At 72.0% G+C, this 175,576-nt stretch carries 152 protein-coding genes, 7 pseudogenes and 1 riboswitch (1 of these 160 running past the window's edge); of the genes and pseudogenes, 76 read left to right on the plus strand and 83 right to left on the minus strand.

What is annotated here, in order from left to right:
- Window positions 1-596, plus strand: the 3' end of a protein-coding gene (locus AB0P17_RS01850; protein ID WP_365806653.1) for an anthranilate synthase family protein. 1,396 nt of this gene lie to the left of the window's left edge; the window shows 596 of its 1,992 coding nt (coding positions 1,397-1,992); the start codon falls outside the window, past its left edge; the stop codon is at window positions 594-596.
- Window positions 597-808: 212 nt separating this feature from the next.
- On the opposite strand, the gene AB0P17_RS01855 is transcribed toward AB0P17_RS01850, so the two are convergent.
- The 4 genes from AB0P17_RS01855 to AB0P17_RS01870 all read right to left on the minus strand — a co-directional run bounded on the left by AB0P17_RS01855 (window position 809) and on the right by AB0P17_RS01870 (window position 4,765).
- The gene (locus AB0P17_RS01855; RefSeq protein WP_365806654.1) at window positions 809-1,837 is read right to left on the minus strand and encodes a 6-phosphofructokinase; all 1,029 of its coding nucleotides are present in this window, start codon (window positions 1,835-1,837) and stop codon (window positions 809-811) included.
- Between the two features lie 134 nt (window positions 1,838-1,971).
- Entirely contained in the window at window positions 1,972-2,616 is a 645-nt protein-coding gene (locus AB0P17_RS01860; RefSeq protein WP_365806930.1) for a response regulator transcription factor, read from the minus strand.
- 107 nt (window positions 2,617-2,723) lie between these two features.
- Window positions 2,724-4,001 (minus strand): DUF5931 domain-containing protein, encoded by a 1,278-nt coding sequence (locus AB0P17_RS01865; RefSeq protein WP_365806656.1) that lies wholly within the window; start codon window positions 3,999-4,001, stop codon window positions 2,724-2,726.
- 50 nt (window positions 4,002-4,051) lie between these two features.
- Complete coding sequence (locus AB0P17_RS01870; RefSeq protein ID WP_365806657.1) at window positions 4,052-4,765, minus strand: lysophospholipid acyltransferase family protein; 714 nt, start codon at window positions 4,763-4,765, stop codon at window positions 4,052-4,054.
- A 171-nt stretch (window positions 4,766-4,936) separates the two neighbouring features.
- Between AB0P17_RS01870 and AB0P17_RS01875 the strand changes: the two genes are divergently transcribed.
- Both AB0P17_RS01875 and AB0P17_RS01880 read left to right on the plus strand, forming a co-directional pair.
- Window positions 4,937-5,716: an alpha/beta fold hydrolase gene (locus AB0P17_RS01875; RefSeq protein ID WP_365806659.1), complete on the plus strand. Its 780-nt coding sequence runs from the start codon at window positions 4,937-4,939 to the stop codon at window positions 5,714-5,716.
- A complete protein-coding gene (locus AB0P17_RS01880) occupies window positions 5,709-6,527 on the plus strand; it encodes a hypothetical protein (RefSeq protein WP_365806661.1) in 819 nt (272 codons plus the stop codon). Before AB0P17_RS01875 ends, AB0P17_RS01880 begins: the two co-directional genes overlap by 8 nt.
- Before the next feature lie 32 nt (window positions 6,528-6,559).
- Here the strand turns inward: AB0P17_RS01880 and AB0P17_RS01885 are convergent, their stop codons facing one another.
- The 6 genes from AB0P17_RS01885 to AB0P17_RS01910 form a co-directional block, all read right to left on the minus strand.
- The gene (locus AB0P17_RS01885; RefSeq protein WP_365806663.1) at window positions 6,560-7,324 is read right to left on the minus strand and encodes an endonuclease/exonuclease/phosphatase family protein; all 765 of its coding nucleotides are present in this window, start codon (window positions 7,322-7,324) and stop codon (window positions 6,560-6,562) included.
- A 179-nt stretch (window positions 7,325-7,503) separates the two neighbouring features.
- Window positions 7,504-8,445, minus strand: a complete 942-nt coding sequence (locus AB0P17_RS01890) for an ROK family glucokinase (RefSeq protein ID WP_365806665.1) — start codon at window positions 8,443-8,445, stop codon at window positions 7,504-7,506.
- A gap of 66 nt (window positions 8,446-8,511) precedes the next feature.
- Window positions 8,512-9,057 carry a DUF5304 domain-containing protein gene (locus AB0P17_RS01895; RefSeq protein ID WP_365806667.1) on the minus strand — a complete coding sequence of 182 codons (546 nt, stop codon included), beginning with the start codon at window positions 9,055-9,057 and terminating at the stop codon, window positions 8,512-8,514.
- Between the two features lie 89 nt (window positions 9,058-9,146).
- On the minus strand, window positions 9,147-10,358 hold the full coding sequence (locus AB0P17_RS01900; RefSeq protein WP_365806668.1) for an ArsA-related P-loop ATPase: 1,212 nt from the start codon (window positions 10,356-10,358) through the stop codon (window positions 9,147-9,149).
- A gap of 6 nt (window positions 10,359-10,364) precedes the next feature.
- A complete protein-coding gene (locus AB0P17_RS01905; protein WP_365806669.1) occupies window positions 10,365-10,811 on the minus strand; it encodes an SRPBCC family protein in 447 nt (148 codons plus the stop codon).
- A 74-nt stretch (window positions 10,812-10,885) separates the two neighbouring features.
- Window positions 10,886-11,653: a metallophosphoesterase gene (locus AB0P17_RS01910; protein ID WP_365806931.1), complete on the minus strand. Its 768-nt coding sequence runs from the start codon at window positions 11,651-11,653 to the stop codon at window positions 10,886-10,888.
- A gap of 312 nt (window positions 11,654-11,965) precedes the next feature.
- Here AB0P17_RS01910 and AB0P17_RS01915 point away from each other — a divergent pair, with 312 nt between their 5' ends.
- Complete coding sequence (locus tag AB0P17_RS01915) at window positions 11,966-13,777, plus strand: AMP-dependent synthetase/ligase (RefSeq protein ID WP_365806671.1); 1,812 nt, start codon at window positions 11,966-11,968, stop codon at window positions 13,775-13,777.
- Between the two features lie 137 nt (window positions 13,778-13,914).
- Here the strand turns inward: AB0P17_RS01915 and AB0P17_RS01920 are convergent, their stop codons facing one another.
- Window positions 13,915-15,069 carry a glycosyltransferase family 4 protein gene (locus tag AB0P17_RS01920; RefSeq protein ID WP_365806673.1) on the minus strand — a complete coding sequence of 385 codons (1,155 nt, stop codon included), beginning with the start codon at window positions 15,067-15,069 and terminating at the stop codon, window positions 13,915-13,917.
- A gap of 144 nt (window positions 15,070-15,213) precedes the next feature.
- Between AB0P17_RS01920 and AB0P17_RS01925 the strand changes: the two genes are divergently transcribed.
- Window positions 15,214-16,464 carry a glycosyltransferase 87 family protein gene (locus AB0P17_RS01925; protein ID WP_365806674.1) on the plus strand — a complete coding sequence of 417 codons (1,251 nt, stop codon included), beginning with the start codon at window positions 15,214-15,216 and terminating at the stop codon, window positions 16,462-16,464.
- On the opposite strand, the gene AB0P17_RS01930 is transcribed toward AB0P17_RS01925, so the two are convergent.
- The 5 genes from AB0P17_RS01930 to AB0P17_RS01950 all read right to left on the minus strand — a co-directional run bounded on the left by AB0P17_RS01930 (window position 16,421) and on the right by AB0P17_RS01950 (window position 22,218).
- The gene (locus tag AB0P17_RS01930; protein ID WP_365806676.1) at window positions 16,421-17,728 is read right to left on the minus strand and encodes a hypothetical protein; all 1,308 of its coding nucleotides are present in this window, start codon (window positions 17,726-17,728) and stop codon (window positions 16,421-16,423) included. The genes AB0P17_RS01925 and AB0P17_RS01930 overlap by 44 nt on opposite strands.
- 50 nt (window positions 17,729-17,778) lie before the next feature.
- Entirely contained in the window at window positions 17,779-18,831 is a 1,053-nt protein-coding gene (locus AB0P17_RS01935) for a C40 family peptidase (RefSeq protein WP_365806678.1), read from the minus strand.
- A gap of 280 nt (window positions 18,832-19,111) precedes the next feature.
- Window positions 19,112-20,161, minus strand: coding sequence for an NlpC/P60 family protein (locus tag AB0P17_RS01940; RefSeq protein ID WP_365806679.1), 1,050 nt, complete (start codon window positions 20,159-20,161; stop codon window positions 19,112-19,114).
- Window positions 20,162-20,564: 403 nt separating this feature from the next.
- Complete coding sequence (locus AB0P17_RS01945) at window positions 20,565-21,929, minus strand: NYN domain-containing protein (RefSeq protein WP_365806680.1); 1,365 nt, start codon at window positions 21,927-21,929, stop codon at window positions 20,565-20,567.
- Between the two features lie 37 nt (window positions 21,930-21,966).
- Complete coding sequence (locus AB0P17_RS01950) at window positions 21,967-22,218, minus strand: hypothetical protein (RefSeq protein WP_365806682.1); 252 nt, start codon at window positions 22,216-22,218, stop codon at window positions 21,967-21,969.
- Between the two features lie 214 nt (window positions 22,219-22,432).
- Between AB0P17_RS01950 and AB0P17_RS01955 the strand changes: the two genes are divergently transcribed.
- Entirely contained in the window at window positions 22,433-22,714 is a 282-nt protein-coding gene (locus AB0P17_RS01955) for an Lrp/AsnC ligand binding domain-containing protein (RefSeq protein ID WP_365806683.1), read from the plus strand.
- A gap of 98 nt (window positions 22,715-22,812) precedes the next feature.
- Here AB0P17_RS01955 and AB0P17_RS01960 read toward each other — a convergent pair whose 3' ends face one another.
- The 6 genes from AB0P17_RS01960 to AB0P17_RS01985 form a co-directional block, all read right to left on the minus strand.
- Entirely contained in the window at window positions 22,813-24,237 is a 1,425-nt protein-coding gene (locus AB0P17_RS01960; RefSeq protein ID WP_365806685.1) for an aminotransferase class V-fold PLP-dependent enzyme, read from the minus strand.
- 221 nt (window positions 24,238-24,458) lie between these two features.
- A riboswitch (SAM riboswitch) is annotated at window positions 24,459-24,576 on the minus strand.
- A 192-nt stretch (window positions 24,577-24,768) separates the two neighbouring features.
- Window positions 24,769-25,833, minus strand: coding sequence for an anthranilate phosphoribosyltransferase (gene trpD / locus AB0P17_RS01965; protein WP_365806686.1), 1,065 nt, complete (start codon window positions 25,831-25,833; stop codon window positions 24,769-24,771).
- Between the two features lie 228 nt (window positions 25,834-26,061).
- Window positions 26,062-27,705 (minus strand): ubiquinol-cytochrome c reductase cytochrome b subunit, encoded by a 1,644-nt coding sequence (locus AB0P17_RS01970; protein ID WP_365806687.1) that lies wholly within the window; start codon window positions 27,703-27,705, stop codon window positions 26,062-26,064.
- On the minus strand, window positions 27,702-28,757 hold the full coding sequence (locus tag AB0P17_RS01975) for a Rieske 2Fe-2S domain-containing protein (RefSeq protein ID WP_365806688.1): 1,056 nt from the start codon (window positions 28,755-28,757) through the stop codon (window positions 27,702-27,704). Before AB0P17_RS01975 ends, AB0P17_RS01970 begins: the two co-directional genes overlap by 4 nt.
- Window positions 28,754-29,563 (minus strand): c-type cytochrome, encoded by an 810-nt coding sequence (locus AB0P17_RS01980; protein WP_365806690.1) that lies wholly within the window; start codon window positions 29,561-29,563, stop codon window positions 28,754-28,756. Before AB0P17_RS01980 ends, AB0P17_RS01975 begins: the two co-directional genes overlap by 4 nt.
- Before the next feature lie 83 nt (window positions 29,564-29,646).
- On the minus strand, window positions 29,647-30,267 hold the full coding sequence (locus AB0P17_RS01985) for a heme-copper oxidase subunit III (RefSeq protein WP_365806692.1): 621 nt from the start codon (window positions 30,265-30,267) through the stop codon (window positions 29,647-29,649).
- Between the two features lie 195 nt (window positions 30,268-30,462).
- On the opposite strand from AB0P17_RS01985, the gene AB0P17_RS01990 reads away from it, so the two are divergent.
- Window positions 30,463-30,864 (plus strand): hypothetical protein, encoded by a 402-nt coding sequence (locus AB0P17_RS01990; protein ID WP_365806693.1) that lies wholly within the window; start codon window positions 30,463-30,465, stop codon window positions 30,862-30,864.
- 137 nt (window positions 30,865-31,001) lie between these two features.
- On the opposite strand, the gene AB0P17_RS01995 is transcribed toward AB0P17_RS01990, so the two are convergent.
- The 4 genes from AB0P17_RS01995 to coxB all read right to left on the minus strand — a co-directional run bounded on the left by AB0P17_RS01995 (window position 31,002) and on the right by coxB (window position 35,500).
- The gene (locus AB0P17_RS01995; protein WP_365806696.1) at window positions 31,002-32,252 is read right to left on the minus strand and encodes an Ig-like domain-containing protein; all 1,251 of its coding nucleotides are present in this window, start codon (window positions 32,250-32,252) and stop codon (window positions 31,002-31,004) included.
- A 148-nt stretch (window positions 32,253-32,400) separates the two neighbouring features.
- Complete coding sequence (locus AB0P17_RS02000; protein WP_365806698.1) at window positions 32,401-32,799, minus strand: cytochrome c oxidase subunit 4; 399 nt, start codon at window positions 32,797-32,799, stop codon at window positions 32,401-32,403.
- Entirely contained in the window at window positions 32,796-34,541 is a 1,746-nt protein-coding gene (gene ctaD, locus AB0P17_RS02005; protein ID WP_365806700.1) for a cytochrome c oxidase subunit I, read from the minus strand. The genes AB0P17_RS02000 and ctaD overlap by 4 nt, the downstream gene beginning before the upstream one ends.
- Entirely contained in the window at window positions 34,538-35,500 is a 963-nt protein-coding gene (gene coxB / locus AB0P17_RS02010) for a cytochrome c oxidase subunit II (RefSeq protein ID WP_365806702.1), read from the minus strand. The genes ctaD and coxB overlap by 4 nt, the downstream gene beginning before the upstream one ends.
- A 312-nt stretch (window positions 35,501-35,812) precedes the next feature.
- On the opposite strand from coxB, the gene AB0P17_RS02015 reads away from it, so the two are divergent.
- The gene (locus AB0P17_RS02015; RefSeq protein ID WP_365806703.1) at window positions 35,813-37,231 is read left to right on the plus strand and encodes an aminotransferase class V-fold PLP-dependent enzyme; all 1,419 of its coding nucleotides are present in this window, start codon (window positions 35,813-35,815) and stop codon (window positions 37,229-37,231) included.
- 49 nt (window positions 37,232-37,280) lie between these two features.
- Here AB0P17_RS02015 and AB0P17_RS02020 read toward each other — a convergent pair whose 3' ends face one another.
- Window positions 37,281-38,255, minus strand: a complete 975-nt coding sequence (locus AB0P17_RS02020) for a carbohydrate kinase family protein (protein ID WP_365806706.1) — start codon at window positions 38,253-38,255, stop codon at window positions 37,281-37,283.
- Window positions 38,256-38,545: 290 nt separating this feature from the next.
- On the opposite strand from AB0P17_RS02020, the gene AB0P17_RS02025 reads away from it, so the two are divergent.
- Complete coding sequence (locus tag AB0P17_RS02025) at window positions 38,546-40,114, plus strand: hypothetical protein (RefSeq protein ID WP_365806709.1); 1,569 nt, start codon at window positions 38,546-38,548, stop codon at window positions 40,112-40,114.
- Window positions 40,115-40,300: 186 nt separating this feature from the next.
- Here the strand turns inward: AB0P17_RS02025 and AB0P17_RS02030 are convergent, their stop codons facing one another.
- Window positions 40,301-40,657: an iron-sulfur cluster assembly accessory protein gene (locus AB0P17_RS02030; protein WP_329826308.1), complete on the minus strand. Its 357-nt coding sequence runs from the start codon at window positions 40,655-40,657 to the stop codon at window positions 40,301-40,303.
- 239 nt (window positions 40,658-40,896) lie between these two features.
- On the opposite strand from AB0P17_RS02030, the gene nadA reads away from it, so the two are divergent.
- Both nadA and AB0P17_RS02040 read left to right on the plus strand, forming a co-directional pair.
- Entirely contained in the window at window positions 40,897-42,108 is a 1,212-nt protein-coding gene (nadA, locus tag AB0P17_RS02035; RefSeq protein ID WP_365806711.1) for a quinolinate synthase NadA, read from the plus strand.
- Window positions 42,109-42,504: 396 nt separating this feature from the next.
- A complete protein-coding gene (locus AB0P17_RS02040) occupies window positions 42,505-43,677 on the plus strand; it encodes a Bcr/CflA family efflux MFS transporter (RefSeq protein WP_365806714.1) in 1,173 nt (390 codons plus the stop codon).
- 26 nt (window positions 43,678-43,703) lie between these two features.
- On the opposite strand, the gene AB0P17_RS02045 is transcribed toward AB0P17_RS02040, so the two are convergent.
- From AB0P17_RS02045 to AB0P17_RS02095, 11 genes and pseudogenes are all read right to left on the minus strand, one after another.
- Window positions 43,704-44,204, minus strand: coding sequence for a hypothetical protein (locus AB0P17_RS02045; RefSeq protein WP_365806716.1), 501 nt, complete (start codon window positions 44,202-44,204; stop codon window positions 43,704-43,706).
- A gap of 140 nt (window positions 44,205-44,344) precedes the next feature.
- A complete protein-coding gene (locus AB0P17_RS02050; RefSeq protein WP_365806717.1) occupies window positions 44,345-45,691 on the minus strand; it encodes an adenylosuccinate lyase family protein in 1,347 nt (448 codons plus the stop codon).
- 8 nt (window positions 45,692-45,699) lie between these two features.
- Entirely contained in the window at window positions 45,700-47,115 is a 1,416-nt protein-coding gene (locus tag AB0P17_RS02055; protein WP_365806719.1) for a cation:dicarboxylase symporter family transporter, read from the minus strand.
- Window positions 47,116-47,294: 179 nt separating this feature from the next.
- Window positions 47,295-48,020, minus strand: coding sequence for a GntR family transcriptional regulator (locus AB0P17_RS02060; RefSeq protein WP_365806720.1), 726 nt, complete (start codon window positions 48,018-48,020; stop codon window positions 47,295-47,297).
- A gap of 172 nt (window positions 48,021-48,192) precedes the next feature.
- Window positions 48,193-48,687 (minus strand): annotated as a pseudogene (locus tag AB0P17_RS02065) (alpha/beta hydrolase); the annotation flags it as partial.
- A 162-nt stretch (window positions 48,688-48,849) separates the two neighbouring features.
- Window positions 48,850-52,029: an efflux RND transporter permease subunit gene (locus AB0P17_RS02070; RefSeq protein ID WP_365806722.1), complete on the minus strand. Its 3,180-nt coding sequence runs from the start codon at window positions 52,027-52,029 to the stop codon at window positions 48,850-48,852.
- 217 nt (window positions 52,030-52,246) lie between these two features.
- Window positions 52,247-52,933 carry a response regulator transcription factor gene (locus AB0P17_RS02075; RefSeq protein WP_365806724.1) on the minus strand — a complete coding sequence of 229 codons (687 nt, stop codon included), beginning with the start codon at window positions 52,931-52,933 and terminating at the stop codon, window positions 52,247-52,249.
- Window positions 52,930-54,237: a histidine kinase gene (locus tag AB0P17_RS02080; protein WP_365806726.1), complete on the minus strand. Its 1,308-nt coding sequence runs from the start codon at window positions 54,235-54,237 to the stop codon at window positions 52,930-52,932. Before AB0P17_RS02080 ends, AB0P17_RS02075 begins: the two co-directional genes overlap by 4 nt.
- Window positions 54,238-54,294: 57 nt before the next feature.
- Window positions 54,295-54,543, minus strand: coding sequence for an SCO4226 family nickel-binding protein (locus AB0P17_RS02085; RefSeq protein ID WP_365806728.1), 249 nt, complete (start codon window positions 54,541-54,543; stop codon window positions 54,295-54,297).
- A 102-nt stretch (window positions 54,544-54,645) separates the two neighbouring features.
- Window positions 54,646-54,930, minus strand: coding sequence for a hypothetical protein (locus AB0P17_RS02090; protein ID WP_365806730.1), 285 nt, complete (start codon window positions 54,928-54,930; stop codon window positions 54,646-54,648).
- A gap of 9 nt (window positions 54,931-54,939) precedes the next feature.
- Complete coding sequence (locus tag AB0P17_RS02095; RefSeq protein ID WP_365806731.1) at window positions 54,940-55,716, minus strand: PspA/IM30 family protein; 777 nt, start codon at window positions 55,714-55,716, stop codon at window positions 54,940-54,942.
- Window positions 55,717-55,999: 283 nt separating this feature from the next.
- Here AB0P17_RS02095 and AB0P17_RS02100 point away from each other — a divergent pair, with 283 nt between their 5' ends.
- From AB0P17_RS02100 to AB0P17_RS02115, 4 genes are all read left to right on the plus strand, one after another.
- The gene (locus AB0P17_RS02100) at window positions 56,000-56,593 is read left to right on the plus strand and encodes a DUF3043 domain-containing protein (protein ID WP_365806733.1); all 594 of its coding nucleotides are present in this window, start codon (window positions 56,000-56,002) and stop codon (window positions 56,591-56,593) included.
- An 83-nt stretch (window positions 56,594-56,676) separates the two neighbouring features.
- Entirely contained in the window at window positions 56,677-57,387 is a 711-nt protein-coding gene (locus AB0P17_RS02105) for a methyltransferase domain-containing protein (RefSeq protein ID WP_365806932.1), read from the plus strand.
- 309 nt (window positions 57,388-57,696) lie between these two features.
- Window positions 57,697-59,481 carry an ABC transporter ATP-binding protein gene (locus AB0P17_RS02110; RefSeq protein ID WP_365806933.1) on the plus strand — a complete coding sequence of 595 codons (1,785 nt, stop codon included), beginning with the start codon at window positions 57,697-57,699 and terminating at the stop codon, window positions 59,479-59,481.
- Window positions 59,482-59,626: 145 nt separating this feature from the next.
- Entirely contained in the window at window positions 59,627-60,733 is a 1,107-nt protein-coding gene (locus AB0P17_RS02115; protein WP_365806734.1) for a trypsin-like peptidase domain-containing protein, read from the plus strand.
- A 114-nt stretch (window positions 60,734-60,847) separates the two neighbouring features.
- On the opposite strand, the gene AB0P17_RS02120 is transcribed toward AB0P17_RS02115, so the two are convergent.
- Complete coding sequence (locus tag AB0P17_RS02120; RefSeq protein WP_365806736.1) at window positions 60,848-61,057, minus strand: hypothetical protein; 210 nt, start codon at window positions 61,055-61,057, stop codon at window positions 60,848-60,850.
- Window positions 61,058-61,151: 94 nt separating this feature from the next.
- Between AB0P17_RS02120 and AB0P17_RS02125 the strand changes: the two genes are divergently transcribed.
- The 12 genes from AB0P17_RS02125 to AB0P17_RS02180 all read left to right on the plus strand — a co-directional run bounded on the left by AB0P17_RS02125 (window position 61,152) and on the right by AB0P17_RS02180 (window position 77,767).
- Window positions 61,152-62,369: a bifunctional adenosylcobinamide kinase/adenosylcobinamide-phosphate guanylyltransferase gene (locus AB0P17_RS02125; RefSeq protein ID WP_365806738.1), complete on the plus strand. Its 1,218-nt coding sequence runs from the start codon at window positions 61,152-61,154 to the stop codon at window positions 62,367-62,369.
- A gap of 42 nt (window positions 62,370-62,411) precedes the next feature.
- On the plus strand, window positions 62,412-63,524 hold the full coding sequence (gene cobT, locus AB0P17_RS02130) for a nicotinate-nucleotide--dimethylbenzimidazole phosphoribosyltransferase (RefSeq protein WP_365806739.1): 1,113 nt from the start codon (window positions 62,412-62,414) through the stop codon (window positions 63,522-63,524).
- An 82-nt stretch (window positions 63,525-63,606) separates the two neighbouring features.
- The gene (locus AB0P17_RS02135) at window positions 63,607-65,436 is read left to right on the plus strand and encodes a phosphatidylglycerol lysyltransferase domain-containing protein (RefSeq protein ID WP_365806741.1); all 1,830 of its coding nucleotides are present in this window, start codon (window positions 63,607-63,609) and stop codon (window positions 65,434-65,436) included.
- The gene (locus tag AB0P17_RS02140) at window positions 65,433-66,134 is read left to right on the plus strand and encodes a hypothetical protein (RefSeq protein ID WP_365806743.1); all 702 of its coding nucleotides are present in this window, start codon (window positions 65,433-65,435) and stop codon (window positions 66,132-66,134) included. The genes AB0P17_RS02135 and AB0P17_RS02140 overlap by 4 nt, the downstream gene beginning before the upstream one ends.
- Window positions 66,135-66,228: 94 nt before the next feature.
- Window positions 66,229-67,029 carry an adenosylcobinamide-GDP ribazoletransferase gene (locus AB0P17_RS02145; protein WP_365806744.1) on the plus strand — a complete coding sequence of 267 codons (801 nt, stop codon included), beginning with the start codon at window positions 66,229-66,231 and terminating at the stop codon, window positions 67,027-67,029.
- 265 nt (window positions 67,030-67,294) lie between these two features.
- Window positions 67,295-68,824 carry a leucyl aminopeptidase gene (locus AB0P17_RS02150; RefSeq protein ID WP_365806746.1) on the plus strand — a complete coding sequence of 510 codons (1,530 nt, stop codon included), beginning with the start codon at window positions 67,295-67,297 and terminating at the stop codon, window positions 68,822-68,824.
- 220 nt (window positions 68,825-69,044) lie between these two features.
- The gene (gene lpdA / locus AB0P17_RS02155) at window positions 69,045-70,433 is read left to right on the plus strand and encodes a dihydrolipoyl dehydrogenase (protein WP_365806748.1); all 1,389 of its coding nucleotides are present in this window, start codon (window positions 69,045-69,047) and stop codon (window positions 70,431-70,433) included.
- Window positions 70,434-70,490: 57 nt separating this feature from the next.
- Window positions 70,491-72,305: a 2-oxoglutarate dehydrogenase, E2 component, dihydrolipoamide succinyltransferase gene (gene sucB, locus AB0P17_RS02160; protein WP_365806749.1), complete on the plus strand. Its 1,815-nt coding sequence runs from the start codon at window positions 70,491-70,493 to the stop codon at window positions 72,303-72,305.
- A 157-nt stretch (window positions 72,306-72,462) separates the two neighbouring features.
- The gene (locus AB0P17_RS02165) at window positions 72,463-73,086 is read left to right on the plus strand and encodes a GntR family transcriptional regulator (RefSeq protein ID WP_365806751.1); all 624 of its coding nucleotides are present in this window, start codon (window positions 72,463-72,465) and stop codon (window positions 73,084-73,086) included.
- A gap of 229 nt (window positions 73,087-73,315) precedes the next feature.
- The gene (aceE, locus tag AB0P17_RS02170; protein ID WP_365806753.1) at window positions 73,316-75,997 is read left to right on the plus strand and encodes a pyruvate dehydrogenase (acetyl-transferring), homodimeric type; all 2,682 of its coding nucleotides are present in this window, start codon (window positions 73,316-73,318) and stop codon (window positions 75,995-75,997) included.
- A gap of 149 nt (window positions 75,998-76,146) precedes the next feature.
- Complete coding sequence (locus tag AB0P17_RS02175) at window positions 76,147-77,112, plus strand: WYL domain-containing protein (RefSeq protein WP_365806755.1); 966 nt, start codon at window positions 76,147-76,149, stop codon at window positions 77,110-77,112.
- Between the two features lie 133 nt (window positions 77,113-77,245).
- Window positions 77,246-77,767, plus strand: a complete 522-nt coding sequence (locus tag AB0P17_RS02180) for a DUF4240 domain-containing protein (protein ID WP_365806935.1) — start codon at window positions 77,246-77,248, stop codon at window positions 77,765-77,767.
- 38 nt (window positions 77,768-77,805) lie between these two features.
- On the opposite strand, the gene AB0P17_RS02185 is transcribed toward AB0P17_RS02180, so the two are convergent.
- Complete coding sequence (locus tag AB0P17_RS02185) at window positions 77,806-78,360, minus strand: N-acetyltransferase (protein WP_365806757.1); 555 nt, start codon at window positions 78,358-78,360, stop codon at window positions 77,806-77,808.
- 43 nt (window positions 78,361-78,403) lie between these two features.
- Here AB0P17_RS02185 and AB0P17_RS02190 point away from each other — a divergent pair, with 43 nt between their 5' ends.
- Both AB0P17_RS02190 and AB0P17_RS02195 read left to right on the plus strand, forming a co-directional pair.
- Window positions 78,404-79,291, plus strand: a complete 888-nt coding sequence (locus AB0P17_RS02190) for a TIGR01777 family oxidoreductase (RefSeq protein WP_365806758.1) — start codon at window positions 78,404-78,406, stop codon at window positions 79,289-79,291.
- A 455-nt stretch (window positions 79,292-79,746) separates the two neighbouring features.
- The gene (locus AB0P17_RS02195) at window positions 79,747-81,069 is read left to right on the plus strand and encodes an NAD(P)/FAD-dependent oxidoreductase (protein ID WP_365806760.1); all 1,323 of its coding nucleotides are present in this window, start codon (window positions 79,747-79,749) and stop codon (window positions 81,067-81,069) included.
- A gap of 92 nt (window positions 81,070-81,161) precedes the next feature.
- Here AB0P17_RS02195 and AB0P17_RS02200 read toward each other — a convergent pair whose 3' ends face one another.
- Window positions 81,162-82,877 (minus strand): regulator, encoded by a 1,716-nt coding sequence (locus tag AB0P17_RS02200; protein ID WP_365806761.1) that lies wholly within the window; start codon window positions 82,875-82,877, stop codon window positions 81,162-81,164.
- Window positions 82,878-83,163: 286 nt separating this feature from the next.
- On the opposite strand from AB0P17_RS02200, the gene lipB reads away from it, so the two are divergent.
- The 4 genes from lipB to AB0P17_RS02220 all read left to right on the plus strand — a co-directional run bounded on the left by lipB (window position 83,164) and on the right by AB0P17_RS02220 (window position 86,524).
- On the plus strand, window positions 83,164-84,075 hold the full coding sequence (lipB, locus tag AB0P17_RS02205; protein ID WP_365806763.1) for a lipoyl(octanoyl) transferase LipB: 912 nt from the start codon (window positions 83,164-83,166) through the stop codon (window positions 84,073-84,075).
- A gap of 206 nt (window positions 84,076-84,281) precedes the next feature.
- Complete coding sequence (gene lipA / locus AB0P17_RS02210; RefSeq protein WP_365806765.1) at window positions 84,282-85,247, plus strand: lipoyl synthase; 966 nt, start codon at window positions 84,282-84,284, stop codon at window positions 85,245-85,247.
- 298 nt (window positions 85,248-85,545) lie between these two features.
- Window positions 85,546-85,815 (plus strand): hypothetical protein, encoded by a 270-nt coding sequence (locus AB0P17_RS02215; RefSeq protein ID WP_365806766.1) that lies wholly within the window; start codon window positions 85,546-85,548, stop codon window positions 85,813-85,815.
- Between the two features lie 10 nt (window positions 85,816-85,825).
- The gene (locus AB0P17_RS02220; RefSeq protein ID WP_365806767.1) at window positions 85,826-86,524 is read left to right on the plus strand and encodes a DUF4191 domain-containing protein; all 699 of its coding nucleotides are present in this window, start codon (window positions 85,826-85,828) and stop codon (window positions 86,522-86,524) included.
- Window positions 86,525-86,681: 157 nt separating this feature from the next.
- Here the strand turns inward: AB0P17_RS02220 and AB0P17_RS02225 are convergent, their stop codons facing one another.
- Window positions 86,682-87,149, minus strand: a complete 468-nt coding sequence (locus AB0P17_RS02225; protein ID WP_365806769.1) for an RDD family protein — start codon at window positions 87,147-87,149, stop codon at window positions 86,682-86,684.
- A gap of 242 nt (window positions 87,150-87,391) precedes the next feature.
- On the opposite strand from AB0P17_RS02225, the gene glnA reads away from it, so the two are divergent.
- Window positions 87,392-88,801, plus strand: a complete 1,410-nt coding sequence (glnA, locus tag AB0P17_RS02230; RefSeq protein ID WP_365806771.1) for a type I glutamate--ammonia ligase — start codon at window positions 87,392-87,394, stop codon at window positions 88,799-88,801.
- A 302-nt stretch (window positions 88,802-89,103) separates the two neighbouring features.
- Here glnA and AB0P17_RS02235 read toward each other — a convergent pair whose 3' ends face one another.
- Both AB0P17_RS02235 and AB0P17_RS02240 read right to left on the minus strand, forming a co-directional pair.
- Window positions 89,104-90,117 (minus strand): alcohol dehydrogenase catalytic domain-containing protein, encoded by a 1,014-nt coding sequence (locus tag AB0P17_RS02235; RefSeq protein ID WP_365806773.1) that lies wholly within the window; start codon window positions 90,115-90,117, stop codon window positions 89,104-89,106.
- Window positions 90,110-90,548: pseudogene (locus AB0P17_RS02240) on the minus strand (tautomerase family protein). The gene AB0P17_RS02235 and the pseudogene AB0P17_RS02240 overlap by 8 nt, the downstream one beginning before the upstream one ends.
- Window positions 90,549-90,627: 79 nt before the next feature.
- Here AB0P17_RS02240 and AB0P17_RS02245 point away from each other — a divergent pair.
- A complete protein-coding gene (locus AB0P17_RS02245; RefSeq protein ID WP_365806775.1) occupies window positions 90,628-91,212 on the plus strand; it encodes a TetR/AcrR family transcriptional regulator in 585 nt (194 codons plus the stop codon).
- Between the two features lie 203 nt (window positions 91,213-91,415).
- Here AB0P17_RS02245 and AB0P17_RS02250 read toward each other — a convergent pair whose 3' ends face one another.
- From AB0P17_RS02250 to AB0P17_RS02260, 3 genes and pseudogenes are all read right to left on the minus strand, one after another.
- The gene (locus AB0P17_RS02250; RefSeq protein WP_365806776.1) at window positions 91,416-91,574 is read right to left on the minus strand and encodes a hypothetical protein; all 159 of its coding nucleotides are present in this window, start codon (window positions 91,572-91,574) and stop codon (window positions 91,416-91,418) included.
- A 72-nt stretch (window positions 91,575-91,646) separates the two neighbouring features.
- Entirely contained in the window at window positions 91,647-92,273 is a 627-nt protein-coding gene (locus tag AB0P17_RS02255; protein ID WP_365806778.1) for an NAD(P)-binding oxidoreductase, read from the minus strand.
- A gap of 174 nt (window positions 92,274-92,447) precedes the next feature.
- Window positions 92,448-93,044: pseudogene (locus tag AB0P17_RS02260) on the minus strand (aldo/keto reductase); the annotation flags it as partial.
- Between the two features lie 6 nt (window positions 93,045-93,050).
- Between AB0P17_RS02260 and AB0P17_RS02265 the strand changes: the two are divergent.
- A complete protein-coding gene (locus tag AB0P17_RS02265) occupies window positions 93,051-93,704 on the plus strand; it encodes a DNA-binding response regulator (protein WP_365806780.1) in 654 nt (217 codons plus the stop codon).
- 219 nt (window positions 93,705-93,923) lie between these two features.
- Here AB0P17_RS02265 and AB0P17_RS02270 read toward each other — a convergent pair.
- Window positions 93,924-94,488 (minus strand): annotated as a pseudogene (locus AB0P17_RS02270) (LysR family transcriptional regulator); the annotation flags it as partial.
- Window positions 94,489-94,719: 231 nt separating this feature from the next.
- On the opposite strand from AB0P17_RS02270, the gene AB0P17_RS02275 reads away from it, so the two are divergent.
- Together AB0P17_RS02275 and AB0P17_RS02280 are read left to right on the plus strand one after the other, a co-directional pair.
- Window positions 94,720-95,022 (plus strand): muconolactone Delta-isomerase family protein, encoded by a 303-nt coding sequence (locus tag AB0P17_RS02275; RefSeq protein ID WP_365806782.1) that lies wholly within the window; start codon window positions 94,720-94,722, stop codon window positions 95,020-95,022.
- A gap of 37 nt (window positions 95,023-95,059) precedes the next feature.
- Window positions 95,060-95,665 carry a GPP34 family phosphoprotein gene (locus AB0P17_RS02280; RefSeq protein ID WP_365806784.1) on the plus strand — a complete coding sequence of 202 codons (606 nt, stop codon included), beginning with the start codon at window positions 95,060-95,062 and terminating at the stop codon, window positions 95,663-95,665.
- Window positions 95,666-95,738: 73 nt separating this feature from the next.
- Here AB0P17_RS02280 and crcB (AB0P17_RS02285) read toward each other — a convergent pair whose 3' ends face one another.
- From crcB (AB0P17_RS02285) to crcB (AB0P17_RS02295), 3 genes are read right to left on the minus strand one after another with little or no spacing between them, the layout of a single operon-like run.
- Complete coding sequence (crcB, locus tag AB0P17_RS02285; RefSeq protein WP_365806786.1) at window positions 95,739-96,113, minus strand: fluoride efflux transporter CrcB; 375 nt, start codon at window positions 96,111-96,113, stop codon at window positions 95,739-95,741.
- A complete protein-coding gene (locus tag AB0P17_RS02290; protein ID WP_365806788.1) occupies window positions 96,110-96,457 on the minus strand; it encodes a DUF190 domain-containing protein in 348 nt (115 codons plus the stop codon). Before AB0P17_RS02290 ends, crcB (AB0P17_RS02285) begins: the two co-directional genes overlap by 4 nt.
- Window positions 96,454-96,975 carry a fluoride efflux transporter CrcB gene (gene crcB / locus AB0P17_RS02295; protein WP_365806789.1) on the minus strand — a complete coding sequence of 174 codons (522 nt, stop codon included), beginning with the start codon at window positions 96,973-96,975 and terminating at the stop codon, window positions 96,454-96,456. Before crcB (AB0P17_RS02295) ends, AB0P17_RS02290 begins: the two co-directional genes overlap by 4 nt.
- A gap of 228 nt (window positions 96,976-97,203) precedes the next feature.
- On the opposite strand from crcB (AB0P17_RS02295), the gene AB0P17_RS02300 reads away from it, so the two are divergent.
- Window positions 97,204-99,144 (plus strand): SMI1/KNR4 family protein, encoded by a 1,941-nt coding sequence (locus tag AB0P17_RS02300; protein ID WP_365806791.1) that lies wholly within the window; start codon window positions 97,204-97,206, stop codon window positions 99,142-99,144.
- Window positions 99,141-99,671: a GNAT family N-acetyltransferase gene (locus AB0P17_RS02305; protein ID WP_365806792.1), complete on the plus strand. Its 531-nt coding sequence runs from the start codon at window positions 99,141-99,143 to the stop codon at window positions 99,669-99,671. The genes AB0P17_RS02300 and AB0P17_RS02305 overlap by 4 nt, the downstream gene beginning before the upstream one ends.
- Window positions 99,672-99,704: 33 nt before the next feature.
- On the opposite strand, the gene AB0P17_RS02310 is transcribed toward AB0P17_RS02305, so the two are convergent.
- Window positions 99,705-100,055, minus strand: coding sequence for a hypothetical protein (locus AB0P17_RS02310; RefSeq protein WP_365806794.1), 351 nt, complete (start codon window positions 100,053-100,055; stop codon window positions 99,705-99,707).
- 161 nt (window positions 100,056-100,216) lie between these two features.
- Between AB0P17_RS02310 and AB0P17_RS02315 the strand changes: the two genes are divergently transcribed.
- Both AB0P17_RS02315 and AB0P17_RS02320 read left to right on the plus strand, forming a co-directional pair.
- On the plus strand, window positions 100,217-100,576 hold the full coding sequence (locus AB0P17_RS02315; protein ID WP_365806796.1) for an arsenate reductase family protein: 360 nt from the start codon (window positions 100,217-100,219) through the stop codon (window positions 100,574-100,576).
- 187 nt (window positions 100,577-100,763) lie between these two features.
- Complete coding sequence (locus AB0P17_RS02320) at window positions 100,764-101,042, plus strand: hypothetical protein (protein ID WP_365806797.1); 279 nt, start codon at window positions 100,764-100,766, stop codon at window positions 101,040-101,042.
- A gap of 50 nt (window positions 101,043-101,092) precedes the next feature.
- On the opposite strand, the gene AB0P17_RS02325 is transcribed toward AB0P17_RS02320, so the two are convergent.
- Complete coding sequence (locus AB0P17_RS02325) at window positions 101,093-102,004, minus strand: Gfo/Idh/MocA family oxidoreductase (RefSeq protein WP_365806799.1); 912 nt, start codon at window positions 102,002-102,004, stop codon at window positions 101,093-101,095.
- A gap of 218 nt (window positions 102,005-102,222) precedes the next feature.
- Here AB0P17_RS02325 and glnII point away from each other — a divergent pair, with 218 nt between their 5' ends.
- The 4 genes from glnII (at window position 102,223) to AB0P17_RS02345 (ending at window position 107,437) form a co-directional block, all read left to right on the plus strand.
- The gene (gene glnII, locus AB0P17_RS02330; protein ID WP_365806800.1) at window positions 102,223-103,242 is read left to right on the plus strand and encodes a glutamine synthetase; all 1,020 of its coding nucleotides are present in this window, start codon (window positions 102,223-102,225) and stop codon (window positions 103,240-103,242) included.
- A 356-nt stretch (window positions 103,243-103,598) separates the two neighbouring features.
- On the plus strand, window positions 103,599-104,237 hold the full coding sequence (locus AB0P17_RS02335; RefSeq protein WP_365806802.1) for a winged helix-turn-helix domain-containing protein: 639 nt from the start codon (window positions 103,599-103,601) through the stop codon (window positions 104,235-104,237).
- Window positions 104,238-104,435: 198 nt separating this feature from the next.
- Window positions 104,436-105,719 carry an AAA family ATPase gene (locus tag AB0P17_RS02340; RefSeq protein ID WP_365806803.1) on the plus strand — a complete coding sequence of 428 codons (1,284 nt, stop codon included), beginning with the start codon at window positions 104,436-104,438 and terminating at the stop codon, window positions 105,717-105,719.
- Between the two features lie 20 nt (window positions 105,720-105,739).
- On the plus strand, window positions 105,740-107,437 hold the full coding sequence (locus AB0P17_RS02345; protein WP_365806805.1) for a VWA domain-containing protein: 1,698 nt from the start codon (window positions 105,740-105,742) through the stop codon (window positions 107,435-107,437).
- A gap of 68 nt (window positions 107,438-107,505) precedes the next feature.
- Here the strand turns inward: AB0P17_RS02345 and AB0P17_RS02350 are convergent, their stop codons facing one another.
- Complete coding sequence (locus AB0P17_RS02350; RefSeq protein ID WP_365806807.1) at window positions 107,506-108,981, minus strand: PepSY domain-containing protein; 1,476 nt, start codon at window positions 108,979-108,981, stop codon at window positions 107,506-107,508.
- Window positions 108,982-109,186: 205 nt separating this feature from the next.
- Window positions 109,187-109,921 (minus strand): hypothetical protein, encoded by a 735-nt coding sequence (locus tag AB0P17_RS02355; protein ID WP_365806809.1) that lies wholly within the window; start codon window positions 109,919-109,921, stop codon window positions 109,187-109,189.
- 206 nt (window positions 109,922-110,127) lie between these two features.
- Here AB0P17_RS02355 and AB0P17_RS02360 point away from each other — a divergent pair, with 206 nt between their 5' ends.
- The 3 genes and pseudogenes from AB0P17_RS02360 to AB0P17_RS02370 all read left to right on the plus strand — a co-directional run bounded on the left by AB0P17_RS02360 (window position 110,128) and on the right by AB0P17_RS02370 (window position 114,079).
- A complete protein-coding gene (locus AB0P17_RS02360) occupies window positions 110,128-111,576 on the plus strand; it encodes a sensor domain-containing protein (protein ID WP_365806810.1) in 1,449 nt (482 codons plus the stop codon).
- Window positions 111,561-112,205, plus strand: a pseudogene (locus AB0P17_RS02365) (response regulator transcription factor); the annotation flags it as partial. The gene AB0P17_RS02360 and the pseudogene AB0P17_RS02365, both read left to right, overlap by 16 nt.
- A 269-nt stretch (window positions 112,206-112,474) precedes the next feature.
- Window positions 112,475-114,079 (plus strand): DUF1996 domain-containing protein, encoded by a 1,605-nt coding sequence (locus tag AB0P17_RS02370; protein WP_365806811.1) that lies wholly within the window; start codon window positions 112,475-112,477, stop codon window positions 114,077-114,079.
- Window positions 114,080-114,217: 138 nt separating this feature from the next.
- On the opposite strand, the gene AB0P17_RS02375 is transcribed toward AB0P17_RS02370, so the two are convergent.
- Window positions 114,218-114,676 (minus strand): hypothetical protein, encoded by a 459-nt coding sequence (locus AB0P17_RS02375; RefSeq protein ID WP_365806812.1) that lies wholly within the window; start codon window positions 114,674-114,676, stop codon window positions 114,218-114,220.
- Between the two features lie 187 nt (window positions 114,677-114,863).
- On the opposite strand from AB0P17_RS02375, the gene AB0P17_RS02380 reads away from it, so the two are divergent.
- Window positions 114,864-116,840, plus strand: coding sequence for a hypothetical protein (locus AB0P17_RS02380; RefSeq protein WP_365806937.1), 1,977 nt, complete (start codon window positions 114,864-114,866; stop codon window positions 116,838-116,840).
- Window positions 116,841-116,881: 41 nt separating this feature from the next.
- Here AB0P17_RS02380 and AB0P17_RS02385 read toward each other — a convergent pair whose 3' ends face one another.
- Window positions 116,882-117,298: an ATP-binding protein gene (locus AB0P17_RS02385; protein WP_365806814.1), complete on the minus strand. Its 417-nt coding sequence runs from the start codon at window positions 117,296-117,298 to the stop codon at window positions 116,882-116,884.
- 12 nt (window positions 117,299-117,310) lie between these two features.
- Here AB0P17_RS02385 and AB0P17_RS02390 point away from each other — a divergent pair.
- Both AB0P17_RS02390 and AB0P17_RS02395 read left to right on the plus strand, forming a co-directional pair.
- Window positions 117,311-118,131, plus strand: a pseudogene (locus AB0P17_RS02390) (helix-turn-helix transcriptional regulator).
- The gene (locus tag AB0P17_RS02395) at window positions 118,128-118,349 is read left to right on the plus strand and encodes a DUF397 domain-containing protein (RefSeq protein WP_365806816.1); all 222 of its coding nucleotides are present in this window, start codon (window positions 118,128-118,130) and stop codon (window positions 118,347-118,349) included. The pseudogene AB0P17_RS02390 and the gene AB0P17_RS02395 overlap by 4 nt, the downstream one beginning before the upstream one ends.
- A gap of 30 nt (window positions 118,350-118,379) precedes the next feature.
- On the opposite strand, the gene AB0P17_RS02400 is transcribed toward AB0P17_RS02395, so the two are convergent.
- Window positions 118,380-118,718: a hypothetical protein gene (locus AB0P17_RS02400; RefSeq protein ID WP_365806818.1), complete on the minus strand. Its 339-nt coding sequence runs from the start codon at window positions 118,716-118,718 to the stop codon at window positions 118,380-118,382.
- A 52-nt stretch (window positions 118,719-118,770) separates the two neighbouring features.
- Between AB0P17_RS02400 and AB0P17_RS02405 the strand changes: the two genes are divergently transcribed.
- Window positions 118,771-119,499 carry a TetR/AcrR family transcriptional regulator gene (locus AB0P17_RS02405; protein WP_365806820.1) on the plus strand — a complete coding sequence of 243 codons (729 nt, stop codon included), beginning with the start codon at window positions 118,771-118,773 and terminating at the stop codon, window positions 119,497-119,499.
- Here the strand turns inward: AB0P17_RS02405 and AB0P17_RS02410 are convergent.
- The 8 genes from AB0P17_RS02410 to AB0P17_RS02445 all read right to left on the minus strand — a co-directional run bounded on the left by AB0P17_RS02410 (window position 119,490) and on the right by AB0P17_RS02445 (window position 132,643).
- On the minus strand, window positions 119,490-120,203 hold the full coding sequence (locus AB0P17_RS02410) for a DUF4230 domain-containing protein (protein WP_365806822.1): 714 nt from the start codon (window positions 120,201-120,203) through the stop codon (window positions 119,490-119,492). The two genes, AB0P17_RS02405 and AB0P17_RS02410, sit on opposite strands and share 10 nt — an antisense overlap.
- Window positions 120,204-120,294: 91 nt before the next feature.
- Complete coding sequence (locus AB0P17_RS02415; RefSeq protein WP_365806824.1) at window positions 120,295-122,370, minus strand: regulator; 2,076 nt, start codon at window positions 122,368-122,370, stop codon at window positions 120,295-120,297.
- 142 nt (window positions 122,371-122,512) lie between these two features.
- A complete protein-coding gene (gene pulA, locus AB0P17_RS02420; protein ID WP_365806826.1) occupies window positions 122,513-125,254 on the minus strand; it encodes a pullulanase-type alpha-1,6-glucosidase in 2,742 nt (913 codons plus the stop codon).
- A 424-nt stretch (window positions 125,255-125,678) separates the two neighbouring features.
- Window positions 125,679-127,385 (minus strand): carbohydrate-binding module family 20 domain-containing protein, encoded by a 1,707-nt coding sequence (locus AB0P17_RS02425; RefSeq protein WP_365806827.1) that lies wholly within the window; start codon window positions 127,383-127,385, stop codon window positions 125,679-125,681.
- A gap of 121 nt (window positions 127,386-127,506) precedes the next feature.
- Window positions 127,507-129,201, minus strand: coding sequence for a glycoside hydrolase family 13 protein (locus AB0P17_RS02430; RefSeq protein ID WP_365806829.1), 1,695 nt, complete (start codon window positions 129,199-129,201; stop codon window positions 127,507-127,509).
- A gap of 146 nt (window positions 129,202-129,347) precedes the next feature.
- Window positions 129,348-130,253 (minus strand): carbohydrate ABC transporter permease, encoded by a 906-nt coding sequence (locus AB0P17_RS02435; protein ID WP_365806831.1) that lies wholly within the window; start codon window positions 130,251-130,253, stop codon window positions 129,348-129,350.
- Window positions 130,250-131,299, minus strand: a complete 1,050-nt coding sequence (locus tag AB0P17_RS02440; RefSeq protein ID WP_365806833.1) for a sugar ABC transporter permease — start codon at window positions 131,297-131,299, stop codon at window positions 130,250-130,252. Before AB0P17_RS02440 ends, AB0P17_RS02435 begins: the two co-directional genes overlap by 4 nt.
- Window positions 131,300-131,368: 69 nt before the next feature.
- The gene (locus tag AB0P17_RS02445; RefSeq protein WP_365806834.1) at window positions 131,369-132,643 is read right to left on the minus strand and encodes an extracellular solute-binding protein; all 1,275 of its coding nucleotides are present in this window, start codon (window positions 132,641-132,643) and stop codon (window positions 131,369-131,371) included.
- A 336-nt stretch (window positions 132,644-132,979) separates the two neighbouring features.
- On the opposite strand from AB0P17_RS02445, the gene AB0P17_RS02450 reads away from it, so the two are divergent.
- Together AB0P17_RS02450 and AB0P17_RS02455 are read left to right on the plus strand one after the other, a co-directional pair.
- Complete coding sequence (locus AB0P17_RS02450; protein WP_365806836.1) at window positions 132,980-134,035, plus strand: LacI family DNA-binding transcriptional regulator; 1,056 nt, start codon at window positions 132,980-132,982, stop codon at window positions 134,033-134,035.
- 75 nt (window positions 134,036-134,110) lie between these two features.
- The gene (locus tag AB0P17_RS02455) at window positions 134,111-135,157 is read left to right on the plus strand and encodes a phosphatase PAP2 family protein (protein WP_365806837.1); all 1,047 of its coding nucleotides are present in this window, start codon (window positions 134,111-134,113) and stop codon (window positions 135,155-135,157) included.
- On the opposite strand, the gene AB0P17_RS02460 is transcribed toward AB0P17_RS02455, so the two are convergent.
- Complete coding sequence (locus AB0P17_RS02460) at window positions 135,142-138,261, minus strand: bifunctional [glutamine synthetase] adenylyltransferase/[glutamine synthetase]-adenylyl-L-tyrosine phosphorylase (RefSeq protein WP_365806839.1); 3,120 nt, start codon at window positions 138,259-138,261, stop codon at window positions 135,142-135,144. The two genes, AB0P17_RS02455 and AB0P17_RS02460, sit on opposite strands and share 16 nt — an antisense overlap.
- Before the next feature lie 264 nt (window positions 138,262-138,525).
- Between AB0P17_RS02460 and AB0P17_RS02465 the strand changes: the two genes are divergently transcribed.
- Entirely contained in the window at window positions 138,526-139,035 is a 510-nt protein-coding gene (locus AB0P17_RS02465) for a pyridoxamine 5'-phosphate oxidase family protein (RefSeq protein ID WP_365806841.1), read from the plus strand.
- A gap of 140 nt (window positions 139,036-139,175) precedes the next feature.
- Here the strand turns inward: AB0P17_RS02465 and AB0P17_RS02470 are convergent, their stop codons facing one another.
- The 3 genes from AB0P17_RS02470 to AB0P17_RS02480 form a co-directional block, all read right to left on the minus strand.
- Window positions 139,176-140,537 carry a hypothetical protein gene (locus AB0P17_RS02470; protein WP_365806843.1) on the minus strand — a complete coding sequence of 454 codons (1,362 nt, stop codon included), beginning with the start codon at window positions 140,535-140,537 and terminating at the stop codon, window positions 139,176-139,178.
- 221 nt (window positions 140,538-140,758) lie between these two features.
- A complete protein-coding gene (locus AB0P17_RS02475; RefSeq protein WP_365806845.1) occupies window positions 140,759-142,120 on the minus strand; it encodes a glutamine synthetase family protein in 1,362 nt (453 codons plus the stop codon).
- Between the two features lie 218 nt (window positions 142,121-142,338).
- Window positions 142,339-142,863 (minus strand): MarR family transcriptional regulator, encoded by a 525-nt coding sequence (locus tag AB0P17_RS02480; protein WP_365806846.1) that lies wholly within the window; start codon window positions 142,861-142,863, stop codon window positions 142,339-142,341.
- Between the two features lie 157 nt (window positions 142,864-143,020).
- Here AB0P17_RS02480 and AB0P17_RS02485 point away from each other — a divergent pair, with 157 nt between their 5' ends.
- The 6 genes from AB0P17_RS02485 to AB0P17_RS02510 all read left to right on the plus strand — a co-directional run bounded on the left by AB0P17_RS02485 (window position 143,021) and on the right by AB0P17_RS02510 (window position 148,258).
- Complete coding sequence (locus AB0P17_RS02485) at window positions 143,021-143,443, plus strand: hypothetical protein (RefSeq protein WP_365806848.1); 423 nt, start codon at window positions 143,021-143,023, stop codon at window positions 143,441-143,443.
- Between the two features lie 121 nt (window positions 143,444-143,564).
- The gene (locus AB0P17_RS02490) at window positions 143,565-144,212 is read left to right on the plus strand and encodes a DUF3105 domain-containing protein (RefSeq protein WP_365806850.1); all 648 of its coding nucleotides are present in this window, start codon (window positions 143,565-143,567) and stop codon (window positions 144,210-144,212) included.
- Window positions 144,209-144,931 (plus strand): DUF305 domain-containing protein, encoded by a 723-nt coding sequence (locus AB0P17_RS02495; protein ID WP_365806852.1) that lies wholly within the window; start codon window positions 144,209-144,211, stop codon window positions 144,929-144,931. The genes AB0P17_RS02490 and AB0P17_RS02495 overlap by 4 nt, the downstream gene beginning before the upstream one ends.
- Before the next feature lie 202 nt (window positions 144,932-145,133).
- Complete coding sequence (locus AB0P17_RS02500; protein ID WP_365806854.1) at window positions 145,134-145,553, plus strand: CBS domain-containing protein; 420 nt, start codon at window positions 145,134-145,136, stop codon at window positions 145,551-145,553.
- 108 nt (window positions 145,554-145,661) lie between these two features.
- Complete coding sequence (locus tag AB0P17_RS02505; protein ID WP_365806856.1) at window positions 145,662-147,416, plus strand: NAD+ synthase; 1,755 nt, start codon at window positions 145,662-145,664, stop codon at window positions 147,414-147,416.
- Between the two features lie 128 nt (window positions 147,417-147,544).
- Complete coding sequence (locus AB0P17_RS02510) at window positions 147,545-148,258, plus strand: AAA family ATPase (RefSeq protein WP_365806858.1); 714 nt, start codon at window positions 147,545-147,547, stop codon at window positions 148,256-148,258.
- A 52-nt stretch (window positions 148,259-148,310) separates the two neighbouring features.
- Here the strand turns inward: AB0P17_RS02510 and AB0P17_RS02515 are convergent, their stop codons facing one another.
- The 3 genes from AB0P17_RS02515 to AB0P17_RS02525 form a co-directional block, all read right to left on the minus strand.
- The gene (locus AB0P17_RS02515) at window positions 148,311-149,573 is read right to left on the minus strand and encodes an MFS transporter (protein ID WP_365806859.1); all 1,263 of its coding nucleotides are present in this window, start codon (window positions 149,571-149,573) and stop codon (window positions 148,311-148,313) included.
- Window positions 149,574-149,796: 223 nt separating this feature from the next.
- A complete protein-coding gene (locus AB0P17_RS02520; protein WP_365806861.1) occupies window positions 149,797-150,828 on the minus strand; it encodes an endonuclease/exonuclease/phosphatase family protein in 1,032 nt (343 codons plus the stop codon).
- 275 nt (window positions 150,829-151,103) lie between these two features.
- Window positions 151,104-151,319 carry a TetR-like C-terminal domain-containing protein gene (locus AB0P17_RS02525; protein ID WP_365806863.1) on the minus strand — a complete coding sequence of 72 codons (216 nt, stop codon included), beginning with the start codon at window positions 151,317-151,319 and terminating at the stop codon, window positions 151,104-151,106.
- 130 nt (window positions 151,320-151,449) lie between these two features.
- On the opposite strand from AB0P17_RS02525, the gene AB0P17_RS02530 reads away from it, so the two are divergent.
- On the plus strand, window positions 151,450-153,090 hold the full coding sequence (locus tag AB0P17_RS02530) for an IS200/IS605 family accessory protein TnpB-related protein (RefSeq protein ID WP_365806865.1): 1,641 nt from the start codon (window positions 151,450-151,452) through the stop codon (window positions 153,088-153,090).
- Here AB0P17_RS02530 and AB0P17_RS02535 read toward each other — a convergent pair.
- Window positions 153,059-153,220 carry a hypothetical protein gene (locus AB0P17_RS02535; protein ID WP_365806866.1) on the minus strand — a complete coding sequence of 54 codons (162 nt, stop codon included), beginning with the start codon at window positions 153,218-153,220 and terminating at the stop codon, window positions 153,059-153,061. The genes AB0P17_RS02530 and AB0P17_RS02535 overlap by 32 nt on opposite strands.
- A 279-nt stretch (window positions 153,221-153,499) precedes the next feature.
- On the opposite strand from AB0P17_RS02535, the gene panB reads away from it, so the two are divergent.
- The 3 genes from panB to AB0P17_RS02550 all read left to right on the plus strand — a co-directional run bounded on the left by panB (window position 153,500) and on the right by AB0P17_RS02550 (window position 156,503).
- Window positions 153,500-154,333, plus strand: coding sequence for a 3-methyl-2-oxobutanoate hydroxymethyltransferase (panB, locus tag AB0P17_RS02540; RefSeq protein ID WP_365806868.1), 834 nt, complete (start codon window positions 153,500-153,502; stop codon window positions 154,331-154,333).
- Window positions 154,334-154,530: 197 nt separating this feature from the next.
- Window positions 154,531-155,565, plus strand: a complete 1,035-nt coding sequence (locus AB0P17_RS02545) for an ATP-binding cassette domain-containing protein (protein WP_365806870.1) — start codon at window positions 154,531-154,533, stop codon at window positions 155,563-155,565.
- The gene (locus AB0P17_RS02550) at window positions 155,562-156,503 is read left to right on the plus strand and encodes an ABC transporter permease (protein ID WP_365806872.1); all 942 of its coding nucleotides are present in this window, start codon (window positions 155,562-155,564) and stop codon (window positions 156,501-156,503) included. The genes AB0P17_RS02545 and AB0P17_RS02550 overlap by 4 nt, the downstream gene beginning before the upstream one ends.
- A gap of 64 nt (window positions 156,504-156,567) precedes the next feature.
- On the opposite strand, the gene AB0P17_RS02555 is transcribed toward AB0P17_RS02550, so the two are convergent.
- Complete coding sequence (locus AB0P17_RS02555) at window positions 156,568-160,023, minus strand: BTAD domain-containing putative transcriptional regulator (protein WP_365806874.1); 3,456 nt, start codon at window positions 160,021-160,023, stop codon at window positions 156,568-156,570.
- A 305-nt stretch (window positions 160,024-160,328) separates the two neighbouring features.
- Here AB0P17_RS02555 and AB0P17_RS02560 point away from each other — a divergent pair, with 305 nt between their 5' ends.
- Window positions 160,329-161,126, plus strand: a complete 798-nt coding sequence (locus AB0P17_RS02560; RefSeq protein ID WP_365806876.1) for a site-2 protease family protein — start codon at window positions 160,329-160,331, stop codon at window positions 161,124-161,126.
- Between the two features lie 47 nt (window positions 161,127-161,173).
- On the opposite strand, the gene AB0P17_RS02565 is transcribed toward AB0P17_RS02560, so the two are convergent.
- Window positions 161,174-161,353 (minus strand): hypothetical protein, encoded by a 180-nt coding sequence (locus AB0P17_RS02565; RefSeq protein WP_365806877.1) that lies wholly within the window; start codon window positions 161,351-161,353, stop codon window positions 161,174-161,176.
- Between the two features lie 289 nt (window positions 161,354-161,642).
- On the opposite strand from AB0P17_RS02565, the gene AB0P17_RS02570 reads away from it, so the two are divergent.
- Window positions 161,643-163,043: a hydrolase gene (locus AB0P17_RS02570; RefSeq protein ID WP_365806879.1), complete on the plus strand. Its 1,401-nt coding sequence runs from the start codon at window positions 161,643-161,645 to the stop codon at window positions 163,041-163,043.
- A 92-nt stretch (window positions 163,044-163,135) separates the two neighbouring features.
- On the opposite strand, the gene npdG is transcribed toward AB0P17_RS02570, so the two are convergent.
- Complete coding sequence (gene npdG, locus AB0P17_RS02575; protein WP_365806881.1) at window positions 163,136-163,909, minus strand: NADPH-dependent F420 reductase; 774 nt, start codon at window positions 163,907-163,909, stop codon at window positions 163,136-163,138.
- Window positions 163,910-164,014: 105 nt separating this feature from the next.
- On the opposite strand from npdG, the gene AB0P17_RS02580 reads away from it, so the two are divergent.
- On the plus strand, window positions 164,015-164,626 hold the full coding sequence (locus AB0P17_RS02580) for a hypothetical protein (protein WP_365806883.1): 612 nt from the start codon (window positions 164,015-164,017) through the stop codon (window positions 164,624-164,626).
- Window positions 164,627-164,723: 97 nt separating this feature from the next.
- A complete protein-coding gene (locus AB0P17_RS02585) occupies window positions 164,724-166,124 on the plus strand; it encodes an MFS transporter (protein ID WP_365806885.1) in 1,401 nt (466 codons plus the stop codon).
- 76 nt (window positions 166,125-166,200) lie between these two features.
- Here the strand turns inward: AB0P17_RS02585 and AB0P17_RS02590 are convergent, their stop codons facing one another.
- Window positions 166,201-166,458 carry a hypothetical protein gene (locus AB0P17_RS02590; RefSeq protein WP_365806887.1) on the minus strand — a complete coding sequence of 86 codons (258 nt, stop codon included), beginning with the start codon at window positions 166,456-166,458 and terminating at the stop codon, window positions 166,201-166,203.
- An 84-nt stretch (window positions 166,459-166,542) separates the two neighbouring features.
- Between AB0P17_RS02590 and map the strand changes: the two genes are divergently transcribed.
- Together map and AB0P17_RS02600 are read left to right on the plus strand one after the other, a co-directional pair.
- Window positions 166,543-167,400 carry a type I methionyl aminopeptidase gene (gene map, locus AB0P17_RS02595; protein WP_365806889.1) on the plus strand — a complete coding sequence of 286 codons (858 nt, stop codon included), beginning with the start codon at window positions 166,543-166,545 and terminating at the stop codon, window positions 167,398-167,400.
- Window positions 167,401-167,598: 198 nt separating this feature from the next.
- Window positions 167,599-168,270 (plus strand): biliverdin-producing heme oxygenase, encoded by a 672-nt coding sequence (locus AB0P17_RS02600; protein WP_365806890.1) that lies wholly within the window; start codon window positions 167,599-167,601, stop codon window positions 168,268-168,270.
- A 52-nt stretch (window positions 168,271-168,322) separates the two neighbouring features.
- Here AB0P17_RS02600 and AB0P17_RS02605 read toward each other — a convergent pair whose 3' ends face one another.
- Window positions 168,323-169,024: a PhzF family phenazine biosynthesis protein gene (locus AB0P17_RS02605; protein WP_365806892.1), complete on the minus strand. Its 702-nt coding sequence runs from the start codon at window positions 169,022-169,024 to the stop codon at window positions 168,323-168,325.
- Between the two features lie 311 nt (window positions 169,025-169,335).
- On the opposite strand from AB0P17_RS02605, the gene AB0P17_RS02610 reads away from it, so the two are divergent.
- A complete protein-coding gene (locus AB0P17_RS02610) occupies window positions 169,336-169,995 on the plus strand; it encodes an SDR family NAD(P)-dependent oxidoreductase (protein ID WP_365806894.1) in 660 nt (219 codons plus the stop codon).
- A 104-nt stretch (window positions 169,996-170,099) separates the two neighbouring features.
- Window positions 170,100-170,683: pseudogene (locus AB0P17_RS02615) on the plus strand (short chain dehydrogenase).
- A gap of 112 nt (window positions 170,684-170,795) precedes the next feature.
- Here AB0P17_RS02615 and AB0P17_RS02620 read toward each other — a convergent pair.
- The gene (locus AB0P17_RS02620; RefSeq protein ID WP_365806896.1) at window positions 170,796-171,242 is read right to left on the minus strand and encodes a hypothetical protein; all 447 of its coding nucleotides are present in this window, start codon (window positions 171,240-171,242) and stop codon (window positions 170,796-170,798) included.
- Window positions 171,239-172,675, minus strand: a complete 1,437-nt coding sequence (locus AB0P17_RS02625) for an amidase (protein ID WP_365806897.1) — start codon at window positions 172,673-172,675, stop codon at window positions 171,239-171,241. The genes AB0P17_RS02620 and AB0P17_RS02625 overlap by 4 nt, the downstream gene beginning before the upstream one ends.
- Window positions 172,676-172,766: 91 nt before the next feature.
- Here AB0P17_RS02625 and AB0P17_RS02630 point away from each other — a divergent pair, with 91 nt between their 5' ends.
- Together AB0P17_RS02630 and AB0P17_RS02635 are read left to right on the plus strand one after the other, a co-directional pair.
- The gene (locus AB0P17_RS02630) at window positions 172,767-173,402 is read left to right on the plus strand and encodes a TetR family transcriptional regulator C-terminal domain-containing protein (protein WP_365806899.1); all 636 of its coding nucleotides are present in this window, start codon (window positions 172,767-172,769) and stop codon (window positions 173,400-173,402) included.
- Window positions 173,403-173,615: 213 nt separating this feature from the next.
- A complete protein-coding gene (locus tag AB0P17_RS02635; RefSeq protein WP_365806900.1) occupies window positions 173,616-173,990 on the plus strand; it encodes a DUF4158 domain-containing protein in 375 nt (124 codons plus the stop codon).
- A gap of 224 nt (window positions 173,991-174,214) precedes the next feature.
- Here the strand turns inward: AB0P17_RS02635 and AB0P17_RS02640 are convergent, their stop codons facing one another.
- Window positions 174,215-174,949, minus strand: a complete 735-nt coding sequence (locus AB0P17_RS02640; protein ID WP_365806902.1) for a hypothetical protein — start codon at window positions 174,947-174,949, stop codon at window positions 174,215-174,217.
- Window positions 174,950-175,576: the final 627 nt, after the last annotated feature.

The following is a 175,576-nucleotide window of genomic DNA, read 5'->3' on the forward strand; positions in this document are numbered from 1 at the left end:
CGTTCACCGCGATGCTGGCCCACCTCCTGCGCTCCTCGGGGGCGGCGGTGACCGTACGGCGCTACGACGAGCCGGGGCTGCGGGAGGCGGCGCTCGGCCACGCGGACCGGGTGGGGCCCGTGGTGCTGGGTCCCGGCCCCGGTGACCCGGCGGACAGCGGTGACCCGAAGATGCGGCTGCTGCGCGGGCTGGCGGCGGAGCTGCTGGACTCGCACGGGACCCGGCGCCACGGGGTGCTCGGGGTCTGTCTGGGGCACGAGCTGCTGGCGGCGGAGCTGGGGCTGGACACCGTACGCAAGCGGGTCCCGTACCAGGGCCTCCAGACCCGTATCGGGCTCTTCGGCCGGGAGGAGACGGTGGGCTTCTACAACAGCTTCACCGCGCGCTGCGACGACGCGGCGGCGGCGCGGCTGGCGGCGCGGGGCGTGGAGGTGAGCCGGGACCCGGCGAGCGGGGAGGTGCACGCGCTGCGGGGCACGAGGTTCGCGTCGGTGCAGTTCCATCCGGAGTCGGTGCTCACGCTGGACGGCCCGGGGATCGTGACGGAGCTGCTGGCGGGGGCTGAGACGACGGCGACGGCGGCGGTACGGGGATAGCCGGGCGGGCCCGGTTCGCCGGGCGGCCGGGTTCACGGGTTCCCGGCCGCCCGGCGCCGCTCCCGGCGCGTCGACGCGGCACCGGGGCGGGTCCGGCATGATCAGGCTCCGGCGTGATCAGGTCCGGTCTGATCCGATTCCAGCTTGATCCGATTCCGGTCCGATCAGGTTCCGGTCCGATCGGGATCCGGCGTGATCAGGGTCGGCACGCCTCAGCCGAAGAAGACGCCCGCCTCCTCGTACAGCTCGGGGCGGACCGTCTTGAGCCGGGCCGTCGCCTCCGCCATCGGGACGCGCACGATGTCCGTGCCGCGCAGGGCGACCATCTTCCCGTAGTCGCCGTCGCGCACCGCCTCGATCGCGTGCAGGCCGAAGCGGGTGGCCAGCCAGCGGTCGAAGGCGCTCGGGGTGCCGCCGCGCTGGACATGGCCGAGCACGGTGGTGCGGGCCTCCTTGCCGGTGCGCCGTTCGATCTCCTTGGCCAGCCACTCGCCGACGCCGGAGAGCCGGACGTGGCCGTACGAGTCCAGCGTGCCGTCCTTGAGGACCAGATCGCCGTCCTTGGGCATCGCGCCCTCCGCGACGACCACGATCGGCGCGTACGACGCCTTGAAGCGGGAGGTCACCCAGGCGCAGACCTGGTCGACGTCGAAGCGCTGCTCGGGGATGAGGATGACGTTGGCGCCGCCCGCGAGCCCGGAGTGCAGGGCGATCCAGCCGGCGTGCCGGCCCATCACCTCGCAGACCAGGACGCGCATGTGGGACTCGGCGGTGGTGTGCAGCCGGTCGATGGCCTCCGTCGCGATCCCGACGGCGGTGTCGAAGCCGAAGGTGTAGTCGGTGGCGGACAGGTCGTTGTCGATAGTCTTGGGGACACCGACGCAGGGCACCGCGTACTCGCCGGAGAGGCGTGCCGCGACCCCGAGCGTGTCCTCGCCGCCGATCACGACCAGCGCGTCGACGCCCGTCGCGGCCAGGGTCTCCCTGATCCGGCGGACGCCGTCCTCCTCCTTGAACGGATTGGTGCGCGAGGAGCCGAGGATGGTGCCGCCGCGCGGCAGGATGCCGCGCACGGTGGGGATGTCGAGCCGTACGGTGTCGCCGTCCAGCGCGCCGCGCCAGCCGTCCCGGAAGCCGGTGAAGCCGTAGCCGTACTCCTGAACGCCTTTGCGCACGAGAGCCCGGATGACCGCGTTGAGCCCGGGGCAGTCGCCGCCGCCCGTCAGTACTCCGACCCGCATGAAGCACGTCCCTTCGCCAGGAGGGGTGATTCAGGTCACTCCGGCATGGTGCACGGGGGCGATCCCGTTGCACCAGAGGGCGGACGGCAATGTTTCGGGGGCCCGCCGGGGGCGGGCCGGGGCCCGCGGACGGCTCAGATGTCGTCGAGGCCGCGCTCGATCGCGTACCGCACCAGCTCGACGCGGTTGTGGAGTTGCAGCTTGCCGAGCGTGTTCTGGACGTGGTTCTGCACGGTGCGGTGCGAGATGACCAGCCGTTCCGCGATCTGCTTGTACGAGAGGCCCTTGGCGACCAGCCGCAGCACCTCCGTCTCACGGTCGGTGAGTTCGGGCGCCCTCGGCACGTCGGCGGCGGCCGGCGCGGGCTCCGAGGCGAGGCGGCGGTACTCCCCGAGCACCAGCCCGGCGAGCCCCGGGGTGAAGACCGGGTCGCCGGCGGCGGTGCGGCGGACGGCGGCGGTCAGCTCCTCCGTACTGGCCGACTTGAGCAGATAGCCGGTGGCGCCGGACTTGACCGCCTCCAGCACATCGGCGTGCTCACCGCTGGCGGAGAGCACCAGGACGCGCAGCCCGGGAAGGGAACCGACCAGTTCCTTGCAGACCTGGACGCCGGGCATGCCCGGCAGGTTGAGGTCGAGGACGAGCACCCGCGGGGTGGTGGCGCGGGCGCGGCGCACCGCCTGGGGGCCGTCCCCGGCGGTGGCGACGACGTCGAAGCCCGCCGCCTCCAGGTCGCGGGCGACCGCGTCGCGCCACATCGGGTGGTCGTCGACCACCATCACCCGGACCGGCCCTTCCCCGCCGCCCGCGGCCGGGTCGCCGACCGATGAAGGTGTCGTGTCCGTCCTGTCCATCCCGTCCACCGTGCCCGCCGTGCTCTGCTCGCTCATCGCTCCGTCTTTCCCCGTCCCCGTGGCTCCGCCGACATCCGTGGAACCTTCAACTCGACTTCCGTGCCCTGTCCCGGCACCGAGATCAGCTCGGCCGTGCCGCCCAGATCCCGCAGCCGGCCGCGGATCGAGAGCGCGACACCGAGGCGCCCCTCCCCCTCCGCCTGCGCGAGCCGGCCCTCGGGGATGCCGGGGCCGTCGTCCCGTACGGTCACGATCACCTCCTGCGGCCAGTCCTCCACCAGGATCCAGGCGCGGGCGTCCTCGCCCGCGTGGTTCCGCACATTGTCCAGGGCGGCACCGACAGCGGCCGCCAACTCCCGGGCGGCGGCGGGCTCCAGCAGGACGGGGGCGCCCGGTTCGGAGAAGGTGACCCGGGATCCCGCGTACGACGCGAGCAGCGTCCGCAGGTCGCACGGTCCGGATGCGCCGTCCCGCCCCTCGCCGTCGGCCGTGCCGGTGCCGTCGGCGCCGTTGACGCCGTTGACGCCGTTGACGACGCGGACGACCGCGCCGCGCGCGGCGTCCTCCGAGACCCGGGAGGCGGGCACCAGCCCGCTGGAGACCAGGGTCCGCAGGGCGATCTCCTGCTCCCCCGCCAGCCGGCCCAGCTCGGCCGCCTCGCCGCCCATCGCCGTACCGCGCCGCTGCACCATGGCGAGCACCTGGAGCACGCTGTCGTGGATGTCCCGGGCCAGCCGCTCCCGTTCGCGGGTGGCGGCCTCGATCTCCAGGGCGCGGGCGAGGGTGCGTTCGGAGGCGCGGGCGACCTCCACGACGTAACCGATGGCGATGGAGGCGACCCACACGAGCAGCACGTTGTGCACGGTGTCCAGGGTGGGGTGGCCGCGCTGGATCAGATTGGCCACGCCGACGAAGGTCGACGCGAAGGCGGCCCACCGCCAGCCGCCCTTGACCGCGAAGGCGAGGACCGATCCGGCGACCCATATCGACGGCAGGGTGAGCCCGTCGACCGAGCGGGCCTGGAGGTCGGTGAACGGGGTGAGCAGGATGCCGATGAGACCGATCGTGAGATCGGCGCCCAGGAAGCGTTTGGTGCAGCTTGCCGCGTTGGCGACCTTGGGGAGCGTGACGAGCGTCCAGACGGCCAGGACGGCAAGGTAGGACGCGGCGACCCACGGGCGTTCGAAGCGGTCGCGGTCGAGGAAGAAGAGCAGCACCGCGTAGAGCATCGTCAGTACGCGGTAGCCGCTCAGCGCCTGCCACAGCGGCTGTTCGACCGACATCCGCACCACGCGCTCGCGCTTGGCCATCTCCTGCTGCCCTCCCCCCTGGTTCCCCGCCCCTGGTCCCCGCCCCAGTCCTATCCTTCGGCTGCCGACGACGCCTTCGCCGCCTCCGCGATCTGCCGCTTGGCGGCCGTGGCGTAGATGTCCACGTACTCCTGGCCGGAGAGCTTCATGATCTCGTACATCACCTCGTCGGTGACCGACCGCAGGATGAAGCGGTCGCCCTCCATGCCCTGGTAGCGCGTGAAGTCCAGCGGCTTGCCGATCCTGATCCCCGGGCGCATCAGTTTGGGGACGACCTTGCCGGGCGGCTGGATCTTCTCGGTGTCGATCATGGCGACGGGGATGACGGGCGCCCCGGAGGCGAGCGCCACACGCGCGAGTCCGCCCGGCTTGCCCCGGTAGAGGCGGCCGTCGGGCGAGCGGGTGCCCTCGGGGTAGATGCCGAACAGCTCGCCCCTCTCCAGGACCTTTATCCCGCTCTGGATCGCCGCCTCGCCCGCGCCGCGCCCACCGGAGCGGTCCACGGGGAGCTGGCCCACGCCCTTGAAGAAGGCGGCGGTGAGCTTGCCCTTCACGCCGGGCGACGTGAAGTACTCCGCCTTCGCGATGAAGGTGACCTTGCGGTCGAGCACCGCCGGGAGGAAGAACGAGTCCGAGAACGAGAGATGGTTGCTCGCGAGGATCGCCGGCCCCTCGGCGGGAATGTTCTCAAGTCCCTCCACCCAGGGCCTGAAGGCGAGCTTCAGCGGCCCTCCGAGGGAGACCTTCACAGCGCCGTAGATCAACTCGAATTCCTCCTGTTGTGCTTGTGGACCGACCTTATCCCCTGGGGTGCCCGCGCTCCCCTCTCCAAGGGCACCGGACGGACTCCGGAAGGGCTGGACGGACCTGGTCGGTGTCGGTCCGGTCGCGTACGGTGAAGTACACCTTCCGAGCCTCACGAACAGGAGACCTTGGTGCCGGTCCTTCCTGGAGCCGAGCCGTACCGCCATGAGGGCGGCGAGGTCGGCGTCCTCCTCTGTCACGGATTCACCGGTTCCCCCCAGTCGTTGCGTCCCTGGGCCGAATACCTGGCCGGGCACGGGCTGACCGTGTCCCTCCCTCTGCTCCCCGGGCACGGCACGCGCTGGCAGGACATGCGGCTCACCGGCTGGCAGGACTGGTACGCCGAGGTGGACCGGGCGCTGCGGGAGCTGCTGGAGCGGTGCGAGCGGGTCTTCGTGCTGGGGCTGTCGATGGGCGGGGCGCTGGCACTGCGGCTGGCCGCGCTCCACGGGCGGTCGGTCAGCGGGGTCGTCGTGGTCAATCCGGGGATCAAGGTGCACGGGGCGGCGGCGTACGCGCTGCCGGTCCTCCGCCACTTCGTGGCCACCACGAAGGGGCTGACGAGCGACATCGCCAAGGAGGGCGGCGCGGAGGTCGGGTACGACCGGGTGCCGCTGCACTGCGCGCACTCGCTGCGGAATTTCTTCCGGCTGGTGGACGCGTCGCTGCCCCAGGTCAACCAGCCGCTGTTGCTGCTGCACAGCGCGGTGGACCATGTGGTGCCGCCGGCCGACTCGGCCAGGATCCTCGGCCGGGTCTCCTCGGCGGATGTCCGTGAGGTTCTGCTGGAACAGAGCTACCACGTCGCGACGTTGGACCATGACGCGGAGCGGATTTTCGAGGAGAGTCTCACGTTCATCGGCCGGCTCGCTCCGACTGTCGGGAAGAAGGGGAGCACCACCGGTGGCTGAGCATGACGCGAACCGCGAACCGCAGCCGATCGACGAGGAGGCGGCCTGGGCGGCGATCGTCGCCGGGTACGGGGAGGAGCCGGCGGACCCGCCCGGCGCCAAGCCGTTCAAGTCGGTCGAGGATCTGGCCCTGCTGGAGGGCGAGCGGAACGGCAAGGATCCCCGGACGGAGGCGGTGCCGGAGCCTCCGGGGCCGCTGAAGCCCCCGGCGGCACCGAGCGGGGCGGGCGCCCCGGAGGCGGGCACGGACCCGGGCTCGGGTACAGATATGGGCACGAGCACGGGTTCCGGTACGGGTACGAGCGCGGGTCCCGGTACGGGTACGGGATCCGGTACGGGTACGGCGTCAGGCGCGGCCGCCGGGAAGGCCGGCGAGGGCGGGGCCGGGGAGCGGACGGCCGACGGCGGTGCCGAGGAGCCGGAGGCCGGCCGGCCCACGCTGGGCGGCTCCATCACCTTCGCGCCCGGCGTCGGCGGCCCGGGCATCGCGGTCCCCGGCGGTGGTCCGCGCGACTACCGGCTCGCGGAACCGGAGGACGGTGACGGGGCCACGGACGACGACGAGGGCCACTTCGTCCCGCCGGAGCCGCCCCCGCTCCCCGAGTCCGACGTCACGGCCAGATTCGCCTGGCTCGCCGTGATCGGCGGGCCGGTGCTGATGCTGATCGCGGTCCTGCTGAGCTGGGACATGACCTGGTGGCTGACCACGATCTGCGTCGGCGGTTTCCTGGGCGGTTTCGCGACGCTGGTGGCGCGGATGGACCCGGACGACGACGAGAGCGACGACCCGGGCCGCGGCGCGGTCGTCTGACGCCCCCCCGGGGACGCTCACCCCGGGGACGCTCACCCCGCCGGTACGCGCAGGGCGGCCAGCACGGGCAGATGGTCCGTGGCCGCCCTCAGATCCGCCTCGGTGACGCCGGGCAGCCCCCGCGGCACCCCGCAGCCGAGGACCTCGACGCCCTCGGTGGCGAAGACCGCGTCGATGCGCTGATGCGGACGCTCCGGCGTGGAGGTGTACTCGTCGCCCCACGGGCGGACCGACCGGCAGTCCTGGAGCTTCCCGGCCAGCAGCCGGAAACCGCGGCCGTCGGGCCGGTCGTTGAGGTCGCCCGCCACGACCGTGTGCGGGACGTCCATCGCCGCCACCCGGTCGAGCACCATCCCCGCCTGCGCGTACCGCTCGGCGGCCTGGAGGCTGAGATGGCAGCTCAGCACCGCGAGGCGGGCGCGCCCGACCCGTACCACCGCCGTCGCGAAGCCCCGCCGGTGCAGACCGGGGGTGTGCGGCAGCAGGACGTCCTCGGTGTGTTCGACCGCGACGCGCAGCGAGCACAGGAGCAGCGGGCCCGTCGCGGGGGCGCCGCCGCCGAGCACCACGAGGCCGGTGTGCGCGGCCAGCCAGGCGGCCCGCTTGCGCCAGCGGAAGAAGCGCGGCGCCTCCTGGACGAGGAGCAGATCGGGCGCGCAGGCGGTGATCACCCGCGCCAGTGCCGCGCGGTCGTCGCGCATCGAGCGGATGTTGTAGCTGAGCACCCGGATCACGGCCGAACCGTCCGGCTCGGTACGGGAGTCGGGCAACGGGGGCAGGGGCGGGAGCGTCGCCATGCCGTAGACGATACGGGTGCGCCGCTGCCCGTACGGGCCGACGCTACGCGCGTCCGGCCATCGGTACGGGCACGGGCCCGCCCGCGCCCGTACGGCTCCCTACGGCACCGCGCCCGCCGTACCCCCTGCGGGGTGCGGCGGGCGCGGATGGCGTCGCTCGCGGGAGGGGCGGGTGCGGGTCAGCCCTGCCGGGCCAGGTCCGCCGCGCCCACCAGCCCTGCCTCGCCGCCCAGTTGGGCCGCCAGGACCTGGGCGTGCGGGCGCCACTCGCCGCCGATCAGCCAGCGCCGGAACGACTTGCGGATCGGGTCGAGGACCAGTTCACCCTCGTCGGAGACACCGCCGCCGACGATGAACGCGGACGGGTCGAAGAGCGAGGCCAGATCGGCCAGGCCCGCGCCCGCCCACCGGGCCAGCTCGCGGAAGGAGTCGACGGCCACCGGGTCGCCGGCCCGGGCCGCCGCGCTGATGTGCCGGCCCTCGATGCCCTCGGTGGTGCCGTCGCCGAGCCCGAGCAGCAACTCCGCGTTCTCGGGCGTCGCGTTGGCGCGCTGCCTGGCGTACCGGACGAGGGCGCGGCCCGACGCGTACTGCTCCCAGCAGCCCTGGCTGCCGCAGCCGCACAGCAGGCCGTCGGGGACGACCCGGATGTGCCCGAACTCGGCGGCCACACCGAAGCGTCCGCGGCGCAGCTTGTTGCCGATGATGATGCCGCCGCCGAGCCCGGTGCCGAGCGTGATGCAGATGACGTCCTCGTGGCCCTGGCCCGCGCCGAAGCGGTATTCGCCCCAGGCGGCCGCGTTGGCGTCGTTCTCCACGACGACCGGGAGCCCGACCCGCTGCTCGACCTTGTCCTTGAGCGGTTCGTGGCGCCAGTTGATGTTCGGCGCGAAGAGGACGGTGGCGCGCTTGTCGTCGACGTAGCCGGCGGCACCGATGCCGACGGCCTCGATCTGCTGCCCCTCGCCGGCGCCGGAGACAGCCGCGCAGATGGCGTCGACGATGCCTTCGGCGGTCCGCGGAGTGGGCACCTTGTGCGTCTCCAGGATGGTGCCCTCTTCGTCGACCACGCCGGCCGCGATCTTCGTGCCGCCGATGTCGACGCCGATGGTGAGTCCCATGTGTCCCTCAGTTTTCGGTCGAGCCCCGCTAGGGCCAACCGTACCCGAGGGCAGGTGCCCGAACGGTCAGTCCAGGTCGATACGGCCGTCGGGACCGGGCTTCTCGTCGCGGGGGTCGCTGGGGTCGTCGGACTTCTTCGTGTCCGGCCGTACGGTGTCCGGCCGTACCGCGTCCGCTTCCCCGGACGACGGGGCGGACGCGGCCGAAGGGGCAGCGGGGGAGGACGGGGCGGACCCGGCCGACTGCCCCTGGGTCCAGCGGGCCTCCTGGCCCTCGACGGCCGAGCGGTACGCGGCGAGCAGTTCGCCGCCCGCGGCGGCGAGGTGGTCGAAGACCCCGGGGTTGCGCTCGATGACCGGCTCGACGGCCTGCCGCGCCTGGTGGATGAACTGCTGCACGGCGCCCTGCGCGACCGTGCCGAGCAGCGGGCTCTGGAGCGCGGAGACCTTGTCGGCGACGGCGTCGACCAGCTTGCGCAGCTCGTCGGCGGCGGATCCCGGCGGGGGGCCGTACAGGGCCCGGCGGCGCGCCTTCTCCGCTTCGAGGTCTTCGGCACATGCCGTGGCCCAGGCGTCCGAGTCGGCGGCGGGGCGCTCGGTGGCGTCGCTCATGGCGTACTCCTGCGTCAGGGACGGAGCCTCCCGCCATGGGCAGCGGAAGGGTTCGTACCTTCGACGGTACCCGAACGGAGGTACGTCGTTCAGTGTCCGCGCGGCCACAGCGCGGGGTCGGGGGCGAATCTCACCCTCAGCTCCCCGTCCGTGAGGGCGGCTCCGGTGACGGTGCAGCGGCGCAGCGCGGACGGCAGGGGAACGATTCTCCGGAACGGGCCGACGGTCAGCAGGAGTTCGTCGTCCTTGCGGACCAGGTTCAGTTCGCTCTTGACCGCGCCGGGCAGCGGGATGTGCCAGACCAGCAGGTTCTCCTCGGCGAGCCGGTCCTCGACCGGCCAGGAGATCCCGGCGGTCTCCGGTCCGGCCGGCGCGACGGCCAGCGTTCCTCCGGTCCCGGCCTCCCCGGCGGCGGTGCCCGCCGCGGCGAGCGACGCGAGGTCGTCGAGTCCGTGCGGATCGCGGCCGAGGTGTCCGACCGGCTGCCGGTCGTCGGGCCACTCGGTCAGGTACTTGCGCTGCTGGGCGACGAGCGTCGCGAGCCAGGGGTCGGCGGGGTCCGGCGGCAGCAGGCGGTTGGGTACGGAGGTGTCGGCACGCAGCCCGTGGAGGGCGAGCGCGGTGCGCGCCGTGCGCAGTGCGCGGGCCGCGGCGGGCCCCGGCTCGGCGACCAGCCGTACCGTCGTCGCGGGGTCCTCGATCAGCCGCTGTACGGCGGCGAGTTCGGCGTCCCAGCGGGCGGCGGTCTCGTACAGCCACTGCGCGGGCATGGGTATCCCGGCGAGCTGGGCCATCATCGGGCGCAGCGCGCGGGCGGCCTGGCGTTCCTGGGGCAGCAGCCGGCGCAGATAGCGGCGGAGCTGTTCGGGCAGGGCGAGCAGGGCGAGTGCCTCGCGCAGCGGCGGCAGGTCGACGACGAGGGTGTCCCAGTCACCGGCGGCGGCCCGGCGCAGGGCCTGGAGCAGGGCGGACTGTCCGCTGCCCGGCAGCGGGGTGAGTTCCTCGCCGGCGAGCGGGCGGGCGCCGAGCAGGTCGAGACCGGCGGCGAGACGCTCCTGGAGGGCGAGGGTCTCCGTACGGAAGTGTTCGGTGGCGTCGACGCGGGCGGCCCACAGTCCGTCGGGTCCCACCGGGGCGGGGTCCGGGCCCAGGGTGCCCGGGTCCGTGCCGAGCAGGTCGTCGAGGGGGTCGGCGGAGAGCAGCAGGACCCGGCCGCCGTGGCGGGCGGTGGCGAGCGCGGTGGCGGCGGCGATGGTGGTACGGCCCGCGCCGCCGGGACCGGTGACGAGGACCGTACGCATCGGGGGTCAGGCCGCCGAGCCGGCTTCGACGCGCTTCTTCAGGCCGTCGAGGGCGCGGTCGATGATGACCTTCTCCGCCTTGCGCTTGATCATGCCGAGCATGGGGATCTTGACGTCGACGGTCAGCCGGTAGGTGACCTCGGTGTGGCCGCCGGCGACGGGCCGGAGCAGGTAGGAGCCGTCGAGGGCGCGCAGCATCTGGGACTTGACGAGGGTCCAGCTGACCTCGTTGTCGCCGGTCCAGGTGTAGGCGAGGGTGTGGTCGTCCTTGATGGCGCCGGCGTCCAGCACCAGCCTGACCTGCTCGGCGCGGCCCCGGTCGTCGGTGGTCAGCACCTCGGCCTGCTTCACCTCGCCGGTCCAGTCGGGGTAGCGGGCGAAGTCGGCGATCACGCCCATGACGTCGGCCGGTGCCGCCTCGATCGTGATGCTCGAACTGGTGTGTTCCGCCATCGCCGTGTTCCTCCGGTGCCGGTGCTGTTCCGGCTTCTGGGTCTGTGGTGTGCAGGCTATCGCGAGTGCGACGGTCACCATTCCATGGTCCACGGCCGCCCGGCCGACGCGAAGTGCCCCACGTTCACGCACTCGGTGGCCCCCACACGCATCCGGCGGACGAGTGGCTGGTGGACATGGCCGAAGAGGGCGTACCGGGGCCGGGTCCGGTGGATGGCGTCCAGCAGGGCGCGGCTGCCGCGCTCGAAGCGGCGGGCGACGGTGTCGTACGTCAGCTCGGGCACCTCGGGCGGGATGTGCGAGCAGAGCACGTCGACCTCGCCGAGCGCCTCGACCTTGGCGGCGTACTCCTCGTCGGAGATCTCGTACGGCGTGCGCATGGGGGTGCGCAGTCCGCCGCCGACGAAGCCGAAGACCCGGCCGCCCAGTTCGACGCGTTCACCGTCGAGCACGGTGACGCCGGGGCGCGCGTACTCGGGCCAGAGGGACGGGATGTCGACATTGCCGTAGGTGGCGTACGTCGGATCGGGCAGGACGGCGAACAGCTCGGCGTACTGACGCCGCACGGCCTGCTGGATCGCGGTCTCCTGGTCGAGTTCGAGCGCCGCCCATAGCGCGCGGCCGAACTCCCTGGCCTCGTCGAAGCGGCGGGCGGTGCGCAGCTCCACGATCCGGTCGGCGTTGGCGACGCCGAAGAGATCGGGGAAGATCCCGCGCGAATGATCCGCGTAGTCCAGGAAAAGGACCAGGTCACCGAGGACGAGGAGCGCGTCGGCGCCGTCCCCGGCCCGCGCGAGGTCCTTCGCGTTCCCGTGTACGTCGCTGACCACGTTGACCCGCATACCCACCATGGGCGATCAGCCTAGAGGAGTCCGTCCGGAGCACCGCCCGCGGTGGTGGGGGCGGCCGCCGGACGGTGTCCTACCTGCGGTTACTTTCGCGGCACGAGGGGGGTGGACTAATGTGCGCGAAGTACCGTCAAAGACGATGTGACGCACGGAACATCTGACTGGACCCCTCTACCGGTGCGAAGTACCGGTGGGTAACGTCCGGGCAGTCCAGTCGTGCTCGCCCCGTCGAGCACCTGCCCGATCTTGGACCGCGGCCGGCACGCACGACGCCGTGGCGCCGACGCCCGATGAGGAGCAGCAGTCTTGCGCGAGTTCGGCCTTCCGGCCCTGTACGAGGTCCCCTCGGACGGCAATCTGACGGATCTCATCCGCCGTAATGCCGCTCAGTACCCCGATGTCGCGGTGATGGGCCGCAAGGTGGCGGGAACCTGGACCGATGTCACCGCCACCCAGTTCCTCGCGGAGGTGCGGACGGTCGCGAAGGGGCTGATCGCGGCGGGCGTCCGGCCGGGTGACCGGGTCGCCCTGATGTCGCGCACCCGCTACGAGTGGGTGCAGTTCGACTTCGCGATCTGGACCGCGGGCGCGGTCACCGTCCCGGTGTACGAGACCAGTTCGGCCGAGCAGGTGCAGTGGATCCTCGGTGACTCGGGCGCGGTCGCGGCGATCGTGGAGAGCGGCGAGCACGTGGCGACGGTCGAGTCCGTACGGGGCCGGCTGCCCGGTCTGCGCGACGTCTGGCAGCTCGACGCGGAGACGCCCGGCGAGGGCGCGGTGGCGCGGCTGACGGCCGCGGGCGCGGAGGTGCCGGACGCGACGGTCGACGAACGGGCCGCGAGCGCGAAGGCCGACGACCCGGCGACGATCGTCTACACCTCGGGCACCACCGGACGCCCCAAGGGGTGTCTGCTGACGCACCGCGCCTTCTTCGCGGAGGCCGGCAACGCGGTGGAACGCCTCAAACCCCTCTTCCGCACCAGTGAGTGCTCCATCCTGCTCTTCCTCCCCGCCGCCCATGTCTTCGGGCGGCTGATCGAGGTGGCGGCCGTGATGGCGCCGGTCAAGCTCGGCTGCGTACCGGACATCAAGAACCTCACCGACGAACTGGCCTCGTTCCAGCCGACGCTGATCCTCGGGGTCCCGCGCGTCTTCGAGAAGGTCTACAACGGGGCGCGCGCCAAGGCGCAGGCGGACGGCAAGGGCCGGATCTTCGACCGGGCGGCGCACACGGCGATCGCGTACAGCCGCGCGCTCTCCACCCCGCAGGGCCCGTCCCTGGGGCTCCGGATCCGCCACGCGGTCTTCGACCGGCTCGTCTACCGCAAGCTGCGCGCGGTGCTCGGCGGGCGCGGCGAGCACGCCATCTCCGGCGGCGCCGCGCTGGGCGAGCGGCTGGGCCACTTCTACCGCGGCATCGGCTTCACGGTGCTGGAGGGGTACGGCCTGACGGAGTCCTGCGCGGCGACGTCGTTCAACCCGTGGGACCGGCAGAAGATCGGCACGGTCGGCCAGCCGATGCCGGGCACGGTCATCCGGATCGCGGACGACGGCGAGGTGCTGCTCCACGGCGACCACCTGTTCTCGGGGTACTGGAACAACCCGGAGGCGACGGCGGAGGCGCTGGCCGATGGCTGGTTCCACACCGGCGACATCGGCACGCTCGACGAGGACGGCTACCTCACGATCACCGGCCGGAAGAAGGAGATCCTGGTCACGGCGGGCGGCAAGAACGTCGCGCCCGCGGTGATCGAGGACCGCATCAGGGCGCACGCGCTGGTGGCGGAGTGCATGGTCGTCGGCGACGGCCGCCCGTTCGTGGGCGCGCTGATCACCCTCGACGAGGAGTTCCTCGTCCGCTGGGCGAAGGAGCACGGCAAACCGGCCGCCTCGACCGCGGCGACGCTGCGCCTCGACCCGGAGCTGCTGGCGGAGGTGCAGCGCGCGGTGGACGAGGGCAACGCGGCGGTCTCGAAGGCGGAGTCGGTCCGTAAGTTCCGCGTGCTGACCTCGCAGTTCACGGAGGACGCGGGACACATCACGCCGTCGCTGAAGCTGAAGCGGAACGTGGTGGCGAAGGACTTCGCGGACGAGATCGAAGCGATCTACCAGGGCTGACGGGGGGCGCTCCCCTCGTACGGGAACGCTCCCCTCGTACGGGAAACGCGCCCTCGTACGGGAAACGCCCCCCTCGTACGGGGAACGCCCCTGCCCGGCGGCCTCGGAGGAGCAGCCCGTGCAGGCGTTCCGCGGCCTCAGAGCAGCCGGCGCAGGCGTTCCGCCAGGAGGTCCCAGCGCCAGCGTTCCTCCACCCAGGCCCGGCCCCGCTCGCCCATCCGGCGGCGCAGTTCCGGGTCCTGGAGCAGGGCGACGATACGGTCTGCGGACTCCCGGGCGGCGAGCTCCGGCGGGCCGCCGTGGACCACCCAGCCCGTCTCGCCGTCCAGCACCGCGTCGGGCGCGCCGCCCGAGTCGCCCGCGACCACGGGGAGGCCCGTCGCCGACGCCTCCAGGTAGACGATGCCCAGGCCCTCCACGTCGAGTCCGCCGCGCCGGGTGCGGCAGGGCATCGCGAAGACGTCGCCCGCGCCGAAGTGGGCCGGCAGCTCCGCCCAGGGGACGGCGCCGGTGAAGCGTACGGAGGCGGCGACGCCCGTGGCCGCGGCCAGCTTCCGCAGCTCGGCCTCGTAGGGGCCGCCGCCCACGATCAGCAGGACCGCGTCCGGCACCCGCGCCAGGATCGCCGGCATCGCGAGGATCAGCGTGTCCTGGCCCTTGCGCGGCACCAGCCGGGAGACACAGACGACGACGGGCCGGTCGGTGAGCCCGAGCGCGGCGCGCACCGCCGCGCCGCCCGAGTCCGGGTGGAAGGTCTTCTCGTCGACGCCCGGCGGGAGTTGCCGCATCCGCGCGGCGGCCCCGGGGGTGAGCGCGGGCGCGATCCGCGACCGGGTGTAGTCGCCCAGGTAGGTGATCGTGTCGGTGGACTCCCCGATGCGGCGCAGCAGTTGGCGGGAGGCGGGCAGCTGTGCCCAGCCCGCCTCGTGGCCGTGCGTGGTGGCGACGAGGCGCCGCGCGCCCGCCCGGCGCAGCGCGGGCGCCATCAGGCCGAGCGGGGCCGCGGCGCCGAACCAGACCGACGTACAGCCGTGCTCGCGCAGCAGCCCGACGGCCCTGCGGGTGACGCGCGGGGTCGGCAGCAGCATCGTCGTACGGTCGCGTACGACGATGAACGGCTGCTCCGCGTCGAAGGCGTCGGTGGCCTCGACGCCCTCGCGCCCCCGCTTCCAGGTGGACGCGTAGACGACGAGCCGTTCGGGGTCCAGGCGCAGCGCCATGTTGTGCAGGAACGCCTGGATGCCGCCCGGCCTGGGCGGAAAGTCATTGGTCACGATCAATGTCTTGTGCATCGCCGCCGACAGTACCGGGCCGCGCCGCGGCCCCGCCTCACGGGCCGGAGCCGGCCGGGACCGGCATCATGGCGTGGGCCGACCTCCGCAATCAGGACGAACCGGACGGAGGGCCGGCTCCGGTGAAGGGCTGGAAGGGCGGTCATGACGGGCACGCACCACACACGGGCCGCGGTCGCGGTGTGGACCCTCACCAGGGCGGTGCTGCTGCTCTGTGTGTTCAAGGTCCTCACCGTGCCGGGGCCCGACGTCACCAGCGATGTCTCGGTGATCTACCGGGGCTGGTACGAGGTGCTGAGATCCGGCACGTACCCGCTGTCGGACGTGACCTGGCAGTATCCGCCCGCCGCGGCGCTGGCGGTCCTCTCCCCCGCCGTACTCCCGTTCCTCGGCTACGCGTCGGCCTTCTTCGTGCTGGCGTGTCTCTGCGACGCGGCCGTTCTCGGGCTGCTGCTGCGCGCGGCCACGGGCCCCGGCCGGTCGGCGCGCGGCGCGTGGGTGTGGGTGGCGGGTGTGCCGCTGCTGGGGCCGACCGCGTACGCGCGGTACGACGTGATGGTGACGGCGGTGGCGGTGGCGGCGCTGCTCGCCGGAGCGGGGCGGCCGAGGCTGATGGGGGCCCTGGCGGCGTTCGGCGCGCTGCTGAAGGTGTGGCCGGTGCTGCTGCTGGCGGGGACCCCGCCGGGCCGGGCGACCCGCCGGGCCTGGACGAGCGCGGTGGTGACCGCTGCCCTGCTGACCGCGGCCGCGTGCGCGGCGCTCCCCGGCGCGCTGGCGTTCCTGACCTTCCAGCGGGAGCGGGGCACGGAGGTGGAGTCGCTGGGCGCGCTGGTGTTCCAGGTGTGGCGGCGCTTCGGCTGGGAGGGCGGCGTACAGCTCAGTTACGGCTCCGTGGAGTTCGTCGGGCCGTACGTGCCGCTGGTCAGCTCCGTGGCGCTGACGCTCTCCGTGCTCGCCCTCGGCTGGCTGCTGCTGTGGCGGCTGCGGGCCCGTGCGCCGTATCCGGCCGGTACGGCCTTCGACGCGGCGTTCACGGCGGTGCTGCTGTTCACCACCACGAGCCGGGTGATCAGTCCGCAGTACCTGCTCTGGCTGGTCGGGCTCGCCGCCGTCTGTCTGACGCTGCGGGCGAGCCGGATGACCGCGCCCGCGGTGCTGGTGGTGGTCGCCACGGGGGTGACGCTGCTCGAATTCCCGCTGGGGTTCGGCCATGTCGTGGCCGGGGACCCGCTCGGCGTGGCGCTGCTGTTCGTACGGAACGGCCTGCTCGTCGCGGCGACGCTGACCGCCGGCCGGCGGCTGTGGCGGGAGACGGTCTCCGGGCCCCGGCGCGCCGCGGCGGCGCGAGGGGTCAGCGCAGACTCCGCCGCAGATGATCGCGCCACCGCTCCGTGAGCCTCTCCGGCGTGGTGGACAGGACGTCGCGCGCGGCCTTCCGGACGGCGCCCGGGCGCCCCGGGTGGGCGCCGACGGCGCGGTAGAAGGCGGTCAGCCGCTCCTCGCCCCACTCCGCGGCGATCAGGTCGCACGCCAGCCGGCCGCCCTCGTACGCGCGGGCCAGCAGGTCCGGGTCGGCGCCGAACGCGAAGTCCGCGTCGGCGGGGAGCGCGCCGGGCACCTCGCCGCGGCGTACGGCCCGCTGGAGTTCGGGGGCGATCTGCCCGGCGGTCAGCTCCGTGCCCCGGTACGCGACCCAGTCCGCGAAGCCCTCGGAGAGCCAGGACGGGGTGGCGGCCGAGGTGGCGGTCCTGGTCGCGACGTGGGTGGTCTCGTGGGTCAGCACGATCTCCCTGCCGTGGGCCGAGAGCTGCCCGTACGCCTCCGGGTTGACGACGATCCGGTCGGCGGGCGCGACGCCCCGGCGGCCGGTCCCGCCGGTGGTGACGGCGGCGATGCCCCGGTAACCGGCGGCGGGTGCCCCCAGGAGCCCTCCCACGGCCGTCAGGTCCTCGGCCACCAGCACCAGCACCCGGCGCGCCCAGCGGCCCGGCCAGGCGGCCTCGACGGCCGGTACGGCGCGGTCGGCGGCGGCCGCGACGTCCCGCAGCCGCGCCTCGTCGGGCCCGGTGCCGAGGACCAGGCCGTGGGCGCCGCGTACGGCCCGTACCGCGCCCTGCTCCCAGAGCTGGGCGCCCGCCCCGTCGCCCGGCCGGTCGGCGCGCACGTACCAGCGGCCGGCGCGCTCGGTCAGCTCCAGCGCGCGGGGCGTGACGACGGGCGCCGCGTCGTGGCCGGTGAGCCCGTAGCGCAGCTCGGCGCGGACGGCCGCCCGACCGCCGGAGCGCCGTCGTACCTCTGTGAGGTGGTACGCCCAGGAGTCGAGGGGCACGTCGGCGAGGTTCCCGAACTCGGCGCGCGCCGCGGCCCGCGCGGCGGGGTCGAAGGCGGCCAGATGACCGGCCGCGTCACGGTCCAGGAGGGCGGCGGCCCGGCGGTCCAGGGTCCGGCGGATCCCGTCGGCCGCCGGGTCGCCGGACGCGTCGGGGGCGTCGGGGGCGTCGGACGGGCCGGGGGCGCCGGACGCGCCGGCCCCGGCGGGGGCGCGTGCCGGAGCCGTACAGCCGGGGGCGAGGAGCAGCCCGGCCAGCAGCGGCAGGACGGCGCGCCGCCCGACTCCGCCGCCGGGCGCGCCGTCGTCGTCACGTCCCGGGCCCGCCACGCCGCCGATCGTACGGGCCCGGCACGCGTACCCCCACGGCCCGCGGGACGTCAGACCCGGGTGACCGAGGAGACCGGCAGCATGCCGACCGGGTCGTAGCGCACGGAGGCGCCGGGGTACGGGGCGTGGATCACCTGGCCGTTGCCCACGTACATGCCGATGTGGCTGGCGTCGTCGCGGTACGCCACCAGGTCGCCGGGGCGCGCCTGGGAGAGCGGCACCCGCGCCCCCACATGCCGCTGTGCCTGGGAGGTGCGCGGCAGTCCGACACCGGCCTGGGCGTACGCCCACTGCGTGAGCCCCGAACAGTCGAAGCCCGAGGGCCCGTTGGCGCCCCACATGTAGGGCCGGCCGACGGCGCGCTGGGCGGCCTGGACCGCCGCGGCGGCCCGCGCGGAGGGGGGCGCGCCGGGACCGGAGAGCGCGCCGGGCAGCTCACCGCGGTCGGAGCGGGAGGCCCGGTCGTAGGAGGCGCGGTCGGCCTCGGTCAGGGTGTTGAGGAGCCGGCGCGCCTCGGCGAGGCGGCCCTCGACCGTGCGCTTGTGGCGGGCGACGGAGGCCCGGCTGCGCTCCAGCTCTGCGAGGTCACGGGCGGCCTCGCTGCGCACCTGCCCGAGGCTCCGCTGCGCCAGCCCGAGCTCCTTCAGGGCGCCGGACTGGCGGGCGCCGACCCGGTCGAGGACGGCGGCCTTCTCCAGGTAGCCGTCCGGGTCGGAGGAGAGCAGCAGGGCCAGGGCGGGGTCGACGCCGCCCGAGCGGTACTGGGCGCCGGCGAGCGAACCGAGCGCGCCGCGCATCGTGTTGACGCGCTCCTGGCCGCGCGCCGCCCTGTCCTGCGCCGAGTCGAGCAGCGTCCGCAGCTCGGTGACGCGTTCGCCCGCCTTGTTGTACGACTCGGTGGCCCGCTCGGCCTGCTCGAAGAGCCGGTCGACCTGGGCCCGGGTCGCCTCGGGCGTCGCCTGCGGGTCGGCACCCGCCGGGGCGGCGCCGAGCGCCACCGCCGTCGTGGCCGCCGCGAGGGACACGGCGGCGACGGCACTGCCGCGGGGGCCGGAACGCAGAGCAGACCGGCCGGACTGTGAGGGACGGCGATGGGACACCACGGGAAGCCGAACTCCCTTCCGCTGTACGCGCTGGCGCAGCCCTGCCGCCCGGTGGGCGGACCGCTGGCCGGTGCTGCGCGGAGCAGACAGTAGCCGGGCGATCACGGAGCGGCCAACGACCGCCCCGGGCACACAAAGTGACGCCCCGCCGTAGACCTCAAGGTCATCGGCGGGGCGCGGGTGTCAGCGTATGCGGTGGGAATTCGCCCGAATGGGCGGGTGTCGAGCCGGCGATGACCGCTCGGGCACGCGGGCCCTCAGGCCACCGGACTCCCGGCGGTCAGCCGATGCGGACACCGAACTGGAACGGCATGTTCCCGATGGCCTCGTAGCGAACGCTGGCGCCCGGCTTGGGAGCGTGCAGCACCTGGCCGTTGCCCGCGTAGAAGCCGACGTGGTGCAGGTCGCCGTAGAAGATGACCAGGTCGCCCTTCTGGAGCTGCCCCTGCGAGAGCCGCGTACCGGCGTTGGCCTGGGCCTCGGAGGTCCGCGGGATGGAGACGCCGGCCTGCGCGTACGCCCAGGAGGTGAGCCCGGAGCAGTCGAACGAGCCGGGCCCGGAGGCACCGTAGACGTACGGCGTGCCGATCTTGCCCTGGGCGGCGGCGAACGCGGCGGCCGCGCGCGACGAGGAGGCGGGGGCGTCCCCGAGGTCGGCGCGGGCGGACGAACCGCCACCGCTGCCGCTGCCCCGGCTGGCGCGCTCCTCGTCGGCCTTGACCAGCTCGGCGCGCTCCTTCTCGGTGAGCGTGTTGAGCAGCTTCTGCGCGGCGCTGAGCTTGGTCTGGACTTCCTTCTTCTTCGCGGTGAGCACCTTGCGGGTCTCCGCGAGGTCCTTGACCTTGCCCTGGGCCTCCTTGCGCTGCTGCGCGAGGGTTCGCTGCTTGTCCTGGATCTGCCGGAGCGACTCGGCCTGCTTGGAGCTGATCTGGTCGAGCGTGCCCGCCTTCTCCAGGTAGCTGTCCGGGTCCGAGGAGAGGAAGAGCTGGAGCGCGGGGTCGATGCCGCCGGTGCGGTACTGGCTGCTGGCCATCAGACCGAGGCCGTCGCGCATCTGGTTGAGCTCGTCCTGGCCGCGGGCGACCTTGTCCTGGATGGCGCCGACCTGCTTCTCCAGCTTCTTCTGCGCCTCTTCGGCGCCGCTGGCCTTCTCGGTGGCCCGCTCCGCGTCCTCGTAGAGCTTGTCGACCTTCTCCTTGACGTCCGCCTTGCTCGGCGTCGGCGCGGCGTTGGCGGCCTGGGAGCTCAGGGCGACAGCGGCGGCGGCGGTCGCGGTGAGGACGGTCACCCGGGTACGGCTCGGGGGCTTGGGACGACGGTGGGACGCCACGGAGGCGAGCTCCTTCTTCCTCAGCCGCCTGCCGGTCCTCGGGTGGGGGACGTCAGTCCCGGCTCCGCGCGTACGGCTCCCCCGCGAACTGGGCCGAACTGCGCGAAAACGGCGGTTCCTTCACTGCCACCCCGGATGGGTGATCAACCGCGCGAAGGTTCGAGGCATGACCCTAGTGACCTCCTTGTGATCAGTTCAAATCCTTGTAAGGAAAAACTCCGTCACGAAGCACATTATTTACAGACGCCGACAGCCAGCCGATCGGCAATACACATGCAGTAGCGAACATTTGACATCACACCCATGCAAGCACCGATCAATTCGGGCATTCGCCACCACAGTTGGCCATACGCCAACCGACCGGGCCGATCGGCCACGCGTACGCGCCCCGACCGGTCGCCCGTCAGGCGCGGGAGAGCCGCTTCAGCAGCAGGGCGGAGGCGACGGGCCGGGCACCGGCGCGGGCGACCCCGTCCGCGACCTCGCGGTCGGTGGAGACCACCACCACGGGGCGCCCCGGCGGCTCCGCCCTGACGAGCTGGCGGATCAGCTCGTCCGCGGTCACCCCCGGCTTGGAGAAGAGCACCCGCACCCCGCGCGGCGGCGCGAGCAGCACCGGCGCGGCCAGCTCCGCGCCGTCGAAGACACAGGTCACCTCGGCGCCCGTCTGCGCCGCGAGCATGGCGAGCCCGCCCAGCAGCCGCAGCCGCTGCTTCTCCAACGGCATCGTGGGATAACCGGTCTTGGTCACGTTGTAGCCGTCCACGATCAGATGTGCCTGCGGCAGCGCGAGCAACTGATCGAGCAGCGCCGGATCCATGTCGGAGAGCGCGCGGGCCGCCACGTCCTTGGGTGACATCCGGCCGGGCTCCACCGCGTCGACCGTGTCGGCGGGCCGGCTGGCGGCGGGCGGCAGCGCGAGCTCACGGCGCAGCCCCTGCGCCGACTCCAGCACCGTGTCCAGCAGCAGCCGCAGCCGCATGTCCTCGACCGAGCGGCCCTCGCGCGCGGCCCGGCGGCTCGACTCGACGGTGGACTCCGCCTCCGCGAGCCGCGCCCTGATCCGGCGCGTCTCGCTCTCGGCCGCCGACACCTGGGCCGCGCTCTCCGTCCTGAAGGCCTCGGACTCCGCGTGCGCGCGGCGCAGGGCGGCGTCGCCGCGCTTCACATCGCTGAGCGCGCTGCGCAGCTTACGGTGGAGCACCTCGGTCTCCTTGCGCGCGGCGTCCAGCTCCGCACGCAGCCGCTCCGTCTCGCTCTTCGTCTGCGACCTGGCGGCGGACAGCTCCGCGCGCAGCCGCTCCAGCTCACGCCGGGTCTCCTCATCGGCGCGCTCGGCGTCGGCGCGCTGCGCCTCCTCACCGGCGGCGGCGACCAGTTTCACCCATCCGGGCGGTCTGAGCACATACGCGGCGGCCGCTACGTCGACGGGGTCGGCCGCGGCGGGCGGCGACCCGGACTGCAGGGCGGCGGCCAGCTCCGGCTGGGCCTGGCCGATCCGCTCGCCGATGCGCTGCCGGAACAGGGGGTCGCTCTCCAGCGCGGCGGCCATCGCATTGCCCGCGAATTTCGCACGCCTGTTCGGAGTGAAGCGCGCGTACTGCCGCAGCTGGGCGGGCAGCTCGGTGACGGTCAGCCCGCCGAAGGCGTCCGAGACGAGCGCGACGACCCGGCGTCGTACGCCGTCGGGGAGCGGGCGGTCGAGCGCCTCCGCGGCGCCACCGCCGGCCGCACCGGCCGGCTCAGCACCGCTCGCGGGCTGCTCCACGATCCGTCACCCCATCCACCCCTTACGGGCGGTTCCCTCAGGAACCGGCACCCGGCCTGTCCACCAGCTCGATCTGATCCACGGCGTTGCACCAGCGGCAGCGCACCGACTCGATGGTCTCACTGACCACCTCACGCTCCTCGACCGTCGGCTCCCCGGCCAGGTCCAGATGGACGTACTCGACGACCTTGGACGAGCGCGTCACATCGAACCTGGTCAGATTGCCGCACAAGGTACAGCGCCACCGGGTGGAGGCCGTGGGCTGCGGAACCGTCGGAAGTGCTGCCATCGTGGCGTCCCCTCGCTCTTCATTTCCATCGTCCCTAAGCGGTGCCCCGCGATGCGGCGTCGAACCGCGGACGGCACCCGGCAACCCTACGGCCTCACGGCTCTCCCCCGGCGCCACGGGCTTCGAAGCGGGCTCTCTCCTCGCCTGGGTGCGGTACGGGCGTACCGATAGAGTGAGGGGTCCAGTCGGCGGCCACCGAGGGAGAACGCCAACCGTGATCACCGCGATCGTGCTCATCAAGACCAGCGTGGACCGTATCCCCGAGATCGCCGAGGCGATCTCCGCTCTGGACAACGTCAGCGAGGTCTTCTCCGTGACCGGGCAGTACGACCTGATCGCCATGGTCCGGGTCGCCAAACACGACGACCTGGCGGATGTGATCCCCGGCCGGATCAGCAAGATCGCCGGCGTCGAGGCCACGGACACGCACGTCGCGTTCCGTACGTACTCCCAGCACGACCTGGAGGCGGCCTTCGCGATCGGACTCGACGCGTAGACCGCCTCGGACAGGCAGGGCAGACACGGCAGGCGGGGCGGGCGCGACGGGAGCCGCCCGCCGACGGCCCGCCGGGGGCCTCCGGGTGAGGTACGGAGCTATGCGGCCGCGCCGTCCCGGTCCGGGACGCAACGGCCTTCCTCCGTACGGTAGTTCCACCGCGCGCCGTCGCTCACCAGCTCCCGCACCGCGCGCACGAAGCGCTCCACGTGCTCGTCCGGCGTCCCCGCGCCGAAGCTGACCCGGATCGCGTTGAGCGAGCGCTCACCCGGCTCGGCCTCCGGGGCGCCGCACTCCCCCGGGTCCTGCGGGTCGCTGCCCAGCAGCGTCCTGACCAGCGGGTGGGCGCAGAACAGACCGTCCCGTACGCCGATGCCGTACTCGGCGGAGAGCGCGGCGGCGAAGTGCGAGCTGTTCCACCCCTCCACCACGAACGACAGGACGCCGACCCGCGGCGCGTCGTCGCCGAAGAGCGAGAGCACCTGGACCTCGGGCACCGTCGCCAGTCCCGCGCGCACCTCGGCGACCAGCCGCTGCTCCCGGGCGGCCAGCGCGTCGAACCCCGCCTCGGTGAGCGCCTGGCAGGCGGAGGCGATCGCGTAGACGCCGATGACGTTGGGCGAGCCGGCCTCGTGGCGGGCGGCCGTGGCGTGCCAGTCGACGTCCACCCCGCCGTCGGCACGGCGCGCCACCTTGCGGCTGGCGCCGCCGCCCGCGAGATACGGCTCGGCGTCCTGGAGCCAGTCGGCGCGGCCCGCGAGGACCCCGGAGCCGAACGGCGCGTACAGCTTGTGGCCGGAGAAGGCGACCCAGTCGACGCCGAGTTCCGCGATGTCCACGGCGTGGTGCGGGACGAGCTGCGCGGCGTCGAGGACGATCCGGGCGCCGTGGGCGTGCGCGGCGGCGGTCAGCTCCCGTACGGGCCACAGCTCACCGGTCACGTTGGACGCGCCCGTCACGCAGACCAGCGCCGGCGCGCCCGGGTCGCGCTCGGCCAGCGCCCGCTCCAGGGTGGCGACGGCCTCGGCCGGGGTGCGCGGCGCGTTGAGGTAGGTGACCCGGGCGTCGCGCCAGGGCAGCAGCGAGGCGTGGTGCTCGGTCTCGAAGACGAAGACCTGGCAGCCGGCCGGCAGCACGGCCGCCAGCAGGTTGAGGGAGTCGGTGGTCGAGCGGGTGAAGACGACCTGGTCGTCGGCGCGGCAGCCGAGGAACTCCGCGACCGTGCGGCGGCTGTTCTCGAAGAGGTCGGTGGAGAGCTGCGAGAGGTAGCCGGCGCCGCGGTGGACGCTTCCGTAGTACGGGGCGTAGGCGGCGACGTCGTCCCACACCCGCTGGAGGGCCGGGGCGCTGGCGGCGTAGTCGAGGGCCGCGTACGTGACCTCGCCGCCGGTGACGAGCGGGACGGTCACATCGCGGCCGAGCACCGGGAGCGGTGCTCCACAGGCGGGGTCCTCGGACCCGGCGGAGGCAGCGGTGGCGGTGGTGGAGGCAGCGGAGGAGGAGGCGTTGGGGCGTGCGGACATGGCGTTGTCTCCCGGCGAGAAGAGTCGGAACAGCTTCAAGGACCCACACGGCGCCGTAACAGCATGACGGCATGACAGAGGTGGCGCCAGATGCGGATGTTGCCTCGACGCACGGAAGAGACCGTACGGAGGCGTGTGGAAGAAGGGGCGTAAGAGCCCTAACGCATTCGCTTGCTCACGAGACTGCTCCCTTGAGGACCAGGACCCCAAAGGTGAGAAGGGGTCCGCGCTTGCCGCGGACCTCGCTGCCCACGGCCTGGTCTTCACCCGGGGCACCCCGCCACGGACGGAGGGTTGCCGGACAGCGAGCCGGGGCCTTAATCGCTGTCACTCATGACCTTGGCCGAAAGTATCGCACGGCGGCCTGAACCCCCCAAGTGCTGTCCGCGATACGGGACGGGGCGCGGGGGCGGGGCAGGGCACGGGGCAGGGGACGGGCACGGGGCGGGCGCGAGCACCGCACGAGCACGGGCGGGCACAGGCAGGGGCCGGGACGCGCGCTCCGCGCCCCGGCCCCTCCCCTGCGTCCGGTCAGGCGTTGCTGGCCGCCACCCAGCGGGCCAGCGCGTCCCGCGCCGCGCCCGAGTCGATCGCCTCCGCGGCCCGCGCGATCCCCGCCGTGAGCTGGCTCTCCAGCGGCTCGCCCGTCAGGTCCAGCGCCACCAGCGCCGCCGCCGAGTTGAGCAGCACCGCGTCCCGTACGGGACCGGCCTCGCCCGCCAGCAGCCGGCGCGCGACATCGGCGTTGTACGAGGCGTCCGCGCCGCGCAGCGCCTCCACCGGGACCAGGTCCAGGCCGACATCGCGCGGGTCGAAGGGCTGCTCGGTCACCTTGCCGTCCCGCACGGTCCACACCCGGGAGGTCGCGGTGGTGGTCAGCTCGTCGAGCCCGTCGTCGCCGCGGAAGACCAGCGACGAGTTGCCCCGCTCGGCGAGGACCCCCGCGACGATGGGCGCCATCCGGATGTCCGCCACACCCACCGCCTGGGCTCTGACCCGGGCCGGGTTGGTGAGCGGGCCGAGGATGTTGAAGGTGGTCTGCGCGCCCAGTTCCTTGCGCGCCTTGGCCGCGTACCGCAACGCCGGGTGGAACTTGACCGCGAAGCAGAACGTGATGCCCGCTTCCTCCGCGACCTCGGCGACCCGCTCCGGTGTCAGCTCCAGATTGACGCCGAGCTTCTCCAGTACGTCCGAGGCACCGCTCGCGGAGGACGAGGCGCGGTTGCCGTGCTTGACGACCTTGGCGCCCGTGCCCGCCACGACGATCGCGGACATGGTGGAGATGTTGACGGTCTTGGCGAGATCGCCTCCGGTGCCGACGATGTCGACCGTACGGCCGGGCACCTCGATGGTGTGGGCGTGCGTGTACATGGCGCGGACCAGACCCGAGACCTCCTCGACCGTCTCGCCCTTCGCCCGCAGCGCCACCGCGAAGCCGGCGATCTGCGCGTCGGTGGCCTCGCCGCCCATGATGCGGTCCATGGCCCACGCCGTGTCGTCGGTGGTCAGGTTCTCGCCGCGCAGCAGGGGGTTCAGTACGCCCGGCCAGGTGCGGGCCGCCACGGTGTCGCCTCCGACAGGGGTCACAGCGCTCATGCTCGCTCCTGGGTGTCTGGGACGGCTGCGTGGGCCTCGTACGGTGTGACGGTGTACGGCCCGGCCGCAAGCCTATCGGCGTAGCCGGGCCCCGGTGGAAGAGTGCCCGTACTGCGGACGCGTGGGCGCGTACGACACCGCGGGGGGGCACGCCGAGGGCCCCGGCCGGCTCCCTGGGGAGACCGGGCCGGGGCCCTCGGTGGTGGCGACCTGTGTCAGGCCGGGCGATCAGTGGTGGCCGTGGCCGCTGGTGATCTCCTTGTACTCCTCCGCGGTGGGCTTGGGGAGCTGGTTGTTCTCGCCGTAGTAGCCCTTGCTCAGCTTGACCCTGAGCTTCTCGACGGGCGACACCTTGCGGCGTACCCCGTTCTCGTCGGTCTCGGGGCCCAGCTCGGCGGGCTGGTACTGCTCGTGCGCGGTCAGCTTGTGCAGGTCGCCCTGGTCCAGCGGGGTGTGGACCTCGATGAACTCACCGTGCGGCAGCCGCTTGATGACACCGGACTCGCGGCCGTGCAGCACCTTCTCGGCGTCGCGTCGCTGGAGACCGATGCAGATCCGCTTGGTGACGATGAAGGCGATGACCGGTCCGACGAAGAAGGCGATCCGGACGAACCAGGTGATCGCGTTGATCGACAGATGGAAGTGCGTCGCCCACAGGTCGTTACCGCCACCGACCAGCAGAATGAAGTACCAGGTCAGCCAGGCCACACCGAACGCGGTACGCGTCGGGGCGTTGCGCGGGCGGTCCAGGATGTGGTGCTCGCGCTTGTCCCCGGTGACCCAGGACTCGATGAACGGGTAGACCGCGATCGTGACCAGCACCAGCGGGAAGATGACCAGCGGGATGAAGACACCCAGGACGAGCGTGTGTCCCCACGCGTTGATCTCCCAGCCGGGCATCACACGGATGAGGCCTTCGGAGAAGCCCATGTACCAGTCGGGCTGGGCGCCGGTGGAGACCTGGTCGGGCCGGTACGGGCCGAGGGCCCAGATCGGGTTGATCGTGGCGATCGCGGAGACGATCGCGATGACCCCGAAGACCAGGAAGAAGAAGCCTCCGGCCTTGGCCATGTAGACCGGCAGCAGCGGCATGCCGACGACGTTGGTGTTCGTCTTGCCGGGGCCCGCGAACTGCGTGTGCTTGTGGTAGAAGACCAGGATCAGGTGGGCCACGACCAGACCCAGCATGATGCCGGGCAGCAGCAGGATGTGGACCGAGTAGAACCGGGCCACGAAGTCGCCGCCGGGGAACTCGCCGCCGAACAGGAACATCGACAGGTACGTTCCGACGACCGGCACCGACAGGACCGCGCCCTGCATGAACCGCACACCGGTACCGGAGAGCAGGTCGTCCGGGAGCGAGTAGCCGGTGAACCCGGTGAACATGCCCAGGACGAAGAGCAGGAAGCCGAACAGCCAGTTGACCTCGCGCGGCTTGCGGAAGGCGCCCGTGAAGAAGACGCGCATCATGTGGACCAGCATGGCCGCGAGGAAGATCAGCGCCGCCCAGTGGTGGATCTGCCGGATGAGCAGACCGCCGCGGACGTCGAAGCTGATGTCCAGCGTGGAGGCGAACGCCTCCGACATCATCACGCCCTGGAGCGGGACGTAACCGCCGTGGTACTCCACCTCGTTCATCGACGGGTGGAAGAACAGCGTCAGGTACACACCCGTGAGGATGATGATGATGAAGCTGTAGAGGCAGATCTCCCCGAGCATGAAGGACCAGTGGTCCGGGAAGATCTTCCGCATGTTGGCCTTGGCCAGGCTGTAGATGCCCAGCCGGCCGTCCGCCCAGTCGGCCACCCGCTCGCCCGCGGGCGCTTTACGGGCCTTGTCGTCCGTCGTGGCAGTGGTCGTCGTGGTACTCATCCGCGCTCCCAGAAGGCCGGGCCGACGGGCTCGGCGAAGTCGCCGAGTGCCTCAAGGTTGCCCTCCGCGTTCACGCCGATCCGCAGCTGCGGCAGGGCGTGACCGGCGGGGCCGAAGATGACGCGCGCGCCGTCGGAGAGGTCGAAGGTGGACTGGTGGCACGGGCAGAGCACGTGGTGCGTCTGCTGCTCGTACAGGCTGATCGGGCACCCGACGTGGGTGCAGATCTTCGAGAACGCCACGATCCCCTGGTGGGACCAGTCCAGTTCCTGCTTGTCCTTGATCTCGTCCGGCTGGATCCGGACGATCATCAGGGCGGCCTTGGCGATCTCCTTCTGGAACTCCTCGCTGTGCTGCTCCAGACCCTCGGGCATGGCGAAGGTCAGCGAGCCCGTGACGACGTCCTCGGGACGCAGCGGCTCCATCGTGTTCATGTTGATGAGCTGCTTGCCCTTGGCCCACAGGGTCGAGCGGAGCTTCTTCTCGGGCAGCGGACCGAGGTCGCGCAGGAGCACGACGCCGGAGAGCGGTACGAGCGCCAGCGCGCCGAACATCGTGTTGCGGATCAGCTTGCGCCGGCCGAAGCCCGACTCGGCCGCACCCGCGGCGAAGTCCTCCAGGACCTTCGCCTTGACCTCGGGCGGCGCCTCGATCGGGTGCCGGTCGTCGGCGATCTCCACGTCCGACATCAGCGTGCGGGCCCAGTGGACCGCGCCGGCGCCGATGGCGAACAGGGCGACACCGAGGGTCACACCCAGCGAGAAGTGCAGGATGCTGACGTGCCCGAACGGGAAGATGAAGACGCTCTTGTCGACCGGGAAGGCGACGAACGAGGCGATGAACGCGACCGTCGCCAGCATCGACAGCAGGAACAGGCCGGCGACGGTGCGCTCGGACCGCTTGGCCGCCCGCTCGTCGATGTCCTGGATGCGCGGCTTGTGGGCCGGCATCCCCGGATCCGCGAAGGGATCGTCGGCGCGCGCCACCTCGCCGTGCGCGGCGGCTTGGCCGCTCGGCAGGGTCTCTTCTACTGAATTCTCTTGGCTACTCATGACTTCTTGGCCTTAGCGGTGTGGGCCGCGACCCAGACGGCGACGGCGATCAATGCGCCCAGTCCGAAGATCCAGGCGAACAGCCCCTCGCTGACGGGGCCGAGGCCGCCGAGGGAGAGGCCGCCGGGGCTGACGGTCTCATCCCCGTTCACCGCCTTGACGTACGCGATGATGTCCTTCTTCTGCTGCTCCGGCATCGAGGAGTCGGGGAAGGAAGGCATGTTCTGCGGGCCGGTCTGCATGGCCTCGTAGATGTGCTTCGGATCCACGCCCTCAAGGCTCGGTGCGGACTTGCCGTGCGTCAGCGCGCCACCCTCACCGGTGAAGTTGTGGCACTGGGCGCAGTTGGTGCGGAACAGTTCGCCACCCTTGCCGATGTCGGCACCGTCGGGGCTGTACTGGTTCTCGGTCGGCGTGATCGGGCCGGCGCCGAGGGACGCGACGTACGCGGCGAGCTGGTCGATCTGCTTCTGGTCGTAGATGACCTTCTTCTTCGGTACCTGCGCGCCGGGCTGCTGGGCCGGCATGCGGCCGGTGCCGACCTGGAAGTCCACGGCGGCGGAGCCGACCCCGACCAGGCTCGGGCCGTCAGAGGTCCCCTGACCGCCGACTCCGTGGCAGCTTGCGCAGCCCACGGTGTAGAGCTTCTTGCCCTCCTCGATGGCGAGGGACTGGGCGGTCTCGTCAGCCTGTGCCTTGCTCGCGGGCGCGAACGCGGCGTACAGCCCCCCGGTGGCCGCCAGCGCGAAGAGTAGGACGACGATCGCCGCCAGCGGATGGCGTCGTCGTGCGGAGAGCTTTTTCACGGATTACCCCGGTGTCAGGATCTTCTGCGTCGGTGCTTCTGGACTGTGTCTGTCGGGCGGCGCGCGTCGGGCGCGGCGTCCGGCTACTTGATCAAGTAGATCGTGGCGAAAAGGCCGATCCAGACGACATCGACAAAGTGCCAGTAATAGGACACGACGATGGCGGCGGTCGCCTGCTCGTGGGTGAACCTCTTGGCCGCGTACGTCCTGCCCAGGACGAACAGGAACGCGATCAGACCCCCCGTCACGTGCAGACCGTGGAAGCCGGTGGTCAGGTAGAACACCGAGCCGTACGGGTCGGAGGAGAGCGAGATGCCGTCCTTCTTGACCAGCTCGGTGTACTCGAAGACCTGGCCGCCGATGAAGATCGCACCCATCACGAACGTGACCACGAACCACGTGCGGAGCTTCTTCACGTCACCGCGCTCGGCGGCGAAGACGCCGAGCTGGCAGGTGAGGGAGGAGAGCACCAGGATCGTGGTGTTCGTCGCCGAGAACGGGACGTTCAGGGCATGAGCCATTTCCTTCCAGTAATCCGCCCCCATCACCGATCGCAGGGTGAAGTACATCGCGAAGAGGGCCGCGAAGAACATCAGCTCGGAACTCAGCCAAATGATGGTTCCGACACTGGTGAGGTTCGGCCGATTGACCGACGGGTGCGCGTGCCCGGTTTCTACTGTCGTTGCTGTCGCCACGACCGACATTATGTCGGTCGCTTATCTCGCGCTGACTCCCGGGGTGCCGTTCGGTGTGTCCATGGGGTGTGTCCAGCTCGAACGGACCGGCGAAGGCCTGTCCTCACCCGTGCTGACACGGTGTCCGACGGAGTACGATCCGCGCATCGGTTCAGGGCCGTGGAGCCCTGGAGCCCCCGCAGACACCGATGTCACGGAGGAACAATGCAGCCGACCGCCACCGTGCTGGTCTACAGCGACGACGCGAACACCCGCGAGCAGGTCAGGCTGGCGGCGGGCCGGCGGCCGGCCGCCGATGTCCCACCGGTCGAGTTCGTGGAGTGCGCGACCCTGCCCGCGGTGCTCGAACGGCTGGACCGCGGCGGGATCGACGTCTGCGTCCTGGACGGCGAGACGGCCCCCGCGGGCGGTATGGGCGTCGCCCGGCAGATCAAGGACGAGATCTTCAACTGCCCGCCCGTGCTGCTGCTGATCGGCCGCCCGCAGGACGCCTGGCTGGCCACCTGGAGCCGCGCGGACGCCGCGGTGACCCTGCCGGTCGAGCCGGTCGGCTTCGCGGACGCCCTGGCCTCACTGCTGCGCTCCAGGCTCGCCGTGGACGCCTGACGAGCGGTTTCCGTACGGGACGGACGTGTACGGCCGTACGTACGGACACACGGGCGGACGCAGCGGACGTACGGGCATAACGGCGGCCGGGGTGCCTCGCACCCCGGCCGCCGCCGTACCGGGCCCGTGCACGGGGCTCAGATCGCCGGGCGCAGCCGCGCCGGGTCGGCGAGCGAGCTGCCCTCCCGGGTGCCGGCCTGGAGGACGCTGCCCTTGCGCCAGTCCTTCCAGTCCACGTTCCAGTCGCCGTAGCCGTTGCCGAAGTCCTCCATGTAGTCACCGGCGCTGTTGATGACCTGGACGATGTCGCCCTCCCTGACGGTCTCGAAGAACCAGGCGGCGTTGCCGGTGGACATGCCGGTGCAGCCGTGGCTGACGTTCGCCGCGCCCTGGGAGCCCACGGACCACGGTGCGGCGTGCACGTACTCACCGCTCCAGGTCACCCGGGTCGCCCAGTAGACCGGCAGGTCGTACCCCTCGCCGCCGCCGATGCCGACGGTGGAGCCGCGCATCCGCACGAAGTACTCCTTGCCGAGCACGACCTTGATGCCGTTACGGGTGGAGAAGCCCGGCTTGCCGGTGGTCACCGGGATGGTGTTGATCTCCTCGCCGTTGCGGTAGATCGTCATGGAGTGCGCCGATGCGTCGGTGATGGCCTCGATCTTGTCGCCGATGGTGAGCTTCAGCGGCTTGGTGGCCTTTCCGTACAGCTTGTCCGAGATCTTCACCCCTTCGAGGTTGCTGACGGCGGTGATCTTGCTGTTCGCGGGCCAGTACTCCTTGGGCCGGAAGTGCATCGTCTCGTCGTCCACCCAGTGCCAGGTGCCGCCGTCCGCGGCGGGCGTGGAGCGTACCTTCAGGGAGCGCTCCACGATGGCTCTGGCCGCCTTGGACTTGACGGGCTCGCTGAGGGTGGCGGTGATCGGCTGGCCGACGCCGTACGTGCCCGCGTCGGGGCCGAACTCGACCTCCAGGGTCTTCTTCGGCTTGGCGGTCTGGAAGGTGAGCGCCCGGGAGCCGGGCTTGCCCTCCTCGTTCTCCGTGGCGACCCGGACGGTGTAGCGGGCACCGGCGGCCAGCGGGGCCGTGGAGCGCCAGCGCATCCCGTCGGCGGTGAGTTCGCCCGCCAGGTAGTGGCCGCCCGCGTCGACCGCCGTGACGTCCGTGATCCGGCCGTCGCGGCTCTTGGAGACCACTTCGAGCGGCTTGTCGGGGTTCACCTTCTTGCCCCCCGCGGCGACGCTGAAGACGATCTGCCCGTCGGCGTCGTACGGCTTGTTGGAGAGCGGGTGGGTCTCGGGACCGCCGCACGCGGTCGCGCACGCCCCGAGGGACACGACCAGTACGGTGCAGCTCAGGACGGCGCGCAAGCGTGGCGTGTGGTTCATGAGCACACGGTAAGAACATTCGCCGCCGGCAGCGCGACGAGTGATGCAAACGGGGGGCCCGGTCACTCCTGGTAGGAGTGACCGGGCCCCCCGGGGTCCGCGGTAGGCACCAGCGGTAGGTACTACTGGTTCCGGCTACTGGTTTCCGCTACTGGTTCTGGTTCTCACCGCGGTAGAACTCGAAGACCCAGCCCCACAGGCCGACCAGGATCAGCGGCAGCGAGAAGTACAGCAGCCACCAGCCGATGGCGACGCCCAGGAAGGCGAGCGCGCCGCCGATGGCGAGCGAGAACGGCTGCCAGCTGTGCGGGGCGAAGAACCCCACCTCACCGGCCTCGTCCGCGACGTCGGCCTCCTTGTTGTCCTGCGCGAGCGCGTCCATCCGCCGGGCCGTGAAGGCCAGGTAGAAGCCGATCATCACGCTCAGGCCGAAGGCCAGGAACAGCGCCGTCGTACCGACCGGCTCCTTCGACCAGACGCCGTACACGATGGCCACGGCGAGGATGAAGACACTCAGCCAGATGAACATCCTGCCTTGGATCTTCACTTGCCGGCCTCCTTGCCACCGGCGAGGGCACCGGCCGCGGCCCCGTGGCCGGCGTTCTCAAGCTGGTCGAGCGCGGCGATCTCGGGGTGGTGCAGATCGAACGCGGGGGATTCCGAACGGATCCGCGGCAGCGTGAGGAAATTGTGCCGCGGCGGCGGGCAGGAAGTCGCCCATTCGAGTGAACGGCCGTAGCCCCATGGGTCGTCGACCTCGACCTTCTTGCCGTACTTGGCGGTCTTCCACACGTTGTAGAAGAACGGCAGGATCGACAGACCGAGCACGAACGAACTGATCGTGGAAATGGTGTTCAGCGCGGTGAAACCGTCGGACGCGAGATAGTCCGCGTAACGGCGCGGCATACCTTCGGCACCCAGCCAGTGCTGGACGAGGAAGGTGCCGTGGAAGCCGATGAACAGCGTCCAGAAAGTGATCTTCCCGAGCCGCTCGTCCAGCATCTTCCCGGTGAACTTCGGCCACCAGAAGTGGAAGCCGGCGAACATCGCGAACACGACCGTCCCGAACACCACGTAGTGGAAGTGCGCCACCACGAAGTAGGAGTCCGACACGTGGAAGTCCATCGGGGGCGACGCCAGGATGACACCGGTGAGTCCGCCGAAGAGGAACGTCACCAGGAACCCGATCGTCCACAGCATCGGCGTCTCGAAGGACAGTGAGCCCTTCCACATCGTGCCGATCCAGTTGAAGAACTTCACCCCGGTGGGCACCGCGATCAGGAACGTCATGAACGAGAAGAACGGCAGGAGCACCCCGCCCGTCACATACATGTGGTGCGCCCACACCGTGACCGACAGACCCGCGATCGAGATCGTCGCCGCGACCAGACCGATGTAACCGAACATCGGCTTCCGCGAGAAGACCGGAATGACTTCCGAGACGATCCCGAAGAACGGCAAGGCGATGATGTACACCTCGGGATGCCCGAAGAACCAGAAGAGGTGCTGCCACAGCAGCGCCCCGCCGTTGGCCGCGTCGAAGATGTGCGCACCGAACTTACGGTCCGCCTCCAGCGCGAAGAGCGCCGCCGCCAGCACCGGGAAGGCCAGCAGGACCAGCACACCGGTCAGCAGCACGTTCCAGGTGAAGATCGGCATCCGGAACATCGTCATGCCAGGCGCCCGCATGCAGATGATCGTGGTGATGAAGTTGACCGACCCGAGAATCGTCCCGAACCCGGAGAACGCCAGACCCATGATCCACAGGTCCGCGCCGATACCCGGCGACCGGACCGCGTCCGACAGCGGCGAGTACGCGAACCACCCGAAGTCCGCCGCGCCCTGCGGGGTGATGAAACCACTCACCGCGATCAGCGAACCGAAGAGGTACAGCCAGTAGGCGAACATGTTCAGCCGCGGGAACGCCACATCCGGCGCCCCGATCTGCAGCGGCATGATCCAGTTCGCGAAACCCGCGAACAACGGCGTCGCGAACATCAGCAGCATGACCGTGCCATGCATCGTGAACGCCTGGTTGAACTGCTCGTTCGACATGATCTGCGTACCCGGACGGGCCAGCTCGGCGCGCATGAAGAGCGCCATCACCCCGCCGATGCAGAAGAACGCGAACGACGTGATCAGATACATCGTGCCGATCGTCTTGTGGTCAGTGGTCGTCAACCACTTCACCACGACGTTGCCCGGCTGTTTGCGCCGTACCGGCAGCTCGTTCTCGTACGAGTCCTCTGCTGCTGCGGCGGCACCCTGGGGTTCGTTGAGGATGCTCACAGTTTGTTCGTCTCCGCATTCCTGGCCGGATCCGTCTGCGCGATGCCCGACGGGATGTAGCCGTTCTGGCCCTTCTCGGCCAGCTCTTCCAGGTGCTTCTGGTAGCGCTCCGGGGAGACCACCTTGACGTTGAAGAGCATCCGCGAGTGGTCGACACCGCAGAGCTCGGCGCACTTACCGAGGAAGGTGCCCTCCTGGTTCGGGGTGACCTCGAAGGAGTTGGTGTGCCCCGGGATGACGTCCTGCTTCATCAGGAACGGCACCACCCAGAAGGAGTGGATGACGTCGCGCGAGGTCAGGATGAACCGGACCTTCTCGCCCTTGGGCAGCCACAGCGTCGGACCCGGGTTGTTGGTCTGCGGGTTCCGCGTGCCCGGGACGCCGTAGTCGTAGACGCCCTCCGCGCCCTGGGGGAACTCATCCGTGAACCGCTTGGGGATGGCGTCGAGTTCCTTGGGGATCTCGTTGCCCGTGGCGGGGTTGCCGTCCACGTTCTCGATGTAGTTGAAGCCCCAGCTCCACTGGTAGCCGACCACGTTGATCGTGTGGGCCGGCTTCGCGGAAAGGCTGAGGAGCTTCGACTCGTCCCGTGCGGTGAAGTAGAAGAGCACCGACACGATGATGAGCGGGACCACGGTGTACAGCGCCTCGATGGGCATGTTGTACCGGGTCTGCGGAGGAACTTCCACCTTGGTGCGGCTGCGCCGGTGGAAGATGACGCTCCACAGGATCAGGCCCCATACCAGTACGCCCGTGATGAGCGCTGCCGCCCACGAGCCCTGCCAGAGGGAGAGGATCCGGGGAGCCTCCTCCGTCACTGGGGTGGGCATTCCAAGGCGGGGGAAGTCCTTGTATGTGCAACCCGTGGAGGTCGCGAGGATCAGGCCCGCAGTCAGCACCTGCGGCAGCTTCCGCCGCATCGGGCGCCGCGACGAGCGGTCGGAGCCGTTGGGACTCACGTAGCGCCTTCCCGAGAGTCTCGCCCGCGCGGCCGGCTGCCGCCGTCTCCTGGTCGGCCGCCGGCCCTGACGCGGGCGGGGGTGTGGATGTTTATGCGGACCAAACCCTACTGGACGCGTTTTCAGGCCGTGCGGGGAGGGTGCCCAACGCGCCGCCCGACTCCCCGAAGGAGTGGCCTGTGCTGTTCCGGGGCCGTCCGCGGGCCCGTCGGGCCGCGGGCCGGCCGGGCTCCGCGCGCGACCGGGGCCGGCTCCACGTGTGGGCGGGTCCGCTTCTGACGCCCCCTCCGGCGGCGCGTTAGCGTGGCCGACGTGCCCTACTTCGACGCCGCTTCCTCCGCCCCGCTGCACCCGGTCGCCCGGCAGGCCCTGCAGGCTTCCCTGGACGAGGGGTGGGCGGACCCCGCCCGCCTCTACCGCGAGGGGCGACGGGCCGGACTGCTGCTGGACGCGGCCCGGGAGGCCGCCGCGGAGGCCGTCGGCTGCCGCCCCGACGAACTCGTCTTCACTCCTTCGGGGACACACGCGGTCCACGCCGGGATGTCCGGTGCGCTGGCCGGCCGGCGCCGGGTCGGGCTCGGGGTGACCGTCTCCGCCGTCGAGCACTCCTCGGTGCTCCACGCGGCGTCCGCCCACGAGGCGGCGACCGGCGGGGCGCTGACCGAGGTGCCGGTGGACCGGTACGGGGCGGTGGCGCCGGAGACGTACGCCGGCGCCCTGCACGAGGACACGGCGCTGGCCTGCCTCCAGTCCGCCAACCACGAGGTGGGTACGGAGCAGCCGGTGGCCGAGGTCGCCGAGGTGTGCCGCAGCCGGGGCGTCCCGCTGCTGGTGGACGCGGCGCAGTCGCTGGGCTGGGGCCCGGTGGAGGGCGCCTGGTCGCTGCTGACGGCGAGCGCGCACAAGTGGGGCGGTCCGGCCGGCGTCGGGCTGCTGGCCGTGCGCAAGGGGGTCAGGTTCGCCCCGGGCGGCCCGGCCGACGAACGGGAGTCGGGGCGCGCCCCCGGCTTCCAGAACATCCCGGCGATCGTGGCGGCGGCGGCCTCACTGCGCGCGGTGCGCGCGGAGGCGGCGGCCGAGGCGGTCCGGCTGCGGGCGCTGGTGGAGCGGATCAGGGCGCGGGTCCCGGAACTGGTGTCCGACGTCGAGGTGGTGGGGCATCCGGAGCGGCGGCTCCCCCATCTGGTGACGTTCTCGTGTCTCTATGTTGACGGGGAGGCCCTTCTGCACGAGCTGGACCGGGCCGACTTCTCGGTCTCCTCGGGGTCGTCCTGCACCAGCAGCACGCTGACGCCGTCCCATGTGCTGCGCGCGATGGGCGTGTTGTCGGAGGGGAACGTCCGGGTCTCACTGCCGGCCGGGACGCCGGAGGCGGAGGTGGACCGGTTCCTGGAGGTGCTGCCGGGGGTGGTGTCCGGCGTACGGGAGAGGCTGGGGGCACCGGCCGGGGCGGATGGGGCGGGTGGGACCGGTGGCTCCGGGGTCCTCGACGCCGCCGGTACGGAGCCGTCGTTGGTGGTCGACGCGCTCGGGCGGCGCTGTCCCGTCCCGGTGATCGAGCTGGCCAAGGTGTTCGGCGGGGTGCCGGTGGGCGGGACGGTGACGGTGCTCTCGGACGACGAGGCGGCGCGGCTGGACATCCCCGCGTGGTGCGAGATGCGCGGGCAGGAGTACGTGGGCGAACGCCCGGCGGACCACGGTGTCGCGTATGTGGTCCGCCGGGTGTCGTGATCGCGCCGCCGTGCGCGGCACCCGGTGGGCGGTGGCCGGCCGGGTGGTCTCAGGCGAGGTGGGCCTGGACCTCGGCCGCCGCGTCGTGGCCGTACGCCTTGGTGAAGCGCTCCATGAAGCGGGTCCTGGCCAGGGTGTACTCCTGGGTGCCGACCGTCTCGATGACCAGGGTCGCGAGCATGCAGCCGACCTGCGCCGCGCGCTCCAGGCTGACGCCCCAGGCGAGACCGGAGAGGAACCCGGCGCGGAACGCGTCGCCGACGCCGGTGGGGTCGGCCTTCGCCTCCTCCTCCGGGCAGGCGACCAGGATCGGCTCCTCGCCGGCGCGGTCGATCCGGACGCCGTTCTTGCCGAGGGTGGTGACGCGGTGGCCGACGCGGGAGAGGATCTCGGCGTCGGTCAGGCCCGTCTTGGCCTCGATGAGCCCCTTCTCGTACTCGTTGGAGAAGAGGTACGTGGCGCCGTCGAGGAGGGTGCGGATCTCGTCGCCCTCCATGCGGGCGATCTGCTGCGAGAAGTCCGCGCCGAACGGGATGGAGCGCGTACGGCACTCCTCGGTGTGCCGGAGCATGCCCTCCGGGTCGTCGGCGCCGATCACGACGAGGTCGAGGCCGCCGACGCGGTCGGCGACCTTCTTCAGCTCGATCTGGCGGGCCTCGCTCATGGCGCCCGCGTAGAAGGAGCCGATCTGATTGTGGTCCGCGTCCGTCGTGCAGACGAAGCGCGCGGTGTGCAGGACCTCGGAGATCCGTACGGAGGCGGTGTCGACGCCGTGCCGGTCGAGCCAGGCGCGGTACTCGTCGAAGTCCTGGCCGGCCGCGCCGACCAGGATGGGGCTGGTGCCGAGCTGACCCATGCCGAAAGCGATGTTCGCGCCGACACCGCCCCTGCGCACCTCTAGGTTGTCGACCAGGAAGGAGAGGGAGACCGTGTGGAGCTGATCCGCGACGAACTGATCCGCGAAACGGCCGGAGAAGGTCATCAGATGGTCGGTGGCGATGGAGCCGGTGACTGCGATTCGCACGGCGTGAACGCTCCTGATGAGGGAGAACGGTGGACGGTTCACGCTACCGGTTGCCGGCGTTCTTCCCTAAGCCGCTGTCCCGCCGCAGTTCCGTCCCTGTCCCGCCGCTGTCCCGCCGCTGTTCCGCCGCCGTCCGCCCGCACCCGGGGGCGACGGAATGTCCGAAAGCGGCGATCGCCACCCGGACGGCGTAACTCCTGCCCCGTACGGCCTCAGCGGGGAACCACGCGCGGCTCTCTTCCGTCCCACCGGTGCCAGGGGAACGAACACGCAGTCGAAGGAGCGCAGCGGTGACGAGCACGGAGCGGCCCGACGAGAGCACAGCCGACAGCGCTGACCGCCCGCGCGGCCGGCGTTCACCGTTCGCCGTCGCCGCGGTGGCCGCGGCGGTCCTGATCGCCGGGGGCGGTGGCGCGTATTTCGCCACGAGCGCCTTCGGCAGCTCCGGCGGCGGAACAGGCGACCGCGCGGACGGCACGGGCGACACGGGCGACGGGAACCCGCCGCTCCTCGCGCTCGACGCCCCCGCGGCGGGAGCGGGCGCGGCCCCCGGTGGTTCGGCGGGATCCCCGCCACCCGCCATCGCGCCCGGTGAGCCGGATCCGAGCGGAGTCGTCTACCGCGCGGAGGGCAAGCTGCCCGCGGGGCCGGACACCGCACGCGTCTACCGTACGAGCGGGGCGGTCCCCGCGGACGATGTGACCCGGCTGGCGAAGGCGTTCGGGATGACGGGCGCGCCCCGGTCGGACGGGACGTCCTGGAAGGTCGGTACGGACAAGGACGGCTCGGGCCCGCTGCTGCGCGTCGCCAAGCAGGCGCCGGGTGCCTGGACCTTCGCGGAGTTCGGCGCCGTACCGGGCGGGGACAACTGCCTCAAGGGCACGAAGTGCCCGGGTGGAGGCGGCGGTTCCTTCGCGCCCGGCAGCGAGGAGGGAGCGGTCGGCGAGGCGGCGGCGAAGAAGGCGGCCGCGCCGATGCTGAAGGCACTCGGCCAGGACGACGCGGACATCGACGCGAGCGGGCTCATGGGCGCGGTCCGCGTGGTCACCGCGGACCCGGTGATCGGCGGGCTGCCCACGTACGGCTGGTCGACGGCGATCCAGGTGAGCCCCGACGGCCGGGTGACCGGTGGGTACGGGCAGCTCACGCCCCCGGAGCGGGGTGACGCGTATCCGGTGATCAGCGCGGAGGCGGCGCTGAAGGAGCTGAACAGGGCGGCGGCCGGCGCCGGTCCGGGCTCCGGTGCCGGCCGGATCGGCGGCTGCGCGACACCGGTGCCGCTGGACGACGGCACGGCGCGTACGGGGGCGGACGTGCCGCCCGCGCTGCCGTGCGCGCCGAAGAGCGATGCCCCGGCCCCGCGGTCCGAAGAGATCACCCGGGCGGTCTTCGGGCTCGCGGCGCGCTCGGTGGACGGGCGCGCCGCGCTCGTGCCCTCCTGGCTGTTCGAGGTGGCGTCGGAGGACGGCGCCCTGCCGTACACGGTCACGCACCCGGCGGTGGCGCCGAAGTTCCTGAAGAAGGCGGCGCAGGAGCCCGTACCCCCGCACAAGGAGCTGCCCGGCGGCCCCGGGGCGGACGGCCCCGGCACGGTCCCGACGCAGCACGCCACGTCGTACGAGACGGCGGGGCGGACCCTGACGCTGCACTTCACGGGCGGTGTGTGCGACACGTACGGGGCGACGGCCGACGAGAGCGGCACGGCGGTGAAGGTGAAGGTGGTCGTGACCGACCCCGATCCGGAGCGGGTCTGCGTCGCGATGGCCAAGGAGCAGTCGGTCGAGGTGACACTGGACAAGCCGCTGGGCGACCGGCAGGTGGTGGACGCGAAGACGGGCGAGAAGATCGCGCGCCACTGACCGCGCCGGCGGCGGCGCGGGTGACGCGCCGCCGAGCACCCGGCGGTGCGCGCCACTGGCCGCGCCCGCCCGGCAGCGGCCCCGCACAGCGCCCACAGCGCCGGAAAGGCGGCGGTGCTCCCTCCACGGGAGCGCCGCCGCCTTTCACGTACTGCTTGCCGGCGGTGACTCTCAGCCGCGTGAGTCCTAGCTGAAGGAGTCACCACAGGCGCAGGAGCCCGTCGCGTTCGGGTTGTCGATGGTGAAGCCCTGCTTCTCGATCGTGTCGACGAAGTCGATCGAGGCGCCGCCCAGGTACGGGGCGCTCATCCGGTCGGTGACGACCTTGACGCCGTCGAAGTCCTTGACGACATCGCCGTCGAGCGAGCGCTCGTCGAAGAACAGCTGGTAGCGGAGGCCGGAGCAGCCGCCGGGCTGAACGGCGACGCGCAGTGCGAGGTCGTCCCGGCCTTCCTGGTCCAGCAGTGCCTTGACCTTGCCCGCGGCGGCGTCGGACAGGAGGATGCCGTCGCTCACGGTGGTGGTCTCGTCCGATACGGACATCTGCTTCTCTCCCGGGTTGTACGGACTGCTTGCCGACAGTGCAACCTGCTCCGCCACGGATTCATTCCGGGCACCGGCGCGTGTCTTTCCCGCCTTCATGCTCGCACACCGGGCGCCGCGCCGGAATGCGTCACATCGACGCTATGGCCATCGTCAACGTGACGTGAAGCGGCTATGATAGATAGCGTCAATAAGACGAAAAGGGGATGCTGCCGAGCAGTATCCGCTGAGAAGAGAGGGTGCGTGACGTGACCACGGCCCAGCCCGTTCAGGATCTCGCAGTCCAGGACCTCGGCGTCCAGCCGACACCCCTCGCTCTGCTGCTGCTCGGCCGGGAGGCCGACCCGCGCAGCGAGCGCGGCGTGGAGTGCCCCGGCGATCTGCCCTCCCCGTCCGATCCGGACCTGGTGGCGCGCGCCCGTGCGGCGAAGGAGAAGCTCGGGGAGAAGGTGTTCGTCCTCGGCCACCACTACCAGCGCGACGAGGTCATCCAGTTCGCCGATGTCACCGGCGACTCCTTCAAGCTCGCCAAGGACGCGGCGGCCCGGCCGGCCGCCGAGTACATCGTCTTCTGCGGTGTGCACTTCATGGCCGAGTCCGCGGACATCCTGACGGCCGACGACCAGAAGGTCGTCCTGCCGGATCTCGCGGCGGGCTGCTCCATGGCGGACATGGCGACGGCGGAACAGGTCGCGGAGTGCTGGGACGTACTGACGGACGCCGGCATAGCCGAGCGGGTCGTGCCCGTCTCGTACATGAACTCCTCGGCCGACATCAAGGCGTTCACCGGCAGGCACGGCGGCACGATCTGCACCTCCTCGAACGCCGAGCGCGCCCTGAAGTGGGCGTTCGAGCAGGGCGAGCAGGTGCTCTTCCTCCCCGACCAGCACCTGGGGCGGAACACGGCCGTGCGTGATCTGGGGATGTCGCTCGACGACTGTGTCCTCTACAACCCGCACAAGCCGAACGGCGGGCTCACGCCGCAGGAGCTGCGGGACGCGAAGATGATCCTGTGGCGCGGCCACTGCTCGGTGCACGGCCGGTTCTCGCTGGACTCCGTGCGTGACGTACGGGAGCGGATCCCGGGCGTGAACGTGCTGGTGCACCCCGAGTGCAAGCACGAGGTCGTGGCGGCGGCGGACTACGTCGGCTCGACGGAGTACATCATCAAGGCGCTGGAGGCGGCCCCGGCGGGCTCGAAGTGGGCGATCGGTACGGAGCTGAACCTCGTACAGCGCCTGGCGAATCGTTTCGCCCCCGAGGGCAAGGAGATTGTCTTCCTCGACCGCACGGTCTGCTTCTGCTCCACCATGAACCGGATCGACCTGCCGCACCTGGTCTGGACGCTGGAGTCGCTGGCCGAGGGCAACGAGGTCAACCGCATCCAGGTCGACCAGGAGACGGCGGCCCTCGCACAGCTCGCCCTGGAGCGGATGCTGGCACTGCCGTAGGCATCCCGGCTTCCACCACCGCCCACGATCGCCACGTGTGCCAGCGGCGCGGCGGGGTCGATGCGGGTGCGGGTGCCAAGGGGTAACTGGGGTGGGCCGGTGGTGTGTTGTCCACCGGGCCCACCCCCTCCCGGTGTCGATGTTCGCGGTTCCGCGCCGTCGCCCCGCCCCGCCGCACCGCACCGCACCGCAGCGTGGGCCGTCGCCGTCACCGTCACCCGGCGGGACAAGTCACCGCCGTTGGCTCTAGAGTGACGATCTCACCGGCCAGGTGTTCCGAGCCCGGGGGTCATCCCCGCCCGCTCCGCCGTGGCAGCCGGTTGTCTCCACCAATCCCCCTGTTCGTCCCGGATCACTCTCCCCTTTTCCGTTCCGGACATCAGAGGTCGTCGCACCGTGCCCCATTACCGGCTCACCGCCGCACTCGTCCTGCTCTGTTTCGTCGGTCCGCTCTCCACCGACATGTATCTGCCCGCCTTTCCACGGATGGCCGCCGAGCTGCGCACGGACGCCTCCGGCGCGCAGCTCACCCTCACCGCGTTCCTGGTCGGCATGACGCTCGGCCATCTCGTGCTCGGCCCGCTCTCCGATCGTCACGGGCGGCGCGTCCCCCTGCTCGCGGGGGCGGCGGTATGCGCTGTGGCCACCGCGCTCTGCGCCCTCTCCCCCGGGCTCGGCGCCCTGATCGCGCTGCGTCTGGCCGCCGGGTTCAGCGGGGCGGCGGGTGTCGTCGTCGGGCGGGCCGTGGTCGCGGACATCGCGTCGGGCGCGGCGGCGGCGCGGCTGCTGGGTGTGCTGATGACGCTGGCGGGCATCGCGCCGGTGCTCGCCCCGCTCGCGGGCGGTGCGGTGATCGGCGTGGCCGGCTGGCGCGGGGTGTTCTGGGCGCTGGCGGCGGTGGCGCTGCTGACGGTGGCCGCCGTGGCATGCGCCGTACCGGAGACCCTGCCGCCGGAGCGGCGCCGGGCGGGTGGGCGCGGGGCGTTGCTCCGTACGGTGCGGACGGTGGCGGGCGACCGCGCGTACACCGGTTACGCGCTGGCCTACTCCTTCGCCTTCGGCGCGCTGTTCTGTTACGTCGCGGGGTCGCCGTTCCTGCTCCAGAACGTGCTGGGGCTGGGCGTCGGCGCCTCGTCGATGGTCTTCTCCGGGGGCGCGCTGGTCCTGGCGCTCTCCGGCGCGGCGGCCGCGCGGCTGGTGGGCCGGGTCTCCGTGAAGCGACTGCTCGGTCTCGGGCTGTACGCGCTCTGGGCGGCGGCGGTGGCGCTGCTCGCGGCGGCCGGGACGGGGGTGCTGACGTTCGGCGCCTACGTACCGCTCGTGACGGTGTTCTGCGCCGGTCTCGGGCTGGTGCTCGCCAACGCCGCGTCGCTGGCCGTCGCGCGCGTCCCGGACGCGGCGGGCACGGGGTCGGCCCTGCTGGGCACGGCGCAGAGCGCGGTGGGCGCGGCGGTGGCTCCGCTGGCGGGGCTGGGCGGGGCGGGATCGGCGGTGCCGGTGTTCGCGGGGATGGCGCTGTGCGGCGGGGTGGCGGTCCTGGCGGCGGGGACCGCCGGGCGGGCGTCCTAGGGCATGCTTCGCCCTGGGCGGCCGTCCTACGCGGCGTCGTCGCCGTCGGACGAAGCCGTGGACATTCCACTCGCGCGGGCGATGCCCTCGACCGTCTGTTCATCGCTGCGGCGTCGCTTCTGCTGGGCTTCGAGCTTCTCCCGCATGGCGCGCAGCCTGGCCGGGTCGGCGGCCACCTCAGGGGGGACCAGCGACATGGCGCCCTTGGTGTGCTCGCCGTCGCCGAGGTGGGCGACGACATGGTCCGCGCGGTCCTCGTGGCCCGGTTGCATCGCGCCGATCAGGCCCATGAGGGTCAGGAACTCCTGCTGGAGTTCCTGGGTGAACAACTCCCGCTCCAGGCCGTCCATCTTCAGCCGTACCGTGCCGCCGCCGGCCTCGGCCCACAGCCGGATGACCTCCATGAGCAGCTCGAACTGCTCACGGGGCATCCGGGCCCTGAGCGACTCCACGTACAGGGCGTAGCGGGCTCGTGCGATGTCGGCCGGGCTCGCCTCGCCCGGGTTCTCGTACGCGTCGTCGGACATGGCCCCTCCTCGGTGAGGCTCCGTCAGCTCCGCCGGAACTGCCCGACCCGGGGGCGGCGTTGTCGGTGTTGGCGGCGGGACGGTCGGCTTTTCTTCGACCGTACCGCACGTCGCGGCGTCCCCGGCGCGGAGCCGATCGGCTACCGGCGGCCGACCACGTCGCGGGTCATGGCCCTGGCGCTGCCGAGGTAACGGGCCGGGTCGCACAGCTCCTTGATGCGGGCGGCGCCGAGGTGGCGTACGAGGTCGTCGTGGGTGAGCAGTTCCGCCTCCAGCGTGGTGCCGGTCTCGATGGCGGCGCGGCAGGCCTCGTAGACGACCTCGTGCGCCTGGTTGCGGCCGAGGACGGGGGCGACGTCCATCATCACGGCTTCGGCGACGATGAGGCCGCCGGTCAGGAGGGTGTTGCTGCGCATCCTGTCGGTCCTGACCTCGAGTCCGGAGAGCATGAACTCCGCCTGGTGGAGCGAGCTGGACAGCAGCAGGAACGCCTCGGGAACGGTCGCCCACTCCAGGTGCCAGGGGCCGGTGGCCCGTTCGAAGTCCTGCATGGTCGCGTCGAGCATGGTGGAGGACTTGTCGCGCAGCAGCTTGGCGGCCGCGAACATGAGCTCGCTGGAGATGGGGTTGCGCTTCTGCGGCATGGTGGAGCTGGCGCCGCGTCCGGGGACGAAGGGCTCCGCGAGTTCGCCGTACTCCGAGGAACACATCATCATCACGTCCCAGGCGATCTTGCCCAGCGAGCCGCCGACGGACGCGAAGAGGGAGACCAGTTCCACCAGGCCGTCGCGGGCCACGTGCCAGGTGATGGCGGGGTCCGCCAGCCCCAGTTCCTCCGCGAGCGCGGCACGGGCCAGGAGCCCTTCGGGGCCGTCGCCCAGTGAGGCGAGTGTGCCGGCTGCGCCCCCGAACTGGACCATCAGCGCGCGGGCCCGGGCCTGCTCCAGGCGCTCGGCGTGGCGGTCGAGGGCGGACAGCCACACGGCGCAGCGGTAGCCGAACGTCACCGGCAGAGCGTGCTGGAGGTGGGTGCGGCCGGCGGTGACGGTGTCCGCGTGTTCCTCCGCGAGCCGGCGCAGGGCGTCCCGGACCCGGTCGAGCTGGGCCGCCAGGAGCGCGACGCCCTGCTTGCACTGGAGCATGACCGCGTTGTCCATGATGTCCTGGGTGGTCGCGCCCCAGTGAAGGTAGTGGCCGGCGTCCGCGCACTGGTCCGCGATCTGCTTGACGAGGGGCAGCACCGGATAGCCGACGATCTCGGTCTCCGCGCGCAGCCGCTCCAGGTCGAGGCTGTCGAAGTCGGCCTTGCGCGTGATGTCCTCGGCGGCCTCGGCGGGGATGATCCCGACCTTGGCCTGGGCGCGGGCCAGCGCGGTCTCGGCGTCGATGAGGCGACGGACGTACGCGCTGTCGCTGAACACCTCCCGCATGGCGGGGGTTCCGAACATGTCGCGGAAGAGGAAGGAGTCGAAGACGGTCGTGCTCACGGTGGATCTCACTTCTGCGCGATGGCGGGTTCGGGGGCGGTGGTACCGGGTTCGGAGGGGGTGGCACCGGGTTCCATGGGGGTGGCACCGGGTTCCGTTGAGGTGTCGTCGGTCTCCGGCAGGGCGAGGAACGCCTTCGGGTCGGCGAGCGCCCGGTTGACCTTGTCTACGTCCATCTCCTTGGACCACTTGGCGATGGCGAAGGTCGCGACGACGTTGCCGAAGGTGTTGCAGAAGGCGGTGGCCATGGACATCAGCCGGTAGACGCCGAAGAGGACGGCTACGCCCTCCACCGGCAGGTAGCCGGTCGCCGCGACGGTCGAGGCGAAGACGACGAACGTGCCGCCGGAGACCGTGGCCGCCCCCTTCGAGGTGAGCAGCATGATGAGCAGGAGTCCGAGCTGCTGGGGGATGCTCATGTCGATGCCGTAGGCGTTGGCGACGAACATGGTGCAGATGGCCATGTACAGGGAGGTGCCGTCGAGGTTGAAGGCGTAGCCGGTCGGCACAACCAGTCCGACGGTCTGCTTGGAGCAGCCGATCCGGGTGAGCTTCTTGAGCAGGCCGGGCAGCGCCGCCTCGGAGGAGGCGGTGCCGAGGACCAGGGTCATCTCGACGCGGACGTACTGGAGGATGCGCCAGATGTTGAACCCCGCCAGCAGGCAGACCAGGCCGAGGACGCCGCCGATGAAGAGGGCCACGACCGCCCAGTACTCCAGGACGAGTTCGGCCAGGGCGAGGAGCATGCCGCTGCCGTTCGCGCCCACGGAGTAGGCGATGGCGCCGAACGCCCCGATCGGCGCGAGCTTCATGACGACGTTGACGAAGGCGAAGAACGTCTCGGAGATCACCTCCAGCCCCTTGTTGACCTGGGTCTGGAGGTGGGGGGCGAGGGCGAGCAGTCCGATGCCGAAGAGCACCGCCAGGACCACGACCTGGAGCAACTGCCCGGAGGAGAACGCTCCGACGAAGTTGTCGGGGACGATGCCCTTCAGGAAGGCGGTGAAGCCGTGCTCACCCTCCCCGGCCGGAGGGGCGGCGCCCGTGTCCACGGAGAGGGAACCGAGCCCCTTGCCGACGCCCAGGAGGTTCGCGGCCACAAGGCCGATGACGAGGGCGAGTGTCGAGACGACCTCGAAGTACACGAGGGCCAGGAAGCCGATGCGGCTCGCCTTCCTGAGGTCGCCCGCGGAGGCGATGCCCATGACCACGGTGAAGAAGACCAGCGGCGCCACGCCCGCCTTGACCAGCGCGAGGAAGAGATCTCCGACGATCTTCAGGTCGACGGCGAAGCCGGGGAAGAGAAAGCCGACCGCGACGCCGAGTGCCATGGCGACGGCGATCTGGGCCCCGATCCCCCGGTACCGGCGGTTCTTGCGCGGGGGTGGCGGATCCGCGGACAGCAGTTGCTCCTGGGACCTCATGCGGGCACATCCTTGTCTAGACATGAGTTGTGTCTAGACAAGGAACCTCATGGAAATATCGCTGTCAAGGGGTCGCGTCGGAAGTCGCGGAGGAATGGGCCGGCGCGCAGAAGTACCGGATTACCCGGAGTACCCGAGCACGGGAGCACAGGCCCCTGGCCCTGCCCCTGTCCCGGGGCTCAACTGCGCTGGAGCGTCGTCTCGTAGACGAAGGTGCCCTGGGCGTGGATGCTGACGCTGACCTCGAAGAGCCGTCCCCGGGCGTCGTAGTAGCGGCGTACGAACTCCAGCCCCGGGCTGCCCGTCGCGACCCCGAGACGGCCGGCCGCCTCCGCCGGGACACCGACCGCCCGTACCCGCTGCACCACGCGGTCCACCGCTCGCCCCGCGTGCGTCTCGACCAGGTCCGAGATCAGCCGCGGGCTGTCTTCGAGGGGCCCGGCGATGGCGTGTGCGTCGGACGGCTCCAGATAGACCCTGGCCCAGGAGACCACCTGATCGGCGTGGTCCGGGTCGCGGCGTACGGACGTGATGCGGACGCTGCGGGTCTCCGGGGCCAGTCCGGTCACCGCGGCGAGTGCTTCGTCCACCACCACGTGGTCGACGGACAGGATGGTCCTGACGGCCGAGGTGCCGTACTGGGTGAGTTCCTGGAGACTGCCGAGGTGGGTGGTGAACGCCGCGACCGGCAGAGTCCGTTCCACCCGGGTACCCGTCCCCGGATGGCGCGAGATGAGCCCGCCGACCTCCAGTTGCCGCAGGGCCCGGCGCAGGGTCTCCCGCGACACCTTGTACGAGGCGGCAAGTTCGGGTTCGGTGGGGAGCAGGGAGCCGACGGCCCACTGTCCGTCCGCGAGCCTGGACATGAGGTCGCTCGCGATGACCGCATACCGTGGCTCACCCACGACTGGCCCCCAGGGAGATCAACAGGACAACAGGGTCGGAGTCTAGTGCCCGCCCCGGCAGGGTCGGCGCACGAGAGAGCGGGACCTCGCCAGGAGGTCCCGCCCTGTCTTCCACGGGGTCAGGTCAGTCGGGTTTCCACAGGTCAGGTCAGTCGGGTTTCCACGGGTCGGGTCAGAAGCGGTCCGGGGCACGCTCCGGGAGCGGAGAGCCGGGGAGTTCGTCCCGCTTCTGGTTCTTCCGCGCCTCCTCGTTCGAGTCGGCCGTCGCCCGGCAGGTCACGTCCTTCGCCGGGAGCTTGCCGGTGAGCAGGTACCCGGTGACGGTGTCGTCCGTGCACGCGTTGCCGTTCGGATAGACCCCGTGGCCCTCGCCGCCGAGGACGGTGACCATCTTCGAGCCCTTCAGGTCGGCGTGCAGCGCCTGGCCGCTGGGCAGCGGGGTCTGCGAGTCCCACTCGTTCTGGACGACCAGGGAGGGGACCTTGTTGTTCACGTCGATCGCCGGTTCCTCGGACCCGTCCCAGAACGCACAGGGCTTGATGCTGGAGGCGAAGTCGCCGAAGAGCGGGTAACGGCCCTTGTCCTCGATGGCGTCCCGCCGGTAGCTCTCCGGATCGCGGGACCACGCGGCCGAGTTGTCGCCGCACACCACGGCCCAGAAGCTCGACTGCGGCTTCTGCCGCACGTACCGGTCCAGCGCGCCCGGCTTACGTGGTCCCCGAGTTGTAGGGGATGCACCCGGCGCCGGAGACCTGGTCCGCTCAGCACAGTGCCCCGGAGCGGGCCGCTTCGCGCGGCCGCTCCGGGGCACTTCACACCGGACGGAATGTCAGGCGTTCGCCGGCTCCGGCGTCGGTTCCGAGCCCGAGCCCGCGTCCGGGTCCGTCCCGGTCCGCGCGGGCGGGTTCTCGTCCGTGGACCTCTTCGCCGCCTTCTTCTTCGCGCGGCGCTCCTTGCGGAGCTCCACCATCGCGTAGAGCGTCGGCACCAGCAGCAGCGTCAGCAGCGTCGACGACAGCAGGCCGCCGATCACCACCACGGCGAGCGGCTGGCCGATGAAGCCGCCCTCACCCGTGACGCCGAGAGCCATCGGGACCAGCGCGAAGATCGTGGCCAGCGCCGTCATCAGGATCGGGCGGAGCCGGTGGCGGCCACCCTCGACGACCGCCTCGACAACGCCCAGCCCCTGGGCTCGGTACTGGTTGATCAGGTCGATCAGGACGATCGCGTTGGTCACCACGATGCCGATCAGCATCAGCATGCCGATCATCGCCGGGATACCCAGCGGCGTACCGGTCACCACCAGCAGCCCGATCGCGCCGGTCGCCGCGAACGGCACGGAGACCAGCAGGATCAGCGGCTGGACCAGCGAGCGGAAGGTCGCGACCAGGAGCATGAACACGATCGCGATGGCCGCGAGCATGGCCAGGCCGAGCTGGACGAAGGCGTCCGACTGGTCCGCCGAGACACCGCCGATGGAGACGGTGGCGCCCTCGGGCAGCTTCAGGGAGTCGATCTTCGACTGGAGCTCGGTGCTGACCGCGCCCGTGTTGTCGCCGACCGGCCTGGCGGTGATGGTCGCGGCGCGCGCGCCGTCGATGCGGGTCATCGAGACCGGCCCCGGGACCAGTTCGACGGTCGCGATCTGACCGAGCTTCACCGGGCCGAGCGGCAGGTTCTTCAGCTCGGCGATGGTCGTGGCGGGCTTGTCGGAGGTGACGACGACATCGCGCTCGCTGTCGTCCAGCATCGCCGTGCCGGCCGGGGTGCCGCGGACGGCCTGGCCGACCGCCATGCCGAGCGTGGTGTCGTTGAAACCGGCGTCGGCGGCCTTGGAGTTGGCCTTGACGGAGATACGGGGGATGCTCTGCGCCAGGTCGCTCTCGACGTCGGTGACGTTGTCGAGGCCGGCGACCGCGTCCCGTACCTGCTCCGCCGCCTTGTTGAGGGTGTCCGCCTCGGAGGCCTTGACCACGACGCTCAGGTTCTGGTTGCCGAAGCCGTCGCCCGCGCCGATCGTGGTGCTGCCGATGCCGTCGAGCTTGGCGAGCTCCTTCTCCAGGTGCTCCGTGGTCCGCTCGGCCTGCGCCGCGTCCTTCAGGGTCACCTGGTACGACGCCTGGTTGGCGCCCGTACCGCCGCCGAAGGCCGCCATGAAGCCGGACGAGCCGACGGTGACCTGGTATTCCTTGATCTCGTCCGTGTCGGCGAGGAGCTTCTCGACCTTCTTCGCCGCGGCGTCCGCCGACTCCAGGCTGGTGCCGGGCTCCAGCTCCTGCTTGACGGTGAGGATCTCCTGCTCACCCTGGTCGAAGAAGTTGGTCTTGAGCAGCGGTGCCATGCCGAACGTGGCGAGGAGCACGACGACCGCGATGGCCAGGCTCGCGATCCGGCGCCGGGTGGCGAACCGGAGGACCGGGACGTACAGCTTCTGGAGCCTGCTGTTGGTCTCCTTCTCCTCGGCCACGCGGCGTGCCTCGTCGGGGTCGACCCCGACGATCTCCTTCGGCGGCCTGAGGAACCAGTACGAGAGCACCGGGACCACGGTGAGCGAGACGATCAGCGAGCCGATCAGGGCCGCCGTCACGGTGAGCGAGAACGAGCCGAACAGCTCGCCGACCATGCCGCCCACGAGACCGATCGGCAGGAAGACCGCGACGGTGGTGAGGGTGGAGGCGGTGACGGCGCCCGCGACCTCGCGGACCGCGGTGAGGATCGCCTTCTCGCGCTCCTCGCCGTAGCCGAGGTGGCGCTTGATGTTCTCCAGGACGACGATCGAGTCGTCGACGACGCGGCCGATCGCGATGGTCAGCGCGCCGAGGGTGAGCATGTTGAGCGACAGGTCACGCGTCCACAGCACGATCAGCGCGAGGACGATGGAGAGCGGGATGGAGACCGCGGTGACGATGGTGGAGCGCAGCGAGGCCAGGAAGACCAGGATCACGAGGACCGCGAAGAGCAGGCCGAGCGCGCCCTCGGTGGTCAGGCCCGAGATGGACTTGGAGACCGCGGGGCCCTGGTCGGTGACGACGGTGAGGTCGGCGCCGGAGCCGAGGTCCTTGCGCAGGTCGGGCAGCTGCTCCTTGACCGCGTCCGAGATGGCGACGGCGCTGCCGTCCTTGTCCATCGTGACGGCGACGGCGAGGCTGGGCTTGCCGTTGGTACGGGTCAGGGAGGTCGCGGCGGACTCGGTCTGCTCGACGGTGGCGATGTCGCCGAGACGTACGGCGCCGGACGGCGCCCCGCCACCGGCTCCCCCGCCGGCCGCGGGCGCGATCCGCAGGTCCTCGATCTGCTTGAGGGAGGTGTAGCCGCCGCCGACCTGCACCGTGCGGCTCTTGCCGTCCTCGGTGAAGGAGCCCGCGGGGAAGGCCGCGCCGCCCGCCTTGAGGGCCTCGGAGAGCGACATGGCGTTGAGGCCGGCCTCGGCGAGCTTCTTGTCGTCGGGCGTGACGGAGACCTGGAGGTCCCGGACGCCGTCGATGGTGACCTGGCCGACGCCGTCGATGCCCTGGAGCGCGGGAACCACCGAGCGGTCGAGCTGGTCGGCGAGGGCCTGCTGGTCCTTGTCCGAGGTGACGGCGAGGACGACGGTCGGGATGTCGTCCGTCGAGCCGGCGATGACCTGCGGGTCCACGGTGGCCGGGAGCTGCGCCCTGGCGCGGTTCACGGCCTGCTGGACGTCGGCGACGAGCTGCTTCGTACCGCTGTCACCGAAGTCGAAGCTCGCCATGATGACGGCGTTGCCCTCGCTGGCGGTGGAGGTGACGGTCTCGATGCCGTCGACGGTCTTGATGGAGTTCTCGAGCGGTTCGACGACCTGCTTCTCGACCACATCGGGGGAGGCGCCCTGGTAGGGGGCGAGCACCGAGACCATCGGAAGTTCGATGGAGGGCAGCAGTTGCTGCTTGAGCTGCGGTATCGCGATCGCTCCGAAGAGCAGCGCGATGATAGACATCAGCCCTATCAGGGCCCTTTGCGCGAGGCTGAATTTTGCCAGCCAGGACATGGGGTCTCTCTTCTTGTGGTGTACGCGGCAGGCGGGCGGTACGGCCCGGCCGTGGAGGCACGGCATGGCACCTCCGCCGAAAGCCACGACGCGGCCGGCGGAGAACGGCAACGACCTCTCCCCATACGATCAACCATTCGGGAGCCGAATCCGTCGCCCCCAGGTCTCTTTTCCTTATGCGCCGCATACCGCGCCTGGAGTAGTCGAACGCGGTTTCCTACTCCACCCTTGGACGTACGAGGCCCGATTCGTACGCGATTACCACGAGTTGCGCCCTGTCCCGGGCACCAAGTTTCGCCATCGCGCGATTCACATGGGTCTTGACAGTGAGCGGACTGACCTGAAGACGTTCCGCGATCTCGTCGTTGGAGTGGCCGCCCGCGACGAGGACGAGCACCTCGCGCTCGCGCACCGTGAGGGCCGCGAGCCGCTCGTGGTGCCGGGCCGGGTCCCGCGCCTCGGGCTGTCCGTCGCCCTGTGCGAGGAAGGTGGCGATCAGCCCCTTCGTGGCGGCGGGCGACAGCAACGCGTCGCCCGCGGCGGCGATCCGGATGGCGTTGAGGAGTTCCTCGGGCTCGGCGCCCTTGCCGAGGAAGCCGGAGGCCCCGGCGCGCAGCGACTGCACCACGTACTCGTCGACCTCGAAGGTGGTCAGCATGACGATGTGCACCCCGGCGAGCTCCGGGTCGGCGCTGATCGTACGGGTGGCGGCGAAGCCGTCCGTGCCGGGCATCCGGATGTCCATCAGGACCACGTCGGCGCGGGTGGCGCGGGCGAGGTCGACGGCCTGCGCGCCGTCCGCGGCCTCGCCGACGACCTCCATGTCGGGCTCGGAGTCGACCAGTACGCGGAACGCGCTGCGCAGCAGCGCCTGGTCGTCGGCGAGCAGCACTCTGATCGTCACGCGTTCTCCCCGGTCCGGTTCGTCACCGGCAGTATCGCCTGGGTGCGGAAGCCGCCGCCGTAGCGGGGGCCCACGCTGAGGGTGCCGCCGAGGGCGGTGACGCGCTCGCGCATGCCGATGAGGCCGTGGCCGCCGGTGCCGGTGTAGGCGTCGACACCGGTGTGCAGGTCGGCGCCGGTGCCCGCGTCGGCGCCGGGCCCGGTGCCCGGCGCGCCGCCTTCGCCGCTGTCGCCTGCGCCGTCGTCCAGGACGGTGATCTCCACGGTGGGGCCCACCCGTACGACGCTGACCTCGGCCTTCGCTCCCCCGCCCGCGTGCTTGCGCACATTGGTCAGCGCCTCCTGGATGATCCGGTACGCGGCGAGATCGACGGCGGCGGGCAGCTCGTCCCCGGGGTACGCCGTGCTGTTCGTCGCGAACTCCACGGGCAGGCCCGCGTTCCGGAACGTGTCGAGCAGCCGGTCGAGCTGGGCGAGGCCGGGAGCCGGCTCGGTGGGGGCGGCCGGGTCGCCGGACTGCCGGAGCAGGCCGACGGTGGTGCGTAGTTCGTCGAGCGCGGAGCGGCTGGCCGCCCGTACGTGGGCGAGGGCTTCCTTGGCCTGGTCGGGCCGTTTGTCCATGACGTGGGAGGCGACCCCCGCCTGCACGTTGACCAGGGCGATGTGGTGGGCGACGACGTCGTGCAGGTCGCGGGCGATCCGCAGCCGCTCCTCGGCGACCCGGCGGCGCGCCTCCTCCTCGCGGGTGCGCTCGGCGCGCTCGGCGCGTTCCCGGATGGCGTCGACGGAGGCGCGGCGGCTGCGTACGGCGTCCCCCGCGGCGCCCGCCAGCCCCGTCCAGGCGAGGATCCCGAAGTTCTCCTGCGAGTACCAGGGCCCGGGGCCGAGTCCCATCGCCACCGCCGCGAGCACGCTGATGGTGGCGAACCCGGCGCGCCAGGTGGTGGGGCGGTCGGTGCGGGCGGCGACGGTGTAGAGCGCCAGGACGGCGGAGACGAAGACGGGCGCGGGCTGCTCCGTCGTGAGCAGCCCGACCAGCGTCAGCGCCCCGGCGCACAACAGGACCTGCATGGGCGCGCGGCGCCGGAAGACCAGCGCCGCGGCGCCGAGCACCACGAGCAGGAGGCCGAGCGTGGTGGGGGTGCGGGTCCCGAAGGAGGGGGGGCCGGGGCCGCGGTGCGGTTCGGCGAACGAACCGACGACCATGCAGACGAGGGCGCCCGCGGCGAGCACGCCGTCGGCGGCGAGGGGATGGGCGCGGGCCCAGCGCCGTGTGCGCCCGAACGCGCTTCCGAGGGAGGTCACGCCTCCCAACGGTACGGTGCGCTCAGCGCACCCGGCGCCGCCCGGGGCGCGGCGGTCTCAGACGGAGAACGGTATGGGGTGGATCTCGTCCGCCCGGTGCCCGGCGCGCTCGTGGACGCGCTGCACGGCCTCGGCCGAGGGCGCCTCGGAGAGGCAGAAGACATCGCCGGAGGCCGGATCGGCCCAGGCGTGCTGGAAGGTGACGTTCTCCTGGCCCTCGATCGCGCGGTCGGCGTTGTGGGCTTCCCGGAGCTGGTCATTGGTGATGTCGCGCATGCCGTGGTGGATGTCCATGAACGTGGCCATCGGACTCGTACCTCCAACTGACTGGGCCCCCCTCGCCCCCCGCCTTCCATGGTGCGCCGGGGAGCGCCCCGCCGCAGCACGGCCGCCGGGACAACGCGAGCCCTAGGAAGAGGCGGGAATCAGGCCGTCGTCGTTCAGGAGGGCCCGGACCTCCTCCAGCGTGGCGTCCGGGGACGGCAGGATCAGTTCGGACGGTTCCAGGGCGTCGACGGGGAGCGGCTCGCCCAGTTCGCGCACCTTGGCCAGGAGCGCGTGGAAGGTGCGGCGGAAGCCGTCCTCGTCGCTGCTCCTGACCTCGGCCAGCAGTTCGTCGTCCAGCTTGTCGAGCTCGGTGAAGTGGCTGTCCGCCAGCTTCACCTGGCCCTCCCCCATGATCCGTACGATCATGACGAATCCCTACTGCTTGTCGAATTTGTGCTGGCTCGGGGTGGCGTCCTGGGCGTCGGCCGCGCCGCCCTCGATCGCCTGCTTCTGGGTCGAGCCGCCGGCCAGCTCGGCCTTCATGCGCTGCAGCTCCAGCTCCACGTCCGAACCGCCGGAGATGCGGTCCAGCTCCGTCGCGATGTCGTCCTTCGCGAGCCCGGAGTGGTCGTCCAGGGCACCGGAGGCCAGCAGCTCGTCGATGGCGCCCGCGCGCGCCTGGAGCTGGGCGGTCTTGTCCTCGGCGCGCTGGATCGCCATGCCGACGTCGCCCATCTCCTCGGAGATGCCGGAGAACGCCTCGCCGATCCGGGTCTGCGCCTGGGCGGCGGTGTAGGTGGCCTTGATCGTCTCCTTCTTCGTACGGAAGGCGTCGACCTTGGCCTGGAGGCGCTGCGCGGCAAGTGTCAGCTTCTCCTCCTCGCCCTGGAGGGTCTGGTGCTGCGTCTCCAGGTCGCTGACCTGCTGCTGGAGCGAGGCACGGCGGGACAGCGCCTCGCGCGCCAGGTCCTCCCGGCCGAGCGCCAGCGCCTTGCGCCCCTGGTCCTCCAGCTTGCTCGACTGGCCCTGCAACTGGTTGAGCTGCAGTTCCAGGCGCTTGCGGGACGTCGCCACGTCGGCGACGCCGCGACGCACCTTCTGCAGCAGTTCGAGCTGCTTCTGATACGAGTAGTCAAGGGTCTCGCGCGGATCCTCGGCCCGGTCAAGGGCCTTGTTGGCTTTCGCGCGGAAGATCATCCCCATACGCTTCATGACACCGCTCATGGGCTTCGCGCGCCCCCTTCTGACGGACTACAGCTCCAGCACTCCAACAGAACCCACAGTACGGGCCCTGCCTCTATTACCGCACTGTTCCAGCACGGATGCGCTCCTCCCCAAGGACGACTGCTCCGCCCCACCATCAGGCGCAAGGAGTAGATGACCATCAGGGGAAGCGGCACAAAGTCCCGTCTGTCCCAGTACAGACGCACGCCGTTGCGGGATCGTTCCCCGGCGGGGTGGGGTCCAACCGCGACACCCCGTACCCTTGGGCTTTGTGTTCCGAAGCCGCTCGAAGGAAGAGAAGGCCACCGCCACCAAGGTGACGGCGGACCTCTCCACGCCCCGCGACCCGCAGGCCCCCAAGGGCCGCCCGACCCCCAAGCGCAGTGAGGCACAGTCGCAGCGTCGGCGTGCCGTCACCCCGCCGACCGACCGCAAGTCGGCCATGAAGCAGCAGCGCGAGGCGCGCCGCGTGGATCTGGCCCGGCAGCGCGAGGCACTGGCCAACGGTGACGAGCGCTATCTGCCCGTCCGTGACAAGGGGCCCGTGCGCCGCTTCGTCCGCGACTACGTCGACTCGCGCTTCTGCGTCGCCGAGTTCTTCCTGCCGCTCGCGGTGGTGATCCTCGTGCTGAGCATGGTCCGGGTCGGCTCGCTCCAGAACATCGCGCTGCTGCTGTGGCTCGGTGTGATCGTGATGATCGTCGTCGACTCGATCGGCATCTGGCTGCGTCTGAAGAAGCAGCTCGCCGAGCGCTTCCCCGACACCCCCAAGCGCGGCGCCGTGGCCTACGGCCTGATGCGTACGCTCCAGATGCGCCGGCTGCGGCTGCCCAAGCCGCAGGTCAAGCGCGGAGAGCGGCCCTGAGCGCTGAGGTCTCCGGCTTCGCCGGCGGCTCGGCGAGCTGGCTCGCGGGGCTCGGTGGGCTGCGGAACGTGGTCCGTCAGGAGATGGTCGCGCGCCAGCTCGACGAGCAGATAGCCGGACGTTTCCCGGTCGGTCAGCGGCTGCGGGTGCTCGATGTCGGCATGGGCCAGGGCACACAGGCCCTGCGGCTGGCGCGCGGTGGGCACACCGTGACGGGGCTGGAGTCGGACGCCGGGATGCTGGCCACGGCGCGCGAGGCGCTGGCCACGGAGCCGGAGGGGATACGTGAGCGGGTCAGGCTGATCGAGGGCGACGGCCTGGAGACCGGGGTGCACTTCCTGCCCGGCAGCTTCGACCTCGTCCTCTGCCACGGCGTGCTGATGTACGTGAACGAGCCGGACGCGCTGCTCGCGGGGCTGGCCAGGATGCTGGCGCCGGGCGGCCTGCTGTCGCTGCTGGTACGGAACGGGGACGGCCTGGCCCTGCGGCCCGGCGTGGCCGGGGACTGGGCGGGGGCGCTCGACGCCTTCGACGCGGACACGTACACGAACCGGCTGGGCCTGCGGGTACGGGCGGACCGGCTGGCGGCGCTGACGGCGACGCTGGCGGGGATCGCCGCCCCGCTGCACGTCTGGTACGGCGTGCGGGTCTTCACGGACGGGGCCGCCGACGACGCGCTGCCGCCCTCCGGTGCCGACCTGGAGCGGCTGCTGGCCGCGGAGGACCGGGCGGGGCGCACCGACCCGTACCGCGGGGTGGCGGCGCTGCTGCACCTGTGCGGGGTACGCGGCTGAACGGGGGCCGGGCGGCGCACCGGGCCCGGGTCGCGCGTCCGGGTCCCGGGTCCGGGTCCCGGACGCGCGTCCGGTGAACGGAGGCATGCTCCGCTCAGGTGGTCGGGCCGCCACCGCGTCCTTACCGGAGTGACCACAGTGAACAGCGCGGGGAAGACCGGCGCGGAACATGACGACGCGGAGAAGGCCCGCTCGGAGCGGGCCCCCGCGGAGAGAGCCGGCCTGGACAAGGACCCGGCGGAGAACGCCGGCCCGGACAAGGCCCCCGGGGCGAAGACCACGACGAGCGGCGCGCCCCGGACGCCGCCGCTGCCCGCCCGGGAGACCTGGAGCGCTCTCTACCGGCACTTCCGGCCGTACCGCGGAACCGTCGCCCTCGGCGGCCTCCTCGCGCTGATCGGCGCGGCGAGCGGGCTGGCGCAGCCGCTCGCCGCCCGGGAGCTGGTGGACCGGCTCGGCGGGGACTCCTCGATCACCGGCGTCCTGCTGCTCCTCACGGCCCTGGTGCTGTTCGGCACCGCGGTCGAGGCGGTCGGCTCGTACCTTCTGGAGCGGACCGCCGAGTCCGTCGTGCTGGCCGCCCGCCGCACCCTGATCGGGCGGCTGCTGCGGCTGCGGCTGCCCGAGGTGGAGCGGACCCAGCCGGGCGATCTGATGTCCCGGATCACCTCGGACACGACGCTGCTGCGCGCGGTGACGACGCAGTCGATCGTCTCGGCCGCCACCGGCGGGCTGGCGTTCCTCGCGACGATCGCGCTGATGGGCTGGCTGGACCCGGTGCTGCTCGGGGTCACCCTCGGGGTGATCGTGGTGATCGGCGGCGCGGTGGCGCTGGTGATGCCCCGGATCTCGCGGGCGGCGAAGCGCTCCCAGGAGGCCGTCGGCCATATCTCGGCGGTGCTGGAGCGGGCCTTCGGGGCGTTCCGTACGGTCAAGGCGTCGGGCGCGGAGGAGCGGGAGACCGCCGTGGTGGAGGCGGCCGCCCGGGAGGCGTGGCTGCACGGGGTCCGGGCGGCGAAGTGGCAGTCGGTGGCCGGGTCCTCGGTCGGGCTCGCCGTGCAGGTGTCGTTCCTGGCGGTGCTGGGGATCGGCGGGGCGCGGGTGGCCTCGGGGGCGATCTCCGTGTCGACGCTGGTGGCGTTCCTGCTCTTCCTCTTCTATCTGATCGACCCGGTGTCGAAGCTGGTGGGCGCGGTGACGCAGTACCAGGTGGGGTCGGCGGCGGTGGCGCGGCTCGTGGAAGCGGAACAGCTGGAGACGGAGCAGCTGGAGACGGAGCAGCTGGAGACGGAAGGGCCGAAGTCGCGGATCCCCGGCCCCCGGACCGGGGAGGGCCCGACGGTGGCCGCCGGGCCCGCCTCGGTGGTCTTCGAGGACGTCACCTTCCGGTACCGCGAGGAGCTGCCGTACATCCACCACGGTGTCTCCTTCGAGGTTCCGGGCCCCGGGATGACCGCCTTCGTCGGCCCGTCCGGCGCGGGCAAGACCACCGTCTTCGGGCTGGTGGAGCGGTTCTACGAGGCGACCGGCGGCCGGGTGCTGGTGGACGGCCGGGACGTACGGGAGTGGCCGCTGCCCGAGCTGCGCGCCGCCATCGGCTATGTCGAGCAGGACGCGCCCGTGCTGGCCGGCACGCTCCGCGAGAACCTGGTCTTCGCCGCGCCGGACGCCACCGAGGAGGAGATCCGGGAGGTTCTCGTACGGGCCAGGCTGGACGGGCTCGTCGACCGGCTGCCGGACGGTCTGGAGACGCTGGTCGGCCACCGCGGCTCGAAGCTGTCCGGCGGCGAGCGGCAGCGCGTGGCGATCGCGCGGGCGCTGCTGCGCCGGCCGCGGCTGCTGCTCCTGGACGAGGCGACGTCGCAGCTCGACGCGGTCAACGAGCTGGCGCTGCGCGACGTGGTGGCGGAGGCGGCGCGCGAGGTGACGGTGCTGGTGGTGGCGCACCGGCTGTCGACGGTGACGCTCGCGGACCGGATCGTGGTGATGGACGCGGGCCTGGTCCGCGCGGTGGGCACACACGAGGAGCTGGTGGCGAACGATCCGCTGTACGGGGAGCTGGCGGCGACGCAGTTCCTGGCGGCGGGGCGCTGACCCCCGCCGCCTGACCGCCGCCGCTTGACCGCCGCCGCCCGGGCGGCGGGACCTCCGGCGGGACCCTGAGCCGAGCCCCTGAGCCGGGACCCTGATCGGCGGCGCAACGCGAGCCGCCCCAGGGGGCAAACGGGATAATCCCGGCATGGATGCTTCCCTCCCCTCCCGCCGCCCTCGCCGCCACGCACACCGGGTGCCGCTGTCCCTGACCGCCGCGCTCTGCGTGGTCGCCCTGGCCGGCGGCTGCTCCACACCCGGCACCGCCGCGCCGGTCGGCGCCGAGCGGGCCGCGCACCCCGCCCGGCCCGCGCAGGCCACGCCCGGCTCAGGGACCGGTCTCCAGGGCGCCTACGAGACGGTGATCAGGAACGTCCTGCCGTCGGTCGTGCAGATCGAGGCCGGGAACAGTCTGGGCTCGGGCGTCATCTACGACGGGCAGGGCCACATCGTCACCAACGCCCATGTGATCGGCGGCGCGCGGACATTGGCGGTGACCGTCGCCAACAGCGAGCAGCCGCTGCCCGCCAGGCTGATCTCCAGCTTCCCCGAACAGGATCTCGCCGTCATCAAGCTCGACACGGTCCCGCGCGGACTGAAGCCCGTGACGTTCGGCGAGGCGCCGAAGGTGGCGGTCGGTCAGATCGTGCTCGCCATGGGCTCGCCCCTCGGGCTGTCGAGCAGTGTCACCGAGGGCATCGTCTCGGCGGTCGGCCGGACCGTCAGCGAGGGCGGGGCGGGCGGCGGTACGGGGGCCACCATCGCCAACATGGTGCAGACCTCGGCGGCGATCAATCCGGGCAACAGCGGGGGCGCGCTGGTCAATCTGGACAGCGAGGTGATCGGCATCCCCACGCTGGCCGCGACCGATCCGCAGCTGGGCAACGGCGCCGCGCCCGGGATCGGCTTCGCGATCCCCGTGTCGATGGTGCGGACGGTGGCCGACCAGATCATCGAGCACGGCCGGGTCGTCGACTCGGGCCGGGCGGCGCTGGGCATCACCGGGCGTACGGTGGTCGGTCCGGAATTCCAGCCGGTGGGCGTCGCGGTCGTCACGGCGCGCCAGGGCGGCGCGGCGGCGGAGGCGGGGATCAGGGCCGGGGACATCATCACCGCGGTCGACCGGACACGGGTGACGACGATCGCCTCGCTCTCCGAGATCCTCGCGTCGGACAAGCCGGGGCAGCGGGTGAAGGTGACCTTCACCCGGGGCGGCGCGACGAGGACGGTGGAGGCCACGCTGGGCGAGATGTGACGCGGGGCCGTACACCCGGGAGCTCCCCGGACGCACGGCCCCGTGTCCACAGGGGGCTCCCCCGGATGTACGGCCCCGCCTCCGCGCCGACGGGCGGACTCATGGACGCGTGGCTCAGCCCGCGTCCGCCTGGAGGCTCATCGGGCCGTATACCTTGGTGCCGTCCTCGAAGAGCGACACCTGGTCGGCGCCGCCGTCCAGGAGTTCTCTCCAGACCTCGCCGACCCATGACTCGGCGTCGCCCTGCGTCGTGAACTCCTCCGGCTCAACCGCCGGCGGGACCTCCGTCCCGTCGGCCTTCTCGAACCGCCACATCCACGCCATGTGCGCCTCCCGGCTCCCGCGGAACTGATCGATCTACCTGCCCGCAGCGTAGCCGGGCGCGCACCGTACGCGGTGACGCGGGAGGATCATCCCTGTGGAACTGACTCTGCTCGGCACCGGTGCCCCCACCGGGCTCCCCCGCCCCCACTGCCCCTGCGCGGCGTGCGCCACCGCGCGCGGCCCGTGGGCCCGCGCCGCCACGGCCCTCCTCGTGGACGGTGTGCTGCTGCTGGACCTGACCCCGGGCGCCGCGCTCGCCGCGGCCCGCGCCGGGCACTCCCTGGCGGGGGTACGGCAGGTCCTGCTCACCCATCCGCACGACGGCCCCGCGGTGGAGCTGCCCGCCGGGCTGCCGTCGGCCGGGCGGGTCGCGGACGGCCGGGTGCTGACGCTGCTCAGCGGCCACCGGGTGCGGGCGGTGGCGATGGACGCGCCGGGCACCGGGTACGAGGTGACGGGCCCCGGCGGCGAGCGGCTGCTGCTTCTTCCGCCGGGCGGGGCGCCGGCCGGGGTGGCCCCCGGGAACGGCCGTACGCGGGCCGCGGCCGCCCCGTACGACATGGTCGCCGCCGATGTGATCGGTCGCCCGGACGCGGTGGCGCGGCTGCGCGCGGCGGGCGCGATCGGCCCCGCCACGGATGTCGTCGCCGTCCATCTCGACCACGACGTACCGCCGGGGCCCGAGCTGGTGCGGCGGCTGGCGGCGGCGGGCGCGCGGGCCGTCCCCGACGGGACGACGCTGACGGTGGGCGCGTACCACCCCGTCCCCGAGGTGCCGCGCCGCACACTGGTGACGGGCGGGGCGCGCTCGGGCAAGTCCTGGGAGGCGGAGCGGCGGCTGGCGGCGTTCCCCGGGGTGCTGTACGTGGCGACGGGCGGCGGCCGCGAGGGCGACGCTGAGTGGGAGGAGCGGGTCCGTACCCACCGCGAGCGCCGCCCCGGCTCCTGGCGTACGGCCGAGACCTGCGACCTGGTCCCGCTGCTGGCGGAGGAGGGCCCGCCGCTGCTGATCGACTGCCTGTCTCTGTGGCTGACGGACGCGATGGACCGGGTGAACGCGTGGGACGACGCGGCCTGGTCCTCGGGCGGCGAGAAGGCGCTGCGCGAGCGGACCGGGGAACTGGTCGCGGCGGTGCGGGCGACGCGGCGCACGGTGGTGGCGGTGACCAACGAGGTGGGCGCGGGGGTGGTCCCGGCCACCCGCTCGGGGCGCCGCTTCCGCGACGAACTGGGCCGGCTGAACGCGGCCGTCGCGGACGAGTGCGAGCAGGTGCTCCTGGTGGTGGCGGGCCAGGCCCTCGCCCTGCGGTGACACCCCGTCGTGGGGCGCGGCGCGGCCCGGTACTGTCGCCGGATGAGTTCGCTTAATCTCGATGACTTCTCCGATCTGATCGAGCGCCCCGACAGCGGTACCCGGCGCGACGCCGAGGAACGCAGGGAGCGGCTGGTCGTGGCACCGGGGGCGCTCGGGCGCCTCGACGAGTTGGGTGAGTGGCTCTCGGCGGCGCAGGGGTCCGTGCCGGTGAGGGCGGTGGAGCAGCCGCGTGTGGTGCTGTTCGCCGGGGATCACGGAGTCGCCGGGCTCGATGTGTCGGGCCGGCCCGCGGGCAGTGCGCACGCGCTGGTGCGCTCGGTGCTGGACGGAGCGAGCCCCGTCGCCGTGCTGGCCCGCCGGGCCGGGGTGTCCGTACGGGTGGTGGACGCCGGTCTCGACTGCGATCCGGCGCTGCTGCCCGAGGAGGTCGTGCGCCACCGGGTGCGGCGCGGCAGCGGGCGGATCGATGTCGAGGACGCGCTGACCCGGGACGAGGCGGAGCGTGCCGTACGGCTCGGGATGGCGATCGCGGACGAGGAGGCGGATTCGGGGACGGATCTGGTGGTCCTCGGGGATCTCAGCGTGGGCGGTACGACGGTCGCGGCCACTCTGATCGCGGCGCTGTGCGGCACGGACGCGTCGGTGGTGACGGGGCGCGGCGGCGCGGGCATCGACGATCTGGCGTGGATGCGCAAGTGCGCGGCGGTACGCGACGCGCTGCGCCGGGCCCGGCCGGTGCTCGGGGATCAGGTGGAGCTGCTGGCCACGGTGGGCGGCGCGGACCTGGCGGCGATGACGGGGTTCCTGCTGCAGTCGGCGGTGCGCCGGATGCCGGTGATCCTGGACGGTGTGGTGTCGGCGGCGTGTGCGCTGGTGGGGCAGCGGGCGGCGTTCCGGGCCCCGGACTGGTGGCTGGCGGGGCAGTTGAGCGGGGAGCCCGCGCAGGCGAAGGCGCTGGACAGGATGGCGCTCAACCCGCTGCTCGACCAGGGCGTCACTGTGGGCGAGGGTTCCGGGGCGCTGCTGGCGCTTCCGCTCGTGCAGGCGGCGGCCGCGCTCGCGGCGGAGCTGCCGGAGCGGCCGGAGCCCGAGGCCACGGAGGAGGCCGGGGAAGCCGGGGGCGTGACCGGTTCCGACGTGGTGACCACGTAGGAGCGGGGCATCGGATGCGGCGGCCGGGACGGGCCGCCGCATCACCCGGCATGCGGCGCGATGCCCCATATGATCGCGTTTCATGGGAGAAGTGCACGTGCTTGCCGAACGGTCGACCCGGCAGAGCGCCCCGGGTCAGGGGGACAGTAAGGGCCGGGGCACGGTCCTTTCCCGGCGCGCCGCGGCGTACGCCGTCTGGTACCTGCGGACCGTCACCTTCATCAACTTCCTGAGCGCCGTCTGGGTCTCGCTGGGCCAGGATCTGCGGCGGCACAACGTGGACGACTACTTCACGCCCTATCTCCTGACGGCGGGGTTCGCGTCCGGGCTCTTCACGCTGTTCCTGGCGATCACGATGCGCCGCCGCAAGCGCGCCGCGTGGATCCTCAATCTGGTCATCTCGGGGCCCTTCCTGCTGCTGTTCTCGTTCGCGATGACCTTTCCCGAGCTGCGGCAGCACCTGCAGAACTGGGTCTCGCTGGGGCTGACGGCGTCGTTCGTCGCGGCGCTGCTGCTGGGGCGGCGGGCGTTCTACGCGAAGGGCGACCGGGCCAATCCGCGGCTGGCCGCGGTGGTGGCGGTGGGCGGGCTGCTGGTGACCTCGCTGGTGGCGGCGGCGCTGGTCACCGTCACGAACACGGCGGGCGGCGGCTCGTCGTTCACCGAGCGGTGGCGGTACGGCACGATGCGGCTGGTCTCGCTGGCGGCGGACGAGACGCGGTTCCCGGGGATCGCCACCCCGGGCTGGGTCGACGTGGTCGTCAACGTGCTCTCGACGCTGCTGCTGCTGGCGGTGGTGTACGCGGCGTTCCGGGCGCGGCGCGCGGTGGATCCGCTGACGGTGGACGACGAGGCGCGGCTGCGGGTGCTGCTCGCCCGGCACGGCGAGCGGGATTCGCTGGGGTATTTCGCGCTGCGCCGCGAGAAGAGCGTCATGTGGTCCCCGACGGGCAAGGCGGCCGTCGCCTACCGCGTGGTGGGCGGGGTGTCGCTGGCGTCCGGGGATCCGATCGGCGATCCGGAGGCGTGGCCGGGGGCGATCACGCCGTGGCTGGCGCAGGCGCGGGTCCACGGGTGGATCCCGGCGGTGATGGGGGCGAGCGAGGAGGCCGGAACGATCTACGCCCGGCATGGCATGGACGCGCTGGAGCTGGGCGACGAGGCGCTGGTGGAGACCGCCGGGTGGGCGGTGGCGGGGCGTCCGCCGGGGCAGCCGTCCGCGCTCCGGGGGCGGTCGATGCGGACGGTGCGCCAGGCGTACAACCGGGTCGCCCGGGCCGGTTACCGGGTCCGGATCCGGCGTCATGAGGACATCCCCGCCGAGGAGATGGCCGGGCTGCTGCGGCGCGCGGACGACTGGCGCGACGGCGCCACGGAACGGGGTTTCTCGATGGCGCTGGGCCGGCTCGGGGATCCGGACGACGGGCGCTGCGTGATGCTCGAATGCCTGGACGGGGACGGCGAGTTGCGGGCGGTGCTGAGCTTCGTGCCGTGGGGGCCGAACGGGCTCTCGCTCGACCTGATGCGCCGTGACCGGGAGAGTGGGAACGGCCTGATGGAGTTCATGGTGATCGAACTCCTCCAGCGTTCCGGCGAGATCGGGATCACGCGGGTCTCGCTCAACTTCGCCATGTTCCGGTCGGTCTTCGAGCGGGGCGCGAAGCTGGGCGCCGGGCCGGTGCTGCGGCTGTGGCGTTCGCTGCTCAGTTTCTTCTCCCGGTGGTGGCAGATCGAGTCGCTGTACCGCGCCAACGCCAAGTACCGGCCGGTCTGGGAGCCGCGTTTCATGCTCTTCGAGAAGAGCGCCGACCTGCTGCGGATCGGGCTCGCGGCGGGGCGCGCCGAGGGCTTTCTGGAAGCGCCGGGGCTGCCGGGGTGGCTGCATCGCCGGCGGCTGGAGAGCCGCCGGTGACGGTGGGGGCGAGGGGGGCGGCGCTCCGTACGCGGCTGCGCCGGTTCGCCCGGCGGGAGTGGGGGCCGCTGCTGACCACGGTGGGGACCACGCTGTCGAAGCGGCGGGCGCGGGCGGTCCCGATGACGCTGACGGCGGTGGGGCTGACGACGCTGGCGCAGATCGCGCAGAACCAGCCGTGGGGGTACCGGCCGGTGATGGACCTCGGCGCGGTCCGGGCCGAGGATCCGCTCGGGGCGGCCCTGCTCCGTACGCCGCTGTCGCTGTTCGTACCGGCGCTCGACCTGCCGGTGTGGGGCGCGCTGGCGCAGATCCTGCTGGTGTTCGGGGTCGCGGAAATCTGTCTGGGCCGGTGGCGGACGCTGGTGATCGCGTACGTGGCGACGCTGGCCGGGACGCTGTACGCGCGGGTCGGTGTCGCGCTGGGGCCGGGGGCGTTCCTGGGGCTGCCCGCGTCGGACGCGAGGATCGTCGACACGGGTCCTTCGGCGGCGGTGGTGGGGCTCGCGCTGGTGGTGTGCTGGTGCTACCGGGCGCGGTGGACGGCGGGGGTGCTGCTCGTGGCGCTGGTCGGGGAGTGCGCCCTCAAGGACAATCTGGCGGGCCGGGAGCATCTGGCGGCGGCGTCGGCGGTGCTGGCGCTGCTCGCCGTACTGGAGTGGAGACGGCGCGGCGGGCTCCGGCCCCGGGCGGGGTGACGGCCGCCCGACGCGTCGTCAGCGGGGCAGCCGCTCCGGGCCGGCGCCCGCCCTGCCCCGGGGCCGCCGCCGGCGCCCGGCTACCCTTCCCGCGATGACCTCCACCGACGCGAACGGCCGCGCCTCGCTCGCCGACGGCCTGCGCTTCGCGTTCGGCACCCTCACCGTGTTCCCCGTCCGCGTGGCGCGCTGGGACCGCCCGGCCGCGCGCGCCGGGATGCTGAGCGCCCCGGCCGCCGGGCTCACCGTGGGCGGGTGCGCGGCGGCGGCCTCGGCGCTGTTGCTGCTCGCGGGCGCCTCGCCCCTGCTGGCCGGGGTGGCGGCCGTCGCCGCGCCCGCCGTCCTCACCCGGGGGCTGCACCTCGACGGTCTCGCGGACACCGCGGACGGCCTGGGCAGCGCCAAGCCCGCCGAGGACGCGCTGCGGATCATGAAGCGGTCGGACATCGGCCCGTTCGGGGTGATCACCCTGCTGCTGGTGCTGCTCGCGCAGGTGGCGGCGGTCGCGGAGCTGTACGGCCAGAGCCTGGCCCGGGGCGCGGTGGCGGCCGTGCTGGCCGGGCTCACCGCCCGGCTCGCGCTCACCCTCGGCTGCCGTACGGGCGTCCCGCCGGCCCGGCCCGAGGGGCTGGGCGCCGCGGTGGCCGGCACGGTGCCGACGCGGGCCGCGTGGTGCGCCGCGCTCCTGGTCACGGGCGTGGCCGCGGCGGCGGGCGGGCTCTTCGGGGTGGCCGGCGCCGTACACCACGCGCTGGCGGTGGTGGCCGGGCTCGGTGCGGCGGCGCTGCTGCTGGCGCACTGCGTACGGCGCTTCGGCGGGGTCACCGGCGATGTGTTCGGCGCGCTCGCGGAGACCGCCGCGACGGCAACACTCGTCGCGCTGACGCTCGGCTGATCCCGTACCGCGCGACCGAGGGACGTACGGCGCGCGACCGTCGTAGGGAGCCGGTCCGGCGGGCGTCGTACGGAGCCGGTCCGGCGGGTATCCCGAAACGTGCGGAACACCCCCACAGACGAGTGAACCGCCGCCGCTGTGATGCGCGTCCATCACCGAGCGTAGGCTCAATCCCGCCGCGCGGCCGGGACGGGCCGCCGCGGCGGGCACGGCCGGCGCAACCCCCCGGCCGTCGAGAACTCAATGAAAGCGAGATTTCACCACCGTGACTGCTCTCACTCTTAAGCCCGCCGGCGTGGCGACCCTGCGCGCCGACGCGATCGTCGTCGGCGTCGCGAAGGGCGCCAAGGGGCCGGTGGCGGCACCGGGCTCCGAGGCCGTGGACACGGCGTTCGACGGGAAACTCGCCGCCGTCCTGGAGACACTCGGTGCCTCCGGCGGCGAGAGCGAGGTGACCAAGCTGCCCGCGCAGGGCGGCCTGAAGGCCCCGGTCGTCATCGCGGTCGGCCTCGGCCCCGTACCGGAGAAGGACGAGACGTACGGCGCCGAGACGCTGCGCCGGGCCGCCGGTGCGGCGGCGCGTGCCCTCTCCGGCGTCAAGAAGGCCGCGTTCGCGCTGCCCGTCGAGTCGGTCGAGGACATCGAGGCGATCGCCGAGGGCGCGCTCCTGGGCGCGTACGCCTTCACCGCCTACCAGGGCGGCGAGAAGAACGCGAAGAAGGGCCAGGGCCCCAAGCGGCCGCTCGGCGAGGTGGCGCTGGTCGGCGCCAAGCCGCGTGACAAGGCCCACAAGCGGGCCGCCGAGCGCGCGATCGCGCTGGCCGAGGAGGTCAACCGCGCCCGTGACCTCGTGAACACCCCGCCGAACGACCTCACGCCCGAGTCCTTCGCCGCCGTGGCCACCGCCGCGGGCAAGGAGAACGGCGTCAAGGTCCAGGTCCTGGACGAGAAGGCGCTGGCCAAGGGCGGCTACGGCGGCATCCTCGGCGTCGGCCAGGGCTCGGCCAACCCGCCGCGCCTGGTGAAGCTCGCGTACACGCACCCCGACGCGGAGAAGACGCTCGCGCTCGTCGGCAAGGGCATCACCTACGACTCGGGCGGCATCTCCCTCAAGCCCGCCGGGCACAACGAGACGATGAAGTGCGACATGAGCGGCGCCGCCGCCGTGTTCGCCACGGTCGTCGCCGCCGCGCGGCTGGGCCTGCGGGTCAACATCACCGGGTGGCTGGCGCTGGCCGAGAACATGCCGTCGGGGTCGGCGACCCGCCCCGGTGACGTGCTGCGCATGTACAGCGGCAAGACCGTCGAGGTCCTCAACACCGACGCCGAGGGCCGGCTCGTGCTGGCGGACGCGCTGACCCGCGCCTCGGAGGAGAACCCGGACGCGATCGTGGACGTGGCGACGCTGACCGGCGCGATGGTGCTGGCGCTGGGCAACCGCACCTTCGGGATCATGTCGAACGACGACGCGTTCCGTACCTCGCTCCACGAGATCGCCGAGGAGGCGGGCGAGGCCTCCTGGCCGATGCCGCTCCCCGCCGACCTGCGCAAGGGCATGGACTCCCCCACCGCGGACATCGCGAACATGGGTGAGCGGATGGGCGGCGGGCTGGTCGCGGGCCTCTTCCTGAAGGAGTTCGTCGGCGAGGGCATCACCTGGGCCCACCTGGACATCGCGGGCCCGGCCTTCCACGAGGGAGCCCCGTACGGCTACACCCCCAAGGGCGGCACGGGCTCCTCGGTCCGCACGCTGGTGCGGCTGGCGGAGCGCACCGCCGCGGGCGACCTGGGCTGATCCCGGGGGCACCCCGGGCGGTGGCGGGCGGGGGTCGTGGTGCGGGCGGGGTGTCCGTTCGCACCGTGACCCCCGACCCCGTCGGGCCGCGCACCGTGCAAAGATGGGTAATCGGCAGGACAGGGCCCCCACCACAGGGCCGAAGACATAGCGGCCGAAGACCAGCCGCCGCCCGGTCGATGTGAGACCGCGCCCGGCGCACATGCATGGAGGACGTGACGTGGCGAACGACGCCAGCACCGTTTTCGACCTAGTGATCCTCGGCGGCGGTAGCGGCGGTTACGCCGCGGCGCTGCGCGGAGCGCAGCTGGGCCTGGACGTCGCACTGATCGAGAAGAACAAGCTGGGCGGCACCTGCCTGCACAACGGCTGCATCCCCACGAAGGCCCTGCTGCACGCCGGCGAGATCGCCGACCAAGCCCGCGAGAGCGCGCAGTTCGGCATCAAGGCCACCTTCGAGGGTGTCGACATCGCCGGGGTCCACAAGTACAAGGACGACGTGATCGCGGGCCTGTACAAGGGGCTCCAGGGGCTGGTCGCCTCCCGCAAGGTGACGTACATCGAGGGCGAGGGCCGGCTCTCGTCCCCCACCTCCGTCGACGTGAACGGTCAGCGCGTCCAGGGCCGCCATGTCCTCCTCGCGACCGGTTCCGTACCGAAGTCGCTGCCGGGCCTGGTGATCGACGGCGACCGGATCATCTCCTCCGACCACGCGCTGACGCTGGACCGCGTCCCGCAGTCCGCGATCATCCTGGGCGGCGGCGTCATCGGCGTCGAGTTCGCCTCCGCGTGGAAGTCCTTCGGCACGGACGTCACGGTCGTCGAGGGCCTGAAGCACCTGGTCCCGGTCGAGGACGAGAACAGCTCGAAGCTGCTGGAGCGCGCGTTCCGCAAGCGCGGGATCAAGTTCAACCTCGGTACGTTCTTCGACAAGGCGGAGTACACCGACACGGGCGTCCGTGTCACGCTCGCCGACGGCAAGACCTTCGAGGCGGAGGTGCTGCTGGTCGCGATCGGCCGCGGCCCGGTCTCGCAGGGGCTCGGTTACGAGGAGCAGGGCGTCGCGATGGACCGCGGCTATGTCGTGGTCGACGAGTACATGCGGACGAACGTCGAGACGATCTCGGCCGTCGGCGACCTGGTCCCGACCCTCCAGCTCGCGCACGTGGGCTTCGCCGAGGGCATCCTCGTCGCGGAGCGGCTGGCTGGTCTCCAGACCGTTCCGATCGACTACGACGGCGTGCCGCGGGTGACGTACTGCCACCCCGAGGTCGCCTCCGTCGGCATCACCGAGGCCAAGGCCAAGGAGATCTACGGCGCGGACAAGGTCGTCGCCCTCAAGTACAGCCTCGCGGGCAACGGAAAGAGCAAGATCCTCAAGACCTCCGGCGAGATCAAGCTCGTCCAGGTCAAGGACGGTGCCGTGGTCGGTGTCCACATGGTCGGTGACCGTATGGGCGAGCAGGTCGGCGAGGCTCAGCTCATCTACAACTGGGAGGCTCTGCCGGCCGAGGTCGCGCAGCTCATCCACGCGCACCCCACCCAGAGCGAGGCGCTCGGCGAGGCCCACCTGGCCCTGGCCGGCAAGCCGCTGCACTCCCACGACTGATGGTTCAGTCCGGGCGCGACGACCACTTCCGTACATTCGATAGGAGCAACTGAAACCATGTCGGTTTCCGTAACCCTGCCGGCGCTCGGCGAGAGCGTCACCGAGGGCACTGTCACCCGCTGGCTGAAGGCCGAGGGCGAGCGCGTCGAGGCCGACGAGCCGCTGCTGGAGGTCTCCACCGACAAGGTCGACACCGAGATCCCGGCGCCCGTCGCCGGTGTCGTGGCGTCCATCAAGGTCGCCGAGGACGAGACCGTCGAGGTCGGCGCCGAGCTCGCGATCATCGACGACGGCACGGGCGGCCAGGCGGCGGCCCAGCCGACCGAGGCCGCTCCGGCCCCCGCCGCGGCTCCGGCTCCGGCCGCCCCGGCCCCCGCCGCCGAGGCCCCGGCTCCGGCTCCGGCCGCCACGCCCGCGCCCGCCGCGCCGGCCGCCCCGGCCGGTGGTGCCTCCGGCACCGATGTCACGCTGCCCGCGCTGGGCGAGTCGGTCACCGAGGGCACCGTCACCCGCTGGCTGAAGGAGGTCGGCGAGGAGGTCGCGGAGGACGAGCCGCTGCTGGAGGTCTCCACCGACAAGGTCGACACCGAGATCCCCGCCCCGGTCGCCGGTGTGCTGCTGGAGATCGTGGTCGGCGAGGACGAGACCGCGGAGGTCGGCGCGAAGCTGGCTGTCATCGGCGCCCCGGGCGCGGCCCCGGCCGCCCCCGCCGCCGCTGCTCCGGCCGCCCCGGCCGCGGCTCCGGCTCCAACTCCGGCAGCTCCCGCCCCGGCTCCGGCCGCTCCGGCCCCGGCTCCCGCCCCGGCCGCCCCCGTACAGGAGGCCCCGAAGGCTCCGGCGCCCGCGCCGGCCGCCCCCGCCGCTCCGGCTCCGGCCGCGCCGGCCGCGGTCACCCCCGCGCCCGTCCCGGCCGCCCCCGCGGGCGACGACGCCGGCGCGTACGTCACGCCGCTGGTCCGCAAGCTCGCCGCGGAGAACGCGGTCGACCTGGCGTCCGTCAAGGGCACCGGCGTCGGCGGCCGGATCCGCAAGCAGGACGTCATCACCGCCGCCGAAGCGGCCGCGGCCGCCAAGGCCGCCGCTGCCGCCCCGGCTCCGGCCGCCGCCGCCCCGGCGGCGTCCAGGGCGCCGAGGCTGGAGGCGTCCCCGCTGCGCGGTCAGACCGTCAAGATGACCCGCATGCGCAAGGTCATCGGCGACAACATGGTGAAGGCGCTGCACACGCAGGCCCAGCTCACCACCGTGGTCGAGGTCGATGTCACGAAGCTGATGCGGCTGCGCGCGCAGGCGAAGGACTCCTTCGCCGCCCGCGAGGGCGTCAAGCTGTCCCCGATGCCGTTCTTCGTCAAGGCGGCGGCCCAGGCGCTGAAGGCCCACCCGGTCATCAACGCCCGGATCAACGAGGGCGAGGGCACGATCACGTACTTCGACTCGGAGAACATCGGTATCGCGGTGGACTCCGAGAAGGGTCTGATGACCCCGGTCATCAAGGGCGCGGGCGACCTGAACATCGCCGGCATCTCCAAGAAGACCGCGGAGCTGGCGGCGGCCGTCCGGGCGAGCAAGATCACCCCGGACGACCTGGCGGGCGCCACGTTCACCATCAGCAACACGGGCTCGCGCGGCGCGCTCTTCGACACGGTCATCGTGCCGCCGACCCAGGTCGCCATCCTGGGCATCGGCGCCACCGTCAAGCGCCCGGTGGTCATCAACCACCCGGACCTCGGCGAGACCATCGCGGTACGCGACATGACGTACGTCGCGCTCTCCTACGACCACCGTCTGGTGGACGGCGCCGACGCCGCCCGCTACCTGACGGCGGTCAAGGCGATCCTCGAAGCCGGCGAGTTCGAGGTGGAGCTCGGCCTGTAAGAGGTGGAGCCCCGGCCTGGGACGACCGCGGGAGCGTCGCAGGCATCCCCCGTACGGCAATGGCGCCCCCGCCCGGAGAAAAGTCCGGGCGGGGGCGCTGTCGTTCGGTGCGTACCGCCGTATTGTCCAGACATCTTCCCGGCCCGAGGAGCCCTTCATGAGTCCGCCTGTCGTCCACTCGCTGCGCGAACAGATCCGCGAGCACATCGTGGAGGGGATCGTCAGCGGTCGCTGGAAGCCGGGCGAGCGGATCGTCGAGCGCCGGATCGCGACGGAACTGCAGGTCAGCCAGACGCCCGTACGCGAGGCGCTGCGCGAGCTGGAGTCCCTGCGGCTGATCGAGTCGGCGCCCAACAAGGGCGTACGGGTCCGGAACCTGACCGCGGCCGACCTGGAGGAGAGCTATCCCGTACGGGCCGGTCTGGAGCAGATCGCCGCCGAGCTGGCCGCCGAGCGGCTGGCCGTGGACTGTTCCGCGCTGGAGCCGCACGTGACGGCGCTGTACGCGGCGGACCGGGCGGCCGACGGGACCGCGCAGGTGCGGCACACGGTGGGCTTCCACCGGGAGCTGGTGCGGGCGGCCGGTAACGCTGTGCTGCTGCACACCTGGGAGGGGCTCGGCATCGAGGTCTTCACCGCGCTGTCGATCCGCTGGCTGGGCACGGTGCAGAAGTCGTACGCCGAGGAGCATCAGGAGCTGGTCGAAGCGTTCCGCAGACGGGACCCGGGCATCGGCTCACTGGTGAAGGACCATGTGCTCGGATGCGCACCACGCGCCTGAATCACCCCTCTCTGTCCCACTTCTGTCATGAATTCCCGTCCGTCACTCCGTGCCCTTTCGTGCGGCACGGGATGCCAATTCCTTGAGATCGAGAAGTTTTGCCGTTCAACCCTTTGATCGATCATCGATCAGCGTTTTACAGTCGACGACGGGCTGCACCCAGCCCAGCGTCCTGTCCTGCCAGACATGACCACTTCTCCACCCCCCTCCTGTCCGGAAGGCGGCGATGATGCCCGACCCCGTAGGCAAGCTTCCGAGCGAGCTGGACCAGCTCCCGGACCGTGACACCGAGGAGACCGCCGAATGGGCGGCCTCCCTGGACGCCGTCACCGAACACGCGGGCCCGCACCGCGCCGCGTACCTGATGCGGCGCACCCTCCAGCACGCGGGAACCGCCGGGGTCCCGGTGCCCGAGCTGCTGGAGAGCGACTATGTGAACACCATCCCCACCGCCGCCGAGCCCGCGTTCGACGGCGACCTGGAGATGGAGTCCCGGATCACCGCCTGGAACCGCTGGAACGCGGCGGCGATGGTCACCCGCGGCGCCCGGTACGGCGTCGGTGGGCACATCGCCACCTTCGCCTCCGCGGCCTGGCTGTACGAGACGGGCTTCAACCACTTCTTCCGCGGCAAGGAGGGTGACGGCTCGGGTGACCAGCTCTACGTCCAGGGCCACGCCTCCCCCGGCATCTACGCCCGTGCCTTCCTCGACGGCCGGCTCACCGAGACGGACCTGGACCACTTCCGCCAGGAGGCGGGCGGCCAGGGTCTCCCCTCGTACCCGCACCCGCGGCGGCTGCCGTGGCTGTGGGAGTTCCCCACCGTCTCCATGGGCCTCGGCCCGCTCTCCGCGATCTACCAGGCGCGGTTCAACCGCTATCTGACCAACCGCGGCATCAAGGACACCTCCGCCTCGCACGTCTGGGCGTTCCTCGGCGACGGCGAGATGGACGAGCCCGAGTCGACGGCGGCCCTCGCCCTCGCGGCGCGGGAGCGCCTCGACAACCTGACCTTCGTCATCAACTGCAACCTCCAGCGGCTCGACGGCCCGGTCCGCGCGAACTTCCGGGTCGTGCAGGAGCTGGAGGCCCAGTTCCGCGGCGCCGGCTGGAACGTCGTCAAGACGCTGTGGGGCTCCGCCTGGGACGAGCTGTTCGCGCTGGACACCACGGGCGCGCTGGTACGCCGGCTGCGCCAGGTGCCGGACGCCCAGTTCCAGACGTACGCCACGCGGGACGTCGCGTACATCCGTGAGCACTTCTTCGGCGCCGAGCCGGCCCTCGTCGAGCTGGCGAAGCTGCTGACCGACGCGAAGATCGCCGAGTGTTTCTTCACCTCGCGCGGTGGCCACGAGGCCCGCAAGGTGTACGCGGCGTACCGGGCGGCGCTGGCCCACGAGGGCGCGCCGACCGTGATCCTCGCGCAGACGGTGAAGGGCTACACGCTCGGCGCCGGCTTCGAGTCGCGCAACGCCAACCACCAGATGAAGAAGCTCTCCGGCGAGCAGTTCCGCACCATGCGCGACCTGCTGGACCTGCCGATCCCGGACGCGAAACTCGACGACAGCCTGGTGCCGTACGGCCACCCCGGCGCGGACTCCCCCGAGGTGCGCTACCTCCAGGAGCGGCGCGCGGCGCTCGGCGGCCCCGCCCCGGCCCGCCGGGTGCACGCGGTCGCGCTGCCCCAGCCGTCGGAGAAGCCGTTCCAGGCCGTCACCAAGGGCTCGGGCAAGCAGTCCGTGGCGACGACGATGGCGTTCGTCCGGCTGATGAAGGACCTGATGCGGGACAAGGAGACCGGCAAGCGCTGGGTCCCGATCGTCCCCGACGAGGCCCGCACCTTCGGCATGGAGGCGCTGTTCCCGTCGGCCGGCATCTACTCGCCGCTGGGCCAGACGTACGACCCGGTCGACCGCGACCAGATCATGTACTACAAGGAGGCCAAGGACGGCCAGATCCTCAACGAGGGGATCACCGAGGCCGGTTCGATGGCCGACTTCATCGCCGCCGCCACGTCGTACGCGACGCACGGCGAGACGATGATCCCGTTCTACATCTTCTACTCGATGTTCGGCTGGCAGCGCACGGGCGACCAGATGTGGCAGCTCGCCGACCAGCTCGGCAAGGGCTTCATCGTCGGCGCCACCGCGGGCCGGACGACGCTGACGGGCGAGGGGCTCCAGCACGCGGACGGCCACTCGCACCTCATCGCGGCCACCAACCCGGCGTCGCTCAACTACGACCCGGCGTTCGCGTACGAGATCGCGGTGATCGTCAAGGAGGGTCTGCGGCGGATGTACGGCGAGCCCGTGCCCGGCGAGGACCAGAACGTCTTCTACTACCTGACGGTCTACAACGAGCCGATGCCGCAGCCCGCGATGCCCGAGGGCGTCGAGGAGGGCATCGTCAAGGGCCTGTACCGCTTCAAGGAGGGCGTCCCGGCGGCGGCCGACGCACCGGCGATCCAGCTCCTGGCGTCCGGTACGGCGATCCACTGGGCCCTGGAGGCACAGGAACTGCTCGCCGCCGACTGGGGCGTGACGGCCGACGTCTGGTCCGCCACCTCCTGGAGCGAGCTGCGCAGGGACGCGCTGGAGGCCGACGAGGCCCTGCTGCGCGGCGAGGAGAAGGTGCCGTACGTGACGCGCGCGCTGGCGGGCGCCCCGGGCCCGGTGCTCGCGGTCAGCGACTGGATGCGGCAGGTGCCGGACCAGATCAGCCAGTGGGTGGAGCAGGACTACAGCTCGCTCGGTACGGACGGCTTCGGGCTCTCGGACACCCGCGAGGCGGCGCGCCGCCACTTCGGGGTGGACGCGCGGTCGATCGTGGTCGCGGCGCTGGCGCAGCTCGCGCGGCGCGGCGAGGTCAAGCCGGAGCGGATCGCGGAGGCGCGGGAGCGCTACGGCCTCTGACGGACGGCCGGCCCGTCGGATCCGCTACGGTCTCTGACGGCCGGCCCGCCGGATCCGCTACGGTCTCTGACGACCGACCGTCAGATCCCCTATAGCAGGCCGGGGAGCCCCTGTCACTCGGTGGCGGGGGCTCCCTGCATGATGGACGTATGCGTGCTGCCCGCCTGATCAAAATGGTCCTTCTCCTTCAGTCCAGACCCTCGATGACGGCGGGCGAACTGGCCCGTGAGCTGGAGGTGTCCGAACGCACGATCACCCGGGACGCCCAGGCCCTCTCCGAGGCCGGCGTCCCGGTGTACGCCAACCGGGGCCGGTCCGGGGGGTACCGGCTGATCGGCGGTTACCGCACCCGGCTGACCGGCCTGGCGCGCGGCGAGGCGGAGGCGCTGTTCCTCTCCGGGGTGCCGGGGGCGCTGCGCGAGATGGGGCTCGACGACATCTCGTCGGCCGCCCGGCTGAAGGTCTCGGCGGCGCTGCTGCCGTCGCTGCGGGACGCCCCGGCCGCGGCGGCGCAGCGCTTCCACCTCGACGCGCCCGGCTGGTACCAGGAGCCGGGGACCCCGGAGCTGCTGCCCGTGGTCGCGGAGGCGGTGTGGGGCGACCGGCTGGTGGCGGCGCGCTACCTGCGCAAGGACGTGGAGGTGGAGCGGGAGCTTGCGCCGTACGGTCTCGTGCTGAAGGCGGGCGTCTGGTATTTGTGCGCCGCCACGGAGGGCACGTTCCGGGTCTACCGGATCGAGCGGTTCACCGCGGTCGAACCCTTGCAGGAACGTTTCTCCCGCGAGGAGACCTTCGATCTGCCGGCGTTCTGGGAGGAGCGCGCGGCGGAGTTCGCGCGCTCCCTGCTGCACACGGAGATCGAGGTACGCCTCTCGCCCGAGGGCGCCCGCAGGCTGCCGTACGTGGCGGACCGGGTGGCCGCCACGGAGGCGGTCGAGGCGGCGGCCCCGGCGGACGCGGAGGGCCGGATCACCGTGACGCTGCCGGTGGAGTCGGAGGAGGTGGCGTACACGCAGCTGCTCACGCTGGGCCCGGACGCGGAGGTGCTGGCGCCGGAGGCGCTGCGGCGCCGGTTCGCGGAGGCGGCGGCACGGATGCGCGACCTGTACCGGTAAGCCGGGCGGCGTGGGGGCCGGCAGGGGGCGCGGGGACGCGGCAGGGGGCGCGGGGACGCGGCAGGTCACAGAAGTCCTGCGACTCGCGGCTCCGCGTGCGCCGCTCCTCCTCAGGCACGATGCTTGACCCGTGATGGACGAGACGGAGTTCTGGGAGATCGTCGACAGCACCCGCGAGGCCGCCGACGGCGACCCCGAGGACCATGCCGACCTGCTGGTCGAACGGCTTCTCCAGCTCGACCCCGACTCCGTACTGGACTTCGCGCGGCACTTCGAGTCGCGCTACAACCGCGCCTACCACTGGGATCTCTGGGGCGCGGCGGCCGTCCTGCTCGGCGGCGCGAGCGACGACGCCTTCGACTACTTCCGCTGCTGGCTGATCGGGCAGGGCCGGGAGGTCTTCGAGGGCGCGCTGCACGACCCGGACAGCCTGGCCGAGCTGCTGGACGAGTTCGACGAGACCGTCGACGGGGACGGCGAGGAGCTGGGGTACGCGGCGGACGAGGCGTACGAACAGCTCACGGGCGTGGTGGCGCCCGCCCTGGGGATCGCGGCGCAGCTCCCGGAGCCGGAGGGCACCCCGCTGGACTTCGAGGACGAGGCCGCGCTGGCGGAACGCTTCCCCAGGCTGACGGAGCGCTTCGGCGGCGAGTGAGCCCGGTCGCCGCCCGTTCCGGGGCCGCGCCCGGCGGCTCACTCCAGCGGGAGCCCCATGAGGACGTCGTCGACGTACGCGCCGTCGAGGAGGAACTCCCCCGGCAGGATCCCCTCGACGCGGAAGCCCTCGGCCTCGTAGAGCGCCCGCGCCGGTGCGTTGTGCCCCAGGACGCGCAGGGTCAGCCGCCGCGCGCCCTGGTTGCGCGCGTGCAGCACGCCCGCGCGCAGCAGAGCGCGCGCCACGCCCCGGCCGCGCGCCCACGGGTACACCGTGAGGCCCTGGATCTGCCGTACGTGCGCGTTGCTGGCGAGGGGCGTGGGGCGGGCGACGCGGATGTACCCGGCGATCCGGTCCGGACCTGACTCGCCGCCCGCGCGTCCGGTCCCGCCTGCCCGTCCGCGTCCGCTCCCGTCTCCGTCGGTCTCGGCGACCAGGAAGTCCTCCGGCCGGTGCTGGGCGTCGAAGAACGGTCCGTACGGCGGTCGCGGGCGCGGCGTGACGGCGTGCAGCGGTGACCAGGTCGCGCGGTCGAGTGCGCCGAGGGCGTCGTCGTCCGCGCGCTCGGCGGGACGTATCCGGGGTTCCACCATGGCGCAACTGTGCCATGTGATGTTCCGGAGGCAGGATGGGTGCATGAAAATCGCGGTCACCGGTTCGACCGGGCTCATCGGTACGGCACTTGTCAGCTCCCTGCGCGCGGACGGGCACGAGGTGACGCGGCTGGTACGGCACGCGGCGCGCGCGGCGGACGAGATCGCGTGGGACCCCGCGCGGCAGACGATCGACGCGGGGAAGCTGAACGGCTGCGAGGCGGTCGTCCACCTCGCCGGCGCGGGCGTCGGGGACCGGCGCTGGAGCGACGCGTACAAGCGGGAGATCAGGGACAGCCGGATCCTCGGCACGGCCACCCTCGCGGAGGCCCTCACCACGCTCGACGCGCCGCCCCGGGTGCTGGTCTCCGGCTCGGCCATCGGGTTCTACGGCTACACCGGGGACCGGAAGGTGGACGAGAGCACCCCTCCGGGGGACGGCTTCCTGCCGTCGCTCTGTGTGGAGTGGGAGGAGGCCGCGCTGCCGGCGGAGGAGGCGGGCATCCGTACGGTCTTCCCGCGCACCGGTCTGGTGGTCGCGCGCAAGGGCGGCGCGTGGGGGCGGCTCTTCCCGCTCTTCCGCGCGGGGCTCGGCGGCCGGCTCGGTTCGGGCGACCAGTACTGGAGCTTCATCTCGCTGCACGACGAGGTGGCGGCGCTGCGGCACCTCGTCGACACGGAGGGGCTGGAGGGCCCGGTCAATCTGACGGCCCCGGAGCCCGTCACCAACCGCGAGGTGACGGCGGCGATGGGCCGCGTCCTGCACCGCCCGACCCCGTTCCCGGTCCCCGCGGCGGCGTTGCGGCTGGTGGTGGGCGACCTGGCGGACGACATCGTGGGCAGCCAGCGGGTGGTGCCGTCGCGGCTGCTGGAGTCGGGCTTCACGTTCGCGTTCCCGACGATCGACGAGGCGGTACGGGCGGCGGTGTAGCGGGCGGGACAGGAGGCGCCCGGCGGGGCGAGCGCGCGGCGCGGGACGGGGCGGCGTCACGGGGCGGTGTGGCGCCCGCGGGACCGGTGCGGCGTCACGGGGGCCGGCGCGGGGCGCCGCGCCCCTGGAGCGGGTCCGCCGTGCTCGTGGCCGGGCCCGGGAGCGCACACGGAACGGGCCGGAGCCCGGGCGGAGTCTCCCGCGCGGTCCGGCCGCGTCCGGCGCCCGGGACCACGCACCCCCCATGCATCGGTGCCCCCGTCCGCGCGCGTCCGCCCGGCGCCCATCCGTCCCTACGCTCGACCCGGAACTCGACGAGTGGGTCCGCGGTGGCGCCGCGGGCGGGACCGCGGACTCGCTCGTCCGGGGCGTTCCGGGTGGTCCGGTGCGGGCATCGGATCCGGTGCCGGGCATCGGGCCACCCACCCAGCCGCGCTGACCTCGGGGAGGGGCACGTGCTCAGCACCGCACTCAGCACCGCGCACCACGCAGACGTCGTCATCATCGGAGCCGGCCTCGCAGGTCTGTCCGCCGCGCACCACCTCACCAGCGCGGGCGTCACGGTCAGCGTCCTGGAGGCCGCCCCCCACATCGGCGGCCGGATGGCCACGGACCAGGTCGACGGCTTCCGGCTGGACCGCGGCGGACGGCTCCTCACCACCTCGTACCCGGATCTGCTCCGCACGCCGGGGCTCGAAGGCGCGGCCGTGCGGATGTTCTCGCCGGGCGTCCTCGTGCACAGCGAGGGCAGGAACTACCGCACCGGTGCGGTCGGGAGCGCGCGGAGCGCACTCACCGTCGCGCGCGCCCTGGCGAGCGCCCCCCGTCCGCCGCTGGGCGGCGCGGTCGACCAGGCGCGGCTCAGCGCCGCCCTGGGGCGCCTCGCGGCGACGCCGACGGCCCGGCTGATGGGCCGCCCCGAGCGGACCGCCGGGGAGGCGCTCGCGGTGCGCGGGCTGCCCGCCCGTACCGTCAACGGCTTCATACGCCCGTTGCTCACCGCGCTGCTCTGCGACCCGGAACTCCGGACGTCGAGCCGGTGCGCCGATCTCGCGCTGCGGGCGTTCGCGCGGGGCCGGCTCTTCGTCCCCGCCGGCGGCTCCGCCACCCTGCCGGAACTGCTGGCGCGGACCCTGCCGGAGGGCACGGTCCGTACGGACGTCTGTGTCACGGACACCTCGATCAACTGCGTGAGCACCAAGGAGCACGGCGAGATCGCCTGCCGCTCGCTCGTCCTGGCGACGGGCGCGCGGGCCGCGGCCGAGCTGCTGCCCGGGCTGCGGGTGCCGGAGTTCCACCCCGTGACGGTGCTGCACCACACGGCGCCCGCGCCCCCGCTGGCCGAACCCGCGCTGCTGCTGGACGCCGACCGCGAGGGTCCCGTCACGCACACGGCCGTGATGAGCGCGGTGGACCCGTCGCGCGCGCCCGAGGGCCGCGTACTGATCTCGTCGACGGTGCTCGGCACCCCTCCCCCGGCCGCCGAGCTGGACCGTACGGTCCGCGCGCACCTCGCCCGCCTGTACGGGACACCGACCGACGACTGGGAGCTGCTGGCGGTCCATCACGACCCGGAGTCCGTACCGGCGATGGACCCGCCGCACGACCTGCGCCGGCCGGTCCGGCTGCTGTCGGGGCTGTACGTGTGCGGCGACCACCGCGACATGAACACCGTGCAGGGCGCGCTCTTCTCGGGCCGCCGCGCCGCCCACGCGATCCTGCGCGACCTGGGCGTACGCCCGGCGTACGAGACGGCGCCGATCGCCGCGGTGGCGTAGCGGCGTCCCGGACACACAGCTCCGGTCCCGTCCGGGCGTCGACCTCCCCCGGACGGGACCGGCTCACCACGCGGCTCACCGCATGGCGCTCCTCAGCCGATCGCGGCCACCCGGTCGCGGTAGTTCCGTACGGCCGCGGCGTCCCGGTAGGGCTCCAGCCGCCGCTCGAAGTCGCGTACGTACTCCACCGCACGCGCCGACCGCATCTCCGTGGCCTGCCGGGCGGCCTCCGCGCCGAGCACGCACGCCTGGTCCAGCTCGCCGAGGCCGAGACGCCCGCAGGCGAGCACGACCCGGCAGAAGAGGCGGCTGCGGGCGTACTCGGGGGCGCGCAGCTGGAGCGAGCGCTCGGCGTGCTGGACGGAGACGCGGTGCTGCTGGAGATCGCGGTGGCAGTGGGCCAGCTCGTCCGCGAACTGCGCCTCGTCGAAGAAGCGCGCCCAGCGCGGCGTCTCGTCGCCGGGGCGCACCGCCTCCAGAGCGCGTTCGGCCCGTACGAGCGAGGCGGAGCACGCCCGTGCCTCGCCGAGCACGCCGTGCCCGCGCGCCTCGGCGGAGTGCAGCAGCGCCTGGACGACCGGGGGCGCGGACGCGCCGATGCCCTGCTGGGCGACGCGGGCGAGCTGGACCGCCTCGCGGCCGTGGCCGAGGTAGACGGCCTGCCGGCTCATCGTGACCAGGACGTACGAGCCGTACGCCCGGTCCCCGGCCGCCTGGGAGAGCCGCAGCGCCTGGACGAAGTAGCGCTGGGCGAGGCCGTGCGCGGCGATGTCGTACGAGGTCCAGCCGGCCAGCCGGGTCAGATCGGCCGCGGCGGCGAAGAGCCTGCGGCCGGTGGTCTCGCCGTACAGGCCCCGCAGCATCGGTTCGGCCTCGTGCTCCAGATAGCGCACGAGGGCCTGGCGGGCGTGGCCGCCGCCGTAGGCGTGGTCGAGGGTGCGGAAGAGGTCGCCGACGGAGCGCAGGGCCTCGATGTCGCCGGTGGTGACGCGCTGGCCGACGGCGCGTTCGGTGCGCTGGCGCGGGACGCCGGACAGGGCGGAGAGGGCCGACGGGACGGCCGGGATGTGCTGGCCGTGCTGGGCGTGCTGGGCGAGGGCGCCCTGCGGCCCCTGCGCGGCGTGCCCCGGGGCGTGGGGTCTCCCCTGGGCCTGCCCCTGGGCGGGCACCCGGGCGGCTCCCGGCCCCCGGCCGGGGCGCGGCGGGACGGGACCGGGGATACGGCCGGAAGCGGCTCCGGTGGGCGCTGTACCGGGCGCGGCCCGGCCGCCGGGGCCGGCCGGAGCGGCGGGACCGGCGGACGGGGCGGGACCGGCGGACGGGGCGGGACCGGCCGGCGCGGCGGTGGGACCCGGGTGGGCCACCCGTTCGTCGGCGCGTCCGATCAGCCAGTCGCGGCTGGGGACGACCAGGCCGGCGGGGGTGAACGCGATCTTGCGCAGTTCGTTGTGGCTGCCGGAGTCCTTGCGCCACAGTCCGCCGACGATGTCGACGGCTTCCTCGGGGGTCGAGGCGAATTCGAGGCCCGCGTAGACCGGGGCACAGGCGTCCAGCCCCAGATCCTGCGCGGAGAGCCGGCGTCCGAGCCGGCGGGTGAAGACCTCGGCCATCAGTGCGGGGGTGGTGCCGCGTGGCTGCTGCCCGCGCAGCCACCGGGTCACCGACGTCTTGTCGTACCGCAGATCGAGGCCGTGCTCAAGGCCGAGCTGATCCACCCGGCGGGCGAGACCCGCGTGGGAGAATCCGGCTTCGGCGATGAGGGCGGCGAGCTGGCGGTTGGGGGTGCGCTGCGGAGGTCGTTCCGACATGTGCTGTACGGTCTCCTGCCTTCCGGGCCAAGGGAGCAGCCCTTATGGAACGGCGCGAATGTAGTAGCCGTGACCGGTCTCACTGCCACGTTCGCCCCACATTCATCCGATCGTGTGAGGATCGATTGCGTCGCTGACGTGGGACAAGTCCATGAATCCGCGTCGGCGGCGGGCCCCTGGGTGCCGGGCACCTGCCCGGCCCTCCGTCCGGAGGCCGCCGTACAGTGGCAAGGGCGCAATGCGTGCAGGACGAAAGTTTCTCGGCCGGTGGTAAGGAGGCTCTGCCGTGGGTGAGCTGCGGTACGTCCATCTCGGTTTCGGCGCGGAGGCGGTCGAGTACCAGGAGGCGTGGCAGGAGCAGCGCAGGGTCCACGCGGCCCGGTTCGCGGACGAGGTCCCCGACACCTGTCTGCTGCTGGAGCATCCGCCGGTCTACACGGCCGGGCGGCGCACGGCGGACAGTGAGCGCCCGCTCGACGGCACCCCTGTCGTCGACGTGGACCGCGGCGGGAAGATCACCTGGCACGGTCCGGGGCAGCTCGTGGGGTACCCGATCCTGAAGCTGCCGCGTCCGGTGGACGTCGTCGCGCACGTCCGCCGCCTGGAGGACGCGCTGATCCGCACGGCCGCCGAGTTCGGCCTGGAGACCAGCCGGGTCGAGGGGCGCAGCGGTGTGTGGGTGCTGGGCGATCCGGTGCCGGAGCGCGCCTCACTGGGCGGGCTCTCGCTGGACCTCGCGCCCGGAACGGCGCCGGGGGCGGACCCGCGGCTGACGGACGAGGAGTTCGACCCCCGGCTCAACGGGCCCGAGTACGCCCCGTCCAACGCGGGCCAGCGCCGGGAGGACCGCAAGCTCGCGGCGATCGGGATCCGGGTCGCCAAGGGCGTGACGATGCACGGCTTCTCGTTCAACGTGAACCCGGACAACACCTGGTTCGACCGGATCGTGCCGTGCGGGATCCGGGACGCGGGCGTGACATCGCTCTCGTACGAACTGGGCCGGGAGATCACGGTCGCGGAGGTCGTCCCCGTCGTGGAGAGGCACCTGCGGGACATCCTGGAGGGAGCCGAGCCGACGCCGCGCGCGATCGGGCGCGAGCCGGTGACCGAGCTCGTACGGGAGCCCGTACGCGAGGGCGCGGGAGATCCCGTACGGGAGACCGGGCCGGCGGCCGCGGCGCTGAAAGCCAGCGCGTAGGGCGCGCGCGGCGGGCGCGGTGACAGGCCCCGCCCGTACGGCCTCGCCCGTACGGGGGAACGCACCGCGGAACGCACCCGGAGACCCACCGGGGAATGCGCCTCTCCGCCCAGGGGTTGGCCAGACGTAAGACCACGCAAATAACGGGCGTAACCTGGTGTTCGCCGAAGAATCGAATGCCGCGCCAGCAGAGAGAGGTGCCGGACGTGTCCGCTGTCGCACCCGACGGACGCAAGATGCTGCGCCTGGAGGTCCGGAACAGCCAGACCCCCATCGAGCGCAAGCCCGAGTGGATCAAGACCCGGGCGAAAATGGGCCCCGAGTACCAGCAGTTGCAGAAGCTCGTGAAGAGCGAGGGCCTGCACACGGTCTGCCAGGAGGCCGGCTGTCCCAACATCTTCGAATGCTGGGAGGACCGCGAGGCCACCTTCCTCATCGGCGGCGAACAGTGCACGCGACGGTGCGACTTCTGCCTGATCGACACGGGTAAGCCCGAGCCGCTGGACCGCGACGAGCCGCGCCGCGTCGGCGAGTCCGTCGTCACCATGGACCTCAATTACGCCACCATCACCGGCGTCGCCCGCGACGACCTGGAGGACGGCGGGGCCTGGCTCTACGCGGAGACCGTCCGCCGGATCCACGCGCTGACCGCGGAGCGCGAGAGCGGTCACACCAAGGTCGAGCTGCTCATCCCGGACTTCAACGCGGTGCCGGAGCAGCTCGCCGAGGTCTTCTCGTCGCGGCCCGAGGTGCTCGCGCACAACGTCGAGACGGTGCCGCGGATCTTCAAGCGGATCCGCCCCGGCTTCCGTTACGAGCGCTCCCTCGACGTGATCACCCGCGCCCGCGAGGCGGGGCTGATCACCAAGTCCAACCTGATCCTGGGCATGGGCGAGACCCGCGAGGAGATCAGCGAGGCCCTGCGCCAGCTCCACGACGCCGGATGCGAGCTGATCACCATCACCCAGTACCTGCGGCCGTCCGCACGCCACCACCCCGTCGAGCGCTGGGTGAAGCCCGCCGAGTTCGTGGAACTGAAGGACGAGGCGGACGCCATCGGCTACTCCGGTGTCATGTCCGGACCGCTGGTGCGTTCGTCGTACCGCGCGGGCCGGCTCTACCAGCAGGCGATCGAACGGCGCGACGCGACGGCCGTCGCCCAGGCGGTATGAGCCGCGGATTGTGTGAATCGGCGCACAAGTGACTACCAGCCGGTAGCGCCCCGCGCATCGCGGTCCGTACGCTCCTCGCAGGTCAAGGGGGCGTACGGGCCGCACATTCGTTCGGGGTCCGACTTCCGCCCCCGCGCCAGGGTTTCATCCACGTTTGACCGTTCGGTCACGCCCTGGTAACACCAGTGAGTGACACTGAACGCACACTCCGCGAACAGACGTCCCACGCTCCGCTCATCCGTTCGCTTGTGCGTGCGCTCGCACGTCTGCCTTCACCGCTCCTGAGGGGACCGCCATCATGCAGGTCGCGCCGGTACGACCCACCACCGTCACGGAGGCGACGGCGGCGGACACACCCACCCGCCGCTCCGCGGCCCTGCCCGCCACCCTGCCCTCCGTCTCCACCGCGCTGCGCGCCGTGGAGTCCCTGTTCCTGAGCGCCGGCCAGCGCACGGCCCGCCGCAACGCCTGGACGGCCGTCCTGGAGGACCGCCGCAGGGCCAAGGACCGGGTCGAGGCGGAGCATGTACTGGAGGCCGCGTCTGCCGCTACTTCCCACGCCACGTAAACTTCTGGGCATGGCGAGGAAGGACAACGCAGACACTGCTGCGAACCAGGGGCGACTGAAGCAGATCGCCCTCACCTACAAGATGACCCGGCGGGCCGACTCGAAGGTCGGGCTTGTCGTCGGTGGTGTGGGAATCGTCACCTTCGGTGTCTTCCTCGCGATCGGCTTCCTGATCGATCACCCCATCTATCTGGGGATCCTGGGCTTCATCCTGGCGTTCCTCGCGATGGCGATCGTCTTCGGGCGACGCGCGGAGCGGGCCGCCTTCGGTCAGATGGAAGGCCAGCCGGGCGCGGCGGCCGCGGTCCTGGAGAACGTCGGCCGTGGCTGGACCACGACCCCGGCGGTCGCCATGAACCGCAGCCAGGACGTCGTCCACCGCGCGGTGGGCAAGGCGGGCATCGTCCTGGTGGGCGAGGGCAACCCGAACCGGGTGAAGGGCCTGCTGGCCGCCGAGAAGAAGAAGATGGCGCGCATCGTGGTCGACGTACCGGTGCACGACATCATCGTCGGTGACGGCGAGGGCCAGGTGCCGCTGAAGAAGGTCCGTACGACCATGCTGAAGCTGCCCCGGGTGCTGGCCGGCCCGCAGGTGACGGCGGCCAACGACCGGCTGCGGGCGATGGGCGACCTGATGAGCAACATGCCGCTGCCGAAGGGGCCGATGCCGAAGGGCATGCGGATGCCGCGCGGCGGAAAGATGCGCTAGGCGCTCACGGCCAGCGCACACGGCCGAGCGGCGACAGCGGAAGCGCGGAAGAAACCACAGAAACAGAAGAGGGCGGCCCGGAGAACTCTCCGACCGCCCTCTCTTCATGTCTTCCTGCCCCGGCGCTTCACGTACCCGCGCAAGCCCCGGCTCGCCCTCAGGCGCGTACCTGCACGGCCCGCGCGAGGCGGTCGTGCAGCCCGCGCCCGTCGCGGTCCCAGACCAGCGCGGGGATGGCCAGGCAGAGCAGCACCGTACGGACGAGAACGCGCCAGAAGCCCAGGCGCCCGCCGTCCTCGGCGATGACACGAAGGCCGAAAACGCGCTTGCCCGGCGTGAAGCCGACCGTGCCGACGGTGAGCACGCCGAGCACGAGGAGCACCCCGAGGGCCCAGTTGCCCGATGCCTGCCAGTCACCGTCGGCGAGGAGTCCGTATGCGATCAGCATGCAGAGCCCCCAGTCGACGAAGAGGGCGCCGAAGCGCCGACCGAGCGGGGCGACGGAGCCGGGGCCGTGCTCCGGCAGACCGAGCCGTTCGCCCCGGTAGCCGAAGTCGACGCCCATGTTCTCGGCCGCGGCGCGGGGCCCCGAGAGCCACGATCCGATTACTTGCCTGTTGTCCACCCGTCCACGGTACTGCGGCGGTGCCGGCGCCCCCGGGACGGGGTTGGCACCAGGGGCGCCGGGGTACGCGTGCGGAGCCGTCGTACCCCCGGCACACACCCTGGCTGGTTAACTTCGACGAAACAAATGGGTCATGCTGGAGAAATCCCGGAAACCTAAGGTCGGGTCCAGCGTGTGCCACCGCACTGGCCGCACGACCGATAACCCCCGCCCCTCCCCGGGACGGGAGGAGGAGGAGCTGGATGTTCCAGAACGCCGACGAGGCCAAGAAGTTCATCGCGGACGAGGACGTCAAGTTCGTCGACGTCCGCTTCTGCGACCTGCCTGGCGTGATGCAGCACTTCACGATCCCGGCGAAGGCGTTCGACCCGACCGAGGAGCTGGCGTTCGACGGCTCCTCGATCCGTGGTTTCCAGGCCATCCACGAGTCCGACATGGCGCTGCGCGCGGACCTGTCGACGGCTCGGGTGGACCCGTTCCGCCGCGACAAGACGCTGAACATCAACTTCTTCATCCACGACCCGATCACGGGCGAGCAGTACAGCCGCGACCCGCGCAACATCGCCAAGAAGGCCGAGGCGTACCTCGCCTCCACCGGCATCGCGGACACCGCGTACTTCGGCCCCGAGGCCGAGTTCTACGTCTTCGACAGCGTGCGCTTCAACACCACGGCGAACGAGGGCTTCTACCACATCGACTCCGAGGCGGGCGCCTGGAACACCGGTGCGGTCGAGGACAACCGGGGTTACAAGGTCCGCTACAAGGGCGGCTACTTCCCGGCCCCGCCGGTCGACCACTTCGCCGACCTGCGCGCCGAGATCTCCCTGGAGCTGGAGGCGTCCGGCCTCCAGGTCGAGCGCCAGCACCACGAGGTGGGCACCGCCGGCCAGGCCGAGATCAACTACAAGTTCAACACGCTGCTGGCCGCCGCCGACGACCTGATGCTCTTCAAGTACATCGTGAAGAACGTCGCCTGGCGCAACGGCAAGACCGCGACCTTCATGCCCAAGCCGATCTTCGGTGACAACGGCTCCGGCATGCACGTCCACCAGTCCCTGTGGCAGGGCGGCACGCCGCTCTTCTACGACGAGCAGGGCTACGCGGGCCTCTCGGACACCGCCCGCTACTACATCGGCGGCATCCTGAAGCACGCCCCGTCGCTGCTGGCCTTCACCAACCCGACGGTGAACTCGTACCACCGCCTGGTCCCCGGCTTCGAGGCCCCGGTCAACCTGGTCTACTCGCAGCGCAACCGCTCCGCCGCGATGCGCATCCCGATCACAGGCTCGAACCCGAAGGCCAAGCGCGTCGAGTTCCGCGCCCCGGACCCGTCCTCCAACCCGTACCTGGCCTTCTCCGCGCTCCTCCTCGCGGGCCTGGACGGCGTCAAGAACAAGATCGAGCCGGCCGAGCCGATCGACAAGGACCTCTACGAGCTCGCCCCCGAGGAGCACGCGGGCGTCCCCCAGGTCCCGACCTCCCTCCCGGCGGTCCTGGACGCGCTGGAGGCGGACAACGAGTACCTCCAGGCGGGCGGCGTCTTCACGGCGGACCTGATCGAGACGTGGATCGACTACAAGCGCACAAAGGAAATCGCGCCGATCCAGCTCCGTCCGCACCCGCACGAGTTCGAGCTGTACTTCGACATCTAAAGGGCAGGTCGGGCGACCCGGGCTGAAGCTCTGGAACTGGCCGTGACCTGGGAGGACCATCCTCAGCAGTTCCCATTACCACCGGTTGCCCCCCGCCCCCCTGCGCACCGAGTGTGCACAGCCCGGCCGATTCACTGACGTGATGCCAGGAACGCCGGCGAGGGCCGCTACCCCATAGTCGGGGTGGCGGCCCTCGTCGGCTTGTCCAACCTCTGTGCGCGGCTGCGGCCTTCTTCGCCTCCGGGTAACAGGTCGAGGTCGGGGACCTGCGGGGATCTTCCTCGTGGGTCCCCGACCTGGCCTTACGGGGTGGTGTCGCGGACGAAGACGGGCTTGAGGTGCTTTTCCGGCAGCGCGTCGGGGAGTTGTTCCCAGTCGAGGACGTGGGAGACAACGCGTTCGGGTGCGACGGTGCCGGAGGCGGCGAGGGCAAGGGCGTCGGGGATGTGGGCGCGGACGTTGTCGCGGGCGATGCGCAGGGTGACGCCGGTGAGGTACATGTCGAGCAGGGGCAGTTCGCCGGGGCGGAAGTGGTTGCCGGCCGATTCGCAGATGCCCTCAGGGGCGAGGGATTTGACGGCGAGGGTGAGCTGGTCGACGCGGCCGGTGGCCTCGATGGCGATGTCGAAGCCGTGCCGGATGGGTTCGATCGCTTCGGCGGTGCGGGCCCCGAAGCTTTCGGCGAGCTCGCGGTGCTCGGGGTCTGGGTCGACGTAGAGGATGTCGGAGGCGCCGAGGGCTCGGGCGATGTCGCATACGTACAGGCCGATGCTGCCCCGGGCCATGACCAGTACCCGGGCACCGGGGCGGGCCCTCAGGTGGGGCGCGACCAGGCGCCAGGACAGGGACCAGTTGTCGCTCGCCGAGGCCATGGCCACGGGGTCGAGGCCGGCGGGCAGGGGCACCAGCATGGCGTCCGTGTACGGGACTCTGACCAAGTCGGAGAAGAGGCCACCCCAGCTGCCGCCGATCGGTGCGCCGTACATGGCCATGTGCGGGACCGATGCGCAGTGGGCGGTCAGTCCCGTGCGGCAGTTGTCGCAGGTGCCGCAGCTGATGGACCAGGGCACGACGACGAGGTCGCCGGGAGTCACGGTGGTGACGGCGTCGCCGATGTCGACCACGCGGGCGACGCACTCGTGCCCGAGGGCGAACGGCGGGTCGATAAAGCCGTGTCCGGCCAGGATCGCGGAGTCCACGTCGCAGGAGGTCGCGGCGACCGGTGCGACGATCGCCTCCTGGCCGGATTCGGCCTTGGGATCGGGGGCTTCTCGCCACTCGACCGTGCGGGGGGCGACGTACGTCAGCTCACGCATCGCCCTGCTCCTTGCTCTGCTGCGCCAGCGCGACGAGGTCGGCGTAGCGGATGACGGATCCGCCCGCGCCCCAGGTTCCGTCCGGCTGCTCGTGCACCAGCACCCACACCCGCAGCGCGTCGTCCGCGGTGAGACCGGCGGGCGGCCAGAACCGTCTTCGTCGCATCCTCGACGAGCCCGACCTTGCGCCGCTCGGACAGCGCCCCCGCCGGCACCGTCACCTCTACGAGGAAGCGGGGGGCGTCGTCCTCGGCGGTCCGCTGGGTGCCTGCGGGCAGTTCGACGAGATAGCTCCACGCCTGGGCGCGGAAGAAGGCGCTGTCGGGTGCTCCCTCCCAGCGCAGCAGCACGGCCGCGAGGTCGCGCTGGACGGTCGCGCGGCCCTCGTCGGTCAGGGCAGCTGCGGGCACGGTCAACCGAATCATGGGCATGGCAGCTCCTATGACGATCGTCATACGGGTGGATCACGGTAGACTATGACGGACGTTATATCCAGAAGGGAGCGCGCCAGTGGCCGAGCGCAGCGCACCGTCACGCGAGCGGATCGTGGCCGGTGCCGCCGACATGATCAGCCGGCGCGGGCTGAGCGCCACGAGCATCAGGGAGATGGCCAAGCACGCCAAGGCGCCGCTCGGCTCGACATACCACTACTTCCCCGAGGGCAAGCAGCAGCTGGCCGCCGAGGCTGTTCGCCACACTGGCGAATGGGTGGCCCGGAGGCTGCGCAAGGAACTGGAAGCCGGTCCGGCCGCGGGGCTGAGCGCCTTTCTGGACCTATGGCGCCGGGTCGTCGTGGAGAGCGACTTCCACGCGGGCTGCCCGGTCTTGGCTGTGGCCATCGAGGAGCCCCCGGCCGATGAGGTCCCGCCCACCCTGGCGGCCGCGGCCGAGGTCTTCGAGCAGTGGGAGACCCTGCTCGCCGCCTCCCTTCGAGAACACGGCGCCGAAGCCGGGCAGGCCGCGCAGCTCGCCACCCTCGTCGTCGCCGCCGTCGAGGGCACGGTGGCCATGTGCCGCGCCAAGCGCAGCACCCAGCCCCTCGACCATGCCGCCGAACAGCTCCAGGCCCTCATCGCCGTCACCGTAGGCAACTGACCGGACCTGAACCATTCATCCGACCTCAGACCGGGCGCGGCGGGTTGGCCGAACGCCGTCGCGGGCGCTGGAACGGTGGCCTTGGGCGTCGCTGTCGCACGGATGGACGGCGTCGGCGCGCACAGGCTGGCGCGACCGCGGCCGGGCGGAACGTGCCGGGCCCGTGCGTCCACCGAGCCCGATGGGGGGTGCACGGGCCCGGGTCACGCTCCGAGTGCCGCGCGGATGGCCTTGACCTTCTCCTTGGTGAACACGCCGCTGCCGAGAAGGGAGAGGACGGACAGTACGCCGCCGTCCGAGCCCCAGCTGCCCTCGTCGATGACGCGGAAGGTGACCCACCAGGTCGGCGACGGCTTCGGCATGTCACAGGCGCCGGCCAACATTGAGAGGGTGCGACCGGACCCGCCGACGTGCGTCAGGGCGCTCCCGAACGCTCAGTCGGAGATGACGGCGGTGCGGTGGATCCAGTCGCCGCTGCGCGCCGCCTGGTGCATGAAGGCGGCGACGTCCGCACGGCTGATCGTCGGGTTGCCCTTCATCGGCAGCCGGTCCTCCGCGCGGTATGTGCCCCTGGCCGGGCCATGGGTGAGCCGGGTCGGGTAGACGAGGGTCCAGTCCAAGCCGCTGGCGCGGACGCTTTCGTCGGCGGTCTCCTTGTTCGCGTAGATCGACCGCAACAGCGTCCGGTAGATCAGCTTCTGCGCGGGGCTCGACCACGCGAGCGTGTGGCCGACACCGAACGACGACAGCCACACCAGGCGGGAGAGGCCCGTCTCCTCGGCTGCGGCGATCACGGCCGCCGAGGAGCGCGTGAAGAGGTCGTCGGCAACCACCGAGTTCCCTCTGCCGAGTGCGGCGACGACGGCGTCCTGCCCGGCCATAGCGGCGCCGACGTCACGGCGGGAGGTCGCGTCCCCCGTCACCATGGTGAGCCTTTCCGCCAGCTCGCCCAGGGCTGCGGGGTTACGGACCAGGGCGGTGACCTGGTCCCCCGCACGCAGGGCCGACTCGACGACATGGCGACCGGTGGGGCCGGTCGCACCGAGAATCAGCAGTTTCATGTCCGGGGCGTCCTTCGTGCACGAGGAGGCTCCTATAGATCGCCAAGCGGCCTGTGGGAGCGGTTGAGTGGTGTGGATCACATGAGGTAGGTGGCAGTTGGTCTCGCGGGCGACGAACCGTTTCAGGCAGCGGATGGCGTCCTTCCCGGGCGATGCCATGGTCGACGCTCGCTGTCAGGCGAGGTCGGCGAGGTCTTCCTCGGTAAGGGTGATGGTGGTGGCGGCCATGTTCTCCTCCAGGTGGGAGAGGGAGCCCGTGCCCGGGATGGCCAGAGTCACCGGTGCCGAGGCCAGCAGCCAGGCGAGGCCGATCTGAGAAACCGTGGCGCGATGCCGGGCCGCCACCTTGGCCAGCCGCTCGTCGTCGAGTTCCCGGCCACCGCCCACCGGGAAGAAGGGCACGAAGGCGATACCGGAGTCCTCGCAAGCGGCCAGGACGTCCGCATCGTCGCGCTGGGCGGCGTGGAACTGGTTCTGCACGGCGACGACCGGTGCGATGGCACGAGCCTCCGCGAGATGGGCGGTGTCGACGTTGCTGAGGCCGAGGTGACGGATCAGGCCCTCCTCGCGGAGAGCGGCCAGCACCTCGAAGCGCTCGGCGAGCGACTCGCCGTACGGGGGTGCCATCGCCCCGATGCGCAGGTAGACGAGATCGAGGCGGTCCATGCCCAGGCCATCAAGGTTGGCTTCGACCAGGCCGCGCAGGTCGGCCGGGGTGCCGTGGTGGAGGCCGTCGGGGCGGATGATGGGCCCCACCTTGGTGGCGATGACCCGCTCATGATGCTTCACGGTGATCTTGAGCTCGGGGCGCGGATCAAGCCCCTGGCGGAGTCGCACTACGCGGAGTGGGTGAATGTCGGCCGCGATCTCGACACCTGGCCCGGCGCGCGTGAGGCCGCCCACCGGGCGATCCTGCGCAACGGGGCGGACCGCTCCCGCAAGCTCTACACTCCGGCAGTGCTCGCAGACGAACGCGACCGGGAGTCCCTGCGCGAGATGGCTCACCACGGCATGCGCATCCGGATCACCACCACCCCGCTGTCCCGGGGCACCACCTTCATCGACCGGCGAACCATGATCCTCACCGGCCCCGAGGGGCCCCTGTCGGCCGCTCGCGGCCCCCGCACGTACACCGTGAGCGCCGCACCGGCCCTGGTCGACGGAGCGTACGCACTGTTCGAAGCCGCCTGGGAGAGCGCCATCGACCTCGCCGCCTTCCTGGATTCGCAACGGCCCCGGATCGACGACCAGACCAGCAGAGTCCTGCGGATCCTGGGCTCCGGCGTCACCGACGAGACAGCCGCACGGGAACTCGGCATGTCGCTGCGCACCTACCGTCGCCGCGTCGCGGAACTACTCGTCTCCCTCAACGCAGGCTCGCGTTTCCAGGCCGGAGTACGCGTCGGCGAGCTGGGCCTGAACCGAGGGTGATTACCTGAGCACAGCAGCAGGCGACAGGCGCCGGTTGCGGCAGGCGTCGGCCAAGGAAGGTCTGGAGAGTGTTCCGACCGGATTTGTTCGGCCGGTTGCCTCCTTCGACGTCAAAGAGCTCCCGGAGGCGCAGTCCAAGGTGAACATGGCTGTGCCAGGACAGTATTGCCCCCTGCCGGTGGGCACGGACTCCCAGCCGAGGTGAACCGTGCGGCTTCCTCAGCACTTGTACGGGTCGCCGTCGGGCAGCCAGGCGCCCGCACCGTGGATGCCGAAGTGCGACGACCGGGCGGCCGCTGCGGCGGACGTGGTCGAAGAAGGCGGGGCCGGTGATGCCGCCGTCGGAGATACGCACCGCGCGGGCTCCGGTGTCGCGGGCCACGGTGTCCTTGGCGGACACTTCGCCGGTGTCATCACCGGTGGCGACGGCGTGGAGCCGGTCGGCGCCGATCAGGCGGGCGTCCAGACCTCGCCGGGCCAGGTCATCGCTCCGCACCCAGCACACCGCGAGGTCGAGGCTGCCGTCGGTGACCCGGGCGGCCCGGGTGTGCGCGGGGGCGATCCACGCATCCACGCGGAGCTGGGCCACCGCGGAGGCACGGGCGGCCAGGTCCGCCGGAAACCAGTTGACGTAGCCGAGCCGGACCGGCTCGGCGCCGGAGAGCCGGACCGCGTCGGAGGTCGGCAGCCGGTTCCCGCAGGCCCGGGTCTGCGGGAGCAGTGCGGCACCGGCCGGAGTGAGGGACACCGAGCCGCGGTCGCGATCGAACAGACGCACGCGGAGAAAGTCCGTCGTGGCGCCGGCCCTGGTGACAGGCACACAATGAGGGGGAAACGCCGCGGCAGGTCACCTGCCGTACCTGTGCCGGTCCGGCGGCCCGATCGGTCCTGCCGACGCCTGCCGTGGTCCGCCACCGCCCGACCACGGCGGTCGCCCCCGGCCGGGGCGGCACCGTCCCGCCCACCCGTAGCGTCCCGGTTCCCGCCGGGACACCCCGCCGAACGGAGCACGGCCATGCGAGAGTTCCTGGTCGAGATCACCACCACCGTCCCCGAGGGCACCAGCCAGGAGGAGGTCGACCGCCGGCGGGCGGGCGAGGCCGTCCGTGCGAAGGAGCTGGCCGCCACCGGGAACCTGGCGCGGCTGTGGCGCCCGGTCGGTGAGCAGCGCAGCATCGGCGTCTGGCGGGCCGCCGACGAGGGCGAACTCCACGAGAAGGTGCTCGGCACGCTCCCGCTGCGCCCCTGGATGACCTGCACCGTCACCCCTCTCGAATCCCACCCCAACGATCCGGGGCAGTCCGGCGCCGCCACGTGACACCCTGTTCGCCCGACCACCGACACGGAGCCCCTTGATGACCACACCGCGGGATCTGCTGACCGTCGCCCTTGATGTGGGCTCCAGCCGGACCATCGAGCGCGGTGACCTGTCGCTCGTGCTTGCCGGGGCCGAGGTGATCGATCTCCTCGACGCCCAGGCTCTCGCTCTGGAGGGCGACCGCATCGTGCCGGGCGCCCGGTGGATGCCGCCGGACTCCCTGCTGGACGAGGCCGCGTCGGCGCTTGTCCGGGAGGCACCGTACGAATCCGTCGAGGACTGGCTGTGGCGCCGGGGGCGCGGCCTGGCCGACGTCTATGTCGCCGCCCTGGAGAGGGAGGGACAGCTCACCCGTCAGCGCCACCGCTGGATTCCCGTCGACACCGGCCGGACGGCCCTGGCCGACTCCCCCGCGCGCCGCCGTGCGGCCGACCGCTGGGCGTCGGGCGAGCCGGTTCTCGCCGCGCTCGCCGCCACGCTCGGGATCGGGGAACCGCCGGCCGGGGACGCACCGGAGATCGCCGACGACTCGGTCGTCACCGTGCTCGCCGCCGTCAACGACGCGGTGATGGAGCTGGAGGCCGTACGGCAGCGGCGGGCCATTGAGGAAGCCGCGTACGACAACATCTGGCGCGTGCCGTAGCGGTCCCTCCCGGGGCTCGTCCGGGGCTCGTCCGGTGGGGCCCAGGGTTCCGGCGTGATCCGGACGAGAGGCCCTACGCCCAGAGCGCCTCCGCGAGTGCGACGCCCAGGTAGACCGCGCCCAGGCCCGTCACCACCGAGGCGAGCACGTTGGCCGCGGCGTAGAGTCGGGCGCCGTCCTCGGCGAGGCGGAGGGTCTCGTAGCTGAAGGTGGAGTAGGTCGTGAGCGCGCCGCAGAAACCCGTACCGAGGAGGAGTTGTACGGAGGAGGAGGCCGCGCCCGCGGTGATCGCTCCCGTCACCAGGCCGAGGACGAGACAGCCCGTCACGTTGACGGTGAAGGTGCCCCAGGGGAAGAGCGAGTCGTGGCGACGCTGGACGGAGCGGTCGGTCAGATAGCGGAGCGGGGCTCCGACGGCGGCGCCCAGGGCCACCAGGAACCAGTTCACCGGGTCGCCTCCCGGCCCCCGTGGCGGACGACCTCGCAGCGGTCCAGCGTCACCAGGCCCTCGCCGGCCACTTCGTCGAGCTGGGGCAGGAAGTCCCGGATCCGTTCCTCGGTGTCGACGATCACGACCGCCACGGGCAGGTCCTCGCTGAGGGAGAGCAGCCGCTGCGTATGGATCATCGAGGAGGCGCCGAAGCCCTCGACGCCGCGGAAGACGCTGGCGCCCGCCAGCCCCGCCTTGTGGGCGCGGTGGACGATCTCCGTGTAGACCGGCCTGTGGTGCCACAGGTCGGTCTCGCCGACGAAGACCGTCAGGCGCAGTGCCGTACCCGTCAGTCCGGTCATGCCTGCCTCCATGCCAGTACGCGGCGGGTCGCCCACACCGCACTCCACACCGCGGCGAACGCGGCGAGCAGGGTCAGTCCCAGATAGGCCACGCCGATGCCCGCCCGGCCGTGCGCGACCAGGCGCTGGATGTCCACGGCGTACGTCGAGAAGGTGGTGAACCCGCCGAGGACGCCCGTGCCGAAGAAGGGCCGTACCAGGGGGTGCGCCGTCCACAGGTCGGTGATCACCACCATGAACACACCGATCACCGCGCATCCGACCGCGTTCACCGTGAGCGTCGTCCACGGGAAGGCGCCGGGGGCGGTGGGCCAGAGGAGCGCGGCCCCGTAACGGGCCGACGCCCCGGTCACGCCGCCCAGCGCCACCACCGCCACCTCGGGCAGCAGGGGAATCACCGGGACCGCCGGCCACCTGCCGCGGGGCTTCGCACGCCCCCGCGCGGGTCCTGGCGGGGTGGCCGTGGCCTCGGTGTCGGGGTCTGTGGCCTCGGTGTCGGGGTCCGTGGGCTCGGTCATCACGCCGAACACTCTCCTACTCGCCGGGCGCCCGTGCCGGGGCGCGCTCCATCGCAAGTAGGGACCGTTGGCGGTGGTCGCACCGCGGTTCTGGTACGGCGAGCCCCACCGCCGCTTTCGTACTCCCGATCAGGTTAGCCGCAGACGGCCGGCCCCGGCCAGCCGGGCGGCGCCCCGGCCGGGGACGGGCGCGGGGGACTGTCAGTGGGCGCTGGCACCATGAACGGCATGAAGACCTACAACTGGCGTCCCTTTCTTGAGCGGTGGAGCGCGGACTGGGCCGGCTCCCCCGGTGCGCGGGCGGACTCGGAGCCGGAGCCGGAGCCGGACGCGCTGGGCGAGCGGTGGCTCGGCTTCGCGGGCGCCGGTCCCGAGCGGATCGGCGCGCTGGAGGAGCGGCTCGGTCCTGATGTGGTGCTGCCGCCGACCTTCCGGTCGTTCCTGGCCGTCACGGACGGCTGGCGCCCCGCCGGGACGGGCCTCCGGCTGCTGGGGACGGTGGAGGGGACGCGGTGGTACGGGGGGCCGGACGGCCGTCGGGGGGCGCTCCGGCTCGCCGTGGAGGGGGACGGGACGGAGGTCCTGCTCGACCCGGGGGAGGTGACCGCGGACGGGGAGTGGGCCGCGTACCTCCACCGGAGCGGATCGGGCGACGCCCCGGACCGGTACGAGTCCTTCATGGACCTCATGCAGGCCCTGTTCCGGAGCTTCCACCGCGGGAACCGGGACACGCCGGGGTTCGAGAACGACACGACGCGCGAGCTGGACGCGGAGGTGGAGGAGGCGCGGCGGGCCTGTCTGCGCGGCGAGTCCGTCGACGGCTCGCTGAAGGTGTTCACGGAGGCGGAGGAGTGCGGCCGGCCCCGCGCGCGGGTCCTGCGGGTCCAGTTGGAGGCGCTGCTCGGCGGCGGACGGGCACGGGACCACCTGGCCGGGCGGATGGACGACCCGCTGTACGCGCGGGAACTCGCCCCTCTGTACGCGGTGCGGGAGGGCCTGCGGCCGGAGCGGGACGAGGAGGATTTCGTCGGGGAGCACACCGCCGGGGACCGGGAGCGGGTCAGGAAGGTACTGCGGGCGACCGTGGGGCGTACGTTCCGGTACGAGGCGCCCGGCCCCTTCGGCGCCGCGGTGGACGCGGCGCGGGAGCAGGCGCGCTGGGGGGACACCGAGGCGGCGTGGGACACGCTCGCCGCCGCCGTGGCCGACTGGGAGCCGTACGGGGACGAGCATCTCGCGCCGGTCGGGCTGCTCGCCGATCCGCTGCTCGGGCCGGTGATCACTCCGGAGCGCGGCCGGTATCTGCTGGAGACGCCGCGGGGCACGGCGGGGCGGGAGCCGGGGTCGGGGAGCGTACCCGGCGCGGGGGCGAGCACCGGGGAGGGGGCCACGTCGTGGGACGACGGGCTCGCCTGGCTCGCGGACGAGCCGGCCCCGGGGACCGAGCGGGACGGCGGCTACCGCTTCGTCTTCGTCCGGGGTGTCGCTCCGGAGGAGCTGGCCGCCCGGATCGGCCGGGGGCCGCTGCTGGCGCCGGGGACCGAGGACGAGGTGGCGACGGCCGTGTCCGCGCCGGAGCGGGGCGGGCGGCGGCCCGTAGCCCGGGTGGGCAGCTGCGGGGACGGCTGGAGTTTCGCCTACGAGAGCCGTCCGCATCTCTCCGAGGCGTTCGCGCCGGACCGGCTGACCGGGCTGGGCGAATCGGCGTCGGCGGGCGGCGAGTCGGTCACGGTGTGGTGCGAGCGCGGCGGCGGGCCGGCGGGGTCGCCCGGCGCGTTCCACTTCTCGTACGCCGAGGACGGGGCGCGTGTGTACGGGTTCACGGTGCGCGGTGAGGAGATCGAGTCATGGGGGGAGCTTCCGGACACGCTCGACCCGGAGGAACTGTTCCCCGCGTACGAGGACGAGGCCGGGGATGGGGAGGAGTTCGGAGGAGCGTCTGACGGAGGGTTCGAGGAGGACGCGCGCCCGGGGAACGACGGCGCGGGGCTGGATCCGGATGACGAGTACGAGGCGCTGGACGCCCTCTTCGACGAGTTCGGGATCTCCCTGCCGGAGTTCGCGCTCCGGCACGGGCGCCTGCACGCGGTCCTGCCCCGGCCGTGGACCCGTCCTCCGGGTCCGGGCGAGCAGCCGTACGGGGACGGCCCGCGGCAGGAGCCGTCGTGACCCCCGTACGGACCGCCGTGATCGAGACGCGGCGGCTGACGCTGCTTCCGCTGCGCGTCGAGCACGCGCGGGAGATGGCGGGCGTGCTCGCCGACCCGGCGCTGCACACGTTCATCGGCGGCCGGCCGTCGACGGCGGAGGAGCTTGTCCGGCGGTACACCAGGCTGGTCGCGGGCTCGCCCGATCCGGCCTTCTCCTGGTGCAACTGGGTGCTGACGGAGCGGGCGGGCCCGGGTGAGCTGTCCGGCACGGTCCAGGCGACCGTCACCCCGCACCGCACCCTCCGGGACGAGACGGTCGCCGAGCTGTCCTGGGTGGTGGGGACGGCCTGGCAGGGGCGCGGGTTCGCCACGGAGGCGGCGCGGGGGCTGGTCGAGTGGCTGGCGGAGCAGGGCGTGGGGACGGTGATCGCCCATATCCATCCCGGCCATGGGGCGTCCGGCGCGGTCGCGGCGTCGGTCGGGCTGAGCCCCACCGACGAGTGGCACGACGGCGAGGTCCGCTGGCGGCGGCGCCTCGGAGCATGAGGGAGGCGGCCGCCGCCGCTGTCGTAGGTCGGCTCAGCCGATCAGCTCGCGCACCATGCGGCAGGTGGTGTTGGACGGCGGGTGGATCCCGATCCGGGCCGCCGTGCTCCGTATCCGCCGGTTGGGCGCGCTCGACGGGTGATACACCCCCGAGTCGAGCAGGGCGATGGCGAGGCGCATCGCCTTGAGCCGGCGGTTGTGGCTCTCGTACCACTCCCGGGGGCGGCCCGCGGGCAGCGGCTTGCGCTTGAGGGCGGGCGGAGTGGCGGACGAGCGTGACGGGGCGGAGGGCGAGGACGGGGCGGAACGCTTGCGCTGAGCAGAGGGAACGGATGGGGTCGGCGCGGATACGGCGGAGTTCTCCGTGATGGTGGCAACAGCCATCGTCAGCCTCCCGGCGTGGTGGTGGGACCCTCACGAACTCCCTCCATTTTACTGCCCACCACTGACAATCGCCCCTGGCCAGAGCCGGTTTGACGGGTGTGGAACGGGTGCCTGGAGGTAAGACCGTCCGGCGAATGGAGGGGCGGTCTAAGCTCGGGAAGATGGAGATCTGGATCAACCCCGCCTGTTCCAAGTGCCGTGGCGCACTCACCCTGCTCGACGCGGAAGGCGCCTCGTACACCGTCCGCCGGTATCTGGAGGACGTGCCGTCCGAGGACGAGATCCGGGAGGTGCTCGGCCGTCTCGGGCTCGAACCGTGGGACATCACCCGCACTCAGGAGGCCGCGGCGCAGGAGTTGGGCGTCAAGGAGTGGGCGCGGGACGCCGGTTCGCGGGGGCGCTGGATCGCGGCGCTCGCCGCGCACCCGAAGCTGATCCAGCGGCCGATCATCACGGCGGACGACGGCACCGCCGTGGTGGCCCGCACGGACGAGGCGGTACGGGACGCCCTCAAGCGGTGAAGCGAGCCTCCCGTTCCGGGGGGAACTGTGGTCCCTGTGGCCCCCTGAGGTCCCTGTGGCCCCGTGGCCCCTGTGACACATGTTGCTTGTGTGGCGATGAGCGAGGCGGTTCCGGGGTGCGTACGTATCGGCATCCGGAACCCAGCCGGCCCGCCTGCCGCGGGGCCGGGGACAGGAGTCTCCCCACGTGCCTCGTCACACGACCGCCCTCAGCCGGGGAACGCTCGCCCTGCTGGCCGGCTCGACAGCGCTGCTGGCCCTGACGACCCCGGCCGGGGACACGGCGGCGCCGAAGCCTGGCAGGGACCGCGGGACCTCGGCGGTCCGCGTCGGCGGACAGGCCGCACGGGACGGCTTGGTCGAGCGGAGTGTCGGCAGAGACCGGAGTGACCGGAGTGACCGGGTCGAGCACGTGCAGGAGGGCGACGGGACCGAACGGGACGCGCGGATCCTCCGCGTCGACTGAGGAGCAGCCGGCCGAGGAGCAGCGGTTACGCCGCCCCCGCGCCCGCCCGCCTACTCCTGCGCCGCCGCGGCCACTTGGGCCTCCGCCTCCGCGAGGATCTCCGTCAGCCGGAGCCCGAACCGTACGTCGCACGCGTGCGGCGCGCCCGTACGGACCGACTCCAGGAGCGCGTCGATCGCCGTACCGAAGGAGCCGACCGGGTCGCCCCAGCCCTGCGGGAGCACCGCGACACCGTGCGTGCCGCGCAGTTCCACTCCCGTACCGGCGCCCGCCCTCGGCGCGCTCAGGCTGAGCGTCACCGTGCTGGCCGCGCCCGACACGTGCCGGAGTGCGAGCTGGGTGAGGTCCGGTCCGGTGCGTACGGCCGTCACCGACGTCACATCGCCCAGCGGCGGGATCAGCGCGGACAGCGCGTGCGGGCCGACGTCCCACAGGCCGCCCTTCTCGCGGCGCCATGGGGACTCGGCGTACGGGCTCTCCTCCCCCGGCGCGTAGAGGGCGCCGAGCCACTGCGCGTGGGCCGTGAACCAGCCGCCCTTTGCCGACTGTTCGTCCACCCATTCGGCGGTGTCGCGCGCGAAACGCAGGGTGCAGAAGACGACGGACGCCACTCCGGAGGCCGCCGCCGCGTCCGCGACCTCGCGGGCGCCCCGTACGGTCGTCGCGACCGGCTTGTCCAGCAGGAGATGACACCCGGCCGCCGCCGCGCGGGCCGCCAGCGGCGCCTGGACGTCCGGCGGCAGGGCAAAGGCGACGGCGTCGCTCTCGGCGAAGAGCGTGTCCAGGCCGACCTCGCCGGAGTGGGCGGTGATCCCGTGCGCCCCGGCGAGCGCGGCGGCGGCCTCGGGGCGCCGCCCCCAGACGCCGCTGAATACGACCCCGTCGTGGGCGGCGAGCGCGGGGGCGTGCGTACGCTCCGCCCAGGGGCCGGTGCCGAGCAGTCCGATGCGTGGCTTGTCCATGCGGGCCAGTGTGACGCGTGAACCCGGCGGGGCGGAAGAAGCCCCGATCAAGAAGGGAGGGCATGTGAGACCCGGCGGACGCGCGGCGAAACCTCACAGAACGAAACGTCACAGAATGAGCCTGAGTAACACGTGGTTCACGGAAGGGCAACGGCGGGGAAATCACACATTGCGAGGCTTCGGGTCAAACCTGCTGCACCCGCAAAGGATGAGGCCCCGTGACGTTCAAGGCTGAGTACATCTGGATCGACGGTACCGAGCCAACCGCCAAGCTGCGTTCGAAGACGAAGATCCTCGGCGACGGGGCCGAGCTGCCCATCTGGGGCTTCGACGGGTCGAGCACCAACCAGGCCGAGGGCCACGCCTCCGACCGCGTGCTGAAGCCGGTCTTCTCCTGCCCCGACCCGATCCGCGGCGGGGACGACGTCCTCGTCCTGTGCGAGGTCCTGAACATCGACATGACGCCGCACGAGTCCAACACGCGTGCGGCGCTGACGGAGGTCGCGGAGAAGTTCGCGGGCCAGGAGCCGATCTTCGGCATCGAGCAGGAGTACACCTTCTTCAAGGGCGCCCGTCCGCTCGGCTTCCCCGAGGGCGGCTTCCCCGCCGCGCAGGGCGGCTACTACTGCGGCGTGGGCTCGGACGAGATCTTCGGCCGTGACGTCGTCGAGGCGCACCTCGACAACTGCCTCAAGGCCGGCCTCGGTCTCTCCGGCATCAACGCCGAGGTCATGCCGGGCCAGTGGGAGTTCCAGGTCGGCCCGCTCTCGCCGCTGGACGTCTCCGACCAGCTGTGGCTGGCGCGCTGGCTGCTCTACCGCACCGCCGAGGACTTCGGCGTCTCCGCGACGCTGGACCCGAAGCCGGTGAAGGGCGACTGGAACGGCGCGGGCGCGCACACGAACTTCTCGACCAAGGCGATGCGCGAGGGGTACGAGGCGATCATCACCGCGTGCGAGTCGCTGGGCGAGGGCTCGAAGCCGCTCGACCACGTCAAGAACTACGGCGCGGGCATCGACGACCGGCTGACCGGCCTGCACGAGACCGCCCCGTGGAACGAGTACAGCTACGGCGTCTCGAACCGCGGCGCCTCGGTCCGTATCCCGTGGCAGGTCGAGAAGGACGGCAAGGGCTACATCGAGGACCGCCGCCCGAACGCCAACGTCGACCCGTACGTGGTCACGCGGCTGATCGTGGACACCTGCTGCAGCGCTCTGGAGAAGGCAGGCCAGGTCTAGTGGTCGCGTGAGGGGGCTCCGGTCCCCCGCGGGAACGTTCCCGGAGGGGGTGGGTGCCATGCGGCGCCCACCCCCTCCGGCGTTCGGATTGCGGTGAGGAGGCTGCTGCGCTCCTCCGTCATCTGCTTCAATGGGTTCATGGCCAGCTTCCAGTACACCGCGACGGGTCTCTTCGACCTGGAGCCGTTCTGGCCGTCCCGGCAGCACCATGACTTCGACCGGGTGTGTTGCCGCGTGAGGAACGCGCCGGCCCTCTAAAGCCTTTCGGCCTTCGGCCGCCGCGCAGACGTACGTCCCGTCCGTCCTCGTCGACCCGACGTCTCGACGAGTCCTCCGCGCGAAAGAGCTGACCCCTCATGGCGAACTCCCTCTCCTCCCTTCCCGGTCCCTTCCCCTCGCCCGGCCGTCACCGGCTCCGGGCCGTCGACAGCGACGAGACATCCGATGCCGCCGTCCCGGCCGGGGTCCCCGTCGGTCAGGTGGTGGACTTCCTGCCGCCGGGCGCGACCTGGCTGCCGGCGCCCCAGCACTCCCTGCCCTCGCTGCCGGGGCAGCCGCCGATGATCGGCTACCTCGTCCTCGTACCGGCCGACCAGCACCCGGCCGGAGCCGTCGCGGCCCTCTCCGGCGCCGTCCCCGCCGCCGCTCCCGTCCCCGTTCCCGCCCCTGCCGCCACGTCGGCCGCTGCCGCCTCCGCCGCTGCCCCGGCGGGCGGCGGGCCCGTGCTGATCGACGGCGTCCGGCGGACCGCGGTCGTGGACGGGCGGCAGCTCGATCTCACGTACCTCGAATTCGAACTGCTCGCACATCTCGTGGCGTACCCCCACCGGGTGCACACCCGCGACCAGTTGGTGACCACGGTCTGGGGTTACGGGCATGTGGGCGACGGCCGGACCGTCGACGTGCACGTGGCACGGCTGCGCCGCAAGCTGGGCGCGGACCACCGCCGTTCGATCCAGACCGTGCGGCGCGTGGGCTACAAGTACATCCCCTGATCCGAAGCGCGTCTCCGCGTCCGCATCCGGTACGTGTACGTGTCTGTGTCTGTGTCTGTGTCTGTGCCTGTGTACGTGTACGTGGAGAAGCCCCGCGGGTCCGGGATCCGGAACCGCGGGGCTTCTCCACGTGTGCGCGGCCTTTCTGAGACCATCCCCGCGTCGGCCCAACCGGGTGTCACGGACGAGGAGTTGGATATGAGCGCGCAGGACGCAGGAGACCTGCAGGACGCACAGGACGCACAGGACGCGCAGGACCAGGACCGACCGGACCCGCAGGACCAGGACGCACCGGACCCGCAGGACACGGCCAAGAGGCTGCGGGCGATCAGCGACGAGCTGTCCGACCGATTCTACGAACGGGCCGACGTGGTGCGGACGCTGGTGGTGACCCTGCTGGCCGGGCAGCACTCGCTGGTGCTCGGCCCGCCGGGAACGGCGAAGTCCGCGATGGCCCGGGAGCTCACCGGCAGGATCGAGGGGGCGGCCTACTGGGAGATCCTCCTGTCGAAGTTCACCGCGCCGACGCGAATGTTCGGTCCCGTCGATGTCGCCGCGCTGGCCCGCGGTGAGTACCGCCAGGTCTACGACGGGCGCGCCACGACCGCCCACGTCGCGTTCATCGACGAGATATTCAAGTGCTCCACCGCGGCCCTCAACGAGACCCTGGGCTACCTCAACGAGCGGATCTACCACCCCGAGAGCGGCGGCGAGCCGATCCGCTGCCCCCTGATCGGGGCCATCACGGCCAGCAACGAACTGCCCGTCGGCGAGGACACGGCCGCGATCTACGACCGGCTGCTGGTGCGGATCGAGGTCGGATACCTGGCGGACCCGTCGAACTTCGCCGCGCTGGTGCGCTCCGCCGTCAGCCGCCCGGTGGCACCGGTGCGGACCACGGTCGAGCTGGCCGCGCTGCAGCACGCCGTGTCCGAAACCGTCCCTGCCGTGGAGGTCCCCGACGTGATCGTGGACGCGGTCTGTACGCTCCGGGCCGCCCTGCGCCGCAAGGAACTCGTCGCCTCGGACCGCCGCTGGCGGCAGGCGGTGGGCCTGCTCCAGGCTTCCGCGTACCTCGACGGCCGCCCGGCGGTCGCCGAGACCGACCTGCCGGTCCTCACCCACGTGCTGTGGGACTCCCCCGCCGAACGCCCGGCCGTCGAGCGGGAGGTGCTGCAACTCGTCAGTCCCGACGCCAAGGAGGCGCTCGACCTGGCCGCCGCGATCGACGAACTGGAGGCCCAACTCGACGCCATGGCGGGGCAGTCCCGCGAGGCACTGAGCGAGTGGGTCATCAAGAAGGCACACAACCAGCTCGCCACGGCGGGCAAGCGGCTGGAGCAGCTGCGCGGGGAGGCGGCAGGCGCCGGGCGCTCCACCGCCGCCATCGACCGGGTCACCGGCCGCCAGCGCGCCGTCCGCGCCCGCGTTCTCACCGAGGCGCTCGGGATGGACGCGCGCATGGTCCAGGCGCAGCTCTGAACTCCGGGGGATCCAGCACCGTGGACAGGACACCGAGCAGCCTCGACGAGCTGGTGGGCCGGGCGGGGACATGGCTGAGCCTGTCCGCCGCCGCGCCCGCGCCGCACACCGCGGCCGTGGTCGCGGACCGGTTCGACCGGATCGCCTGGCGCGACACCTACGAACAGTCGGCCGGGCTGCGCGAGCTGGCCGAGGAGCTGACCGAACGGTACGGCTACGCCCCCGCCACCGACCTCCTGGCCGATGTGTTCACGGCGGCGTACAAGGTCGGCCCGCGGCTGCGCGAGCGCGCCGGGATGGCCCCCTCCCGGCTGGTCAACCACGAGGTCGTCTCGGCACTGGTGGAGTCACCGGACTTTGCCGAGCTGCGCCGGGAGACGGCGGGCGACCCGTACGCGGCCGCCATGGCCGTGCTCGCCCAGGCCGCCGCGCTGCGCAGGATCCTGGAGGGCTCCCGGGAGGCCCGGGAACAGGCCGAGCGGGCGGAGCGGGCCGGGCAGGACGCAGAAGGTGCCGCGGCCGCCGTGGGCGAGGCGCTCCGGCGGGCCGCCGACGAGACCGGCGCAACCGGTGAGGACACGGCCGGTGAGGACCGGACCCGCGAGAACGGTGAGGACGGTGAGGGCAGGCCCCCTGGGGGCGGCACCGTACCCGCACCGGCCGCCGACGCCGTGGAGCGGGCGCTGGCGGCCGCCGAGACCGCCGGAGCCGCCGCACGGCAGGCCGCCCAGGGCGCCGCGCGGACCCTCGCGGCGGCGGCCCCGGCCATCCGGGCCGCCGCGGGGAGCGCCGCGGCGCAGGCCTCGAAGGCCGTACGGGAGGAGGCCGCGCTGCTGCGGGCGTGGGGCGTCGCCCCCGGCGAGCTGGAACGGATGCCGTTCGACCGGCGCGCCCGGCTCGCCGAGCGGCTGCGCACCGGCCGGCTCGCGCGGTGGGCCGAACTGATCGGCCGTTTCCGGCAGATGGCCGGCGGGGAGCGCGCCCGCAAGGTGGAGAACGCCGCCGGGGAACTGGTCGGTGTGACGCTCGGCGACGACCTCTCCCGAGTCATCCCCTCCGAGCTGGCCAACCTCGGACTGCCCGAGCTGCGCGCGGTGTTCGCCGCGCGCTACGCCGCCGGGGAACTGATGCTCTACGACAGCCTGGGGGAGCAGACCACCGGCCGGGGCGCCGTCATCGCGTGTGTGGACACCTCGCACTCCATGTACATCGAAGGGCCGGGCGGAGTCACCCGGGAGGCGTGGGCGAAGGCATGCGCGCTGGCGCTGCTCGATCAAGCCCGCCACGCCAGGCGCGACTTCGCCGGGATCCTGTTCTCCGCCGCCGGCAAGATCCAGGTCTTCCGATTCCCGGCCGCCCGGCCCGCCGGTATCACCGAGGTGCTCGACTTCGCGGAGACCTTCCTCGGCGGCGGCACCAGCTACCAGACGCCCCTGACAGCCGCCCGCGAACTGCTGGAGGAGGAGTTCGACGACGTCGCCCGTACACGCGGCGACATCGTGATGATCACCGACGACGAGTGCGGTGTCACCGAGGAGTGGATGCGCGGCTGGAACGACGCCAAGCACCGGCTGGGCTTCCGTGTCTTCGGCGTGGCCGTCGGCGCCCCGCGCGCCGCCAGGACCGACTCGGTGCTGGACGCCTTGTGCGACAACCTCCGTACGGTCGAGGACCTCACCGACGTCCATGCCGCGGCCGACCTGTTCCGCGTGATCTGACCGGGCCGGAGGGACCGGTCGGATCACGCGGGGCAGCGGCCGGCACACGGCGTGGCGCCAGTTCCTGATCAGGTACGGGCCGCCCGTGCGCGGGCCCGGAGACCCAGCGCGCCATCCAGCAGGAGGAACACCAGCAGGCTGATGCCGAGGAGCGGGAGGAACCAGCCGATCAGCACCGTGGCCACCCCGAGCGGCACCAGCAGGCGCGGCGGGACCTTGCGCCAGGCGCCGCGCGGCATGGCCCTGCCCACGCTCAGCCGGCGTTCCTTGGTGGGCCGGCGGAGCCACCACATGCGGTAGCCCAGGACGATGAGGACGATCAGGGCGAGGGCGAGGGCGGCCAGCAGGAGCTGGTTGGCGAGGCCGAACAGGACCCCCATGTGCGCGTCGATGCCGAGGCGGGTGAGCTGGGCGAGCAACGGGTAGTCGGCGAAGCGGAGTTCGTCCATGATCTTGCCGTTGGCGGGGTCGACGGAGACCGAGTCGAGCCGGACCGGGAACTGGTTGTCGATCTGCGCGACGACGTAACCACTGCCCTCGGTCGGCAGCGTCACGGCGACCGGGCCGTCCAGCCCGGCCTGGCGTGCGGCGACCACCGCGAGATCGACGCCGACATCGGTTCCCTTCATGCCCTCCATGCCGGGCATGTCCGCCATGTCGTGGCCTTCGTGGCCGCCGCCCGCACCTGCTCCGGCCCCCGTACCGTCGCCACCGCTGTCGAGGGCCGCGGAGACGGCCGGGGTGGCGGAGCCGAGCTGGTCCTTGATCGCGGTGATGTTCTCGCCCGCGTACGTGGACCAGGTCAGCCCGGTGGCGGAGAGCAGCACGAGCCCGGTCACGGCGACCATCCCGAGCGAACCGTGCAGCGAGAGCGTCCTGCGCCGCCCGGTGGCACCGCGCTCGGGCACCACCAGGGCGCGCTTCGAGGCCCGCTTGCGGGCGGTCCAGAGCAGCAGCCCGCCGAGGGCCACCACCCAGAGCCAGCTCGCGGCCAGTTCGCTGTAGATACGGCCCGGCTCGCCGAGCTGGAGGTGGCGGTGCACCTCGGAGAGCCAGGTGCGCACCGGCAGGGCGCCGGAGCTGCCGTAGCTCGTCAGCTCGCCGCGCACCTCGGCGGTGTACGGGTCGACGAAGACGGCGAGGGACTTGAACTCCTCCATGTCCGGCGTGGACATCAGGACCCGTGTGGTCGCGCCCTCCTCGGACGGCAGGCGTACGGAGGTGACGGTGCCCTCCGGGTGGGCGGCGCGGGCGGCGTCGAGCTGCTCGGAGAGCGGGACCGTACGGTCGCCCACCGGGGCGCGCAGCTCCTGGCGGTAGATCACCTTCTCCGCCTGGTAGGAGAGGGAGTAGAGGAACCCGCTGGTGGCGGCCACCAGCAGCAGCGGCGCCACCAGCAGCCCCGCGTAGAAGTGCAGCCGGAGCACGAGCGGGCGCAGCGTGCTCCAGAGCGAGGTGGGGGCGGGCGAGGGCGCGGGCGTGGTGGGGGCGTCCGGGGTTCTGTCGGACGTGTCGTTCCCCTGTACGGGGTCTTCAATGGCCATGACTGTCCTAGGCGCTGGAAATCGGCACGGGGAAGGCCGGAGCATCCGGGGACCGACGAGCTCGGGAGGCCGAAGAGTCGGCGAACCGACAGTTCGGGAGACCGAAGAGTCGGCGAACCGACAGTTCGGGAGAGCGAAGAGCCCGGGGAAACCGAGGTGTCGGGGAAACCGGAAGTTCCGGAAGGCCCCTGGCCGTCCCTCCGCGTCAGACAGCGGTGGCGACGGCCCCGGGGGCCGTAGCGCGGGAGGTACGGGCCGTGGGCGGCCCGCGCCGGGACAGCGTGTGCGCGAGGACGACCCCCCGGAAGCGGTGCGCGCGGAACGTGCCGGTCCTGGGCCGGATCAGCCGGGGCCCGGCAGGCAGCCGTACGGGGACGAGGAGCAGCCCGAGCGGGGTGAAGGCGAGGGCTCCGACGGCGCGCGCGAGCCGGAAGAACGCGGCCTCCCCCTGGGCGAGCCAGAGGGCGCAGACCGCCGCCGCGACGCAGTGGGCGGCGAGCATGGCGGCGGAGCCGCCGAACAGCTCCCCCAGCCCCGCGTCCAGTCCCGAGGCCATTCCCGAGACCGCTCCTGAGCCCGGCGCCTGCCCGGGCATCGGCTCCGCCGCGGGCCCCATGTCCATGCCCGCGCCGCCGCCGGGGTGCGGTGTGTGCCGGGAGGCGGCGAATCCGTACCACGGCAGGGCCCCGGAGAAGAGGAGGTGCAGCAGGCCCTGGAAGGTCAGCAGCCCGGCGCCGATCGACAGCGCGCCCCGGCGCCGCCCGCCCGCGAGCCAGGCGGCGCACGCGGTCGTCCCGTACGCCGCCAGCAGCACCGGCGCCGAGATCGCGTGCCCGGACGCGCCCGAGGTGAGCGCGTGTCCCACCGCCGCCAGCGGCACGCACACGGCCGCGAAGACGGCGGCGCGCACGGCGCGCAGCGGCGATCCGGTCTCAGTCATGGTCCGCACATGGTGCCATCCCGGAGCGCGGGGCGGCAGATCACAAAAGCCCCGGCTGCTCCGGGAGGTGGTGCTGGGTACACCCCGGGCCGGGTGCGGACCGGCTGTCTCCCGCCGGTCGCGCCGGTCAGACTGATTGTCGTACCGGGGGAGACCGGGACGCCGGGCGCCGTCGAGCCGTCCGGCCGCGAAGGGGAGAGACCGCCATGGACCGCGCCACGCAAAGTGCCACGCAGAGCGCCGCGAACAGCGCCACGAAGAGCGCCATGACCGACGCCACGAGCAGCGCCACGGGCACCGACAGGGCAAGGGACGGGGAGGGGGACGGGAACGGGAACGGGGCCGGGGACGGGGGCAAGGACAGGAGCGGGGACGGCGCTTCGGCCGCCCGGCGGCCGAGGCCGCGCGAGGCGGCGCTGGCGGCCGTCCGCGGGCTGGCGCTGTCGGTGCTCACCCTCGCCGGGTCGATCACCTTCTTCGCGGTCACGGTCGCCTCGATCGCCCTCGTCGCCGTCGGGGTCGGAGTCCTCACCACCCCCGCCGTGCTCACCGCGCTCCGCGCCTACGCCAACCGGCGGCGGCTGCTCGCGGCCGACTGGTCCGACGTACGGATCCCGGTTCCGTACCGCCCCTTCCCGCCGAACCCGCGGACCGGGCTCACCGGCCAGGTGGAGCGCTGCACCCTGATGCTCAAGGATCCCGCGACGTGGCGCGATCTCCAGTGGCTGGTGGTCGACATGACGGCCGGCTCCGTCACCGCGCTGCTGACCGCCGCGCTGCTCGTCTACCCCGTGGAGGGGTTCCTCCTGGCCGCCGGGCTGTGGCGGTCCTTCACCGGGAGCACGTACTGGTACCTGTTCGTCCCGGTCACCAGCCAGGCGACCGGTCTCGCCGCCGGGGCGGTCGGCCTGGTGCTGTTCGGGATCGGCCTGCGCTACTGCCCCGGTCTGCTGCGCCTACACTTCCGGCTGACCGGGGCCCTGCTCGCCCCCGCCCCCGGCCACGCCCTGACCGAGCGGATCGAGCGGCTCACCGAGACCCGGCACGACGCCGTGGACAGCTCGGCCGCCGAGCTGCGCCGCATCGAGCGGGATCTGCACGACGGCGCGCAGGCCCGACTGGTCGCGGTGGGCATGGACCTGGGCACCATCGAGGCGCTGATCGAGAAGAACCCCGCCAAGGCGAAGGAGCTGATCAGCAAGGCGCGGCAGTCCTCGGCGGACGCGCTCACCGAGCTGCGTGATCTGGTGCGCGGGATCCATCCGCCGGTGCTGGCCGAGCGCGGACTCGGTGACGCGGTCAAGGAGTTGGCGCTGCGGCTGCCCATGCCGCTGGAGCCCGAGGTGGAGGTGGAGCTGCCGGGCCGGGCCCCCGCGCCGGTCGAGTCGGCCGCGTACTTCGCGGTGAGCGAGACGCTGACCAATGTGGTCAAGCACGCGGGCGCCGACCGGGTCTGGGTCGACATCTCGTACGCCGACGGCATGCTGCGGATCTCGGTCACGGACAACGGCCGCGGCGGCGCGTCGGTCGGCGGCGGGTCCGGGCTGAGTGGTCTGCGGCGGCGGCTCGGTACATTCGACGGCATCCTGGCCGTCAGCAGCCCCGCGGGCGGTCCCACCATGGTGACCATGGAGCTTCCTTGCGAGTTGTCCTAGCCGAAGATCTCTTCCTCCTGCGGGACGGCCTGGTCCGGATGTTGGAGGCGTACGACTTCGAGATCGTGGCGGCCGTCGAGACCGGACCCGAACTGACCACCGCGCTGGCCGAGTTGGAGCCGGACGTCGCCGTCGTCGACGTCCGGCTCCCGCCGTACCACACGGACGAGGGCCTGCAGTGCGCGCTCGCGGCGCGCCGGGCCCGCCCCGGGCTGCCCGTCCTCGTACTCTCCCAGCACGTCGAGCAGTTGTACGCACGGGAGTTGCTGGCCGACGGCGCCGGCGGGGTCGGCTATCTGCTGAAGGACCGGGTCTTCGACGCGGAGCAGTTCATCGACGCGGTACGCCGGGTCGCGGCGGGCGGTACGGCGATGGACCCGCTGGTGATCTCCCGGCTGCTCTCCCGGCACGAGCGGGACGCGCCGCTCGGCGGGCTGACGCCGCGCGAGCGCGAGGTCATGGAGCTGATGGCGCAGGGACGTTCGAACGCCGCGATCGCCGCCCAACTCGTCGTCACGGAAAGGGCGGTGGCCAAGCACACATCGAACATCTTCGCGAAGCTGGACCTGGTGGTGTCGGACGACGACAACCGGCGGGTGCTCGCGGTGCTCGCCTATCTGGAAGGCGGTCGCGGCCCCGGCGGACCGGGCCACAGCGCCGGCGGAACGGGTCACCGCGCCGCCGGACCCGGGCACGGCTCCGCCAGAACGGGTCGTGGCTCCCTCGGACCGGGCCGCAGGTCCGAATGAGGGGCATGCGCCCGGTTTGTTGATGGAGATTTCTATGAATTCCACGAGCCTCTGAACACCCCACGTTTGAGGCCCGTATGGAACGGAGCGCTTCGCTTCTCCCCCTGCCGCGATTTTCCTGTAACCGGCAACGAAGCTTGAGGAGTTCCATGTCACGCACATCGAGAAAACGCTCCACAGTGGCAAACCGGGCGATCGTCGCCGGGGCTGCCCTGCTCCTGGGCGGGGGTGGTCTGGCAGCGGTCAATGTCTACGCATCGGCGGGCGAGGGCAAGTCCTCGCAGCAAACCCAGAACGCGGCACAGACGTTGTCGACCATCAGCTGCCCGGACCCGTCGAACAAGCTGACGCAGGTGCCCGAAGCAGCCCGGGCCGAGGTCGACCGTGAACTGGCCAACATGGACACCCAGATCACCGAGGCCTACGCGCGGTTCGCCAGTGAGAAGAGAGCGATTGAGCAGGACTCGGGTTACGCCAACAACGCCATCCTCGGCCCGCTGAAGGCGAAGCGGGTCGCGGCCCTCGACCGGATATCCATCGCGATGGGCCGGGTGGGCACCAAGCCGCAGGGCCTGGAGGCACTCTCCGCCTGCACGCTGCGCGCCGACAACAACCCCAACGCGGGTAACGGCGGCGGCCGGGGCGGTGGCCAGAACGGCGGCGGCCAGGGCAACGGTCAGAACGGCCAGAACGGCGGTCAGAACGGCGGCCAGGGCAACGGTCAGAACGGCGGCCAGGACCAGGGCCAGAACGGCGGCCAGAACGGCGGCGGTGGCCAGGACCAGGGCCAGAACGGCGGTCAGAATGGCGGTCAGGACCAGGGCCAGAACGGCGGCCAGAATGGCGGTGCGGGTGGCGGCCAGGGTGGTAATGGCCCCGACGCCTCCGACTTCGTCGACATCACGACCGTCCAGCCCAACGTCCAGCAGGCCCGCAACGGCCGAGGCGGATCAAAGGGGACGTTCTCCAGTGACTGCGGTCGCAACGAGAACAAAATCTTCAACTCGGACAACGTCATCGTCGCCCCGGGCGTGAGCAACGGCGCCCACCACATGCACGACTACATCGGCAACCAGGCCAACGACGCGTTCGCGACCGACGAGAGCCTCGCCGCCGCCGACACCTCGTGCGCCAACCAGGGTGACAAGTCCTCGTACTTCTGGCCGGTGATCCGGCTCCAGAACGGCCAGGACGAGGCCGACGTCAACGAGGACGGCGGTGGCAAGGAAGGCAACGCCGGCATCATCCAGACGCCGTCGCAGGTCACCAACACCTTCGTGGGCAACCCGAAGTCGAAGGTCACGGCGATGCCCCGCCTCATGCGGATCATCACGGGTGACGCCAAGGCGTTCGTGAACGGCCCCGCCAACGCCAACGCCTCCTGGAGCTGCACCGGGTTCGAGGACCGCCAGCTCAAGGACAAGTACCCGATCTGCCCCGAGGGCAGCCAGGTCGTCCGTACGTTCAAGTTCCAGAGCTGCTGGGACGGTGTGAACGCGGACAGCGCCAACCACCGCACCCACGTGGCGTTCGCGGACGCCAACGGCAACTGCGGCAACGGCTTCAAGGCCATCCCGCAGCTCCAGCAGCGCATCGTCTACGACGTGCCGCCGGGGCCGGGCTTCGCGGTGGACTCCTTCCCGGAGCAGCTGCACAAGCCCATCACCGACCACGGTGACTTCATCAACGTCTTCGACGAGAACCTGATGAACACCATGGTCAACTGCATCAACACCGGTCAGAAGTGCAAGTGAGCCACCGGTAGCAGTCCGGCAGGCGGCGGGCCGTCGGGTGGTACGAGGAGGGGCCACCCTCCTCGTGCCACCGGCCCCCAACACGGCCCCCGCCCCGGCGCAGATCTCCCCCCACGCACAAAGACCCGCGCTGCGCGGTCAGCTCTTGTTGTGACCCGAGTGATCCTCGCTCCCCCCACCGCCACCAGTGCCCCCAGACTGGTGCGACGAGCCGGTCTCCACGGTCCCGCCGAGCCGGCCGCGCAGCGCTTCCGTCACCTTCGCGTCGCCCGACACGACCCACTTCCTGCCGACGAGGTATGAACCCCCGTACGGCTTGGCCTCGTTGATCCACTCACGCAGCCCGCGGTCGGTCGCGAAGGTGACCAGCACGTACCTCCCGTCCTCCGTCGTGCAGTTGGCCTGCGTCAACTCCTCGGACGGGTGCTGTATCTCGGGGTCGCACTTCGCCTTCGAGGCGATCTCTTCCAGGCTCCCGGTGACCGTCTTCGGTTCCTCGGGGGCCTTTTCGTCGTTCGTGCCGCAGCCGGCCGTCAGCGCCAGGGAGAGGGCGACGGCGGGGGCGGCGAATAGTACGGGGATTCGGTCCTTACGCATAGGGCCATCGTCCCTCGTTACCGGAGGGTCGTGTGGGGGAACGGTGAACTCCGCGACGGAGGTGCCGGGGTGACCATCGGCTCCATCGATCGTTCTGCTGAGCGTGCCCCGAGACAACGCCGCCCCGGCCGACGCCCCCGCCGTTTCCGCGCCCGCCCCGCCTGCCGCCCGGCTCACCCCCGTCGGGCTGGAACAGGCCGAGGCGGCGCTCGTGGAGCACTACCCCCGTCTCGTCCGCCTCGCCTACCTCGTCCTGCCGCCCGCCCTCGGCCGCAACCGCCGCGTGCTGACCGCGCACGCGCTGGTGCAGCGCTCGCTGCCCCGCGGGCGCGCGGCGGTGGACGGCCCCGGGATCCCGGGCCAGCGCGGCGCGCCGGGGACGGGGACCGGGGCCGGGATCACCGAGGCGCGCCGGGCGAGTTACGCGTACGTACGGGGCCGGGTGCTGCGCCAGGCGCTGGACGCGGGACGCCCGCTGCGCCGCTTCGCGTGGCCGAGCCGCGCCCAACTGCCGCCGCTGCTCCCGCGCGTCTGGGGGCTGCGGCTCTTCCCGCGCTCCGGCGGCGCGGACGAACTCGCCCTGGACCGGCGGCTCTCCGCGCTCCCGGGACCGGCCAGGGCGGCGTTCGTCCTGCGCGGGCTGGAAGGCCTCGGGGACCTGGAGGTACGGGAACTGCTCGCCGCCGCCGGCGCCGACGACGTGGACACGGCGCTGCGGGAGGCCACCGACGCGGGGTCCCCTTCCCCGGCCTCCTCGGTCTCTTCAGGACCCGTATCCGAACCCCTTCTGCACTCCACCGAGTTCGACCCGTGCTCGCTCCAGGCCAGGCCCACCGACCTGCTGCGCCGCCGCCGGTACCGCAGGGCCACCCTCGCCACCACCACCGCGCTCGTCTGCGCCGCCCTGTTCGGGGTGGACGCCGGCGGCCGGGCCCCGGACGGTTCGGCCCCCGCGTTCACCGGGAACCCGGCGGCGCGCTCGGCCCTCGACCCGGCCAAGGTGCGGCGGATCGGGCCCACCGCATGGCGGACCGCGCAGCGTACGGACTTCTCGGTCTGGCCCGCGCGCGGCCAACTGGTCACCGACAGCGCCCTGTTGCGCCGGGCGCTGGCGGTCTGGGCCCAGCCGGGCCGCGCCGTCCACATCACGACGACACCGGCCACACCGTCGGGCCCGCCGATGGGCTCGCCCCAACTGCTGTACGCCGGGGAGGTCGACGGGGTGCGGGTGGTGCTCTTCCACGACGGCCTGCGGGTGGTGCGGTACGCGGAGACCGGCGAAGGCGGCGCGGGCGGCGACCCTGGCGAGGACGGCGGTCTCGCGGCGCTGGACTTCGCACGCACGGACGGCGCGGACGAGGCGGCCTCGGGGGCGCTGGTCGTCGGCCGCTCGGACGACAACGTCCGCTATCTCACCGCGCCCTGGGTGACCGGCACCGCCGTACGCGACCTCCTCGCCCCGACCGTCCCGGCGCGCCCGCTGCGCCGGGACGCGGACGGCGTGACGGATCCGCTGCCGAGCCCCACGGCCCCGCGCGCGTCCTGCCGCTCCTGGGACACCCTGGAGGTGGGCACCGCCGGCACCCCCTCCCCCGCCCGCCGGCTCCTCACCGACCTGGGCGAACTGACCCCGGCGCGCCTGACATCGGGACCGCCCGGCTCCCCCGAGGACGTCTCGACCCCCGCCGACCGCGCGGCCTGGGCCCGCACGGCCTGTCTGCTCCCCTCGGCGCGGGCGGGCGGCGTACGCTCCGTGAACTCCTGGGAGTTCGCCCGCCAGCCCCTCCCCGAGTCCAACGGCACGGCGGCCTGGCTCTGCACCCGGGCCGAGACCTGGCGGGGCCCGGGCACCCGCGTCCTGGCCCACTTCCAGGCCCCCTCCCAGCACCCCGCCGCCCCGGCCGCCCTCGCGGCGGGCGCGGCGGACTCCCCGGCCTGCGGCACCCGCGACCCCCGCGTCCTGGCGGGCGTCCTGTGGAAGTCCCGGGCGGGCCACTGGTTCCTCCTGGCGGCGGGCGCCCCCGGCCTGCGCGCCGTTACCGCCACGGGCGGAGTGTCGGGCACGTCCAAGACCAACACCCTGGCCCTCCCGGCCCTGGAGGACGCCCACGCGGAGCTCCACGGCCGGACGGAGGACGGCAGGAAGGTGAACTCGCTCGGCTGACGACCGAGAAGTAGGCGCTTGGGGCCGCACCGCATGCCGACTCACCCGGGGGCCGCGTCCATCCACACGGTCACCGGTTCGGTCGCGTCGATCCACAGGGCCGGGCCCTCGTCCAGGCCCAGGACAATGCTCGGCACACCGGCCGGGTTCTCCTCGCTCCGTACGCTGCGGACCGTACGCCACGCGCCCCACACGCGAACCCGCTGACCCACCTGGACCGTGATCGCCGCAACCTCCTCCCCACCGGGGACGGGCAGGAGGCCCGGGGCCTTCAGCCGTGCCCAGACCGTCTTCCCGATGCCGCCCGCACGGTCGCGTACGCCCCAGCGATCGGCCGGCGCCTCCACCAGCAGCAGCCCGCGCCCGCACGTCTCGTCCCGCCCCGGCACCCGCACTTCGGGCCGGCCGGCCCCGGCGTCGCTCACCTCCAGCCACAGCAGGCCGTCCTCGGCCGCCAACTCGGCGATGAGCTGCGCCGATTGCGCGAGGAAGCGGGCCTGACCACCTCCCAGGCCGCCGAATCCCTCGACTGCACCAAAGGGAAGATCAGCCGCATCGAAAACGGCCGCGTAGCTGTCCGCCTCCCCGATCCGACGGCGATGCTGCACGCGTACGAGGTGTCCGACCCCGAGGCGCAGAGGCGGTTGAGCGGCTTGGCCCGCAAGGCCAATCGTCGCCGTAGGGAGGGGTGGTGGAACCAATACGGTTCCGTTCTCGCCGATACGTACCGGGACTACATCGCTCTGGAGGCCATGGCGGACTCGATCCGCACCTTTCAGCCGCAGCTTGTCCCTGGCCTGCTGCAAATCCCGGAGTACATCAGGGCCGTTACGGTCGCCTCACAGCAGTGGCAGACGGCGGACGAGATCGAGCGGTTCGTCCACGTACGGCTCTCCCGCCAGGAACGCCTGTCGGGGGATACCCCTCTGCACCTCTGGGCCGTTCTGTCCGAGGCCGTGCTCCTGCAAGAGGTCGGGGCCCCAAGGTGATGAAGGCACAGCTGGAAGCCTTGGCCACCGCCTCGGAGCAGCCCAACGTAACCGTCCAGGTGCTGCCGTTCTCCCGTGGAGCCCATGCGAGTATGTTCGGCCCGTACGTAGTGCTGGGCTTTCCCGAGGAGGGGGCGCTCGACGTGGTGCTGGCGGACAACCCGACCGGTTCCATGTGGCTGGAGCGAGAAGTCGAAGTCTCCCGATACCAGGCCCTGTTCGACGCCGCACGCGCATGCGCGCTCCCGCCGACGGAGTCCCGCGCCGTCATCCGTCGCAGAGCCGAGGAGTACAGAGCATGAAGAGCGCAGACCGCGTCACACCGGACCTGTCGCACGCGAGGTGGCGGCGCAGCACGCACAGCGTGGGCAACAACGAGTGCGTCGAGACCGCGGACAACATCCCTCACATAGTTCCGGTGCGCGACAGCAAGCGCCCGGCCGGGCCCGTTCTCGACTTCAGCCGCCCCGCATGGGGCGCCTTCGTCGCGTACGTGGACCGGGTCAGTACCGAGGGGTAGCGGGTCCCCGGGCCCCCCGCCGCACCCCGGTCACGGAAGCAGGAGCCAGTCCGCTGCCAGGGCCCCGAGGAGGCCCCCGGCCAGGAGCCAGGTGGAGAGGCGGGTGCGGCCGTGGCGGCTGAGTTCGATCACCACGCCGCAGAGGATCATCGCCAGGCCGTAGACGCCCACGACGAGGACCGATGTGCGTTCCGCCAGGCGGATCGCGAGCAGGGTGGCCAGGGTGAGCAGCAGCGCCGAGGCCACGGTGATGCGGAGGAGACGAGCCTGACGGGGCGTCAGTTCGGCGCGGGGAGCGTCCGAGGTGGTGGGGTCGTGCGGGGCGGGATCCGGGAGCGGGGTCGGGGCTGCCTCGTCGGGGGTGCTCATATGCCGGGAGCGTAACCGACATCTCACGGAAGCGGCCGGTTAGGCTGTGCCCATGACGACCGGGGTGCGCCGAAGGATGGCCGTCGAGGAGCGGAAGCGGCAGCTCATCGGGGTCGCGCTGGAGCTGTTCAGCCGCCGCTCCCCCGAGGACGTGTCGATCGACGAGATCGCCGCGGCGGCCGGGATATCCCGGCCCCTCGTCTACCACTACTTCCCCGGTAAGCAGAGCCTGTACGAGGCGGCGCTGCGGCGCGCGGCCGATGAGTTGGCGGCGCGGTTCCTGGAGCCGCACGAAGGGCCGCTCGGGGCCCGGCTGCACCGGGTCATGGAGCGGTTCTTCGACTTCGTCGACGAGCACGGCCCCGGCTTCTCCGCGCTCATGCGGGGCGGCCCCGCCGCCGGTTCGGGGACGGCCGCGGCGGCGCTGATCGACGAGGTGCGGCAGGCCGCGTACGAGCAGATCCTGGCCCATCTCGGGGTCCAGGATCCGCCCGCGCGGCTGGAGTTGGTCGTGCGGTCCTGGGTGTCGCTCGCCGAGTCGACGGCGCTGCTCTGGCTCGACGGGCGGCGGATTCCGCGCCGGGAGCTGGAGTGGCAGCTCGTCCACGACTTCGCGGCGCTGGCCGCGGTGAGCGCCGCGTACGACGACGAGATGGCCGGGATCCTGCTGAAGATCGTCGCGGACGAGCCGGCCGACGGGGCTTTCGGTGATCTTCTCGGCCGGCTCGGCCGGTTGGGGGCCGGGGTGACAGCGCTGCCGGGGCAGCGGCGTCAGGTGTAGGTGACCTTCACCTCGGTGAAGCCCAGGGAGCGCAGCAGCCCCTGGAGCATGGCGGTGGTGTTCTTCTCCGCGCGGGCGGTGAGTTCGCTGTCCTCGGCCGCCTCGCCGATGTGCCGGGCCGCCAGCCGGTTCACGGCGCGTTCGTCGGCCGGGTTGTCGGAGAAGAGGTCGCCGAGCCGGTCGAGCAGTCCGCGCTGCTTGGACACGGCGTACGAACGGTCCGCGTCCATCGCCGGGCTGCCGAGCCGCGCGTGCGGCAGGGTGATGGTCGCGGCGGTGCGCTCCTCGTTGACCTGGACGTTGCCGTCGCCGATGGAGCGGAAGTCGACGTACGAGCTGACCGTGCCCGCACCGACGAAGAGGGTCCGGGAGCCGCGGATCGCGTCCGGCAGGTATTTGGTGTCCTTCTCCAGGTCCACGACGACCTGGAAGTTGCCGGACGCGGCCTCGTACCGGTCGAGGTCCTGGATGGACTGGAGCAGGGTCGGGCCCGTACGGTCGTGGGTCTCCTCGCCGAAGAGACCACCGAGTCCGGGCAGCAGATCGAGCCGGCTGCCGAGGAAGAGCAGCGCGGCCACGACGACGAGTGCGATGGGCGCCTTGGCCCAGCGGGAGAGCCGCGCGGGGCGCGCCCCGTCCCGGCTCTTCCGGTTGTCCCGGCTCTCGCCCGGGCTCTCTTCCGGTTTCGCGTCGGTGGACGTCATACCTACCGGATGTCCCGCCCGGCCGCGTTCACACGGTCACAAGGAATTCTTTGCCGTCGGCCGGGCCCCGGACCGGTCGGGCCGACTCCGGTCAGTCCCCCGGGAGATGGCCTCTGAGTGCGCGGGCGAGGCCGCTGCGGCCGTCGTCGACGAGGCCGCGGTGGAAGGCGTTCTCGTACACCGGGCTCCCGGCCGCCGCCCGTGCCTGCCGCTCGCACTCCTCGCGGACCTGCTCCAGCTCCGGGGTGCCGCGCTGCGGCTGGCCGATCATGCGCCAGAACGCCTGGCCGGTGCCGTAGGCGTGCGCGGCCCGTTCGCCGTCGCCCTGCGCGGCGACCGCGGCGGCGAGCAGGTCGAGGCCGAGGGCGATGCCGAAGCTGTCGCCCAGTTCCTCCTTGCCGGCGACCATCGAGCGGGCGTGCGCCTCCGCCTCGTACGGCCGGCCCTGGAGGAGGAAGATCAGGGCGAGTTGGTAGTCCGCGTACGACCTGGTCCAGCACTCGCCGCGGTCCACGCAGACCCGGCGCAGCTCCGCCGCCTGGTCGCGCGCCTCGTCGAACCGGCCGAGCCCGGTGAGGGCGAAGACCCGGACCAGCCGGCAGCGGAGCTGGGCCGACGAGTCGAAGAAGTCGCCCGGGTGGGTGCGCAGGGCGCGGTCGGCGACGACGTACGACGCCTGGGCGCGGCCCATCATCAGGCAGCTGAGGCTGAGGAGGTAGGCCGCGGAGAGCAGGGAGTCGGACTCCCTGTCGTGCCAGGCGGCGACGGAGCACCGTTCGCCGAGCCGGAACGCGCCCTCGTGGTCGCCCTGGAGCATGAGAGTGACGCCGAGGGCCCACAGGGCGCGGGTGCGGTCGGGGCCCGGGGTACGGTCGGCGTCGAGGGCGTACTCCAGGTAGATCCTGGCCTCGTGGAGGTGGCCGCAGCAGGTCCAGAAGAAGGCGACGCTGCCGGCCATGTCCAGGGCCGCGGCGGGGTCCTCCACGAACAGGTGGTTGAGGGCGGCGCACAGGTCAACGTGAACGTCCGTGATCCTGCGGTACCAGGCGACCTGTCCGCCGCCGGCCCAGCCGGTGTGGGCGCGGCGGGCGAGGTCGGCGAAGTGGGCGGCGTGCCGGTCGGCGAGCAGTTTCTCCTCGCCGAGTTCGGCGAGCCACATCGTGCCGTACTCGCGGATGGTGTCGAGCATGCGGTAGCGGTCGTGGCCGTCCGTGCCAAAGGTGTCCCGGCGCAGCACGGACTGGCGGGCCAGCCCGGCGAGGGCCTGGGTGACGCCGTCGGGGGTGAGCGGGCCGCCGGCGCAGACGGCGCGTGCGTCGTTCGCGTCGATGTCGCCGCGGAAGACGGAGAGCCGGGCCCAGAGCAGCCGTTCCAGGGGCGCGCACAGTTCATGGCTCCAGCCGATGGCGGTGCGCAGGGCGCGGTGGCGCTGGGGCCAGACGTTCTGGTGGGTGAGGGTGTCGAGCCGGGAGTCGAGGAGGAGGGCGATCTGGTCGACGGAGTTCTCGTCGAGCCGGGCGCAGGCGAGTTCGACGGCGAGCGGGATGCCTTCGAGGCGGTGGCAGATCTGCGCGGCGGACGCGAGGGTGTCGGGGTCGTCGAAGGAGAGCCGGGGCGCGGCGCGGGCGGCGCGGTCGCGGAAGAGCTGGAGTACGTCGTCCTGGCCGCCCTGGCCGTCTTCTCCGTCGACGCCGTCGAGCGGCAGCGGGGGTACATCGAGGAGGTGCTCGGCGGGGATGCCGAGGGGCTGCCTGCTGGTGGTGAGGACGGTGAGGCCGGGGACGGCGGTGAGGAGTTCGCCGACGAGGTGGCCGCAGGCCTCCGTCATCCGCTCGCAGGAGTCGAGGACGAGGAGGAGCCGGCGGTGGGCGAGCCATTCGCAGAGGGCGTCGATGGGCATGCGCAGGGAGTGGTCGAAGAGGCCGACGGCGTCGGAGACGGTGATGAGCAGCATCCGCTCGTCGTGGAGGGGGGCCAGGTCGGCCCACCACACTCCGTCGGGGTAGTCTCCCGCCGCGCGGGCGCGGTCGGCGGCGCGCAGCGCGAGTCTGCTCTTGCCGACGCCGCCGCTGCCGGTCAGCGTGGTCAGCCGGTGCTCGTCGAGCGCGCGTTCCACCAGGATCAGTTCGGTCCTGCGCCCTACGAAGCTGGTCGTCTCTTCGGGCATGTTCCCCACCACGGGGACAGTCTGGACCAGTTCGGGCCCAGGACCGACACCCGTGGTGGGAAACGGTCAGAAACGACTGTCATCTGCTGTATTTCCGTCAGTTACCATTGACTTTTCGTCAATTGGTCTGCCACGTACAGATCTATTGGCCCGCACCCGCACTCGCGCCCGCACCCGCACCCGCGCCGGCGTCGAAGACCGCGACCGTGCGCGCCGGCACGGTGAAGGTGCCCGTCGCCCGTTCGTACGCGGCGGACCTGACCGTGCGGTCCGCGCCCCCGGCCTGGACGCGATGCAGCGCGTACGGCCGTCCCGCCAGCTCCGCCACCCGCTGGCTCCGGGTCGACGGCGTCGCGTTGAAGACCACCACCAGATCGCCGAGGCGCATCGTGACGACCCCGGGGGTCTCGTCGGGACCGGAGAGCGGGAAGGAGAGCGCGGACTGGACGGCGGCCGTGGAGGCGAGGGAGAAGACCGGTTCGGTGGTGCGGATACGGAGCAGGTCCCGGTAGGCGGCGGAGGTGGCGTCGATCTGCGAACAGCCGGGCTTCAGCGCCGGGTCGGCCAACAGGGGCCGGGCGTAGGGCCACTTGTCCGCGTTGTCGGCGGCGGGCGGCAGCCCCCGGCCGAAGCCGTTACCGCCGCCGCTGCTGCTGCCGTCTCCGTTTCCGCACTCCCAGTGGATCGCGTTGAACCAGTCGCCGCTGTCGTACGAGTTGCGGTCCAGCGACTTGGAGCGCAGCAGGTCCGTGCCGGCCTGGGAGAGCGCGGGCCCCTGCGAGAGCGCCGCCGTGGCCAGCGCGACCACCTGCATACGGGCACGGTCGCCGGCCGGGGTCGCGGGCGGCAGCTTGAACGCCAGCGCGTCGTAGAGGGTTTCGTTGTCGTGGGCGTCCGCGTAGGCCAGGGCGTCGCCGGGGACGGCCGCGTACCCGGCCGGTGCGCCGTTGTAGTCGACCTCCGCGCCCGTGACCCGGCGCCCGGACGTGTCCGTGAACGCGTACCCCGCGAGGCTGCCCGACAGGCCGACCTTCACCAGGTCCTGGGAGTGCAGCAGCCGGGCCCGCTGCTCCTCCCTGCTCCCGTTGGCGGAGGAGGAGTTGGGGTCGGTGTAGAGGCCCGAGGCGAAGCCCTGGACACCCGGGTCCGCGTCGAAGGGGCCGCCGCCGCGCACCGCGTCCCGCGCCCGGTCGGAGAAGGTCGCGACACCGGTGCCCGCCATGTTGCGCTGGGTGGCCTGGACGAAGCGGGAGTCGTCGGCGATCTCGCCGAAGTTCCAGCCCTCGCCGTACAGGACGATGGCCTTGCCGTCGACGCCGTCCTTCGCGGGGGTCAGCGCGTCGAGCGCCTTCCGTACGGCGAGGATGTTCGCCTTGGGGTGGTGGCCCATCAGGTCGAAGCGGAAGCCGTCCACCTTGTACTGCCTGGCCCAGGTGACCACCGAGTCGACGACGAGCTTGCCCATCATGGCGTTCTCGGGCGCGGTGTTCGCGCAGCAGGTCGAGGTGGCGACCGTGCCGTCCGCGAGCAGCCGCTGGTAGTAGCCGGGCACGATCCGGTCGAGGACGGACTTCTCGTCCTGGCCGCTCGCCACGGTGTGGTTGTAGACGACGTCCATGACCGTGCGCAGCCCGGAGGCGTTCAGCGACTGCACCATGCGCCGGAACTCGACCGTACGCCGGGTCCCTTCGGGGTCGGAGGCGTACGAGCCCTCGGGCACCGTGTAGTGCAGCGGGTCGTACCCCCAGTTGTACGCGTCCCGGGCCGCGGTGCGCGCGACACACGCCTGCTGCTCGGCCGAGTCGGGGGCGTACACCGCCACGTCGCAGCCCGGCACGGCCTGTTCGGACTTCTTCTCGGGGATGGTGCCGATGTCGAAGACCGGGAGGAGATGGACGTACGAGGTCCCGGCGGCGGCGAGCGCCCGCAGGTGCCGCATTCCGTTGGACGCGGTGTCGGTGAAGGCCAGGTATCCGCCCGGGTGGCGCGAGGTGGGGTCCGCGACCGAGAAGTCACGGACGTGCAGCTCCTGGATCTGCGCGTCGCGCAGCGGTACGGCCTTCGGCTTGCGCAGGGTGGACCAGCCGGCGGGCGCGAGCCGCGGATCGGCGAGGTCGGCGACGAGGCTGCGCGCCGAGTCGGTGGTGAGCGCGGTCGAGTACGGGTCGGTGACCTTGTTGGTGACGGTCCTGCCCGCGCCGGGGGCCCAGACGGTCACGGCGTACCGGTACGGCTCACCCGCCCAGGAGGCGGGGCCGCGCACCGACCAGACGCCGGAGGCGTCGTCGCGCCGCATCGGCACCGTACGCGCGTCGGCGCCGGCCCCGAGTTCGAGGGAGACGGTACGGGCGGTCGGCGCCCAGACGGAGAGGGTGGGGCGGCCCCCGGTGAAGACCGGGCCGAGCGATGCCTTGGCCGCGCGGGCGCTGTAGAGGTCGTCCAGGACGCCCTGGATCTGCACGCCGGTGGCGGCGAGGAGGGCGCCGTCGGCCGCGCGCTGGACGGCGGTGACCTGGCCGCGCACCGCCGTACGGGCGCGGGGGCGGTCCCGGGGGTCCACGGTGAAGGCCGGATACTCCGCGAGGTGCGGGAACCGGGCCCGCTGTGCGTCGGTGAGGCGGCCGGGCGTGAGCCGCAGCCGCCCGTCGCCGTACGCCAGCTCCTGACGGCTCCCGGGGGCGGCGGCGACCTTCCAGACGACGGTGCCCGCGTCGATCCACAGGGCCTCGGCGGTGGCCGCCGCCGGCGCGGAGGCGGATGCGGATGCGGGTTCGGACGCGGGTGAGGAGGCGGACGCGGCGGTGGCCGGTACGGGCGCGAGCGCCGCGCACAGGGCGGCGGCGAGGACGGCGGTCACCGCGGCGCGCAGGGACGGGCGTATCACGCGAGGGCTCCTGAGATGGGGAGGAGGGATACGGAGGCGAGCGGAGTGAGCGGGGCGAGCGGGGTACGGCGACCGGGCGCCGGACGGACCTCGGATGCGGCCCGCCCGGCGCCCGGCGCGGGACGGTGCCCGGCACGGACGGTGACCGGGCCGCTGGCGCCCGGCGCGGGCGGTACCCGGCTCGAACGGCGCTAGGTCGAAAGTCCCGCCTGGCTCGCGACGCCTGGCAGGCACGCCCGCTGCGTTGTCGGAGTCGTCCACGTACGTCCAGGCCATCGAGGGCGCCGATCCTCCGCCTTGCGATCGCGCTCGGCGTCCACAGGACGAATCAAGGTGCCGAGACGGAGCGAGCGGAGCGAGTGCAGTGCACCAGACGCCGCAAGCCCCGCCCTGCGGGCGGACGGCGCTACTTTCGCAACACGCCCTAGCCGCGCCAGGTGTCGTTCAGCGTGACCTTGCCGGACGCGGGCACCGTGGCCGTGCGGTTGGCGCCGCTCTCCCACGTCACCGCGCCCGCCGCATCCTTGCGGAGGTACTTGTACTCGAACGTCGTGCCCGCCGGGAGCGCCACGTCGAGCTTCCACACCGGGTAGGCCGCCGGGTCGAGCTTCAGCGCGCCACCGGTGCTCCAGTTGGCCAGCGCGGACTGGTTACCGGTGACATAGATGTTCTGTCCGACCGTCGTCGTCGCGTTGACGCCGAAAGACGCCCCGGAGGAGCCCGGCTGTGGCTCCGTACCGCCGCCACCGGAGCAGGTCCGCGCGCCGGTGTGGAGCGCGAGCGCCGTGTTCGCGCCGAGCGTCGCGGTGAACTGGCCCGAGCCGTTGACCGTCACCGCCTTCCCGCTCTGCACGTCGCAGTAGGCGCCGCCCGGCAGGGAGGTCTGGAACGTACGGGTCAGCGCCGAGCCCTCGTGGTTGATGGCCACGTACCCCGCCGAACCCCGGCCGAAGGCGATCTGGTCGCCGCCGTTGTCCCACCAGTCGGTGACGGCCTGGCCCCGGGTGGTGTTGCGGAAGCCGACCATGGACGAGATCTCGCGCCAGGCGTGCTGGCACTTCCAGCCGTCGCTGTAACAGGCGTTGACCGTACCCCCGTTGGGTGGGCCCGCGTCGCGGTCGGTGTACTCGTACCCGGAGTGCACATCGGGCGAGCCGTACGGCCAGGCCAGCATGAACACATTGGCCAGCGTGTAGTTCGCGCCGTCCTTGTAGCTGAGGGTGTCGCCGCCGCGCTCGGTGTCGTGGTTGTCGACGAAGACGGCGGACTTCCCCGACGCCATGTACCCCCAGCTCTCGCCGAAGTTCTTCAGATAGGCCAGGTTCTCGTTGAGGAAGACCCGCTTGAGGTCCCGGGCGTACCGGAACTCCTGGACGTCCCCGGTGCCGAGATACTCGCTGGGCGAGACCGCCTCACCGGCGCCGTGGATCGCCTCCTGCTTCCAGTAGGCGCCCGGATCGCTCAGCCTGCTCCTGATGTTGGCGAGGTCGGCGGCGGGCATGTGCTTGGCCGCGTCGATGCGGAAGCCGTCCACGCCGAGCGAGAGCAGGTCGTTGAGGTACGCGGCGATCCGGCCGCGTACGTAGTCCTCGCCGGTGTCCAGGTCGGCGAGGCCGACGAGTTCGCAGTTCTGGACGTTGGCGCGGTCGCCGTAGTTGCTGATGGTGGCGCGGCAGTCGTCCATGTCGGCGCCCGAGTAGATGCCCGGGTAGTTGTACTTGGTGTACGGGGTGCCGCCGGTGCCGGTGCCGTCACCGGCGGCCATGTGGTTGATGACGCTGTCGGCGACGACCTTGACGCCCGCCGCGTGGCAGGTGTTCACCATGTTCGAGAAGGCGGCGCGGTCCCCGAGACGGCCCGCGATCTTGTAGCTGACGGGCTGGTACGAGGTCCACCACTGGCCGCCCTGGATGTGTTCCTGGGGCGGCGACACCTGTACGTAGCCGTAGCCGGCGGGGCCGAGGGTGTCCGTGCACGCCTTGGCTATGGAGTCGAACTTCCACTCGAAGAGAACGGCGGTGACGTCCTTGCTGCCGGGCGGCGCCGCCTGCGCGGTCCCCGTGGGGACCGTGAGGGCGGCGGCCGCGCCCGCCACGAGGGCGAGCGCGGCCGCCAGGGGTCTGCGAGCCATGATTCCTCCAACAGCACTGGTGGGGGAGGTGCGGGTGACTGCTTGCCGTGCTGGTGGTGCGGGTGGTGCGAATCGTGCAGGTGGTGCGTCTCTGGGGGGGGGACTCAGCGGTGGCTGTCGCTCAGACCGTCCACCACACCGTGGTGTCGGCCGGCAGCTCGAACTCCGCGCCCGGGGCGGTGTCCCCCGCGCCCAGCGGTCCGCTCGCCAGCAGCCGCGTGCCCGGGGCGGGGATCCGTACCGCCGTCCCCGTCGTGTTGACGGTGCAGACGAAACCGTCCCTGGCGAAGATCAGCACGCCCTCGGGCGCGTCCCGCCACGCCACGTCGGTGCCGGCGCCGAGCCCGGGGTGTTCCTTGCGTACGGCGAGCGCGGCCCGGTACAGCTCCAGCGTGGAGGCCGGGTCGCCGGTCTGCGCCTCGACGGAGAGCTCCCCCCACTGCTCCGGCTGCGGCAGCCAGCTGCCGCCCTCGCCGAAGCCGTACGAACTCCCCTCGCGGGTCCAGGGGATGGGCACCCGGCAGCCGTCGCGGAAGCCGTCCTGGCCCTCGGCGCGGAAGTACGACGGGTCCTGCCGGGCCTCGTCCGGCAGGTCGGTGACGTCGGGGAGCCCCAGCTCCTCGCCCTGGTAGATGTAGGCGGAGCCGGGCAGGGCGAGCATCAGCAGCGTCGCCGCGCGGGCCCGGCGCAGCCCGAGCGTACGGTCCCCCGGCTCCCGGGTCTGGGTGCCGGTGCCGGGCGGGCCCGCGAAGCGGGTGGCGTGCCGGGTGACGTCGTGGTTGGAGAGCACCCAGGTGGTGGGGGCGCCGACGGGACGCATCGCGGCGAGGGAGAGGTCGATGACCTCACGCAGCGCCGTACCCTCCCACGAGGTCGACAGGTACTGGAAGTTGAACGCCTGGTGCAGTTCGTCGGGGCGTACGTAGTGGGCGGTGCGCTCGACGGTCGGCGTCCAGGCCTCGGCGACGGCGATCCGGTCGCCGGGGTACTCGTCGAGGATGGTGCGCCACTGGCGGTAGATCTCGTGGACACCGTCCTGGTCGAAGAAGGGCGTGCCGCCGTCGGCGGTGCCGAGCAGCCTGAGCCGCCCCGCGCCGCCCACATCGGGCAGGCCCTCCGCCTTCACCAGGCCGTGGGCGACGTCGACACGGAAGCCGTCCACGCCCATGTCGAGCCAGAAGCGCAGGATGGAGCGGAACTCGTCGGCGACCGCCGGGTGGTCCCAGTTGAAGTCCGGCTGCTCGGGGGCGAAGAGGTGCAGATACCAGTCGCCGGGGGTGCCGTCGGGGTCGGAGGTACGGGTCCAGGCGGAGCCGCCGAAGACGGACTCCCAGTCGTTGGGCGGGAGTTCGCCGTGCGCGCCCTTACCGGGCCGGAAGTGGTACCGCTCGCGCAGCGGGGATCCCGGGCCCTCGCGCAGCGCCCGGCGGAACCAGTCGTGCGCGTCGGAGGAGTGGTTGGGCACGAGGTCGACGATGACCCGCAGATCCAGCGCGTGGGCGTCGTGGATCAGCGCGTCGGCGTCGAGGAGGGTGCCGAACATGGGGTCGATGGCGCGGTAGTCGGCGACGTCATACCCGGCGTCGGCCTGCGGGGACGCATAGAAGGGGCTGAGCCAGACGGCGTCGACGCCCAGTTCCCTCAGATACGGGAGGCGGCGGCGTACTCCGTCGAGATCGCCCATTCCGTCGGCGTTGCCGTCGGCGAAGCTACGTGGATAGACCTGGTAGATCACCGCGTCCTGCCACCAGCCGTGGCGGTGGCCCGGGGCGTCGTCGGACGTGCCGGAGAGAGGGGCAGCGAGGTGCTGGGTCATGTCGTCCCTGGAGTGTCTGGGGGCGGGTGGCCTGGAGTGTCCGAAGGCCGCGGTAACCAGTGCCGCGACCGGCAAGCTTTGCCGGTCGCGGCACCAGCGGCGGACTTGCTGCTGTGCCGGCCTGCCGGCCTGCTGGTGTGTTTCCGTCAGCCCTTGACCGCGCCCGCCGACATCCCGGTGACGAGATGGCGCTGGGCAAAGAGGAAGACGAGGGCCGCCGGGACGGCGATCAGTACGGACGCGGCGGTCATCGGGCCCCACTGGGCGCCGTACTGGTTGACGAACTTCTGGAGGCCGCCGGCGAGGGTCAGGTTCTCGTCGCCGACCATGAAGGCGGAGGCGTACGCGACCTCGCCCCACGCGGTGATGAAGGAGTAGAACGCCGTGACCGCGAGACCCGGCCGCGCGAGCGGCAGGATCAGCCGGAAGAAGGTGCCGAAGGGGGTGAGCCCGTCCACCATCCCGGATTCGTCGATCTCCTGCGGGATGGTGTCGAAGAAGCCCTTCATCATCCAGGCGCAGAACGGCACGGCGATGGTGAGGTACGTGATGACGAGGCCGGTCGGATTGTTGAGGAGCCCGAGGCCCGACATGATGTTGTAGATCGGCACGATGAGGACGGCGACCGGGAACATCTGGGTGATCAGCAGCGTCCACATCAGCCCGCGCTTGCCGGGGAAGCGGAAGCGGCTGACGGCGTAGCCGGTGGTGGCGGCGACGAAGACGCCGAGCACGGTGGTGAGGCCCGCGATGAGCAGCGAGTTGCCGAACCAGGTGAGGAACGGGGTGTCCCGCAGCAGGTTGGTGTAGTTCCCGAACGTGGTGTCCTTGAAGAAGTCCGTGGTGGTCGCGTAGCTCGCGGGCTTGAGCGAGGTCAGCAGGACCCACAGCACGGGGAAGACCGCGATCACCGACGCCACGACGAGGGTGGCGTGCAGCGCGACGGAGGCCGCGGGGGAACGACGGCCTCGGGCTCCGGTGACGGGGGCCGGGGCCGTGTCGGTGGCCGGGGCTTCGGAGACGGCGGCTTCCGGGGCCGGGGCGGTGGTCACCACGTATCTCCCTGCTTGCGGAGGACTCGCCGGTAGACCGCGGCGAAGAGCATCAGGAGGACGAGGATCAGCACGCCCCAGGTGGAGGACTGCGCGAAGTCGCGCGGGCTGATCTCGAAGGAGAACTTGTACGCCTGGGTGACCAGGATCTGGGTGGCGTCGCCGGGTCCTCCCCTGGTCAGCAGGAAGATCACCGGGAACATGTTGAACGTCCAGATGGTGGAGAGCAGGATCACCGTCGTGCTGACGGAGCGCAGCCCCGGCATGGTGATGTGGACGAACCGCTGCCAGGGGTTGGCGCCGTCCATCTCGGCCGCCTCGTACATCTCCCCCGGGATGGACTGGAGTCCGCCGAGGAGCGCGACCATCATGAAGGGCACGCCGAGCCAGATGTTGACGGCGATGACGGAGAACTTCGCCCACGTCGGGTCGTTGAGCCACGGCACGGCGTCGATGCCGCCCCCGGCCAGCAGTTTGTTGAGGAAGCCGCGGTCCTCGTTGTAGAGGAAGCGCCAGGCGAAGACGGAGACGAAGCCGGGCACGGCCCAGGGCAGGATCAGCAGCATCCGGTAGAGGGAGCGGCCCGCGATCCGGCGGTTGAGGATGTTCGCGAGGGCCAGGCCGAGGCCGAAGGTGAGGCCGACGCAGGAGACCGTCCAGACCAGGGTCCAGCCCAGGGTGGACAGGAACTGGTCGCCCGTCAGGGCCGCGGTGTAGTTGTCCAGCCCGACGAACTCGTAGGTGGCGGGCAGGTGGTTGACGCCGATGCTGCGTTCGACGTTGCGCTCGTTGGCGTCGGTGAGCGACAGGTAGACGCCCCGGACCAGCGGATAGCCGATGATCACGCCGATCACGACGACCACCGGGGTGACCATGGTCCAGGCGTACCAGTGCGTCGCCAGTGCCCGGCGGAGTCCCCCGCCCGGACCCCCGGCCGGGCCTCCGGACCCGGTGCCGTGGGGCGTGCCAGAGCCGCGGCCCCGGCCGCGGGCGAGTTCGTCGCCCGCGGCCCGCGCCACCGACTGGCCGGTGGTGTGCACGGACATCAGCCGGCCTCCCTTTCTCCTGCTGTTCCTGCTGTTCCTGCTGTTCCTGCTACTGCTTCTACTGCCCTGCTACTTCCAGCCCTTGAGCAGCTTGCGGTAGGCGTCACCGGTGGTCTCGACGCCCTTCTCCGGGGTGCTCTGGCCGGTGAGGACCTTGGTGTACTCGGTGACCAGCGGCGCGAACAGGCTGCCGGTCTCCGGGATCCAGGGGCGCTCGACGGCCTTGTCGACGACCGGCTTGAAGAACCCGACGATCTCGTTGTCCGCGACGCCGGGCATGGCGTAGACGGAGGTACGGGTCGGGAGCAGGCTGAGCTGCTCGGCGACGGTCGCCTGACTCTGCGCGGCCGTCATGTACTCCACGAACGCGTAGGAGGCGTCCAGGTTCTTGGAGCCCGCGTACACCGCGAGGTTGTGGCCGCCCTGCGGGGCGCCCTGCGCGACGGAGCCCGCCGGTACGGGCGCGATGCCCAGGTTGGCCTTGTCCTTGAACTGCGCGCCGCCGTAGGTGTCGGCCACGGCCCAGGGGCCGTTGATGATCATCGCGACATCGCCGTCCTTGAACGACGCCTGCATGTTCTCCCAGCCGTCGGTGGCGTCGGTCTTGGCGGCGCCGGAGTCGACCAGGTCCTTGACGACGTTCATGGCCTTGACGCCGGCCGGGTTGTCGACGGTGACGGTCTTGGAGCCGGCGTCGACGAGGTTGCCGCCCTCGCCGTACAGGAACGACAGGAACCAGTAGGCGTCGTCGCCGCGCAGGTAGAGCCCGGTCTTCCCGGTCTTCTCCTTGATCGTCTTCGATACGGTCTTCAACTCGGCGACGGTCTTGGGGACTTCGACACCCGCGTCCTTGAAGATCTTCTTGTTGTAGAAGACGCCCATGGAGTCGATGACCTGGGGCACCGCGTACGTCTTGCCGTCGTACTCCGTGGACGCGGCGGCCTGCGGAAGGAAGTCCTTCTCGTCCTTGAGCGCCGGAGTGCCGTCGAGGGGCGCGAGATAGCCGAGATCGGCGAACTCGGGGGTCCAGGCGACCTCGGAGCGGATCACGTCGGGGGCGCCGGAGCCTGACTGGGCGGCGTTCTTGAACTTGTTCTGGGCGTCGCCGAACGGCACGTTGACGTACTTGACCTCGACCTTGGGGTGCTTCTCCCGGAACCCCTCGGCGAGCTTCTTGAACACCTTGTCCTCGCTGCCGACGGTCGAGGTGTCCCACCACGTGACCGTCCCCGAGAGCTCGCCGCCCGAGCTCTTCGAGCCGCCGGAACCCTCGTCGCCGCCACAGGCGGTCGCCGCGAGGGCCAGGATCGCGGCCAGGGCGGTGGCCGTTATGCCACGTCGCATCCGAACTCCTTCAACTGCCGTACCGCTCCGTCGCGGCGCCGGGTCGGACGTGAACGTAACAGCGATGCAAGAAGGCCGAAAGACCTTGCGGAATATTTCTGCAAGGTCCGCCGATCGTTACCGGCATGTGTCCTGCCGATTGCACCGCTCACCCTTGACGGCTCCGCCGATCCCCGTCACCCACCGGCGACCAGGGTCCCCGCCCCCACGGGAGCGCGTCAACCGCACCGCAGGAAGGTTTCGCAAGAACTTGCAAGAACTTGCCGCGCGCCGGCCGGTCCCGCGCTCGCCACGCCCGGTGGGCAATCCGACAGACGACCGGTACAGTCCACTCACATGACCGCACGGCTTGCCGATATCGCAACTCAGGCGGGGGTCAGCGAAGCGACGGTCAGCCGCGTTCTGAACGGCAAGCCCGGTGTTGCCGCGACCACCCGTGAGTCCGTACTCGCCGCGCTCGACGTCCTCGGATACGAACGCCCCGTACGGCTGCGGCGCCGCAGCGCGGGGCTCGTCGGCCTGATCACGCCGGAGCTGGAGAACCCGATCTTCCCGGCGCTCGCCCAGGTCATCGGGCAGGCGCTGACCCGGCAGGGGTACACCCCCGTACTGGCCACGCAGACGCCCGGCGGCTCGACCGAGGACGAGCTGACGGAGATGCTGGTCGAACGCGACGTCTCCGGCATCATCTTCGTCTCGGGGCTGCACGCGGACACCTCCGCCGACATGCGGCGCTACGAGAAGCTGGGCGCCCAGGGCGTGCCGTTCGTCCTGGTGGACGGCTTCTCGCCGAAGGTCAGGGCGCCGTTCATCTCGCCGGACGACCGGGCGGCCGTACGGCTGGCGGTGACGCATCTCGTCTCGCTGGGCCATCAGCGCATCGGGCTGGCCGTCGGGCCCAAGCGGTTCGTCCCCGTGCTCCGCAAGATCGAGGGTTTCCGGGCCACGGTCCAGGAGTTGCTGGGGCTGACCGGGCCGCAGACCGACGAGCTGATCCAGCAGTCGCTGTTCACCCTGGAGGGCGGCCAGGCGGCGGCGTCCGCGCTGATCGAGCGCGGCTGCACGGCGGTGGTGTGCGCGAGCGACATGATGGCGCTCGGCGCGATCAGGGCCGCGCGCCGGCTCGGCCTCGACGTGCCGCGCGACCTGTCGGTGGTCGGTTTCGACGACTCGCCGCTCATAGCCTTCACCGACCCGCCGCTGACGACGATCCGCAAGCCGGTGCCGTCGATGGGCCAGGCCGCGGTCCGTACGCTGCTGGAGGAGATCGGCGGTACGCCCGCCCCGCACAGCGAGTTCGTGTTCATGCCCGAGCTGGTGGTACGCGGTTCAACCGCTTCCGGGCCGGCCCCCGGACCCCCAGGGATATCCGGGTCGCGGCCTAGTACCTGAGACGGAGCACATGCGAGCGGAACCCGTCCGAGGGATGATCGGTCGAGGGTGAGGAATCTGGCAGACTCTCGCCCTATGGGTGAATCGACGGTAAAGGCAGAGGAAGGCCGCACGGCCACCCCGTTCCCCACGCCGTCACCCACCGCGGACGAAGCGGCCCCGGGGGCGCAGGCGACGGAGGCGGTCACGGTCACGGACACGCGCGCGAACCCGGAGACGGAGCCGAACAGGGAGCCGGAGACGGAGCCGAACACGGCCCCGACAGCGGCCCCGACAGCGGCCCTCGAAGCGGACCGTACGGCACCGAGCGCCCCGAGCGCCTCGGCCGTCTCGGAGGTACGGCCCCAGCGACTGCGCCGGCTGCGCTCCCCGCGCCGCCCGCGCATCTGGTTCGAGATCCTGCTGATCGCGGTCAGTTACTGGACGTACTCCCTCATCCGCAACGCGGTCCCCGAGCAGCGCACCCAGGCACTGAAGAACGCCGACTGGATCTGGCAGGCGGAGCAGACCCTCGGCATCGCCGTCGAACAGAGCGTCAACCACGCCCTGAATTCGGTGACGTGGCTGATCGTGGCCATGAACTACTACTACGCCACACTGCACTTCGTCGTCACGATCGGCGTGCTCGTCTGGCTCTTCCGCAGCCATCCGGGCCGGTACTCCGCCGCCCGGCTGACCCTCTTCGCGACCACCGGCGTGGCCCTGCTCGGTTACTACCTGTATCCGCTGGCGCCGCCGCGGCTGATGTCCGGCGGGCACTTCATCGACACGGTCGTCCGTCACGAGACCTGGGGTTCGATGGCCTCGGGCAACCTGAAGAACATGTCGAACCAGTACGCGGCCATGCCGTCGATGCACATCGGCTGGTCCCTCTGGTGCGGCCTGGTCATCTTCGCGGTCGCGTCGGCGCCCTGGGCGAAGATCCTGGGCCTGCTCTACCCGGCGGCCACCCTGGTGGTCATCGTCGCCACGGCCAACCACTTCTGGCTGGACGCGGTGGGCGGCATGCTCTGTCTGGCGTTCGGCTTCACGCTCTCGTACCTCTGGTACGGGGCGCTGCCGCACCACCTGCCGCGCCGGGTCGCGGACGACCGCGGGCGGCCGCGTCAGGGCGCCCCGTAGAACAACTCCTCCATCACCGCCCGCGCCCTGCGCGTGGTGCGCCGGTAGTCGTCCAGCATGCCGCCGCTGACGCCGCCGTACCCGTTGGCGTAGGAACCGTTGGCGGCGCCGAGGCCGCCCGCGCCCAGCCCGTTGGCCGCGCCGAGGCCGTTGCCCGCGTGCTGCGGATCGCCGGGCTGCCGCTCCGGTACGCGGGCGTAGCCCAGGTAGCGGCCCATCGCGCCCATCTCGCGGCTGTCCGAGGGGAAGGTGTCGCCGGGCCTGCCCCGGACCAGCATCACTCCGTTGCGCACCCGTGTCGCCAGGACCCACGCCTCGTCCAGGACCGCCGCCTCCTGCGCGCCGAGGAGCCCCGCCGCGTGCGCCGCCGCCAGGGCCGCGCGGGTGCGGGTGGTCCGCAGCCCCGGCACCTCCCAGGCGTGCCGCATCTGGAGGAGCTGCACCGTCCACTCGACGTCGGAGAGGCCGCCGCGGCCCAGCTTGGTGTGGAGCGTCGGGTCGGCGCCGCGCGGCAGCCGCTCCGACTCCATCCGCGCCTTGAGCCGGCGGATCTCCCGTACCGCGTCCTCGCCGAGGCCGCGCTCCGGATACCGCAGCGGGTCGACGAGCCGGATGAAGCGGCGGCCCAGCTCCGCGTCGCCCGCCATCGGTTCGGCGCGCAGCAGCGCCTGGCTCTCCCACGCCAGCGACCAGCGCCGGTAGTACGCGGCGTAGGAGGCGAGCGTACGGACCATCGGTCCGCTCTTGCCCTCCGGCCGCAGGTCCGCGTCGATCAGCAACGGCGGGTCGGAGGTGGGGACCTGGAGCAGCCTGCGCATCTCGGCGACGACGGCGTTCGCGGCCTGGGCGGCCTCGTGCTCGCTCACGCCGTCGCGCGGCTCGTGGACGAAGAGGACGTCCGCGTCGGAGCCGTACCCGAGTTCGTGCCCGCCGAAGCGGCCCATCCCGATGACCGCGAACCGGGTGGGCAGGGTGTCGCCCCACTGGTCGCGGACGACGGCGCGCAGGGCCGCCGCGAGCGTGGCCGCGTTGAGGTCGGTGACCGCGTTGCCGACCCGGTCGACGAGGGCGCCCGGGTCCTCCTCGGCCGGGGACTCCTCCGTACCGTACGAGCCGATCAGGTCGGCCGCCGCCGTACGGAACAGCTCCCGCCTGCGGACGCCGCGCGCGAAGGTGACGGCGCCCTCGGCGGTCTCCGCGCGGCCGACCGCCGCGAGGACCTCCTGTTCGAGGTGGTCGCGGCCGCGCGGGGTCAGCCCGCCCGGGTCGCCGAGGATGGCGACGGCCTCGGGGGCGCGCAGCAGCAGATCGGGGGCGAGCCGCCCGGCGGACAGGACGCGGGCGAGGTTCTCGGCGGCGGCGCCCTCGTCCCGTAGCAGCCGCAGGTACCAGGGGGTCTTGCCGAGGGCGTCCGAGACCTTGCGGAAGCCGAGCAGTCCGGCGTCGGGGTCGGCGGAGTCCGCGAACCAGCCGAGCAGCACCGGCAGCAGCGTCCGCTGGATGGCGGCCTTGCGGCTCACCCCGGAGGACAGCGCCTCCAGATGGCGGAGCGCGGCGACCGGGTCCGCGTAGCCGAGCGCTTCGAGCCGCTGCCCGGCCGCCCTCGGCGAGAGCCGGATCTCGCCGGGCGCGAGCTGGGCGACCGCGTCGAGCAGCGGCCGGTAGAAGAGCTTCTCGTGCAGCCGGCGGACGGCCGAGGCGTGCCGCCGCCAGGCCCGGTCGAGTTCGGCGACGGGGTCGCCGCGCAGCCCGAGCGAGCGGCCGAGGCGGCGCAGGTCGGCCTCGTCCTCGGGGACGAGATGGGTGCGGCGCAGCCGGTAGAGCTGGATGCGGTGCTCCATGGCGCGCAGGAAGCGGTACGCCTCGTCGAGCTGGGCGGCGTCCGTGCGGCCCACGTAGCCGCCGGCCGCGAGCGCGTCGAGCGCTTCGAGCGTGGAGCCGCCGCGCAGCGAGGCGTCGCTGCGGCCGTGCACCAACTGGAGGAGCTGTACGGCGAATTCGACGTCCCGCAGCCCGCCGGGGCCGAGCTTGAGTTCGCGTTCGGCCTGGCCGGCGGGGATGTTGTCGATGACGCGGCGGCGCATCTTCTGCACGTCGGGGACGAAGTGGTCGCGTTCGGACGCCTGCCAGACCAGCGGGGAGACGGCGTCGATGTACTCGGCGCCGAGGACCGGATCCCCGGCGACGGGGCGGGCCTTGAGGAGCGCCTGGAACTCCCAGGTCTTCGCCCAGCGCTGGTAGTAGGCGAGATGGCTGCTGAGGGTCCGTACGAGCGGTCCGTTGCGCCCTTCGGGGCGGAGGTTGGCGTCGACGGGCCAGATCGTTCCCTCGGCGGTGGATTCGGAGCAGATCCGCATGAGGTGGGAGGCGAGGCGGGTGGCGGCCTGCACGGCGCTCTTCGTCCCGTCGGCCTCGTCGGCGCCCAGCGGGGGTTCGCCGACGAAGATGACGTCCACGTCGGAGACGTAGTTCAGCTCGTGGCCGCCGCACTTGCCCATGGCGATGACCGCGAGCCGGCAGGCGGCGGCGTCCTCGGGCGCGGCGGCCTTGGCGATCGCGAGGGCGGCGCGGAGGGTCGCCGTCGCCAGGTCCGCGAGTTCGGCGGCGATCTGGGCGACGTCGGCGGTGCCGCAGACGTCCCTGGCCGCGATGGCCAGCAGGGAGCGGCGGTAGGCGATCCGCAGCGAGACGGAGTCCTTCGCCTCGGCGAGGCCGTGCTCGAACTCCTCGACGCCGGGGTGCAGGTCCGCCAGTTCGTAGGTGACGAGGACCTGCCAGTCCTCGGGGTGCCTGGCGAGATGGTCGCCGAGCGCCTCGGAGGCGCCGAGCACCCCGAGCAGCCGGTCCCGCAGGGGCTTCGCGGCGATCACGGTGTCGAGCAGGACCCGCCGGTCCTCCGGCTCGGCCGCCTCGGCCACCCGGACCAGTCCGCGCAGCGCGAGATCCGGGTCGGCGGTCTGGCCGAGCGCGTCGAGCAGCAGCGGGGCGGAGCGTACGGGCGCCATCTCCGGGGCGTCGAGCAGCCGCTCGGCGGCGGAGGGGTCGGTGAAGCCGTGCCGCAGCAGTCGGGTGAACGTACTGCTCCTGCGTCCCGGCATGGTCATGTCGCCGTCTCCTGTCAGCTCGGCATCCGCCCGATCGGCCAACCGGGGCCGGGCCCGGCCGGTTCCCTCCCGGCCGGGTCCGGTCCCGGTGGCTGCGATCCCGGAGATCGAGCCTAGTCGCAGATGGTGGCGGAGGACCGCCGCCGGTCCGGTCGCGGCCACGCACCCGGTATCCGGTGCGCGCCGGCCGATGAGTTCCGGCGCCGCGCACGGTCCCCATCCCGGAAACCCTCCCGGTCGCGGCACCCGAAAGGACCCCGGATCATGACACGCATGGAACCGACCACCGAAGTGGACCCGCGCTACGGCGAGCCGCGGGCCCCCGCCACCGCATGGGCGGAGGCCGTCGCACTGCTGGCCCGGGCGGAGGTCTTCTGGCTGACGACCGTACGGCCCGGGGGCCGGCCGCATGTCACCCCGCTGCTCGGGGTCTGGGCGGACGGCGCGCTCCACTTCTGTACGGGAGCGGAGGAGCGGAAGTCGAGAAACCTGGCCGCGAACTCGGAGGTGGCCCTGACCACCGGTGTGAACACGCTCCGCGAGGGCCTCGACCTGGTCGTGGAGGGCACGGCGGTCCGGGTGGCGGACGAGGCGAGGCTGACGGCGCTGGCGCGCGCCTGGGAGGCCAAGTACGGCACCGACTGGCACTTCGACGTACGGGACGGGGCCTTCGCGGGCGACGCGGGCAACATCGCCCAGGTGTACGCGGTCGCGCCGCGTACGGTCTTCGGCTTCGGCAAGTCCCCGTACAGCCAGACCCGGTGGCGTTTCTGACCCCGCGCGCGAGCCGGGCCGGACGGCGCCGGGCCGGCAGACGGCTGCTTCGTCCTGCGCGGCTTGGCCTTCTTCTGTCGCCATGTCCGGTCAACCCCTCACCTTGCCGGGAGAGAACGCGGACCGAGCCTCTTCCGGAGTCACAGGCCGGCAGCGGTGAGAATGAGATACATCTGGGTCGGAGCAAGCGCGGAGTTGGCTGCGGCTTTGTCGGCGACCTGGGGGTCCGGGTCCGACAGCAACTGCTCCAGCAGCGCGTCCGTGACGTTGGGGTGACGTGCGACCCCGGCGCGCAGGAAGGACTCGGCAGCCGCTGCGAGTGCCTGAAGGGATGTCACGGGGAGTTCCGGGTCCTGCAGGGCGAGATAGCGCACGTTCGGGCTGGGTTCGTCGACGAACGTGCGCAGCGCCCGACGGGGGAAGTTGGGGTGGTCGACGAGTAGCGGTCGGATGTGGAATACGTCGCCGTGGGCGCGGACCAGCTTTTCCAGGACTTCCGGCGGTGTGTCCGGCCGACGGGCGGCAGCACGGCGGACCGCGAGTTCCGGGTCGTTGTCCAGCCGGCGCCAAGCCTCTTCGGGTAGGTCGTCGCAGGAAGCCAGTACGCGTCGGAATATCGTGTGCCGGCAGTCCAGGTAACTCATCCGCTCGTCGAGGGGCGCTTCGCGCAGCCAGTCCGGTTCGGCGAAGTTCCAGTCCAGAGCCACCGCGGCGTCGAGGCTTCCGTTCGCGCGCTCGGCTTCTACGAGCGCGAACAATCGGTCCCGGGTGGCGGCGTCCACATGGCGGCTCTGCGCCACCGCGACCCGCACGACGGGGTCGTCGATGTCCAGTAACCGGGCAATCATCTCCGCCGACAGATGAGGGTTCCCGGCGACAGCCTGATGGACCTCCTCCTCGGCGGGCTGCATGAGCTGCGCGAACTGCTCCGACGTGAGCGGGACGTAGCGCGCCACGTTGGCGCGCACGGCAGGATCGGCAAGGCACCGTTCCCTCCACTCGGGCGGGACACCCGGTTGCCTGTCCTCGGTGGCGGCGGCACGAACCCGCGGATCCGGGTCGGCGAGCAGTCCCACCTGCACGGCGGGAGGCCGGTCGTACCAGGCTCGCGCGACCGAGGCACGCAGGCTCGGACTTGGCGCGCCGACGAGAGCCGTCCGAGGCTGACCGTAGGCTTCCTCCAGATCGTCGATGCCGATCGTCACCTCGCGGTCCACCATGTCGCGAACAAAGTCTCTGTACGCGTCACGGATCGCCGGATCGGGATACTCGGCGATCCTTCGGTGCATCTCCGGGGAGATCCGGTCCCCGTGAAGGCGCACGGCGGTGATGTCGTCGCCGTGCGTCAGCAGAGCCTCGACAACAGCGTCCTCCAGCCGTCCGCCACGCAGCGACAGCCCGGCTCGGCCCGCCTTGTGTGTGGCCAGGCGTACCAGGACGTCCTGAGGGGCTGTTGGATTCCGCCCCAGGCCGGACAACTGGGGGTAATCGAGGCTTGTCATGCCGCCAACCTAGTCGGGCCGCCGCACGTCGGTCGTCCATCGGCCCTCGGTCCGGACAGGCCGGAGGACTGTCCGGACCCAAAGCCATGGATCCCGTCCGACTCGGCGGGCACGCCCTGCCCCCACAGACGGCCCCGGGTGATCGAGACGACGTCGGGCCCGCACCGTGACGGTGCGGGCCCGACGTGCCGTTCATGCGGAAAACAGCCGCTGACCTGCGGCTACAGCACGGGCAGGTTCTTCTTCAGCTCGAAGGCGGTGACCTCGGAGCGGTACTCCTCCCACTCCTGCTTCTTGTTGCGGAGGAAGAAGTCGAAGACGTGCTCCCCCAGCGTCTCCGCCACCAGTTCGCTGCGCTCCATCAGGGAGATCGCCTCGCCCAGGTTCTGCGGCAGCGGCTCGATGCCCATCGCGCGGCGCTCGGCGTCGGAGAGCGCCCAGACGTCGTCGTCGGCGCCCGCCGGGAGTTCGTACCCCTCCTCGATGCCCTTGAGGCCGGCGGCGAGCAGCACCGCGTACGTCAGGTAGGGGTTGGCCCCCGAGTCGATGGAGCGGACCTCGACCCGGGCGGAGCCCGTCTTGCCGGGCTTGTACATCGGGACCCGGATCAGCGCCGAGCGGTTGTTGTGGCCCCAGCAGATGTACGAGGGGGCCTCGCCGCCCGAGCCCGCGGTGCGGGTGGAGCCGCCCCAGATGCGCTTGTAGGAGTTGACCCACTGGTTGGTGACGGCCGAGATCTCCGCGGCGTGCTTGAGCAGCCCGGCGATGAAGGAGCGGCCGACCTTGGAGAGCTGGTACTCGGCGCCCGACTCGTAGAACGCGTTCCGGTCGCCCTCGAAGAGGGAGAGGTGGGTGTGCATGCCCGAGCCCGGGTACTCCGAGAACGGCTTCGGCATGAACGTCGCCTGCACGCCCTGCTCCAGCGCGACCTGCTTCATGACCAGGCGGAACGTCATGATGTTGTCCGCCGTGGAGAGCGCGTCCGCGTACCGCAGGTCGATCTCCTGCTGGCCGGGGGCGCCCTCGTGGTGGCTGAACTCCACCGAGATGCCCATGGACTCCAGCATCGTGATCGCCTGGCGGCGGAAGTCCATGCCCACGTTCTGCGGGGTGTGGTCGAAGTAGCCGGAGCTGTCGGCCGGGATGGGCCGGGTGCCGTCGACCGGCTTGTCCTTCAGGAGGAAGAACTCGATCTCGGGGTGGGTGTAGAAGGTGAACCCCAGATCCGAGGTCTTGGCGAGCATGCGCTTGAGGACGTAGCGCGGGTCCGCGAAGGACGGCGAGCCGTCCGGCATGAGGATGTCGCAGAACATCCGGGCCGTGCCCGGGGCCTCGGCGCGCCAGGGGAGGATCTGGAAGGTGCCCGGATCGGGCTTGGCGATCATGTCGGACTCGTAGACGCGGGCGAAGCCCTCGATCGCGGATCCGTCGAAGCCCATGCCCTCGTCGAAGGCCTGCTCCAGCTCCGCGGGCGCGACCGCGACGGACTTCAGGAAACCGAGCACATCGGTGAACCAGAGCCGCACGAAGCGGATGTCGCGCTCCTCCAGCGTACGGAGCACGAATTCCTGCTGCTTATCCATAATCCTACCCATCCTTGCTGGTCAGGCCACCTGCTCCCATGTCGCGGGGCACGTTGGGGCACACGAGCATCCCACCACACGATTTCCGGCGCGTTGCGAACCCCCGTCCAACGCTCCGCGTCGTGCGCGTGTACGGGTACCCGCCCATAGTGCCTGCCCAGGTGGTGCCCATGAAACAGGTGACGGCAATCCCAGTGAGGAAGATCGATTCCGCGTCGTCAGCGGGTGGGAGTGTCGGACCAGCCCAGCGGGTACGGCTCCCCCTCGTCACCGGGTACGGAGGGCTCCCCGCCCGCCTCCGTGAACGCGGTCAGCGCCCCGACCAGGGACGAACGCTGTTCGGGGGTGAGTCGCTCGACGATCGCCGAGATCTCCCGGTGGCGTACGGCCGTGACGCGCTCGACCAGGGAGTGGCCCTCCGGGGTGAGCCGCAGCACCGTCTCCCGGCGGTTGCCGGGGTTGCTCTCCCGGGTCGCCAGGCCGGCCGCGATCAGCCGGTCGAGCATGCGCATGGCGGTGGACGGGTTCACCCCGAGCCGGTCGGCGACCGATACGAGCTTGGCGTCACCGTGCGTGGAGAGCACCACGAGAAGCCGGAACTGGGGCAGCGTGACCCGCTCCCCCATGGTGGCGAGGGAACGGGCGGAGATGGCGACGAGCAGCCGGGACGCGGTCAGCACCGCGTGCGTCACCGCGTCGACATCGGCAGGAGGCTGCTCCGCCCTGCCCTTCTGTTCGGCCATGCCTCTTTGTATCGTGCCGGTGACCGGATGAGCGGGACCGTTTCATACCGTATCGACGGCGGTACAAGGCCAGGACACAGCGACCGGCCGGGCCCTGCGGCGCCCTCGTGGCAGCCGCACTGCTGCTCCGGGCCGTCACGCACTACGATCTGGCCCCATGGGGGGACAGCCGCGCGGCCGCATCGGCCACATACGCACCACGCGTCCCACGGCCTTGCTGAGCGCCGTGGCGACGCTGCTGGCCGCGCTCTTCGTCTGTCTGGGCACCGACCCGGGCGGGCCGCCCGCCCACCACCGGGACGCGGTCGCCACCGCCGTGGCCGGCCCCTCGCCGGCCGGCGCGGCCGAACCGCCGCGCGCCGGGGACTCCCAGTACGTCTGCCCGTACCGCCACGGCGACTGCGGGCTCTTCCCGCACCTGAGCGCGGCCGTGCTCACCGTGCCGCCGCCCGCCGCGGAGCCCGTCGTCGGCGCCCAGCACCCGTACCTCGAACCGCCGCGCCCCACCGGCCGGGCGCCCCGTTCCGGAGCGCTCGCCCGCGCGCCGGACCTTCACGTCCTTCAAGTACTGCGGACGTAGCCGGGCCAGGGCCCCGCACCGTGTTCCACGCTCCGCGTTCAGCGTTCAACATTCAGCGTTCTCCTCGTTCGTGCAGCGTTTTCCGCGATCCGCAGTCATCCCCCAGAAGGACGAAAACATCATGGGTTCCAAGTCCCAGTCAGCCGACCGCAAGGCCCGAATAGAGGCGATGCGCCGTGCCGAGCGGGCCCGCGAGCGGCGCAGCCGCATCATCACGATCACGGTGAGCGCCGTCGTGGTGGTCGGTCTCGTCGGCTTCGGCGCGTACGCGCTCAACAAGGAGTCCGACAAGAAGGAGGCGGAGAAGGCCGCCGCCGCGGCCCCCGTCAAGGAAGAGAAGTCCTGGGACGCCAAGAAGCTGGGCCGCAACCATGTCACCGAGGCGGTGAAGTACCCGATGACGCCGCCGGTGGGCGGTGACCACAACCAGGCCTGGATGAACTGCGACGGTGACGTCTACGAGGAGGCGATCCCCGACGTCAACGCGGTGCACTCGCTGGAGCACGGCGCGGTCTGGGTCACGTACAACGACAAGGCGTCGGACGACGACGTGAAGACGCTCGCCGACAAGGTCGGCAAGACCCCGTACACCATGTTGAGCCCGGTCAAGGACCAGGACGGCACGATCATGCTCAGCGCCTGGGGCAAGCAGGTCACGGTGGACAGCGCGTCGGACTCGCGCGTCGGCCAGTTCCTCACCAAGTACGTGCAGGGCGAGCAGACGCCCGAGCCGGGCGCCGCCTGCACGGGTGGAATGGGCGCACAGTGAGCGGCGCGGACGACGCCCCCAGGCGGTCCCTGACCCGTACGCAGTGGGTGGCGATCACCGCCGTCGTACTGGCGCTGGTCTTCGCCGGTACGGCCACGGTCGCCTCCGCCGCGCGGGACGACGGCACGGCGCCGGCCTCCCGTACGCCGTCGTCGGAGTCCGCGGACGCGGGCTTCGCCCGGGACATGGCCGTCCACCACCAGCAGGCCGTGGAGATGTCCTTCATCGTGCGGGACAGCACGGACGACGAGGAGGTGCGCCGGCTGGCGTACGACATCGCCAACACCCAGGCGAACCAGCGCGGCATGCTGCTGGGGTGGCTGGACATGTGGGGGCTGCCCAAGGTGGAGGCCGGTACGGAGCCCATGGCGTGGATGCACGGCGCGGGGGATGCCGAGGGCATGGAGGACATGGAGGGCATGGATCACGGGGACCAGGGGGGCCATGAGGCCCGCGACGGTTCGCTGATGCCGGGCATGGCCACGAAGACGGAGCTGGACCAGCTCCGCACGGCCCGTGGCAAGGCGGCCGAGGTCCTCTACCTCCAGCTCATGACCGACCACCACAAGGGCGGCGTCTCCATGGCGGAGGGCTGCGTCCAGCTCTGCTCCAACGGTACGGAGAAGAGCCTGGCGGAGGGGATGGTCGCGGCGCAGCAGTCGGAGCTGTCCCTGATGGCGGACCTGCTCGCGGCACGCGGCGCCAAGGCGCGCTCCTGAGGTGAGCGCGTACCGCGCCCGCTCCCGCGTCACACCACTGTCGGGCCGTACCGCCCGACAGTGGGTGGCGGGGGCGGGCGCGTGGCGGGGCTCCCCCGTTCGGGTGCTTGCGGTCGCGTCCCCCGAACGGACGCACCAAAATGGTGGTGGCTCGGGACGGACGGCGACAGCACCGCACTCAGGAGCAGGAGGCTGAGCAACCATGACCACAGCCAAGGACATCATGCATTCCGGCGCCCGGTGGATCCCGGCGCACGAGACCCTCGACCGCGCGGCGCAGCTCATGCGTGAGCTGGACGTCGGCGCGCTGCCCATCGCCGACTCCGAGGAACGTCTGACGGGCATCCTCACGGACCGGGACATCGTCGTCGGCTGTGTGGCGCGCGGCCATGACCCGGCGCAGACGACGGCGGGCGAGATGGCGCACGGCACGCCGCGGTGGATCGACTCGGACGCGGATGTGGAGGAGGTCCTGCAGGAGATGCAGAGCCACCGGATCCGCCGGCTCCCGGTGATCGAGGACAAGCGTCTCGTCGGGATGATCAGCGAGGCCGATCTGGCGCGGCACCTCACCGAGATCCAGATCGCCGCCTGGGCGGAACAGGTCTACGCGGGCCGCTGACCACGGGACCAAGGCCGGTCCGGCACAGAACGCCGTCCGCCGGGGAGTGGTCCGCCCCACACCCGCGGCCCAGCACATCGCGTCAGTCAGACGATTACACTGGGCGGCGTGCCTCAACTACGTCTCGCCCTGAATCAGATCGACTCGACCGTCGGTGATCTCGCCGCGAACGCCGAGGCGATCGTGCACTGGACCCGGCACGCCGCCGAGCAGGGAGCGCATCTCATCGCGTTCCCCGAGATGGCGCTGACCGGCTACCCCGTCGAGGACCTGGCCCTGCGGCCGTCCTTCGTCGAGGCCTCCCGGGCCGCCGTGCGCGCGCTCGCCGCCCGGCTCGACGAGGAGGGCTTCGGGGAGCTGCCCGTCGTCGTCGGCTATCTCGACCGCTCCGAGTCGGCCCAGCCGCGGTTCGGGCAGCCCGCGGGCGCCCCGCGCAACGCCGCCGCCGTGCTGCACCGTGGCGAGGTGGTGCTCAACTTCGCCAAGCACCACCTGCCGAACTACGGCGTCTTCGACGAGTTCCGGTACTTCGTACGGGGCAACACGATGCCCGTCCTGCGGGTGCACGGCGTGGATGTCGCGCTCGCCATCTGCGAGGACCTCTGGCAGGAGGGCGGGCGCGTGCCGGCCGCCCGCGCCGCCGGGGCCGGGCTGCTGCTGTCGATCAACGCCTCGCCGTACGAGCGCGAGAAGGACGACAGCCGCCTGGAGCTGGTCCGCAAGCGCGCCCAGGAGGCGGGCTGCACGACCGCGTACCTCGCGATGATCGGCGGCCAGGACGAGCTGGTCTTCGACGGCGACTCGATCGTGGTCGACAAGGACGGCGAGGTCGTGGCGCGCGCGCCGCAGTTCGCCGAGGGCTCGGTCGTCCTGGACCTCGATCTGCCCGCCGCTTCTCCGGAGCCGGTGGAGGGCGTCGTCGACGACGGGCTGCGGATCGACCGGGTCGTCCTCTCCGAGGACCCGCTGCCGGCGTACGAGCCGGAGCTGACCGGCGGTTACGCGGACCGGCTCGACGACGACGAGGAGGTGTACTCGGCGCTGGTCGTGGGGCTGCGCGCGTACGCCGCCAAGAACGGTTTCCGCTCCGTCCTGATCGGGCTCTCCGGCGGGATCGACTCGGCGCTGGTGGCCGCCATCGCGTGCGACGCGCTCGGCGCGCAGCACGTGTACGGGGTCTCCATGCCGTCCAAGTACTCCTCGGACCACTCCAAGGGCGACGCGGCCGAGCTGGCGCGCCGTACCGGACTCAACTTCCGTACGCACCCGATCGAGCCGATGTTCGACGCGTACATGGGGTCGCTCGGGCTCACCGGGCTCGCGGAGGAGAACCTCCAGGCGCGGCTGCGCGGCACGATGCTGATGGCCCTCTCCAACCAGGAGGGGCAGATCGTGCTCGCGCCGGGCAACAAGTCCGAGCTGGCGGTGGGGTACTCGACGCTGTACGGGGACGCCGTCGGCGCGTACGGCCCGATCAAGGACGTCTACAAGACGTCGGTCTTCCGGCTCGCCCGGTGGCGCAACCGCGCCGCCGAGGAGCGCGGCCAGACCCCGCCGATCCCCGAGGCGTCCATCTCGAAGCCGCCCAGCGCCGAGCTCCGCCCCGGCCAGGTCGACACGGACTCGCTGCCCGACTACGACGTGCTGGACCGGATCCTGGAGCTGTACGTCGACCGCGACCAGGGCATGGACGCGATCGTGGCGGCGGGCTTCGACCCGGAGATGGTGGCGAAGACGCTGCGGATGGTGGACACGGCGGAGTACAAGCGGCGCCAGTACCCGCCGGGCACCAAGATCTCGGCGAAGGGCTTCGGCAAGGACCGGCGCCTGCCGATCACCAACCACTGGCGCGAGCGGGTCTGACCGCGCGCCGGGCCCCCGGCACGGGGCCCGGCGCCCGGCGCCCGGCGCCCGGCGAGCAGGGTGCACTGCAACCCGGTGAGCGGGACGTATCGCACGTACGCTTTCCGAGTCCAGGTGACACTGGTTGCGTGATTATCGAACGCGCGTATGCCCATCTCCCCCCGTACGACGCGGAAACCTGGCCTTGGACGGTGCCCTGCGTCCGACAACTGCTCGACGAAGGGCTGCGGTTCACCACACCGGTGACCTTTCTGGTCGGCGAGAACGGCTCGGGGAAGTCGACCCTGGTCGAGGCGCTGGCGGAGGGGTTCGGCCTGGACTCCTACGGTGGCTCCCACGACTGGCGCTACGCTTCCCCGCGCGGCAAGTCGCCCCTCGGCGAGCGGATGAAATTCGACGCCGCCTCGGGGCGCGGGCGCCGTATGGTCGCCAGCTGGTCAGCCCGCAAGGGCTTCTTCCTGCGGGCCGAGACCGCGCTGGACGCCCTGGGCAGGGAGGGGTTCTCGCCGGACCATGTCAGCCATGGTGAGGGCTTCCTCGCGGCGTTCCGCGGGAAGTTCCTGCACGCCGGGCTCTATGTTCTCGACGAGCCGGAGGCAGCGCTCTCCTTCTCTTCGTGCCTCGAACTGATCGGGCACATCGACCGGTTGGCCAAGGAGGGCGGCCAGGTCATTTGTGCCACGCACTCCCCGTTACTGACCGCACTGCCGGGCGCGGACATCATCGAGGTCGGCAAGCACGGTATGCGGAGGGTCGCCTGGCGGGAGCTCGGCGTCGTGGATCACTGGCGCCGCTATCTCGCCGACCCGCACACCTATCTGCGGCACATCGTCGAACCGTAGGTGGTTTCCCCCTCAGCCCTCAACCCTCAGCCCAGACGCTCCGGCGCCCCGGTCAGCGGCGTTCCGGCCCCGCCGCGGTCCCTGCCCGCTCGGCCGCCTTGGCCGGCGTGCCGCCCGAGCCGCCCGAGGCGACGACGCGGGAGGCCTCGGGCGCCGCGTCGAGGCCGCCCCGGTCGCCCCGGTCGAGGAGCCCCGCCGTGACCGCGACCGCCAGGCCGAGGACCGTGAGGACGGCGCCGACCAGCGTGGGGGACATCCAGCCCCAGCCCGCGGTGATCGCCAGGCCGCCGAGCCACGCGCCGCCCGCGTTGGCGAGGTTGAACGCCGAGTGGTTCGAGGCCGAGGCGAGCGTGGGGGCGTGCCTGGCCTTCCGCATGACCAGCATCTGGAGCGGCGTGGTCGTCATGAAGCCGACCGCGCCCAGGACGACGACGGTCACCAGCGCCGCCCACTGCACGTGCACCGTGAAGCGGAACGCGACCAGGACCAGGGCGAGGGTGGCGAGCGACCCGTACAGCGTGGGGCGCAGCGCCCGGTCGGTCAGCGGCCCGGCCGCCAGCGCGCCGAGCGTCATGCCGATGCCGAAGAGGGCGAGGACGAGGGTGACGGAGGACTCCCCGAAGCCCATGACCTCGGTCGTCATCGACGCGAGGTAGGAGTAGACGGCGAAGACGCCGCCGAAGCCGAGGACGGCGGTGGCGAGGCCGAGCAGCACCTGCCGGTTGCCGAGGGCGCGCACCTCGCGGCGCACGTCCTGCTGGGCGTCCACGGGTACGTACGGTACGAGCCGGGCCAGTGCGGCGAGCGCGACCAGGCCGATGACGGTGACCACCAGGAAGGTGGCGCGCCAGCCGAGGTGCTGGCCGAGCAGGGTGGCGGCGGGGACGCCGACGATGTTCGCGACGGTCAGGCCGAGGAACATGGTGGCCACGGCGCGCGCCTGCCGGCCCTCCCGGACCAGCCGGGCGGCGACGACCGCGCCGACGCCGAAGAACGCGCCGTGCGGCAGCCCCGCGAGGACCCGGCCCGCCAGCAGCCAGCCGAAGCCGGGGGCGAGCGCGGAGGCGAGGTTGCCGACGATGAAGAGGCCCATCAGCAGCAGGAGCATCCGCTTGCGCGGGATGCGGGAGCCGACGGCGGTGAGCAGCGGGGCGCCGATGACGACGCCGATCGCGTACGCGGAGACGAGATAGCCGGCGGTGGGCACGGACGTTCCCAGATCGTCCGCGACATTGGGCAGCAGGCCCATCATGACGAACTCGGTGGTACCGATGCCGAAGGCGCTCACGGCGAGGGCGAGCAGAGCCAGGGGCATGACAGAGACAGCCTTTCCACGGGGGCAGAGCCACAGGGGGCGCACGAGCCACGGGGGCACGGGTCCGCAGGGGCCGTATTGGTTAGTACCCCTGCGGAACAAAGTCTCTCAGGTCATGTATTCCGGCAGATGAACGCCGTATTGCGTGCGGTGCATCACTCGGCGCCGGACGCTGAGCGCCGGACCCGCCCGGTGCTCAGTGCCGGGAGGGGGCACAGAACACCTAGCGCAGGTCGACCCGGGCGGCGAGCGGCAGATGGTCGCTGCCCGTCCTGGGCAGCGACCACGACGAGGTCGGTTCGACGCCCCTGACCATGATCTGGTCGATCCTGGCCAGCGGGAACGAGGCGGGCCAGGAGAAGCCGTACCCGTCGCCCGCCGCGCCCTGGGTCGAGCGCATCTGGGCGGTGACGGCCTTGAGGGCGCGGTCGTTCATCGTGCCGTTGAGGTCGCCGAGGAGGATGACCCGCTCCAGCGGCTCGTCGTCGATGGCCTCGCCCAGCGCGTCGGCGCTCTTGTCGCGCTGGTTGGCGGTGAATCCGGCGTGCAGCTTGACCCGTACGGACGGCAGGTGCGCCACGTAGACGGCGACCGGGCCCTGCGGGGTGGCGACGGTGGAGCGCATCGCACGGACCCAGCCCAGCCGGATGTCGACCGGTTTGGTGGCGCTCAGCGGGTACTTGCTCCAGAGCCCGACGGTGCCCTGTACCGAGTGGTACTTGTACGTTCCCGCCAGCCCCTTCTCGTACGTCTCGACGGCGCCGGCCTTCAGCTCCTCCAGCGCGATGACGTCCGCGCCCGACTCCGCCAGGTCGGCGGCGGTGCCCTCCGGATCGGGGTTGTCCGCGTTGACGTTGTGGGTGGCGACCATGAGGTCACCGCCGCCGCCCGCCTTGTCGGTGATGAGGCCGCCGAAGAGGTTGAGCCAGACGATGGCGGGCAGCAGCAGGGCGATCAGGGCGGTGGCGGAGCGGCGTACGAGACCGAGGACGAGGACCAGCGGAACGACCAGCCCCAGCCAGGGCAGGAAGGTCTCGGCGAGGCTGCCCAGGTTGCCGATGGTGTTGGGGATCTGCGCGTGAAGGATCATCAGGAAGGCGGTCAGCAGGGCGAGAAGCGCGAGGATGATGCCGCGCCGCCAGATGCCGGGATCCCGGCGCAGGCGGTCCAGCAGGCCCCTGGCGCGGGATCGGGATGGGGGCCGGTGCTCCTCGTTGTCCGTCGTCACCGACTGCGCCGTGTACTCCTGCGTCATGTCCGCCCTCACTGCATTGCCCGTGCACGCCCGCCCCTGACCCAGGGCCTGTTCCGTGCTTCCCCACGGCGTCCACGGGAAAGCTCGGAACAGACCCTAGGCGATGGACGGGCCCTTTCTCCGCCGTCCCCCGACGGCCGTACGAGGACGGTGACGAACGGGCCGCTCCGGCGGGTTCCGATCACGGACGAATGACCGGGGGTTGTGACAGAACGCTCATGCAGGAGGGCGGCGAAAACGGGCGGCCCCGGGGCCACGAACGGATGTGACAGGTCTCACGGCCCGGGCGTTTCGCGGCCGGGGGCCGGCTGCGGATGGGGGCCGACCCCCTGGAGCGCCACTCCGATGATCTGCTCGGCCAGGTCGTCGGGGAGCGGCGCGGTGGGACGGTGGATGGTGCGCATCAGCATCGACCCGACGAGCAGGTCGTTGATGAGCTCCGGGTCCAGGTCGGCGCGGAGTTCCCCGGCCTCGATCCCCCGCCGGATCACGGCCAGCGGTTCCAGGTTCTGCTCCGGTGGGGTGGGTGGAAGATTGGACTGGGTGGTGACTTCTGGTCCGGCGGTTCGTTGTCCTGTTCGACAGGGGAAGGCCGGTGCCGGGGCGGAGGGGGTGGGGTGGATGGCGGTGCTTCGGGCGTTGGCCGCGCCGTTCGTCGTGCCCGGTCCTGCGGGTGTCGCGGTGCGTACCCGGCTGCGGTTGTCGGCTGTCGAGGAGCGGGTGCTGGGTGAGGTGGGTGGGTGGCTGGGGTCGTTGACGTCGGAAGATCTGGCGGTCCGCTGCCGTGACGGCCTGGACCACGACGCGGAACACTGGGCGGCACGTAAGCGGGCATTAACCGGCCGGTCGTCGTCGCGATGGGCCGGGAGCATCACCAAAGCCACCCATGACCAGTGGGCACTGGCCCGCCGGGGCCTGGCCGCACACATCCATAGCCTGGAGGCGGGGATCGCGACGGTCCGTCACCGCCTGTCCCTGCCGGTCGGCGAGAAGGGTACGAGGCGTGCGCCGGGTGGGTACCGCTCCCGGCGTGAGTGGCATGCCAAGTCGCGGCGTCTGACGGTGCTGGAGGCGCGGCACGCGCGGGCGGTGGCGGACTGGCGTGCGGGGCGGGTGCGGGTCGTACGGGGCGGCAGGCGTCTGGCGAACGCCCGCCACCATCTCCCGGAGGCGCGGCTGACCGAGGGGCAGTGGCGGCGTCGGTGGGTGGCGGCGCGCCTGTTCCTGTCGGCGGACGGTGAGTCGGGCAAGCGGTACGGCAACGAGACCATCCGCATCACCCCCGAAGGACAGCTCTCCCTCAAACTCCCCGCACCCCTGGCCCACCTCGCCAACGCCCCGCACGGCCGGTTCGTCCTTGAGCGGCCGGTGGTGTTTCCGTACCGGGGTGGGGAGTGGACGGACCGGGTCGCCGGGAACCGGGCCGTCGCCTACACCCTGCACCACGACACCGACCGCGACCGCTGGTACGTGACAGCGGCGTGGCAGCGCAAAGCCGCACCGGTCCTGCCCCTGGGGGCGGCGCTGGCGGCGGGCTGTGTCGGGGTGGACATGAACGACGACCACCTCGCCGCCTGGCACCTCGATGTCCACGGCAGCCCGGTCGGTGAGCCTCACCGCTTCCCCTACGACCTGACCGGCACCGCCCAGCACCGGGACGCGCAGATCCGCCACGCGCTCACCCGCCTCCTGCACTTCGCCCGCCAGTGCGGGGTGAAGGCGATCGCGGTCGAGGACCTCGACTTCGAACGGGAGAAGACCCGCGAGAAACACGGCCGGCGGAAACGCTTCCGGCGGCTGGTCTCCCGGTTTCCCACCAGCAGGCTCCGGGCCCGGCTGGTGTCCATGGCCGCCGAGCACGACCTCACGATCGTCGCGGTCGACCCCGCCTACACCTCCCGATGGGGCGCCCAGCACTGGCGCAAACCACTGACCACCCCCCGACGCAGGACCACCCGGCACGATGCGGCGAGCATTGCGATCGGACGGCGCGCCCAGGGACATCCGGTCCGACGACGGACGGCACCGCCCCGTGCACACCAGAGCGATGCGCACGGGCATCGGACCGCCCAGGCCCCACCGGACATCCCCGGGCGTGAGGAACCCCGCCCCCGTATACCCGGACCACGGACACGATCCGCGCCACCCGGACACGGAGCGAACGCGGGCAACCAGAACGCCCAACACCGTTCGGGACGTTCGGCTGAACACACACACTCACGTTCAGTCTTTAGGAACGGTGGCTCTTCATCTCCACGATGACGTTGCTCAAGATCACGGAGGAGCGCTGTGTGACCCCGCACCGGCGCGTCGGCTCCCGCAGAAGGTCCAGAGCGAGCGCCTTCTTGCCCTGCCAGCGGCAGTAGCTGGTGGCCTTACCGACACCTGCCACACCGAGGTTCCTTCTTGTGCCAGTGAGCCCGTTGCTCCGGCGCCTGGGGCGCCGGACGGTGTGGACCTGGCGTACAGACTAGACGCGTTTCGATACGAGACCGTCTCGTATTGGTAAGTCTTTACCGAGGTCCCCCGGCGCACGCCCGGCGCCGCGCGCCTCACTCCCGGGACGCCTGCCCCCGGGGCCCCACTTCCCGTGCGGGGCGCGGGATGCCACCATGGAGGCGGTCCGGGGACACCGTCAGGGTGCCTCGAGATGACGAAAGGGCCTTCGGCCATGACTTCTCAACCGGCGCTCTACGGCGGCAAGATCTCCCGCCGTATCACCGTCCACGACATCACCGCCGCCAAGGAGCGCGGTGAGAAGTGGCCCATGCTCACCGCCTACGACGCGATGACCGCCTCGGTCTTCGACGAGGCCGGCATCCCGGTGATGCTCGTCGGCGACTCGATGGGCAACTGCCACCTCGGGTACGACACCACCGTGCCCGTGACCCTCGACGAGATGACGATGCTCTCCGCCGCCGTCGTACGGGGCACCAAGCGCGCCCTGATCGTCGGCGACCTCCCGTTCGGCTCGTACCAGGAAGGCCCCGTGCAGGCGCTGCGCAGCGCCACCCGGCTGGTGAAGGACGCGGGGGTGGGCGCGGTCAAGCTGGAGGGCGGCGAGCGCTCGCACGGCCAGATCGAGCTGCTGGTGCAGGCCGGCATCCCGGTGATGGGGCACATCGGACTCACCCCGCAGTCCGTCAACACCCTGGGCTACCGGGTCCAGGGCCGCGGCGAGGAGGCCGCGCAGCAACTGCTGCGCGACGCGAAGGCCGTGCAGGACGCGGGCGCCTTCGCGGTCGTGCTGGAGCTGGTGCCGGCCGAGATCGCCGCCGAGGTCACGCGCGTCCTGCACATCCCGACGGTCGGCATCGGCGCCGGGGCACAGACGGACGCGCAGGTCCTCGTCTACACCGACATGGCCGGTCTGACGGGCGGCAGGATGCCGCGCTTCACGAAGCAGTACGCGAATCTGCGGCAGACGCTCGGCGACGCGGCGAAGGAGTTCGCCGAGGAGGTCATCGGAGGAACGTTCCCTCAGGAGGAACACACCTTCCACTAGAGCCCCGGGCCGGAGCCCCGGGCCGGGCCGCCCGGTCCGGCCCCGCTCACAAGCCACTGCCCGCACCACGACAGCCCGCCGATCTTCCCCCGTCGGCGGGCTGTCGACTGCCCGGCTCCCGGGATGTCGGCCAGTTATCCACAGGCCGTCGGCGGCTTGTCGGCGGATTGTCGGTGGCGGCTGTTCTGATGGGTGCCATGACGACATACGACAAGAACCCCGGCGGCGGCCGATCGGGCCACGCCGTCGAGGTACGGGGGCTGGTCAAGCAGTACGGCGGACCGCAGGGCACCCGGGCCCTCGACGGCGTCGACCTCGATGTGCGCGAGGGCACCGTCCTCGGTGTGCTCGGGCCCAACGGCGCGGGCAAGACGACCCTGGTCCGCATCCTCTCCACCCTGGTCCAGCCGGACGCCGGCACGGCCGTGGTCGCGGGGTACGACGTGCTGCGCCAGCCCCGCCAGCTGCGCCGCAAGATCGGCCTCACCGGCCAGTACGCCTCGGTCGACGAGAAGCTCTCCGGCTGGGAGAACCTGTACATGATCGGGCGGCTGCTCGATCTCTCCCGCGGGGACGCCCGGCGCCGCGCCGACGAACTGCTGGAGCGCTTCTCGCTCACGGAGGCGGCGAAGAAGGCCGCGATGCAGTACTCCGGCGGCATGCGGCGCCGGCTCGACCTCGCGGCGTCGATGATCGGCCGCCCCTCGGTGCTCTACCTCGACGAGCCGACGACGGGCCTCGACCCCCGTACCCGCAACGAGGTCTGGGACGAGGTGCGGCGGATGGTCGACGAGGGGGCCACCGTCCTGCTCACCACCCAGTACATGGAGGAGGCCGAGCAGCTCGCCGACGAGCTGACGGTCATCGACCGCGGCCGGGTCATCGCCAACGGCGGCGTCGACGAGCTGAAGGCGAAGGTCGGCGGCCGGACGCTCCAGATCAGGCCGGCGGATCCGGCGCAGCTCCCCGCGATGGCGCGGGCGGTCGCCGAGAGCGGCCTCGACGGTCCCGCCGGCGCGCAGGCCGTGGCCGACGAGGGGCTGCTGTACGTACCGATCCTGAGCGACGGTCAGCTGACCGCGGTCATCGGCCTGCTGGCCGATCGCGGCTTCGGCATCGCGCACATAGGGACCCATCTGCCCAGCCTCGACGAGGTGTTCCTGGCCATCACCGGCCAGAAGACCACCGCCGCGACCCCGTCCGACACCACGCCCGAGGAGGTCGCGGCATGAGCTCGACCAACACCGCCACCACACCGTCCACGCCCGGCGCCGGCGCCGGCCCCCAGGCCGGCGCGGGCACCGCGGCCGCGGGGAGTTCCGCTCCGCCCGCTGTGGGCGCCGGCGGGCCCGTTTCGCGGGCGATTCCGGCTTCCGGCGCCGACGAGGGCCGGATCGGGCTGCGCGCCAATCTGCGCCACATCGGCGCGCTGGTACGGCGCAACGCCCTGCAGATCAAGCAGGACCCGGAGTCGATGTTCGACGTCCTGCTGACGCCGATCATCTTCACGCTGCTGTTCGTGTACGTCTTCGGCGGATCCGTGGGCGCGAGCCTCGGCGGCAGCCGCGAGGACTACGTGAACTACGTGGTGCCGGGGCTGATGGCGATGATGGGCATGAACATCTCCATGGCCGTCGGCACCGGGGTGAACGAGGACTTCCGCAAGGGGGTCATGGACCGGTTCCGTACGATGCCGATCGCCCGCTCCTCGGTGCTGATCGCGAAGATAGTCGTGGAGATCGGCCGGATGCTGGTCGCCATAGCGATCCTGCTCGGCATGGGCTTCCTGCTCGGCATGGAGATCAAGACGTCGGTGCTCGACCTGGGCGCCGCGATCGGTCTCTCCCTGGCGTTCGGCGCCTCGCTGATGTGGATCTTCATCCTGCTCGGACTCGCCATGAAGACGGCGCAGGCCGTCCAGGGGGTGGCCATGCTCGTGCTGATGCCGATGCAGTTCGGTTCGTCGATCTTCGCCCCGCCGTCGACCATGCCCGGCTGGCTCCAGGCGTTCACCGACTACAACCCGCTCTCCAACCTCGCCGACGCGGCGCGCAATCTGATCAACGGCGGCCCGGTCGCGCACTCCGTGTGGATGACGCTGGGGTGGGCGGCGGCGATCACCGTGGTGACGGCCCCGCTGGCGGTGGCCAAGTTCCGCAAGAAGTCGTGACGCCGGGCGCACCGGGGGGAGGCACCGCGAACGGAACGGACCGGACCTGCGTCAATGGCGCGGATCAGACGAGGGCGACGGCTTCCTCCAGGGTGAGGCCGGCGCCCTCGGCCCGCGCGGCGTCGAACGCGGGACCGTCGAGGACGGCGCGTGTCGCCGCCTCGGCGGCGGCGGACAGCTCCCGCTCCAGGGCATTCGGGTGATGACGGGCGGGGAGCAGCGCCTCGTACGCCCCGAGCAGCCGGGCGGCGTCCCGGCCCCGGCCTCCTCCGGCGGCGGAGAGCCCGCCCAGCGCCCAGGCGGCCGTCAGCAGATGGACCGCGGGCATCTCCGGCGCGACCATCATCGACAGCGGGGACAGCGCCGACTCCAGGGCGGCCCGGCTGCCCTCCAGCGACTCGGCGTACCGGCCGTCCGCGCAGTCCAGCCAGGCGAAGACGCTCCGCACCATGCCCTGGAACAGGGCCAGGGTCTCGGAGCGGAACGTGTCCAGCAGCAGGCTCATATGCTCCCTGGCCTCGTCGCGGCGTCCGGTGCGGCCCAGCCACAGGGCGAGGAAGAGGCGGGCGGCGGGCATCGCCTCGTGCACGGAGTCCGGCTCGTCGGCCACCACCTCGCGGAGGATGCGCTCGCCCTCGTCGCCCCGGCCCGTCTCAAGCATCGTCCCGGCGAGGCGGGCGCGCAGCAGGGCGACCTGGCCGCGCGCGCCCAGCCACTCGGCGTGGCCGATGGCCGCCGCGTAGTCCTCCGCGGCCAGGGCGTGTTCGCCGTGTTTCTCCAGGGCCTCGCCGCGGGCGGAGAGCGCCTCGGCGGTGCCCCAGCGGTCGCCGAGCCGCTGGTAGATCGCCAGGCTCCGGTCGGCGTCCCCGCGTGCGTCGCCCGCCCAGGCCGCCCGGTTGGCGAGCACGTTGGCCCGCATCTGGAGCGCGCTGGCCAGCTCCCACTCGTACCCGAACTCCTCGCAGGCGCGCACCGTCGCGTCCAGCATGAGACGCAGGTCGTCGGCGTCCCCGGTGACCAGGACCGAGAAGAACCACAGGGTGGCGGGGAAGCGGCAGGTCTGCGGCAGCCCCGGCCGGTAGACGGTGGCCACCACGCGGAGCCGGGCCTGCTGTTCCGGGGCCATCCAGGTGCCCACGTTGTGGTCGATGGTGGCCATCTCGACCAGCCACACCTGACGCCGCGCCTCCTGGAGCAGATCGGGGCTCATGGGCGGCGGCGCGTCCGTACAGCGCGACAGGATCGGCGGGGCGGGCTCCCCGGGCGGGACGAACGGATCGGGGCCGAGCGCCGAGGCGGCCCTGGCCCACTGGAAGGCGTCGGGGCGCAGGTCGAGCATCTGCCAGTACCAGCTGAGGGAGAGCACCAGACAGAGCGCCTCCTGCTCGTCACCGGCGGCCACGGCGCGGCGCAGCGCGGTGCGCAGGTTCTCGTACTCCTGCTGGAGGCGGCGTATCGCGGCCTGCTGGCCGGGGCCGCGCAGCGCGACGTCGGTGGTGCGGGCCAGCTCCCGGTAGTGGACGAGATGCCGTCGCTCGGTGGCGGCGCGCTCTCCTTCCCCGCCTTCGCCGGATCGCCCGGACTGGTCGAGGCGTTCGGCGGTGTACTCCGCGACGGTCTCCAGCAGCCGGTAGCGCATGGTGCCGTCGCTCGCGGGGGTGGCGACGACGAGGGACTTGTCGATGAGGGAGCCCAGCAGACCGGCGACGTCCCGGGCACCCACGACGGACCCCGCCGTGCCGGTGACGGCGTCGGTGCCGGTATTGGTGTTGGTGACGGCGTCGGTGCCGGCGTCGGTGTCGTCGGCGCAGACGAACTCCGCGGCGGTGAGGTCGCAGCCGCCCGTGAAGACGGAGAGCCGCCTGAGCACGGCGCGTTCCGGCGCGTCCAGCAGCTCCCAGGACCAGTCCACGACGGCGCGCAGGGTCTGCTGGCGCGGCAGTACGGTCCGGCTCCCGCTCGTCAGCAGCCGGAAGCGGTCGTCGAGCCGGTCGGCGATCTGACGCGGCGTCAGCACCCGCAGCCGCGCCGCCGCCAGCTCGATCGCCAGCGGCAGCCCGTCCAGCCGGCGGCAGATCTCCGCCACCGCCCCCGGGTCGTCCGCCGGGTCGAACCCGGCCCGTACCGCGCGCCCGCGCTCCGCGAACAGCCGGTGCGCCGGGTCCGGCGGCAGCGGCTCCACCGGGCGCACCACCTCGCCCGGCACCCCCAGCGCCTCCCGGCTGGTCGCCAGGACGGTCAGCCCGGGGCAGTGCGCGAGAAGCTCGTCGGCGAGGACGGCCGCGGCGCCGATCACGTGCTCGCAGTTGTCGAGCAGGAGCAGCATCCGGCGGCGGGCGCAGTGCTCAGCGAGCCGCACGAGCGGTTCGCCGGCGTGCCGGTCGACGGCGCGCAGTTCCTCGGCCCCGGCCCCGCGCAGTACGGTCTCGCGCGCGCCGAGGGCGCTGAGTACGGCCTCGGGAACCGTCGCCGGATCGTTGACGGGGGCCAGCTCGGCCAGCCAGACGCCGTCGGGCCAGTCCTCGGCCATCAGCTCGGCGGCCTCCTGCGAGAGCCGGGTCTTCCCGGCGCCGCCCGGCCCGAGCAGGGTGACGAGCCGGGCGCCGCCCAGGTCACCGCGTATCGCCTCGATGTCCGTCTCGCGCCCGACGAAGCTGGTCAGCCGGGCGCGGAGGTTCCCGGGGCGCCCGGCCCCGTTCACCCGGGCACCGGTCGGCCGGTCACCGCCCGGCCGGGCGCCGTTCACCGGCGCCCCGGACGCCGGAGCGCCCCCGCCGTGGCTCCCCCGGGTGCTCCCGCCGCGCAGCAGCTCCTCGTGGAGGGCGCGCAGCTCCGGGCCCGGGTCCGTACCCAGCCGCTCCGCGAGGGCGTGGCGCACCTCGCCGTAGGCGGCGAGCGCGGCCGCCGGGCGCCCCGCGTCCCGCAGGGCCCGGATCCGCAGCGCCTGAAGGGGTTCGTCGAGCGGGAACTCACCGCAGAGCGCGGCCAGTTCGGGCAGGGCCTCCGCCGCGCGGCCCAGCGCGAGCGCGGCGGCCGACCGGGCCCTGCGCGCCTCGGTGCGGCGGGTCTCCCAGCGGGCCGCCTCCGTCACGCGGTCGGGGAGGTCGGCCAGCGCCGGTCCCCGCCAGAGCGCGAGCGCGTCGTCCAGCAGCCGTGCCGCCCCGGCGGCGTCGCCCGCCTCCAGCGCCCGCGCGCCCTCGCGGGCGAGCGCGCCGAAGCGGTGGAGGTCCACGTCGTCCTCGTCGGCGTGGAGCCGGTAGCCGCCGTTCTCCGAGGCCACGGCCGAGGCGCCGAGGGCCCGGCGCAACCGCCCGACCAGGGCCTGGAGCGCGCCGACCGCGTCGGCGGGCGGCTCGCCGTCCCAGACCTCCGCGACGAGCGCACCGACCGGGACGGTACGGCCGGGCCGCAGCGCCAGCACCGTCAGCAGCGCGCGCAGCCGGGCGCCACCGAGGGCGGCGGGGGTGCCGTCGGCACGCAGGGCGAGGGTGGGACCGAGAACGCGGTAGCGCGGACGCATGGGCCCATTGTCCGGGACGGCGCTCAGCGGAACCGCCCCGCATCCACCGACCGGCCCGGGGGCAGGCGCACCAGCCCCGGGGGCAGGCGCACCGGGGGCGGGAGCCGCCGCTCCGCCTCGTACCGGATCGTCCTCCGCACCATGAGTCCAGCCTCCCCGGAACCGTCCCGGGAGGCGAGACGTTTTCCGCGTGTCGGACGTTCGGGAAAGGGCAGCGGTACGGTCGGGGAGGTCTCCGGCCGGGCGCCACACGCTCCCGTCCCGCCGCCCGACCCGCCGATCCCGTCCCGTGGGGAGCCCCGTCCATGTCCACCGTCACCTCCCGCAACAGCGACCGGCGGATCTCCCCCGTCTTCCTGGGCATCGTCGCCGTCACGGCGGTCTCCGGCTGGGCCGTGTGGACGGACTTCGCCGCGGACATCAGGATCGGCGTCTTCCTCTTCGTCACGGGCGCCTGGATCACCTCGCTCTGTCTGCACGAGTACGCGCATGCCCGCACCGCGCTGCACAGCGGCGACATCTCGATCGGCGCCAAGGGCTATCTGACGCTCAACCCGCTCAAGTACACGCACGCGCTGCTGAGCATCGTGCTGCCCGTGATCTTCGTGATCATGGGCGGGATCGGGCTGCCGGGCGGGGCGGTCTTCATCGAGCGGAACCGTATCCGGGGCCGCTGGAAGCACAGCCTGATCTCGGCGGCCGGCCCGCTGACGAACGTACTGTTCGCGATCGTCTGCACGGCGCCGTTCTGGCTGGACGCCCTCTCCGGCGTCCCCACGTCCTTCCGTTACGCGCTCGGCTTCCTCGCCCTTCTCCAGGTCACGGCGGCGCTGCTGAACTTCCTGCCGGTGCCGGGCCTGGACGGGTACGGGGTGATCGAGCCGTGGCTCTCCCACAAGATCCGCCGCCAGGTGGAGCCGTTCGCGCCGTTCGGGCTGCTCGCCGTCTTCATCGTGCTCTTCATCCCCGAGGTGAACGGCGCGTTCTTCGACGGCATCCACGCGCTGATGCGCGCGCTGGGCGTCTCGGAGCTGGAGACGTACTGCGGGCGGAACCTCTTCACCTTCTGGACGAGCCGGCAGGAGTACATCTGCGGGGCGTGACGCTCCAGGAGGCGGCGCGTGCCGTAGTACGCGGCGGGTGTGCCGCCCTACGGCTGGGCCGCCCGCTCCGCCTTCGCCTTGCGGACGTAGTACCACGCCATGTTGGACGAGAGCCCCGCGAGCAGCACCCACACGACACCGAGCCAGCTGCCCCGGGTGAAGGAGACCACGGCCGCGGCCACGGTCAGGACGCAGACGGCGAGGGCGTAGAGAGCGAGGCGGGGCATGCGGGTCGGCTCCTGTTCGGGGGTTTGTCCCGGGGTGGGTGTCGTACGACGGTCCCAGTCTCCCCCAGACCCGCCGGCCCGCGCACGGACGCCCCTCCTCGATACCTCCTGGCCATCTCCTGAACATCCGCCCGCACCCCCGCGGGCACCCCCTCCCCTACCCGCGGGTAGGGACGTGTCGAAACGAGAGAGGCAAGGAAACGGAAGGCAGACCTCCCGGTCGCGGGGGGCATGAATGTCCGCCCTGGGGCTTCCTGACGGGAACGGGCTCCCCCGCTAGCGTCAGCGCGTGAGCCTCTGGACTTCTCTTGAGCCCGCGTCCACCACGGTGGCCCCTGGCGACACGACCACGGTGCGGCTGAATGTGCGGAACACCGGCGATGTGGTCGACGAATTTCGCTTCGTTCCCGTCGGTGATGTTGCCCCGTACGTCACCGTCGAACCCTCCTCGATCCGGCTGTTTCCCGGGACCACGGGAACCCTTCAGCTCACCTTCGCGCCGCCGCGCACCCCGGACGCGACCGCCGGTCCGCATCCGTACGGGGTGCAGATCGTCCCGACGGAGCAGAGCGACTCCACGACGGTCACCGAGGGCAACATCACCTTCACGCCCTTCACCGAGGTACGGACGGAAATGGTCCCCCCGACGGTCAGGGGGCGGTTCCGCGGCCGGCCCAAGCTGGCCATCGACAACCTCGGCAACACCAGTCTCACCGCCTCCCTCTCGGGCAGCGACAACGGCGACTCGCTCTCGTACGAGCTCTTCCCCGCCAGCGTGCAGATCGAGCCGGGCCGCGCCGCGTTCGTGGACGCGAAGCTCAAGCCCCGGCAGATCATCTGGCTCGGCCAGAAGCAGGAACGACCGTTCACCCTGGCGTTGCAGCGCTCGGGAACGACTCCGCTCGACACGGACGGCACATACGTGCAGCGGGGCTTCCTGCCGCTCTGGGTCGCCACCCTGCTGAGCATCCTCCTCGCGCTGGCGATCACCCTCGCGGTGCTCTGGTTCGCGTACCAGCCCGCGCTGCGCAGCCTCGCGAAGGAGATACCCCAGTCGGCCGCCGCCAGTTCGATACCCACGGCGGAGTCCCCGGCGCCGCCGAGCCTGCCCTCGGCCGAACCGCCCGCCCCGGCGCCCAGCGTGTCCGTGAGCAAGCCGCCGCCCGAGCCCGAGGAGGACGGCGACGGGGGCGCGGGCGGCGGCGAGAAGGAAGAGGCGCCGCCCGAGCCTCAGGAGAACACGGCGGCGGTCGCCGTGACCGCGCTGAACGAGCGCGCCCCGGGCCGGCACATCTGCTACCGGGCCTACGTACGCGGCACGGGCTGGCAGGATCCGGTGTGCGACGGCCTCACGTCCGGCACGGAGGGCCAGAGCCGGCCCATCGAGAGCATCAACATCGCGGTGTCCGGCACGAACGGTATGGCCGCCAACGGATACATCGAGAACACCGACTGGGAGCCCGCCTGGAAGAGCGCCGACAACCTGAAGGACCTGTACATCGGCGCCCCGGACAAGGGGGTGTTCATGCGCGGGCTGGCGATCAGCATCGTCGAGGGCAGCGTCTGCGTCACCGCGCGGGTCGACACCCAGGAGTGGCAGGAGAAGGCGTGCACCGATCCCGGCGGGTACAAGTTCGGCGGCACCTTGATCAAGGACCTGTCACTTGAGGCCTTCAAACTGATCGTCTGACGTACGGACGTCTGGCATCAGCTGTCGCGGGCGGCCCCGGCCACGGGCCGCCCGCTGCCGCCGGACGGGCGGCCCCGCTCGTACGAAAGACCCTAGACGTCCGTGATCCGCAGCCCCGCGTGCGCCTTGTACCGGCGGTTCACCGAGATCAGGTTGGCCACCAGCGACTCCACCTGGTGGGCGCCCCGCAGCCGCCCCGCGAAGACCCCGCGCATGCCCGGGATACGGCCCGCCAGCGCCTGCACGAGATCGGTGTCCGCGCGCGCCTCGCCCAGCACCATCACGTCCGTCTCGATCCGCTCCACCTCCGGGTCCTGGAGGAGCACCGCGGAGAGGTGGTGGAAGGCGGCGGTCACCCGCGCGTCCGGCAGCAGGGCGGCGGCCTGTTCGGCGGCGCTGCCCTCCTCGGGCTTCAGGGCGTACGCGCCCTTCTTGTCGAAGCCGAGCGGGTTGACGCAGTCGACGACCAGCTTCCCCGCCAGTTCGCCGCGCAGCGACTCCAGCGTCTTGGCGTGCCCGTCCCACGGCACGGCGACGATGACGATGTCGCTGCGGCGGGCGCACTCGGCGTTGTCGGCGCCCTCGACGCCGTTGCCCAGCTCGGCCGCCGCCGCCTCGGCCCGCTCGGCGGCCCGGGACCCGATGATCACTTTCTGTCCGGCCTTCGCCAGCCGGTAGGCGAGCCCCTTGCCCTGCGGTCCGGTGCCGCCCAGCACACCGACGACCAGCCCGGAGACATCGGGGAGGTCCCACGGGTCCTTGGCGGCGGGCTTGGCGGCCGGCGCGCCGGACCCGGTGGGCTCGGCGGGCTCGGCGGGCTCGGCGGACCGGTTCGGGGAGGTGCTGCCACTGTCCGTTGAAGTCATGGTCGAACTCTACGGCGCGGTAACCGGACGCCGGTCGGCCCCGATCGAGTGAGAGCCGCCGGGACCGGCCACGCCCGGCGCCGTACTGCGGCAGGATGCGGGCCCATGGATGCCGTACGCGTCGCACTGCTGCGTGAAGTCCTCAGCGGTACGGAGTGGCCGTCCGCGACCCGGCGGTTCGCGGGGACGCTGCGCTCCTCCGTCGTACCGCAGGGCGGCGGGCTGCTGCTGGTCGGGACCGAGGCGTACGAGCCGTGGCACCTCGCCGCGCATCTCGTCGACGAGGCGGCCTGGTCGGGCCAGCCGGGGCTGAACCCCACCCTCGTACGCCACCGGGTGCGGCCCGGCGATCCGGCGCATCTCGCCGTCGGGCTGGGCCGTCTGGAGGTGGCGGGCCGGGGCGAGACGCTGCTCGTCGTGGCGCCCGAACGGCCGGACGGCGGGCTGCTGGAGCGGGTGCACGACGCGCGACGCGCCGGGGCGACGGTGCTGTCGCTGGACGGCGGCGACACGGACGTCCGGGGGCTGGCGCACGACGCGCTGACGGTGGCCGCGGCGGACGCGGCGCAGGGCGTGGACCTCGACTCCGTGCAGCATCTCGTGGCCGCGGCCACCGGTGAGAACAGCCTGCCCGCGCCGCGCGGCCGACGCCGCTTCCGGGACCGGTTGTCGCGCCTGGCCGACCAGTTGACGGCCCCGCCGCCCGCCCGCTGGTGACCGCGCCACCATGAGCCCGCTCCCATAACGCCCGCCATGAGCCCGCTCCCATAACCGGGTTGCCGTGGCACCTCCATGCCACGCACCATGGCCTCTCGTGACCTCAGCCCCTCTCCGTTCGATCCGCTCGATCCTGCCGGACCTCACGCCGCTGCGCTCCTCACGGGAGTTCCGGCTGCTCTGGGTGCAGGGTCTGGTGACGACCTTCGGCAGCTTCATGGCGATGATCGCGCTGCCGCTCCAGATCAAGGATCTCACCGGATCCCCGCTCGCCGTGGGCGCGATGGGCGCCGTGGAGCTGGTGCCGCTGATCGTCTTCGGGCTGTACGGCGGGGCGCTCGCCGACGCCGTCGACCGGCGCCGCGTCATCCTGTTCACCGAGGCCGGGCTCGGCGTGCTCGCCGCCCTCCTGCTGCTGAACGCCCTGCTGCCGGACCCGATGCTGTGGCCGCTGTACGTCGTGGCCGCCGGGGTCTCCGCGCTCGCCGGACTCCAGCGGCCCGCGCTGGACTCCCTGATGGCCCGGATCGTCCCGCACGACCAGCTCACCGCCGCCGCGGCGCTCAACGCGGCGCGCTGGCAGCTCGGCACGATCGCGGGCCCGTCGCTGGCGGGCGTGGTCGTCGCGTACGCCGGACACGCCACGGCGTACGGGATCACGATCCTGGGCTTCACCGCCTCCGTACTCCTGTGCGTGCGCCTGTCGCCCGCGCCCGCCGCGCACGACGCGGAGCGCCCGTCGCTGCGCGGCATCGCGGAGGGCGCGCGCTACGCGTGGAGCCGGCCGGTGCTGCTGGGGACGTACGCGATCGACCTGGCCGCGATGTTCTTCGCCTTCCCGAACACGATCTTCCCGTTCCTCGCCGACGAACTGGACGCGCCCTGGTCGCTCGGGCTGATGTACGCGGCGGGCGCGGTCGGCTCGGTGATACTCAGCCTGACCAGCGGCTGGACCTCACGGGTCCGGCGCCACGGCCTCTTCGTGGTGTGCGGCGCGGCGGGGTGGGGGCTGGCGATGACGGCCGCCGGGTGGTTCTCGAATATCTGGCTGGTGCTGGCGTGCCTGGCCCTCGCGGGCATGGGCGACACGCTGAGCGGTCTCGGCCGCTCGACCATCTGGAACCAGACGATCCCGGAGGAGCTGCGCGGCAGGCTCGCGGGCATCGAGGTGCTCTCGTACAGCATCGGCCCGCAACTGGGCCAGGTGCGCGCGGGCGCGATGGCGGGCTGGACGGGCACCCGGCCGGCGATCTGGGGCGGCGGGCTGGCGTGCGTGGCGGCGGTGGGGCTGCTGACGGCGGTGCTGCCGAAGCTGGTGACGTACGACGCGGACACGGACGAGGACGCGCTGCGCCGCCGCGCCCAGAAGGAGGCGACGACGGCGCGGGGCACGGGCGCCGCGGCTCCCGGGACGGCTCCGGACGCGGGTGTCGACGCGGCTCCGGGGACCGCTCCGGACGCGCCTGCCGGGACCGCCACGGAGACGGCGGCGCCCTGAGCACGGAACCTTGAGCGCGGCGGCCGGAGCCGGTGGCGGCGGCCTGGGCGCGCGGCGGCAGCCTGGGCGGGCGGAACTACCGTTCCGCGCGGGGGCCCTCCCCCTCAGCTCCGTCCGGGCCGCCTTTCGACGCGTCGTGCCAGCGCGGGTCCGTCTCCCACTCCAGGTTCCGTTCCCGCGCCGTCGCCATCGCGTGCTCCGCCTCCTGGCGGTTCGGGTACGGCCCGAAGCGGTCCTTGGCGGGGCACTCCGGCCCCTCCTCCACCTTCTGGTGCACCAGGCAGTAGTACCACTCGCCGGGCTTACCGACCGTGCGCCTCTTGAACAGGGCCATCATCGGCTCCTTCCTCCGTCCACCGACCTCTGACGTCATGCTGCCCCACCCGGGCCGGTTGAGCCCTGCCATAGACTCGCCGGTATGTCTGGCCAGTCGCTGCTCGTACCAGGGGAGATCTCTCCCGCCCGTTCCGTCCCCGGAAAGATCCGGCGCCCCGAGTACGTCGGGAAGCCCGCTCCGACCCCGTACACCGGGCCGGAGGTGCAGACCGCCGAGACGATCGAGCTGATGCGGATCGCCGGGCGGATCGCCGCGCAGGCAATGGAGGAGGCGGCGAAGTACATCGCGCCGGGGGTGACCACGGACGAGCTGGACCGGGTCGCGCACGAGTTCATGTGCGACCACGGGGCCTACCCCTCGACGCTCGGTTACCGGGGCTTCCCCAAGTCGCTCTGCACCTCGGTCAACGAGGTCATCTGCCACGGGATCCCGGACTCGACCGTCCTCCAGGACGGCGACATCGTCAACCTGGACGTCACCGCGTACATCAACGGGGTACATGGCGACAACAACGCCACCTATCTCTGCGGCAACGCGGACGAGGAGTCGAAGCTCCTGGTGGACCGGACGCGCGAGGCGCTGGCCCGCGCGATCAAGGCGGTACGGCCGGGGCGCAGGATCAATGTGATCGGGCGGGTCATCGAGTCGTACGCCAAGCGGTTCGGCTACGGCGTGGTCCGGGACTTCACCGGGCACGGGATCAACTCGTCCTTCCACTCCGGGCTGATCATCCCGCACTACGACAGCCCGCACGCCACCACGCTGATCGAGCGGGGCATGACGTTCACGATCGAGCCGATGCTCACTCTCGGTACGTACGAGCACGACATGTGGGCCGACGGCTGGACCGTGGTGACGAAGGACCGGAAGCGGACCGCGCAGTTCGAGCACACGCTGGTGGTCACGGAGACGGGCGCGGAGATCCTCACGCTGCCCTGACGCGCGGGCACGTACGGTAACGGAATCCCGAGGTTGCCCTCCGGCGATCCCGGGGTAGCGTTTTTACCGACAGGGCGTCGGGAACCCATTGACTTAGGTAAGCCTAAGTAAGAGTATCGGTGAGGGCGGTGCCTGCCGCCACCCCCGTTTCTCCCCTCGTCCCGTATGCCCCGTCCCCTCGGTCTCCGGAGGCCCGCCTTGGACGCAACCGCCACCACCGCCGCGACCCCGTTCTCCACGCTGATCCGGGTCGCCTCGCACGAGCAGCACACGGAGGCGGAGACCTCGACCTTCATGAGCGACCTGCTCGGCGGACGGCTCGGGGTGGACGCCTTCACCCGCTATACGGAGCAGCTGTGGTTCGTGTACCGGGCGCTGGAGGGCGCCTCGGAGCGGCTGAGAGAGGATCCAATAGCCGGGCCCTTCATACGGAACGAGCTGGCGCGCACCCCGGAGCTGGAGCGCGATCTGGCACATCTGCGGGGCGCCGACTGGCGTACGGGACTTGAGCCGCTGCCCGCGACGGCCGCGTACGCGGCGCGGGTGGAGGAGTGCGCGCGCGAGTGGCCCGGCGGTTTCGTGGCGCATCACTACACGCGCTACCTGGGCGACCTCTCCGGCGGCCAGATCATCCGCGACAAGGCGGAGAAGACCTGGGGCTTCGCCCGCAAGGGCGACGGCGTGCGGTTCTACGTCTTCGAGGGGATCGCCAACCCGGCCGCGTTCAAGCGGGGGTACCGGGAGCTGCTGGACGCGGTCGCGGCGGACGATCTGGAGAAGCAGCGGATCATCGACGAGTGCAAGCGCGCGTTCGACTTCAACGGGGCGGTGTTCCGGGAGCTGGGCGCGGAGTTCCCGCTGAGCGCGTAGCCGTAGCCGTAGCCGTAGCCGTAGCTGCGGCTGCGGCCGTACGGGAACGGGCTCAGCGGATGTGCTCGGAGAGCAGCCGGACGCGCCCGCCGAGTTCGATGGTCCCGTCGGGGCCGGGGGCGGTGATGAGCTGCGAGCCCCGGCCCTGCGTGATGTTCAGCGCCCGGCCGAGCCGCGCCGTGAGCAGCAGCGCGGCGGCGCCGGTCGCCTCGTCCTCGACGATGCCGTCGCCCCGGCGCGGAAAGGCGCGCGCCCTGACCCGCCCGGCGGCCTCGTCCTCCCAGGCCCAGGCGTACAGCCACCCCTCGCCGGGCGGCGGCGCGGGCAGCGCGTCGACCTCGGCGGCGGAGGCGTACTGCTCCAGGGTGCGCGGCGGCGCCCACTCGGGGCGCGCGGTGATCCAGGTGAACTCGCCGTCCTGGCGCACCCACACTTCCCCTGCGGGCGGGTTGACGGCCTCCAGGTCGAGCAGCCAGGCCGCGCCGACGAGGGGGTGCCCGGCGAAGGGGAGCCGCAGCCCGGGGGTGTAGATGTCGACCACGCCCCGGTCGGGATCGTCGACGAACACGGTCTCGCTGTAGCCGAGTTCGGCGGCGAGGGCCTGCCGGCCCGCCCGGTCGGGGTGGTGGCGGCCCTCGCGGACGACCCCGAGCAGGTTGCCGTGCCGGCCGTCGGCCCCGCAGAAGACGCTGAGCACGTCGATCTCGGCCACGGTCGCGGTCGCAGCCGCATTGTTGGTCGAAGTAGCAGTCACCCAGGCATTCAAACATCACCCGCCGCCTACGCACGCCATGACGGCGATGACGAGAATCCCGAGGGCGGCGCTCCCGGTGACGGCGAGCGCTTCCAGCCACCTCGCCGTTCCCCGCCCTCCGTCTCCGTTCCCGTACGCGACTCCAGGAACGACCATGCGTGGGGGAACGGGCGGAGTCCCAGGGGGGCAGCGGTGCGAAGGGAACCTCTCGGCCGACGTCGAGCCCACCGTCACCGGGCTCGCCCGGATTCAGGTGGCGGGTGACGCGGTAAGCATCCCCGGCGCCCCTCCCCTCGGAGAAAGGACCCCCCGTGCCCCTCGGAACCGCAGTGATCGTAGGCGTCGGACCTGGCCTCGGCCTCGCGATCGCACGCACCTTCGCCCAGGCCGGACACCCGGTCGCCATGCTCGCCCGTGACAAGGCGAGGCTGGACACCTACGCCGCGGAACTGGCCGCCACCGGCCAGGACATCCGCGGCTACGTCACGGACGCCACGGACCCCGACAGCCTGCGCGCGGCGATCCACTCCGCGATCACCGAGCTGGGTGCTCCCGACGTGCTCGTGTACAACGTCGGTGTACTCCGGAAGGACTCCCCCATCGGCGGTGACGACCGGGACTGGGCCGACGTCACGGCCATCAATGTCCTGGGTGCCAGGGTCGCGGCCAACGCCGTCCTGCCCGAGCTGCGCGATGGCCGCGGAAGCCTCCTGTTCACCGGCGGCGGTTACGCGCTGTCACCCTCCAAGGAATTCGCTTCCCTGTCCGTCGGCAAGGCCGCGCTGCGCGCGTACGTGCAAGTACTTCACGACCAGCTGACGGGAACGGGCGTGCACGCGACCAGCGTCACGATCACACGGGACATCGGCGGCGGCGATGAGCGCTTCGACCCGGCGGTGCTCGCCCAGGCATACCTCGAACTGCACCACCAGCCCGAGGCCGAATGGGAGCACGAGCTGATGCGGTACTGAACGCCTCTCCATGACGCCGCCGCGTGGTGTACGGGCCCCAGGGCCTCCCGTTCGGATCCCTCTGCCCCTTGGTCGCCGGTGCCGTCGCTGACATGATCGGTGGTGTGAAGGTACTGGTGATCGGAGCGACGGGAACGATCGGCAGCGCCGTCGCCCGCGCGCTGGAGGCTTCGCATCAGGTCGTCAGGGCTTCGCGCAGGGGCCCGGTGACGGTGGATCTGGAGGATCCGGATTCCCTGGACGCGCTCTTCGACGCGGTGCCGGGCCTCGACGCGGTGGTGTGCTGCGCGGCCGGCGGGCCGTTGGTGGATCTGGCGTCGGCGACGGACGGCGAATTCGCCGACGCGGCACGTGGCAAGCTGTGGGGACAGGTCGCGCTGGCGCGGCGGGCCCTGCGCCATCTCCCGGAGGACGGCTCCGTCACGCTGACCGGCGGCACCTTCGCCGCTCCGCTGCCCGGCGGGTCGTCAGGCGCCCTCATCAACAGCGGCCGGAAAGGTTCGTACGCAACGCGGCCGGGGAACTGCCGCGCGGCCCCCGCATCAATCTCATCAGCCCTGGGTGGATCAAGGAGACCCTGGAGGCCATGGGTGAGGACGGGACCGGCGGCGCCCCCGTCTCCGAGGTGGCCCGGGCGTATGTGGAGGCGGTCGAAGGCCCCGCGCGCGGCCGGACCGTACGTCCGTAACCGCCGGACGCGGGGGCCGACGGCCTGAGCGGCGTTGTCCGGCGCGGGAGTTCGTACGGCCACCGCGCCGCGCGGCCCGTCCCGGGTGCTTCTCCCCCGGTGCCGCCCGGCGTCAGCCGCGGAGGGTGGCGACCGCCTCGTCGAAGAGGCGCTCGGGGTCTTTCTTCCCGCCCGAGCGGTACCACTCGTCGACGGCCGCGTCGAGGCACGCCAGCGCCGCCGCGACGAACGCGCGCGCCCGGGGGTCGGGGGTCGGGGAGGCGGGAAGGCCGAGGCGCCGCTGGGCCTCGGGGGCGAGCAGTTCCTGCCAGTGGAGGTGTTTCTCCAGGTGCCGGGCGCGCAAGGAGGGCGCCTCGTGGTGGAGCCGGGCCATGGTGAACTGCTCCGCCGGGCTGCCTCCGACCCGTCCCAGCACCAGGAACGCCCCCCGGATGGCCTCCCAGGCCGACTCCTCGGCCGGACGGGCCTCCATCGCGGCGCGTACGGACTCGCCCAGCGCCTCGATGTCGCCGAAGTGGTCGGCCGCCCACGGCGACAGCTCCGCCACTGCGGCCCTCATGGCAGCGGGACTTCCGGGCGAGGGTCGATCGGCGCGAGCACGCCGAGGCGGTCCTCGATCTCCTGGGCGGCGGCCAGACACAGGTCTTCCCGGAACGCGCGCCCGATGATCTGCACGCCGGACGGCAGTCCGTCGCTGACTCCGGTCGGTACGGCGACCGCGGGCACGCCTACAAAGCTGGTCACCGTGCACAGGCGCATGCCCCCGGTGACCCGTTCCCGTCCCGCTTCGTCGCGTGACTCCAGGCCCGGCTCGACGGGCGGCTCGGTGAACACCGGTCCGAGCAACAGCGGGAACTCGTCGAGGAACTCCGCCCAGGAGCGGCGGATGCCGAGCCAGGTCCCCATCAGCTTCGTGAGTTCTGCGGCGTTCGCAGGCGGAGTCTTCTCCATGGCCATCTGGATGTAGCGGTCTCCGCCGTCGCCGAGCAGTTCCCGCACCACCGGCCAGGTCGGCGCGAATTCGGTCACGCTGATCCGGCCGTATGCCTCCAGGGCCTCGTCCAACCGCGGAACATCCGCCGTCTCCCGCACGTCGTACCCGGCGTCGCGCAACGCGTCGGCCGCGGCCGTGACAGCCGCGCGGACCGTGGGATGAACGCCGTGGCCGCCGGGGTCGGCGACGACCGCGACCTTGACCGGCCCCGGCAGCGGTTCGCCGTAGAGGGGCACGGGTACGGCCCGCGGGTCCCTCGGGTCGGTCCCGGCCAGCGCCTCGTATGCCAGCCGCAGGTCGGCGACCGTACGCGCCAGGGGCCCGTCGGTGACCAGCATCTGTGAGGCTGGTCCCGGGTCGTCCGGGCCGAGGACGCGGTGGTCGGCGGGGAACCGCCCGGTGGCCGGCTTCAGCCCCGTCACGCCGCAGAAGGAGGCCGGGATCCGTACGGATCCGCCGGAGTCGTTGCCGAGTCCGAGCGCGGCCATGCCGGTGGCGACGGCCACTCCGTCACCGCCACTGCTGCCGCCCGGGGTCCGGCTCCGGTTCCACGGGTTGACGGTGTCGCCGAACAACTCGCTGCGGGTGTGCATCCCGGCCAGGACCAGGGTGGGCATGTTGCTGTGGCCGATCGGTATGGCTCCCGCCGCGCGGAGCCGGGCCACAGGGGGTGCGTCGGCCGGAGCCATCAGGTCGCGGAAGCGTGCCGTTCCGAGTGTGGTCGGCACTCCTTCGACAGCGGTGGTCTCCTTCACCGTGAACGGCACGCCGGCCAACGGCCCGAGTTCTTCGCCCGCTGCCCGCCGCTGGTCCGTGTGTGCCGCGGCCTCGCGGGCTCGCTCGGCCAGCAGCTGCGTGACCGCGTTGACCTGTGGGTTGATCTCGGCGATGCGTTCCAGGTGGCTGTCGACCAGTTCGACCGCCGATATATCTCCGCCTCGGACCGCCTCCGCCTGAGCGGCGGCGGTCATTGCCCACAGGGCGTTCTGCCTGATCATCGCGCTTCCTCTCCACATGCCGAAGTGCTTGTGTGCGAAACCATAACCCGGAAGCGATACGATCGTATCGGAATAAGGAGGCTGACCGAGCATGCCCAAACAGGTGGACTACGAAAGCCGACGCCGCCGGATCGCCGAGGCCGTCTGCCTCCTCGCCGACGAATACGGACCGGAGGGAGTGAGCATGCGCGACGTCGCCGCTCGCGCGCAGGTCTCACTGGGCGCCGTTCAGCGCTGCTTCCGCAGCAAGGGGGAGATGCTCCTCTTCGCCGTCGACCACGTCGGCGAACGCATCACCGAACGCGTGAGGACCCGCCTGGCCTCAAGCTCGGCCCAGTCGGCCGCCACCGCCCTGGGCCACGCGACCAACGAGATCGCCCTGCTTCGCGAAGAACACCGCGCCGAGGCACGGATCTGGCTCGCGTTCGTCGCTCAGGCCGCTGTCAGCGAGCCACTCGCCGGCCCGCTGAGAACCAGCTACGCGGCCCTCCAGAACCTCCTCGTCCGCCTCATCACGGAGGCCACCGAGAGCGGCTCGGCCGACGAAGGCGCTGCGCCGCACGACCCGCAGCACGAGGCTCGCACTCTGCTCGCCCTCGCCGACGGCCTCACCGCCCATGTACTCATCGGCCACTTGACCGCGGAGGAAGCCGAGGAAGTCCTGCACGCGCATCTGGTCGGCCTCTGGGAACGCCTCGGCACCACCCGCCCCCGAAAGGCCGTCTGACACTCAAGGGCGCTCATCGCCTCGCGCGTGCCGTGTCTGCTGCATCGAATCACCGGGGCCGGGGAGCGGCCACGGGCATCAGGTCGAGCCGGAACGTCCCCCTACGGGTTGACGTTCGACCAGAACAGCGCGGTCAGGCCGCGCCGGTCTTCATCTGTACCAGCGACATGGACGCCGTCTTACGGCGGAGCCGGGAGCCGTACCAGGTAGGTGGTGGACCACTTCACCCTGTCCGGCGACCAGGCGGGCTGGCTGCGGAACAAGACCGGCGCCACGAGGCTGGGCTTCGCCGTTCAGCTCAAGTTCTTGACCTGGCGCGGCCGGTTTCCCCGGATGCGCCTGGAGCTGCCGCCCGACGCGGTCGAGCACGTTGCCCAGCAGGTCGGCGTCCCCGCGTCCGAGCCGGCCTTCTACGACTTCACCTTCCGCGCGGCCAAGCGACACCGCAGCGAACTGCGGGACCTGACCGGCTGGCACGAGTGCACCAAGACCGACCTGGTCAAGCTCATCTCGCACTTGGTCGACGTGATCTGGCACGACGAACGCCGTGAGGAGCAGGTACGGGCAGAGCTGCTGAGGCAGATGTGAAGCTCCGTACAGCCGCAGCCGGCTCCGCAAGCACCCCGAGTACGGGTACATCACTCCACTCGAAACGAGAACCTTGCTCAGGCAAGACCTCACCCCCGCAACGTAAACACCCGCTGTCCAGGGCCCGGGGGGGGAATTTCATGGGGCCTTTGTCGTTTGCGGCGCATGGGTATGCCCCCGCACCATAATGCTCAGTGCGGGGGCAGCGCTATTGGGTAGTCAGATCACATCCGTACTTCGTCAGCGCGGTCGTTCCAAGTGCCAACACCCGTCAAACCGTCGAGTTTCACTTCGTGGAGGCTCATGTAGCAATAGCCGAGGGGCGTAATGAGCTGATGGTCGGGCCAGTTGGTGCGGTAATCGAATATGCTCATACCACCGGTCTCGTCGTTGTTGCAAGTCGAGGTGGCCTCATCTCGGAAGCCCCATGTCGCCAGAGTCTTAGTGCCGTTGGCGGACCACTGGAGCTTGCGGCCACCCAAGTCTTGGTGCTCGCCGAGGCACGTCCAGCCGAAGGCGCAGGAGGCGGCGAGGGGGACCACTCCGTCACCACTGGCCGTTGAAGCCATAGACGCCGGTGCCGCCGGCTGAATCTTGGCGGAGCGCCCCTTGGGGGCCTTCGGCAGGGCTCGGGGATCCTTCTTGGCGTAGGCAGCCATGTCGGCCTGGGCCTCCGCGTCGGTAGCGAAGCACTTCACGGTGAGATCGGGATATTCGGAACAGACCTTTGCGTCACCCCACCCGTCAGCCATGTCGAACTTCTTGCCTTTGTACGTCGCCATGATGGGGCCCTTGCGCGCCGTGGCGGCGCGAGCGCGGTCGGCCGCGTCCGCAGAACCTGTGTTTTCTGCGGCGCGGGGAGCCGGAGAGCTGCCGGTGCCGGCGGTGGCCGTTGCGGTGGCACCAAGACCGAGAGTCGCGCCGAGAGCGAGGGCGGTGAGGATTCTGGCCAGTTTCAAGTGAGATGACCTTTCGTCAGGTTCCGGATTCGACTGCTGCAGTCGCTAAAGGAGCGATTTTTTCCGCTTTACATGTCGCGGTGTTCTGGCATTGCGAATTCGATGTGTTGACGGAACCGATATTGCCGTGACGTCGGGCGGAACGTCGTTGGCGGAGAGTCCACGCTCCTTGACGATGCGTCTGCATCACAGTCCGAGCGGCCGCACTGACGTTGATGACCTTGCGTCTGCGGGCGAACCACCACAGAACCTCTCGGCGCACGTCATCGTTGACCGATCGCGGAACACGGATGCACCGGCCGGTGCGCCATCGGACCGGAGGACGTATGCCCGCAGCCGACGGCCCTCTCAGCCGTCTTCTCAAGCACCTGGCCGCCCCTGCCCCACGGTGCTGCCCGCCGACGAGGACCGGGCGGCTGGTCGCCGCGCTCTCCGGGCAACCGATCCCGAAGCCCGACGAGAACAGGGACAACGCGGCTGCCCGGGAAAACCACTCATGTGCCACCAGGCGGCGGTCCCGGTAGGACACGGTCTAAGACCGACCGGCGAATGGGGGGTGGGAGAAGGAGCGGGGCTGGGGTGCGTGCATCGCAAGGCGGAGGATCGAGGCATGGCGGAGCCATGGTG

The organism is Streptomyces sp. NPDC088124 (genome assembly GCF_040685895.1).
GTDB lineage: Bacteria > Actinomycetota > Actinomycetes > Streptomycetales > Streptomycetaceae > Streptomyces.

What these genes read in the sequence shown, in the direction of transcription:
- AB0P17_RS02200 (WP_365806761.1), bottom strand. Translation starts at nt 82,877, where the DNA reads ATGTCGGAACGACCTCCGCAGCGCACCCCCAACCGCCAGCTCGCCGCC.
- AB0P17_RS02215 (WP_365806766.1), top strand. Translation starts at nt 85,546, where the DNA reads ATGCAGGTCGCGCCGGTACGACCCACCACCGTCACGGAGGCGACGGCG.
- AB0P17_RS01905 (WP_365806669.1), bottom strand. Translation starts at nt 10,811, where the DNA reads ATGGCGGAACACACCAGTTCGAGCATCACGATCGAGGCGGCACCGGCC.
- AB0P17_RS02255 (WP_365806778.1), bottom strand. Translation starts at nt 92,273, where the DNA reads ATGAAACTGCTGATTCTCGGTGCGACCGGCCCCACCGGTCGCCATGTC.
- AB0P17_RS02480 (WP_365806846.1), bottom strand. Translation starts at nt 142,863, where the DNA reads ATGGCCGAACAGAAGGGCAGGGCGGAGCAGCCTCCTGCCGATGTCGAC.
- AB0P17_RS02395 (WP_365806816.1), top strand. Translation starts at nt 118,128, where the DNA reads ATGAAGAGCGCAGACCGCGTCACACCGGACCTGTCGCACGCGAGGTGG.
- AB0P17_RS02500 (WP_365806854.1), top strand. Translation starts at nt 145,134, where the DNA reads ATGACCACAGCCAAGGACATCATGCATTCCGGCGCCCGGTGGATCCCG.
- AB0P17_RS02180 (WP_365806935.1), top strand. Translation starts at nt 77,246, where the DNA reads ATGGACGAGACGGAGTTCTGGGAGATCGTCGACAGCACCCGCGAGGCC.
- AB0P17_RS02090 (WP_365806730.1), bottom strand. Translation starts at nt 54,930, where the DNA reads ATGATCGTACGGATCATGGGGGAGGGCCAGGTGAAGCTGGCGGACAGC.
- AB0P17_RS02445 (WP_365806834.1), bottom strand. Translation starts at nt 132,643, where the DNA reads ATGCGACGTGGCATAACGGCCACCGCCCTGGCCGCGATCCTGGCCCTC.
- AB0P17_RS02360 (WP_365806810.1), top strand. Translation starts at nt 110,128, where the DNA reads ATGGACCGCGCCACGCAAAGTGCCACGCAGAGCGCCGCGAACAGCGCC.
- AB0P17_RS02030 (WP_329826308.1), bottom strand. Translation starts at nt 40,657, where the DNA reads ATGTCCGTATCGGACGAGACCACCACCGTGAGCGACGGCATCCTCCTG.
- AB0P17_RS02335 (WP_365806802.1), top strand. Translation starts at nt 103,599, where the DNA reads ATGGCGAACTCCCTCTCCTCCCTTCCCGGTCCCTTCCCCTCGCCCGGC.
- AB0P17_RS01860 (WP_365806930.1), bottom strand. Translation starts at nt 2,616, where the DNA reads ATGGTGGTCGACGACCACCCGATGTGGCGCGACGCGGTCGCCCGCGAC.
- AB0P17_RS02590 (WP_365806887.1), bottom strand. Translation starts at nt 166,458, where the DNA reads ATGGCCCTGTTCAAGAGGCGCACGGTCGGTAAGCCCGGCGAGTGGTAC.
- AB0P17_RS02430 (WP_365806829.1), bottom strand. Translation starts at nt 129,201, where the DNA reads ATGACCCAGCACCTCGCTGCCCCTCTCTCCGGCACGTCCGACGACGCC.
- AB0P17_RS02055 (WP_365806719.1), bottom strand. Translation starts at nt 47,115, where the DNA reads ATGAGGTCCCAGGAGCAACTGCTGTCCGCGGATCCGCCACCCCCGCGC.
- AB0P17_RS01995 (WP_365806696.1), bottom strand. Translation starts at nt 32,252, where the DNA reads ATGAACCACACGCCACGCTTGCGCGCCGTCCTGAGCTGCACCGTACTG.
- AB0P17_RS02085 (WP_365806728.1), bottom strand. Translation starts at nt 54,543, where the DNA reads ATGGCCACGTTCATGGACATCCACCACGGCATGCGCGACATCACCAAT.
- AB0P17_RS02175 (WP_365806755.1), top strand. Translation starts at nt 76,147, where the DNA reads ATGCGTGCTGCCCGCCTGATCAAAATGGTCCTTCTCCTTCAGTCCAGA.
- AB0P17_RS02425 (WP_365806827.1), bottom strand. Translation starts at nt 127,385, where the DNA reads ATGGCTCGCAGACCCCTGGCGGCCGCGCTCGCCCTCGTGGCGGGCGCG.
- AB0P17_RS02135 (WP_365806741.1), top strand. Translation starts at nt 63,607, where the DNA reads ATGGGAGAAGTGCACGTGCTTGCCGAACGGTCGACCCGGCAGAGCGCC.
- AB0P17_RS02620 (WP_365806896.1), bottom strand. Translation starts at nt 171,242, where the DNA reads ATGAGGGCCGCAGTGGCGGAGCTGTCGCCGTGGGCGGCCGACCACTTC.
- AB0P17_RS02550 (WP_365806872.1), top strand. Translation starts at nt 155,562, where the DNA reads ATGAGCTCGACCAACACCGCCACCACACCGTCCACGCCCGGCGCCGGC.
- AB0P17_RS01855 (WP_365806654.1), bottom strand. Translation starts at nt 1,837, where the DNA reads ATGCGGGTCGGAGTACTGACGGGCGGCGGCGACTGCCCCGGGCTCAAC.
- AB0P17_RS02115 (WP_365806734.1), top strand. Translation starts at nt 59,627, where the DNA reads ATGGATGCTTCCCTCCCCTCCCGCCGCCCTCGCCGCCACGCACACCGG.
- AB0P17_RS02580 (WP_365806883.1), top strand. Translation starts at nt 164,015, where the DNA reads ATGGATGCCGTACGCGTCGCACTGCTGCGTGAAGTCCTCAGCGGTACG.
- cobT (WP_365806739.1), top strand. Translation starts at nt 62,412, where the DNA reads ATGAGTTCGCTTAATCTCGATGACTTCTCCGATCTGATCGAGCGCCCC.
- AB0P17_RS02280 (WP_365806784.1), top strand. Translation starts at nt 95,060, where the DNA reads ATGACCACACCGCGGGATCTGCTGACCGTCGCCCTTGATGTGGGCTCC.
- AB0P17_RS02310 (WP_365806794.1), bottom strand. Translation starts at nt 100,055, where the DNA reads ATGGCTGTTGCCACCATCACGGAGAACTCCGCCGTATCCGCGCCGACC.
- aceE (WP_365806753.1), top strand. Translation starts at nt 73,316, where the DNA reads ATGCCCGACCCCGTAGGCAAGCTTCCGAGCGAGCTGGACCAGCTCCCG.
- map (WP_365806889.1), top strand. Translation starts at nt 166,543, where the DNA reads ATGTCTGGCCAGTCGCTGCTCGTACCAGGGGAGATCTCTCCCGCCCGT.
- AB0P17_RS02485 (WP_365806848.1), top strand. Translation starts at nt 143,021, where the DNA reads ATGGGGGGACAGCCGCGCGGCCGCATCGGCCACATACGCACCACGCGT.
- AB0P17_RS02290 (WP_365806788.1), bottom strand. Translation starts at nt 96,457, where the DNA reads ATGACCGGACTGACGGGTACGGCACTGCGCCTGACGGTCTTCGTCGGC.
- AB0P17_RS02545 (WP_365806870.1), top strand. Translation starts at nt 154,531, where the DNA reads ATGACGACATACGACAAGAACCCCGGCGGCGGCCGATCGGGCCACGCC.
- AB0P17_RS02220 (WP_365806767.1), top strand. Translation starts at nt 85,826, where the DNA reads ATGGCGAGGAAGGACAACGCAGACACTGCTGCGAACCAGGGGCGACTG.
- AB0P17_RS02530 (WP_365806865.1), top strand. Translation starts at nt 151,450, where the DNA reads ATGGCGGTGCTTCGGGCGTTGGCCGCGCCGTTCGTCGTGCCCGGTCCT.
- AB0P17_RS02185 (WP_365806757.1), bottom strand. Translation starts at nt 78,360, where the DNA reads ATGGTGGAACCCCGGATACGTCCCGCCGAGCGCGCGGACGACGACGCC.
- AB0P17_RS02045 (WP_365806716.1), bottom strand. Translation starts at nt 44,204, where the DNA reads ATGTCCGACGACGCGTACGAGAACCCGGGCGAGGCGAGCCCGGCCGAC.
- crcB (WP_365806789.1), bottom strand. Translation starts at nt 96,975, where the DNA reads ATGACCGAGCCCACGGACCCCGACACCGAGGCCACAGACCCCGACACC.
- AB0P17_RS01895 (WP_365806667.1), bottom strand. Translation starts at nt 9,057, where the DNA reads ATGAGCGACGCCACCGAGCGCCCCGCCGCCGACTCGGACGCCTGGGCC.
- sucB (WP_365806749.1), top strand. Translation starts at nt 70,491, where the DNA reads ATGTCGGTTTCCGTAACCCTGCCGGCGCTCGGCGAGAGCGTCACCGAG.
- AB0P17_RS02470 (WP_365806843.1), bottom strand. Translation starts at nt 140,537, where the DNA reads ATGACAAGCCTCGATTACCCCCAGTTGTCCGGCCTGGGGCGGAATCCA.
- AB0P17_RS02630 (WP_365806899.1), top strand. Translation starts at nt 172,767, where the DNA reads ATGCCCAAACAGGTGGACTACGAAAGCCGACGCCGCCGGATCGCCGAG.
- AB0P17_RS01985 (WP_365806692.1), bottom strand. Translation starts at nt 30,267, where the DNA reads ATGTCGGTCGTGGCGACAGCAACGACAGTAGAAACCGGGCACGCGCAC.
- AB0P17_RS02400 (WP_365806818.1), bottom strand. Translation starts at nt 118,718, where the DNA reads ATGAGCACCCCCGACGAGGCAGCCCCGACCCCGCTCCCGGATCCCGCC.
- AB0P17_RS01960 (WP_365806685.1), bottom strand. Translation starts at nt 24,237, where the DNA reads ATGTCCGCACGCCCCAACGCCTCCTCCTCCGCTGCCTCCACCACCGCC.
- AB0P17_RS02095 (WP_365806731.1), bottom strand. Translation starts at nt 55,716, where the DNA reads ATGAAGCGTATGGGGATGATCTTCCGCGCGAAAGCCAACAAGGCCCTT.
- AB0P17_RS02555 (WP_365806874.1), bottom strand. Translation starts at nt 160,023, where the DNA reads ATGCGTCCGCGCTACCGCGTTCTCGGTCCCACCCTCGCCCTGCGTGCC.
- AB0P17_RS02275 (WP_365806782.1), top strand. Translation starts at nt 94,720, where the DNA reads ATGCGAGAGTTCCTGGTCGAGATCACCACCACCGTCCCCGAGGGCACC.
- AB0P17_RS02410 (WP_365806822.1), bottom strand. Translation starts at nt 120,203, where the DNA reads ATGACGTCCACCGACGCGAAACCGGAAGAGAGCCCGGGCGAGAGCCGG.
- AB0P17_RS02565 (WP_365806877.1), bottom strand. Translation starts at nt 161,353, where the DNA reads ATGCCCCGCCTCGCTCTCTACGCCCTCGCCGTCTGCGTCCTGACCGTG.
- AB0P17_RS02460 (WP_365806839.1), bottom strand. Translation starts at nt 138,261, where the DNA reads ATGACCATGCCGGGACGCAGGAGCAGTACGTTCACCCGACTGCTGCGG.
- AB0P17_RS01890 (WP_365806665.1), bottom strand. Translation starts at nt 8,445, where the DNA reads ATGGGACTCACCATCGGCGTCGACATCGGCGGCACGAAGATCGCGGCC.
- panB (WP_365806868.1), top strand. Translation starts at nt 153,500, where the DNA reads ATGACTTCTCAACCGGCGCTCTACGGCGGCAAGATCTCCCGCCGTATC.
- AB0P17_RS02440 (WP_365806833.1), bottom strand. Translation starts at nt 131,299, where the DNA reads ATGTCCGTGCACACCACCGGCCAGTCGGTGGCGCGGGCCGCGGGCGAC.
- AB0P17_RS02405 (WP_365806820.1), top strand. Translation starts at nt 118,771, where the DNA reads ATGACGACCGGGGTGCGCCGAAGGATGGCCGTCGAGGAGCGGAAGCGG.
- AB0P17_RS01975 (WP_365806688.1), bottom strand. Translation starts at nt 28,757, where the DNA reads ATGAGTAGCCAAGAGAATTCAGTAGAAGAGACCCTGCCGAGCGGCCAA.
- AB0P17_RS02250 (WP_365806776.1), bottom strand. Translation starts at nt 91,574, where the DNA reads ATGCCGAAGCCGTCGCCGACCTGGTGGGTCACCTTCCGCGTCATCGAC.
- AB0P17_RS01925 (WP_365806674.1), top strand. Translation starts at nt 15,214, where the DNA reads ATGACGGGCACGCACCACACACGGGCCGCGGTCGCGGTGTGGACCCTC.
- AB0P17_RS02340 (WP_365806803.1), top strand. Translation starts at nt 104,436, where the DNA reads ATGAGCGCGCAGGACGCAGGAGACCTGCAGGACGCACAGGACGCACAG.
- AB0P17_RS02520 (WP_365806861.1), bottom strand. Translation starts at nt 150,828, where the DNA reads ATGACGCAGGAGTACACGGCGCAGTCGGTGACGACGGACAACGAGGAG.
- AB0P17_RS02515 (WP_365806859.1), bottom strand. Translation starts at nt 149,573, where the DNA reads ATGCCCCTGGCTCTGCTCGCCCTCGCCGTGAGCGCCTTCGGCATCGGT.
- AB0P17_RS02350 (WP_365806807.1), bottom strand. Translation starts at nt 108,981, where the DNA reads ATGGCCATTGAAGACCCCGTACAGGGGAACGACACGTCCGACAGAACC.
- AB0P17_RS02490 (WP_365806850.1), top strand. Translation starts at nt 143,565, where the DNA reads ATGGGTTCCAAGTCCCAGTCAGCCGACCGCAAGGCCCGAATAGAGGCG.
- AB0P17_RS01900 (WP_365806668.1), bottom strand. Translation starts at nt 10,358, where the DNA reads ATGCGTACGGTCCTCGTCACCGGTCCCGGCGGCGCGGGCCGTACCACC.
- AB0P17_RS01910 (WP_365806931.1), bottom strand. Translation starts at nt 11,653, where the DNA reads ATGCGGGTCAACGTGGTCAGCGACGTACACGGGAACGCGAAGGACCTC.
- AB0P17_RS02455 (WP_365806837.1), top strand. Translation starts at nt 134,111, where the DNA reads ATGGGTGAATCGACGGTAAAGGCAGAGGAAGGCCGCACGGCCACCCCG.
- AB0P17_RS02475 (WP_365806845.1), bottom strand. Translation starts at nt 142,120, where the DNA reads ATGGATAAGCAGCAGGAATTCGTGCTCCGTACGCTGGAGGAGCGCGAC.
- AB0P17_RS02325 (WP_365806799.1), bottom strand. Translation starts at nt 102,004, where the DNA reads ATGGACAAGCCACGCATCGGACTGCTCGGCACCGGCCCCTGGGCGGAG.
- AB0P17_RS02235 (WP_365806773.1), bottom strand. Translation starts at nt 90,117, where the DNA reads ATGCGTGAGCTGACGTACGTCGCCCCCCGCACGGTCGAGTGGCGAGAA.
- AB0P17_RS02355 (WP_365806809.1), bottom strand. Translation starts at nt 109,921, where the DNA reads ATGACTGAGACCGGATCGCCGCTGCGCGCCGTGCGCGCCGCCGTCTTC.
- AB0P17_RS02375 (WP_365806812.1), bottom strand. Translation starts at nt 114,676, where the DNA reads ATGCGTAAGGACCGAATCCCCGTACTATTCGCCGCCCCCGCCGTCGCC.
- AB0P17_RS01885 (WP_365806663.1), bottom strand. Translation starts at nt 7,324, where the DNA reads ATGGCGACGCTCCCGCCCCTGCCCCCGTTGCCCGACTCCCGTACCGAG.
- AB0P17_RS02120 (WP_365806736.1), bottom strand. Translation starts at nt 61,057, where the DNA reads ATGGCGTGGATGTGGCGGTTCGAGAAGGCCGACGGGACGGAGGTCCCG.
- glnA (WP_365806771.1), top strand. Translation starts at nt 87,392, where the DNA reads ATGTTCCAGAACGCCGACGAGGCCAAGAAGTTCATCGCGGACGAGGAC.
- AB0P17_RS02315 (WP_365806796.1), top strand. Translation starts at nt 100,217, where the DNA reads ATGGAGATCTGGATCAACCCCGCCTGTTCCAAGTGCCGTGGCGCACTC.
- trpD (WP_365806686.1), bottom strand. Translation starts at nt 25,833, where the DNA reads ATGAGCGCTGTGACCCCTGTCGGAGGCGACACCGTGGCGGCCCGCACC.
- AB0P17_RS02450 (WP_365806836.1), top strand. Translation starts at nt 132,980, where the DNA reads ATGACCGCACGGCTTGCCGATATCGCAACTCAGGCGGGGGTCAGCGAA.
- AB0P17_RS02190 (WP_365806758.1), top strand. Translation starts at nt 78,404, where the DNA reads ATGAAAATCGCGGTCACCGGTTCGACCGGGCTCATCGGTACGGCACTT.
- AB0P17_RS02560 (WP_365806876.1), top strand. Translation starts at nt 160,329, where the DNA reads ATGTCCACCGTCACCTCCCGCAACAGCGACCGGCGGATCTCCCCCGTC.
- AB0P17_RS02145 (WP_365806744.1), top strand. Translation starts at nt 66,229, where the DNA reads ATGACCTCCACCGACGCGAACGGCCGCGCCTCGCTCGCCGACGGCCTG.
- AB0P17_RS01865 (WP_365806656.1), bottom strand. Translation starts at nt 4,001, where the DNA reads ATGGCCAAGCGCGAGCGCGTGGTGCGGATGTCGGTCGAACAGCCGCTG.
- AB0P17_RS02370 (WP_365806811.1), top strand. Translation starts at nt 112,475, where the DNA reads ATGTCACGCACATCGAGAAAACGCTCCACAGTGGCAAACCGGGCGATC.
- AB0P17_RS01920 (WP_365806673.1), bottom strand. Translation starts at nt 15,069, where the DNA reads ATGCACAAGACATTGATCGTGACCAATGACTTTCCGCCCAGGCCGGGC.
- AB0P17_RS01970 (WP_365806687.1), bottom strand. Translation starts at nt 27,705, where the DNA reads ATGAGTACCACGACGACCACTGCCACGACGGACGACAAGGCCCGTAAA.
- AB0P17_RS02300 (WP_365806791.1), top strand. Translation starts at nt 97,204, where the DNA reads ATGAAGACCTACAACTGGCGTCCCTTTCTTGAGCGGTGGAGCGCGGAC.
- AB0P17_RS02465 (WP_365806841.1), top strand. Translation starts at nt 138,526, where the DNA reads ATGACACGCATGGAACCGACCACCGAAGTGGACCCGCGCTACGGCGAG.
- AB0P17_RS02415 (WP_365806824.1), bottom strand. Translation starts at nt 122,370, where the DNA reads ATGCCCGAAGAGACGACCAGCTTCGTAGGGCGCAGGACCGAACTGATC.
- AB0P17_RS02105 (WP_365806932.1), top strand. Translation starts at nt 56,677, where the DNA reads ATGGTCGCGCGCCAGCTCGACGAGCAGATAGCCGGACGTTTCCCGGTC.
- AB0P17_RS02625 (WP_365806897.1), bottom strand. Translation starts at nt 172,675, where the DNA reads ATGATCAGGCAGAACGCCCTGTGGGCAATGACCGCCGCCGCTCAGGCG.
- AB0P17_RS01990 (WP_365806693.1), top strand. Translation starts at nt 30,463, where the DNA reads ATGCAGCCGACCGCCACCGTGCTGGTCTACAGCGACGACGCGAACACC.
- AB0P17_RS02070 (WP_365806722.1), bottom strand. Translation starts at nt 52,029, where the DNA reads ATGTCCTGGCTGGCAAAATTCAGCCTCGCGCAAAGGGCCCTGATAGGG.
- AB0P17_RS01950 (WP_365806682.1), bottom strand. Translation starts at nt 22,218, where the DNA reads ATGGCAGCACTTCCGACGGTTCCGCAGCCCACGGCCTCCACCCGGTGG.
- AB0P17_RS02265 (WP_365806780.1), top strand. Translation starts at nt 93,051, where the DNA reads ATGATGCTTCACGGTGATCTTGAGCTCGGGGCGCGGATCAAGCCCCTG.
- npdG (WP_365806881.1), bottom strand. Translation starts at nt 163,909, where the DNA reads ATGACTTCAACGGACAGTGGCAGCACCTCCCCGAACCGGTCCGCCGAG.
- AB0P17_RS02165 (WP_365806751.1), top strand. Translation starts at nt 72,463, where the DNA reads ATGAGTCCGCCTGTCGTCCACTCGCTGCGCGAACAGATCCGCGAGCAC.